Origin of the sequence: Maricaulis sp. (genome assembly GCF_017643475.1) — a bacterium.
Taxonomy (GTDB): domain Bacteria; phylum Pseudomonadota; class Alphaproteobacteria; order Caulobacterales; family Maricaulaceae; genus Maricaulis.
This window is the reverse complement of sequence record NZ_JAEPNI010000001.1, coordinates 226,667-457,352: the sequence shown is the minus strand read 5'-3', so window position 1 is coordinate 457,352 and position 230,686 is coordinate 226,667. Positions and strand designations below refer to the sequence as shown.

Here is a 230,686-nt window from a genome sequence, read left to right as displayed (position 1 = left end):
GGGCTGGCACTTCGACACGCTGACCCTGGAAAACGGACAAGCCCTGCAACAATTCTCCGCCTCCGGATCTACACGCGGCTTCTCCGCAGAACTCCACCACATCCCGAACGCGGGACTGAGCATCGCCCTGCTCGCCAATACAGGAGGCATGTATTTCGGGGCGCTGGCTGATGCATTGGCCCACATCTCCCTGGGCGAAGCTGCGGACCTCCCGTCACCACCTATGTTGCGGCGAATCCTTGCTAGCGGATCAGAGATCGAAGCCTTCCTCGCCTCGCTGCCACAGGATCAACAACACGCCATCGAGGTCTATCAGTTCGGCTATGAACTCATTCGCGCGAACTTTGGCCAGGACGCTGTCACCAGCATGCGCTGGGTTTCCCGGATTCTGCCGGATGAGGCAGACGCGCTGGTCGGCCTCGGGGACGCGCATCTGCGTGTTGGCCTGAATGAAGAGGCCAAAGCTGCTTTTGAACAGGCCCTGGCGCTTGAGCCCGCTCACGCCGGAGCGCGCCAGCGGCTGGATCAGGAGTAGCGCTGGCCGGTCTGCTCGGACCGCCAGGCGCTGGGCGTCTGGCCGGTCAGCTCCTTGAAAGTCTTGTTGAAGCTGGACTTGCTCTGGAAACCGCTATCATGGAGCACGTCCAGCAAGCCCTTTTCAGGCTCCGCACGCATGATGCCCTTGGCGGTTTCCACCCGCCATTGACTGACCCAGACACTGAAGCTGACTCCGTGTGCCGTGTTCAAGGCCTCCGACAACTGGCGCTGCGGCACGCCAAGCTGTCGGGCCAGGCGAGCGATATTCAGCTCCAGGTCCAGATGCGGCTGGCGCTCTCGCATATGAGCCGCCAGCCGGTCGTTCAAATCAGCCGTTAAACCCGCAGTTCGGAAGCGCGCCGCAACCCAACCCAAAGGGCCGGACCGATGCAGCACCAGCACCAGCACCAGCACCAGCACCAGCACCAGGGCATAGGTAAAAAAGCCGGACAGAAAGAGCATGGCGACGCCAAACCCCAGGGAATCTTCAAGCGCTGGCGGTGATGAAATTTCGAATGTGATCCAGGTGTCGGAGGCCAGGGTCAAGAGGAGCCAGGAAAGAACCATCCACCGCCAGCGACGCAGAGAGGCGGCCAGAATCACTCCGCGCACAGCGAAATCCCCTGCGGGTTGTCTGCTGCGATACCATATCAGCGCTGCGTACAACGCGAGCCCGCCCAGAATGGGGCCGTCGATAAACCAGGCCTCACCGCCGGCAAGCCGAACGACCAACATGAGTACCGGCCCGGCCAGGTGCACAGCGTCTGCCACACGCAAGCGGGCTTCGCTGCGTTCTGCCACCAGCAGATGGAGGTAAAGAAGTGGCGGCAGGAACATCGCCAACACCGGCCGCATCTGCACCAGCCAGTGCTCCGGCACATCGAATTGCAGCCTGGACAACAGAAACTGCACCCCCATCAGCGCAAAGCCGGCCGCGAGCAGGCGGTGAGAAGTGCGCACGCCTTCGCTCGCCGTCGCCAGATACAGGGCGAAGACAAAGGCAAGGGTCGCACCGGCATAAAGAAGGGCGGACAAGGCGCACTCCGCGGAAACTCCAGAAAACGCACGTCCTCGATTGCGTTTCAGGACGCGCACGCAAAGACAAACCTGCAATTTCGGGATCAGTTTTACAAACCGAAAGACAGAAAAATGCGACTTCTTATGAGTGTTCTCGCCGCGCTGATCACCTCGCCCCTGCTCGCCCAGGATCTCGCCATTGAAAACGCCACGCTGGTTTCACCCGAACGCGACACGCCCGTTGAAGGCCTGACCGTTCTGGTCGGGGATGGCCGCATCCTTGGCATCCAGCCCGCCAGTATCCCTCATCAAGCCGAGAGGGTTATCGACGCAGAGCGCCAGTATCTCACCCCCGGCCTGATCGACAGTCATGTCCACCTTTACCACGCCACGGGTTTGCGCCCGGGCCTGGTCGAACGCGAACGCGCGCTGGCCCTTCAGGAAGCCTATTTCGAACAGATGCCCCGCAGCTATCTCTATTGGGGATTTACGACCCTGGTCGAGCTGAATGCGGATTTCGAAACCAATCGCGCCTTCGAGGCCGCACCCATCCGGCCTCGCCTGTTTCATTGCGGTGAAGGCCTTGTGACCTCGAACGGTTTCATGGCGCACCAGGCGCACCTGCCGGTCGAGGACGCCTTCCCCAACTTCCTGCATGATCGCCATGTCACCCCCGAACTTCCCGAGGGCTCCGACCCGGCTGAGCACACACCGGCAGCGACACTGGAGACCATCCAGGCGTCTGGAGGGATCTGCGTGAAGATCTATTTCGAGGATGCGCCTTGGATGCCCAATGGTCCGGAATGGCCTTTGCCAAGCCAGGCTATCTTCTCCGAAGTCGTGCGCGAGGCCCGGGAGCGCGGTCTGACAGTCTTCCTTCACGGCACCACACCCGCCGCCCATCGAATGGGTCTGGCGGCTGGCGTAGACGTTATGGCGCATGGTCCCTGGGACATGCCCGTGGACCTGCTCGAGCCGATAGCTCCGCCGATGATGTTTGAGCTTGCCGATGACATTGCCGAGGCAGGCCTGCAGCTGCAACCCACCATCCGGACGCTGGGCCAGACCCGCTCCATGTTCGAACCGGACATCCTGCAAGACGCCGACTGGCTCGACGTGGTGCCGTCCTCCTATGTGGAGTTTTTACGCACCGACGCCCAACCCCAGCGCGACACCTTTATCGAGGTTATTCTCGGCAATCGTTTGGATGAGGCGCTAATTCCGCATCTGATGGACGGATATCAGGGGCGCTACCAGCAATTTCTCCGTTATCTGGCGACCAATTCTGATGCGCTGGTCTTCGGCACAGATACAGCTGTCGGCACGTTTGGCTGGGGCAACCCGCCGGGTCTCAACGGTCATTGGGAGATGCGCGAACTGGCCGAAGCCGGGATAAGCCCGGCCGATATCCTGGACATGGCAACCCGGCGCAATGCCGAAACACTCAACCTCGCCGACGAGATCGGCACGATCGAGGTCGGAAAACGCGCTGACCTGCTGTTGATGCAAGACAATCCGCTTCGTTCGATCGACGCCTACCGATCCATCACCACCGTCATCCTGAACGGCGCTCCCATGGACCGCGCCGGTCTCTCTGCCCGCCACTACGAGGAGACGGACCAATGATCTAACCAATTCTCGCCAGCCTTGCCCTCGCGTCCGCGCTCATCTCACAGGATCTCCTGATCCGCGACGCCATCATCGTTTCACCCAATGTCGCAATCTCGGAAACGCCGCTCGATGTCCGGGTCGAGAACGGGCGCATCACCGCGATCGGTGAAGACCTCGTCGCGCTAGCTTCGGAAACCGAACTGAACGCTGCCGGGCTCTACCTCACCCCGGGGCTCATCGACAGCCATGTGCATCTCGGGGGCAATGGCGGTCTGCGTGGCGACATGGTCGAGGAGAATATTGCGCTGGTTCGCGCCTATCGGCGCCAGGAGCCTCGCTCCTATCTCTACTGGGGTTTTACCACCCTGCTCGACCTGACACGTTCTCGGCCTTTTGTGGATCACTGGAACGGGCTGGAGCTCTCCTCCCAGCTCCACGCCTGCCGTGCAGCGCCGTATGCGAATGGTTACGGCATGATGTTCGAACCCGAGGAGTATCGTTACGAGGCGCCCTACTACATTCACGACCCGGATGTCGCCCAGAGCATCCCCGCCGAGCATGATCCTGCCGAACACACCCCCGAGGCCGTCGTTGGGCGTATCGCAGATGATGGCGATGCGATCTGTATCAAGACCTTCCATGAACCGGGGTTTGGCGGCCTTTTCGACTTCAATACGGCTCCGACCGAGGTTCTCGACCGGGTCGCGCGGGAAGCGGAAACGCGTGGCCTGTTCAACCTGCTGCACGCGACCTCGCTTCTGTCCTGGCACACTGCGGTTGAAGCGCGTGCCCACGTCATGGCGCACGGGCTTTGGCACTGGGACCAGCTGAACGGCGCTCAGGTCAATCCGGAGACAGAGCTGCCGGCGCAGATTGAAGACCTGCTCGATGCCACAATCGAAAACGGCATCACCGTACAGCTGACCACCGGCGTTATTCACGGAGAAGTCGCGCTCTATGACGTGGACTTCCTGACCAGCGACGCGCTTGCGGCGACATTGCCGCGTGAGTTGATCACGTGGCATTCCGGCCCCCGGGGCGGATGGTTCCGGGATAATCTGGAGCGGATAGCCGATGTCAATCCTGTCGTGGTGGAGAATTTTCTCGGTCATGCGCCCACCGGCGAACCGGGAGAAACCTCCCGTGCAGCACTGCGCCGGGTCATCGCAGTCGGCCGTTATCTTCACGCCAATGGCGCCGAGCTTGTCCTGGCGTCCGACACCCCGTCCAGCCCGACCTACACCAATGCACCGGGCCTGCATGGCTATCAGGAGATGCTGACCATGGAGCAGATGGACATGATCCCGTCCGAGGTTCTGGCGGCCGCCAAAATCAACAATGCTCGCCTGCTCGGCCTGGAAGACGAGATCGGTTCCGCTGAGGTGGGCAAACAGGCCGACCTTCTGCTTCTGAGCGAGGACCCGCGCAATGATATTAGCGACATGGGTTCGATCCGCTGGGTCATCCTGGATGGACGACCGGTGCAGCGCGAATACCTTTCGGCCGGCAACTAGCCGGCCGGGGTCAGGAAACTCCGGAGTGCCTCGAACACATCGTCCGGAGCTTCCCATTGCGGGTAGTGCCCTGCCCCGTCCAGCCGAACGATCTGCGCTTCTTGCACCCGTTCGGCAAAGGCATCCGCAAGATGGCGGCCAGAGACGGGGTCCTGGCTGCCATTGATCAATTGCAGTCGCGTATCGCCAGCGCCCTGCAATGCATCCGCCCAGCGGCGAGCATGCTGTTTGCGATCCCGGATATACCGGATCAGCAGGTGACCGATGCGATGCCCATTGTGTTCGCAGAGCAGCTCCCAGAACGCATCCAGCTCCTCCTCGTCCGGCTGGGTATCCGCGCCAAACACGGCCGCGAATGACGCACCGAAACGCTTGCGTGTCAGCATGGTGCTGAGAACAGGTCCCAGCGGGCTGTTCAGCAACCGCTGGATAAAACGGGCGCGATGCTGATCCGGAAACAGCCCACCATTGAGAAAGCTGACCGAGTTGATGCGAAAGCCCAGGCGCCCTCGGTTCTGTTTGGCCAATAATTCCTGGGCGATGGACACACCATAATCATGCGCGACGACATCACACTCATCGACCTCGGCAATGTGCATCAGCTGGGTATGCAGGTCCGCCTGCTGCATCAGATCATAGCGGTGCATGTCCGGTTTGTCGGACAGGCCAAAACCCAGCATGTCGAGCGCAATCGGATTGAAGCCGCTACCGACCAGACGCGGCCAGATACGCGACCAGTCATAGGAACAGGTCGGAAATCCGTGAATCAGCAAAAGCGGGCGTCCCTGGCCACGCATCCACCAGGCTATGCGTCCGTGCGGCCCATTGAAATGACGGGCGCTCTGGCGATAGGTGTCCAAGTCTGCAAAGGATAATGGCATGCCTGCCCCTCCGGTCAGGGAAGAACATTTGCCGGTTCGGCGCGCCGATCAAGTCAGGCGGGTTTGGAAGCTCTCGCAGGGATGGCAAAGCGCGAGAATTCCCGCATGACCTGGACATAGGTCTCGCGTTTCCACGGGATGATCAGGTCCGGTAACTCCTCCAGGCGCCCCCAGCGCCAGTCGCAGAACTCGACTTCACCATGGGCCTCCAGGTCGAAATCCTCTGCGCTGCCGTTAAAACGATAGGCGAACCATCGCTGTTTCTGCCCGAGATGCCGCTTGCGGGCGAATCTGGGATCATCGCGCACGTCCGGCGGATAATCATAGGCAATCCAGCGGTCTATCGCGCCCAGGGGCTCGACCAGTTCCGGCTTAACACCAGTCTCTTCGTACAGTTCTCGCAGCGCGGCATCTTCAGGTGCTTCACCCGGATCAATTCCACCCTGCGGCAATTGCCACTGCCAGGGCGGCTCGGCGGCATCCCGCTTGCCGATCCACACCTCGCCGAGCGAATTGAACAAGGCGATGCCGACATTGGGCCTGTGCTGGGGGTAGGCGTCCTCGGACACGATCAGTGACCGTCATCCGCGGCAGCGCCGTATTCGTCACCCCCTTCGGCGTCATCCATCCAGCGGTGCTGCGTTTCTTCCTCCGCATGCTGGTTCGTGCCCTGCGCCTCTGCAGCGAGGCGGGCCTCGAGTCGGCGCCGAGCCATGACGGCAGATGGTGGTGCAAGCTGATAGCCGCGCAATTCCAAGCCCAGGGACCAGGCCTGGACCTGGTCGACCGTAACGGGATAGGCAAAACCGCTACCGAGCGCCGCACCGTTCTGGATCGCGAGCGCCTCAAGCGCCAGCAAGCGCTGATCGATGATGGCGGGGCTCAGCTCTTCGTCCAGAATGCGATCCGCAATGGCGTATTCGACGTTCGTGCCAGCGCCGACCGTATCGATCAGGCTGCGGCGGCCGACACCATCATGCAGATAGGCCACGCCGCGACGTTCCAGCGAGTGCATCAGTGATTCCACCGCCGGGCGCGACGTCGAGAAACGTGTACCCTGATAATTGGCTACACCAAAATATCCGGTCGTACGGCTGAGAATCCACATCAGTCGCCGCTCGTTTTCCTCGGTCGGGCCGTCAGCAAGCAATGTGTACGGCCCCGTATCGCTATTAGGGTAGTCGAACGGCTCCATCGGCGCTTCGATCAGCACTTCATGACCAGCGGCGCGCGCCTGGTCGATCCAGCCTTGCAGATTCTCGACATAGGGCGAGAAGGACAGCGCGACTTCCGGCGGCAGCTCCTCGATCGCGGCCGTCGTCACCGTCGGATTGACGCCCATTCCACCCACAACAATGCCGATCATCGGGGTATTGGGGTCTCCATGGAAGGGACGGGCATAGGCGCGAGAAGGGCGAAGATCATTTGGGCCAATTACCGGCAAGGGGCCACCCGGACCCGGTTCGGTCAGGCCGGAGAACGGCGCGCGCGCAAGAGCCTCAGGATTGCTGGCGGCTGAAGCATGGCTGACTTCTGCGCTTGCCGGGTCAGAACCGGGACCATTGGGCGCTGTTGGCTCGCTTGCAGGCGCCTCAAACCCTTCATTGACGCCGCTGAGGCTGACTTCCGCTCCCTCATCGGGAGACTGAAAACTGATCGGATTTTGCGTCTCTGCTGCGGGCTCTGGGGTGACAGCTGCCTGAGGAAGTGGGCCCACACGGCCCGTTGCGCTCGGCGCATCAAACTGTCCATTGCCGAAAATCGCCACACCCAGGATGACCAGGGCAAACACGCCGGCCGCTCCCAGCCCGGCGAAAATCGGGGCGCGAATGTTCAACAAGGGGGCAGCATGGCGCAAGGCAGCAGCGGCGGCAGCAGTCATGATCCGTCTCTCGGCGTCAGATTAGGCGCCCGAATCGCGGGCACAGATCGTCGGCTCCAGAGTGGCGGGCTCCTGTGCAGAAAGCGTTAACGCTGATAATGGCTTTCGACGGATCGAGACCTATTGCAAGGATGCCTGCTGACGCTCCATCGAGGCGCGCAGGATCTCGCGTGCACGATGTAGCTGATAATCCTCGTTCTCGTTCCAGTCTTCTGGCGGCTGTTCGATCACCGCCAGATCCTGCTCGATCCGCTCGGCACCGGTGTCATTGTCCAGCGCACCATCGAGATCAGCTTCGGACGACATGGCGGCGTCTTCGCCATCTTCGATCGGGAAAGAACTGATCTGGAGATCAGGAATAATGCCCGTCGCCTGGATAGAACGACCCGCCGGCGTGTAATACCTGCCGGTCGTCAGGCGCAGCGCACCATCACGTCCACCTCGCAGCGGGATGATCGTCTGGACCGACCCTTTGCCGAAGCTGGTCATGCCAATCAGCTGGGCGCGTTCGCGGTCCTGCAGGGCACCGGCCACGATCTCCGCAGCACTGGCAGAACCCTCATTGATCAGGATCACGATCGGTGAACCATCGAGGCGGTCGCCCGGACGCGCATTGTAGCGCTGGGTGTCGCGCGGATCGCGCGTGCGGGTGGAAACCACTTCGCCACCATCCAGGAAGGCATCGGTCACACCGATCGCCTGGTCGAGAAGACCACCCGGATTGAAACGCAGGTCCAGGATCAGGCCCGGCAGAGGACCGTCATTTTCACGCTCGAGCTCGACCAGCTGCTCCAGCAGCATCTCGGTTGTACGCTCGTTGAAACCGGAGATGCGCAGATAGGGCAGCCCCTCCTCGATACGCGAGACGACGGTGCGCAGCGGAATGGTGTCGCGGACGAGCGTGACGTCGAACGGCACATCATCGCCACGGGAAATCGTGATGGTGACCGGGTCACCGACTGCACCGCGCATCAACTCAACCGCGTCGGTCACAGACGCGCCACGAATATCCTCGCCATCAACGGCGACAATTCGGTCATTGGTGCGCAGGCCCGCACGTTCCGCTGGCGTGTCACTGATCGGGGAAACGACGGTGATGTAGTCATCGCGGCTGACAACTTCCATGCCCAGGCCGCCATACTCGCCACGCGTGGTGACCTGCAGGTCCTGATAACTTTCCGGATTGTGATAACCCGAGTGCGGATCAAGCGAGTCGAGCATGCCTTCGATGGCTGCCTCGATCAGGGCGGCCTGTTCGGTGTCTGATACATAATCGGACTCGATCCGGCTGAGGACATCGCCAAAGAGCTCAAGCTGGCGGAATGTTTCCGTTCGGTCTTCCTGGCTGCCTTCTGCAGAAACCGCGAGCGCAAATGCCCCCAGAGCGAAAGCCGAAACCGAAGCGAGAATATTGATCCGCATGTAAGCGCGCGTCCTTTCCGCGTAACTCCTGAAACGGCTATCGGCTGCTGCGGAGCCAGGGCCCCGGGTCAACAGCATTTCCGTTCCTTCTCAGCTCCAGATACAATTCTGGTGCCGTTTGGCCGTTTTGTGGCATTGCACCAACGGGTTCTCCCGCGAGGACGCTTTGCCCGGCGCTGGCATAGGTCACGGCCATGCCTGCCAGCACGATATAGTAGTCATCTCCGACATTCAGTATCAAGAGACCGCCGTAGGTGTTGAACGGTCCGGCATACTCGACCTGAGCATCGAAAGGAGACACTACCTGTGCTCCACCGCGCGTTCGAATGAAAATTCCTTCAGATCGTGTGCCATCTTCGGTCACATCGCCGTATTCAGTCGCAATCGCCCCGGCAGCTGGCGGGCGCAGGCGTCCTCGCGCTTCAGCGAAGCGCAAACTCTCCAGTGGAACCAGTGGGGCCTGGGCGTCGGTCAGGCCGCGCACGGGCCGCAATCGCGGCGTGGGAATGTCATCAGAGCCCAGCAGACGCCTTGGACTGATAGAGGGCACCACATCAGACATGCGTGCGATCTCACCGAGAAGTGATCGGATCGATTGCGCGCGCTCTCCGGCCTGGCTGGATTCAGTGAGCAATTCCTCAGCTTCGTTGCGACGGCGTGCCTCGAGGGCCCGGCGCTCGGCGATCATGACCTGTAACTCCAGGCGCTGACCTGTCAGGGCATTCTCGGCGCTGGCCATCGTGATCTGCTCGGCCTCAATGGAAGCACGAACGGCGCGAAGGGCTTCAAGCTCCTCCGCCAGTTCAGCCGCCCGCTCTCGAAGCGCCGGAGCCAGTTCAGACATCAGACTGGCCGCACGCGCGGCCTCCGCAGCGTCATCCGGCGACGCCATCAGGGCAGGCGGTGTTTGCGACTCGATGCGCTGGATCGCTGCGAGCACGTCTATCAATGTCTCGCGGTTTGCCGCCAGGCGATCAAGGATTTCCGCCTCTTCGGCTGATAGGCGAACGAGCTCACCTTCCGAGCGCAAGGCTGCGTTCTCACTGGCATCAACTTCACGGCCCAGGGCGACCAGCTGTTGCTGAAGGGCCGAGATTTCGCGTGAAATCTCCTCAGCCTGCTCGCGCGCAATGCGGGCCTCTTCAGCGCTTAGCTGTTCCTGCTGCTCAAGGCGTTCGGCCTCCGCCGGATCGGGCGGAACCGAGTCCGGTGGCTGGGTAACAGCCAGAAACGAGACGAAAAGGAGCGGGATCATGAAGGCAAGCTAGCTCTGCCAAGGTTAACGCTCAATCACGATGATATGGCGATCCGGCCAGAATTGAGGCGGCACGATAGATCTGTTCCGCGATCATCACGCGAACCAGCATATGCGGCCAGACCAGCGATCCAAAGGACAGCACCAGGTCCGGCTGCGGGAGCACGCCGCGATCATGCCCGTCAGCGCCACCAATACAGAAAACCGCCTCACGACTGCCATCGTCGCGCCAGCGACCAAGCTGCTGAGCAAGCTGCGGGGAGGTCAGCGTCTTGCCGCGTTCGTCCAGCAGGATAATGCGCGCACCCGAAGGCAGCGCGCCCGCTAGGGCACGGCTCTCATCGGCTTTGCTTTTCAGGCTGCGGTTATCAATCTCGAGCTCGCCGGCCGGTCCTAGCCCGAGCGGGCGTCCGGTTTGTGTGGCACGCTTGAGATAATCATCAACCAGCTCACGCTCGGGGCCGCCCTTGAGCCGCCCCAAGGCCGCGATTGTGAGTTTCACCTAGGACGCCGTATCGTCCGGCTCGACCGACCACATCTTCTCCAGATTGTAGAAGCTGCGAACTTCCGGTCGGAACAGGTGGATGACGATATCGCCGGCATCAATCAGCACCCAGTCACAGGTCTGCAGGCCTTCAACGCGCGCACCGGAACGTCCCGACTCCTTGATTCCACGCAACAAGTGATCCGCCAGCGCGTTTACATGACGCGCAGAACGACCGGATGCGATGATCATGATGTCGGTAACGGACGATTTGCCACGAAGGTCGATCGAGACGATGTCTTCAGCTTTGTCGTCTTCCAAACTGTCGATAATGAGCGTTTCCAGCTCTTCGACGGGTCCATCTTCGCCAGTGACACGAACGGCCGCAGCCGCTTCGCCTTCAACCTGGCGGATTGTTTCCATAGACAGGGGGTTGTCCTTTCTGACCACCAATACAAGGGACGTCTATATCACGCTTCCCAGTTTGGTTCGAGCCAGTAGAGCGAGAAGAGTTCAGCCTGGTCTGACCAGTGCTTGACGACCGTGTATCCGGCGCTCTCCGCCAGCAACTGAAAGCTCGTCGGCGTGAATTTGTGGGAGTTTTCGGTGTGCAAGGTCTCGCCGACCTCAAACACATGGACCTTGCCGTTCAGCTCGATTTCGGTGCGGCGTTGGGCAACGAGATGCATCTCGATACGCTGAAGCTCTGTGTTCCAGATGGATTTGTGGGTGAAATCCTCAACATTGAGAGTGGCTCCCAGCTCGCTCCGGATTCGCTCGAGCAGGTTGAGATTGAAGGCGGCGGTGACGCCAGCTGCGTCGTCATAGGCATCAACCAGGATCTGTTCGTCCTTGACCCGGTCCGCGCCGATCAGGACAGCATCCCCCTTTCGCATGCCCGAGCGAAAACCGGCCAGTACGGCCCGCGCATCGGCCGGTTCGAAATTGCCAATGGTTGATCCCGGGAAAAAGATCAGGCGACGCCCGTCCGGCAGGGGAAGGTGGTCCAGCTTCAGACCAGCCGTGAAGTTCGCACACACAGCGCCAATGGCCACATCGGGATAATCCCGCGCCAGGTCTTCACACGCCGCAATCAGGTGATCGCGTGAGATATCCAGACCAACATAACCGGACGCATCGCCCAGCGCATCCAGCAGCGTGCGGATCTTCACGCTCGACCCTGATCCGGGTTCGATCACCACGGCGCCGGCACCGGCCCGCAACGAGAGCTCGCTGGAGATCTTGCCCAGCAAGTCCAGCTCGGTGCGTGTCACATAATACTCCGGCAATTCGGTGATCTGGTCGAACAGGGCGGACCCTTCCTGATCGTAGAAATAGACCGGCGGGATGGAACGCGGCGTCGCGGACAGACCCTCCTCGACATCACGCATGAAATCTCCAAGCGGCGGATGCTGGTCGTCAAAAAAATTGATCAGGGCATGCGCAGATTGGCGGCCGATCACTTGGTCGGTCATGTAAACTTCCAGTTTGCTGCGGAGAAAAGGGCGAGATCTAGCGTTGTGCGCGTATCGCGCTCGAGGACTCCGATTGTAACGGTTCAATCAGATAGGTCCATGCCGGCGCCGTTTTAAGAGCCAGATTTTTCGCGTCATACTCACGAATTCGTGCATTGCGATAGACACTTGCCGCAATCGACAGGCGCGCCCTGACCGGATCTTGCGGCCTGGAAACCACGACGACAGGTACGCAGTTGAATATATCCCGCCAGCGATACCAGCGATGAAATCCACGCAGGTTGTCCGCCCCCATCACCCAGACGAAACTGTTGTTTGGAAATCGCTTTTTCAGCTCTGACAGCAGCGCCATCGTATGCTGAACACCCCAGCGACGCTCGACATCACTGATCACCATACCCGGCTTTTGGACCGTCCCCTGCACGGCCTGGAACCGCTCCGCAAAGGCGTCAGCCTTGCGGTTCTTGATGGGATTCTGAGGTGAAACAAGCCACCAGATACGGTCCAGACCCAACCGTCTCATCGCCGCTATGGCGACATGCATATGTCCGCCATGCACCGGATCGAAACTGCCCCCGAACAAACCGACACGCTGACCCGATGCGAGGGCCTCACCCTGAAGCACACGAGCGCCACATCGACCGGGTGCGGACCGGCGTCCCGTAACAGGTTGCGAGCGTCGTCTAGCCACGCGTCTGCCCATCACCACGAACGACGTATTTGTAACTCGTCAGCTGGCGCGCACCGACCGGACCGCGCGCATGCAGGCGGGAGGTGGCGATGCCGATCTCGGCGCCGAAGCCGAACTCGCCGCCATCTGAAAAACCTGTCGAGGCATTGGCGATGACCACGGCGCTGTCGACCGTGTTGAGGAAGGCCTCCTGAACCACCGCATCGCCAGCCAAAACAAGATCCGTGTGACCGGACCCGTATTGGGCGATATGGGCAGTTGCCCCTTCCAGCCCGTCCACCACGCGCGCAGCAATAATGGCATCGAGGAATTCATGCCCCCAGTCGCCGTCACTGGCGGCCACAGCCGAAGAAAAGGCCCCGCGCAAGCTCTCGTCAGCCCGGATTTCACAGCCGGCATCGCTGAGCGCCTCGGCAATCATCGGCCAATGCGTGGCGACTGCAGCGCGATCGATCAACAGACATTCCAGCGCATTGCAGACGCCGGTTCGGCGCAGCTTGGCATTGAGGATGATGGCGCGGGCCATGTCACGATCGGCACTGGGATGCAGATAGGCGTGGCAGATCCCGTCCAGATGCCCCAGCACCGGAATCCGTGCCTCGGCCTGTACACGCGCGACAAGGGCTTTGCCACCCCGCGGAATTACCAGGTCCAGCTGGCCCTCAAGGCCTGACAGCATCGCACCGACGAAGGCCCGGTCTGCCGTATCGGGATGCTGAACCAGGTCAGCAGGGAATCCTGCCGCTTCCAGGCCGCGACGGATCGCGGAAACAAGCGCCAGCGCGGATTGCAGGGAATCCGACCCGGAGCGAAGCAGGACGGCGTTACCCGAGCGGATCGCAAGGGCCGCCGCATCCGCCGTTACATTGGGGCGCGCTTCGAAAATCACACCCAGAACACCGATCGGCACCCGAACCTGGGAGATATTCACCCCGCTCGGCGCCTCCCAGGCCTCAATCACCTCACCCAGAGGATCATTCTGCGCTGCAATCTGGCGCACAGCGGCGGCAATGTCGCCCAAACGGGCTTCATTCAACATCAAACGATCGAGAAAAGCCGCCGGTCGGTCATTGGCGCGAGCTGTCTCCATATCCCGGGCATTGGCCGCGAGGATCGCGTCAGAGGCGGCCTCCATCGCGACCGCGACCGAGCTTAAAGCGGCAGACCGTTGTTCCGCCGGAAGGTTTGCAGCCGCCTGTCGCGCCGACTGGGCACGCTGCGCCATCTCCAGGGCCAGACTTTCAACCGTCACAGCACTACTCCGCTAGCTGAGCAGGATATCGTCGGCATGCACCAGGGCAGCCGCTCGTTTATATCCGAGGATTTCTTCAATTCGATCAGTCTTCTGCCCGCCAATCAAGCGCGCATCATTGGCGTCGTAGGCAGATATGCCCCGCGCAATGACCTGTCCCTGGGCGGAGACGATCATCACCGGATCGCCCCGCTCGAACTGACCAGAGACAGCTGTCACCCCCACCGGCAACAACGACTTGCCGTCGCGCACCGCTTTTCCGGCACCATCATCCACCTGGATGGATCCCTTGGGGTCGATCGCGCCGGCAAGCCAGGATGTCCGACCAATCCGCATGCCTTCCGGCGCTGAGAACCAGCTGCCATGTCCCGCATCTGCGAGGGACTGGATAGGCTTGTCGTGGGCACCATGTGTAATCGCCGTAGCACAGCCCGATTGCGCCGCAATGCCGGCAGCCGCCAGCTTGGTGACCATGCCACCGGTCCCGACCCCGGCCTCGGCATTGCCATCTCCCGCCATGGCCAGGATCTCGTCCGTGATCTCGGGGACCTCGCTCAGCTTTCGGGCCCCAGGGTCATTGCGCGGGTCGACTGTGTAGAGACCATCGATATCCGACAGCAAGACCAGCAGATCCGCCCCCACCAACTGCGCCACGCGCGCAGCGAGCCGGTCATTGTCGCCATAGCGGATTTCTTCGGTCGCGACGGTGTCATTCTCATTGACGACCGGCACGGCGCCCAGGTCCAGAAGGGTGTTGAGCGTGGAGCGTGCATTGAGCCAGCGACGGCGGATTTCAGTCACGTCGAGCGTGATAAGAGCCTGCGCCGTCTGTAGCTTGTGCGGCTCGAACGCCCTCGCCCAGGCGTCAACCAGCAGGGTCTGCCCCGCGGCGGCGGCAGCCTGTTTCTGCTCCAGCGTCAGCCCGCCCTTGCGTAGCCCCAGCTTGGGTCGACCGAGCGCCACCGCACCGGAGGAGACAATCGTCGTCCGGACACCCTGCGCATGCAAGGCGGCGATATCATCGGCAATTCTCTGGAAAGCGGCCGGTCCCTCCTGTAGCAGCGCGGAACCGACTTTCACGACCAGGCTGCGGACAGAAGTGAACGCAGCCCGTGTCACGGCGCCCAGCCTGGCTCTTCGTCGTCACCGGCTTCCGCGGCAGCAGCGGCGGCTACTTCCTCGGCACGCTCCAGCTTGACCATGTCCCAGGCTGCGGAGCAGAGCTGCTTAACACCGGACCCGGACACGCCAGACATCTGCACGACCGGCTGCCCAATCGCCTCGGAAAGCGCCTTGGCGCGCTCTGCTGCGTCATCATCTGTCATGGCATCGGTCTTGTTGAGAACGATGATCTCGGCCTTGTCTTCCAGACCACCACCATAGGCCAGCAATTCCTGGCGGACTGTATGATAGGCGCTGACCGGGTCTTCCTGGGTGCCATCAATCAAGTGGATGAGGGAGGCGCACCGCTCGATATGACCCAAGAAACGATCGCCGATGCCGGCACCTTCGTGCGCACCCTCGATAAGACCGGGAATATCAGCCACGATAAAACGCGAGCCCGGCCCCAGATCAACCACCCCCAGATTGGGATAAAGCGTGGTGAAGGGATAGGCGGCAATCTTGGGATTGGCGCGGCTGACCGCGCTCAGGAATGTCGACTTGCCGGCATTGGGCAGTCCGACCAGGCCGACATCCGCGATTAGCTTGAGGCGCAGCCAGAGCCAGCGCTCCTCGCCCGGCCAGCCCGGGGTGGATTTGCGGGGGGCCTGGTTGGTAGAGGATTTGAAGCGGGCATTGCCCTTGCCGCCATCACCGCCCTTGGCGAGCATGACACGCTGGCCGATCTCTACGAGGTCAGCCAGGACCTCGTCATTATCCTCGTCCAGGACCTGCGTACCCGCAGGCACTTGCAGGACAACATCGTCTCCACCGGCACCCGTCTTGTTGCGGCCCATGCCGTGCGTGCCGACCTGGGCCTTGAAATGCTGCTGGTAGCGATAGTCGATCAGCGTGTTGAGACCTTCAACCGCCTCGACCCAGACATCGCCACCCTTGCCGCCATCACCGCCATCCGGACCGCCATATTCGACATAGGCCTCCCGTCGGAAGGAGACACAACCGGCTCCTCCGTTCCCGGATTTCACAAAGACTTTGACCTGATCGAGGAATTTCATGCTGTTACCTTGCTTTGAGCCTGTATAGCCGGAAGCGCTTCAAAAGCCATCTTTTCACTACGCTGCCGTTTGCTTTTCGCCGACCAGCGTCATGCTCTTGCAGGGATAACGGCCCATTCGTGCCATGGAGAAGAGGTGCGGCTCCTCTCCGGTGTATTCAAAGCCCAGCTTCTGCAGGATACGCCCCGAAGCGGGGTTGTCAGCATAGTGTCCGGCGACCACGCGGCCTGCGCCCAGTTCGGTTCGCGCATAATCCACAAGGGCCCGGCCGATTTCGGTCCCCAGCCCCTGCCCCCAGAAGGGCTTGGCGATCCAGTAACCGATCTCCCAGTCGCTGTCGGGCGCGCGGCGGAACACGCCGCCCCCGCCTGCCAGCGCACCGTCCATCTCGACCGTCATGGACGTATTGCGACCCGGCACCCATCCGGCCCGCGTTTGCAACACCCAGATCTCGGCAGAGATCAGCGGGTAGGGCGAGGGGATGCGGCTGGTCATCTTCGCCACATCGATATCTCCGGCAAAACGCGACAAGGCCGGGGCATCCCTCAGCTCGGGCAAACGCAACAACGTTCTCTCGGTTCTTATCTGCGGACCCATGTCCGTCTCCATCAAACACCCGGGGAGAAACAAAAAGGGGAGACGGTGGCCCGTCTCCCCTTTTGCGCTATTGCGCTCGTCGGACCCCGCTGTTCAAGCGAACGGTCCGATATCTCATGAACCGTTCTATTCGGCTGCGTCTGCAATCGGCTCTACGGATACGTAGGACTTGCCGCCAGACTTTTTCTGGAATTTCACGCGACCTTCGGTCAGTGCGAAGAGCGTGTGATCTTTACCCATGCCAACATTGGCGCCCGGATTTACCTTGGTGCCGCGCTGACGAATGATGATGTTGCCCGGGATCACGTGCTGACCACCGGATTTCTTGACACCAAGGCGCCGGCCTTCGGAGTCGCGTCCGTTACGGGATGAGCCGCCTGCTTTTTTGTGAGCCATTGACTAGTCCTCCTACTTCGCTGCCAGAGCTTTGGCAGCGGCAATCCAGTCACCCTTCTCGGCTTTCGCCGTTACGCCGAGGGCTTCCATGTCTGCGTCGGTCCAAGCTGCGATCTGTGCAAAGCTCGTGACACCTGCTTCGTTCAGTTTCTTCGCCAAGGCCGGGCCAACGCCGGTCAGCTGGGTCAGGTCATCATTGGCGGCCGGAGCAGCAGCTTCCTTTTTCGGAGCAGCGGCCTTCTTGGCTTCAGCCTTCTTCGGAGCAGCCTTGGCTTTCGGCGCTTCCGTCTTGGCGTCCTCGACAACCGGAGCGGCCGTCGTGGTTTTCAGCTTCGTCTTGGCCTTGGAACCCGGTGCAACGATCTCGGCGATGCGAACCGTGGTACCCCACTGGCGGTGGCCCTTGGTGCGGCGGTAATTCTGGCGACGGCGCTTCTTGAATACGATGATCTTGCGGTCGCGATCAGTCACCAGCACTTCGCCGATAACCTGCGCGCCCTCAACCGTCGGCGCACCAACGGTGACACCTTCTTCGCCGCCCAGCATCAGAACATCGCCCATGTCGAGCGTGTCGCCAGCCTGGCCTTCAAGTTTTTCTACCCGGATCTCGTCTCCGGTGGCGACACGGTATTGCTTGCCGCCGGTCTTGATCACTGCAAACATGATCGAATTCCTTTTGTCCGATCCTGTCGGTCCGCTGCCGGCCACCCTGGCCAAACCGCTCCGCAGGTCCTTTTTCTTCACTGCGTTTGTGGCGCAGCGTTGTGGCAATAAAACCGGCCCGCAAGGCAAGCGCCATGCGGGCAGGAGCGGGCGTTATACGCAGCCAGCCATGAGAGTCAATCACGGCAGGCAATTTTAGACACTATCTGCAGAGGCGTCGGCCCGTGCATACATCACCGGCACGTTGTTCGCGCTCAACGCGGCGCTCTTCCGCGCGCTGAGCACGCTCCTCATCGGTCAGTGATGAACTCGCACACCCGGTCAGGACCAGGCTGGAAAAAATCAAACTCAACAGGACACGTACGATCGGCTCCCCCAAAACAAAACTCGCCACCTCGGCACGGAACCGCCTCTGAAGGCAAACCACAAATTACGATCTGCACAGGCAGATCAAACTGCTGACAGCACGCAAGCACAGCGCCGGCCCTTGATTTTATCCGATCACTCAGCCATTACGCCTGTCCCCGCGGAGAGGTGCCGGAGTGGTCGAACGGGGCGGTCTCGAAAACCGTTGAGCGCGCAAGCGTTCCGAGGGTTCGAATCCCTCTCTCTCCGCCACTATCCCGTTCAACAATCGCTCGAACGAATACGAAACGCGGGACATGCGCTGCGTTCCTGTTCGGATGTCCCAAATAGCCACTGCCACAGGCCTAGGTTAGGTTCGGGCCTCATTTGATTTGTTCGCCCTTTTTTTCGCGGAGGCCCTGCTAGATGTGGCGCTTGCTCTCATTGCTAACAGCCCTGGTCCTGACCAGCCCCGTCAACGCGCAATTCGGGGAGACCATGCAGGCCATCGAGGCCCTGGTAGACGAGGCCATGCCGACATCATCGGCACCAGGCCTGGCCTATGCGGTGGTTGAGCGAGGCACTGTCCAGGCCAGTGCCCGAGGCGAAATGCTCCTAGGCAGCGGACGAGCCGTCACAGCGGATACGCCCTTCCAGCTGGGGTCAATTTCCAAGAGTTTCACGGCCATGGCCGTCATGCAGCTGGTCGAGGCCGGGGAAGTTTCCCTGGATGCCGGGATCTCGACCTATCTCGAGGAATTCAACGGCCAGGCCGGCGCGGCGATCACCGTGCGTGAACTCCTCAGCCATACCAGCGGTTACTCGACCCTGCAGGGCAATCAATCCCACACCGACCAGACCGGCGGATCGGACGAGCTTGCTGCCCGTGTTAACCGACTCGCAGAGCTCGTTCCGGCAGCGCAGAGGGGTCAGCGCTGGTGGTACTCAAACGCCAACTACCTGATCCTTGGCCGGCTTGTCGAAGTGGTCAGCGGGGCGACTTTCGCAGACTATATCGAAAGCGAAATCCTCGAACCCGCCGGCATGAACAGCAGTTTTGTTGCTGACGGCGAGGTTCACGAGACCATCGCGACCGGGCATCCACCCTGGTTTACCGGCCGTCGGCCAGTCGCAGACCGCAGGACATCACGTGTCATGGCGCCTGCGGGCGGTGTCATCGCCAGTGCTGCCGATGTCGCTCGCTACCTGGCCATCATGACCAATGGCCAGGACGATTTGATCAGTGCCGAGAGCAAAGCCCTGATGCTGCAACCCGCAAACGTGGCATCACCTTTCTACGGGCTGGGCTGGTTCATCGATGTCGAGAATGGTGATGCCTATCACACAGGCCTGAGCCCGGGCGTCGAGACGATTGCGGCGCTGTCCCTGTCTGAAGGTCGGGGCGTCGTGGTTCTGGTCAATGCTAGCAGCGGCATGGGGTTTGGCCTCACAGCGGATCTCCTGTCCGGCATTCCTGCGATCGCCCTGGACGATCCGTATGTCAGCGTTGGCAGCCAGCTGTCAGCGAAACTCTTCTTTGTGATGTTGATGAGCCTGCCGGTCTTCTTCGTTGCAGGCATTGTCGGAGCCTGGCTGCTGAGGGCCGGCTTGCGGGCGAAATCAGGCGTGTCTGGTCATTTCAGCCTCTGGTTCCCGCTGCTCACTACCGGCACGATGAGCTGGGCCTTCCTCAGCCTGGTTCCCAACCTGTTCAGCGTGCCGCTGAACACGCTGAGCCTCTATCAGCCGGACATGGTGATCTTGCTGATCGCCAGTTCCGTGACCGGTCTAGCTCTGGCGGTGTTCAGGCTCGGTGTATTCTATCTGGGACGAAACGAGCAAATCCAGGCCTGAGCCACCACCCCGTTTGTCATCGCGGCCGAGCAGACTGAGCTATTTGCACCAAAAGAAAGGCGCGGCAGAGTGGAGCTCCGCCGCGCCTGCGTTCGGGAATGCTCCGAGGCTTATTGCTCGCGCGCGTCGAGGATGGCCTCGATCTCGTCCATCACCGCCACCATGCGATCGATCACGGCATTGTAGGGATCGGCCGACGTCATATCGAGACCTGCATCACGCAGGATCTCGACCGGATAATCGGAGCCACCGGCCTTGAGGAAATCTAGATAGGTCTCGCGAGCCTGGTCACCACCGTCTTCCAGCTGATCCACGAAGTACGCGGCACCCGCTATCGAGGTCGCATACTGGTAGACGTAGAAATTGAAATAGAAGTGCGGAATATAGGCCCACTCGATCGTCTCCCGATCGGTGATGGTGAGGACGCCTTCATCATGGCCGTGATATCGGCGCAGGATCTCACCATAGATCTCGGTCATGCGCGCGCCGGTCATCGCCTCGCCACGCTCCACGGCTTCGTGAATGGCGACTTCGAACTCCGAGAACATCACCTGGCGGAAATAGGTGCCACGCATCTGTTCCAGGGCGTAACCGAGATAGAAGAGACGCTCATTCTCGCTCGCGGCCTGTTCGAGCATGTGCTCCTGCAGCATCAGCTCCTGGGCAATGGCTGCGATCTCCGTGGTGAAGATGGAGAAGCTGGACAGCTCGTAGGGCTGGTTTTCATTGGTCAGGACCTGGTGCATCGCGTGGCCCCATTCGTGGGCATAGGTCGATGCGCTGTTATAGGTGTCCTGGTGATTGAGCAGGATCAGCGGATGAACGTCGTAGGCCGAGCCTGACATGTAGGCACCCGATGCCTTGCCAGGCTGCGGGTAGACGTGCATCCAGCGCTCTTGGGAGGCCGCTGCAAAACTGTCTACATATTCCGGCCCCAGCGGAGCCATGGAGGCCAGCACGTGTTCACGTGTCTCGTCGATCGGGAAACTCAGATCCGTCTCGACCAGTGCCGGGTAGATGTCGTGATATCCCAGATCCTCAATCTCCAGCATGCGGGCGCGCAGGCGGAAGTAACGGTGCAGGACATCAATGCGGTCATTGGTGACCTGGACAAGAGTCCGATAGACCTCTTCCGGGATATTGTCGCCGGACAGGAAATACTGGAGCGTATTGTCGTAATTGCGGGCGCGAGCCGTCGCAACATTGGCCTGGACCTCGCCGTTCAGCGTCGCGCCAAACGTGCTTTCATAATCAGACCAGCGACCCCAGAAAGCATCAAAGACCGCTTCCCGGTCCGCGCGGTTGGGCGCTTCCCGATAGAGGCCATAGCCGGCCGGCGTTAGATGCGCCTCGGTGCCGTCGCTCAGCGTGATGGTCGGCCATTCGATCTCGGCATTGGCCAGCAGGTTGCGCGCATTCTGGGACGCGCCAAGCGCAATCCCCATCAATGAGAGCACCTGTTCGGCTTCCGGGGTCAGGACATGCTCGCCCTGGCGAAGCGTATCTCGCAGGCCGCGGGCATGTTTGGCGAGCCCATCTTCACGCGAAATGAAGCCTTCAATGCGACGTTCGCCCAGGGCCACAATTTCCGGCGCCATATAGCTCTGTGCGGCGGCGGCCTGCTGGAACAGGGCCTGAACGCGGCCAACCATGGCCTGGCCATCCGGATCTCCCAGATTGGTGGACCGGGTGTTCGAGGCATAGGTCCACACACGCAGAACTTCGCGATAGAAGGTGGATTGCGCATCGAGTGCTTCGAGCAATGTCTGCGCATCATCCAGGCGACCCTCATAGGCCGCAAGACCAGCCACTTCGCCCTGGAGGCGTTCCAGCTCGGCATCCCAGTCGTCGTAGGACGGGTAGAACGGGGTCAGGTCCCAGACATAGACCTCGTCAACGGCCGGCGCGGTGTCCTGGGCTATTGCCGGCCCGGCGAGTGCCGCGAATACCAGCGTACTGGCCGCAGCGAACTTGATGGCGGAGCGATTAAGCTTCTTGATCGTTTTCATGATTATCCGAGCGCAACACGCTCGACCCCTCAGTAATGACTTGAATGCGGGAATTGTGGTTCGGTAGGCTCTAGCCGCTTGACCCCTTTTACGTTCGCGAGGCCGCGGCGACATTTCCGGTCGGTTGATTTTCCTTAATCATCCTGTGCCGCTCTTCCCGATCCCGGCCGAGCACGGTGCCCTCGCCAGACCCATTAATCCTCGCAAACGCGTCCCGCATGGGCTGAGCAGTCCCGATATTGTTCACGAACATGTTATATTATAACGTTTCCGAAACCACTCCCGTCAACTCTCGATGCCGAAGGGATTTCCAGATGGCCTCCACCACAGACAAACGCCTGCCTGTCACCGTTCTGTCCGGGTTTCTCGGCGCCGGCAAAACAACCCTTCTCAATCGGGTTTTGAACAATCGGGAAGGGCTGCGGGTTGCCGTGATCGTAAACGACATGTCCGAAGTGAATATCGATGCGGAGCTCGTACGCAACGGAACGGAGCTGAGCCGAACAGATGAGACGCTCGTAGAGATGTCCAACGGGTGCATCTGCTGCACGCTGCGAGATGATCTGCTTGCGGAAGTTCGACGCCTTGCCGAGGAAAAGCGCTTTGACTACCTGCTGATTGAATCAACAGGCATCTCCGAACCACTGCCCGTCGCCGCGACGTTTGATTTTCGGACCGAGGAAGGCGAGAGCCTGTCAGATGTTGCGCGTATCGACACAATGGTGACGGTCGTCGATGCCGTGAACCTTCTGCGTGACTTTTCCAGTCATGACTTCCTGAAAGACCTTGGGGAATCCCTCGGCGACGAAGATGCCCGCACCCTGGTTCATCTACTGACCGACCAGATCGAGTTTGCCGACATCATCATTCTGAACAAGGTGAAAGACGCGCGACCGGATCAAGTCGATGCGGCCCGCAAGATCATCCGTAGCCTCAACGCCGACGTCCGAATACTCGAAACCAACTATTCCGAGGTCCCAACAGAAGCGATCCTCAACACCGGTCTGTTCGATTTCGCCAAGGCACATGAACACCCGATGTGGGCCAAGGAGTTATATGGCTACGCAGACCACACGCCTGAGACTGAAGAATACGGTGTGTCATCCTACGTCTATCGAGCACGCCGCCCCTTTCAACCAGATCGACTCCATGCCGTTCTGAACGGGCCGCTGCCCGGCGTCATCCGCGCGAAAGGACATTTTTGGCTCGCAACCCGTCCCACCTGGGTCGCCGAATTTTCGATGGCAGGCGCGCTCTCAAGTGTTGAACCAATTGGCACATGGTGGGCGAGCGTTCCGCGTGAAAACTGGCCTCAGGGAGCCGGCGTCGACGCCTATCTGGCCGACCACTGGCAGGAGCCGTTCGGAGATCGTCGCCAGGAACTCGTCTTCATCGGGGCCGGTATTGATTGGCCTGCACTGAAGGCACAGCTGGACTCGGCTCTTCTGCCTGAAATTCAGACCTACTCGCCGCACAACATTCCAGACATGGCTGATCCTTTTCCCGTTTGGCAGCGCGCCGAAGCGGCCGAGTGAGCACGCCGACCCCGGATACGAAAATGCGGGCCGATGCACTGCTCCCCGTGACAAGCATGGGCGAATTCGCGCCTCTGCTCGAACGCGGCGCCGAGGGCCTCATCTGGGGTCGTGAACTCCCCTCATCCGTTGCTGTGGAAATGCAAAGCTGGAATATGGCTGGCGCTGTGCCAGAACGGTTTCTCTCCGATGCTGGAGGGATCAGGCGCCATGTGGATGCGATTCTGGAGAGCTGGAGCGGGCTTTCACACAACAGCCGAGAATGGCTGGCGACCGACATCGCAGAGCTCGGCATGGCCATGGCCCGCCTGCTTTCCACCGACACACTCATGGTCCGGGTCGAACCCGTTAGAGACGATGCCTGTCGCCGTTTTCACAAGGATGTTGTCAAAGCGCGCCTGATTTGTACCTACAAAGGCCCGGGCACAGAGTATGGCTTTGCGGATCAGGATCACGACCAGCCGCTGACAGCCGGTTCCGTCCCGACTGGCGCCCCGATCATCCTCAGGGGCAAGCGCTGGCCCAACAATGCTGAAACAGAGCTCCTTCATCGATCCCCTGTGATCGAGGCCAGAGGTGAAAGCAGGTTTCTTGTTGTCATAAACGAAGCGCCGACTAGTGCTTCCTGAATTCTCTCGGCCCAGAGAGGACAAGAAATTCTGCGCGCCTGTCTCGACTTGTCGATCCGAAGCCCCCACCTTGCGGGTTCCGAAAAAAGCAAAACTTCCCCGCAAATCTCAGGACTGAACATGACCCAGCGCAAATTTGACGTCGTTATCTTTGGCGCCACCGGCTTTACCGGCCGCCTCGTGGCCGAATACCTGGTTGCCGAATACGGATCCTCGGTTCGCTGGGCGATGGCGGGACGTTCCGCTGACAAGCTTGCCGCCGTTCGCGACGAGATTGGCGCCCCGGGAGATACGCCACTGATTGTTGCGGACAGTTCCGACCCGGCCTCCCTGCAGGCGATGGCAGAGGACACCGCCGCCGTCATCACGACAGTCGGCCCCTACCAACTTTATGGCGAACTACTCGTAAAAGCCTGCGTCGCGGCCGGCACGGACTATGTCGATCTGTGCGGTGAGCCGGCCTGGATGCACGACATCATCCGCACCTATGATGCGCCGGCCCGCGAAAGCGGTGCGCGCATTGTGCTTTCATGCGGGTTCGACTCCATCCCGTTTGATCTGGGCGTCTATTTCCTGCAACAGCACGCGATCAAACAGACCGGCGCGCCTCTGCAACGCGTGAAGGGCCGTGTGCGCAAGATGAAGGGCACTTTCTCCGGCGGCACAGCAGCAAGCTTTGCCCAGACCATGGCGCGTGCCGCCAAGGAACCGGAGGTTATCAATCGCCTACGCGATCCGTTCAGCCTGGTGCCGGATTTCGATGGCCCGCGCCAACCCTCCGGCAGCAAGGTGATTTTCGAGGAAGATCTGAACACCTGGTCCGCGCCTTTCATCATGGCGTCGATCAACACCAAGAATGTGCATCGCTCAAACGCCCTGCTGGGTCATCGTTATGGCGAGGACTTTGTCTATGACGAGATGTTTGCAACCGGGCCCGGCGACAACGGCGAGCAATTTGCCAACATGATCGCCAATGACAAATCGATGGCCGAAAACCCGCCCAAGCCTGGTGAGGGCCCGAGCAAGGAAGAGCGGGAAAGCGGCTTCTACGACACCATGTTTACCGGTCTTGCCGCCGACGGTGCTCGGCTAACCGCGGGTGTCAGCGGCGACAAGGACCCCGGTTATGGCTCCACATCCAAGATGATTGCCGAAGCGGCTCTGTGCCTGGTCCAGAATGTGGATCGCTCACAGACATCTGGCGGTGTCTACACACCGGCCCCGGCCATGGGTGAAGCCCTGATCGAGCGGCTTGAAACCCATGCCGGCCTGAAATTCGGCATGGAGGGCTGACCCTTGTCCGTAGCCCGCATCGACCTGACCCCGGATCTACGGATCGGGGGCGGCGCCCTGGCTGAATTGCCGGACGCCCTGGCACGGACGGGCTGCAAACATCCGCTGATCATCACCGACCGGGTGATGGACGAGCTGGGTTATCTGTCACGGGTCAAAGGCCTGCTGGAACAAGCCGGCCTGGCCAGTGGCATTTTCCTCGACACGGTTCCGGAACCGACCGTCGCCTGTGTCGAGGCCGGATTGTCAGTCTACCGCACCGATCAGTTCGACGGCTTGGTCGCGCTGGGAGGCGGCAGTGCCATCGACACCGCCAAGGCCATGAGCGCGCGATTGGCTACAGATATACCGATGCATGCGCTCAAGGTTCCGCACATCATCACCCACAAGGGGCCGCCTGTGTTCGCCATACCGACAACGGCGGGGACGGGCTCGGAAGTGACCCGCGTCACGGTGATCACGGATGGAACAACCGATGAGAAAATGCTGTGCATGGGACCCGGCCTCATGCCTGCGGCGGCCATCGTCGACTATGAGCTGACCCTGACCGTGCCGCCACGGACCACGGCCGATACGGGCATCGACTCCCTGACCCACGCCATCGAGGCCTATGTCAGCCGCAAGGCCAATGCCTTTTCCGACCAGCAGGCACTGGGGGCCATGCGTTTGATCGCGGCGAATATCCGCACCGCGTTTCACAACCCGGACAACCACGCTGCCCGCGAGGCCATGATGGCGGGTGCGACCCTGGCCGGGATGGCATTTTCCAATGCCTCGGTCGCCCTTGTTCACGGAATGAGCCGGCCGATAGGCGCATTTTTCCATGTGCCCCACGGGCTTTCCAACGCCATGTTACTGCCCGCCATCACACGCTGGTCGATCCCGGGGGCACCCGCGCGCTATGCCGAATGCGCCCGCGCGATGGGAGTTGTTTCAGCCGATCTCGAAGATGAGGCGGCGTGCACGAAGCTGGTCGACGAGTTGATGGCTCTTAATGAAGAGCTTTGCGTGCCCGCCATGTCGGAATACGGCCTGGACGAGGAACGATATCACGCACTTCTGGAAACAATGGCCGAACAGGCCGCAGCCTCTGGCTCCCCGGCCAACAATCCGCGCCCGCCCAGTCAGGCCGACATGGTCGCGCTTTACCGGGAAGTGTGGGCCTGATTTCCAACGAGAAGGGCCCGAACCGTTGCCGGTCCGGGCCCTCATCTGTTCTGGCTATTCGCGCTTCAATTAGCGGAAGTAACCCAGGATCGTCGCCGGAGCGCTGTTGGCAATCGACAGGGCCTGTACACCCAATTGCTGTTTCACCTGCAAGGACTGCAGACGCGCGCTTTCCTTGGCGAGGTCAGCGTCGACGAGGTTGCCGATACCCTTTTCCAGGGAGTCAGACAGCTTGCCTACGAAGTCCTTGTGGATGCCCAGAGACTTGGAAGCCGTACCCAGGCGCGCCAGGGACGAGTTGAGATTGTTGATCGAGGTCGAGATCGTACCAGCGATCGTGCTGGCCGCGCCAGCGGACTCGAAGGAAGCCGTCGCGCCGAGGGTTACAACACCGCCGCCCAGGGAGAGGTTCTCGTCCTGGATAGAAATGGTGGAGGAGCCGGATGCATTGGCGAGGGCCGAGATCGAGGTCACCGAGTTGTTGATCATGTTGGTGCCGTTGAACGACGCGTTCGACACGATCTTGCCAACCTGGTCACGCAGGGCCTTGAAGTCCTCGTTCAGCGCGTTGCGAGACGCCGTATCCAGCGAGGCATCAGACGCCGCCAGGGCCTTTTCCTTCATCTCGACCAGAATATCCGAAACCGCTTCACCCGCTGCCAGCGCAACGTCCACGGTCGACGCGGCCAGGTCGAGCGAATTGCCGACAGCCTCGTAACCCTTTACGTCCGCGCGCATTTTCTGGGCGATAGCATAGACACCACCATTGTCCTTGGCGGACGCTACTGCCAGGCCCGTATTAATACGAGACTGGACCTGGGTGATGTCGCGATTGGTTGCATTGAGATTTTGCAGAGCCACCATGGCACCCGCATTGGTATTGATAGTCGCCATTTCTTGGCTCCCCACACTTTCTGTATCCACAAATGACGATGGGCCGGAGCTCTTTGTCTCCTGACAGGTTCACCGCCATGTTCAAACGCTAGCAAAACAAGCTGAATCTTTCGGAAACACCACATTGAGGTTTTGGAAACCCGGAGAAAGGGCAAATAGATTCAAGTCCTTCGCCAGCATCCTTTCCCCGCTCTGCGACTGACCATATAGATGAAATGAACACGGGGAGGGAATTCGTGACCGAGCAATCGACAGGCATGTCCAAGGATGCCGCACGTGCCTATTGGCGTGAAAACCTCGCCTTGATGGGCGTGCTGCTGGCGATCTGGTTTGCCGTTTCCTTTGGCGCCGGGATTTTGGCGCGTGAGTGGCTCGACCAGTTCTCGATCGGAGCCGCTCCCCTGGGGTTCTGGTTCGCACAACAGGGCGCGATTCTCGTTTTTGTCGGCCTGATCTTTGTCTACGCCTTTCGCATGCACCAGATCGAGCGGAAGTACGGCATCAGTGACGATAACGACTAGGGGGCAATGATGGATTCCACACTGCTCTGGACCGCGTTCTTCGTCATCGCGACCTTCGGTCTTTACATCGGCATTGCCATCTGGGCCCGGGCCGGATCAACCAATGACTTCTACGTCGCAGGACACGACGTCCCGCCCGTCTTCAACGGCATGGCGACGGCGGCAGACTGGATGAGCGCAGCGTCATTCCTCTCCATGGCCGGGATCATTGCGTTTTCCGGCTATGACGGTTCGGTCTATCTGATGGGCTGGACCGGCGGCTATGTGCTGCTGGCCTTGTTGCTGGCGCCCTATCTGCGCAAGTTCGGCAAGTTCACCGTGCCCGATTTTGTCGGTGATCGATATTACAGCCAGGCCGCGCGGATCGTAGCAGTCATCTGCGCGCTGTTCATCTCCTTTACCTATATCGCCGGCCAGATGCGCGGGGTCGGGATCGCCTTCTCCAACTTCCTGCACGTGCCCATCGAAATCGGCGTGATCGTCGGCGCGATAATTGTGCTCTTCTACGCCGTGCTCGGCGGCATGAAAGGCATCACCTACACCCAGGTCGCGCAGTATTGCGTTCTCATATTCGCGTTCATGGTTCCGGCGATTTTCCTGTCCCTCCAGATCACCGGCACACCCATTCCGCAGCTCGGCTTCATCGGCAATGCGGAGAATGGAACGCCGCTCCTGCTGAACCTTGACCGGACGCTCGTGGATCTGGGTTTCCAACCCTATACGCAGGGCCTCAAGAGCAAGCTCGACGTCTTTGCCATCGCCCTGGCCCTGATGGTGGGTACAGCCGGCCTGCCGCACGTCATCATTCGCTTTTTCACGGTCCCGAAGGCTTCCGATGCCCGCAAGTCCGCCGGATGGGCCCTCGTCTTCATCGCCGTTCTTTACACAACAGCCCCCGCAGTGGCCGTCTTCGCCCGCTCCAACTTCATCGAAACAGTCAATGAGAGTGCCTATTCCGAAGAGGTCGCCCGGGGGGACATCTCGGCCAGTGAGCTGCCAGAAGGCGCGACGCCGGAATGGTTCTACAACTGGGAACGCACCGGCCTCCTCGGCTTCACCGATCGAAACGGAGATGGCCGGATTCAGTACCGCGCCGACCCCGATGAAAACGAAGTCACCACGCTGGATCGCGACATATTCGTCCTGGCCAATCCCGAAATCGGCGGATTACCAGCCTGGGTCATCGGCCTGGTTGTCGCCGGCGGTCTCGCGGCAGCACTCTCAACCGCTGCTGGCCTGTTGATGGTGATATCATCAGCGGTATCGCATGACCTCTGCAAGAAAGTCCTGTTGCCGGACCTCAGCGAGGCGAAGGAGTTGCTGGTCGCTCGCAGCGCAGCTGTTGCGGCGGTCCTGATCGCCATCCTGGCCGGCATTTACCCGCCGGGCTTTGTGGCTGCCGTTGTGGCCTTCGCCTTTGGCCTCGCCGCCGCAAGTTTCTTCCCCGTGATCTTCATGGGCATCTTCTGGAAACGCATGAACCGGGAGGGCGCAATCGCTGGAATGGTGACGGGGCTTCTGACCACCGGACTCTACATCATCCATTTCAAGATCGGCTTCTCCTCCCTGGTCACAGGTGTGCTTGCGATGATCCTTGCGATCGCTGCGGGCATCCTCTTCCTGGGGACACGAACCGAGAACAAATCGACACCATCTCTGCTCGTTGCTGCGGGTCTCCTGGGAGGTGTCGCCTTGCTCGGCCTGTTTGGTGCCCTGCCCAACCTGCCCCCGGGTACAAGCGAAGGCTGGTTCATGGGGGTTTCACCGGAAGGCATCGGCACGGTCGGCATGATCGTGAGTTTCCTGACAGCAACCGGCGTGGCCCTGACAACCCAGGCACCGCCGCAAGGTGTCCAGGACCTTGTCGAGGACATTCGCATCCCAAAAACGAGCACGCGGGAGACAAGACAGCAATAACCACCGCGCAGGCGCGATCCGGGACTGGCCGGCACTTTGTTGCCGCACCCGATCAATCGCCTGCAACCCCACCTCGCCACGACAGAATGATCGTTCAGCCGTCCGTCACACGGCTTGTTGTAGCGATGGCAAACCGCTACACCGAATGTCGTTATTCACCGGCCGTTGCCGGTCCATGAGCAGGGGGAAGCTCGCATGCGTCATACCGTTCTTACATCCATGTTTGCCTTGATGGCCGGATCCGCCATCACATTGGCTGCGATCGGCCAGGATTTCTCCGGCAGCATCAGTGAAGAAGGCGGTTCCGCCGAGTTCACCGTGTCGCTGGAAGCCGGCCAACTGGTCACGCTGACCACGTATTCAGACGAGAATTTCGACACCATCCTGCGTCTGCTGGGCACAGACGGTAAACCACTGGCTGAAAACGATGACATGCCGTCCGGCTCGCTTCAGTCCCAGATCATCTACATGCCCAGTGAAAGCGGCGATTATACCGCTTCCGTCTCCGGTTATGGCGGCGCGACCGGCTCGTTTGAACTGAACGTCACTGCTGGTCTGGAAGTTGGTCTCTCTGGCGACGCCACACGCATTTCCGAAGACCAGCTGACGCTGGGGCGCGGCAATGACCACCGCATTCCGGTAGATCTGGCCGCAGATGACATTCTGGTCGCGACAACCTTCGCGCTTGGCGATGAGCTCGACACGACACTGACACTCTACGCCGCTGACGGCGAGGTGCTGGCGGTCAATGACGACATGGAACCGGGTGTCTTCAACTCGCAGATCATCTTCCAGGCTTCGGAAGACATGCGCGTCGAGATTCAGCCAGGCACCTTCAACAATACCGGCTCGGGTGACATCGTCCTGTCGCTCGCGACGGACCCCCACGCCTCGGTGCCATTCGATTTCTCGACCATTGAGGGCGAGTTGATCGAGGCCCATACCGGCCAGATCGACAACGAGACCCAGACAATCGCCTATCCGATTGAGGTGTCTGAAGGCCAGACGATTTATGCCGTCGCGGAGACAACAAGTGGCGATCTCGACACCGTCCTGCGTCTGCTCGATCCATCAGGCAATCCGGTGGCTCTGAATGATGATCGTGGCGACGGCTCGCTGAACTCAGCCGTTGGCCACACGGCGCGTGAGAGTGGCACCTATACCGTGTCCATGGAACGCTATCGCAGCGGCGACAGCTCGGGTGAATTCCAGCTTCAGATCCTCAATGTCGACCGGTCTGTCGTTCAGGTCCTGCAAGACCTGCTGGACCGGGTGGTGACGCTGAGCGGCGAAACCCGCATCATCACCACGGATGACTTCGTCGTTCACTACACGCTGGACGGCGTGGATGCGTCCTCAGAGGAATATGCCATTCAGGTCGGCGACGCGCTGCAGGAACTCCTCGACATCCAGATCAACCGGATGGGCTGGGCAGAACCGGTCCGCGACGAAGATGGCATGTATCGCGTCTTCATCGCCGACGCCGATGGCGCATTGGGCGTGGCCTACCCGGTACAGGTCACCTTCGACAATCCCCATACCGACACGCGCGAAAACACTGCAGCGCGCGCAGTCTTGCAGATCGAGAATGATTTCCGCGGCCTGGGCAAGGAAGCATCAGCCTTCAGCCTGATGCGCGCGACCGCAACGCACGAATTCAACCATGTCATCCAGTTCGGCTATGATTCCGAGGAAGCGCTGGGCTGGCTCTACGAGTCCACGGCTTCCTGGATTGAAACCGTCACCGTCGGCTCCGACCAGGATGCCACGGATTATGTCGCGACCGACTATGAGGCGCCGGAAATCTGCTGGACGACGCACGAGGAAGGTTATGACTACGCTCAATGGACCTTGCTTCAGTCCATTGCTGATGTGCATGGCGAGAACATGATCGTGCGCTTCTGGGAGAATACCGTCGACATGGACGGGTTCGAGACCATGTCCGCCGCGCTGGAAACGGCCGATACGACACTTCTTGATGCCGTCCTGCGCTGGCGCGCCCAGAATTTTGCCCGTGATTACGACCTGGCCCCGCATTTCGACACCTCTGTTCGCCTGCAGCATACGCTGAGCGAGGAAGGCCGCTGGACCACCAAGGGCGGGCTGGAACAGACCGGCGCCAACTATATCGAGCTGGCTATGGACGGACGCTACAACATCGCACTCGAGAGCGATGCCAGTCTGGAACTTGTCGCCCTCACGCATTCCGGCGACCAGGTTCACGTCACGCCGCTGGGCAGCGAAGGTGTCATCGACACGACCGGCAATGACTACACGGCCCTGATGGTGTTCAACCGCGCCCTTCCGGAAACGCCGGGAGAATGTTCCGGCTCCGGCTACTCGCTGACCGTCTCGTCCAGCCGGGCTGGCATCGCCTCACCAGCCTACAGTTTCAGCGCCGAGCATTTCACACCGCTTGTGGGCATCGAGAGCAACTAGAACCACGAAAGGCGCTGCGTAACAGTTGGATGAACTCGCCCAGGTCTTACGCTCAGTGAAACTGAGCGTAAGACGGGCCAGCTGACTGCGGAAGCGCTGGGTGGCCAGACGGCCGCGATGGAGGCATTGTACTCCGCGATAGGCTGATCACCGTTGCACTGGAACCGGCTAGTTGCAGAGCAGGTCATCGCCCTCGGGCGCTGCAACCTGTCAAACTCCAACGTGGTGCCGCTGGCGACCGAAGTCAGACGATCGAGATCACTGCAGTGCGAGAAAGGGGGTGTACCCCCATTCTCTCAAAACCGGCAGATGCGTCGCCCCTGTGACAAGAGACTATCCGGCGAGACCGGCCCGCGGACATATCAGCCGTGCAACAACGCCGCGCCCGGGCTCAGCGTCCAAACTCAGCACCAACCCGCCTTTCTCGGCGAGCCGGAAGATGATTTCCAATCCCAGTCCCGAATGGCGGCGAGATGGATCTTGGACGAGTTTCTGTAAACTCTGCCCGGTCATGTGAAGCGGTGCGGACCCCAGTCCCTTGCCATTGTCAGCAACAAGGATTTCGATCTGTTCGGCGCCGGCGCGCGCACCGACCAAGATCCGATCGCCACCTGAATGATAGATGGCATTGGCGACCAGATTAGTGAGAATGTGTTCGACGATACCCTGATCCACGCGGACAACGGCTGAACTTTCGACAATTTTCAAAGTGATGTTGCGACTGACCGCGACGTCCTGAAACGCCGAGCGGACCGAGTTAAACAGAGCAACAGTCGCAACGTCCTCCCCTTCCACTCGCCCTCGATCCCGGTCCAGATAAGACAACTCAAGCACCGAGGAGAGCATGCGCGCCACATTTCGTAGCATGTCACGCTGCTCTCGTGAGAATTTCTGGGCATTCTCCCAATCGCGTTTCTCGATCTGCTCTTCCAGCAGCGTAGCGTTAAGGTCAAGCGCATAAACCGGCTGACGAATGTCATGTCCCGTTGCAGCCAGGAGAAAGGTCGCGAATTCCTGTGCTCTTTCAGCCTCCCGCTTGGCCTCCTCATAGAGCCGGGTCAGATAGTGGCGATGCCGCGCCCGATAAGGAAACAGGGCGGAAAGAATGACCGCAAACACACACGCCGTCAGCACAAGAATACCCGTCCCGAGCATGGGCTCCGGCAGGCGAGGAGACCAATAAAGTGCCAAACCGGGTATAGATAATCAGATAGGCTAACGCTGTAACGATGATCGCGCGGTTCCAATGGGCCAAAGCGATGCCAAGCCCAAGCACCTGTATAGACATCCAGAAACTCGTAAAGACCAGAACACTGGAAATCCCCCCTGCATCTGATTCAACAAGCGGGTAAATCGAGGCCACAGTTGCAGCGGTCACAATCGAGAGCAAAGCCCAGGTGTTGACCAATATCGCTGCGAGATCTGCGCCGGGCTCGAGCTTGGCCCGCAACAACCAAATCCCGGAGATAAGCCCAAATATTCCCGACAAGATTCGTGACCCGGCGACGGGAACGAACCAATCACTATTGCTCAGATACGTCACGTCCGTCGCCAGCGATATAAGCCAGGCCAGCGAAAATCCGATCAGGGTCAGAGCACTTTGTAATTGAATGCCAGACCAGTTGGCCCGAACAAATGCCCGCTCCTGCGCGCGATCCTGGAATCGACCACTAAGACGGTGAATGGGTGGCAGCTGCATAATCGATTTCCATTGTCGGCAATGGTACGGCCGGTTCGAAATGCTTGTCCGCACACGGCAATAATCCACATTGCCTATCATGCGGCGACTCCAGTACCCGGATCACCGAACATGGCGGTTTGAGACTTTCGGGGTTTTCGGGAGTATTGCGGTGAGTTGGATCGGTCTCGGTTCCAGACACGGCTTCGCAAGCCCCGGAAACTTGGGGAAGAAATTGCCAGTTTATGGAAAGAGACGAGACCTGCCGGTCTGAGTGGCGGTGCTGGCAGATGACAGCGGATCGGTTTCGGAGGACAGTCCCTCGTCAAACTCAAGGCGCGAGTTGACACCTTTAGACCAGAGCAACGGACCGAAGCGGTTCAATCAGTATTGCACAGTCTCATGCAGGATGTCTTTACCGCGTTCTAGACGTAAATCTTCGACGATTCATAACGAAAGCGGTAAGCGGATATATATCACGCAAGACGCAGGGCCCCATGCGATGTCCTGTGGTCCCGGAACGAATTACACATCAGAAATCGCTCCTGAATCAGGACAACGCACCCCAACGGTTTTTACGCTGACCGCGCCGCCCCGCCAATCCTCTAGATCCGGGCGACAGAATCCCGCTCGATCAGCTTGTAGTCGAGACATTCGACCACGCCTGAGGACTCATCCTCCCCGAGTGACTCGATCAATCTGGCAACGGCAACCGCACCGTATTCGAGCAAGGGCTGGCGTACTGTCGTCAGGGCTGGCCAAGTCTTGTCGGCGATCTCGGAATCATCGAACCCTACAACAGAGAGTTCTCCCGGAACTGACACCCCCAGACGATGCGCAGCCATGATGATGCCGGCGGCCATGTCGTCATTCGCCGCAAAAACCGCGGTGGGTCGGTCCTTGCGTTTGAGCAGCTCATCACCCGCCTTCAGCCCCGACGCGAATTCGAACGTTCCCGGCAGCACCAGTTCGGAGCGGAAGGGCAAGCCCGCAGCCTCCAGAGCCTCGCGATATCCCTTGAAACGTTCCTGGGTGGCGTTCTGGTCTTCCTTGCCACGCTGGAAGGCTATGGATTTGTGCCCGTGATCAATCAGGTAACGGGTCAGATCGCGCGCCGCGGCGCGCTCGTCGATCATGACGGTGCGCACGGAACCGCTAAGGTCGTGCGGCCCCACACGGGCGATGCGAACGTCAAACTCACTGAGCACCTCTGCCAGCCGGTCGTCATTGGACAGAGGCGGAACCAGCAACAGCCCGTCCGGCCGGCTCGCTTCCATCAATTTGGAAAACTTCGCGTGCAACTGGCCCCAATCCAGATCGGCGATATTCTCCACCAGTGAGATCATGAGATGATACCCCTTCTCCTGGCAGGCCTGGACCGCGCCGAACTGGACCGCGTTCACATAACTCGACCGGTGCGAGTGGGAGATCATGTGGATGGAATAGCTCCGCCGGCCACGCAATTGCCGGGCCGAGGTCGAGGGCACATACCCTACCTCTTCAGCTGCCTTTCGCACCCGCTCGCGCAGATCCTCTTTCACATGCGGTTCGTTGTTCAGGACACGCGAAACCGTCTTGATCGACACACCTGCCTTTTCGGCAACATCCACCATGCGAGCCATGCGCGGGACCTCCGGGTCTAGCTATTCCTGATGCGGTCGACGATTTCCGCATGCAGTGTTCGATTGAGCGGTAGTTGGGACAGCATCAGCGAGGAGAGAAACAGCAGAATGGCCGGTGCTGCGAAGATGTAAAGCTGTAAATACCCTGCCGTTTCAGTCGCTTGCTGTTCAAGTCCGGTATCATAGCCAATCCAGGTCAAGACCATGCCGACGATCAGCCCCATCAAACCGCCCGCGGACTTCTGAACCAGCAGGACCGACCCGAACACCGCGCCTTCATTTCGCTTGCCGCTCTGCCACTGGCCGTATTCGACGGTGTCAGGCACCAGAGCCCAGACCAGAACGCCAAAGCCGCCAAAGCCGATCCCGTAAAGCAGGATCTGCAGGGGAACACCGGCAACCAGAACAGGCTGTGTCAGCGCCAGCCAGAGACCGCCACCGATCACGATCCAGCACGCAGCGACCCAGGCGCGCTTCTTCCCATACCGATGCACTGCCATGGTCCAGACCGGGACCGACAACAGGATGGCGATCGCATAGATTGTCAGCACGGTCTCCTTGGCCGCAAAGACGTGTGCGTGTGCCTCGATGTAGAAGGCGAGTGTGATCTGGAAGGTCGCACCGGCTGCCGATTGAAGGAAGATCGCGCCGAGCAGGACGCCCAGCGCCGAATTGGACAGGATCGCCTTCACGAACGCTGCCATGGAGAAATCGCTCTCCTGAGATGTACCGAGCTCTTCTTCCTTCGTTGCGAAGAAACATACTGCCAAGGCGATCGTGGCCAGAAAACCGCCTACCAGAGCTGCAATCAGAAAGCCGCCCGGCGCCGTGTCGGAGCCATCGCCGAAATGCCGGACAATGGGGAACCAAGTGCCGGAAATGGCAAACAGGCCGAGGAAGGCAAATCCCATCCTCGTGCCCGAAAGCAGGGTCCTCTCACCGCTGTCATAACTCAAGCGAGAGGCTAGCGCGGCGTAAGGAACTGCGACCAGCGTGTAGCAGGTGCGGAACAACATGTGCGCTGCCACCATGAAAAGGAAGAGCATTAGCCCCTCGAGGGGTGGGATCCAGAAGAGCAGGACGAAACACAAGCCCAACAGCGTTCCGCCGCCCAACAGATAGGGGCGATAGGTACCCCAGCGTGTCCGTGTTTTCTGCGCCCAGTTAGCAACGGCCACATCGGACACCGCGTCCCACATCGTACCGATGAAATAGATCAACCCGGCCTGGTTAGGTGGCAGCCCTACGACCTCGGCATACCAGAACACAAGGATCAGCGAGAGCGCATTCCAGTAGATGTTCAGTCCGAAATCACCAACGCCATATCCAAGATAGGTCCGCAAGCCCGCTCCATTTCAGAATCAAATACTTCCCGTCACATGTTGCGTGGATCGCCCGGGCATTGTCCACCGTTGTCGGGCAGGAAAAGAAAGGGCGGCGGGTTGCTTTAACCCGCCGCCAGTTACCCTAGAGAGAGGGTGCAAGCGTCTAGAAGCGACCGCGAATTATGAAAGCGAAGCGCCTGTCATTGCGGAAGAAGCTCCGCGGGGCCGTGATCAGCTGATCGTTGATCACCGAGCTGGTCTCGGAGACCTCATCCAGCAGATTTACACCCTGGACACCGACGGTAATGCCGTCGGTCAGGTTGTAGAAGAAGGCCCCATCCAGCTGGCCGGTCGACTCATGGACGATCGGGGTAAATGGATAGATCACGTCACGAACCGTCAGCGTATAGTCGGAACGCCAATTGTAGGCGAGACGCGCGCTCCACTGATCGGTTTCCATGAAGCCAACCATGTTGAACGTGTGTTCGGACATAAGCGGCAGGCCCAGCGCCGAGACGTCAAAGTTCGGAGCGCCACCACGACCGTTCGGCTCATCATTCTTCGGACCGATATTCGGAATGCCCTGGGCGTCGATGTAGGTGTAGTTCGCCTGGACCCCCAAACCGGACCAGATACCGGGCAGCTCGTCAAAGGTTTGCTGGTAAGCCACCTCGAAGCCCTGGATCTCGCCGCTGTCGGAGGCATTGCCAACACCATCCACATCAACCGTGAAAGTCTGACCGTTGTTTTCGATATCTCGCTGGATCACCGCTGGAACAATGAAATTGTCCAGGCTCTTGTGGAAGAGCGAGAAGGTCAACGAGCCGACATCCGCGAAGTACCACTCGAAGGCAAGGTCATACTGATCAGCGATGATCGGATCGAGCTGAACATTACCCGTCGAGACCTGCGGGCCAAGCCAGGCTCCGGTGACCGGATCATCATCGCCGCGTGCAATCACCAGATTGCTCTTCATCAGACCGAAGTCCGGACGGCGCATGGCACGCGATGCACCAAAGCGGATCTGGAATTCCTCGGAAACACCGAAGAGAACATTCAGGCTGGGCAACCAGTTGTCATAGGTATTGCTGTCGGAAAGCTCTGTATTTGTGCCATCTGCCCAAGTCGCAAAGGCATTGCGAACCGCCGAGGTTTCCAAACAGAGTCCCGGAGGCGTACCGACGATAGCAGCACAGAAATCATCCGGCGTTTGGGCACCGAAATAGAGCGAGGCATCCGGGAATGAGAGCGCGCCAACGGCGGTCGTTTCAGTCTCCACATAACGCAGACCCACATTACCGCTGATAGTCATGCCCGAGGTGAAAGCCTCGTTGGAGAAGTCCAGGCGACCGTAAAATGCGGTCGTGTCCTGGCTGACATCGGTGATTTCCGACGGCAGGAACGAGGTTCCGGCAACAACACCGCCGCGCTGTGCGAGCGGCACCCAGCCGCCATTGCCAGCAGCGTTGCGAAGGGACATCAGATCGGCGACGGCGACGTCATAATTGTCGCCGAGCGGACCGGTGTAGAACGGAACACCCCCCTCAAGGCCGGTCGCCATGCCACGCTGGTAGTCATTAAAATCATACAGCTCGAAAGTGCCCGCCGGGATAGCCGGATTATCGAGTGCAAACGGTGCATTCCAAGTCGCTGAGATATTACCCCAGTTATAGGTGGAGCTGCGAACAATCTGGTCGCGCTCGGAGCGACGGGCACCGAAGCGCACGGACTGCAGCCAGCTATCACCTTCAAAATCGTATTCGGCGTCACCGCGGAAAGAGACCGCCTCCCCCTCATTGTCGGAAAGATGGTCCATAGCCGAGCGAATGTAATAGTTTCCGAGGTCGCTGAAATACGGGTTGGAACCATCGCTTGGTGCGCGATAGACGACGCTCGGCACCTCACCACCCATGTCCAGTTCGATATCGGAGAAGAATGCCGCGTGAACAGTCACATCCGCAATATCTACTTCGGACTCAACAAACTGGAGATCGAAGCTGGTGCGGAAACGATCTGTCGGTGCCCAGGAGAGGTTGAAACCCCAGTCCGTCGTGACGGACTCGTCAACCTTGCCGCGGGTCAGCGCCAGCTGGCGCACACCGTTTAGCGGGTGGGTCGGGTCGTTGGAACGCCAACCCACGCTCTCGGAAATCACGCCGCTTTCAAACAGGCCATCATCTCCAAACTCGAAGCTCGTACCCGCTGCCGGAATGATCGTCGGACCGCTATCAATGCTTGGCTCGACCGCACGCTCGCTCCACGCGTTCTCATAGGACGCACGGAAGAACTGGGCCGTTGCTTCCAGCTCGCCACTGGCACTGCGCCACTGGGCAGCTGCGGAGATGGTGTCGCGATCGCGATCAAAAAGCTGTGTCCGGATACCCGCGCCCGAAGGAACATACAGATCCTGCCCGTCGCCTGGATCACGGTCCAGCCATTCGGCAACCAGGGTGCCGTCCGCGCGGGACTTAAGGTTGGAATAGGACGCGCCAATCAGGAAGCCGAATTCGGACCCGTCTGACATCTCCCAGCTATCCGCATAGATCGCGGACGCGGTCGGCGTCAGCTCGTCGGCAAAGTCGGTGTAATTGCCTTCAAGCGTGAAGGCGAGAAGACGACCATTCTCGTCGAACGGCAGGCGCGTATTCAGATTGACGGTGCCGGCCAGTCCACCTTCGATCATGTCGGCGGACTGGTTCTTGAAGACCTCCACCGAGCCAAGCATTTCCGGGGACACATCGTTGAAGCCGATCTGCTGGCCATTATCTGCGGAAAACACGTCACGGCCATTCAGTTCACTGCGGGCGAAGTTCAGGCCACGAATGATCGCGCCGGATCCTTCAACGGAGAAGTGGTCTGGGTCGTTCTCGCCATCGAAACGCGTAATATTGATACCCGGGACACGCTGCAGCGCTTCGGATACGGAACGGTCCGGCAGAGCGCCGATATCTTCCGCCGTTACTGCATCCACCAGGACATCGGAATTGCGACGGATTTCCTGTGCCGAGCGCAGGCTCGAACGGATGCCGCGGACCGTGATGACGTCAGAGTCGCTTGCTTGTGTGTCTTCATCTGCATCCTGTGCCATCGCAGCGGGCGCGCCCATCGCGATTGCCAGGGCCAGGACGGAGGCACCTGCCCACGCTTTCGTCCTGAAATCCGGTTTGGATTTTCCGGATACACCGTTGAATTTCATCAAAATTCTCCCCTCATTGAAGCGCGCCGCCTTTTATTGACAGCGTTGTCAATTGCTGTCACCTTCAACTAAACACTTCGATCTGTCAAGAATAACAAATCGAAGAATCTGAAAGATCAGTGTCCGGAACCGGCAAACAATGCATGATTTGCCGCACGACGCAGGGGAGAAAATTCGGTGATGAGGGCGAAAAAGCGCATCGTCATTGTCGGCGGCGGAACCGCAGGGTGGATGGCTGCTGCTGCCCTGTCTTCCATGCTGCCCAGACAGGAGTTTTCCATCGATCTCGTCGAGTCCGAACAGATCGGCATTATCGGTGTGGGTGAGGCTACGCTGCCGCATCTGCGTCACTTCAATGAAACCATCGGCGTCGACGAAACCGAATTCCTCAAAGCCACCTCGGCGACGTTGAAACTGGGCATAGAATTCGTGAACTGGGGCGATGTCGGCGAGCGTTACATCCACCCGTTCGGGGATTTCGGCCGCACGATCCAGGGGGCCAAATTCCACCAGGTCTGGCGCAAACTCAATCCCGACGCGAGCGCTGGTGATATCGGCAAGTATTCTTTACCCGTACGCATGTGCGAAGCTGGCAAATTCGACTTTCCAGAATCCGATTACCGCGCAATTACATCAACTTATGGATATGCCTACCAGTTTGACGCAACCCGGTACGCGCCTTTCCTGCGCAAGATCGCAGAGGGTCGTGGAGTTCGGCGCACCGAAGGTATTGTCAACGCTGTCAATCAAGCCAGTGAAAACGGCGACATCGTCTCGATAGAGCTTGACAATGGAGCCCTGCTCACAGGCGACTACTTTATCGATTGCACAGGGTTTCGCGGCGTTCTCATCGATCAGACACTCAAGGCCGGTTACGAGGACTGGTCGCACTGGCTTCCCTGTGACCGGGCTGTCGCAGTTCCATCCGCTGCAACATCGCCCATCCTGCCCTACACCCGAGCGACCGCGCACGAAGCCGGGTGGCAGTGGCGCATTCCGCTCCAGCACCGCATGGGCAACGGCCATGTCTATTCCAGCAGCTTTATTGATGACGACAAAGCCGAGGCAATTCTGCGCGCGAACATCGAGGGTGAGCTGAAAGCCGAACCACGCGTGCTGCGCTTTAGGACCGGACGCCGCAAACAGTTCTGGTCGAGGAATTGCGTGTCCGTCGGACTGGCCAGTGGTTTCCTGGAGCCGCTGGAATCCACCAGCATCCACCTGACCCAACTGGCGATCACCAATTTCATCGAACTCTTGCCCGTGAGTGCCGACATGTCGCGTGAACGCGATGAGTACAACGCTATCATGGCCCGCGAGTTCGAACGCGTCCGCGACTTCCTGATCCTGCATTATCACGTCACCCGCCGGCATGATTCCGCGTTTTGGAACCATGTACGAACTATGGAGATTCCTACAACGCTACAGGAGAAGATCGATCTCTTCAGCGCTCGCGGACGCGTGGCGCGTTACCAGCAAGGCCTGTTTCTCGAACCCAGCTGGCTTGCCGTCTACCTAGGACAGGGACTGATACCCGCACAGCCGGATGGCTCCGCAAGCCAGCTGGATGACGCAGAATTGGCTGCTCGGCTTGCGGCACTGGACAGCGAAATCGGTTCCGCCGTCTCGCGGATGCCCCATCACGACAACAAGCTGGCTGCGCTGGTTCAAGCCGGGAGGGCGGCCCAGTGAGCCGACCGATCGAAACAATAGCCATTCTCGGCTCGGGCATTGAAGCAGCGCTGTCGGCGTTTGTGCTCAAACAGCGCACCGGCCTCTCCATAGCGCGGTTCGCTGAAACAGAGACGCCAGCACTCTCACCGGTACATACAGTTCTAACCCCGTCAGCGCTTCAGCGCCTGGAGACAGCAGGACTGGGCCTGCGCGACCTGCTCGCCCTTCCGGGCAGCCTGCCCTCGCTGGGCCAGATGATCGTGACCGACCAGCAAACCAGCTGTAACCCTTTTGGATCACGTGGCATCGACTGGGCCGGGATCGGTTTTCACCATCACTGGCTGCGTGCGCGCCAGGGCGGACTTCGCTTGCCCTACGCCGCCTTTTCTCCGGCCTATCGGGCGATGCAGGAAAACCGTTTCGCGCCACCAGACCAACGCAATCTCATCGGGCCCCTTCAGCACGAGTCCGGCCTGCACGTGCATCCAGAAGCGCTGTTTGAGCGCCTCGTTGAAGGGACCAGCGTCCAACCACTTGCAGCGGCCGCAAACGCCGTCGAAGCAGACCTTGTCATTGATGCACGCGAACGATCGAACGAGCTCCAGATCTCAGCCCAAAGCGGTGAACAGCCATTTTCGAGCTGGCGCGCTTCCACGACCGGCTGGACGATTACGATTCCGCTGCGCAATGGGGCCCTCGAATATCCCCTGGCGGGTGGTGATGAAGACCAACTGATCAAACAGCCCTGGCGAGGCAATCAGGTCTCCATCGGACAAGCCGCCTACAGCGGCCCGAGCTTGCCCGGTCTCGCGATAGAGCGCGTCCTGCACGAGCTGGACCTGTTGGTCGAACTGCTGCCGGATCGGGATTGTCATCCCGCCGAGACGTCGCAATACAATCGCATCTGGACTGAGGAAATGAACGAGCTGCGCGCGCTAACCACATTGTATCTTGGTGGCGACGATGCACGCACTTCAGAACGACTCAGGATGTTCAAACACCGCGGCTATGTGCGTCCGCTGGACACGGACCTGGTCACGGCCAGTGACTGGGTCGTGCACGCCCTGGCGCTGGACCATGTGCCGGAACATTTTGATCCATTGTCGATGCGGCTGGATGATGCTCGTCTGAAACAGGAACTCGGCCAATTGCTTCAGCGCATCAACGTGGTCAGCGGGGAATTCCCGCCGCTGTCGGTCTACCTCCAGGCGATCGACAAGGCGCTCGGCCAATCCCGGGAGACCGCATGACCAGCAATCGCATATCCAGTGTCGTCATCGCGGGTGGCGGAACCGCCGGGTGGATGACAGCCGCGGCGCTGTCCAAATTCATCCTGCCTGCCGGCGTGCGTGTTGAGCTGATCGAATCTGACGCAATCGGTACGGTCGGTGTCGGCGAAGCGAGCATTCCCGGCATCGCCGATTTCAATCGAATGCTCGGGATTACCGAGCCCGACTTCATTGCCGCAACCAGGGGCAGCTACAAACTCGGCATCGAATTTGTTGACTGGGGTGCGATCGGCGAGCGCTATCTCCACCCGTTCGGGGATTACGGATTTCCGATGCAGGGCGAGGATTTCCACCATTTCTGGAACCGCGCCCGTCTGCTCGGCGAAGACCACGCGCTTGAGGCCTATTCCATGTGTTGCATGGCCGCGCGTGCAGGCAAGTTCATGCTGCCGGTCAACGATCCGCAATCACCCGTTTCCCAGATGCGTCACGCCTATCATTTCGACGCCGGCCTCTATGCGCGATTCCTGCGCCAGTACGCTGAAGCAAGAGGCGTTGTTCGGCATGAAGGCCGCATCGCCACCGTCGAGCGCGATGGCGAGCGCGGTGCAATCCGGGCCCTGGGCATTGATGATGGACCCCGCCTTGAAGCCGATCTGTTTGTCGACTGCACAGGTTTCCGGGGGCTGTTGATTGGGCAGGAACTGGGCGTTGCCTATCAGGACTGGCGTGAATGGCTGCCCTGCGACCGGGCCATTGCTCTACCTTCCGAGCGAGATGAGACGACACCACCCTATACCCGCGCTACCGCGCGCGAAGCCGGCTGGCAATGGCGTATTCCGCTGCAACACCGTGTCGGCAATGGTTACGTCTACTCCTCCGCCCACACGGATGACGAACGCGCCCTGGACGTGTTGACCCGCAACATTGAAGGCACCCCCTTGGCCGAACCCAACCATCTGCGTTTCACGCCTGGCCGCCGCGACCGTTTCTGGGAGAAGAATTGCGTGGCCATCGGTCTCTCCTCGGGCTTCCTGGAACCGCTTGAATCAACCTCCATCCATCTGATCCAGGAAGGCGTGAGCAAACTGCTGGCGCTGTTTCCGCGCGATGGCATCAGCGCGCGTGAGACCGCGCGCTACAACGCGATCATGGCCGATTCATTTGATTACATCCGTGACTTCCTGATCCTGCACTACAACGCAACCCGCCGGAACGACTCCGCTTTCTGGGACCATGTTCGCACCATGCAGATCCCGGACAGCCTGAGCCAGACCCTGGGGCTTTTCCGAGAAAATGGCCGTTTCTTTGCCCACAAGGGAGACCTCTTTACCCTGACCAGCTGGCTCGCGGTGATGGTCGGGCAAGGCATTCTGCCAAAAGCCTATTCGCCGGTCGCTGACAGTCTGGCGAGCGACGAGCTGGCCCGGACACTGCGCGACATGCGGGAGACCTACGCCATGGCCGCAAGCAAGATGCCGCCGCATGACGCCTTCATCAGGCACGTGCTTGGCAAGGCCGAGACACAAGGAGAGCTCGCATGAGCGTCGACCCCATCCGTTCGGTCTTGATTGTGGGAGGTGGCACTGCCGGCTGGATGACAGCCGCGGCCCTGTCCAAGATTTTCGCGGACCACGACCTTCGGATCCAGCTGATCGAGTCCGAGCAGATCGGCACAGTCGGCGTCGGCGAAGCGACGATCCCCCAGATCCTTCTGTTCAACCGCATGCTGGGCATCGACGAAAACGAGTTCATCAAGGCAACCCAGGCGACTTTCAAACTGGGCATCGAATTCGAGGGATGGCGGCGCGAAGGCCATTCCTATCTGCACCCTTTCGGCTCCTATGGCAGCGACATGGACGGGGTGATGTTTCATCACTTCTGGCTCAATGCCCGCCAGCGCGGATATGAGGTTGAGCTGCCGGAGTTCTGCCTCCAGGTGCTCGCCGCCCGCGAGGGACGCTTCCTGCGACCAGTGCCCAATGCCAAGAACTCCCCGCTCGGCCATATCGCCTATGCCTTCCAGTTCGATGCGGGCCTGTATGCGAACTATCTGCGCCAGTACGCGGAGGCTCGAGGGGTCGAGCGCATCGAGGGCCGGATTAAACACACACGCCTCGACGAGGAAAGCGGCCACCTGGCCTCAGTGAAACTGGAGGATGGTCGCGAATTCTCGGCCGATTTTTTCGTCGATTGCTCAGGGTTTCGCGGGCTCTTGATCGAACAGGCACTGGAAACCGGATACGAGGACTGGAGTGCCTGGCTGCCCTGTAACCGGGCGCTGGCGGTTCCGTCGGAACGTGTACGTGAGCCAGACCCGTTCACCCGCTCGACCGCCCGCCCGGCGGGCTGGCAATGGCACATCCCGCTGCAACACCGAACCGGCAATGGCCATGTCTATTGCTCTGATCATATGAGTGATGACGAGGCTGCCCGTATTCTGCTGGACAATCTGGAGGGCCGCCCCCTGCGAGACCCGATCCAGCTGCGCTTTGTGACCGGACATCGTCGCAAGTTCTGGAACCGGAATGTGCTGGCGATTGGCCTCGCTGCGGGATTCATGGAACCCTTGGAATCCACCAGCATCCACCTGATCCAGAGTGGGATAGCGCGCTTGATGACGCTCTTCCCGGATCGCAGTTTCAACCCGGCCGACATCGATGAGTACAACCGTCTAACGCTGCAGGAATACGAGTATGTGCGTGATTTTCTGGTCCTGCATTATCGCCAGACCGAGCGCGATGATAGCGAGTTCTGGCGGCGCTGCCGAAACCTGCCGATGACCGACCACCTCGCTCGCAAACTCGAGCTCTATCGCACCAATGGTCGCGTCTATCGCGAGAAGGACGAGCTGTTCAACGAAACCAGCTGGCTCGCCGTCATGGACGGTCAGGGCGTAGAACCCCGGGGCCATCACCCCTTGGTCTCAAGCCTGGGCGATCGCGAGGTTGATGCCCGGCTGGAACAGATCCTGTCAGTGATCCGGGCATCCGCGGATCATATGCCCAGCCACGCGGACTTCATCGCCGAACACTGCGCCGCCGAACCGGATATGCTGTCGGAGACCGTGTAGAAGTTCTCAAATGCTTGTTCTTGCCGCCAGCCTGCTCGCTGCCCTGCAGCCCGCGCCCGAATGTGCGCTTGCCGAGGATTTCGCCCCGATTGTCATGAACCAGACCGGGTTCGAAACGACCGGTCCCAAGCTGGCCATCCTGCGTGCCGACACCGAGACACCTGTGAACTGGCGCGTGCTGGACGCGGACGGGACGCCTGTCGCCAGCGGCACATCCGAGCCGTTCGGCTATGATGAAAGCGCCGGGGAGACCGTCCACCACATCGATTTCGCGGCACTCTCAACGCCCGGAACAGGCTTCACGATTGAAGCCTGCGGGGCGCGCTCGCGCGCCTTTGCCATCGGCGTTCGGCCCTATGCGGAGCTGGCAGAAGACAGCCTCAGATACTTCTATCTCAATCGCCTCGGCACGGATCTCGACCCCGCCTTCACGGGCGGCGAGGCCTGGGCCCGTGCGGGTGGGTTTTTCGGGAGCCAGGTCACCTGTTTCACCGGCACCGACATGACCGGAACAGAGTGGCCGGGATGCGATTATCATCTCGACACCACGGGCGGCTGGGCGGATGCGGGCGACTACGGCCAGTACGTGGTCAATGGCGGGATCTCGGTCTGGACGCTCCAATACGTCTATGAACGTTTCCAAGCTCTCGGCGAGCTGGCGGAGTTCGGCTGGAACGGTGAGCGTGTGACCTTGCCCGAAAGTGAAGACGGGGTCAGTGAAATCCTCCTCGAAGCGCGCTGGCAGCTGGAATTCATGCTGGCCATGCAAGTGCCGGAGGGCGCCTCGGTCTGGGTGGACGCGCGCGAGGACGAAGCGGAACAATCCCGCCCGATCCTGGTAGATGGCTCCGGCCTCGTCCACCACAAGCTTCATGAGCGCAGCTGGTTGCCCTTGCCTCTGCTGCCGGAGGATGCCGCTGAAACCCGATATCTGATCCCGCCAACGACTGCAGCCACGCTGAATCTGGCCGCGTCGGCAGCGCAATGCGGACGGGTCTGGCGCGAACTCGACCCTGTCTTCGCAGATCAATGCCTGAGCGCCGCGCGAAGGGCCTTTGCCGCAGCAGAGCGTTACCCCGACCTGCTTGCTCGCAATACGTTCGATGGCGGCGGCGCTTATGGCGACCTCGATGTTATCGACGAATTCTACTGGGCCGCCATCGAGCTCTGCCTGACCACAGGAGAGGCGGCGTACCGGCAATCAGCGCTGACCTATCGAGAACAACTGAGCGGACGTCGGCCCATCTTCTGGGCAAACACCGAAATGCTGCCGGAACTCTCCCTGTTGCTCAGCCAAGATCATCCGAGTCTGCGCGAACAGGCGAAGACCATCGTTCGGGCCAGCGCCAATCAGTACCAGCAGGAAATGACCTCTGGCGGCTATCACTACCCGCTGACCCCGAGCGAGATCACCTGGGGGTCCAGCGCCAACTTGCTCAATCGCGCCCTTGTCATGGCGGCAGCGCATGACGTCGATCCGGAACAGGGCTTCCGGGATGGCGTCGTGCACGCGATGGACTACCTCCTCGGGCGCAATCCGCTCGACCAGAGCTACATCGCCGGCTATGGCGCGCGCCCGATGCGGTTTCCGCACCACCGCTTCTGGGCCAATGGCGCCGATCCGGAGTTTCCCGAGGCCCCGCCCGGAGCGCTTTCCGGCGGGCCCAATCATCGCATCATGATTGATCCGATCGCGCGCGAAATGGAAGGCGAGTGTGCGCCCCAGACCTGCTGGGCCGACCATGTTGACGCCTATGCGCTCAACGAGGTTGCTATCAACTGGAATGCGCCGCTCTTCGCAATCGCGGCATATCTGGAAGCCACACAACATAATAACAACTAGGCGAAAATCCGGATTTCACGGCTCTTCACAGCCGATATTGACAACGTTGTCTAAATGCGATCATGTAACCTCAAACAGGGGAGCCAACAATGCCGCTACATCGTCCGTCCAGTACCGCTGTGTCCATGATCGCCCTTTCGGCGGCCCTGGGGCTCGCCGGCTGCCAGCTCGCCTCTGAACCCGAGCTTCAAGGCGCGGATACGACAATGGCAGAGCCGGTCTTTATCGACTTACCAGACGCGGCCACAGCCGACGCGGCCAACTGGCCCGCAATCACACCCCTTCCGCTTGACCCGGCGGTCGAAGCCCGGATCGACGAGATCCTGTCCATGATGACGGTCGAACAGAAAGTTGGTCAGACCATCCAGGCGGACAGTGGTTCTGTGACGGCTGAAGAAGTCCGCGAATACCGTCTCGGCTCCGTGCTCAGCGGCGGAAACTCGGCCCCTGGTCCGCTCCCCTATGCCGATGCTGACACCTGGCTGGAAGCGGCGGACGAGTACTTCAATGCCGCGCTTGACCCGACCGGCGTCGAGATCGCGATTCCGATTATCTGGGGCATCGACGCCGTCCACGGCCACGCCAATCTGCGCGGCGCGGTCGTTTTCCCGCACAATATCGGCCTCGGTGCCACGAACAATCCGGACCTGATCGAGGAGATCTACCGGATTACCGCGCGCGAGCTGTCCGTCTCCGGACATGACTGGACCTTTGCACCCACGCTGGCCGTCCCGCGAGATGATCGCTGGGGCCGCACCTATGAGGGTTTCTCGGAGGATCCAGAAATTGTGCATGCCTATGGCGAGCGCATCGTCTGGGGCCTGCAGGGTCGACCAGGCACGGACGAGTTCATGGCCCCTGGTCGCGTCATCTCGAGTGCCAAGCATTTCCTCGCCGATGGCGGCACGGCTGACGGGCGCGACCAGGGCGATGCCCGGATCAGCGAAGCGGAACTTCGCGATATCCATGCCCAGGGTTACTACACGGCGATCCCCGCCGGCGTTCAGACTGTCATGGCCTCCTTCTCCGGATGGAATGGCGTGCGCATGCACGGCAATCAGAGCCTGCTGAACGATATTCTCAAAGACCGCATGGGCTTCAACGGCTTTGTCGTCGGTGACTGGAATGGCCACGGCCTGGTGGCCGGCTGTTCGGCAACGGATTGCCCAGAAAGCTTCAATGCCGGGGTCGATATGTACATGGCCCCGGACAGCTGGCGCGAGCTCTATCATTCAACACTCGAACATGTACGGGCAGGTCGCATTTCAATGGAGCGGCTGGATGATGCTGTCCGCCGTATCCTGCGTGTGAAAATCCAGTCGGGCTTGTTTGAACAAGTCGCGCCGAGCCAGCGTCCACTGGCCAATGATGACAGCGTTCTGGCAGCCGATGAACATCGCGCTATCGCACGTCAGGCAGTCCGTGAATCCCTGGTATTGCTGAAGAACAAGGACAGTCTCCTCCCTCTCGACCCTGGCATGACCGTGCTTGTCGTGGGCGATGGTGCTGACCATATGGGCAAGGCCTCGGGCGGATGGACCCTGTCCTGGCAGGGCGGGGATTATCCCAATGAGGAATTCCCGGCCGGTCAGACCATTCTCGACGGCATACGCGAAGTCGTTGAAGCCGCCGGGGGGCGCGTGATCTTTGATCCGGAAGGTGATGACGACCATGACGCCGACGCTGTCATCGCGGTCTATGGCGAGAACCCCTATGCAGAATTCCAGGGTGATCGGGAACATCTCGACTTCGTGCCCAACGGTTTCGATACAGAGCAGCTCGAAGCCTACTCCGCCGCGGGCATGCCCGTCGTCAGCGTCTTCTTGTCCGGTCGTCCACTGTGGACCAATCCGGAAATCAACGACTCGGATGCCTTCGTAGCGGCCTGGCTGCCCGGCACGGAAGGCGGCGGCATTGCCGACATGCTCTTCCGCACGCAGCCGGACTTTGACTTCACCGGGCGCCTGTCCTTCTCCTGGCCAGCCAGCGCTGTCGGCGGCCCGGTCAATCGTGGTGACGCGGACTACGCGCCCCTGTTTGCCTATGGCTATGGACTGAGCTTTGGAGATACGCAGGAACTGGCAGATCTGCCCGAAGCTTCCGGCCTGTCGGCTGAGGACCTTGCTCCGAGCGGAGCCTTCTATCGCCTTGGGCAGGCTGTCGCGCCGTGGAGCGTCCAGGTCGGGTCGGGTAACAGCTGGAGCGACGCTCCGGAAGAGCGGCTGGAAACTGAAGCCCTGACCTTGGGCCGAACCGACCGCACGGCGCAGGAAGACTCCCTGCATTTCATCTGGCACCAGGCCGGAGTGGGCGTTCGCCTTGGCACGGCTGAACCCCAAGATCTCTCACGTGAAGCCAATGGCGCGATGGAAATCTCCTTCCGGGCCCGCGGCTATAACAGCCGCGACACCTGGGTGGAGATCGGCGCCTCATGCTCCAGCACGGAAACGTGCGAGCATTTTGTTCCTGTCCGCATCACCCAGGGGCCCTGGCAGGAATACCGGGTCAGCCTGAGCTGTTTCACCGAAGCCGGTGTGGACCTGACAAACACGCAAGCCGTCTTCATCCTTCGTTCCGAGGAAGAGAGCGGTGAGATCGGTCTGGGCGATATCGGCCTCGCTTCCGACACCGACGCCACCCAGACCTGCGGGGATGCCCGCTAGCTCAGGCCAGCAGGCTCAATGCCAGACAAGCGAAAAGACCGGTGATGCTGAGCAGCGTGGACGAGACTGTCCACGTTTTCAGCGTCGCCGCCTCGCTCAAGCCGAATATCCGGCTGACGAGCCAGAAGCCGCTGTCATTGACATGCGACAGGGCCGAGGCGCCCGCTGCAATCGCGATCACGATCAACGCTACGTCAAACCCACCCAGGTCCTGACCAATTAGCAGGGGAGCGGTCATGCCGGCCGCTGTGATCATCGCAACTGTCGCGCTGCCCTGGGCCACGCGGACAATCAGGGCCAGAGCATAACCGAGCAGGATCGGTGTCATACCAAAAGCCAGAACAAGACCTGCCAGCTGGGCCCCGGCTCCGGTATCGACCAGAACCTGTTTGAATGCCCCGCCCGCGCCGGTGACCAGGATCACCGCGCCAGCCGGAGCAAAAGCTTCCGCAATGCCGCGGCTGACCCGGTCACGAATGAGTTGGGGCTTGTTCGCAACGACAAGCCCGGCGATCGCACAGCCAATCAGCAGGGCAGCAAAGGGATGCCCGACAAGAGCAAAAACATCAGAAGCGGCACCGCCAACCCCTGTCAGGGCAAGGACGGCCTGTGTCAGGATCAGGACCAGCGGCAGAAGGATAAGAAGAAGCACAATCCGCCCGCTGACGGCATTCTCGATTTCATCAGACACCCCGTCATGACCCAGCCTGGCCTCCGGCATCTGGCCGAAACGCTCCAGCGCGTTGGCAAACACCGGACCGGCGACCAGCAGAGCGGGGATGCCAGCCGCCAGTCCGGCCTGGATCACCCAGGCCAGGTCCGCGCCGAGAATATCGGCAACAGCAACCGGACCGGGTGTCGGAGGAATAAAGGCGTGGGCAATGGCCAAGCCTGCAAGCAGCGGCAGACCGAATGCCAGGACAGGCCGACCGGCTCGTCTGGCGAGGGCGACCACAACCGGCGCCAAAACAATCAGGGCAACATCGAAAAACACAGGGATCGCCACCACGAGGCCGATCATACCGGTCATCAGCTGACCGCCAAAGCCGCGCCGCTCTCCCAGCAGCAGGCGCGCCAGCCTGGGCAGGCCGCCTCCAGCCTCCAACAACGCCCCAAACAGGCTGCCTAGGCCGACGATTACGGCGATAAAACCCAGGGTCCCACCCATGCCAGCCGTAATGGTTGCATAAGCCGCTTCAGAGCTCATGCCCGCTGCGAGCGCCGCAATCAGGCTAACGCCGATCAAGGCCGTGAACGCCGGGATTTTCCATTTCAGAACCAGCCACAACAGCAGCGGGATCGCCGCGAGAGTAGCGAGCAGCGGGCGATAATCCTGCCAGTTCTCCAGCCCTAGCTCCGCCATTGCAGACCTCGGGTGTTTGTCCGCATTCGCAGCAAACGGTCATGCGCCGTGATGTAGAGCCAGTCGCCATTCACACCGCCAAAGGCGCAGTTCGCCGTTGCGCTACCCGTCAGGATCCGCGCAAGCAGGTCACCGCGCGGTGAGAGTACCAACACCCCACCCGGCCCGGTCGCAAACACCAGCCCGTCCTCGTTGACACACATCCCGTCCGGCAATCCCGGATCGCCCGCGGCCAGGAAATACGACGCATCGAACCAGAGTTCGAGTGCACCCGCAGGACGACCTTCTCGCAGCGGCGCCCGATAGATGTGCGGAGCCTGAGGGTCAGACTGCGCCACATAGAGCCAGTCCTCGCCCGGGGACAACGCTATCCCGTTGGGGAAGGTGAGGTGATCGAACAGGCGTTCGCACTGACCGTCCGGCGCCAGTCGATAGACGCCATTAGCAGACATTTCCTTGAGCGGCGAGGCATCCAGCCCCTCAAGGCCATAGGGCGGATCGGTGAAATAGATCGAGCCATCATCGGCCCGCACAAGATCATTGGGACTGTTGAAACGCTGGCCTTCAAAGTTCTGAACCAGCGTCTCCCGCGCCTGTGTGTCGAGCTGCATGCGCTGAACCGCGCGCTCACCATGATTGCAGAGATAGAGCCAGCCATCCTCGCCGTACCAGAGTCCATTGGCGCCCGGTTCGCGCATGCCGACCGCTCTCGAGGCATCGACGCCGGAAGGATCAAGGAATGTCTCCAACCCAGCCGAATCCGACCAGCGATAGGCCCGGTTGCCCGGAACATCGGTGAAATAGAGGCACTGCCGTACGCGGTCCCAGCTTGGCCCCTCACTCCAGGTAAAACCGTCGGCTAGCTGCTCCAGCCCCCACGCGGCCCGGAACAATGGCTGCGCACTGGCATCATGAAGCTCGACCGAGATGGGAAGCGAACGCGACGCACATCCACCCAGCCCCATCGCTGCAAGCCCGCCAAGACCTGCAAGAGTTTCCCGTCGTGTCGGCATCACTCAGTCTCCACCCGGGTCGCGATCGCGGCAGCAGGCTGATCCGTGTCGAACCCGGTTTCAATCTGCACGTCCGCAGAGGACTTGAGATCGAGAGAACTGGCGCCAACGTGGAAGACCAGCTGGCCCGGCTCGACCCTCCAGACGCCTGGCGCCTGGAAAACTGCCGCCTGTGCCGGGGCCAGCGTGAACCGGACCGTCACACTTTCTCCCGGAGCCAGGGAGACACGCTCGAAACCGCGCAGCTCGATGCGCGGACGGGCAACCGAAGCGACGGGGTCACGCATGTAGAGCTGGACGACTTCATCCGCCTGGCGATCACCGGTGTTGGAAATCTCTACCGAGAGGCGGATCTCGTCATCGACAACAGCGGCGTCGAGTTCACCGTATTCAAACGTTGAATAGGAGAGCCCGTGCCCGAAGGCGTAGAGCGGCGTGATCGGCTGGTCCATATAGCGGTTGGTGTCACGCGACAGATCCGGATCTGCCGGGCGGCCGCCCGGATATTCCGAATAGGTGAAAGGCGCGGCGCCCGTCGCCCGCGGGAAGCTGACCGGAAGACGGCCTGCCGGAGAGGTTTCTCCAAAGACGATATCGGCCAGGGCCGGACCTGCCCCCACACCCAGCATCCAGGTATTCAGCACCGCATCCGCTCGCTCAGCTATGTCGGGGATCGCCAGCGGGCGGCCGGTCACCAGCACGACCGTCACAGGCTGTCCAGTGTCGAGAATGGCCGACACCAGGGCGCGTTGACTGTCTGGGAGGAAGAGATCCGAACGGCTGCGCGCTTCACCCGACAGGTCGAAGTGCTCGCCGACAACCAGCAGCACACGATCCGCAGACCGGGCCAGTGCAACAGCTTCATCCAGTCCGGAAAGGTCGTCGCTGCGCGGATCCGCGCCTGCTGCATGGACGATCTCCACACCTTCCGGCGCGCCATCGCGCAAACCATCAAGCAGGCTGATAACGTCCTCCGATCGCCCCTGCGCTCGCCAGGACCCCAGCTGGGTCGAGGCATCCGTCGCCAGTGCGCCGATGACTGCCACCCGGCCCGCGCCGACGTCCAGCGGCAAGGCTTGGTTCTCATTCTTCAGCAGGACCACACTGCGCGCTGCGATGGCTCGCGCCGCTTCCCGATGATCGATAGCGAGAAGCTCAGATTCCTCGCGCTCGACCTGGTGATAGACCATCGGTTCGTCAAACAGGCCCAGACGCTCCTTCGCGGTCAGGATGCGCCCAACGGCCAGGTCCAGATCGGCTTCCAGCGCCGGGTTCGCCGCAATGGCATCGCGCAATTCCTCTACAAATATGCCGCTCGTCATGTCCATGTCGACGCCCGCTTGGAGGGCCAGGGCCCCGGCGGCAGCGCGCGATTCCGCCACGCCGTGATTCATCAGTTCGGCAATCGCGTTCCAGTCACTGACGATCAGACCATCAAAACCCCAGCGCGCGCGAAGCGTCCCGTCGATCAGCGCCTCATTCGAGGTCGAGGGCACGCCGTCAATATCGTTGAACGCGGTCATCATGGAGCCCGCGCCCGCCTGTGTCGCCGCGTAGAAGGGCGGCAGATAGGTCTCGTAGAGACTGCGCTCGCCAATGTCCGCGGTTCCATAATCGCGGCCCCCTATTGGCACGCCGTAGGCGCCAAAATGCTTGGCCGTCGCCAGGAGTGTGTCTCCAGCCGCGAGGCTTTCACCCTGGAAGCCCTGAACCTGCGCTTCCGCCATTCGCGACCCGAGATAGGGATCCGCGCCTGCCCCCTCCACGATGCGCCCCCAGCGCGGATCACGCGCGATGTCGATCATCGGGGCAAACGTCCAGTGCAGACCTGAGGCGGATGCTTCCTCGGCAGAAATACGTGTGGCATTTCGCCAATCGGCCTCATCCCAGGTCGAGGCCATGGCGATCGGCACGGGGAAGATGGTGCGATAGCCGTGCACGACATCCATCGCAAACAGGAGTGGAATGCCCAGACGACTTTCCTCAACCGCGACACGCTGCAACTCTGCCAGCGGCTCTGCACCCGCGACATGCAGATAGGACCCGACCGCGCCGGCGCGGACACGGTCCAGCTCTTCAGGTGTCAGGCGGGAGTTGAGATTGCGGCTGCGACCACCCGCGGCCTGGTGGAGCTGGCCGAGCTTCTCTTCCAGCGTCATCTGCGCCAGCAGACCTTCGACCCGCTGGGAAAACTGCGTCTGCGCCCGCGTTACACCGGCCTGGGCAACCATATTCTGTGGACCGCTATCCTCCTGACAGGCCGCCAGGACAATCAGCGGCAGAGACAGGGTGGCGGCACAGGTGCGCATTCTGACAACGTAGTCAATTTTGGACATGGTGTTTCCTTTGTTCTTATCGGCACCCCGGCTCAAACAGCGACGGGCGCTGAAAGGCGGTGGTTCAGTTCTTCGAGATTATGGGCGAGCGGTCTTGTGGCATCGAGCTGCCACGCCTCGGCCGGCGGTTCGAGCGCCTCGAACTGGCTGCGCACGAGTGCGGCGGGCATGTAGTGCCCCGACCGGAAGCGGACACGTTCACAAGCCGTGTCCTCATCCAGCTTCAGCCAGCACCAAGACACCTCACGATCCAGCCCCTCGGTCAGCCAGCCGCGTACGGTATGGTTCAGCGCCGAACAGGTCGCAATCACGGTGTGATCGCTCAACGCGTCTATCGCCGCCCTCATGGAGCGGATCCAGCTGCGGCGGTCGTCATTGGTCAGCGGCTCGCCCGCAGCCATCTTGCGGATGTTCTCTGACGGATGAAAATCATCCGCCTCCAGGCAGCACCAGCCGGTTTGTTCGGCCAGCGCAGCGGCAAGTGTCGACTTCCCGCTGCCCGAGACACCCATGATGACGATCAGGCGAGCCATCTATCCTACCAGAATGCCCAGTAGAGAAGTCCGAGCGTGATGACGACGATCAGCGCTCCGAGATTGTAGAGGCTGGAGGTCGAGAACGAGACACCGTCAATGGAGACGGCCTTCTCGCCCTGGTCCTTGCGCTCGATCACGGCCATGGCGAACATGATCCCCAGGCACGCCAGGAAGATCCAGCCGACACGGTCAAGGAACGGCATCCAGTCCATGTAGAGTTTGCCGAGCACCGACAGACCAAAGGAGCCAACCGCTGCTGCCAGCGCGCCGTTGGCGGTAGCCGATTTCCAGAAAACACCGAGCACGAACAGCGCCACAATGCCCGGCGTGAAGAAGCCGGTGAACTCCTGGATGAACTGGAATGCCTGCGGGAAATTGCCCAGCAGCGGCTGAGCCACCGCGACGGCAATGATCACCGCACAGATGGAGACCAGACGCCCGACCGTCACCAGATGCCCCTCGCTCGCCACTTCTCGCATCGGCTTATAGATGTCGAGCGTGAAGATGGTGGAGATGGAGTTCATCATCGAACCCAGGGAGGAGACGATGGCAGCAATCAGAGCCGCAAAAATCAGACCTCTTATACCCACCGGTGTCAGGGCCATCAGGGCGGGATAGGCCGCATCCGGCCGACCAACCTCGATGCCGCTGGACGCGTCCTGGGCCAGCACAAAGGCTGCGATGCCCGGAACCACGATGATCAGCGGCATGAAGAGTTTCAGGAAAGCGGCAAACACGATGCCGCGCTGGGCCTCATCAACGGATTTGGCGCCCAGCGCCCGCTGGATGATGTACTGGTTGAAGCCCCAGTATGAGAAATGCATCACCCACATGCCGATCATCAGCACACCGATGCCCGGCAGGTTCATGTATTCCGGATGATCGCTGTCCAGGATCATGTCGAACTTGCCCGGCGCCTCGTCAATCAGAACGCCCATACCGGCAATGACACCCGCGCCATCGCTGACCTCGTTGAGGGCAATCCATGTGATCAGACAACCGCCGCCGACCAGCATGGCCACCTGGATGATGTCCGTCAGGGCCACCGCTTTCAGCCCGCCATAGATGGAATAAGCCACGGCAAATGCCGCCAGAACGATCAGCGCGAAAGTGATGTCGAAACCCGTCAGGGCATTGATCGCTGTTGCACCCAGCCACAGGATCGCGGTGAGATTCACAAATGTGTAGAGCGCCAGCCAGAAGATAGACATCACCGTCTTGACCCGGCCGTCATAACGACGCTCCAGGAATTGCGGCATCGTGTAAATCTCGTTCTTCAGGAAGACTGGCAGGAAGAATTTGCCAACGACGATCAGCGTCACGGCGGCGAGCCATTCATAGGTGGCAATTGCCAAACCCACGACATAACCCGAGCCGGACATGCCGATGATCTGTTCGGCCGAGATGTTCGCTGCAATCAGCGAGGCACCGACCGCCCACCACGGCAAGGCCTTGCCGGCCAGGAAGAAGTCGGAGGAGTCCTTTTGATGCCCCGCCTTCTCGCGGCTGACCAGGGTCGCGATAGCAATCAGTGCCAGCGCATAGCCGAACACGATCACAAGGTCGAACGTCGATAACTGCATTTTCTCCCCCGGGTCGGCTGTCGCGGCTGGACCAGTCTGCCTGACCTCATTCCTGATAACGTTGTCAATTGATCACTCAATCGCTAGTGAATGTCAATTCTATCCGAATTCCAACCGGACGTGAGGAAAGTTTATGGCAGTCGCGGAATCCCGCATTCCTGAGCTCGACATATTGCGCGGGTTTGCCATGCTGGGCTTGTTTCTCGTGCATATCGTCGAGCTGTTCGAGCTGTACTGGCTAGCTCCCGATCCCAACCCGTTTCAGGCCTGGACATTCAGCATCTTCGCCGGAAAGTCCTTTGCCCTGCTCGCCCTGCTGTTCGGAATCTCCACGCACCTCATGCTCCCGACGGCAAGCGAGCCCTCGGATAGGCAGCGGGTCTATTTCGCAAAACGCCTGGTGATCCTGTTTGTGATCGGCTGGCTTCACGGTCTGGTCTATCGCGGCGACATCCTGACCCTCATCGTCGTGGCTGGTTTCGCCCTGTTCCTTCTGGCACCCAGTCTGAAGACCCGTTGGCTCCCGGTCGTCTTCCTCCCTCTTCTCCTCCAGCCTGTTCTGCTCTTTCAGGTCACCACCGACACCTTCCCCGAACAGCCCTTACACTGGTCTGATCCGACACTGCAGGCATATCTGGAAGGAGGCTGGTCCAACCTGATCGCAACCAACGCTGCCTCAGGACAATTCTACAAGGCGGTCTTCTACTGGGAGAGCGGACGCTTCGTGCAGATGCTCGGCCTGTTTTTCCTGGGCTTCTGGATCGGAAGACGGTTTTTGAACGATCAGAATCGGATATCGATCGGTGTGCTGGTCACGGTCGCTGCAGGCGCGGCCTTGGTTGCTTCCGCCACCCACTGGCTGCTCCCGCATGCCACCAGCTGGCCCCAGCGCACCCTGTTGAACAATTATGCAAACCTGGCCTTGCTGGCAGGGCAGATCGTCCTGCTCATCGCGCTCTACCGCTGGCTGAAAGGTCGGGGGCTGGGCTGGCTTGAACAGGGTGGCCGGATGAGCCTCACCCTCTACATATCGCAATCCCTGGTATTCGTACCGCTGCTCTATCCGGCAGGACTCGGCCTTTATGACCAGATATCACCCGGCATGCTCTTCGCCGTCGGCCTCGCCTATCTTGTCATCCAACACCTGGCCATCCATGCCTGGCTGAAACGATATCACACGGGCCCACTGGAGCGCGCCTGGCGCCACCTCGCGGCGAGGTGAAGACGGAGCGGGTCATGAATGCGGTTTATGCGGCACCGGCCTCCGTCTACTCGGCCTTGACGCCTCCCATTGGTGTGAGTTCGTCTTATCTCGATTCCAGACACGGCTTCGCAAGCCCCCGGAACTTGGGGAAAAAAGTGCCCGCTCATGGAAAGAGACGAGACCTGCCGGTCTGAGTGGCGGTGCTGGGATACGAAAACGGACGGGTCTCCAAAGTCCAAGTTTGAGGTCCACGCAGGCCGCGAGTTGACGCCATTCCACCAGTACGGCGTCAGCTCGCTGCTTGAGATAGGTTCAATCCCGGTCTCTGGAGACCCGCCCATTTTCGTCTAACAGGCCCCGAAAACGCTCTAGCGGCGCCAGCGCAACATGAGCTGAGCGTATGAATTGTCGGTATTATCGCCGAACTGACCACCAACCTCGACGGCGAGGCCGAGACGTTCAGTCAGCTGGGCATCAAGGCCTGCGGAGACTTCCGTCCAGCTCTCATCGGCAACCGAGATGGCAGCGCTCGACAAATCGACATCATTGAGCAGGAGTGAGACCGTGCGGTCGCCTTCGGTTTCTTCCACACGCTCTGCGCTGAAATTGAAGCCGACACGCTCTGACGCGTCCCAATCAAGTTGTGCACCGAAGCTGACCGTGGTCGAAGTGAAGGATGTGGCGTTGATATGGCCGGCGAAAAGCGGACCGATCTCGCTCGTTGTCGCCATTTCATAATCAGCCGTTGCGATGGCTATAAAGGGCGTCAAATCAAGCCCAGTCAGATCCAGCCCATAACCCGCTTCAAGCGATGCGAAGGTGAGATCCAGATCCCGTTCACTTTCCACCTGACTGCGCTGGGCAAAGGCGGTGGTGCGGTTTGTATCTGCCTGACCATTACCCTGACCCGCCGCAAGCGCGACATAAACACGCTCGCCAGCAAAACCGCCATAAAGTGCTGCGAACATCTGCTCGATCTCGCTCGCCGTGGACAGCAAGCCCTGACCGGTTGAAGCCGCATCAAGCCAGCCGACCTGGCCGCCGACATAGAAAGCACTGTCATGGATTTTCTGGCTGAGGCCTATGCCATAAAGCTCACCATTATAATCGGTGGAGCGGCCGGGTTGATCGACACTGCCATCAAGCGTACGGCCTATCAGATAAGCGCTGCCGGCATGGCGATAGTCGCGGGCTCCATCGCGCACTGAGGTCCGGATGGCCAGGCCGGTTTCATAAAAGGCTTCACTCACCGAACCGAGCGCTGCTGCGCCTTCATTGTAATTCGTTACGCTGGCGAAAACGAAATTGGTTATGAGGGCATGGCTGGCCCGGGTCGGGTGGATACCGTCATAATCCGACCAGGTATCTGGGCAGTCCTGCAGCAACAGCCCTTGGCTGACACAGTCGAGTACGCTTTCAGTGAAACCGTACAGGGACGGATTAAGCCGCGTATCCTCGAACAGCGCTTCGATATTGATGTACAGAATGTCAACACCATGCGAGGCGGTGACGGCGCGATCGACCTCGCGCAAGCCCTCATTGAATTGTCTTGAGGCGATATTGACCGGAGTGACAAATTCCCCCGGCATATCAACCGAATTGCCCAGAAGAGGCAGATTGAAGAGCAGGAATTGCTGCGCGCCGGCATCGGCCAGCGTCGTCAGCGTCGCCTGGATCTCACCCACGCCTTGCGGAATATCCGGCAGCGAGCCCGTGCTCAGGCCAGACAGGAAGTTGTTGCCGCCAATCCAGACGCCGAAAACATCACTGGCAGAGGGCGCCGTAATCGCGCCGGCACTAACCAGGCTCGCATAGGCCTGAGCCTGCTCCAGCGAACCTGGCAGCGGTACGCCGGGCGCAATATCGAAGGCGCTGGTGCGCGCACCACCATGGGCGAAATTAATGCCGTTGCTCGGATCACCAACAATACCGCCCAGGAGCGGCGATAGGGCCAGATTGCCGGCTATGGCTTCATGCCAGACCGGGCCATTGGAGAAGCGGCCATTGAAATAGACCGGCGGGCCGCCCGAGCCGAGTGTCGCGAGAATATTGCCTGTGTCTGACAGGCTATCACCGAATATATAAAGATTACCGCCAGTTAGATCGAAGTCTTGGGCCATGGCCGGCGCACCAGCAAGCGCGCAGGCGGCACTGGCCGCCATAAGAAGGTTCCGCATAGTCTCTCCCCTTTATCGACAAGGAATTCCGGGTCTTTGCGCCCGGCTTTTTCCAACGCCTATGCTATTTGTATACACATATGAATGCTGGACATTCACATGTGTTATAGGTTTCTAGGCGCGCAAGTCCAGCGCACGCGAGGGCTCAATCATGGCGCGAACTGAAGTGGGAGCACAGAAAAAGGTGGGGTCAGACTAACGCTAACTAGTCGCGGAAAGCCCCGAACTAACCCCATCGCAGGCTGCGAGCTGACGCCATTCGGCCAGCCCCGCATCCTTGGAGGCCGCTATCTGCGGATCTCGCCCGCGAACATCGGACCGAAACGGCGCCACCAATACCGGATTTTTATCATGGCTATTGTATATGCCACGCGCGTGGAGCAGGTCCTCCACGTTCCGCAGTGAGGAAGCGGATCTACATCATCACAGCGAGTCGAATGATTTCGGGCGAAGTTTTGAAATACTTGAATGGGTTGCTCATCCGCGCAGATTACATCCATCCAATCAACGCATCGCGTCGAGTGCTGCTGCGTCCACTTTGATGCGAACACCAAGATCCCCCGACCCGCGCAGGACCGGGGTTTTTCTCAGGCAGACCTCAACGGCTTGGATCTCCTGATATTTAGCGCACGCGCCAACAATCCGGGTGATGAGCCGTTCTTGCGTTTCGTAGTGCCCGTCCTGAGCCAAGGCATCGATCTCGGCGATCAGCGGATCGTAGTCAAAAACGTAGTCCATACCGTCTTGCTCGATCAGCACCAGCCGGGAGTCGATGACTAGAAACAGATCAAGAATATGCGCCGACGGCACAACATCGCCGGTTTTGTACGTCCCGATGTCGGTTTTGATCTCCAGATTGGTCATCTCGACTGTGCTCAGCGATGACATGTCGCTTCTCCTGTTCGCGCTTGGAGCAGCATCTAGGGCGGCGGGATGGTTTCGGGTAGCCAAAGCGCTAAATAGTTGGCAGGCCCGCTCTGTCAGAGCCGCCACGCGATGCTAGGTTATGACCTGAAGAGGAAGGCGCATGCTGCTCAAAGTCGACAGGATTGAAAAATCATATGGAAGCGGCGCATCGCGGCAACGTATCTTTCAGAATGTTAGCCTGAGCCTCGCGGAGGGAGAAAGCCTTGCGATCACCGGGGAGTCCGGCTCAGGGAAAAGCACGCTCCTGCATCTAATCGGCCTTCTGGATAGGCCGGACGCTGGCGAGATCGCGCTGAACGGCGAAACCATTACAACCCTTGATGACACCGGACGCGCCGCGCGGCGACGCGATGCGATCGGCCTCGTCTTCCAGCAATTCAACTTGGTTCCTTCCCTGAGGGTCGCCGGAAACCTCGCGCTTCAGGCCCGCCTAGCCGGCAAATACGATGCTGCCTGGGTCGACATGCTCGCCACGCGGCTTGGACTCACGGATTTCCTTTCACGCTACCCTGAGCAAATCTCGGGAGGCCAGCAGCAACGCGTCGCCGTCGGCCGTGCGCTCGCAGCTAAGCCAGCACTGCTGCTGGCAGATGAACCGACGGGCAATCTGGATGAGGCAACCAGCGCCGACGTGCTCGATCTCATGCTCGAGCTGTGCGCCGATGCTGGCACGGCGCTCGTGATGGCGACGCACTCGGTAAGTGCCGCGGACCGCCTTTCTAGGCGCGCGCATCTCACCGGAGGGCAGCTCTCGTGACGGGAACGGCGCTCATGGCATTGCTTTCGCACTGGCGCCGCAAGCCGGGCCAGCTCGCGACGCTCATCATGGGCCTCGGCCTCGCGACGGCGCTTTGGACAAGCGTTCAGGCCATCAATGCCGAAGCGCGCGCCAGCTACGATGAGGCCAGCGCAACGCTCGGCGGCGGAAGCGTAATCGTGCTCACATCGCCGACCGGCGGCATCTCAACCTCGACCTGGGCCCGCCTGCGCCGGGACGGTTGGGCGGCATCCCCCGTCATCGAGGGTGAGTTTGAGGCTGCCGGCGAGCGATTTCTGCTTCGCGGAGTGGAGCCTCTAAGTGCGCCTGGCGGCGATACGGCCGCCGTGTCGAACGATCAGGCGATCGGGTTGGAATTTCTAACGCCGCCAGGCCTTTTGCTCGTCGCGCCAGAGACCGCTGCACTGTTAAACTCGGCGGCGAACAACTTGCCGCTTGTTCGCGCCAGCGCCGCGGTCCCGCGCGGCGAAATCATCACGGATATCGCCGTTGCTGCACGCTTTCTGGATCGCGGTGATCAGGTGGACCGCATCCTCGTTGACACACTCGCGCGAACGGGAGCAACACCGCTCAACACGCTCGTGCCAGAGCTGGAGCGAAGCACCAGCTCTGGCGGCGGCGAAGTCGCACAGCTCACCGGTAGTTTTCACCTGAACCTGACCGCATTTGGCTTTCTCTCCTTTGCCGTGGGACTTTTCATCGTCTACGCCGCGATCGGACTCGCGTTCGAGCAGCGTCGGGCCACACTGAGAACCCTGCGCGCGCTGGGCACGCCGGTCTCGGCTATCGTTATTGCATTGATCATTGAGGCGATTGTTCTCGCGCTCCTTGCCGGCGCAACCGGCGTGATCCTGGGCTATTTCGTTGCAAGTGCGCTCTTGCCCGGCGTCGCCGCAACACTGCGCGGCCTTTACGGAGCAGGCGTGTCCGGCGAGCTCGCGATTCGACCTGAATGGTGGCTTTCCGGTTTTGCGATCGCCGTGCTCGGTGCGCTTTCTGCAACTGCGCTATCTATCCGGCGCGCAGCGCGCCTCCCCTTGCTTGCATCCGCACAGCCCCGCGCTTGGGCGTTGGCGTCGGCTCGCCGGTTCGTTCATCAGGCTGTAGCCGCGCTTGGAATGCTCGCCGCAGCGGTGAGCATTCCACAAGTTTTCTCGGGCATTCTCGCGGGGTTTGCGCTCCTTGCCTGCCTTCTCGTTGGCGCTGCACTGCTCCTTCCGACAGCGCTCGCCCTCGCTTTGCGCCTCAGCCAACGCTTCGCGCGCGGACCGATCGCGGAGTGGTTCCTGGCCGACACCCGCCAACAACTACCCGGCCTATCTCTGGCCTTGATGGCATTGATGCTGGCCTTGGCCACGAATATCGGCGTGGGGACCATGGTATCGAGCTTCCGGTTGACCTTCGAGGGTTGGCTCGATCAACGCCTGGCCGCCGAGCTTTATGTGACGACCCGTGACGACGCCCAATCACAACGCGTCTTCGAATGGCTAGAGCCTCGCACCGACGCTATCCTGCCAATCTGGAGTGCTGATACCGAGATCGCCGGCCGGCGCGGCGAAGTCTTCGGCGTTGTCGACCATTCGACCTACCGCGGTCACTGGCCCTTGCTGGTGGCTATGAACGCGGCTTGGGACGCCGTCGCGGCGGGTAACGGGGTACTCGTTAACGAACAGGCCTGGCGCAACCTCGGTCTACAGCTGGGCGACTCTGTCCAGCTTGGGTCGGGTACGCCGCTGATCCTCGTCGGCGTCTACTCCGACTATGGGAATCCAAACGCGCAAGCGATCATCGGCCTCGACACCCTGACTGCGCGCTTTGGCGATCGCGTCACACGCCTTCGATACGGGCTTCGCGTACCACCTGAGGACGCGCCGGCCCTGGCGCAAGCGATCCGTTCCGAGTTCGACCTGCCCACCAATGGCGTCGTTGATCAAGCTCAAGTCAAAGCGTTTTCATTGTCCGTCTTCGAGCGCACCTTCGCGGTAACGGCTGCGCTCAACGTGCTGACGCTTTCTGTTGCCGCCTTCGCCATGTTCGCGAGCCTCGCAACTCTGGCCTCGATGCGCCTGCCTCAGCTCGCGCCGGTCTGGGCACTCGGTCTGAGCCGGGCAAGCCTGGCCCGTTTGGAAGTTGTTCGCGCCGGCATTCTTGCGCTGATGACCTGGCTGATCGCATTGCCAACCGGCCTGCTGCTGGCGTGGATCCTGCTGTCGGTCGTGAATGTCGAAGCGTTTGGCTGGCGCCTGCCAATGCACCTTTTCCCGTTTGACTGGCTTATCCTCGCTGCGCTGGCCGTTCTTGCGGCCTTTATCGCCGCGCTTCTGCCCGCCCGCAGCCTGCTCAAACGCCCGCCACGGGAATTCCTTCAGATCTTCGCGCAGGAACGTTGAGCCATGAGTCGCCTCGCCGCCATTCTCATCGCACTTCTAGCGCTTCAATCCGCTCCGGCCGCGGGCCAGGGCTTTGCGGGCTTGGGCACGGAAGTCGACGGATTTACGGCACCGCGGCCAAATCCACGCTTTCGCTTCCCGGAGGATCACGGCGCCCATCCCGCTTACCGTATCGAATGGTGGTATCTCACCGCCGTGCTCGAAGATGCAGACGGCACGCAATACGGCGCACAATGGACCCTGTTCCGGTCGGCTCTACAGCCGCATGACGCTCAAGGCTGGGAAACGCCGCAGCTTTGGATGGGCCACGCGGCCATCACCACCCCCAGCGCACACCATTATGCTGAACGCCTGGCGCGCGGCGGGCTCGGCGTGGCAGGCGTCGAGGCGACCCCCTTCCAGGCCTTCATCGATGAATGGTCGATGCGCAGCGCGCCGGACCGGTTGGAGGCCAATGCCGACGCCCTGGCCGCGCTCGATTTGAGCGCGCGCGGTGAGGATTTCGCCTACGCATTCGCCCTGGATGCCAATGGACCGCTAGTCTTCCAAGGCGATAGCGGCTTCTCGGTGAAGTCGGCAGATGGCCAGGCCAGCTATTACTACTCCCAGCCCTTCTATCAGGTGACCGGAACGCTGGACTTGCCGGAGGGCGAGGTTGAAGTGACCGGTCAGGCCTGGCTCGATCGGGAATATTCCTCACAGCCTCTATCAGAGACCCAGCTCGGTTGGGACTGGGTGTCGTTTCATCTCGACAGCGGCGATAAAGTCATGGGCTTCCAGCTGCGCCAGAGCGATGGAAGCGTCTACACCGCCGCAAGCTGGATCACACCGGACGGAACGCCCACGGCATTCGAGGACGGCGCGCTGTCGATGACAGCATTGGAAACAGCCGAGGTCGCCGGCCGGCAAATTCCGGTGCGCTGGAGGGTCGAACTGCCCGCACGACATCTCGACGTCGAAATCGCCGCCGTGAACTCGCATAGCTGGATGCAGACCCTGTTTTCTTACTGGGAGGGCCCGGTCTCAGTGACCGGCAGCCATGCCGGAGGCGGCTATCTGGAAATGACCGGCTATGGCGACTAGCGACGCGTTTCGCGAGCTACGCGAACCAGAGCCGGCCGCGGTGCCGCTCCCCAAGTTTCCATCGACGCGCGGACATCGTCAGCGACGCGCCGGGCTCGGCGACGGAGCCCTTTCGCAAGCGCGACTGCGCCGGCAGCGGAAAGCTCAATGGCCTGTGCGTTCATAAGAGATGCTAGGATTTCGCGATCAGATCTATTCACGAGCAGTACCCCTTGGAGAATTTGCCTTTCACAAGGTTTACGGTTCGCTCGGGTGATCGGCTCACCGAACAAGGCGCGGCAAGGCGCCGCATGTCTGCTGGCGCACGGGTGCGGCGTGCTGCTTTGCTGTTGCGGACTTGATAAGGTGCAAAACCTGCCGTCTGAGGCGGTGAAGGCGCGTTAGGGCTCGAGCGGCGACATTGCCAACGGAGCACTGTGAAGTTTCAAGCCATCCCGGGAGGGGACATACATCATCATCGCATGGCGGATGATCGCGGGATAAGTCTTGAAATATTTGAACGGATTACGCATCTGTGGGGGCGACGAAACCGCTACGTTGCGCTCAAGGCCAAGTTCCTCTGACACTGCAGTCTCGACAGACGCGGAACGGCTCGTATTCAAGCCGCAAGCTGACGTCATTCGGCCAGGACGGCGGATTGGTTTTCTGAGCCCTATATCGTCGGCAAGCAACACATCAGGGAGGCCAACATGGAGTACCGACCTCATCCAGCCCACACCTTCTTTCTGGTGAGGCTTCAACGTCGAGGTCATCGAGCTCAGGTCTGGGGGCGACGGTAGACGCCTGCCCTCGTCGAGAAGCTCCACAAGAGCTCCATACTCAACGGCTTCATGATTTTCATGAACCGTTAGAAACCGCTTTTCCTGAAGTTGTGCCGGGGGCTCATCTGTTTGGCTTTTCGAGGCGTCGGCCTGATTGTCCTCGCGGTCCACGATCATCCGCATGGAAGAAATCGCGGCGCGCAAGAACCTGTCATGTGGTGTCAGACATGGGCGGATCATTCTCGACCGACGCCACTCAGTCAATTGAAAAGGGGCGGGAGATCTGATCTCCCGCCCCTTCTTTTAGAACCAGGACCGGGACCTAGAACCGTACGCCGAGCTGGAAGCCGGCTTGGTGGTTGTCGCTGGTCTCTCCGTATTCGCCACGATAGCTGAAGGAGAGGTTCACCCGGTCGCCCTGGATAAACTCGAAACCCGCATCGAAGGTGTACATTTCCTGGTCGATCTGGGTTTCGATCATCGCCGGGATCACACCCGCAGGCGCTTCAGCGAAGCTCATCGGCAGTCCGAGATAATCATCCGAATGCAGACGACCGCCAAAGGTCGCGCTGGCCCGGAATTCACGACCATCCTCGTACTCGCGGGTCCAGCCGAACTCCACGGCCGGGCTACCGATGATCATCCAGTCACTATCGCCACCGGACCGCATGCCGATACCGTCAGCACCGGTCTCGTGGAAACCGTTGTGGATGAGATTGGTGAAGCTCAGATCCGCACGCGGGAGGATGTAGAAGCCGTTGTCGAACTCCGTCATCAAACCGGAGCGGACCCGCAGGTCCACATAACCGGCTTCCGGACTGCTCTCGGCAATCTGCGGCTCGAAGACATTGATCAGACGCACAGTGTCATACTTCATCCAGCCACCACTGAGCGTGGCTGCGAAAATACCTCCACCGTGGAAGTCGCGATTGATCGTGGCACCAAGCGTCACACCTTCGCCATTGGTTCCGGCACGGGTTCCATCAATGTCGTGATAGTTCACGGACTCATACCCGATCGCCGCACCGGCGTTCCAGGTATCATTGATCGGACGCTGGAAGCCTGCGCGGACAGAGAAGGTATCCGCCTGGGTCGAGAAGCGTTCGAAGGAACGATCACGATCCGCCGTGCCCACATCCATGCGCGACCAGTTGCACTCTTCTTCCGAACGCATCGAGGACGGCGTGCCGCAATTGATGAGATCATCAGAGAAGGACAGGCTGGTATTGGTCAGACCCTGCAGCACGGCGATGTGCGGCTCCGGGTTCAGCTCCGTCATGATGTATTTGTACAGGTCCGGATCCTGGAGATTACCGAGCCAGGCCAGCAGGCGCCCCGTGCCTTCCGCTCCACCGACATCCAGATTGGAGTCCATATGAGCACCCAGTGAGCGCTCATTGCGGTTAAGACCGTCCACGGCACCAAAGTCCGTCTCGATATCGAGCATGATGCGATTGGCTTCTGCGCGGACCGAGAAGTCCACAGCCAGCGTATCGGTGATTTCCAGACCATTATTCGTCGCCGTTCCACCCGTGGAGGTGAAAAGCGGAGTCGGATCATTGTCGGACAGCCAGATGAAGGTCACATCACCGGTGCCATCGACCGTCACATCACCGGTGAGTGTGACATGGTCATAGTCATACGGACCATAAGCCACATCAAAGACCAGGTGACCGTCGGCCGTCTGGACATAGTCACCGTTCAGGGCGACCTGGTTCACCACCCGTGCACCGTAGAAGATGTTGTAGAGCGGATCGCCGTCGGCATCGAGATTGTAGAAGGTCTCGCCAGCACGCAGGTCAATCGGACGGGTCGTCGCCGAAAGTCCCATCAGGAAGGTGCCTTCGTTAGTGAAGGTACCACCCGAGACTGCCGGAGCAGACGCGGTCAGCTCACGCTGGACCTGGACCGTATCCGGAAGCGTGATCGCATTCGCGGACGCTGTGGTCAGACCATCCTGAACCGTGACATACCCCTTGTCGTTGCTGGCAGCGACGCCCTGGATATCCTGAACTTGGACCGTACCCTTGTTATTGGTCATGAGCAGACCCGACGTCGGAACGGCTGGCACGGAGCTGTCCTGAACCATCAACAGCGGCTTGTCGCTGGAAACTGTCGCGACTGTGTCTTGAACCTGGACCAGACCCTTGTCGCCGGTGACAACCGTCAGTGGCTCCTGCGGAGCGTTCGGCTGCGGACCACCCAGATCGATCGTGGTGAAGGCCATGAAGGTTGAATCGAGCTGGTTGTTGAAGGCGTTCAGCCCCGACCCCAGATCGATATTGCCGACGACCCAGCCGGTGTTGTTCACCGTGTCATTGCCTGTCGTCATCGTGATCGCCTGGCCAGACACGGCAGACAGGGTACCGCCCGTGTTGAGGACATTGTTGGCGCCGCCGTCAAAGAAGACACCCAGGCCGAACACGGAACCACCTCGGATATCGCTATCGAGGGTGATGCTCAGATCATCCGTACCATCACGCGCATCCGACTGCAGAAGGACAGCCACACCATTGACGTCGGGAACGATCACATCACCGGTGTGGATGATGTTCACTTCACCGGCCGTACCAGCACCAAGGAAACTGCCAAGCGATCCCAGCTGTGAGCCGAAATTACCCAGCAAACCACCCCCGCCACCAACGGACTGGGCAAAGATACCCGTCGCGCCAAAGCCGCGGATATTGATATTGCCATTGGTGCGGATCGTGATGTCACCACCATCGCCGTCACCGCCAGAGAACGGGTTCAGCCCGACATTGGTCGTGTAGGTTCCAAAGCCGAAGGAATAGTCTCCGGCGGCACCACCGCCACCACCGATAGACTGAGCAAAGATACCATAGGCACCAAAGCCTTCCGTAGTGATATCGCCGACATGGGTGATGTTGATGTCACCGCCATCGCCGGCCGAGCCGCCAATACCTGAGATCGTCACATCGCCCCAGGCACCTACGGAGCCGGCACCGCCAACACCGCCGCCGCCACCGATCGACTGGGCCATGATGCCATGCGCTCCATCACCCGTTGTGTGGATCGAGCCGGAATTGGTGATGTTGATGTCACCACCATCACCGGCTGCACCACCCCGACCGCCGATATTCAGCGTCAGAGACGGATTATTGAAGCTGTCGAGCAGCTGGTAGAACTCGGTCAGATCGGCAGCCGTCTGGATCGTCGCGCCGAGAGCTGTCCGGCTGTCATTGCTGTCGTCATAATCGGTCGCGCCTCCAACGCCGCCACCGCCACCGATGGACTGGGCGAAAATGCCATAGGCATTGGAGCCGGTCGTCATGACCATGCCGCTATTGTCGATGGTGACATTGCCGCCATCACCGGCCGCACCGCCAGCACCACCAACGGCGACATTGCCAGCGAGGCCGGACCCGCCGACACCGCCACCACCGCCAACGGACTGGGCAAAGATGCCATAGCCGCTGCGCGCATTGTCCGCGAGGATGACGCCGCTGTTGGTGACAACAACATCACCGCCGTCACCCGCAGCTCCACCGGAACCACCGATATTGATCGAGGCCGCGCGGTTTTCATCGTTTGAGATGAAGCCAAGCCAGGTTTTTACAAGCTCGCCGGACTGGGACACCAGACCGCCTTCACCACCACCGCCACCGACGGACTGGGCGAAGATTCCGTTGGACATCTCGCCGCTGACACCGATTGCACCCTGGTTGTCGACGGTAACTGAACCACCATCACCACCGGTGCCGCCAGAGCCACCCATGGACACTGAGACCTGGGTATCACGTGTGCCCGCATTGTCTGTGGAATTGTAGGACGTGACAAAGCCGCCGGCATCGCCACCGCGACCACCGCCGCCGCCGACCGACTGGGCGAAGACACCGTGAGCGGCACCACCGAGTGTTACAACGGTACCGGTATTGGTCACATCAACCGAGCCACCGACACTACCGGTACCGCCTGAACCACCAATTCCGATGGCGTAATCGCCGTTATTGCCCTTGCCGAACGACCCGGACGTGGCAAAGCCGACCCCGCCATCACCGCCACCGCCACCAATGGACTGGGCGTATACGCCGACCGCCTGGTCTCCCATGGTCAGGATAGTCGCAGCCGAGTTGACCGTCACCGAACCACCGGAATTACCAGCACCACCGGCACCACCCACAGAGACGTTGATACTGTTGGAATTGGTACCCACGCTGCCTGATGTCGAACCGGTCAGGAAAGCGCCAAACGTGTCTTCATCCACACCGACCATGCCGCCCTGGCCGCCACCGCCGCCGACAGACTGCGCGAAGACGCCGTGCGAGGCCTCGCCGCTGGTCTGGACCACGCCGGACAGGTCAACCGAGACATTTCCGCCAGTACTGCCATCGCCGGCGTCACCGCCAAGCGACAGGTCGACCGATGTGGAATTGGAACCGGTCAGCGAGAGATTGCCCGCATAACCGCCCTGGCCACCACCGCCGCCAACAGACTGCGCGAAAATACCGTAGGAAGCGGCACCTGATGTCAGGATGACACCGTCCTGGGTGACGTTGACAGCACCGCCGGCGCCGGCGATTCCGCCCGTACCACCGAGGGATATATTGAGACTTTTGGAGTTCGCTGCGGAGAAGGACGCCGTATAGGTCGCGCCGCCATTGCCGCCGCCGCCGCCAACCGACTGCGCCATGATGCCGTGGGAGACATTACCGCTGGTGCCGATATCGGAGGTCGAGTTGACGGTCGCAGTATTACCGGCACCACCGCCGGCACCGTCACCGCCCAGCGATACGCCCAGCGACACGGTGTTCGACGAGGTCAGTGCACCGGAGAAGGTACCGGCGAAACCGCCATTACCACCACCGCCGCCGAGAGATTGTGCGAACAGGCCGTGCGAAGCGTGCCCCACCGTGACGACGGCATCCCCCGTACTGGTAACGGATGCCGTGCCCGCGCTGCCGGCTGCACCACCGGATCCGCCAAGTGTCACGCCCAGCGTGGTGGAGTTGGAACCGCCCGTCAGCGTACCCGCGATCGAGAAACCGCCATCACCGCCACCGCCGCCGATCGACTGGGCAAAGACGCCGTGAGCGCCCGCGCCATTCGTGGAGACCGTGTCGGACTGGCTGATTGTGACATTGCCGGCATCACCGCCGCCTGCACCATCGCCACCGATACCAACATTGATCGTGCGCGCATTGGAGCCGGAGAAGGCTCCGGACAGATTACCCGTCCAGCCGCCATTACCGCCGCCACCACCAGTGGACTGGCCATGAATACCGTGGGAGCGGTCGCCCTGGGTCATGACCGCAGCCGCACCGGAGATGGTCACATCGGACGCATCTCCAGCCGCTCCACCCTGGCCACCGACTGTGACATTGGCAGAATTGGCCGCCTGGCTGGCGCCTGCACCGGTCCCGGACAGGGCAAACCCGCCCGTACCGCCACCGCCGCCGACCGACTGGGCCGTAATGCCGGAACTGTCATTGCCTGTCGTGGAGATGATGCCGTTATTGTTGACCGAGACCGCGCCGGCATTGCCGCCGTTGCCACCATCGCCGCCGACGCCAACGGAGGCCGTATATGTCGAATTGCCGACAGCAAAGGCGAGCGAACCCGTCCAGCCGCCGGTACCGCCGCCACCACCGATGGACTGCGCCAAGATACCCTGAGCCTGGCCACCCGAAGTGACAATCAGACCGTCATTGGTGACGGAGACATCACGCGCGATTCCGCCTGTACCGCCGGTGCCGCCAACGCCCACGCTGGCCGCAAGCGGGCTATTGCTGCCCGCAAGCGCAACGGATCCGGTAATCGAGAAACCACCCGTACCGCCGCCGCCACCAACGGACTGCGCAAGGATACCACGACCGCCATCAAGCAGCGTGCCGATATCGCCGGAATTATTGACCGTGACCGCCTGTGCATCACCGCCCGTGCCGCCATTGCCGCCCAGGGCAACGGAGGCCGTGTTCGCGGTGGAACCGACAGCGATTGCACCGGACACGGCAAATCCACCATTACCGCCGCCGCCACCAACAGACTGGGCTGCGATGCCGGAAGCATTAAGACCCTGCGTGGTGATGGTCTGGGTATTGTCCACCTGGACCGTGTCGGAATCATTACCCGTGCCAGCATTGCCGCCCAGCGCGACACCAAGTGCACCCGCATTCGAGCCCGCAGATCCAGAGATGGCAAATGCGAATCCGCCATTACCGCCACCGCCGCCGATAGACTGGGCGAGGACGCCGTGGGCGTCATTGCCCAGCGTGCCGATGACCGCGGTGTTGTCGACCGTGACAGCGCCGGAAACACCTCCGTCGCCACCATCGCCGCCAATCGCGACCGATGCGGTATAAGCACGTGAACCGTCGGTGACAGACACTGCGCCCGCCCAACCGCCATTACCGCCGCCGCCACCGATGGACTGGGCGAAGATTCCGTGAGAACCGCTACCCTGCGTGCCGATCTGCGCGGAATTGGTGACATCAACCGTGGAGGAAGTTCCACCGGAACCACCATTGCCACCCATCTTGAAGCCCCAGACCGGGATCACGCCGGTATTGCCTGCGCCAACCGCGACGCCCAGCGAGTAGTGGCCATTACCGCCGCCGCCACCGATGGACTGGGCGCCGATACCCATGGAACTGTCGCCTTGGGTGTAGATTGTGCCGGAGTTATCGACCGTGACCGCATCAGCCGTGCCACCATTGCCGCCCGCCAGGCCACCAATACCAAAGGAGGCTGCTGCACCACCGGAAAAGACTGTCGCCGAGCCGGTTGCGGCAAACGTGCCGTTACCACCACCGCCGCCAATCGACTGCGCCAGAAGACCGGAGGATCCATCGCCCACTGTCATCAGCGTCGAACGGTTGGTGACATCTGCCGTGCCGCCATCACCACCATTGGAGGCTACGCCACCGATGGAGAAGGGCACTGCATAGACCGTGGAACCACCGCCGAAACTGGCCGCAGCAGAGACAGCAAAGCCGGCATCACCACCGCCACCACCCAGGGACTGAGCGATAATCGCGTGGGAGCCCAGACCGGTAGTGGAAACAGCACCGGTATTGTCGATGGTCACGCCGCCGGCATCACCGCCATTGCCGCCATCACCACCAATACCCAGAACACCACCCAGTGCGCGATTGCCCGAGGCATTGATCGCACCGGTAATTGCGAAGCCGCCGCTACCGCCACCACCACCGATGGATTGTGCTTCCAGGCCGTGGGAATAGTCACCCAGCGTCACAACGATATCGTGTGAGGTCAGGGAGACATCACCCGCATTGCCGCCGATCGCACCTTCGGCGCCCAGGCCGAAATTCAGGCCGATGGATGTGGAACCCGAACCGGTGAAGGAACCCGCGATGGCTGCACCACCATTACCGCCTCCGCCACCGATGGACTGCGCGAGAACGCCGACCGAGAAGTCACCTTCCGTGCCGACCTGGCCCTGCACATCGACCGTGACATCATCGGAGTTGCTGGCCGCGCCAGCACCACCACCGAGCGAAACACCAATGGAACCACCATTAGAACCCGCCAGCGTGATCGAACCGGTAATGGACATGCCGCCATTACCGCCGCCGCCGCCAATGGACTGGGCGAGAATGCCGTGAGAGCGATCGCCTTCGGTGTAGACCGTATCCAGCGTGGTCACATAGACCTCGTTGGAATCCGAGCCGGCGCCACCATCTCCGCCAAGCGCGACGTTGATGCCAGCAGCGTTCGAGCTGCCCGCTGTGATCGAGCCGGAAATGGCCAGACCGCCATCACCGCCGCCGCCACCGATGGACTGGGCCAGGATGCCGTGGGCGTCATCGCCCATTGTGTAGACCTGTTCATTGGCTGTCACCCGAACGATGCCAGGCGTATCGCCGGTGCCACCGCCACCACCGATGGTCACTCCGATCGTCGCGGCTTGCTGGCCGAAGCTGAGACCGCCGGAAATGGACATGCCGCCATTACCGCCGCCTCCGCCGATCGACTGGGCGGAAATACCATGGGAGCCGTCTCCCATGGTCGTGACCGCATCGGTCGTGACCGTGACATCGCCCGCAGAACCGCCATCACCCGCGCCGCCGCCGATGGACACGCCGAGCGCGCCGCCGACCGTGCCGCCGGCACCAGCGCCGGCTGCAATGGAGAAACCGCCATTACCACCACCGCCGCCGAGTGACTGGGCAAGGACACCGATTGCGTCGTCACCCAGGGTGACGACATCTTCGACGACCACCGTGACATTGCGCGCGACTCCACCATCGCCCGCTCCGCCGCCAATAGTGACATTGACCGCGCCGCCGACGGTGCCACCGCCGCCGATTCCGGCTGCGATGGCGAAGCCACCATTGCCGCCGCCGCCGCCAATGGACTGCGCGAGAACACCGACGGAACCGTCGCCCGCCGTAGCGACGTCTTCTGCAGTTACGGACACATGATTGGCGTCCCCACCAATGGCGCCATTACCACCGAGCGAAACGTTGACCGCACCGCCGACCGTTCCACCAAATCCGGCTCCGGCTGCGATGGAGAAACCACCATTGCCGCCGCCGCCGCCAATGGACTGGGCTAAGATACCATGGGACTCGGCGCCTTGCGTGATGACATGCTCTGTCTGGGTGACCGTCACCGTGCCCGAATAGGAACCGGCACCGCCGCCGCCGCCAATCGAGACGCCCACACCGACGCCGCCTGTGCCGCCCGCAGTGATATTGCCGGTCGCGGACCAGCCACCATTGCCGCCGCCGCCGCCGATGGACTGTGCTGCGATACCGTGAGAGCCGTCACCGGTCGTCTCGACCACATCCGTCGCTTGAACGGTTACGTCATTGGCATACGCGCCGGCGCCAGCGTCACCGCCAAGCGCCACATTGACGGCGCCGCCTGCCGTTCCACCCACACCGAGCGTGCCGGAGAAGGCGAAACCGCCATTACCGCCACCACCGCCGATGGACTGGGCCAGGATGCCGTGAGAAATATCACCAAAGGTGAAGACACCACCGTCGGACGTGACCAGGACGTCGGCAAGCACCGTGCCGCCAGAGCCGCCATCGCCGCCCAGGGAAACTCCAACACCGACGCCCGCGGTGCCACCGATGGAGAGACTGCCCGTCGCCGACCAGCCACCATTGCCGCCGCCACCACCGACGGACTGCGCAAAGAGACCGTGGGAATTGTCACCAGAGGTCTGGATGATGCCATCACTGTGCAGCGTCACCGCATCGGAATAGGAGCCCGCGCCGCCATCACCGCCCATGGCGACATCAACACCGATACCGGCTGCGCCACCCGCAGTCAGCGATCCGGAGAAGGAGAAGCCGCCATTACCGCCGCCGCCACCGATGGACTGGGCGACAAGGCCGTGAGAGTTGTTCCCGACCGTGATCGTATTGCTGGTCGAGTCGACATAAACCGAGTTTCCGTAGCCACCGCCGCCGCCGGCACCACCCATGGACACACCAACACCAACGGCAGCGCCATCGGAAATGGCCAGCGTCGCCGTACCGGTCCAGCCGCCATTACCACCGCCGCCGCCGATAGATTGCGCCAGCAAACCGGAGGAGTTATTGCCGCTCGTCTGGATCGTGTCGGACGTGTAGACAATGACATGGTCACCGTCGCCGCCCGACCCCGCATCGCCGCCGACCGCAACGGATACAGACGCCGAAGCGCCCAGCCCGGCACTGACCGACCCGGCAAAACTCTGGCCACCATTACCGCCGCCGCCGCCCACGGACTGGGCGAGAATGGCGTGCGCATTGTCACCAAATGTCAGGACCGACCCGTCGATATCCATGCTGACGACACCGCCGTCGCCACCCGTCGCGCCATCACCACCGACGGCAACGGAAACAGACCCGAACAAACCAATGGACCCGGATACGGAATAGCCGCCATTACCGCCACCACCGCCGACCGACTGACCGAAAATACCCGTCGATCCGTTTTCACGCGTCTCGATCACAGAGCCGGCACCGGTATTGACAGAGACCCTGCCACCATCACCGCCTGCGCCACCATTGCCGCCGATGGCAACGCTGGCAAAAAGGCCGCCTGAGACAGCGCTGCCACCATTACCGCCGCCGCCGCCAACGGACTGGGCGAGGATGGCGCCGGAGTTTTCTCCGGTCGTCAGGATATTGCCATTGGCGTTCACCGTGACGGTATTGGAGTGGTTGCCCGTACCGCCACCACCGCCGACCGCGACGATGCCACCGCCCGCACCGCCATTACCACCGCCGCCGCCGATCGACTGGGCGACAATACCGGTTGCTCCGAAGCCCTGCGTCTGGATCAGACCTGACGTCGTTACAGTGACCGTATTGCCCAGGCCGCCGCCCGTGCCGGAGCCACCAATACCGACAATTCCGCCGCCCGCGGCGCCGTTACCGCCGCCACCGCCAATCGACTGGGCGAGGATGCCAAAAGACCGGTCGCCCTCGGTGAGGACACTGCCCATGGCAACATTCACGATACCGCCATCACCGCCATCATCACCGCTGCCGCCCACGGCAACGATACCACCGCTGGTGCCGCCATTACCGCCGCCACCACCGATGGCCTGCGCCAGGACACCGTGTGCATCAACGCCGGTCGTCGAAATCGTGCCCGTACCGGTGACATAGACACCTGAAGCAGAACCACCGCCCGCACCGGTGCCGCCGATGGCCGCAATTCCGCCGGAGCTCGAACCGTTGCCGCCACCGCCGCCGATGGACTGAATGAGGATGCCCATCGCACCCTCACCCATCGTCGTGATCAGACCGTCATTGTGAACATATACATTACTGGCCGCACCGCCGGAGCCGCCACCACCACCAACGGCCACAAGGCCGCCCGTGCCGCGTGCGGAACCACCGCCCCCACCGATTGACTGGGCCAGGATGCCGTGCGCTCGATCACCGGTAATGCCGAGATTGCTCTGGGTATCGGAGCCGGTCGAGATAGAACCATAATTGTAAACACGAACGGTATCGCCATCGCCGCCGGCGCCTGAGCTTGAACCCAGGGCCACAACACCACTGGACGCACCGCTGCGGCCACCACCGCCGCCAATGGACTGGGCGGTGATACCTACGGATTCGTCGCCGCGCGTGGTGATGGTCGCGCCGGACTGGTTGGTAACCGTGACCTCGCCGCCATTACCGGCACCGCCACCGCCACCACCAAAGGCGACAATACCACCAGAGGAACCGGAGTTACCGCCGGACCCGCCCAGGCTTTGCGCGAAAATACCATCAGCCCCAACACCGGTCGTGATGATGGAGCCGTGATTATCGACCGTGACTGAGGCACCATTACCGCCCGTGCTGCCACTGTCGGCATCGCCAACAATTCCGAAACTGTCGCCGGCATCGCCCGATGCGCCACCCATCGACATGGCCATGATGCCTACCGCGCCATCGCCGGTGGTGCTGATCGCGCCATGGTTGGCAACATTGACAATGCCGCCTTCGGCCGCTTCGCCGGATGAACCACCATCCGACCAGATGAAGCCGGAACCGCCATCACCGCCGCGACCGGCGCGGCTCATGGCAAATATGCCGTGGGAGTTGATGCCGGACGTGGTGACATCGACATAGCTGGTCAGATCGACCAGGCCGCCAACACCGCCTTCGCCGCCCTCGTAACCTTGAAAGCCGAAACCATAGGCGTCGCCACCCTGACCGCCATCGCCGCCGATCGAGACCACGCTGATGCCAGGCAGATCATTGCTGATCGAGTCGATATTGCCGTTGTTACCGGCAGTGAGCGTATGAACGACGTCAGGGCCGTCACCCCCATCCTCACCCGGATCGCCATTCGCGCCGATCGTGAAGCACTTGATGATGCAGATACGTGCACCCCAGGCATCATCGCCATCCGAGCCGTCGGAACCGCGCTGCCGATCCGTGAAGACATTGGTATTGCCTGCCGGGATGGCCGGGTTGACTGCGCCGGCGGGGGAACCGGGTGCACCTGCAATGCCCGAGGACGCACCGGACACATCGCCACTACGAGAGGTAACAGAGGCGAAAGAAACCGAATTGCCGCCAGAATCCTCGGCGGTGAAGGAAATGACGTCACCGCCGGCATTCGTGTTGATGGCCGTGACGGTGTAGGTCGTGGCGCTGCCGGCTGTATCCGAAGTCGCCGTCGGGTCGACAATCGTCTGGCCCGTCGCGGTCGCGATGATGATGATGTTGTAATTGCTGGTCATCACGACGTTGGAGCCCAGCACGGCCTCGATTGTCTCGGTCGCACCCGTGAGGGGGTTGGTGACCGGGTCACCGACGGACTGCGCCTGTGCAGCCGGCGCCAAGACTGCCGCCGCGCCAAGGCCCGCGAGCGCTATGCCCATCGCGTGCATGGAAGTACCCAGAAGCAAACGAGAAACGGCGCGCGCGCGGCCGGTCGAAACGCGGTTTTCCTTGGACACTTGATTCTCCCCCGTGGCGCAGGGCGCCAACACTACGCGTCCGCCAACAGGCGGACACCCCTCATGGGTCAGATCTAAGCACGAATACCAGCATCAAACCAAGGAAATTCGTCAATGCGGCCACTTGGCCACACCTCCAAAAAAATCACATCAAGACATTGATTTATTTATGATTCATCTAGTGAGCACCGCGACGGAGCAACACCGCCGGAATGGTTTTCAGAGCGATCTCGATGTCCAAGGCCGCAGACCATTGGCGAACATACTGAATATCCATCGCCACCCGGTCCGAGAAATCCGTTTCAGCGCGGCCAGACACCTGCCACAGGCCAGTCAACCCGGGGCGGGCCATCTTGTAGAAGGCAATATCGCTGCCATAGAGCTGGGTATCATCCAGCTCGGTGCCCGACGCGTGGACGATCGGCCGCGGACCGACGAGTGACATGTCTCCCCGCACGACATTGATCAGCTGAGGCAACTCGTCAATGCTCCAGGTACGAATGAACTCACCGAAGGCGGTGATACGTGGATCGTGGCGCAGCTTGCGGGTTTCAGCCCATTCGCGCGCAGCCCTGGCATCATCCCGCAGCAGCTGTTCCAGACGCGCCTCCGCATCGACCCGCATGGAGCGGAACTTGTAGAAGCGGAAGGCCTTGCCTTTATGACCCAGGCGCTGCTGAACAAAGACCGGCGCGCCCCCATCCGCGCACCAGATGACTAACGCCACCAGAGCCAGCAAAGGTGCCAAAACAATCAGGGCGGGAATGGAGAGGGCCAGGTCGACAAAACGCTTGAAGCGGCTGTTGGCCGGACGGCGGTCGATGTCCGCAACATCCTCACGCGAGGCACCGGCGCCGTAGACGGGAATATCGAGATCATAGGACATCCGTTCGGAGATCGTCTCCGCCAGATCCATGCCTCTTTCATTTCCGCGTCTCTCGTACACTTTAACCCCCGTTTCAGCCACCACGCCTGTTACGCAGTCGGCTACTCCGCGTAGTATTTCCGATAGGCCTGGTAATAGGCCCCGTAACTCGCATCGCCGTAACGCGACTGCTTCTTCAAGTTCACCCCCGTCAGCACGACACCAATGATGTTGGCGCGAGCCTTGCCAAGCGTTGCAATGGCGTTCTTGACGACCGGCGCGCGGGTCTCGCCCCAAAGGGCGTTGACGATGACGGCATCAGCACGGCTGGAGATAATCATGGTCTCGGCCACGGCCAGGACCGGTGGGCAATCGAGTACAACCAGATCATATTCCTGCTTGGCCCAGGCGATCAGTTCGGCAAAGGCCTTGGTTCCGAAAACGTCCTTGGTCGTCGTGCGCGACTTGCCAGCCGGCAGGATATCCAGATCGGTTTTGTTATCCTTGTGCACAGCCGTCTTGAAATCGCCCGCCCCCATAAGACTGTCCAGCCAGCCATTGCCGGCGCGCCCGGCCAGGGCATGAGACAAGCGACGACGACGAATATCGCAATCGATGACCAGCGTCTTGCTACCCGCCATGGCGGAGATCCGGCCCAGACACACAGAGCTCGTCGTCTTGCCTTCCCCCGGAACTGCCGACGTAATGGCAACGACCTTGTTCTTGCCCGGTTCATCCGACAGGGAAATCGTCGACCGGATCGAGCGAATGCTTTCGGCGAAACCGGAAAGCGGCTTCTTGACCAGGTATTGACCCGGCGTACGCGCACCCACCGTCAGCGGCGACAGCAAGTTGAAGCGCAGCATCGGAACAGACGCGATATGTGGCAGACCCAGCTTGTTCTCGACATCCCGATCCAGGAACAGGACATTGGTCAGCATCTCGATCAGGAAAATCACGGCCAGACCAGCAGCCAGCCCCATGGCCGCGCCGAGAGCCAGGTTCAGCTTCAGGTTCGGTGAGCTCGGCGCCGTCGGCAATTCGGCCTGCGAAATCACACGTGCATCGGACTGGGCCAGGGATTCCTGTTCGGAGGTTTGCTGGAAACGCGCCAGGATGGACTGGAAGAGCGTGCGGCTGGCGTCAGCCTCGCGCTCCAGCTCCTGCAGGCGAACAACAGACGCGTAATTGTCTCCCAGCTCGTCACGCAGGCGAGCCAGGCTTCCTTCCAGGGAATTCACCCGGCCACGCGCCACAGCCACCTCGTTGGAGAGGCTGGCAACGATGCGATCGACCTCGAGGGAAATCTGGCTGGAGAGGTCCTCGATCTCCTGGTTGATCGTCTGCATTTGCGGGTGACGCGGACCATAACGCGTACTCAGATCACCACGACGACGGATCGCGTCTGCATGGGCGCTGCGCAGATCACGGATGACTTCCGACTGCAGCGCCTCGGAAATGGTTTCCGCACTGGCTCCTCGGTCAACCTCTCGCTGGACCGTGCCCAGGCGCGCCTGGGCTTCTGCCAGGGCGGCACGCTGCATAACCAGCTGGGCGTTGACGTCTGAGATTTGTTGCTCGGTCAGCGTCGCACCGCCAGCATCCAGCAGGCCCGCTTCCTCACGGAAGCTCGCAACGGCTGCCTCTTTTTGCCGCACATCATCGCGCAGCGTCTCGACACGACCGTTTAGCCACTCATTGGCACGCTGCGTTGCGGCAAATTTCTCTTCAAGCTGGGCGACCAGATACTGGTCGACATAGATGTTGGCGATTTCCCGGGCAAGGCGCGGATTGGCGGACGTCACACTGACATCGATCAGATAGGAGACACCGCTGCGCTCGACATGCAGGCTGGACAGGAGCTCGCTGACCACGCGGTCGCGAGCAATTTCCGGATCAACCGTCGCCGTTGATGCTGCGCCGATAGCCTGGGTCGGCATCATGGCGTTGGCGAGACGAACAACCGAGCTCCGCAGCTGGTCCATCATGCCCGGATCGCGCAACTGCGGATTGAACTCGCTGACACCCATCAAGCCCATGCGATCAACGATCGCGCCAGCCAGGGAGCGGCTGCGCAGGACTTCAACCTCGGTGTCAACCGTAGCGGAATCAGGAGGACTTCCAGCAAGCACCGCGTCGAAATCGACGACCTGCGCCTGCTGGACATCCAGGGCGACCTGGGCGGTTGCAGTATAAAGCGGCGTTGAGCGAGCGGTGAAGACCACCGTCGCGGCCAGGACGAGCACAGCCACCCCCACAAGGGTCCAGAGGCGTCTCTTGACGATGTTGATGATGCCCAGAAAATCAATCAGATCTTCGTTTTGTGCATCCGCTGCTGCGTACATCCTGTCCATAACACTGCTCAAATACTCGCTGTGACCGTTTCATGTTCACCTAGATGAACACACCGGGCATGACGCCAGGATGAACTACGGTCTCAGCACCACCCTCAACCCAATTACGTTCTGTTCGAAATCCTGCCCCGGGAACGCGCCAGAGGACTCCTGGTCAATCCGTGTGAAGGATGCCTCGACACCCAAATTGCGATTGACATACCAGGTCGCGCCGGCCGAAGCCGACCAGCGCTCATCGACACGGTCGATGCCCAGGAAATCATGTTCGGACCGCTCAACCTCTGCGGACAGGACCAGATTGCGCAGCAATTCATGGTCCACACGCGCCGCATAGGTTTCCGAGGTGAAACCACCACTTGCCTCGAAAGGCGCGTCCTCGATGTGACGCGAGCCGCGAACTGTTACCGTCGTCAACTCGGTCGGATACCATTCAACCAAGCCATCCAGACCCCACCCGTCGAGCTTGCCCTGAGCGGGATCGTCATAAGTCTGCTCGTTGAAACCAACGCCGATAACACCACGCGCCACACCGCCAATATCAAAATCGGCACCGACATCGATCATGTAACCGTCGGAGTCACGATTGCTCGCGACCGCTGGTGGCGCGAGATCGTAATCGCGCTCATTCTTGCGGTAACGCGCGAAAACGGAGGTAAAGGGCGACACCGCGTAATCGCCGCGGATCGTGTAGATTGTCTCGTCGCGATCACGGAAATCCTGGTCGGCGAAACCACCGCCGATCAGCGCGGCATCATCGAAGTTGAAGTTCGACTGGTCGCGCCGCAGGATGACCCGCGTCCGGCCGAAATCAGCCTGGCCACCAACCCACCAGTTGGTGGTGTTGTATTCAACCGGCTTTGCCGCGATGGACGCAGCGCCGGCCGCCGTGCGGGGCTCAACCAGCTCGGCAGCGCCATACCCGGCCTCGAACAGGACGCTGCGCGTCAGATCGACATGTCCTGCCAGACCGATATCGGTCGTCCAGCTGCTCTCGTCGGAGAAATCATTGAATTCGCGCTTGAGCCCATGGGCCCAGCCGCGCAGCCCATGACGTGACCAGGTGGTCTCGACATCAATCGTCGGATTTATAATCCAGATCGTATCGGATTCCTCGCCGGTCGAAGCCGCGAAGATGTTGTCGTTGAAATCAACGCCCAGCGTCAGCTCGGGATCAAAGATCCAGGCGCCGTACTGGACGCCCTCGGATTTAAAATCGGGGCGTGAACGCCCCATGACACTGGCATTGCGCGCACGGAAGAAGTTTCCTTCCTCGGTCGGGTCATGGGCAAAGGCTGTTTCGGGCAGCACAAGGCCTGCCAAAGCGCTGGGCAACGCGACTGCGAAAAATCCGTACTTCATGGTTCTCCCCCTGGTTGTTTCCTGAGCACCGAATACGCTTTTAGCATATCAATAGTCCGAGTTCCCGCCGCCTGGCGGCGGGACCGGTGGACGAGGGCGCCGACCGCCCCACTCGTGATCCGACCAACGACGACACAGATTGATCTCGTCATCTCCCAGACCGGTCTCCGATGAATAACCATCATTGCCGCGCGGTTGGTGGATGCGGACATAGGTCAGGGCATTGCGAATGGCTACGACAGGCGCGGCAGTTGCCTGCACGACAGTCAGCGCATGGCGCTCTTCCGGCGCAGACGCGCCCGAAGTACGCAGGGCCGTCCGCAAGGCGGCCTCATACTCACACTGGGTTGCATCTCTGGCCAGCGAGTCGACGACATCGCGCAACTCGGTCACCAGTACGGGTTCGGGCTCGGGTTCGGGCTCGGGTATAAAGACGACTTCCGGTTCGGGCCCAGGTTCGGGTTCCGGCTCAAGTTCCGGCTCAGGGGCTGGCTCTGGTGTCAGCTCGGGCGCTGGCACTGGTTCCGGCTGAGGCTCGGGCTCCGGCACGTAATCAGGCGCCCATGCACACGGGTCCGGCGCCTCGCAGCTGGTGATAACATCGCTGTCGAACTCATAACCATCAATATCATCGGGCTGGAGCAGATCGACATTGGTCAGAGCGTCATAAAAGACCATGCCGCACTCTTCATCCATGTCACAGACGCCATCGGCCTGAACCTGGGCAAGGGCGCGGGACTCGGTCTCGCCATCGACATCGGCCTCGATCAGCACACGCTGGACGGCCGCCTCGATCTCGCACTCAGCGGAATCCAACGGCAATTGCTCGAGCACGGTCTTGATACGATCCGCCAGCCAGTCGACGGTCGCGACACCGCCGGCAGAGGCCGGAGCACCAAACAGGCAGGCGGCGCCCATGGCTGCCGCGGAAACCGTCAATGCCTTGCGATAACGAAGCAGCTCATGACGAGTGTTATGCGAATAATTGCGCATGCTTACCCCCCGTTTGCAGAGAACCAGCCGACTGCAGCCGACTGCCGTCGGTGCACACACCCCAAAGCCCCCGCTCGTGTGCGCGTCCCGAAAAAGTTAAGAAAAGGTATCAACTGGCCGTTCATCTCACCTCACCCAAATGGGTTAAGAGACGTTAACTTCGAAACGAGATCGGATTTCGACCGGAATGAGACGTGTTTTCGGCAGCGGCGTTCATACTTGCGTCAGGTTGGGAAAACGGGCCACGATGCGCGCATACACGTGAGGGGAGAGCGCGATGTTCGGTTTAGGAGGCCTGCAAGGCAAAGCCCGGAACATGCCGCGCTGTGACCGGCTGATCTACGCAATCGGCGATATCCACGGGCGCCACGATCTGCTCACCCGGCTCCTGACAAAAATCCGCAAGGACAAGGGCGATTCCGAGGCTGAAATCATCCTGTTGGGGGATTATGTCGATCGTGGACCCTACTCCCGGGGTGTACTGGAATCATTGAGTGCTGGCGCACCTGACGCCAGCATTCGCCTCACTTGTCTTCGCGGCAATCACGAGCAGACCCTCCTGACATTCCTCAACGATCACCAAATCGGTCCCGAGTGGGGCAAACATGGCGGCGTGGAGACGCTTGCGTCCTATGGAGTCTCGCTTCCAAAACGGCGCACAAATCCGGACGACTGGGCGCCGTGCCAGGCGCAATTACGTGAGAACATGCCAGCCCATCACCTCGCCTTCCTGGAAAGTCTTCCGGTGATGGCTGACCGCGAGCCCTATCTGTTTGTGCACGCAGGTATTGATCCGGAAACACCCCTTGGGGAACAGTCCAGCAAGACCATGATGTGGATCCGGGAACCGTTTCTCAGCTTCAATGGTCGCTTCGAGCGTTTCGTCATTCACGGCCATTCAGCTGACAAGAAGCCGACCCGTAAAAGATACAGGCTGGGCATAGATACCGGCGCCTATATCACGAACACGCTGACCGCAGTCCGTCTGGACAAACGCGGTGCCAGGTTGATCCAGAGCTAGACCCTGCCACGCTTTCGCCATACCTGCCCCGAAATCACCCAATTGGGTTAATACCGCATTCAAGCTCGCTGCTAGACCTTTTACGGACTGTTAACTCACAGGACCCGGGCGGTTTAGCGTGGCTGATATCTATCTCGAAGACGGACGCAATCAGGATGGCGAAAGCCAGGTCGCGACCGGTAACGCCTTCAAAATTCTGGGCATAGCCATAAGCGCGACCTCACTTGATCGCGCGGCGGACCAATTGGAAACCTGGTCTGAGGACAAGCTGGGACGCTTTGTCTGCATTCGCGATACGCCCAGCCTGGTCCACGCCCAGGATGATCCCGAGTTCAAGGCCCTTCACACTCAGGCCTCTATGGTAACGCCAGATGGATCACCCCTGGCACTCGTTGGCTGGCTTCGTGGCTATGATGTCAGCCGCACCTGTGGCCCCGACCTGTTCGAGCTGATGATGTCACGCGCCCAGGCAAACGGGCTGAAACACTATTTCTACGGCGGCAAGGACGGTGTGGCGGATCAACTCAAAGTGCGCATGGAGGAGAGATACCCCGGTGTGCAGATCGTCGGCACGGAATGCCCGCCCTTCCGCCGGCCAACGCCGCAGGAGGAAAGCGAGACCATCGAGCGCATCGTGGAATCCGGGGCCGACATTGTCTGGGTCGGACTGTCCTCCCCGAAGCAGGAATTCTGGATGGCGCGCAATCGCGATCGCCTGCCCTGCACGCTGATCGGCGTGGGCGCCGCCTTTGACTTTCACTCCGGTGAAGTCGAGCGCGCACCACGCTGGATGCAGAAATCCATGCTGGAATGGGCACACCGCCTCTACTCCGAACCGAAACGCTTGTGGCGACGCTATTTGATCCTTGCTCCGAGATTCGTCATGTTGGCCGGACTTGAAACCCTTCTGGCTGCGCGGCTCTGGCGACGACGCAGAACGACCGCTCCTTAAGGAGTCGCTCACTGTGCTGACACGATTGTGGGCCCTGGCCCGGGAATACAGAGACGTCAACTGGTCGCTGATGGACCAGGCGCTCGTATCCGGCTCGAATTTCCTCACCGGTGTATTGATTGCCCGCGCGCTCGGCCTGGAAGGTTTTGGCATGTTTGCCCTGATCTGGCTGATCGCGGTCTTCATCCAGAATATCCAGCACGCAATCATCAACACACCCCTGCTCACCTATGGCGCCCAAGCCAATGAAGAAGACCGCCCGACCCTGCTCGGAGCCGTCATGATACGCCAGCTGGTGTTTTCGGGCGCTTCTACATTGCTGACCTTCGTCACCATGGTTGCGACCATGGCCATGCAGGAAATCCCCAATATCGGCATGGCCGCCGCACTGTCTGCCTGCATTGCAACGACCCAGTGGCAGGATTTTTTCCGGCGCCTCTACTTCACCGTCGACAAGCCGTTTGTCGCGACCCTGATTGATAGCGTGCGCTATCTCGGCCAACCTCTGTTTCTGCTTGTTCTGCTGGCCTTCTCAGCGGAAACCCTCTCTGTCACAACAGTGTTGTGGATCACGGCACTTACAGCCGGCCTCAGCTGCCTGGCGGCGCTCTTTTCCCTGCCGAAAATCCAGGCGCCTGGAGCCGAGTTCAATGCCATCAATGACTTGCACTGGGAGTTCGGAAAGTGGATGGCCGGCACCGCCATCCTTCAGTGGATAGCGCTCAACATTTTCACGCTTTTGTCCGGCGCCTTGCTGGGGCCAGCCTATGCAGGCGCCCTGAAGGCCACGCAGTCCCTGCTCGGTATCCTGCACATTCCGTTTTTTGCACTTGATAATTTCCTGCCATCTCGCGGCAGCCGGGCGCTGCAGACCGATGGCAGCGTCGGCCTGGACAAAATGCTGACGTCCTATCTGCTTTATGGCACCGGAGCCGTGCTGGGTGTTGCCCTGATTTTCTTTGTCGCCCCGGCCTTCTGGCTGGGCATGGTGTTTGGCGAGGATTTCACCGCTCACGCGGACATTCTGCGCTGGTACGGTCTGATCTATGTCTTCTACTTCATCAATCTGATCTACCGCTTCGGGTTGCGAATTCTCGGGAAAACACAGGCTATTTTCGCAGGTTATGTCGCGGCCGTCGGCATCCTTGCGGTCGTCGCCTATCCGCTCTTGCTCAATTTCGGGCTGGCCGGTGCGGTATTTGGATTGGCAGCCGTGCCTCTGATCCACCTCGCTGTTCTCTATCCGGGATATCGCAAGGCCCTCATGCGCAAGGAGCCACCGGCATGACCGGTCTCCCCCTGCGCTATACACCTCGCCTGATCAGCCTGGTCGCCCTGCTGGCGATCCCGGTGTTTTTCTACGCCAAAAGCTTCGACGCCTTCCGCCCGTTAGGGTCCTTGCCACTGCTGGCTGTGCTGGGCCTGTGCGTTGCCGGAACCGTGCTGATGCGTCGGGTTTTCGTGAACTGGATTTATGTTGTCCTGGTAGGCTACAGCCTCTTTATCCTGGCCCTGTCCCTGATGGGTTTGATGCCGGAAGCCTGGACACGCTATTTCGAGACCGAGGCTGCGCTGCGTCACTGGCTGGCCATTCCGTCACTGGCGCTGGCGACGACCGTGTTTGTAGGCCTGTTCACGCGGTACCGTGACTTCATCGTCAAGCGCGCGCTGGCCCTCACCATATTCTTCTACCTCTACGAACAGGCGATGCTTTTCCTGACCGACGAGGATTTCTACTGGCTGATGTATGACGTCAAGAACCAGTCGATGGCGACAATGATGACGCTGATCATCTTCCTGTTCAGGGAGCGTCGCGCGATCTGGATCGATCTGGCGCTTATCATGATCTACCTGTTGATGGCGGCCTCTTCGTCCCACCAGATCCTCGCCCTGGCGCTGCTGGCGCTGCGCCTGGCACCACGGGAAAACTGGGTGGTCATCGGCGTGGGGTCGGTCATTGGCCTCATGCTCATCCTGGCACCCATCTATGCTTCGAACCTTTGGGAAATCGACCGTAATGCGGCTGTACGAGCGATCATGTGGCGCGATGCGGTCGACGCCATGGTCCAGTCGAACGGGCTCGGTGTCGGCTTTGGCACGGAATACATCCGCAACCAGTTTTACGCACTCGGCGTGGGCGATTGGCGCGTCGTATCGGAAGGCGGCGATTCCCGGCTGTATCTGAGTTCCCACAGTGCCATCTATGACATGGCCGTTCGTCTGGGCCTGCCAGGCATCTTACTGGCAACAGCCTGGATCGGCTCCATCGCCCTGGCGCCGCGAGGCCTCAGCGCCATCGGCCGCAAGACCTATGCCGCCATGTCCTGTTGTTTCATTGTCTTTGCAGCCTTCAATCCGGTCCTGAACTCGTTCAACATCATCTTCGGCGGCGCCATGATGCTCGCCTGGATGCAGGTCATTGCGCTGGAAGCCAGATCGGCCCGATCAGCTGAACCCGCGACATCGACAAATTCATTGCCGGTTCAGGCGGCTGGCTGATAATCTCAATTACAAGCTAACTCCATTGTCTGGGAGGGGAAAATGGCTCGCGCATTTGTATTGTTCCTGATTGTTTCGCTGACCAGTGTCGGCCTCGCGCTGTTTTCTCCGACTGCCCAGGCCCAGGCACAAGCGGGTCAGCCGGTCTATGTCCTCGGCTCCGGCGACCAGATCAGCGTGACCGTCTATGACGAGCCCTCGCTTTCCGGCCAGTTCCAGGTTGACGGCACCGGTTCGGTTTCCCTGCCTCTGATCGGCCAGGTCCAGGCGGGGGGCCTGACGGTTCCCGAATTCGAGCAGGCGGTCGAAACAGCTTTTCTGGACGGATATCTCAATCATCCGCGCGTCAATGTTGCGGTGCTGAACTACCGGCCCTACTACATTCTCGGCGAAGTCCAGACCGCCGGTGAATACCCCTATACGGACGGCCTGACGGTCCTGAACGCGGTTGCCACAGCAGGTGGCTTCACCTATCGCGCGCGCCAGAACACCGTTTACATCAAGCGTGCCGGAGAAGAGGATTTTCAGCAGATCCGCCTTTCCGCGTCCACCCGCGTACAGCCTGGTGACACAATCCGGATCGCAGAACGTTTCTTCTAGGCGAACGGGCTGGGGGAGCTCGAATGTCGCGTCGCGCACCAACATTGGCAGCCAGTCTTGTCTGGGCATCACCCCTGGTGGTGCCGCTGGCGTCAATTCCGCTCTATGGCGGTGACACACCGGCCGCCACACTGGCCCTGTCCGGAATTGCCTTTCTCCTCGCAGCCCTGGCCGTGATATTCTCACCGCAGCGCCCCATCCAGCTGCCGCTGGTCGGAGCGTTCTTCTATGTCGCCTTCATCGGCTTCGCGCGCTACCAGGGCTGGCTGTCCTCCGGCATGCATGAATACGCAGCGCTGGGCGCGTGCGGTGCGATCTGCCTGGTCGGCTATCTTGCCGGGCATAACGGGCGGTTGGTCGAGCGCCTCTGGCAGTGGAGCCTGTGGGCCGGCGGCGCCCTGGCCGTAGCGGCCTTCCTGGATTTCGCACTGGACCCCGAGTTCAGCTTCGGGCGGCCACGCCCCTACCATTCCGAACGCCTGGCAGCGCCCTTCCTGTCGGCGAACACTGCGGCAACATTCTACGGCATCATTGCCGTCATGAGCGCCGCAGAGCTCAGCCGCATCCTTTCAGCACCCGCCGCGCATCCGCTCAAGACAGTGGAGCGCATTGTCGTTCGCGGACTTTTCCCGACCACTTTCCTGCTCTTTGCCTTCTCCAATGTTATCCTATCGGCATCACGCGCCGGGCTCGTGGCCACAAGCACGGCCTTGCTGTTTCTGGTGTTATGGGAGGTATTGTCGCGCCTGCTGCGGGGTCGTCTGAGCTTGTCGCTTGCCAAAGTCAGCAGTTTTGGCGGTATCCTGATCCTGGTCGCTGGCGCGCTGTTCCTCGCCTCAGGTGATTTGCTGCAGGACCGCCTCGCCAGCGCAGGCGAGGACGACACCAGGATTGTGTTGCTGCAGGCCTATTCCAGCGCCGTTGATCTGGAACCAGTCTTTGGTCACGGCCTGGGCAGTTTTGCGTGGGTCAATGATCTGATCGTCACCCCGGAGAACGCCGACCTGTTGCAGACTCAGGGCGCGGCACACAATGTCTATCTGCAATGGCTGATCCAGGCTGGCATCGTCGGCACGGCCCTGCTGGCCTTCATCCTGCTGCCGATCCTGCTGAGCATTTTCATGGGACTATTCCGACGCAGGCGCCGCACCACCTATCTGCGCGCGACACTGTGCATCGTAATGCTGGTTGGCGCTCACGGGATGGTGGATTACGCGCTGGAAATCCCGATGGTCGCCTGGTGGTTCGCCTGGATCATCGGACTTGCCGCCGGACTTTCGGTGAAGGGGGCAAGCCATGAAAACTGAGCGCCTGCTGAACCTTGTGACCCGCGCTGGTCTCGCGCTTGGCCTGTTAGGCTTTGCCGCCTGGTCGGGTCTCGCCGCCATTGAACGGGCCGATGGCGCGTCGATGGCAGAGATGTCGGACACCGCCTTCAGAGTCCGCATGGCCGGAGGACTACCAGAGGGCGCTTCGGCGAGCTGGTATGCCGCCGTGGGCGAACGCGCCCTGCGCGTAGATGGATACGATCCGGAATTTGCCGTGCTCGCTCTTGAACGCTCACTCCGGCTTGAAGACAGGGATGGTGAAAACTGGGCCCGCCTGGCCTATGCCCGCCTGGTCGCTGGAGACAGCCCGATATCTGTATCCACCGCTCTAGGTCGCTCCTATCAGCGCATGCCGATTGGCCAGTGGCAGTTTCGCCGCTGGCGCCTGACCCTGGTCGAGGCAACCTGGCCAGAACTGCCGGTCAGCGTTCGCGCGCAGGCGGCTCTGGAAGCCGCACAACAACCTGTGGGCTGGCTGGAAGATCACTCCCCAAGCGTGCTTTCTGCCATGCAATCAGGAAGCTAAGAGACTATTTTCCTGACCCGTTCGGATGAGGATTCGCCTGAAAAGCGACCCGACTAACCTATTTGGGGTAGTCTCTGGACAATTTTTTTGTATTCTAAGGCATCCAGTTGCGAAAACTGTTAGCAGTCTCATGATTGGTTCAAGTTTGGTCACTGCGCACAATAATTCACGGGGTAAGCACGGACGGTAATCGCCGTCGCTTGGATATTTTTGTGCGAGGGGGGAGTAATCGGTCATGTTGGACCGAAGAGGTTCCGTGTCGCCTGATTTTGATGGTGACGGCGCTCTGTTTTCCAAAGCGCTCAGCAGTCTTGCGTCCGCTGCCCTGCAAGAAGGTGGTTGGCGGATTGCATTGCGCGATCTCTCCGCACTGATGAAGGGGCCTCTGCGCCTGCGCCTGTTCCTGGGCGATGCCAACTCGGAATACCTTGAACAATATGACTGGCAACGCACCAATGCCGTCAGCCCGTCGACCTTCACCAAGGCCACCACGCCCAAGACGGCCGGCTGGAAAGGCGTTCACGCCCAATATCCGAAAACTCCGGTTAGCCTCATTGAGGACAATGCCAAGCTCTCGGTCCGGGCGCTGCTTGCATCAGGCGAAACCTTCGGCGGATTTCCAGTTAGCCGCTCGATCGTGGCCTTGCTCGACATGGGCGGCGTCCAGGGTGCACTGGGTGTGGATGTAGGCAATCTGGACGAAGATGGACGGATTGCGGCCGCGGAAATGATGCGGCGCCTGCACCTAGCGCTGGAACAGGCTGCGGTCGCCCATTCAACCGTCTGCGCCATCCAGAGCCAACTCCTGTTCAGTGGCTCTTTGCTGGACCATCTTCCCTTTGGCCTGATTGCTCTGGACAGGACTGGCCGGGTCATCAACACCAATGCAACAGGTCGGCGCCTTATCGACCTGGACAGCGTTCTCGCCGTCCGCGATCACCGGCTTTATGGATGCGACAGTTCTGAGAACCAGACCGTCCAGACCGCTTTGCAGAACTTGCTCTCCTCACAGGAAGACTCCGAACCGCGTCTGCTCAAGCTCTACGGGCTGGATAATGAGAAGCCGTGGAGTGTCTCAATATCGCGTCCGGCAAACCAGGGCGAGGAAAGTGCCAGAGCCTGGTCGTCCCAGCGCCCCGCGATCGTGATCTGCCTCTCGGACCGTGACCCGATCACCACGGTTCGTTCACGTCAGATCGCAGCGACCTATGGCCTGTCGCCCCAGGAAGAAATGCTGGCATCGCGCATTGCTGCAGGTGATAGCCTGGCAACCGTTGCCCAGAAAACCAAGCGTAGTGTCGAGACCCTGCGAACACAGCTCCGTGCCGTCTTCCAGAAGACCGAAGTGCGATCCCAGGCGGAGCTGGTCCAGCTGGTCCTGTGTGCACCTACCGCGCCAGGCTTTACCGGATAAACACCACAGAATAGATTGGCTCATTCGCAAGTCACTGCTTGGAATGAGATTTTTACCCCATCAAAAACAGAATGTTGTTCTGTTTTTTCGATTGTGCCCGCCCTCGCTCTGTGTGAACCTATGGGAGATGATCAGGTTCTGCCGGCGAGGGAGGCAAGCAGACATGAAACGACTTCTAATGACGAGTGCGATGGCACTGGCGCTGGTTGCCTGTGGCAATTCCGGCCAGGAGGGCCGCGATGTTTCCCAGGCTGACGCCAGCTACCAGGATACGCTGCTGGAACAGCTGATCGACGCACAGCCAGGCGATGTGATCGAGATTCCGGCAGGTGTCTATCACTTCACCTCCTCTCTCATGCTCACCGTTGACGGCGTCACCATTCGCGGCGCTGGCATGGACGAAACCATCCTCAACTTCCAGGGGCAGGTCGCGGGTGCCGAAGGTCTGCTGGTCACGGCCAATGATTTCACCCTGGAAAACCTGGCGATTGAGGACACATCAGGCGACGCCCTGAAGGTCAATGGCGGCACCAATGTTGTCATCCGAGGCGTTCGGGTTGAATGGACAAATGGATATTCCACCGATAATGGCGCCTATGGCATCTATCCCGTTCAGTCCGAGAACGTCCTGGTCGAGGACACGGTCGCCATCGGTGCGTCTGATGCCGGCATCTATGTCGGCCAGTCGCGCAATGTGACCGTGCGCAACAGCCGTGCGGAATACAATGTCGCCGGGATCGAGATCGAGAACTGCATCGGCGCGGACGTCTATGGCAATGTCGCGACGAACAATACGGGCGGCATCCTGGTCTTCAACATGCCCAACCTGCCCCAACCGGGCTACCAGACGCGTGTCTACGACAATGACGTCTTCGAGAACAATACCGAGAATTTCGGGCATGCCGGCACGCCGGTCGCCAGTATTCCGGCCGGTTCGGGTATCGTCATCAACTCCAACGACCAGGTCGAGATTTTTAACAATCGCATCGCCGACAACAACACGGCCAATATCATCATCTCCAGCCTGCACACGACCGGCTATGCAGACAGTGCGGTGCAGTCGGATTTCGACGCTTACCCGGAGGGGATCTGGATCCATGACAACACCTATTCCGGTGGCGGCAACTCCCCTGACGGTCTGGACCTCAACGCGCTGAAAGTCATGATGTTCGGACTGACCGGACGGCTACCAGACGTGCTGTTCGACGGTTATATCGATGAAGGAAAGTTCGTGAACGGCGAAATGCCGGCGGAGCTTCGTATCTGTGTCAGCGACGAGGTTGATGTCCTCAACGCGGATGCCCCGAACGGGTTCGGGTCCCCGGTCGTCGACACCGAGAATTATCGCTGCACGCTGGATCCACTGCCCGCCAGTCACCTCAACTGGCTCGACTAGGACCGCGACATGACGACCCTCCCTCGATCCCTTGCCGTGTCTTCGCTGGCGCTGGCACTCGCCGCCTGTGGCGGCACTGGCCAACCGGAAGCGCGCTATATTGCAGAGGGCAATCCGCCGCTATTGTCGGATTGGGGGCAAGTCGGTCTGTCCGGTGGCGATCTGGTTCTGGGTGGAAATGTCGTCGCCTATGACATGAATACCGCCCTCTTCACCGACTATGCACACAAGCTGCGCACGATCTGGATGCCCGATGGAACCACGGCCCATTATCGCGAGGGCGATACACTGGATTTTCCGGTTGGAACGGTGATCACCAAGACCTTTTACTATCCTCGCATAGATGGGGAGCTGGGCGAACGTGTTGCTCGTACCGAGGATACCAGCGCTGACTTCCAGGATGGGCGCATGGCTATGGACCAGGTTCGCCTGGTTGAGACCCGCATTCTGGTGCACCGCGAGAACGGTTGGGTCGCCTTGCCCTACCGCTGGAACGAGGACCAGACCGAAGCGCGCCTGCATCGTGTAGGTGCAGTGATTCCGATGACTCTGGTGGCCGAGGACGGCGGCGAGGAAGCCTTCAACTATGTGATGCCCAACACCAATCAGTGTGCCGGCTGTCATGCACCAGATTCCAATTCGCGGGCGATCTCGCCCATCGGCCCGAAACCGCGGCATATCAATCGGGATTTTGCCTATACGAACATTCCACAAAACCAGCTGGAACGGCTTGAAACCGTCGGTTTCCTGGAAGGCCTTCCAGATTTGGCCCAGGTGCCCCGAAATGCAGCCTGGGGAGATGAGCATGCCAGCCTCGATGAGCTGGCCCGCTCCTATCTCGACGTGAACTGTTCGCATTGCCACAGCGAGGTTGGTCCAGCCGATACCTCCGGTCTGTTCCTAGAACCGGATACACCTTTCGGCCCGAATCTGGGGGTCTGCAAACTGCCTATCGCGGCGGGTAGCGGCACAGGCAATCGCCCCTATGACATCGTTCCCGGAGAGCCGGAAAACTCCATCCTGGTCTATCGTATCGACAATGTGGAACCGGATGAAATGATGCCGGAACTCGGCCGCTCAACCGTGCACGCAGAGGGGCTCGAACTCGTCGAGCGCTGGATCACGGAGATGACCGGATCCTGCGAGATCTGACCTGAACTATTCCAGGTAATTGCCGAGATAACGCCGGAGCGCGATGAGCGCCTCGTTGAAGATGGCTTCTGCCTTCTTCTCGTTTTCCCGATTTTCAAACATCAGGATTTCTGCGGCCGAATAAATCTCGACAGTCATGCGGGCGACCAGGTCCGGATCTCCGCCGGAGAACCCGTCAGCACCATCACGCCAACGGCTGGCGAGCTGGTCTGCAAGACGCAGATTCCATTCCTCCCGCACCGAGCGCAGCTCGTGTGTTGTCAGGGTGAGGCGCAAAACCGCGCCATAGGACGGGTTTTCATCAACCAGCGTTCGCAACCCCGAAATCATACCGGTCAGGCTGACCTGCCATTCCGTCTCTTCCGGATCATTCAGGCGCTCGCCGATGATGTCATCGGTCGCGGACTTGTACTCCTCCAGCAGGGTCTGGTGGATCGAGTAGATATTGGGAAAGTAGCGATAGACGGAACTGACAGGCACGCCGGCTTCAGCCGCGACAACGCTGGTCGTGATCGACTCCCCTTCGCCGCGTTCAAGCAGGCGTTTGGTTGCCTCGACGATTTCGCGGATCCGCTGCTGGGACCGTTTCTGTTGGGGCGCCACCCGCCGTTGCAGGTTTACACCCTCTATCGGAGCACGCTCGTTCACGCTCTACCTCGTTCCATCACCCGCAATCTGTCGGCACGGCAGCTGCGAGGCAAGTGTGACACAGTTTCTCCGTATCGCGAGATCGTCCTGCACCAACTGGCCCGCCACGATGAGTGGAAAGGGTCCGCTTATGCCGGGTAGCGATCCCTTCACCGGGCAAACCCGACCCCGTTAACATCTCATTAGGCGTTCAACAGCAAGGATTTGAGCATCACGGCTCTCTCCCGACGGGGAGACAAGGCCGGGGCTGCGGGTCTGAACGACCCGAAACGAAGCAGACAGACCAAGAGAGGGGCGGTCCGAACGCAGGCCGCCCTTCACTTTTTCGGGGCAGCGCCCAGGCATTCCTGTTGGCCCAAATTGACCGTCACTGGCACTTTCGGCCAAATCGCCGGCACGATAACCTGCCAACATGTCGAGCTCGCAAACCATTGCCTTTCTGATCTACCCCGGCTTCCAGCTCCTGGACCTTGCCGGACCGGTGAGCGTGTTTGCAGGCGCCAACCGCGCCCTTGGCCGGGACGCCTATGCGTTGCGTATTCTTTCCGGCAAGGTCGGCCCAGTGACCAGTTCCGCCGGTCTCGCCGTCGAAGCCGATGGTGACTATTCCTGCGCCCTGCCCGAAGGTCACACCTTGCTGGCCATCGGAGGCGAGGTGCCTGAAATCGACCTGGCTCTGGAAGATGTTCAGCTCACCGCCCGCGTGAAATCATCCCTGTCGCAGGCAAGCCGGGTTGGTTCTGTGTGCACCGGCGCCTTCATCCTTGCCGCAGCAGATATTCTGGCCGGGCATCGGGTGACGACACACTGGTGGGACAGTCAGAAACTCGCCAACCGGCATCCGGACATCGCTGTCGATACTGACGCAATCTATATCCAGAGCGGCAAGATCTGGACGTCTGCCGGTGTCACGGCGGGTATCGACCTCGCCCTGGCGCTGGTGGAACTGGATCACGGCCGGGACATTGCCCTGACCATCGCCCGGCACCTGGTCGTTCCGCGCATGCGTTCGGGCGGGCAATCGCAATTCTCCACCGAGCTTGATCTGCAAATGCGCCCGGGCACGCGCCTGGGCAAGCTCTGCGAGGCCATTCGCCGGGCACCGTCGCTAGCCTGGTCTGTCGACACCATGAGCGAGACTGCCGGCATATCGAGGCGCACCCTCTCGCGCCTGTGCCGAGAAGAACTGAACATCAGTCCCGCGGCACTGGTCGAACGCCTGCGGATCGACACCGCGCGCCGCGCCCTGGTTGAAACCGACCAGTCTGTCACCCTGATCGCGAATGAGGCCGGTTTCGGTTCCTGCCAACGCCTCGATCGCGCCTTTGCACGCCAGCTCGGCGTCAGTCCTGTTCGTTTCCGCGAACGTTTTCGTTCCCCCTATTCCGGAGTCGCGCCATGACCTCTCCCTTCCGCATCGGCTTTGTCCTGTTTGACAACCTCACCCAGCTGGACTTCACCGGCCCGCTGCAGGTGCTGCACCGGTTGCCCGGTGCCGAGGTGCATCTGGTCGCCAAGACCATGCAGCCGGTCCAGACCGACTGCGGCCCCTTCATCATGCCATCCACCAGCATAGACGACTGTCCGGGGCTCGATCTGATCTGCATTCCCGGCGGGTTCGGGATTGATGATGCCATGCGCGACCGCGAATTGATCGATTTCGTGCGCCGCCAGGCCGTCCAGGCCCAATATGTCACCTCGGTCTGTACCGGAGCTTTTGTCCTGGGCGCCGCCGGTCTCTTGCAGGGCAAGCGAGCGACCACACACTGGAGCTATCATGACGAGCTGGCCCGGGTCGGGGCGACACCGACAGAGGGACGTGTGGTCCGTGATGGCAATCTCTTCACGGGTGGCGGCGTAACCGCCGGCATTGATTTCGCACTGACGATTGTGCGCGAAATTGCGGGGGAGAGCATGGCCCAGGCCATCCAGCTCGGACTGGAATATGATCCTCACCCGCCCGTTGATGCCGGTTCGCCGCACAAGGCGCCACCTGCCATCGTGAAACTGCTGAACCAGCGTTTCGAACCGCGCCTGGCCGATTTCGACACGGCGCTTAACGAGGCAATGGCGGAGGCCTAGTCCTCTCCGGACCGCATCACGCGATCAGCGGCTGCACGCGCAAATCGAAGCGTGATGGCCTTGCGCCGGGCGGCGGCGAGTTTGTCGAGCGGGCTTTCCCGCACAATCGCGCCGCCAAAACCGTCCGCGATCACCAGCCCGCATTGTGGCGGGATGAGGTCGTGCGGGAAGCGCTGCGAAACGGCGAAATAGAAGCTGTCGCAATACTCGGAATAATCCGTCCACTTGTTGTCGGCACGAAAGTCGGCAACGCCGGACTTGATTTCCAGGATGGCGATTTCGCCCTTGCGGCCGACGCAGAAGAGATCCGCCCGGCGTCCGTCCGGAAGGATGAATTCGGGAATGGCGCTATAGCCCAGCTGCCAGAACAGGCGCGCCGCGCCACGTGCCAGGGCCTGGGCGTCATCGATATCGGGATTGGAGGCGGAGGCGACGTCGTTGAGATCCATCTCGCCAGTATGTTCTACCTTTGTTCGCAAAACAAGTTCACTCTTGGAACCCGGCGCCCCTATCCCTATGTGAATCTCATGTACCCGCACCAAGTATCCGACCCACGCGCGATCAGCGCCGCCGATTTCGAGATCATGGCCCAAAGGGCCTATGACTCACTGCCCGAAGTGTTCAGGCTGAACGCCAGCGACATCACGATCTTCATCTCCGATTTCGCCGAACAGGAGGTTCTCGACCATTTCGGGATGAGTGATCCCTATCAGCTCTCCGGCCTCTACCAGGGCATTGATATGGGGCAGAAATCCATCAGCTGGGCGCAACCCTTCCCCGATCGCATTTTCCTCTATCGTCTGCCCATTCTTGCCGAGTGGGTACAGCGCGGCGACGAGCGTCTGGATCATCTGATCCAGCACGTCCTCATTCACGAGATCGGCCATCATTTCGGTCTGTCAGACGACGACATGCACCGGATCGAGAACCGTGCGGAGAGTTGATGAGGCCAGACCCCAATTCCCCTCCAGGGAGAACGGGAATTCGCCTTCCTGGCGAAATCACACGCATATCCGGACTCCCCTGCCAGGATTTTCGGGAAAATCCTGCGAAATACATTAACCCTCTATTAAGGACTCAGCCCACCATGTCTGCCACCCAGGCTGGAACAGCCTGTGTAGAAAGACCTTTCCGGGCCTCATCAAACAGGGGAGAGGTGTCGGTTTCCTCCAGATTGATCTCCAGGCAGCGCGCGCCGGCCTGTTTCGCGACCTGGCTGAATCCGGCGGCTGGATAGACCGTTCCCGAGGTTCCGATCGCGACAAACAGGTCACATGCCTCAAGCTGGTCGTAGATCAGGTCCATCTCCATCGGCATTTCGCCGAACCAGACAATATGAGGCCTCAGCCCGCCCGCCTCGCGACAATTGAGACAGGGCAGGTCCATTGTGATCTCGTCGAAGGCTTCATGCACCTCGCCGCAAAGCTCACAACGCATCTTTTTCAGCTCGCCATGCATGTGCACAACACGTTCGGACCCAGCCTGTTCGTGCAGGTCATCCACATTCTGGGTCACCAGCAAGAACTCGCCACCCCGCGCCAGCCAGGCTCTCTCCAGATCAGCCAGGGCAAGATGCGCCGCATTCGGACTGGCCTTCTTCAGACCCGCGCGGCGCGCATTGTAAAACGCATGCACCTGCTCAGGCTTGCTGGCAAAGGCTTCCGGCGTCGCCAGTTCTCGCCAGTCAAACTTCGCCCACAGGCCATCTGTATCGCGAAACGTGCCCAGCCCGGATTCAGCAGAGACGCCGGATCCGGTCAGTATGAAGAGAGATTGGGTCATGCCGCCAGTTGGGACTTGCGTTGGCAGAGAGGTCAAGACGGCTCGGCCCGTGAGGGGGAGGAATGGCGGGTCGATAAGAACGCTACAAAGCCAGAGCGGGCACCAATCACACGCACAAACACAAAAAACCCGCCGGCCAGAGCCAGCGGGTTCTTGTAATCGCGTGACGCGAAAGGCGCTTACTTCTTCTTCGGAGCGCGCTTTTCGATATCGTGGCCGGTCGTACGCTCAGCGATACGCGCGGACTTGCCGCGACGGTCGCGCAGATAGTAGAGCTTGGCGCGACGGACCTTGCCGCGACGCTTGACTTCGATCTGCTCGATCAGCGGCGAGTAGACCGGGAATACACGCTCGACACCTTCACCGAAGGAGATCTTGCGAACCGTGTAGCTCTCGTTCACGCCACCGCCGTTTTTGGCGATGCAAACGCCTTCGAAGACCTGGATACGCTCGCGGCTGCCCTCTTTAATGCGGACATGTACGCGCAGGGTATCACCAGCGTCGAACTTCGGCAGTTCCTTGTCACCCAGGACGCGGGCGGCTTCTTCTTTTTCCAGCTGCTCGATCATGTTCATCGTGCATTCTCCTTGCGTCCCTTGAACCTCTCGTACAGGTCCGGCCGACGCGCCTTCGTAATCTCTTCCGACTGTTCCCGACGCCAGGTCTCAATCCGACCATGGTGCCCCGAGAGCAGTACTTCCGGGATCTCCCTGTCCTCCCAAACCCGCGGACGGGTGTAGTGAGGATATTCGAGGAGATCACCCTCGAAACTTTCATCCTCGGCCGATGCCGGGTCGCCAAGCACGCCGGGGAGCAGTCTCACACAAGCTTCGATCAGAAGCTGCGCGGGCGCCTCGCCCCCGGCCAGTACGGCATCGCCAACACTGACCTCTTCCATTTCGCGGGCCTCGATGACCCGTTCATCCAGGCCCTCGAAACGTCCACAAAATACAACAACACCCGGACCCTCCGCCCATTCCCGAACCCGGGCCTGGGTGAGCGGCTTTCCCCGCGGTGTCAAATAGATCAACGGCCGTTTCTCACCTTGCCAGCGAGACTGTACCGCATCGATCGCTTCCGCTGCGACATCCGGCCTGAGCACCATACCAGCGCCTCCGCCGGCCGGGGTGTCGTCCACGGAGCGGTGCTTATGACGGGAAAAATCCCGAATGTCCACAGTTTCTAGCGCCCACAGCCCATGATTCGCAGCTGTCTGAATAATTGATACACCCAGCGGTCCCGGAAAGGCGCCCGGGAAGAGGGTAAGAACCGATGCGGTCCAGGGGTTTCGAGGATTATTCTCCGCCATCTTCCGCATCCCGCTCCTTGTCGCCTTCCACCTCTTCAAGAGGGGCGATTGTGACCAGGCGGTCGGTGATGGAGACGTGGGGGACCTGTTCTGCGGTGAAGGGGATCATCCAGGCGCCCTTGCGGTCGGGCGTGTCGACGATTTCCAGAAGGTCACCGCCGCCGAAATCATGGACCGCCTTGATCCGGCCCATGGGAGAGCCGTCCAGGGACTGGACTTTCAATCCGAGCAGATCGGAGTGGTAGAATTCGTCCTCGTCCAGCGCGGGCAAAGCCTCACGCGGAACGAAGAGCTTGGTGCCGCGAGCCGCCTGAGCCGCTTCGCGGGTCAGCGGCTCCTTGAAGGCGACAACGAAGGCGTCCTTGGCCAGACGCCATCGCTTGGGCGTGAACACGACCTTGCCGGCCGCATCCAGAAAGGGCCCATAGCCAAACGCTGCTTCCGGTTCCCCGGTAAAGCTCTTCACCTTGCATTCGCCCCGCACGCCATGCGCACCGGCAATGGCTGCGACGAAGACAAGATCATCGGCAGGTTTGGCCATGGGTCAGCCTTTCAAAAGCGCCTGAATTACTCAGACGCTTCTTCAGCCGGAGCTTCTTCGGCCGGAGCTTCAGCAGCAGCGGCTTCAGCTTCAGCGGCAGCCGCCTTGGCTTCTTCTTCAGCAGCCTTGCGCTCGGCTTCCTTCTCGGCCTTCTCGGCGAGACGTTCCTGGGCCTTTACGCCCGGCTTGCCCTTGTTCGGGTTGTTGCCAGCTTCCCAGGCCCACGCGTCTGCGTCGATCTGGTTGATGAAACGGCCAACACGGTCAGACGGCTTGGCGCCCTTGGCGATCCAGGACTTCACCTTTTCCATGTCGAGCGTGACACGCTCGCCGTCTTTCGGGAGCATCGGGTTGTAGGTGCCGATCTTCTCGATGAAACGACCATCACGCGGCATGCGGCTGTCAGCAACAACGATGCGGTAGTAAGGACGCTTCTTGGCGCCACCACGGGCGAGACGAATTTTGAGAGCCATTTTGGTATTCCCTAGTGTGTTGAATTTGATGATTTAATCGAAAGTTCCAGCGAGCGCTTAGTGACATCAAGCCCACCGAGCATCCACTGGGGATTTGGTCCCTGAACCAACAGGTATTTTTCGCTATGATCACGGGGGTCCATTATTGAAATGCTGGCAACCTCGTGAGTATGAGAAACAAGCTCCAGGCCTGAATCCACTTCAATTTCGCTGTAGTGGTGAGCAGCACTCAGGATCGAGATCTCGCGGATCCACGCATCGCAAATTTTTATTTCCGCGCACTCATCGACCACAGGCGATGCCTCGGAAACTCGAAGCGCCGAAATCCGATTGCCTACAGCATCCGAGACCCACTTAGGTGAAAGCTCTAACCAACTATCGTCGGATCGGCGCAGATAAATGGCCTCCGCTGAGGCCTCCGATGCCCTCAGGTCATGATGCGTCAATCGACCGAGAATAACCCCCTTGGCGTCAACCAGAGAGCCAAGCAAGCCCTGCTCATGCGCTGAAAGCGTGTATGTCGAACCAACAGCGGTCATTTCTTCGGAAATCCGATCGGAAGTCCGTCCGGTCCGAGTTGCGGCGCGCCGCCTCCCAGTCCGGGTAATCCTTGTGGCGCCTGGCCCGAGCCGAGACCGGGCAGTTGGTTGCCACCGCCAGGGGCCTTGCCGCCCAGCAAATCCTGTGTCGCCTGGCCAAGATCGGCCGGGTTCATGCCGCCAGCGCCCGGAGGCATGCCGCCCGGCATTCCACCACCGAGCATGCCGGCGAGACCGCCGCGGCCCTTCTTGGAGGCCTTTTTCATCATATCCGCCATCTGACGGTGCATCTTGATCAGCTTGTTGACGTCCGCGACCTCAACACCGGCACCGGCCGCGATCCGCCTCTTGCGGCTGGCCTTGAGAATCTCCGGCTTGGCGCGTTCCTGCTTGGTCATGGACAGGATGATGGCTTCCTGGCGGGACAGCATCTTGTCATCCATGCCGGCGGCGTTGGCCTGGGCCATGGCCGCCTTGTTCATGCCCGGCAGCATGCCCATGATCGATCCGAGACCGCCGAGCTTTTTCAGCTGACCGAACTGCTCGCGCAGATCCTCGAGATCGAACTTGCCCTTGGCCATTTTCTTGGCCATGCGGGCGGCTTTTTCCTGGTCGAGATCCTGGGCGGCCTTTTCAACCAGCGAGACAATATCGCCACGACCGAGGATACGGCCGGCAACGCGCTTGGCATCGAAAGCATCCAGGCCGTCCGGCTTTTCGGAAACACCGAGGAATTTGATCGGCAGGCCGGTTACATGGCGCATGGACAGCGCTGCACCGCCCCGGCCATCACCATCCATACGCGTCAGGACCAGGCCGGTCAGCGGCAGGCGTTCATGGAAGCGCTTGGCCGTCTCGACGGCGTCCTGGCCGGTCAGCGAGTCCGCGACCAGCAGGGTTTCGTGTGGTGTGGTGGCGGCGGCGATCGCATGCGCCTCGGCCATCATGTCTTCATCGATCGAGGTCCGGCCTGCGGTGTCGAGGATGACAACGTCATAGCCCTGCAGCTTGCCGGCGGTCATGGCGCGCTTGGCGATATCGACCGCGCGCTGGCCTTCCACGATCGGCAGGAAGCCGACATCGACCTGGCCCGCCAGCTGCTGCAGCTGTTCCATCGCCGCCGGACGGCGAGTGTCGAGCGAGGCCAGCAGGACCTTCTTCTTGTGAATATCCTTGAGGCGCTTGGCGAGCTTGGCCGAGGTGGTGGTCTTACCCGAACCCTGCAGACCCGTCATCAGGATAGCGACCGGCGGTTCACCTTCCAGCTGCAGGCCTTCCGGCTCACCCTCGCCACCCAGCAGGTCGACCAGCGCGTCATGCACGATCTTGATGACCTGCTGGCCCGGCTTGATGGAGCGAATGACCTCTTCGCCGACGGCACGCTCGCGGATCTGGGCGACCGCGGTCTTGACGACAGGCAGGGCGACATCAGCCTCCAGCAGCGCCACGCGGATTTCGCGCAGGGCGACATCGACATCCTTTTCACTCAGGACACCGCGGCCGGTCAGCTGGTCAAAGACGCTGCCAAGTCGTTCTGTAAGCGTGTCGAACATGCGTTCGCCTTCCTCAAGTTTCGATCAAACAATGCAAAGCGGCTCCGCTGAGCGAAACCTTCGCCGAGCGGAGTTCTCGCCTGCCTCCCTTTCCCGGCCCTGTTGGCCTATTTGGGAAGATGTGCAGGTAAGACAAGCCTCAGAGCTTGCATGATGACGCCGGGCGTTTACGCGCGAATACTCACAGAGTCAAGAAAACTGCCAAGACAGGAGTCGTGGACTAGTCCAGAGACGCCATCGTCGGGGCTGCAGGCTGGACGGTTTCCGTCTCGGCGAACGTCAGGGTTCGCGGGCCGGGTTGGCTGGCGATGAGGCCTCCGTAGGTGGAAGCGCCGATCGCACACAGCGTCAGCCAGAGCAGCGCAGTCTTGGTCAGATTTTTAAAGCCAGACACCATTTTGGTCATGACAATCCTCCCGATAACGAGGATCGATTCGACCCTGACTCCGTTAACACCGCCCTACCCAGGCCCGGAAATCGGGATTTGTGCTCAATGAGGGCTAAATAAACGTCGAGTTCGACTCAATTTTTCGACGATTCCCGAAGAGTTCTGACCAGCTTTCCGGCATTGACTATCAGCCAGAGGGCAGGCCAGACATTTCCGAGCACAAAGATCGGCAGGATCCAGAAAATCCGCCCGAACCAGGTGCGCTCTACGAGGGCGATAACACCTGCCATGAACAGGAAGCCGAGATAGAGATCGGCCAGCGTGACGATTCCCCAGGGATGGTTGAACAACCAGTCCCCGGCTGCGCCGAAATCCCCCTCAACGACGGCCCACCAGATGAGGGCTGTCAGCCCGATACCGCCAGCAAGGGCGATCAAACGAAACAATCCGGACATGCCTGCTCCACGCTTTCCTGGAAGAGATACGCGTAAGCAGGCATGCCGGATCAAACACCAGGGACTGAAGGGCATCCTTGCAGGACTGACCGCTCAGCAACTGAAGACCTTCAGCGCGGGAATAGTATCGAGAGCACAGTAGCCGCGGGTCTCGGACTGATCCTGGCACGACGCCTGGCCGAACGCTTCGGGTTCAGGCTGGAACTGGAAAGCTCTCAAAAAGCTCTCAAACAGGCACAATCGCCCGACTTCATCATCCGTCCTGAGGGCGACGACGGATACAGCTGGCAACTTCCCACCGCTCGGCATCCGGATAGCGGGACCGCCAGCAATCATCGAAAACCGAGCAATAGCAAATCTCGACCTCCACCTCGAAACGGGCATCGTCGAGCGTGCGATACACCTCACCGCGCGCGCCTTCGTTTGAGTATCCGGGCACTGCGAGCATCAATAATTCCTGGCCCTGGGTCATCACGCGACCTCGAAGGTTGGAGGTGATAACCGGCATCTGGATATCCTGCAGATACGCGCTGGCCTCCTGTGGGCTGGCCGCATTGGCCACACAGCATACCGAAACGAGATGGCCGGGCGAGGTAAACTCTTCACCGTTGTAGCGGAAGATCACCTCCCGCACCTCAGCCGGACCCAGGCCGTTATTGTGCAGCGTCATGGTGATGCGCGGCTCTTCGCTCTCCATGTCGAAATTGCCGGTCGAGTATTCAATGACCGGAAGCACGCTCGCCTTCATCGTCTGCTCCATGACGCGCCCCTGGTAGAGCGCAACAAAGAGCGAAGCGACGGAGATGACCACCACACTGGCGGCGATGATCAACTCCAGTACGCGTGATGAAGGCAGCTTCATCTGTCTGGCCTAGACGACAGCCGGCTTCTTGAATGTCTCCTCGTCCAGCTCACCTTCCCATTTGGCCACAGCCGTAGCGACAGCGGCATCACCGGTCACGTTCACAGCCGTCCGGGCCATGTCCATGATGCGGTCAACGGGGTAGATAAGACCCAGGATCAAGGCCAGATGCTCCGCGGACACGCCAAACGTATTCAGGACCGTGGCGAGCAAGAAAAGGGATGCCGACGGAATACCCGCAGCCCCGATTGAAGCGGCCGCGGCGGTCACGGCGATCAGGAAGTAATGGGTCAGGGTCAGGTCATATCCGAACGCCTGCGCGGTGAAGAGGGCGAGAATGCCCAGATAAAGCGCTGTACCATCCATATTGATGGTGGCGCCCAAGGGCAGGACTGATCCCGCAACCGATTTCTTCAATCCGAGATTATCAGATGCTGCCGCGATCGTGACCGGCAGAGTCGCGGACGATGAAGCCGTCGAATACGCAACGGCAATCGGATCCGTCAGCCCGCGGAAGAACCTGATCAACGGCAGATTCAGGACAACACGCACCAGGAAGCCGTACGTCACCAGGGCGTGAATAAACAACCCGATATAGACCGCAACAACCAGGCCCAGGATCGCCATCAAGGTTTCCATGCCCTGGCTCGCGGTCGTGTAGGCGACAAGACCAAACACGCCGAACGGAGCCAACTCCATCACCCAGTGAGTGATTTTGAGGACCACATCCGAAGCGGAGTTAAAGAGATCACCAACAGGGCGACCGGCTTTTCCGGTCGCCAAGATTGCCACGCCCAAGAAGAGCGAGAAGAAGATGATCGCAAGGACGTCACCATCCGCCAGAGCAGCAACAGGATTTTCGGGAATGACAGCAAGCAGGCGATCAATGATCGGCTCCGGCTGGGACGCGGCCGCGGCGGCCGCCGGTTCCACACCTGCGAAACTAACTCCCTCGCCAGGTTTAAGCACTGTTCCGACACTCAGACCGATGATGTTCGCAACAAAGGTCGTACCGAAATAGAGGAGCAGGGTTTTGACGCCGAGCGAGCCGAGCTTCTTTGGGTCACCCATTGCCATCACACCGGCAACCAGCGTTGTGAAGATGAGCGGAACAATCAACATCCGGATCAAGCGGATGAACATCAATCCAAGCGGGCGAAGATAGCTATCGATCCAGCTGGCTGCGGCCTCCTGGCCCATCACACTGGACAGAACCAACCCGACAACAACACCCAGAGCCAGGCCAACGAGCACGCGCTGCCACAACTTAATCTTGAACCACCAGCTCATCATCTCCCCTTTCCGAAAGGCCCACACCCTTCGAATGAAATTGCTGGAGGCACACTAAAGTGTGGAGGGTCTACGTCAATCGGCGCCGCGCATGGCTGCGATCAGGCGCATGACGCCACGATGCGCGCCAAAGAGCACGAAGCCTGCTCCGACAAGACGCAGGAAGGCCGGGAAGTCTGTGCCGGGAAGAACGGTGGAGGCTGCCAGAAGGCCAAGCCCCAGAAAAGCCGGCATCAAAACCGCCATCCAGGTGAGGTCACAAAAATGCTCGGCAGACCAGCCGGTTTCACGTCCGAACCAGAACTTGGAGTCACTCGCTGGACGTCCGCGACGGTGAGCGCGCTTGGGCCAGGGATCAAATGTCTTATCAATCATCGACATTCGTTCATTGTACGGACTAAAAAGTTTTCAACAAGAGGCGAAACACCAATTTCTAACAAAGAGTAACCGGAGCCTCTGGAATTTTTCCGATGTCGCAATCGCAAAAACAGGGTAAACACCTGTCAGCACTCGCATTCTGGAAACCTGCCCTGAGCCCAACCTGAAGGTGTGGGTATATGAGATTTTTCCGCTACAGGCGTTAATTTCCGCGTCTTCGACCACTCTCAGGGCCCGCCACAAAGGATGTTCGCCAGAATCAAAAAGGGTCCGGCTGCGGACAGCCGGACCCTCATCATGACAATTCCTGCAGGTGAAAGCGTTCAGACGGCTTGCGCACGCAGGACACTGGCGACTGCATTGATGACCGCGCCGATACGCACGGAGGCCTGGATCTGGGTCGTGGTCAGTCCGTGCTTGCGCAGCTCGGCCTCGTGGGCGTCCATACACATGCCACAGCCATTGATGGCCGAGACCGCCATGGACCAGAGTTCGAAACTGGTTTTCTCGACCCCCGGCGCACCGATAACATTCATGCGCAGCTTTGCGGGCAGCGTGCCGTAATCCTTGTTCGAGGCCAGGTGGACAAAGCGGTAATAGACATTGTTCATGCCCATGATGGCTGCGGCAGCCTTGGCGGCGGTCAGCGCTTCCGGGCTCAGCACAGCTTCAGCCTCGGCTGTAACAGCCTTGAGGGTCTGGGGTTCGCCGATTGCGTGAGCAGAAGCGAGGAAGGATCCCCATTTCTGCTCATCATCCAGCACGGTCTCGCGAGCGAGGGAAGACAGGTTCAGCTTCAGGTCCTTGGCGTAATCCGGCAGCGCATTCTTGAGTTCGTCGATGGACATCCAAATCTTCTCCAGCGAATGAGTTTCAATTTCAATAAGGTGTAAAAATTAGCCCCAGGCTCGGATCTAGACAGGGACAGGCCGAACCCGGGGCGATGGCTGATCCGACATGCGGGGCGGATCAGCCGGGGGACGATTTAAAGCGTCTCACCACCCATTGGGCGGTTACACGGACACAGCTCGTCGGTCTGCAGGGCATCGAGGACGCGCAGCGTATCTTCCGGGTTACGGCCAACATTCAGATTGGTGACGTAAACGTGCTGGATGACATTGTGCGGGTCGACGACGAAGGTGGCGCGGTAGGCCACACCTTCTTCGGAGCGCACACCAAGGGAGTCAATCAGGGAACCGGTCGTGTCCGCAAACTGCCACATGCCGAGCTTGTCGAGATCCGGATGCTCGCGGCGCCAGGCCAGCTTGCAGAATTCATTGTCGGAAGAACCGCCCATGACAACCGTGTCGCGATCAGCAAACTCGGATTCCAGGTTGGCAAATGCCACGATCTCGGTCGGGCAGACGAAGGTGAAATCCTTCGGGTAGAAGAAGATGACCTTCCACTTGCCCTCAAAACTGTCCTGCGTCACCGGCTCAAAGGCAGACTCGCCGTTTTCCTCATGAGCGTTAAAGCCCGGCTTTACGCCAACAATCTCAAAATCCGGCAGTTTTTCGCCAATGCCCAGCATGCTTTTCTCCAGCTATATAAATGAACCACAACAGGTCCGTTTGCATTTGATGACGCGGTTATGCCTGACCGATTCTCACAAATCCAATGGATTGTTTTTTGGATTGTCATAGGGAATATCTATGGCATGACGATTCTCCCGACACTCCGCCAATTACAATTCCTGATCGCCCTTGCAGAACAGGGTAGTTTCTCGCGCGCCGCCGAGACCTGCCACGTGACCCAGCCAACGCTGAGCGCAGCGATCAAGGAGCTCGAGAGCATTCTCGGGACAGTTCTGGTTGAACGCGGCGCCCGGGGGGCCGCGCTGACACCAGCCGGCGCAGCCGTGCTTGAACGCGCTCGCAAAGTGATGACGGAGGCCGAGGACCTGGTCACTGCTGCACAAGCTGCCGGAGAACCGCTGAGCGGCAGTTTCAAGCTCGGCGTCATACCGACCATCGCCCCTTTCCTGTTGCCGCGCGTATTGCCGGCCCTGCGCGCTGCCTATCCCAATCTGGAGCTGTTCCTGCGCGAGGACCTGACTGCCCGGCTCTATGACGGGCTGCGCGAAAGGCGGCTGGATGCAGCACTCGTGGCCTTGCCTTTCGATGCGCCGGGCATCGATACCCATGCCATCTCGTCGGACGAATTCCTGTTTGCGAGCAGCCAGGATCATCCGCTTGCAAAGAAGGGCCAGCTCAGGGCTTCAGACCTGAAAGGCGAGCCGCTGCTGCTCCTGGAAGACGGACACTGTCTGCGAGATCACGCTCTGGCGGCATGTAGCGCCGGAGAAGCGCGCAGCGATTTTGCCGCCACCAGCCTTCATACCCTGGTCCAGATGGTACGTTCCGGCATGGGTGCAACCTTGCTGCCACGCATGGCCGTGGAAGCCGGTCTGGTAGAACGCATGGGTCTGAACGTGCAGTCCTTTGACCCGCCAGTGGCCGGCCGTGAGATCGGCATCGCCTGGAGACGCGGCAGCGCGCGAGCGGATGAAGCGGTGAAGATCGCGGATGCAATCAGGAACGAACTGACCAGTTAACCGGCAGCGGCTGATCATCAAACACAGCCTTGAGGACCTCTGTCTTGAGCAGGTCCAACTTGTCGACCGGGCCGCCAACCTCAAATGGATAATCGCCAATTTCCAACCCCGGATCATGCGCTGTCATCAGCACGACCCGATTGGTAAAACCTGCCGCTGCCAGCATGGGCAATGTCTCGGAGTAGTCATTGTGCGGCGGGATCCGGCGATCAAGCAGAACGAGCGAGAAGGCGTTGACGTCAACCTCGAGGAAATCCTCTACCCGGGTGAATCCGTTCAGCTCTGCATCTGCACAGACATCGCTGGCGATCTCGGTGAGCAGAACCAGCTCGACCGGGTCATCATCTACAACGGCGATAGATAGCTTGCTCAATGGTTCAGACTCGTTCCGATGGCTGCAAGTGCAGCTTAAGCCGGTCGACCAGCTTGTCGAGATCTACCGGCTTGGCGAAAAACTCGTTTGCACCAATGCGTAGCATCTCTTCCCGCGTTGTGGTGGATGCATCTGCAGTCACGGCAAAGACGGGACATTCAATCCTGCTCCGTGCTCGCCGCGAACCTCGCAAATCGCCAAGCCGAGCCCCGCTCCGCCATGAACGCGGGTATTCGAGAAGCCAGCTGCGTGACGCGGTCAAACATATGCGCCTGCCCGCCTCGGTTCCATTTTTAAGCTATTCACGTTGAGGGCTTGCGACAGCCTGCGACACTACGGCACTTGAGATCCGCGATAGATCAGTTTTTTCTGTCGGAACAGAAAAGGCGTGAATACCGATGAAACTCTCCGCACCAATGCAGAAATTTGTAGTCCACTGGGGTGAGATGGGTGCGCGTTGGGGCGTGAACCGGTCGATCGCCCAGATCCACGCCCTGCTCTATCTCGCAGACGAGCCGCTGCACGCGGAAGAGATCACCGACATCCTCCAGATCGCGCGCTCAAACGTTTCCAATTCATTGAAGGAACTACAATCTTTCGGGCTGGTTTCGCTGGAGCACAAGCTTGGCGATCGCCGTGATCATTTTGTCGCGACACACGAGCCGTGGGACATGTTGATGGCCATCGCGGATGCCCGCAAGAAGCGGGAAATCGACCCGACCCTGGCCATTCTGAAAGAGTGTGCCACCTACGCCGACGACGATCCCGAAACACCGAAAATCGCGGCGGAACGGCTCAAGCGGATGGAAGAATTCGTCAGCAATCTGACCGACTGGTACGGCCAGATGCGAGATGTTCCCCAGGGCACGCTTATCAAGCTCATGAAGCTTGGAACGCGAATCGCCAGATTTGTAGGAGGGTGAGATGGGTGTTTTTTTGGCCACCAATTTCTGTTTAGACAGAAATTGCGGAAACAATGAACAAAACACATCCGTCCTGGACCTCTTGCCCGGACCAGCCCGGCGCGCATTGCATCCGGCCATCCGCAAGCGTTTCGCCGCCAATACGGAATGCGAATATCCGGGCCGGGCCAGGCTCAGCGCGAGCACGATCGGCCAGTGCATCGCGTGGATCTGCTGTCTCCTCGGACGCCCCCTGCCGGTCAGCCGCGGTGAGTTGGACGCGTGTATCCGCCTCGAACGCGCGCAGGGCGGCATGCGTTGGATCCGCGACTATATTCACCCCGGCGGCAAGGTCGAACGCGTCTGCTCTACCAAACGTATCGACCGCAAGGGTCGCCTGCATGAATGCGCCAGGCTGGTCTCGATGCGGCTACAGCTGAGCGAGGAGGGCGGCAGTCTGGTCTTCACCAGCGACGCCTTCCTGCTTGATCTCGGTCCGCTGCACATTCCGATCCCGGACATCCTAACGCCCGGACGCATCACTGTGCGCCATGAAGCGCGCGGCAAGGACCGGTTCGAATTCCACCTCACCTGCGACCATCCCTGGTTCGGACGCGTGTTCGACCAGAGCGTCGTTTGCACAGACCCAACGGAGAATTGAGATGACTGCCCTCGACATTCTTTTCATCGTGCTGGCCGTGCAGGTCCTGCTCGGCGGGTTCGACAATCTCTGGCATCACGAGATTACCGAGGCCCTGCCGGGGCGCGTCTCTGCACGCACCGAAATCGGCCTGCATGCAGCGCGTGAGCTGATTTATGCGGGTGCCTTCATCATCTTTGCCTGGTTTCAGCCCCACGGGTGGCTGGCACTGCTGTTCGGAGCCGTTCTGGTCGGCGAGATCGTCATAACCCTGGCGGACTTCCTGGAAGAAGACCGAACGCGGAAACTCCCCCCGTTCGAGCGTGTGCTGCATACAGTGCTCGCGATCAATTATGGCGTCGTACTGGCCCTGCTCACGCCGATCCTGTGGGACTGGTTCAAGCTTGAAGGCGCTGGTCTCATTGTGGATCGCGGCCTGTGGAGCCTGTTCTTCACCGCCGCCGCCATCGGCGTGTTCGGCTGGGGTGTTCGCGATGCCATCGCATGGCGAGACCTGAACAAGCGCGCAGCGGGTCGGACTGAGCCGGCACGCCTGCGCCCCAGCGAACGCACAGTGCTCATTACCGGTGCGACCGGGTTTCTGGGCCAGGATCTGGTGCATCGCCTGACCGGTCGTGGCGATCGGGTCATCGCGCTCAGCCGCGACACGCTCAAGGCCCGGGCATTATTCGGTCCGCGCGTTGATGTCACCGACAATCTCGACCTGCTGGCGGACGACACACGCATCCACGCCATCGTCAATCTGGCTGGCGCCAATGTCGCTGACATGCCCTGGTGGCACAGCCGTAAACAATTGCTTCTGGACAGCCGCCTCGACACGACGCGTGCAGTTCTCGCCTTGATCAAACGACTGCGACACAAGCCAAACGTCCTCGTCAGTGCGTCTGCCGTGGGCGCCTATGGTGATCAGGGCGAAACCCCTCTACCCGAACATGCCGGACGGCCATTGGGAGTTTTCACCGCGGATCTCTGCCGGGTCTGGGAAAATGAGGCCTGTCACGCCGTAAAATACGGGGTTCGGGTTTGCCGCCTGCGTTTCGGCCTCATCTTCGGTCGCGATGGCAGCGCGTTTCCCAAGCTTGCCCTGGGCCGGCTGTTCGGTATCGCCCCGCAATTCGGCGACGGACAGCAATGGATGAGTTGGGTGCACAAACACGATGCCCTGCGCGCCATCGAGTTCGCGCTCGACCGACAGGAACTGGCAGGCCCTGTCAATGTGGCTGCTCCGGCAGAGGTTCGGCATGGCGAGGTCATGCGTGCGATTGGAGGCCGGGGACTGCTCATGCCCATACCCGCGGCGCTGTTGCGGCTTGGGCTGGGAGAAATGTCCGAGCTTTTCCTCGCCAGCCAGCGGGTTCGCCCACAGCGCTTGCAAACCGCGGGTTTCCGTTTCAACTATCCCGATATCAAGACCGCCTGCCGGGACCTTACCGGCAAACCGAAAGCGGGCTGTGAAACCGCAAAGCGCCTACATGACACGACACCTGTATGAGAAGATCCTGGGCGCGAGCTGGGCCGAACTCCCGGAGAGCACCCGTTTTCTGCACAGTCCGGCACCGGTTTGCGAGCTGGTCGGTCAGGCCGATATCCAGCGCGGCGGGAATGCTCTCGCTCGGCTGCTGGCATCCGCCGTCGGACTGCCCAGTGCAGGAACAGCCATTCCCGCCCGTGTTCGGGTGACCGCCACTAATGACGGTGAATTGCTGGAACGCTGGTATGCCCAACAGCGCTTTTCGACCTGGCAGTGGGAAAGGGACGGCTTGCTGCTCGAACAGTTTGGCCCCTTCACCCTGTCTTTCGCGCTGACCGGGGCAGAGACTGGCATCAAGTTTCTGCTGCGCCGTGTCCGGCTCTGGCGAATGCCCCTGCCAAAGGCTCTGCGTCCGCACATTTCGGCCAGTGAGCGCAGTGCTGACGGAGCGCACTTGTTCAATGTCGAACTGCGTCTTCCGCTCGTCGGTCTGATTGCCAGATATGCCGGAAGCCTGCGGCCAGCAGGCTAGAAGAGTTCGAGGACCTGTTCCGGTGGGCGGCCGATCATGGCCTTGTCACCGTGGATAACAACTGGCCGCTCAATCAGGCGCGGGTATTTGGTCATCGCGTCCAGCAGGACCTCCTCATCCTCGATCGCCTTGAGGCCGAGCTCGCGATAATCCGCTTCATTCTTGCGCAGCCACTCATGAGCGGACGTGAAGCCCAGCTTGGCCATAACGTCCTTCAACTCGGCGATTGTCGGCATGTCGTCCATGTATTCGCGCACATTGAGTTCGCCACCACGCGCTTCCAGGAGTGCGAGGGTCTGGCGCGACTTCGAACAGCGCGGATTGTGCCAGATGGTCGTGGAATCGGTCATTCTTCTTCCTTTATCTGATACCGATCAAAGCCGTTAACGGGGGTGGTTTTCAAGCTTGGGGCTGCAACTTCTTTTCAAACACCTCTCAGGCGTCATTATCTCCACCCATGGCCAGCAAGGTTCTGGCCGCATCCAGGTGCAGGCGCTCAATCATGTCTCCATTGAGGGAAATCACCCCTTTTCCGGCATTCTCGGGCGCTGCGAAGGCGGCAACGACCTTCGCAGCATGCTCCAATTCTTCCGGGGACGGACCGAAATAGAGATGCGCCAGATCGACCTGGTTGGGATGGATCAGCGACTTCCCATCAAACCCCAGAACGTGACCCTGCTCGGCTTCGCTACGGAAACCCTTCGGGTCGAGGAAGTGATTGTAAACGCCGTCCAGCGAATACAGCCCGTAGGCGCGCGCTGCACAGACTATCTGCGCCAGGTGTGGCACCAGCGCCATGCGGTCCCGGTCCGGGCGGCATCGCAGATCCTTGCAAAGATCATTGGTCCCCGCGATCAGCCCCGTGAGCCCCGTACCCGTGGCGGCTGCGATGGCGGCGACGCCAAGCACGCTTTTCGGTGTCTCGATCATCGCCCATATCGGCACTGATGATCCGTGTGCATTGAGCGCCGCGCGCGCCTCGTGCAGGTCCCCGACCTGTTCGACCTTGGGCAACACAACGGCATCGGCTCGAGCTGCAGCGGCAAAATCCGCCTGCCCCCATTCCGTATCCAGTGCGTTGACGCGAATAGCGCGCACTGCACCGGCGCCACTCCAGATCTGCATCGCAGTCTGGGCCGCCTCACGCGCCTCTTCCTTTTCTCCCGGACCCACAGCGTCCTCCAGATCAAGGATCAGCATGTCAGCGCCCAGATGAGCGGCCTTCTGGATCGCGCGAGGCTTGGAAGCAGGCACAAAAAGCGCCGAACGGATTAATCGTCTCATGAAGGGCATTCCGAATAGAGAGGAAGCGATATAGCATAAATTTCATGCCGATGGCTCTTTTGCTAACCTCTCATGTTTCCGCCTCGATGGTAGGCGGCGCCAATTCCCGCTTCGTGCTCAACGCAGCGGGCATAGACAGTATGCTGGTTCCGACGGTTCTGCTTGGCCGACACCCGGGCTGGGGCGAACCAGGTGGTGGCCCGGTCGAGCAGGAGATGTTCCAGAGCGTACTCTCCGGAATAGCCGATAACGGGATGCTGGCACTCACAGATGTCGTCCTGACAGGCTATTTCGCCGATGTTGGCCAGATCTATGATAGCGGTGCCGTCATTGATGTCGTGCGCAACAGTCCCCGCCATCACAACGGACTGCACGCCTATGCCAAGAAACCGCTGGTGATCGTCGATCCGATTATGGGCGATGCGCCGGACGGCCTCTATGTCTCCAACGCCATTGCTGCCGGAATTATCGACCAGCTGGTGTCGCGTGCTGACCTGATCACCCCCAATGTCTTCGAACTCGGGCGCATTACCCGTCGCACGCTCACCGACACACATTCCATGCTTCGCGCTGCTCGATCACTGGATTGCCCGGTGCTGGTCAGTTCGGTGCCATGCGGTGGCCAGATCGGGGTCATGTATATCGACAAGGACGAGGCCTGGCTGGTTCAACATGACCGTTTTCCGGATGTGCCCAAGGGCACGGGGGATCTGCTGACGGCCGCCTTCACAGCAGCCATAATCAATGGCAAGCCTGCGCGTGAAGCGCTGGAGGAATCCGTCTCCGCAACGGCCTCGGTCATCGCCCGCGCACGCGAGTGGAAGTCGCCGGAACTGCCCATAGTTGCAGGCCAGCAGGAATTGCGCGACCCACACCTCAAGCTCAGCGCTGTTTCACTGGACTGATTGCGGCATCCGGCTTGATCGCGAAGCACGGAACAGGTTAGCCAACGGGCATGACAAACACGACGCTTCCCGATGTACACGGCCATGTCGCGCCCGGTTTTGAACATGTGCGCGATGTCTTTGCCGACAATTGGCGCCAGTATGACGAAATCGGTGCCGGTTTCGCCCTGCGCATCGATGGCGAGCGGGTCATCAACATTCATGCCGGCTTTGCCGATCGCAAGAAGACGGCACCCTGGACGGCGAGCACGCTGATACCGGTCTATTCGACCGGCAAGGCGATCGCGGCGCTTGTCATGGCCAAGCTGGTCGATCGTGGCCTGTTGGACTATGACGCACCGGTTGCAGATTACTGGCCGGAATTTGCCGCTGGCGGGAAATCACGTGTCACCGTCGCCCAGGCACTTTCGCACCAGGCAGGACTCTCGGGCATCTCCGAACCGATGGACGCGGGCGACTGGTTTGATGCCGCACTGATCGAGGACAAGTTGGCTCGCCAGATACCGCTCTGGCCGCTGGGCGAGGGCTCCGGCTATCATCCGGTCACCTATGGCTTCATCGCCGATGCGCTGGCGCGCCGGACGGACGGCCGCTCGATCGGTGCCATTCTGCGCGAGGAAATCTGTGGGCCCAAGGGCATTGATTTCCATGTCGGACTGCCCGAAAGCGAACACGCACGCACAGCTGAACACGCCATGCCACGGCAAATGCCCGATCTGGGCGAGGTCAATCCGGTGCGCGAGCTGGCCTTCCTGAAAGCCTGGTCTTCCCCGGGTCGCCGCGGCGCGAAGGAATGGCGCATGGCCGAGTTCCCGGCGGCGAATGCACACGCAACGGCCGGCGCGCTGGCACGATTGATGAGCATCTACGCGATGGGCGGCAAGCTCGACGGCAATCGTTTCCTGTCTGAAGCAACACTGGAATCTCTCGTCGAAGAACGGGTCGCAGGGCCTGACAAAGTCCTGCCATTCGATCTGTCCTGGGCGGCTGGCGTAATGCACAATTCGCGCTCACAACTCTATGGGCCGGTGGCGGAGACTGTCGGACATTCGGGATGGGGCGGATCTTGCGCCTTTGCAGACCCGGTCAATCGCCTCTCCGGCGCGTATGTGATGAACCGCCAACAGCATTTCCTGGCGGGTGACCCGCGCCCCATGCGACTGATCGAAGCCGTTTACAGCTGCCTCTAGCGACTGAGCTCAAGCTCGGGCTGATCGCGATCACAATCCAGCGGCGGCATCAGCCAGCCCAGGGCATCCTTGCGGGCATCGAACATCTTGACCTGCACGTCCACGCCGGCCTGTTGCAGCGGATCAGGACAGTGACTAGCCGCCTTGCGCGGCCCCTTGCCCGGAAATGTGTGCAGGCCTTCAGGCGACCGGCGCCCCTCCTGAAAGAACGGCCTTCTTGCGCACATCAAGCTTGCGGCTGGAGTTTATCCAGTGCATCGCGCTTTCCTTAGAGGAATGAAACGCCACATCAACCAACCAGTTGTCCCGGCGCAACGCTGCCCAGATCATGCAGGCGGCGTTGAATATCCCGGCATCGGTGACGACCGCGGTCATCGGATGGGGCCCGGTTCTGAAACGCCTGTTCCACTGACGAAACATGTCGGCGTACCGGCTGATTTCACCAAAATCGATGCGCTCCAGGCTCGTTCCAGCCTGGAAGACAACAAGCAGGTCAAGATCAGCGCGCCATTCAGGCTGAAGCCGCAGCTTGTCCTGGGCCTCGTAGAGACCTGCAACCGTGACGGCGCCTTCTGCTGAAAGAATAGCCAGCCGGTCTATCTGGTTAATGGTCGTAAGATACTCTGCCGCCATGGGACACCTGTTCGTCTAACGCCCACGATTATGGTGCACTGACAGCAGTTTCAATAATTAGTTGCGTTTACTTACTCTTTTCCACACCCAAAATGTCGACAAGTTGAGCGCGATATACAATCGCCTAGGCAGGAAAGCGCCGCTGCAGCCAGTCCAGCATGATCGCGTTCAACTGCTCGGGATGCTCCCACATCGTCCAGTGACCACACCCTTCGATGACGTTGAATTCGACGTCCTTGCAGAGCGCTGGCATCCAGCCCGCCAGTTTCGGTGGCAACATGAAATCAGCATCGGCCGAAACCATCAGGCAGGGCATGGAAAGACGGTGGTCCACCCCACCCATGCGTTCCCAGTTGGCATCGAAATTCCGGTAAAGATTGATGCCGCCATAAAACCCGGACTTGCGGTAGGCTTCCGCGTAATAGACACGGTCCGCCGGCCCAACGACAATGTCAGCCTCGTCGCGCCCGGTGAAGGTCTCGAACAGTTTCGGAATATGGGTGATGTGGGGGTAAAGCTCATCCAGCCGGTCTGCGGCGGGTGGCTTGCCCATCATGAAGGCGAAGAAATCATCCTCGCGGCCGGTGAAGATCCGCTCGGCGTAACCGGGTTCCTGGAAACGCAGGATGTAGTGATCATCGCCGCCCATTTCGCGAAAGGCATTGGTAGGCGGCTCCGAGCCACGCGGCAGATGCGGCGTGTTGACCCCGATCGCGCCGGCCACACGCACCTTGGCCAGCATGGCCGCGTGCCAGATGATGATCCCGCCCCAGTCATGGCCGACAAAGACGGCTGTCTCATGCCCCAGCGCGTCGAGCAGGCCGGTCAGGTCAGCCACCAGGGTGTCCATGGTGTAGGACGCCTTGTCGGTCGGACAGTCCGATCCACCAAAGCCGCGCAGGTCCGGCACAATCACGCGATAACCGGCATCCGCCAGCACCCCGATCTGGTTCTTCCAGGAATAGGCCAGCTCCGGCCAGCCGTGCGCCAGCAGCAGTGGCTGCCCGTCCTCGGGTCCGGCCAGGTGCACGGAAAGCTCGATACCATTGGTCTTGATGCGGGTCGGGGCAGGAAAATCAGTCATTTCGCGTCCGTGGCTGGCTCGCGGCCCTGACGCCGCAACTGGCTGTAAGTAAAGGTCGCAACGCCCGCCCAGATCAAGCCAAACGTGACCATGTGTGCAGTGGTGAAAGGTTCACCGCCCAGCATGCCGATGACAAATTGCAGGGTCGGAGCAATGAATTGCATGATCCCCATGGTCGACAGGCGCAGGCCCCGCGCCCCGATGATGTAGAACATCAGCGGCACGGCCGTGACGATACCCGCCGAGATCAGCAGGGCCGCTTCACAGGCGCCGTCAAAGAAATGCATCTCCCCCGTGGTGGCGAGCCAGTACAGCCCGGCCAGCATAAAGGGGGTCATGATCACCGCTTCCCAGAACAGGCCGACCCGACCATCCACCGCGACGGTTTTGCGCAAATAGCCATAGGCCGTGAAACTGGTAGCCAGCATCAGCGCCACCCAGGGCACTTCCCCGCCGGCGATGATCAGGTTGAGCACACCCAGCGTCGCCAGCACGATCGCAGCAATCCGCCAGGGCCCCAGCGGTTCACGCAGGACGACAACGCCGACGGCAACGCTCATCAACGGGTTGATGTAATAGCCCAGCGAGGCCTGCAGCACCTGGCCATTGGTCACCGCCCAGGTAAAGCCGAACCAGTTCACGGAGATGATCAGGGAGGTCGCGATCAGGGTCAGCAGCACGCGTGTATTGCGCAGGGCCGTGGTCGCTTCACGCAGCTTGCCGGCTGCTGCCAGGATAATCCCGAGCGCAGGCACCGCCCAGATCACCCGGTGCATCACCACCTCGGCTGCCGAGGCAAAGTCCAGCACCTGGAAGAAGAGCGGGATGACGCCCCAGATCAGATAGGCGGACAGGCCTGCGGCAAGCGCCGTGCGTTGATTGTGCGACTCGATGGCGGTCATGGGGTTCCTCGACTTGAGCCCCACACATAGGAAGGGCCGCACCAAAGCGCGACCCACTTCTTGTTACAAAGGCCGCATCAAGCCTTCAGCAGGCCCCGATTGAGCAGGCCTTCCGCGATCTGGACTGCGTTGAGGGCTGCGCCCTTGCGCAGATTGTCCGACACGACCCACAGGGCCAGTCCGTTCTCGACGGTCGGATCCTCGCGCACGCGAGAAACGAACGTCGCGAATTCGCCGACGCTTTCAACCGGGGTGACGTAGCCTTCGTCCTCGCGCTTGTCGACGACCATCAGGCCGGGGCTGACACGCAGCAGTTCACGCGCCTCGTCGGCCGACAGCTCTTCTTCCAGCTCCAGGTGGGCCGCGATGGAATGGCCGACAAAGACCGGAACCCGGGCACAGGTGGCGAACAGCTTGATGGACGGATCGAGAATTTTCTTGGTCTCGACCACCATTTTCCATTCTTCCTTGGTGGCACCGTCATCCATGAAAGTGTCAATATGCGGAATGACGTTGAAGGCAATCTGCTTGGTAAAAGCCTGCGGCTCGACCTCGTCATTGACGTAGATGCCCTTGGTCTGGGTCCACAGCTCGTCCATGGCCGCCTGGCCACCGCCGGACACCGACTGATAGGTCGCACAGTTCACGCGCTTGATCTTGGCACGATCATGGATCGGCTTGAGCGCCACCATCAGCTGGATGGTCGAACAGTTCGGGTTGGCAATGATGCCCTTCTGGGACACACCATCGAGCGCTTCCGGGTTCACTTCCGGTACGACCAGGGGGACATCCGGGTCCATGCGCCAGGCCGAGGAGTTGTCGATGACAATGGCGCCCGCAGCCGCGATTTTCGGCGACCATTCGCGCGACGGATCGCCACCGGCTGACATCAGCACCAGGTCGACTTTCGAGAAATCAAAGGTTTCCGCGTTCTGGCAGACAAGAGTCCTGTCGCCATAGGACAGTTCAACGCCCATGGACTTGCGGCTGGCCAGGGCAAAAACCTCCTCGGCCGGGAAAAGACGCTCCGCGAGGATTGTGAGCATTTCCTTGCCGACAGCGCCCGTTGCACCGAATACCGCGACCTTCAAACCCATCATTCAATCCTTTCGCGCACAAATTTTCCAAACATTGGAGGCTTGCCAATAACCCCATGCTTTCGGCCTGGCTAGAGCGGAATTCATGGACGCATGTATTTCCTGCCTCTAGGCTCGCAACAGACAAGCTGGGAGGACGATATGGATCCGCTAGTGCTTATCGGTATGTTCTTTGGTGGTGGCCTGATTTTTATCGCGATTTTTGTCGTGATCATGGCCAAGTTCGGGAAGGGTGGTCCCGCAAGCACACCCGACGACAAGCATGGCCGTGCCGCGGACGCCATGAACCAGGTGCGCAACAGCAATAATTTCTAAGACTGCATCTTTTTCCAGACGCGCCAGGCAATCAGCCCGGCAAAGACCAGGGCCAGCAGTTCCAGCGCATTCGCACCGAAAATGATGGGGCGGATCAGCCGCTCCATGACGCCCCAACGACCGTCATAGATCGTCTCTCCGCCCCGGTGGAAACCGATATAGACGGCCACCGCGACGACAATGGCGGCGCCAAAACCGGCGATGCGGATCATGCCGGCCGGGTTGAAATCGCCCCCGCCCATGCGGTCGCGCGCCTCTCTCGCTCGCTGGGATCGTTCAAGCATACGACGGCGTCTCATGGCCCAGCTCCAGTCTCATCGAGCGACCCAATCACATCAGCGATATCGGCCTGGCTCCGGAAACACATCGAGGACATCCTCGCTATCCAGCGGCAGCAAATCACACGCGAACTCCTGCGTGCAATAGCACAATCATAATAGTTTCATTTGCGTTCCGAACGGAAGCATGCTCATTGGTCCCCACGGGCGGCCCAAGGGCCGGACGGAATACTGAATAGCCTACCGGGTCCGATCGTTCGAGTGCGGATCTGAATGAGAATAACTCAGCCTTCCCCGACTTTTACGTCCGTATTGTGCAGCAGGACGCTGCAGCACGCACGACAAGTACGCCCGGACGCGGCGCGTAGCATCCAGGGAAGGTTCCCACCATGGCCAACGGTACGGTCAAATTCTTCAACCAAAGCAAAGGCTTTGGCTTCATCACCCCGGACGAGGGCGGCGCTGACGTCTTCGTTCACATCACCGCTGTTCAGTCCTCCGGCCTCCCGGGCCTGGAAGACGGCCAGAAGGTCACTTTCGAAACCGAGCCCGACAAGCGTGGCAAGGGTCCGAAAGCTGTAAACCTGCAGCTGGCTGACTAATCCGACCCGTTCGGATGAAAGAAGGCGCGAACCGAAAGGTTCGCGCCTTCTTTTATTGTCCGCTCTGGACGCCCTGCTTGTCGCGGCTTTGTGAACGCACGGCCAGAATGCCAGCGACTACAGCCACCACGACCTCGTAGGCCAGCAAGGGCATAATGCTTTGCGGCGGCATGCCGGCGAAAACAATGCTCGCCGTACGACCAATTGCGTTGCCACCCATAAACAGAAGCAGAAAGATCAGCGCGTCCCGCCGCCGCTTGGCGACGAACACACCGGTTGCGAAAAGGGCTGCCAACACAAGGTAGAGTCCGCCATAGGTCGAGCGCAGCATGTTATCCATGCCCGGGCTGTCGGTCTCCAAACCGTATCGCGCGAGCAACAGGTTGGGATCATACAGATAGGCCAATGCAATCAAACCGATCGCGATCGCATTCAGTGCCAGAAAAAGACGTGAAATCATTATATTGCCCCCGGGGAAATTGAAGCACTTGCAGGCATGGACCAATTTCCCTCCGCCAACCATCATCGGTGGCGGCACGCTCACAAGCCGTGCAAAACCGAAGTATCCGTGGCATCTGTGCGTCTGGGGGTTGGATCTGCATGCATCAACTGACAATAGCCAGGGAATATCTGACGGCGCGGGCACGCGGCACCGGGGTCTGTGTGGTCATTGCCCTGGCAGCGAGCTTTCTGGCCTCGCACTATGGCGCGCCGGTGATGTTGTTTGCGCTTCTTCTGGGCATGGCGATGCATTTCCTGTTCGAGGAAGACGCCTGCATAGGTGGAATCGAATTCTGTTCGACGACGCTCCTGCGTATCGGAGTGGCGCTCTTGGGCGCGCGCGTTAGCCTGGACCAGCTGATGTCGCTGGGCCCGCAAACTCTGGTTCTGACACCCGCCCTGGTAGCGGCAACCCTCCTGGCCGGCTGGGGGCTGGCAAAACTGCTCGGCCGGTCGACACAATTCGGCCTGCTGGTCGGCGGTGCCGTGGCCATTTGCGGGGCGTCCGCTGCGCTGGCGATTGCGGCCGTTCTTCCGCGCAATGCAGAAGCCGAACGCGACACCCTGTTCACCGTGGTGGCTGTAACAGCGCTCTCAACCCTGGCAATGATCGCCTATCCCCTGCTGTTTTCCGCCCTGCACAGCAGCGACGCCCAGATCGGCTTCCTGATCGGTGTCAGCATTCATGATGTCGCCCAGGTCGTGGGTGCGGGCTATGCAACGTCCGACGCGACCGGGGACGTCGCCGTTTTCGTGAAACTCCTGCGCGTCGCCTTGTTGCCGGTTGTCGTCCTGGTGCTGGCCCTGGCCTATCGCCGCCCCTCGGACACAGATAACGGTAGCGGTGTACACATTCCGCTCTTTGTCATCGGCTTTATGCTCATCATGACCATCAATTCAGTCGGCCTTATTCCAGCTGTGGTCAGCGATGCAGCCAATACGACCTCGCGCTGGCTGCTGATCACCGCTATCGCCGCTCTGGGCGTGAAGACCTCTCTGAAATCCCTGGCGAAACTGGGCTGGCAACATATGGGTGTAGCTGTTCTGTCGACGCTCTTCCTGCTCCTCAGTGCGGTCGCCAGCGTGTGGCTTCTCGGCTCGACAGGATTGTTGCCGGGATAGGGACCGGAGACAGGGCTGATACGCCCCCTCCCAAATTCCGGGCACACACTCTAGCCTGCTCCTCCCCAACAGGAGGCCCGCATGACCGAACGCAAGCGATTTGATGATCTGGCTGACGCCGCATCCCGATATGGCGAGCTGGCGCTGGACAATTATGCCCAGATCCGGTCCGTCGCCGAGAATGTCGCGATCGGCTTCTGTCGCTATCTCGGTGGCCCCGGCAAGTGCGTCTTCCTGGTCCCTCCGCAAGGCGCCTGGGCGCCGCAACCGTATCAGAGCGGGGCGTTTTCGGTATCGGGGACAGGCTTCCTGCCCCTGGGACCGATCAGTTTTGGTCTGGCCGTGAAAGTCTCACACTCCGGCGACTGGCTTCGCCTGGTCCTGACCTGTTCGAAAAACGGTCCGGCCATGGATATCGGTATTGAAGGCGGGCGCCATTTCTCCCTGGGCCTGCCGATCAGCGAGGCCGACCTGACAGAGTTGTTCGCCCAGCTGGAAGACCATCTGGTCGACTGGTTCAAGGAACAGTCCGACCATTACGAACATGGCGCCTACGGAAACCGGGATATCGGCTTCGAGTTCGTGCACGCCGACCCGGATAACGAGCGCTAGCCAGACCTAGCCCAACAGCATCGCGACCTGGGATGCGGTTCCTTCAAGCAGTCCGCCAAACCAGGCACCGGTCCCACCCAGTGCTCCAAGGCCCAGAGCCATCATAAAACGGCGACGAATGGCGAACTCGGCTGCCAGCCGGGCCGCCGTCGCGACCGTGGAGGTTCCCAGCAGGGAAACGGATCCACCGATCAGAGTTGCGGCTATTGCGGAAACAAGTGCAGTCTGTGCTTCATAGGGTAACTGGTCCATCTTGGCCTCCCCGATATCACGCATCGCCCCAGCGGCGGTGCTCCCATCAAAACGCGACATCAGACGAGATCACTAAAAGACATGCAGCCTGACCTCACGCTGACCATCGCGCTCATCGCCGGTTCAGGAATTATCGCGCAATGGCTCGCCTGGCGCCTGCGCTGGCCCTCCATCGTCCTGATGATGGGCGCCGGCCTGTTACTGGGACCGATTGCCGGCCTGGCGCTCGGCGAGCCGATCCTCAATCCGCAAGCCAGCTTCCAGGAATACCTCCGCCCGATGATCGCGCTGGCTGTGGCCGTGATCCTGTTTGAGGGTGGTATCACGCTGAATTTCCGGGAACTGCGTGATGCGTCCGCGCCGGTGCGGCGCATGGTGTTTCTCGGTTTCCCGCTGGGCTGGGGGCTGACCGCAATTGCCCTGCACTTTGTAGCAGGTCTGGCCTGGGACATTTCCTTCATGATCGGTGCGCTGCTGACCACGACCGGTCCGACCGTCGTCCTGCCATTGCTGCGCCAGGCCAAGCTGCCACCGCGCATCGCCTCAGTGCTGAAATGGGAAGGCATCGTCAATGACCCGATTGGCGCCCTGGGCGCGGTTTTCATGTTCGAGGCCATCCGCCAGAACGCGCTGGGTCATGACTGGGTCGCCGCAGCCGGCTTCCTGACCATGGGCGCGTTGATCGGTGGATTGATGGGCTTCGCCTTCGGTCTTGGCCTGTCGCAATCCTTCCGCCGCGGTCTCGTACCCGAGCCAATGAAAGCACCGCTGGTTCTGGCCGCCGTGCTGGTCTGTTTCGCTGCCGCTGAACAACTCGCCTCCGAGACAGGCCTGGTTGCAGTTGCCATCTTCGGCCTCGTCGTCGCCAATTCGCGGCTCGCCTCGATCGAGGAAATGCGCCGCTTCAAGGAAGGCATCGCTGCCATCCTGGTCGCCAGCGTGTTCGTGGTGCTCGCCGCAGACCTCAGCCCGGAAGACCTCTCCGCGCTCGGTCCGCAGCATTTTGCCTTCATCGCCGTCTTCATGCTCATCGTTCGCCCGCTCTCGGTTGCGCTGGCCACGTTCAAGTCCGGACTGGATCTCAAGGAAACCACCTTCATCGGTGTTGTTGGACCGCGCGGCGTTGTGGCAGCCGCCGCGGCCGGCCACCTCGCGGCCTCGCTGGCTGCAGTGGGACGTGAAGACGCCGCTATCCTGGCGCCACTTGTGTTCATGACCATCTTCATCAGCGTGTTCGGCTGCGGGTTTGCCGTAGCCCCGCTGGCGAAACTGCTCGGCCTGTCCCAGGACGGACCGGAACGGCTTCTGATCGTCGGTGCCAATCCGTGGAGTCTCGGCCTTGCCGACGCGCTGAAGGCCCAGGATATCCCCGTCACCGTTGCCGATATCGGCTGGCGGCGCCTGCGCCAGGCCCGGCTCAACGGGCATGACATCTATTACGGTGAAGTCCTGTCAGAAACCGCGGACTGGCGACTGGAACCCGCGCGTTTCGCAGCCCTTTTGTCAGCCACCCACAATGATGCCTACAACGCCCTGGTCTGTGTGGAATATGCGCCGGAACTGGGTCGCAGCCGGGTGTTCCAGCTGTCTGGCTTTGACGGCAAAGCCAGCGACAAGGCTACGGACGAGGACCCCCGCGCCATCGTATATACCGCGCGGGGCCGCACGCTCATCCGCAAGGGTCGAGGATATGAAGGACTGGCCCGAGACTGGTGGCAGGGCTGGACATTCAGGGCCACGCGCCTATCGGAAAGCTATACGCTGGAAGATTGTCTGGCAGAGCCCGCAAGTGCAGGCGACATCGTTCTGGCACAACTGCCAAATGGTAAACTTCACCTGCTCGGAAGCGGCAAACCGCTCCCGGATACGCCGGGAACCCTGTTGATCAGATTTGCTCCGCCGCAGGGCGAGGATCAGTAACGCGGGCCGTCATCATTAGGCAGACCACCCGGCTCGGCCGGACCACAATAGGGCCAGCTCGCTTCATTGGGGTCACCATGCGGGCAAACTGCGTCCTCGCCCTCGTAAATTGCAATACAGCCCGACAGGCTGGCCGCAGCAAAAGCTGCGGCAAGAACCAGAAAAGAACGCTTGATGGTCATCTTGATGCCCCTGTTTGTCAGCATCGTGACCGGGCTTGTCTTCGAGCGCAAGCGCTAAGGGTCCGATTCATCCCGAATTAACCCTGTTGGATGCATGTAAACACAGGTCTCAAGCGGGAATTCCCATGGCACGCAAGCCGGTCCAGAACCGACGCCCCAGCAGCGAGCGACGCCGCACGCCTGCCCAGCGCCGAGCCACTGCCCGCCGCCGCAAGTCCCGCAGCCAGCCCAGCCTCATCGGTCGCCTGTTCAAACTGGGCGCGGTAGCCGCACTGATTGTCTCGGTTGCGCTGGGCGTCTGGCTCGTTTCGATTGCCCGCGATCTGCCGGACACCTCGGGGCTCACTGAAGTCGAGCGTACGCCGTCCATTGCCTTTTACGACCAGAATGGGCGACTGATCGCGCGCCGGGGTTCGGCCCATGGGCGCGTCGCTGAAGTCGATGACCTGCCGCCCTATCTGGTCGATGCTGTCCTCGCAGTCGAGGATCGTCGTTTCTATGATCATTTCGGCGTTGATGTCCGCGGCACAGCCCGCGCGCTGTGGGCCAATCTGCGCGCGGGCCGGGTCGTCCAGGGTGGCTCCACCCTGACCCAGCAGCTGGCCAAGAACCTGTTCCTGACGCCGGAGCGCACGATGCGCCGAAAGGTGCAGGAGATGATGCTGGCCTTCTGGCTGGAGAACCGCTTTTCCAAGGACGAGATCCTCGAGCTTTATCTCAACCGCGTCTATTTCGGAGGCGGCGCCTGGGGCGTGGAAGCTGCCTCGATGCGCTATTTCGGCAAATCCGTCAGCGAGCTCAACCTGGGCGAATCCGCCCTGCTGGCAGGCTTGCTCAAGGCCCCGTCGCGCTACAGCCCCGTCAGCGATGCCGAACGTGCGGCGGCTCGCGCGACCGTGGTGCTGGACCTGATGGAACAGACCGGGCGCATTTCGGCCAACGAGCGTTATGACGCTGCAGCGACCCCGATCCGTGTTTCCCGTGGCGCCTCCAGCCCGGGTGCCCAATATTTCGTCGACTGGCTGGCACCGCGTGTGCGCGAGATTGTAGGTCCGGACTTCGAACTCGACCTGCGCATCACGACCACGCTGGATGTCGACGCCCAGCGTGCCGCCGAAAACGCCGTTGCCAGCACGCTGGAAGACAGCGAAGCGGCCCGGGGCGCCGGCGAGGCCGCTCTGATCTCGCTCGCCCATGATGGTGCCGTGCGCGCCATGGTCGGCGGTCGCAGCTATACACATTCCCAATACAATCGCGTCCTGCTGGCCCAGCGCCAGCCGGGTTCCGCCTTCAAGGCCTTTGTCTATGCCAGCGCCTTTGAAGCCGGGCTGCGCCCGGACGATCTGCGTGATGACGCACCGGTCGCGGTCGGCGACTGGCAGCCTGCCAACTACAATGGCGAATATCGCGGCGAGATGACCCTGCGCGAGGCCTTTGCCCGCTCCTCCAACTCCATCGCCGTCCAAATCGCCGAAGAAACCGGGCGTGGCCATATCGCCCGCCTGGCCCAGCGCATGGGGATCGAGACCAATCTGCGCATCGACCGCTCGCTGGCGCTGGGCGCCTATGAGGTCAATCCGATGGAAATGGCTGTAGCCTATGCGCCCTTTGCCAATGGTGGCCGCCGCGCCGAGGCGCATGGCATTTTGATGATCGAGACCTCAGACGGCGAAATCATCTATGAAGCTCCGCCTGTGGCCGGTGAGCGCGTCCTGGACCAGCGCACCTTTTCCAACATGCGTGATCTGTTCGCCGCCGTGACCAGTTGGGGAACCGGCCGACGCGCCGCGGTTCCGGGCCTGGAAATCGGTGGCAAGACCGGGACGACCAACGAGTTCCGCGACGCCTGGTTCGCCGGTTTCAGCGCAGACCTGGTCACCGTCGTCTGGACCGGTAATGACGATAACGCCCCGACCGAACGGGCAACCGGCGGAAGTACTCCGGCCACGATCTTCAACCGCTACATGATCGACACGCCCCGCACTGGGCTCGCTTCCGACCCAACCAGCACCGCGCTCGATGCTCTGTCCGCAACGCTGATGCAGGCTGAGGCCGCGGTTGATGCGAGCCAACCGCCCGATGAGCCCGAGGAAGAGGAACGGGATCTGATCGGAGCCTTCCTTTCTGGATTGGGCGGGAATAACTGAGAGACGTTCCCCCGCCCGCTTCTCTCTACGTCACGTAGTATGCCCCTACTGAATTCGTGACTTCGAGGGAGAGAACAGTGCGAACCCTTTTTGCTTCCAGCGTTTCGGCCATGGTTCTGGCCGTGTCTTTTTCCGCCGTATCAGAGGCGCAGACACGCGTGAGTCGTTCCGATGCCCAGGCAGCCATTGCCGCAATGGGTCTGGACACATCTGACGTCAATGAAATTTCATTCGATCGCGGCCGCTTTTCCGGCGGCGATTACATCTTCACCAACGTCGTCTTCCACATGGATGACGATGATAACGGCGAAGCCGCCAAGGACGGGGAAGATGATTTCAACGTCAATTTCGATGGCGAAGAACTGCATGTCGACGAGATGCGCTTCTCCGCTCCCCGCCTCGCGTCGGACGGTCGGGTCATGTTCGACGCGTTCTCGATGTCCGGGATGAGCGCGTCGGATGATGACGGTGAGGGTGTGTCCATTGATCTGATCGAGATTGTTGGTCCGAATGCAGAATTCGCAGCCATGATCGCGGAGGGATTTGCCAATCTCGGCGAAGGTGACGACAAAGATATCGAGCTGGGTGAGAATCCGTTCGATCGCGTCGCCCTGCGCGGGCTGCGCGTCGTCGATGAGAGCGATGAGATGACCACGGTGAGCCTCGGGTCCATGGTGCTTGAAGCCGACGACCGCTCGAATACCGCCCGTTTCGAGATGAACGACCTCCTGGTCGACGCACAGGATGGCGATGAGCCGGTCCATGTCTCGCTGGGCGAAATTCGCGTGGAAGGCATCAGCACAGACACCACGGATGAGTGGTTCACGGCGATTGAAAACGACAATATGCCGGCTTTCATGAATTCCTACATGAATGCAGCCACCGTGAACCCGGCGGCCATTTTCTCGGAATTCGTACTGAGTGATTTCGCGCTCAATGCCGGCGGTATTGAGCTGTCGCTGGCGTCAATGACGGCTGAAAATGTGGAACGTCGTGGTGATGTTCACTCCAGCGCCACAGTAGAGCGTCTGCATTTCAGCGCTGATGCCGAACATGAAAATGGCGCCCAGATCGCCGCTGGCCTGATGATGCTTGGCTATAGCGAGCTGAACATGCACGCGGTCACCAACACGGTCTACCAGCCCGAGCGCGGCCGCGCCTACACCGATGGCGACAATTACTATGTGGTCGAGGACGCTTTCCGCATCGACTTCAGCCAGGACGTCGAGGGTTATAACGAGTACACCGCCCTCATGGCAGAGATGGTCGCCGAGGCAGCTGAATATGGCGAGGATGCAGCCGAGGACGCAGCCATGGCCGCCATGTCGGCCCTGCAAGTGAATGAGTTCTCCCTTTCCATCACCGACCAGTCGATCCTGGATCGTGCTTTCGGTGCCATGGCGAGCCAGCAGGGTATCGCTCCGGAACAGGCGCGCGCCCAGGCGTCCGCTCTCGTCCTGCTGGGCGCAGCCAGCGCTGGCCCGCTTGTCCCGGCGCCCCTGATGACGGAGCTGACGACGGCCGTTTCCGGTTTCCTCAACAATGGGGGATCTGTCACCGTGGGCATGCGTCCGACCAGCCCGACGACGGTTGGCGACATGATGATGATTGTCGAACAGGACGAGCCGAATATTGATCGCCTCGGCATCAGCGTCTCGGCCGACCCGGCGGACTGATACCGCACCCAAACAGAAAGGCCCGCCGATTGGCGGGCCTTTTTTGTTGCTTAGAACGTGGTCTCAGCGGCGCTTGAGAGCTGCGCCACCCTTCTCGTCCCAGAAATCGCGCATGCGGGGCGCAATCTGCTCGCGGAAGCGGCGACCATTGAAGACACCGTAATGGCCGACTTCCGGCTGCACCCAGTCCAGCTGGAGCTCTTCAGGCAGGTTGGTACACAGATCATGCGCCGCCTGGGTCTGGCCGATACCGGAGATATCATCGCGCTCGCCTTCCACGGTGAGCAGGGCAATGTCCTCGATGGCGCTGACATCAACGCGGCGACCGTGATGCTCCTGGATCCCGCGCGCCAGCTTGTGTTCCTGGAACACGTCGCTGATCGTCTGAAGGTAGAACTCCTCGGACAGGTCCATAACCGCCAGGTATTCATCGTAGAAGACACGATGTTTTTCAGCGCTGTCGCCATCACCCTCAACCAGGTGATTGTAGAAATTCCAATGGGCGTCGACATGCCGGTCGAGATTCATGTTCATGAAGCCCGCCAGCTGCAGAAAGCCCGGATAGACCCGGCGCAGCGCACCCGGATTGGGCGCGGGCACGGTGTGGATCAGATTCTGGGCGAACCAGTCGAACGGCTTTTCCTCCGCCAGGATATTCGGAGCTGTCGGAGATTTGCGTGTATCAATCGGCGAGCCCATGAAGGTCATCGACGCCGGACGCGCTGGATCCTTGTCCTCGGCCATCAGCGCAATCGCAGACAGGGTCGGCGGGCCCGGCTGACAGACAGCAACCACGTGCACGTCTGGTCCGACAAAGGCAATCATCCTGCGGATATAGGCGACAAAATCATCGAGATCGAAACGACCTTCACTGACTGGCACCATGCGCGCATCCTGCCAGTCCGTGATGTAGACCTCGCAATCCGGCAGGAAGGTCTCGACCGTACCCCGCAACAGGGTGGAGTAGTGTCCGGACATCGGCGCCACGAACAGGACCTTGCGATCCTCACGCTTGCCGCGCGCTTCGACCAGGGCCTGGGGATCACGGCGGAAATGCAGGAGGTCACACCAGGAATCCGACCAGACGACCTCTTCCTCGACGGCAACGGTGTGACCATGGATCAGCGTGTTGTCGATCATCCATTCAGGCTTGCCGTAACGCCGGGTTACAGACTCGAACAGCTCGGCTGCAGCCGCCATGGTGCGTCCGGCAACCGTTTCACCCATCGGGTTCCACGGCGCGCGCATCATGCGGCGTGTCGCATTGGCGGCGGCGCGCCATGGCGTCATCGCCAGGCGGTTCATTTCGTACACACTGTAAAGCATCAAGCCTCCCGCAGCGCAGTCCGCATCTTGTGTGCGTGATTATGCGCCTTCTTCCTCAAGGAAGTCTTGCAGACGCTGGGCCGCCATCGCCGGGTCAAACCCGTCGGTGAAAATGTCTACAAAACGCCCTTCCGAATTCATCAGATAGACGATGGACGAGTGATCCATCAGATAATCATCTCCCTCACCCGCACGGCGATAGGCCACACGATAGGCCTGGGCCGCCGCAGCAACCTGCTCCTGGGTTCCGGTCAGGCCGATCAGGCCGTCGGGAAAGGCGTTGGAGGTGACGTATTGCGCCATCGCTTCCACCGTGTCCCGCTCGGGATCAACAGTGATCAGAATAGGCTGGAACTGTGCCCGCTCCTCTTCAGGCATCTGATCCAGCGCAATGGCCAGCAATTGCAGCGAATAGGGGCAGATATCAGGGCAATAGGTATAGCCGAAATAGATCAGCATCGGACGACCGCGATAGGTCTGCTCCGTAACCGTTGCACCGGTGTGATCAACAAGGGTGAACGGACCGCCGATATCGGCCTCGCCACTCACACGAACCGCGGCTGGGCGCACCACAGTGTCACCCTGCCCCTGGTCTCGCGCGGCCAGCATCAGGAAGGTCAGCATCATCACCATCGGGGCGGCCAGGAGAACCCAGACCCAGGCGCGGTTGCCGGCGAGTGCACCGGCCAGACGGCCGAGGCCGTTACGCATTGCTTCCAACAGAGACTGCATTGATCGTCCTTGAGCTGTTCGAGTTTCGGCAAAGCATGTTATGCCGAAACATAGCCGAGATTGCTGCAAGTGCGAAAGTAGGCGCGGCGACCTGATATGTCCATCAAGCATGACGGAAATGTACAGGATCGAATATGAGTGATGCAGATTGGGATCCCTATGGCGGTGACGCCCACCTGACACCGGTGTTCGGCCGCTTGCGCCTGCGTACACTGGTCATGTTGCGCTGGCTGGCGGTCGTGGGGCAGACGTTGACCGTACTGCTTGTGCACTTTGGGCTCGGTTTCGAATTACCGCTTGGATTCTGTCTGGGTGTCATCCTGACCAGCGCGTGGATCAACACCTGGCTGACCCTCGCCGTGCAGCCGCAGCAATTCGCGCAGGACTGGCAGGCTTTTGCGCAGCTGGCCTATGACGTGCTGCAGCTTTGCGTCCTGTTGATGCTGACCGGTGGTTTGCAGAACCCATTCGTCGTCATGCTGGCAGCGCCTGTGACCATTGCCGTCGCCGCCCTGCCGCCGCGCTGGTCGCTGCCCGTCGCCGGCACCGCCATGACCGGCACCGGCGCGATGTGGCTGTGGAGCCTGCCGCTGCCGTGGTTGGGCGGCGAAGAGCTGACCCTTCCGGGCATGTATATCACCGGCCTGTGGGCAGCCATCTTTGTCGCGGTCGCGTTCACGGCTGTCTATTCCTGGCGGGTCAGCCAGGAGGGACGTTCCATGGCCACCGCTCTGGCGGCCACCCAGAGCGTCCTGTCGCGCGAACAGCGCCTTTCAGCTCTGGGCGCACTGGCCGCCGCTGCGGCTCACGAGCTGGGCACACCGCTGGCGACCATTCAGCTCACCGCGAAGGAAATGATGCGCGAGCTGAAGGACGATGAAATCCTACGCGAGGATGCAGAGCTCCTGGTGACCCAGGCGCGGCGGTGTCGCGACATTTTGAAGCGTCTGACGGCCGAGAAAACAGCCTCTGACGAGCGCCATGACCGGGTCGAATTCCTGGCTGCTCTGGAAGAGGCGGCCGCACCTCTGCGCGGCATGGGTCCGATGGTGGATGTCCATCTCGAGGGCCTCGAAAACGCCACGGAACCGGTCCTGCGTCGCATCCCGGAATTGCTATATGGCATTGGTAATTTCATCGAGAATGCGGTGGATTTCGCGGCCACGCGTGTGACCGTCGAAGGGCAGTGGAGCGATACGGACCTGACCGTGACCATTCTCGATGACGGCCCGGGCTTCACCTTGGAGATCTTGTCGAAGATCGGAGAGCCTTATGTCACGACTCGGTCGGGAACACCGGGCCAGGGTGGACTGGGATTGGGTGTTTTCATCGCCAAGACGATGATCGAAAAGACCGGCGGCATCGTCCGCTTCGAAAATTCCAGCGCGGCTGGCGGGGCTTTGGTCACGATTGTCTGGCCGCGCGAGAAGGTGGAGGCGGGACCAATCCTCCGCTAGTAAGAGACCGAACAAACTCAAAGAGGTTTGACTGTGAGCGACATCGAATACGAATTGCCCGAGGACAAGAGCCTTCTGATCCTGGACGATGATGCCCCTTTCCGCACACGTCTGGGACGGGCGATGACGGGCCGCGGTTTCATCGTTTCTGCTGTCGGGACAGTGGATGAGGCCAAGGAAGTCGCACGCGCCAACCCACCGGCTTTCGCCGTTTGTGACCTGCGCCTGCAGGATGGCGACGGTCTGGAAGTGGTCAAAAGCCTGCACGCCTCACGCCCAGACTGTCGCGTCGTCATGCTGACCGGTTACGGCAATATCGCTACGGCGGTTGCTGCTGTGAAAGCCGGTGCGGTCGACTATCTCTCCAAGCCTGCCGACGCAGATGACATTATCAAGGCGCTGCTCGCCCACCCTGACGACAAGCCGGAACCGCCGGAAAACCCGATGTCTGCAGACCGCGTGCGCTGGGAACACATCCAGCGTGTGTTCGAGCTGTGTGACCATAATGTCTCGGAAACCGCTCGCCGGCTGAACATGCACCGTCGCACGCTGCAGCGCATCCTCGCCAAGCGCGCGCCGCGGTAATTCGCTGCCAGATCAGTAAGTCCGGCCGCCTTCGCTGGCGGACATGCCGGCGTGGGCATAGGCGTAGATCGGGCCGCCATTGGCGCCCTGCACGATGGCCACCGTGCCATAGTGGCGGAAGCTCTCGCCTACGAGCTCGGCTTCGCCGCCGCTCCAGCTGCCCAGATAACTGATGGACTTCACCATGTTATAGTGGAGCATTTCCGTGCCGGCATTCTCGCCGCCACCGATCTCGACCGTGGCCCAGCCCGGCTTGTAGGCGACCAGCCAGACATCCAGCGCCTCTTCAGGCGCCCCTCCGTCCAGGTGCACGATATAGGAGCCGAACGGTCCGTCCTCGATCGAGAGATCCGGGCTTTCCGGCATGGCGTTGAGACGATCCGTGACGGCATCGGATACCTGGTCACGATCCCAGCCCGGCGCATCCATCACGCCATCCACGACGAAGTGCGGCGTGTAAAGCCGCGGAACATCCAGTCGCGGCAGATAGGCACGCTGACGGTGCACATATTCCGGACGGGCAAAGGTGTCAGTCCAGCCATACATGTCCCAGTAGGACACCGCATAGGCGAGAACAAAGACATTATGGCGCTGGTCAAGCTCACCGAGATAACGGTTGGCTTCCGGGCACAGGCCACAGCCCTGGCTGGTGAAAAGCTCAACCAGGACAGGGCGGTTGTCACAATCATCCCCGGCTTTCGCAGGCGCTGAAATGGCTGCGAAAACGAAGGTGGCAAGTATGAGCGATAACAAACGCATGCGACCTAGATAATCACGCCCGCCCGCATCGGCCAATCACTTGGCTGTGACACGGGCGGGAGATTTCTTTCCACGGCGTTAGCCACGCGCCAGATTGCGCAGAACGTAGTGAAGAATGCCGCCATTGCGGAAGTATTCCAGCTCGTTCTCCGTATCGATACGCGCACGAACAGGGGCGGACTTCCTCGTGCCGTCAGGGAAGGTGATCTCGACCGTCATCGATGCCCGAGGCTCAAGCTCAGACACGCCCTTGATGTTGACGGTCTCATCACCCTTCATGCCCAGGCCTTCCCAGGACACACCGTCCTCGAATTGCAGCGGCAGAACGCCCATGCCGATCAGGTTGGAGCGGTGGATCCGCTCAAAGCTCTCGGCGATGACAGCCTTTACGCCCAGCAGACGGGAGCCCTTGGCAGCCCAGTCCCGCGAGGAACCCGTGCCGTATTCCTTGCCACCGAACACAACCAGCGGCGTGCCCGCAGCCTGGTACTCCATGCAGGCATCATAGATATCAACCTGCTTGCCATCTTTCAGCGTGTAACCACCCTCAACACCGTCCAGCATCTTGTTCTTGATGCGGATATTGGCGAACGTGCCGCGCATCATCACTTCGTGATTGCCGCGGCGGGAACCATAGGAGTTGAACTCCAGAACCGGTACCTGGCGCTCCTGCAGATAACGACCTGCGGGGCTGTCGGCCTTGATGGAACCAGCAGGAGAGATGTGGTCGGTGGTGATGCTGTCACCGAACAGACCCATGATCCTGGCGTCGACGACATCGCCTGGAGCTTCCGGCTCCATCGTCATGCCCTCGAAATAGGGTGGGTTCTGGACATAGGTGGACGTGTGATCCCAGCCATAGGTCAGGCCACCCGCAACATCGATGGACGCCCAGGCTTCATCACCCTTGAAAACGTCTGCGTATCGCTTGGCAAACATCTCCGGCGTGACAGCCGCCCTGACGGCTTCGGTGATTTCCTGATTGCTCGGCCAGATATCTTTCAGGAATACGTCATTGCCGTCCTGGTCCTGACCCAGCGGCTCGGTCGTGATGTCCTTGGTCATCGTACCGGCAATTGCGTAGGCCACGACCAGTGGCGGCGAGGCCAGATAGTTGGCGCGGATATCAGGGCTGATACGGCCCTCGAAATTACGGTTACCGGAAAGGACCGAAGTCGCAACCAGGTCATTCTCGTTGATCGCCTTGGAGATCGCCGGCGGCAGCGGTCCGGAGTTACCGATACAGGTCGTGCAGCCATATCCCACCAGGTTGAAGCCCAGCGCATCGAGATCATCCTGCAGGCCGGCCTTTTCCAGATAGTCGGTAACAACCTGGGAGCCCGGCGCCAGCGAGGTCTTGACCCACGGCTTGGTGCTCAACCCCTTGTCCAGAGCGTTGCGGGCCAGCAGGCCTGCGCCCAGAAGCACGGAGGGATTGGAGGTATTTGTACAGGAGGTGATGGCAGCGATGGCCACATCGCCATTGGTGAATTCCCAGTCCTCGCCTTCGACGGGCGCAGACTTGCCACGTTCATCACCCTTGCCGTACTCGCTCTCCATGATGTCGGAGAAACCCTGTGCTGCCTGGGTCAGCGCGATCCAGTCCTGGGGGCGTTTGGGGCCTGACAGAGCCGGCACAACGGTCGTCATGTCCAGGTGCAGCGTGTCTGTGAAGATAGGGTCTTCCTCGTATTCCGGTCGGAACATGCCCTGCGCCTTGGAATAAGCCTCCACGAGGGCTACACGCTTGTCATCACGACCCGTGGCGCGCAAGTATTCCAGCGTTTCATTGTCCACCGCGAAAAAACCGCACGTCGCACCGTATTCCGGCGCCATGTTGGCAATGGTCGCCTCGTCCTCGAGTGAGAGATTATTGAGACCCTCGCCGTAGAACTCGACAAATTTCCCGACCACACCCCGCGCGCGGAGCATTTCCACGACCTTCAAAACGAGGTCGGTGGCCGTCGCGCCTTCCGGAAGCTTGCCGGTCAGCTCGAAACCAATGACTTCCGGGATCAGCATGGAGACCGGCTGGCCCAGCATCGCCGCTTCGGCCTCGATACCGCCCACACCCCAGCCCAGCACGGCCAGGCCGTTGATCATGGTGGTATGGCTGTCCGTACCCACACAAGTGTCGGGATAGGCGATGGTTTCGCCGTTCTCATCCCTGGTCCAGACAGTCTGGGCCAGGTTTTCAAGGTTCACCTGGTGGATAATGCCGGTTCCAGGAGGAACGACCCGGAAATTATCGAACGCCTTGGCGCCCCATTTGAGGAATTTGTAACGCTCACCATTGCGCTCGTACTCGCGCTCCACATTGCGGGCGAAACTGTTCTCACCGCCAAAGAAATCGACCATCACCGAGTGGTCGATGACAAGGTCAACGGGCACCTGGGGGTTGATACGTTTCGGGTCGGCGCCCAGCTTGCCCGCTGCGTCGCGCATGGCTGCCAGGTCGACAACGGCGGGAACTCCGGTGAAGTCCTGCATAACCACGCGGGCCGGGCGATAGGCAATCTCGTGCGTGGATGTCTGCGTCGTGACCCACTCGGCCATGGCCTCGATATCGGCCTTGGTGACGGTCTTTCCGTCTTCGAACCGCAGCAGGTTCTCAAGCAGGACCTTGAGCGATGTAGGCAGGCGTGACACGCCGGTCAGGCCATTCGCTTCAGCCACTTTCAGGTCGAAATATGAATAGGTTTCACCGGCCGCGGTGAGGGTGCTTTTGCAGGAAAAACTGTCCAAAGAAGCCATTGCTGTTCCTCATGTCCAAATCAAGCCACGCCGTGATCACGGCGGGCACACGTATGATTGGGTGGCGCCGTCGCTGCGCAGGCAGCGGTCGCAAGGACTGGCGCATCCGCCATAAGGGACGGATCCGGTCGTGACCGATTGCGCGCTTTTTAGCCGCACCAGCCCGTTGCTGCAATGCACAGTCTTCGCGTTGACCTCGGCATGGAAGTTGGGCGACATGCCATCAATGACGAATGAAACCGCCTCAATTCCGGATCTGTCTGATCTTGAAGCCCAATCCCTGAGCGTCAGCGGACTGGCCCTCAAGCGCGGGGATTTCATCCTGCGCGAGGATATCTCATTCGCGCTCAATCCGGGCGACGCCCTCTTCCTGACGGGGCGCAATGGATCGGGCAAGACAACGCTGTTGCGCACGCTGGCCGGATTTTTGCCGCCTGCCGAAGGCCATATCCAGCTCGGTAAGAGCAGTGACCCGGCAGAGCTGATCGCCTGGCTGGGTCATACGGACGGGCTGAAACCGAATGAAACCCTCCGCAAATCCCTGCGTTTCTGGTCAGGCATGGCCGGGCAGCCGGGCAAGGTCATCATGCCTGTCCTCAAGGCGCTGGACATCGGTCATCTGATCGACCGACCTCCGGCTCGTCTGTCCAGAGGGCAGCAAAGGCGCGGCGCCATGGCCCGTCTCGCGGTGATGAACCGCCCTTTCTGGCTGATGGACGAACCTGCCGGACCGCTCGACCGGGCCGGGCGCGATCGTCTGGGCAAGCTTGTGGCCTGGCATCGCAGCCGTGGCGGCATCGTCATTGCGGCCACGCACCAGGATCTGGACTGGGCAGGGGCCCAGCGTCTTGAACTGGGAGGCGGGCTGTGAGCGGGCTCTGGCGCATCCTGGCCCGCGAGGCCGGACTTGCCTGGGCAGGCGGCGGTGGTGCAGCAGGACCGACAGCGTTTTTCCTGGCCTGTATTACGCTTGGCCCGCTGGCCATTGGCGCGGAAAGCGAGACACTGGTCACGGTCGGCCCGGGGATTATGGGAATCTCAGCCCTGCTTGCCGTCCTCCAGTTCGGCGAGCGCAGTTTTGCCGACGACTTCTTTGACGGCACGTTGGAGCTTTACGCGCTTTCAACTGTCAGCCTTCCTGTCCTCGCCTTTGCCAAGGTCATGGGACAGGCCATCGCAACACTCTGGGCGCTGCCACTGATCGGTGCGCTGGGCAGCATGATGTACGGGCTGGGCGGGAGCGAGATCCTCGTCGTCTTCTGCGGATTGCTGTCCGCTATCCCGGCGCTTGCCCTGGTCGCCGGCTTTGCCAGCGCGCTCTCCGCCGGTGTTCGCCGGGGCGGCCTGCTGATTTCTCTCATCGCCATACCGATGATGATCCCGGTCCTGGTTTTTGCAGCGGGCGCCGGGCGCGCCGCACTGGACGGTGATTTTGACCGCGCCTGGGCGACCGTCCTGCTGACACTGGCGGTTTCCCTGGGCACATCGGCACTGATGCCATTTGGTATCGCCGCCGCCATGCGGTCACGCCTGGGCTAGCGCCAGCACCGTTATTCAGCCTGTTTCCGCGCCGCCTCTTGAATCCCTCGCTGAAAGCACCACATTGCCTATCACGTGATAGGTAGATTTGATCATGCAGCTATATTCCAATTTCAATGAACGTGTTGTCCTGCGCCCGGAAGACCGTGAATGGGTGGCATCTCCCGCGACCGGTGTAGAGCGGCAAATGCTCGACCGGATCGGCGAGGAAGTGGCCCGCGCGACAACCATTGTCCGTTTCGCTCCCAATTCCAGTTTTGATGCCCATGGGCATGAGATGGGCGAGGAATATCTCGTCCTGGACGGAGTGTTCTCCGACGAAAGCGGTGATTATTCCGCGGGCCATTACGTGCGCAATCCGCCGGGGTCCTCACACACGCCCTTCACCAAGGAAGGTGCGACCATCTTTGTAAAATTGCGCCAGTTCGACCCGATGGACCTTGCCCAGAAGGCGATAGACACACGAAACGCCGCGTTCTCACCCGGCCTGGTGGACGGGCTGTCGGTTCTGCCACTGCATACCGCCGGTACTGAAAGCGTCGCCCTCGTGAAATGGGAACCGGGCACGCAGTTCAACCGGCACCGCCACTGGGGTGGCGAGGAAATCCTGGTGCTGGACGGGACGTTCCAGGACGAGCTGGGCGACTACCCCAAGGGCACTTGGCTGCGAAACCCGCACCTGTCCGAACACACGCCCTTCAGCGAGGAGGGATGCCTGATCTATGTGAAGACGGGTCACTTGCCCGCCTGACCATCCTCCCGCCAGGCTGGAGACTGGGTTTCACGCATTGAAGGCAGAACTCCCAGGACAGGATGTGCTTTCGGGGACGCGGCATGCGACACTCGGACAGTTGCCCCCATGCCTTGCGCGAAGTAAGTGCAAGACATGCTGTCCTACTTTTCCAATCCCCAACGATTTGACGCCCTGGCGAAATGGGCCATCCCGATCTGTGCCGCCGGGACCGCGATCCTGTTTGCGGTCGGGGTCTACTACTCTTTCTTCGCCTCGCCCCCCGACTATCAGCAGGGCGAGACGATCCGGATCATGTATGTGCACGTGCCCGCAGCCTACATGGCTTCGGCGCTTTATGCCGGCATGGCGGGTGCGAGTTTCATCTTCTTTGTCTGGCGCCATTCGCTGGCCGATGCCGCCGCTGAAGTCATGGCCCCGATCGGCGCCGTTTTTACCCTCCTGGCGCTGATCACCGGGGCTGTGTGGGGCAAGCCGATGTGGGGAACCTGGTGGGACTGGGATGCACGCATGACATCCGTCCTCGTCATGTTCCTGGTTTATCTGGGTTACATTGCGCTGCGTGCCGCCATCGAGGATCGCGCCCTGGCCGCCCGCATGTCCGCCATCCTGGCCATGGCGGGCGTGATCAATCTGGTCATCGTCAAATTCTCCGTGGACTGGTGGTCCAGCCTGCATCAGCCGGCTTCGCTCATCCGTGCCGACGGACCGAGCATCGATGGCAGCCAGCTGATCCCGCTTTTGCTGATGATGGGCGCCTATACGCTGCTCGCCGCATGGCTGGTCTTCTATCGCCTGCGCACTCGGACGCACCTGCAGCGTATTCGGGCCATGGTCAGTCGCCGCGAGCGTGAGGAGGACGCATCATGACCGAGTTTTTCGCCATGGGCGGGTACGCGCCTTACGTATGGAGTGCCTGGGGAGCGTCAACCCTTGCCATTGTCGCGCTGATCGTCTTCGCTCTTCTGGAACGCGCCGGGGCTGATGCTCGCCTGCGCGAACTGGAAGAGGATGAGGGATAATGCGGCTGTTTCAGATCCTGGCTGCCATCGTGCTGGTCGCACTCGCCGGCGCTGTTGGCTGGCACCAATACAAGCTGACCAATCCGACGACTGCGCCATTGCCCGCGATCACTCTGGACACACTGGACGGCGAACCCGGCTTCGATCTCACCACTCTGAATGGCGCCGCCCTGCTCAACGTGTTTGCATCGGACTGTATCGACTGCCGCAGTGAAATGCCGCTCCTCCTGGCTCTGCAGGCCGAAGGCGTAACGATTTATGGCATCTCAACCGATACGTCCGCAGACCAGACGATGAGCTTTCTGGACGAAGCCGGCAATCCCTATGCCGGACTGATGCAGGCAGAGCGCAACGCCGTCACACAGGCTTTTGGCGAGGTCTCTCTTCCCTACACGCTGATCCTGTCGAATGACGGTGAGGTCCTGGCCTATATCGAGGGTCCGGTAACCGTGAACATCCTGCGCAACCAGATCTATCCAATGCTGGACCGCCAGGCCCAGCTGGCGCGATAACGCGCTAGCCCTCGGCCGCTTCCTGCTTGCGGGCTTTCTTCCTGGCTTTCTTGGCCTTTTTAGCTTTTTCCTTGGCCTTGGCTTTTTCCTTGGCCTTCTTCTTCGCTTTCTTCTTTTTCTCTTTTTCCTTCTTGCGAAGTTTTTCGGCGGCTTCCTCGCCCTTTTCCAGGGTCAGGGCAATCCGGCGCAGGGTTTCCAGGAAGCTCGCACGCTTGTTCTTGGGTAGAGCTGAAAGGATTGCAGCATCGGCATCCATCGCGCCGAGCGTCGCCGCCTCCAGCAAGGTGCGCCCTTCAGCGGACAGGTGAATGGCGTTGGCCCGCGCATCACCCGGCAGTTTCTCACGCACAAGCATACCATTGCGCACCATGCGCGCGACGAGCTCCGCCAGAGTAGAGCGATCAATTCCCGTTGCCTTGACCAGTTCGGTCTGGGTCAGTCCCTCTCGCTCGGCCGTTGCATGCAGTACAGCAAACTGACGCTGGGTCAGCTTGGCGCCGGCCATGGCCTTGGAAAATCGTTCTGCGGCAAATTGTTGGGCGCGGTGAAGCAGGTGCCCCGGCGACTGCGCCAGGTTGAAGTCTGCTGGGTCAGGCTGTGAACTCGACATATCCCACTCCATGCCCTTGGGCTTATAGAGCGGGAATATAACGCAAAAATGACAATCGTCCGAATACGGATTGTCGCGCTAGGTGTCTTTGTCCTCGCCCGCATCCTCGGCACCCAGGGCCTGGTATTTGGAAAGCAGCGGCATTTGCGCCAGCATGAAACCCATGCCCAGGAAAAGAATGGCCAGCTTGGAATTGGCCCAGAAGGACTCGGTGATCGAGAATTCGGCGAACCAGCGCGCGCTCTCCGGAACCGAACCGTCGGAAATATGCCGCCAGAGGAACTCGTTGAGCAGGGCCAGGAACTGGAACCAGATCGCCCAGCGAATGGCGAAAATCGTCCAGGCTTCGTCCGGCAGCTTGAACAGATGTTCGAAGAAGATCTTCCACACATTCATCTGGAAGGCCATCGATACCAGGATTAGCCACGAGAAGAACATGTTGATGATGGTCGGCTTCACATAGATGAAGATCGGGTCCTGCAGCCAGATTCCCATCGCGCCAAAGCCGAGCACGATGACAGTCGTCATCACCAGCATCGGCGGAACTCGTTTTTCCAGTCGTATCGCCATGAACATGGCGAGGGTCGCTGCGACCATGTAGGCGCCTGTGCCGATATAGATGGCCTGATCTGCAAACCAGAAGCGCGACAGATTGTAGACGACAATCCAGACACCGATCGGGCCGGCATCAATCAGCAGGCGGGAGTTGGACGGCTTGTCGGCGGTTCTATCAGTCACGGGCAAAACTCCAGCTGGGCACACGCAAGCGATATGGCTGCACCCGGGACAAGATCAAGCAGAAAAATCGGCGGGACCTGACAAGGCCCCGCCGACATGATTAGCGGCCATCCATCACGTTGGGAATGTCCGTGAAGGGCTGGATGCCGAATTCCGGATAGATTTCGGTCGGGAAATAGACCCGGCCATCGGCCATAACCATGGAAATGGTCTTGATCGCCCTGAAGTCTTCCGACGGGTCACCCGGGATCAGGAAGAAGTCGGCCATTTTGCCCGCCTCGATCGTGCCCAGATCATCACCCGCACCCAGATAGTCGGCCATCTGCCAGCTTCCCCAGCCGACGATCTCGGCCGGAGTCATACCGATGTTCTGATACAGCTCCAGCTCGCGATGCAGGGTGAAGGAGCCGCCCAGGTCCGTGCCCGGAACCATGAAAATTCCGCGCTCGTGCATCATCCGCAGGACCTCGGTCAGCTGATCGAATGCTCCACGATAATTGGCATCATCCTCGGCATTGGCGATATCGGCCCAGGCCGTCCGCGCGCTGCGCTGGTTGGAGACCGGCATGTTGTCGATATAGTCGACGACGCCCGGCGACAGCGTGCCATTTCGCGAGAGCAACAGTGCCTCATGAATCGCATAGGTCGGATCGAGGGCCACGCCACGCTCGACCATCGCATCCATGGTTGCCTGCACACGATCACTGCTGAGATCGAGACCCGGCAGACGACGCAGGGCTGTCAGGCGCAGAAGCGTCCGTGTGTCCTCGCCCTCTTCCAGCACCCAGCCCAGCGCGATCTGGTTGATGTGGGTCATCTCGTCATAACCAGCCGCGATCATGGCATCGGCATTGGTAAAGGCCGGCACGTGACCCGCCACACGCATGCCCTGGGCATGCGCCTCGGCGATGACTGCCGGGATCCATTCCGGGTTCATGGAGTTGTAGATCTTCACCTGGTGGAAGCCACGCGCGGCATAGGCCTGAACCGCCGCGACAGCCTCTTCCTCATTGGTCACCAGGATGCCGTTATTGGAATTGAAAGGGCTGCGCCCCTCGATAAAACCGGAACGGAACAGGCGTGGACCAGCAACGCGCCCGGACTGGATATTGGCTTCCAGACCATCAAGCACGTCATTGTTATTGCCCATATCACGGACACTGGTGACACCGGCAGCGATGTTCAGGAAAGCACTCGTCTCTCCCATATGACCGTGCATGTCGAACAGGCCCGGGACCAGCGTGCCGCCGGCACCGTCGATGACGACCTCACCCTCACCGCGCGCATCAGCGGCCTCGATCCGGTCGATACGATTGTCGACAACAACCACGGAGACTGGCTCGCCCATCGTCTCGTTGCGGCTGTCGAAGATGCGGACATTGGCGATACGCACCGGCGCGTCGTAATCATGCACGACACGCTGCTGGATTTCCTCGAAACGGCGTGCGCCGTATTCCGCAGCGATACCGCGAAGACGCTCGTCCTCGCCCTCATATCCGGCCTCAAGGATCGCAAAACCCGGCGTGATGATGCCAAAGAAGGCATTCTCATACATCAGGAAATAGGTCGGGTTGAGACCAGTGCCGGACAGGGCATAACTCGTCACGGTGCGGTCACCGTTTTCACCGGTCACATCCACGTCCTCGATCTCGGACAGGCTCAGCTCGCCACCCGGGAGCGCGGCCAGACGACCATCTTCCTGCTCGATCAGGGCGCGCGCTGCGATCGCCAACCAATAGGGGCTGGCGTTTTCAGGCACATAGAAGGCGTCACCGGCCGGAACGGCCTGATCAGAACCGGTATTGTCGGTCCAGCGCGCTTCGCCATCGACGAGCTCGAAACTTTCATCGATCGGATTGCCAAAGGTCGAGGCCCCCTCGATGCTCCAGCTTTCCGGCAAGCCGTTTTCATCCAGGCGAACACTCTCGACCATGGTCGGGCCGCGGCCATTATTGCGGTACTCGTAATCGATGGCATAACCGTCATTCGACGTCGCGATCTCCAGCGCGCCGATCGGTGTGCCGCCTACCAGCACGGTGAAATTGGAGGCTTCCTCCACCGACTGCATACCGCTGTCCGCCGGAGCGCGGTTCTCGCCCGTGGGCTGGCACGCAGCCAGAGCCGCCAGCGCGATGCCGGCACCAAGCCATTTCATCGAATGCATGATCTTGTTCCCCTCATGAACTTCGGATCAGAGGAGTAGCAGTTTTCCCGCAAAGAGCGAAATCCGCGTCAGCGCAGTGGTGGTGTCTGGTAAAGCCGGATTTTGGTACCGCCATGATCAACGACCGGACCCGGCTTGCCGAACGGCAATCCTGTCGCCTTCGCCAATTGCGAAGACGAGGTGATGATGCCGACGCGCCAGCCGGAAAAACGGCTTCTCAGCGCATGTCCAATGGAGCTGTAGACCGCATTAAGCTTCTTTCGATCACCAATCCGGCCGCCATAGGGCGGATTGATGATGATCAGGCCAGGATCGCAGTCTGGCGGTTGCAGATCACGCACCGAAACATGCGAAAACGCGCACAGCGGCGCGACGCCAGATCGCTCGGCATTTTCACCGCTCATGCGTATGGCGCCGGGATCGCGGTCCGATCCGAAGAAGCGCAGATCGCTGGAATGCGTGTCAGCCTCTTCCCGCATCTTCGCCCAGCGTTTCGCATCAAAGGTCTTGAGATACTGGAAAGCGAAGTCACGCGATCGGCCGGGATTCAGGCCCAGCGCAATCTCGGCGGCCTCGATGACAAAGGTGCCAGAGCCACACATCGGGTCCAGCACAGCCTCCTGGCCCGCATAGCCACAATCACGCAGGAATAGCGACGCCAGCGTCTCGCGCATGGGCGCGCGATTGACCGCTGCCTTGTGGCCACGCCGGTGCAACAGCTCGCCGGACGTATCCAGGCTGATCGTGCACTGATCGTGTTCGATACGGACCATGACGCGGATATCCGCCTCGGTCTCGATGCTCGCGCCGGCCTCTTCACGGATCGCCGTCTCGACCCGCTGGGTCGCAGCTTTTTCGTGATAGATCTTGGACTTGCGACAGGTCGCGTCGACCCGGACCGAATGCCGGCGATCAATCAGGTCCGCCCAGGGCACGCGCCGGGCGCGCTTGTCCAGCTGGGCCAGGTGCACGGCATGGAAGACACCGACGCGCACGAGCACGCGAGTCGCTCCGCGCAGTTCAAGATTGGCGCGCCAGACCTCGGCCCAGTCGCCGCGCAGATTGACCCCGCCCGTCTCGACCTTGCCAACGGCAAAACCCTTTTCACGCGCCTCATCCGCCAGCAGGTTTTCCAGCCCGGGCGCCACAATCAGGAAAATGTCGAGTTGATCAGTCATCGCGGATGCTTATCGCATGGCCGCGATAGCGTCGATACAGGCGTGCCGTCAGTCCTTCACCCGCCAGGGCGGGTCCACGCGGTTCTTGCCGGCGTGATAGATCTTGATCAGATGGCCGTCCGGGTCGCGCAGGATGGCTTCACGCCACAGCCAGCCCATGTCCTCGGGATCAGTCTCGAACTCGAAACCGCGCTCCTTGAGCCGGTCGACTTCCTTGTCGACCTTGTCGCATTCCAGATAGATCACCGCGCCCGGCTGTACCGGAGCATCATTGTGGTGAAGCGAAAACGTCGTGTCCCCGTCCGGCGCCAGGAAACGCGTATAATGGGGCGAATCCACCAGAAGGCGGAAACCCAGACGCATGTAGAAGGATTTTGAGCGAGAGATATCGCTCACCGGGATGGTGATCTGATTAAGGCGCATCGGCTTCAGCGGCGCGTGGGTTTGCAATCTGGTCAAGTGGACGAATCATGCGGTCGACCGCGAGATCAGACAACAAAAATGCCCAACCCTCGCTCGCATTTATTATGCGTGCTGCGTCGTCCTCGGCATCATCCGTCACCGCCGTCGTACGGATCCGGGCCCACCGGGTTTCGCCCTGGGCGATGATATCCAGCGTCACGCGCATTCCGCTGAATGTTTCTGCTGTGTGGAAGGCCACCACGGACCCGGTCAGACGATCCATGCGCCGCACATCGCGGAAACGCAAACGTCCGAGCGCAGTGGCAGGACCATTCCCCGCTCCGGCGGTGATCGGCTGCCAGCCCGTCGGCTCACGCAGGGAGAAATTCCGGGAGGTCTGCGCCGCCCGAACAAGCCGGTATTGCGGACCGGTTTCAGGGCGGATCTCCGCGGCAGCTATCTCGTTGCGACCAAGTGCCAGGAAATCAAGCGCCAGCCACTCATCGGCCGGCTGCCCAAGGAGGCTGGTATCCACGTCCGCATCAAAGCGCGCCGCATAGGTTCGTGCTTCTCCCGGTGTCCGCAGATACAGCGTATCGCCGCGTGCAGTGCCCAGCAGGATATCCTCCAGCACATTGCCCTCAGCATCACGCAGTATCACCCGGTTGCCACCATTTTCCTCGCCTTCGGTGGCAAGGGAGAGGCGGGCATGTTTGGCCGGATCGGCCGTGCGCGCGCCCTCATATTCCAGGCTCATCAGTAGGTTATCCAGCGCCGCCAGGCGTTCCGGGCGCACCGGATATCCATCCCGGCTCGGCATGACCCATCCGGCATCCGTACGGGCGATGACAAATCGTTCCTGCGCATTGATGATTTCGATTTCGCGCGCGGACTGGACGTTTTCACTCCAGTTCGCCAGCACCGGCCCACTGACCGAGGGGGCCCAGACCTGACGGGCATCCATGAAGGACAGCGAGATCGCAGCCACAAGCATGATCACCGCAGCGGCGCCAGTAACGCCTAGGTGTTTCAGCCTTTGCTGATCGAGACGCTGGCTCATCCACGCCCCCTGCGACGACGGAAGATCGCGCCGGCAATGCCCGCGAAGATCACGAGGGCCGGCGGGACACCGATGGTCCAGAATTGCAGGCTGGCATCCAGCGCATCGATATCCTCACGGAATTCGCGCTCGATCTCGCGCAGGCGTTCGCGGGTTTCCGAGATCTGGCGACGCAACGCCTGTGCCTCGGCCTGGCCAGTACGCGCAGCATCGCTGGCAAGGGCCGATGCAGACCCGGATCGTGTCAGGCTCTGGAGGCGTTGCTGCGCCGCCTCAATCTCGCTTTCCAGCTGGGTCTGGAGCTCGAAATACTCGGTCTCGGCCTCGCTTCGCAGTCGATCCACCGTGGTCATGGAGCGGTTGGCCGGGGTCCGTGAACGCAGGCTGATCAGGGCCCGGTCACCGACCGAGCTGTCGATCAGATTGAGCGCCAGATTGAGATTATCGGCAACGATATAGTCACCGAGGGACGGGTCGGATCTCACGAAGTAGGCGTTATCAAGCCAGTCTGCATCCGCGACAACAATGATCTCCCCGGGCACATCGGACAGTTCGCGATGATCGCCGGGATTGAAGATCAGGTCAGAGGCGGGAGGGCCTTCCGGAAAAGCCGTGGTGATACCGCCTTCCAGGCGCGCCGCCAGGGTGATGGGCAAGGGCGCGGCCTCATAGTCCCTCAGGAGCTGGTCCGGTGAGGGCGAGCCGGCAGCGATATCCGCGTCAAGCAGGGAGCCTTCGGGTGAGGTCGCGATCAGCGGGGTGACCTGGAAGCTGCTCTCGACATCAAAGAACAACGCGCCGGGCGATCCGAAATTCACACCGAGATCCAGGTTGGACGTCGCCAGGTCGTCATTGTTCATGAAACCGCCTGGCACCGAGAACCAGAGCGGATAGGCCAGCGTTCGTGCACGCCCATCCGCTTCGCGCACCTGGACATCGAGGCCCAGCGTGCGGTCCATGGCGACGGTTTCACGATCCCATTGCACCCCCCAGTGCGCCATCAGCAGGCCCAGGTCGGAGCCTCGATCTGCATCAAGTGGCGGGAGACCGTCAGGATCGGGACGCAGAGCCATGTGAGCCATCGGGTCCAGCATGACCAACAGGCGACCGCGGGTCACCGCGAACTGGTCTACAAGATAAAGCTCGGTCTCGGACAGAGCCCAGGGATGCAATACCAGCAGGGCCGAAGCATCAGGGATTTCCTCAAACCCGCGCTCGACCCAGACCAGCTCATATCTTCCTGCCAACTCACTGACAAAACGGTTCGGCGCGCCATCATCCGGCGATATGGGCAGTGAGGTCAAAATGGCCAGGCGCGGAGCCTGCAGACGCTCGATATCAGCGATGGTGCGGGAGAGTTCATATTCCAGCCGCGCCTCATTGGCGGGGTCAAACAGTGCAATCACGGCAGCTTCATCCACCGAATTGCGCGCCACCAGGCCAAAGAAGATCTGCTCACCCGTTTCCGTCGGCAGGGCTGTCAGACCGTATTCCAGCGCCGCGTCCTCGTCGGCGGAGAACGGGGCCGGATCGATCTCGACCAGGCGAATTCGCCCGCCACTGCGCTCCTCATAGGCGCGCAGGAATTCACGAACACGCGTCGCATAGCTGCGAATGGCCGGGCTGTCAGCCGCGATCGAGCGCGAATAGTAGAAGCGCCACTCGACTGGCTCGACCAGGCGATCAATGATCTCCTGGCTACCCTCGGACAGGCGATAAAGCCCGCTCTGGGTCAGATCGAGGCGCGCGCCCCGAAGGGCATGCCCGGCAAAATGATTTCCGGCAACGAACAGGATAATGATCGAGAGGATCATCAGCGGGAGATAGAGCGAGCGTTTCATCGCCCGCCTCCCCGGCGCTCAGCGATCAGCACACCTGCACAGGACAGGGAGGCCGCGATCAGGCCGATGAAATAGACAAGGTCCGGAAGGCCAATCACGCCATAACGAAAGGCATTGTAGTGTTCCAGTGCGGACAGGCCGGCAATGAATTCGGTGAGCCAGACAGGCGCCCCTTCGCCCAGCCCTGACAGAACCAGCGGCAAACCCGCCATAGTCAGCAGGAATGCCGCCCCACAGCCCAGGACAAAAGCGACGACCTGATTGGAGGTGGTCGCCGACAGCGCCTGACCGACGGCCAGATAGCCCCCCGCCAGGAAAAGCGCGCCCAGATAACCCGTTGCTATCGCGGTATTGTCCGGCGAGCCCAGATAGTTGACCGCGATCCACAAGGGCCAGGTCAGGATGAGGGCGGCAGCCGCCACGCTCCAGGCCGCGAGAAACTTGCCGAAGGTCGACGCCCACAACGGGATAGGCAGGGCCATCAGGAATTCCAGCGTGCCGCGATCGCGCTCCTCGGCCCAGCTGCGCATGGCGAGGGCCGGCATAAGGATGACCAGCAACCACGGCATCCAGTCGAACATCGGCGCCAGATCGGCGCGATTGGTGTCAAAAAACCGGCCGACATGGAAGGTGAAGGCCGGTGCGCAAAGGGCGAACACCGCCAGAAAGACATAGGCCAGGGGTGTCTGGAAATAGCTGGTCAGTTCACGCCGGTAGACGGCCAGGAGGGCATTGATCAAACGACGCTCTCCCGGGTTTGCGGACGCTCCAGCGTCAGATCTCGAAAAGCGCTTTCCACCGTGTGGTCCTGACCCTGTTCGGCCAGCGTCTTCGGTGAGCCGTCAAAGAGGATCTTGCCCCGCGCCACGATCATCGCGCGGGAACACACAGCCGGAACCTCTTCCAGGATGTGCGTGGAGATGATGATCGCCTTTTCGTGCGCCATTTCACGGATCAGGTTGCGCACACCATCCTTCTGGTTGGGATCGAGGCCATCGGTTGGTTCATCGAGGACCAGGACTGCCGGATCGTGTGCGATGGCCGCCGCCAGCGCGGCACGACGCTTGAATCCCTTGGACAGCGTCCCGATCGGCTGGTCCGCAGCCTCACCCAGGCGCGTGCGTTCAATCGCCAGCCCTGTCGCGCGATTAACGGCGTCAGCCGCAAAACCTCGCGCCCTGAGGCCGAACCTCACGAACCCCCGCGGGGTCATGGCCGGGTAGGCCGGAGCCCCCTCAGGCAGAAAACCCAGGCGCGACTGGGCCTCCAGACGCTGGGCGACACAATCATATCCCGCGATGGAGGCAGAGCCGCCATCCGGTTCCAGACAACCGGCCAGCATGCGCATTGTCGTGGTTTTCCCGGCACCATTAGGACCGAGAAAACCCAACACCTCGCCACGCTCGAGCGTAAACGAGATGTCATCCACCGCGCGGTGGGAACCAAAATTCTTGATCAGCCGGTCGGCTACAAGCATGGACAATGCTCACCTTCTTCGGCCCTAGCGTTAGCGCGCGAATACCGGCTTGGCCAGCCCCAAGTCAGGTTTAGGTTTCCAAGGCTTAGTGAAGGGGTGTCGACCGGAGGCTAGCTCCATGATCCGGGGGGCTGGGGGGGCTGTCTAAAACCAGGATCTGAAGCCGTCTGCGACCGGCCGACGCCCAAAAACTGGCGATCCCATGTGGCGGCATGGTGCCGGGAATAAGGCGACTTTTGGGCAGCGCCTAAAATGTTTGTAAGCTAGTATGTGTTACTCAGCTGTCAGGAGAAAATGTGTGTTTGAAAGCTCGCAAGCCGGGAAGTCTGCGCCAATTGGCGTCATGTGGCATCGTCGCGAACTCGACGAGATCCTGAAAGTCTATGGCCGCTTTGTCGCCCAGGGCGAATGGAAGGACTACGCCATTGACGGGCTGAAGGATTGTGCCGTGTTCTCGATCTTCCGGCGAGCCAGTGAAATGCCCATGTACACGGTTGTTAAAACCCCGGGCGATGCCCAGAAACAGGGCCAGTACAAGGTCGTCTCGATGACCGGCCAGATCCTCAAGCGCGGCCAGGACCTCAAACAGGTTCTGCGGGTGTTCGACAAGAAGCGCTTCTCGGTCGTCGACTAGGCTTTCTCATACAAACAAAGAAAAACCCCCGGCCGCCTGGCCGGAGGTTTTCTGTTCAGGTGGAGCTGATCCTATTCACGGCCGAGCAGCGACAGGATGATCTGGAACATATTCACGAATGCGAGATAGAGGTTCAACGCACCGAAATTGGTCATGACAGCCATTGAGCGCGTGTCACCGGCAATCTCGTGATAGGTGACCTTCAGAGCCTGAGTCTGGAACGCCGTGAGACCAGCCATCAGCAACAGAACGCCGAATTGCAGTGCCAGTTCCAGCATGCCGGACTGGAAGAAGAACGCATTCATGATACCCAGGGCAAGCGCACCCCAGACTGCCATGAAGATGAACGTCCCCATCGGCATGAGGTTCCGCTTGGTCGTGTAGCCAAACACTGACAGCGCGAGGAAGGCACTCGAGGTGATGAAGAAGGCCTGCGCAATCGTGCCCCAGTCAACATTCAGCGAACCGCGGAGCGTGTCCACCGACTGGCCGCTCGTCGCAAGAATAACCCAGAAGCTGAGCGAAGCACCAATGAGGGATACGACAGCCCAGTAGAGAAAACCGGACGCTGCAGGCGAGGGATTGCGCATCAGGAAATTGCTGCCGAGGAGCAGGACAATCGGTCCCCACTGAACCACGTAGAAAAGCGGGGTGCCAAACACCAGCTGGGTCAGCGGCGCAAATGTGCCGACGCTATATGCAATGAGCGCCGAGACAATCAGCCCCAGACCCATCTTGTTGTACACGCCGAGCATGAAGCTGCGGAGGCCGGCATCAACCGACATGTCCATCGACGGAGCACTGCCATAAGTGCGGGAAAAATCGTTCATTGTTTACGTCTCACAATAGCTGAGGGCGCACACAGCGCTTTGCGGGGAATATTGTCGTTTTGGACGCAAATGGCAAGGAGGGATGGGAACCGCTCGCGTCCCCCTCTGAGGAGAAAGACCCTTCGAAAATCATTGCTATGACTTGGCGATTGGCCTAATCCGGCCTCATGTCGCTTCGCCTGTTTGCCGCCCTTCCCATCGAGCGCGATACCGCCCGAGAGCTGAAACGCCTGCACAAAGGTGTCCCCGGCGCCCGCTGGCGACCGCTGGAGAATTTCCACATCACCCTGCGCTTTTTCGGCGATGTCGATGAGCGCCAGCTGGAAGACCTGGATGCGGAGCTCTCCGCGTTCATGCTGCCGCAATTCGCCTACGAGCTTGGAACAGCCAACTGGTTCGGCAAGTCCGATCCACACACATTGTGGATGAGCGTGGATGCTAGCGAACCGCTGATGGAGCTGAACTCCGCCTGCGAACGTGCAGCGCGCCGGGCCGGTCTGAAGGCGGAAACCCGCCATTTCAAACCGCACGTGACCATGGCCTATCTGCACAACACGCCCGTTGACCGGCTACGCAGCTTTGTCGATCGCACGCTCGATTATCGCTCCGGCCCGCTGATGGCGCAGTATTTCTCGCTGTACAAAAGCCACCCCCGCAAGGGCGAAGCCAATATCTACGAGCCCATCGCCGACTACCCGCTCGGCTGAACCGAGCAATTTCGGTCATAGATCCGAGGCGGCTTTTATCGTGTCCTCATTCTGGATGTGCTGCAGAAAGAGTGTGCTTGATGAAATTGTCTGCCGAAAAACTGATTGCGGGTGTTTTTGCGAGCTCGCTGGTCCTGAGCTGCGCCAATGCCCCGCTGGCACTGGCCCATGAACTTGCCCAGGACGAGAGCGCGCATACCCGCACCGTGATGGACCTTGCCTATTATGACGGCGCCGATTTCGATGATCGCAGACACCGGCTCAATCTTGTCTTGCCGGCCGAGGGCACACCTCGCGCAACGGTCCTGTGGATCCATGGTGGCGCCTGGGCAGCTGGCGACAGATCCCGTGAAATGACCCTGGCCCAGGGTCTGGCAGACCAGGGCATCGCCGTGGCCGTCATGTCCTATCGCCTGTCTCCCGGCCGCTGGATGTCAGAGCGCCTGCCGGACGAAGGTATCCAGCACCCCGAACATATCCGCGATGTCGCCCGCGCCTTTGCCTGGCTGTGGAATAATGGCGCAGATCACGGCCTCGACCGCGACGCCCTGTTCGTCTCCGGCTATTCGGCTGGCGGACATCTCTCGGCATTGCTGGCCATGGATGAGAGTTACCTTGCAGAACAGGGTCTGGACGGCAACACCGTGCGCGGCGCCATTCCGGTCGCCGGTGCCTATGACATCGAAAACTACTACGAGCTGATCCGGGAAGGATTGGGCGAAGAGGTGGCTGTCGGCCATGTGCTTGGCGTTTTTGGTCCAAGCGAAGGACACGCAGCCGCCTCTCCTGCCTCCTATCTGGACGGCTATGACACGCCCACACTCATCATCTCGGAAGGTGAAAGCGCGATCTACACGCAGCATTTCGAAGGCATTGTCGAGGAACACCCATCCAATGACGTGATCGACTTTGTCTATTTCTCCGAGGAGACGCACAACTCGCTATTCTTCCAGCTTGCCGATGCGGAAGCCTCCAGCGCCGCACGTGATGCCATGGTTTCCTTCATTGATCAGACCTTGAGAAACTGATCGGTGACCTCGCCGCTGCCTGTCTGTGACGGAAAGTGAGCACGTCGAACAGACGGCAGCGGCGAAATCCCCTTCACCCAGATCGTGGCGCCGGCACACCGGCTCCACGTCGATCGATCCGGTCAACCTGCCGCACTGTTCCCGGATTGATCTCTCCCGCCTGACGTTGGCGAGGACAAATGCCTCAGTCGCGCCGAGCTTGCCCTGAGACCCCCCTCGATGACTTTGGGCGGCGGTGCCGGTCTTTCCTCGCACCCGAGAGAGGAAGGCCGGTACCGTCATACTTTACGGGGTCGGCAATCAGTGAAGACGCGCAGTCGCGCGCATGAATTGCGCAGGCGTCTGGCCGATATGGCGCCGAAATGCCCGGGCAAAACTCGATCGGTCCGAATACCCGAGACGCAGGGCAACATCTTCGAGCGGTTCGGAAATCTCGCGCGCGACATCCATGGCAGCAAGCAAGCGCGTACTGGTCCAATAGCGCTTGGGAGAGGTGCCATACGCAGCCTTGAAGCTTCGCATGAAGTGGAATTTGGACATACCGGTTTCGCGGCAAAGCCGGTCGATATCCAGACTGCCCTCTACGCAATCCTCCAGAAAAGCCCGGGCCAGTTCGAGACGGCAGAGCAGGGCCGAACGCGCCAGTTCACGCTCCAGTCCAAGGCGGAGGAAATGCTCTGACATCGCGCCGGCAATCGAAACACCCTGCTCCTGCAAGGTTTCCAGACTATCCTGGCCGTCCAGCCCCGTCAGGCTTTTGCTATCTGACCGGTTAAAGAGCTCGAGCGCAGTTTCCATATAGGCGGCAGGCGCCCGCGTACGAACATAGGGCGCGCTGATGGCCCGAGACTTGTCCTCATCTACATATAGACAGAGCCCACGCGTGGGATGCGCTGCGTCGACCTCACAGCTCAACTCCATGTCCGGGCGCACCAGCAACATCTGGCCGGCTTCGACAGCAATTTGCTGGTCGCGATGGCGGTAGATTTCCCGCCCCTGCAGTACAAGCTTGATAGAGCCAAGGCTGGAGGCGAGCCTCATCCCACCGCTCGACACTCTTGAAAACACGGCTGCCGGTGAGTTTCGCCGGTTTGTCTTGCCGGTCGCCTCGCTGATACGCACGATCTCCATGCCGTCTGTCTAGAAAGCAATGGAACCGGGGTCATCTTAAATCGCTGTCAGATCAGCTGGCGCGAGTTTGCAGCGCGGCAATGAGCGCGTCGACACCCGCCTCGATTTCATCGGCGGTGAGCTCGAACGCAGCGTCATCATCATAATAGGGATCCGCAACATCCTCGTGAGCCAAATTGCTCCAGCTCAGCAGGAGAGTGTTCTCGGCGACGCCATCCTGCGGGCGATATCGCTGCAGGTGGTCCAGATGACTGCGATCGAGCGCGATTATGTAGTCGAACTCGAAATGGTCAGCAGCGTCCAGTTGACGTGCCCGTAGACTATCGATCGGATAACCTCGTCGATATGCAACAGCCCTCGCCCTCGGGTCAGGTGCCTCGCCGACATGCCAGGCCCCGGTTCCAGCGGAATCGATATGCCAGTCCAGTCCAAGAGCCTGAACGCGATATCGCGCATATCCATCCGCCAGCGGCGACCGACAGATATTCCCGGTGCACAGAAACAGGATACGGGTCATGTCTCGCCGGTCTCAGACGTCTTCATGATCTTCCGGCTTAGGTTCGCGCTGGACCTGCAGGCACAGCGTCGCCCGGGTGCCACCGGTTGGCTTGCCCTCGATCCGGACATACCCCTCCATCAGCCTGGCGATGCGCCAGCAGATCGCCAGGCCTACTCCGAACTCGGACTCATTGATCGGACGCTCACTGTCAACCAGGAGTTCGAGCAACTCCCCGTCCAACCCGACACCGGTGTCATCAACCACGAATTCCAGCCAGAGCCGCTCTGAACCGGCAGAACGGACGGTGGTTTCGATGGTCACTTCACCGGACGGCGTATACTTGATCGCGTTCGAGACGATATTGGTCAGGGCCTGTTTCACCAACATCTGATCACTGATCACATCGCGATTGGCGTTTTCCCCACAGCGCGTCTCGAATTTCAGCCCCTTCCGGGTCGCGAACGGCGTAAACAGGGCCTGGACGCTCGTCGCCAGGTCACACGGGTTGAAGGCGACGGTTCGCAATTCCCTCTGGCCACTTTGCAGGCGTGCAAGATCGAGAACATCACTGATGCGGGTCAGCATCGCCTGGGCGGATTGTTCAAGTGTGGACAACAGCTTGCCCTGCTCGTCCGTCAAGTCCGTATTGGCCAGCAAATTGCCCAGGCCGATGATCCCGTTGAGAGGGGTACGCAATTCATGGCTGATGGCAACCAGGAAGTCAGTCTTGGACTTCGCCGCATCTCGCTGGATCTGTTCAGCCGCAGCCAGCTGGTCACCGACTTCGCGGTTGCTACCCAGCTCGTCGGCCATTTCCTCGGCATCTCGCCGCATATCGCTGAAGGACTGTCCGAACCGCGACAACAAGCGCAGGAATCCGACCACCAGCAGTGCGGTCGCCGCGACATCAGTAAACAGGCGCACATCGGAGTGCATAAGCCGCGAGAAGGCCGCGATTGCCTCGGGGGAGGAGAAGGCCGGACCCACAAGCAGCCAGAAGAAATCAATGGCGTGAAAAATCGTCCATACACCCAAGCCCGCACACAGGAGATTGATCTCCATGGAGATGTTGGCGATGCGAGAATTTTGGGCATAACGGACCAGCGAGACAATCGCGATGATTGTCACAGCGATATAGAATAAATCTAGGACGCTCGTTACGAGCACTGAGTCCAAGATCATCGCCTACCCTTTAGGGTGCCCCCAATGGCCCGCGCACAATGCCCAAGCAGCGTAAACACGGGCTTAACCAATCCAAGCATCCCAATTCAGGTTTGCGAGCAAAGGTCTCGAAGTAAAGCACTGATCCGCCAAATGAATTTTTCATAACCGATATTAAATCGGATCATCGGCCGGGAAATTGGGGGCGATGCTGTTCTATAGCACTGGAATTTCAGCTATTTACGCCAAGTTTGCGTTTTCTGCGTGCAAGCAGCTGCAAGCGAAGCGCGTTCAGGCGAATGAAACCCTCGGCATCCTTCTGATCGTAAACATCATCTTCTTCGAACGTGACGTGTTCGAGTGAATACAAGGAGTTCTCAGAGCTGCGCCCGACCACATCCGCGCGACCCTTGAAGAGTTTCACACGCACCTCGCCATCGACAAATTCCTGGCTGGCATCAATTGCCGCCTGCAGCATTTCGCGCTCCGGCGAGAACCAGAATCCCTCATAGAGAAGCTTGGCGTAACGCGGCATCAATTCATCCTTCAGATGGGCTGCGCCACGGTCCATGGTGATCTGCTCGATCCCGCGATGAGCTGCCATCAGGATCGTGCCGCCCGGGGTCTCGTAGATGCCGCGGGACTTCATGCCAACAAAACGGTTCTCCACCAGGTCGAGGCGGCCAATACCGTGGACACGGCCCAGATCATTCAGGCGTGTCAGGATGGTGGCAGGAGAAAGTTCCTCACCATTCAGCGACACCGCGTCACCGCGTTTGAATCCGATAGCGATGTATTCCGCCTCGTCAGGCGCGTCTTCCGGACGCCCTGTTCGCTGATAGACAATCTCGAATGCTTCCTCGGCCGGATCTTCCAGCATCTTGCCCTCCGAAGAAGTGTGCCAGAGATTGGCATCTACGGAGAAGGGCGCCTCACCGCGCTTGTCAGTTGGTACATCGATGCCATTGGCTTCAGCGTATTCGATCAACTTGGTGCGCGACGTCAGGTCCCACTCACGCCATGGCGCGATGACCTTGAGGTCCGGATCCAACGCATAGACGCCAAGCTCGAAGCGTACCTGGTCATTACCCTTGCCCGTGGCACCGTGTGCAACGGCATCAGCACCGGTCGCATGGGCAATATCAACCAGACGCTTGGATATCAGCGGACGGGCGATCGAGGTCCCAAGGAGATAGAGACCCTCATATACGGCGTTTGCACGCACCATAGGGTAGACATAATCACGAACGAAATCCTCGCGGAGGTCCTCGATGAAGATCTCGGATACACCCGCCGCCTCGGCTTTCTGTCGGGCCGGCTCCAACTCCTCACCCTGGCCGAGATCGGCTGTAAAGGTGACGACTTCAGCATCATACTTGTCCTGAAGCCATTTCAGGATGACCGAAGTATCCAGACCACCGGAATAGGCAAGGACGACTTTCTTGATCGGGCGCGAAGCGGACATGGGCGTTTCCTCAACTGATTTCCCACTCGCTAACGCCGTCTTGATGTTCCCGCAAGCATGCCGGCAAAGAAACTGCAGGCAAACCGGCTATTCATCCGTGTCACTGGACGCATGTGTCTCGCGGTCCGGATCGGATTTCCAGACAATATAGGAATAGACAATCCCAAAGGCTGCCGGGCCGATGGCGCCAATCAAAAGTATCAGGAAAGCAAATTTGACTGGCAGCAGAACCACAGCAGCCAGCATGACCAACCCACCGATCACCATCAGCCGACCCGTCACCCGATGCGTCTTGTCCCAGGCCAGGTCCGAGGACAGAGTCCAGGGTGTGCGAATACCGAAAAACCAGTTGGGACGCGCCTTGCCGAGCATATTGCCAATCGCGATCAGGAGGATGCCGACACCACCTGACACCAACTGGGGCATGACATCAGCGCCTCCATTGGCCAACTGGCCTGTCGCAGCAAGTACGACAGCGACATGCACCGCTGTCACCAGGGCCAGCACACCGATCCAGGTCACAAGATAGGCGGGTGAAGAGCGGCGGAGATTGTTGCCGCGGGGGTCGATCATCGGCAGAACCGCCATCAACACCACCGTCCCAGTGATGAAAAGCGGCATCAGGAACAGGGCTTCGAACGGCGAGCCGAACCGATCCGGCTGCCCCTCCAGCCCCCAGTGCAGCGGTAGTTCCGTGCCCGGTTCGACATTCATGAAGCCATAAACCGACATCGCCCAGATCGCGATGAGGAAGGGGGCCGAGAGAAGAAGGCCTTTGCGGATCATTCGTTTTCTCCTTTGTTTTCTCCGGACTCTTCCTTGCCGACCAATTCCATCAGCCAGCCAATCGCCTCATCGGCGACCGAGACATTAAGCCGGTAGCGGATGGTCGTGCCGTGACGCTCCGACAGGATCAAACCCGCTTCCTTCAAGATGTTGAAATGGCCGGACATGGTCGGTTTGGACACGGGGAAACGCTCGGCGAGTTCGCCGGCAGCGCAGGGTCCACCCCGCAAATCCTTGAGGACCTGGCGCCGAACAGGATGTGCCAGCGCCTTGAATACGTCAGACATGAATCGCTTCTAGCAAAAAATTCGCCTATTGCCTAATTTGGCTTTTTCCTAAATAGTCTGCGAACTATCTACAGGAGGTTATCGTGACAATTTTCCCTGCGTCGGCCATGGCGGCAATACTGTTCGTGTCGCTGAATCCGGAACTGGAAGGCCGCTGGGGCGGCGAGCTAGATGTTGGTGCGGCCCAGCTGCGCATCGAGATCGTTCTCGATGAAAGCGATGGAAGCTGGAGCGGGGAACTGATTTCGGTGGACCAGGGCAATGCCCGTGTCCCGGCGACGAGCGTCACCGTCGAAGGCGACCGCGTCATCATCGAACTCTCCGCAGCAAGTGCTCGCTACGAAGGGACGCTGACTCCGAACAGTCAGCTGGATGGAGAATTCGAGCAGGTCGGACAGACATTCGAACTCGACATGGCGCGCATGGCGCAGCCCGCCGAGACAAACGCGCCCCCTGCGAGATATGACAATGACCGGGACATCCGTGTTCTGAACGGTGAGGTCACCCTTGCTGGTTCGCTGCGACTTCCGGAGGGCGCTAACACCGTCCCGGGCGTGGTCTTCATCAGTGGGTCCGGCCCCCAGGACCGGGACATGACGGTAGGTGAGCACCGCGTATTTCTAACCCTGGCAGAACATCTGGCGGATGCCGGCATCGCCAGTCTGCGCCTGGATGACCGTGGTGTCGGCGACAGCGCAGCTATAACTCCCCACCATCCACAGGACATCGCTGACGACATGGGCGCTGCACTTACGGAGTTGCGCCTCCAGCCGGACGTCAACGGTCAGTGTGTCGGCTTTATTGGGCACTCGGAAGGTGGTTCGCTGGCCTTCATGGCGGCCGGGTCGAGCGCGCCGGATTTCATTCTCAGCCTCGCCGGCATGCATGCGAGCATGGCTGACACGCTCATCGAGCAGGGCGAAGCGATCGTGCGCGCCAGTGGCGGCAGTGATGCCGATGTCGCGGCACAGCGCGCTGTCCAGGATGTGGTGATGACGGCCCTGCGCGACACACCAGTTGGCGAAGCCGGTCCCGCAATCGAAGCGGGTTTGATCGAGGCTGGCCTTCCCGAACAGATCGCGCGACAGCAGGCCATGATCTGGGGGCAGGCCTATGCCCAGAACGCGCTCGACCTGGATCCTGCGCCCTATATGCAGGCCTATCCGGGTTTGTTCTCCGCACTGTTTGGTGGATCAGACCTGCAGGTTCTGGCCAATGTCATGTCCGAGCGTATCATCGCGGCCCGAGGCGCGCTTCCCACCCGCGTGAGCACGCTGGCGGGTCACAATCACCTCTTCCAGCTTGAGGCCAGCGGTCTGCCAACCGGCTACACCACGGCACCTCATGCCATGTCGCCAGAGGCGCTGGCTACAATTGTTGAAGAGGTCCAAAACCTGATCGACATGTCTTGCCAATAAGAAACTGGACAAGCAGGGCGGCATTCCCCACTTAAACTTCCTGGAAATACGGGAGAGAGATATGAGCCGCCGCCTTGCCCTTGTTACCGGAGCCTCCTCAGGTATCGGAAAAGCCCTGGCCCGCGAATATGCCGCTAATGGCTGGGATGTGGCGCTGACGGCGCGTCGCGAAGACAAGCTGCGTGCTCTGTCCGAAGAGCTTGAGAAACAGTTCGGCATTGAAACCTATGTCATCACTGCCGATCTGGCTGACCCGGCTGGCCCAGGACAGATCATCGACGCACTCCGGGCGGCTGAACGCGATGTCGACGCCCTGATCAACAACGCCGGCTTCGGTCTGTCAGGCACCTACACCCAGACAACGTGGAAACAGCAATCGGACTTCATCCAGCTGATGTTCGCCAGCTATTGCGAACTCGTGCACCGGGTGATGCCGGGCATGCAGGAGCGGGGGTTTGGGCGCATTCTCAATGTCGCCTCGGTCGCGGGCCTGTCTCCTGGAAGCCGCGGGCATACGCTTTACTCAGCCGTGAAATCGGCTCTGATCAAATTCAGCCAGTCGCTGCATTTTGAAGGCAAGGAGTTTGGCATTCATGCCACCGCGCTCTGCCCTGGCTTCACATATTCGGAGTTTCACGACGTCAATGGCACCCGCTCAATGGTGTCGCAAATGCCCTCGTTCTGGTGGCTGAGCGCCGAGCAGGTCGCGGAGGCCGGCTACAATGCCGTACAACGCAATGAACCGATCTGTGTTCCCGGTCTTTGGTACAAATTCATGACCGGGTTGATGCAGGTTCTGCCCACACACATGGCAATGTGGCTGATGGATCGGAACCAGTCCAAATTCCGCGCGGCTGAAGACACGACCCAATCCACTCCACAGGAAGGCTGACCATGCTGGCGCTGGATGTTCTGCCACTCTTCCTGGCAGCGGCGATTGCCCTTGCACTGACTCCAGGACCGGACATGGCCTTTACACTGGCAACCAGTGCCTCGCGTGGTAGCCGAGCCGGACTCGCGGCAGTCGCTGGTATTATCGCGGGTGGCGCTGTGTGGACCATTGCGGCCGCAGCAGGCCTTGCAGCCATCGTAGCAACCTCCGACCAGGCGCTCACCGTCATCAAGTATGCCGGCGCGGCCTATCTGGTCTGGCTGGCCATCCAGACCCTGAGCAAGATCGACGCCCTGCCAACCGCAAAGGCGGGCGACAATGCCGTCCGGGCCTTTCGCCAGGGCCTGCTCACCAATCTTCTCAATCCGAAGATCGGTCTGTTTTTCCTGGCCCTGCTTCCGCAATTCACAAATCCGGAAATCGGTCCAGTCTGGCTACAGATGCTGACCCTGGGCGGGATCTTTTTTGCCATGGGCACGGTCATCCTGACAGTAGTTGCCATCCTGGCCGGCAAGGCCCAGGAACGCCTGGTCAGTTCGAAAACCTGGCGTCGCATGCTCAATGGCATCGCCGCCACCGCCTTTGGCGGATTGGGTTTGCGCTTGCTTCTAGACGGCGATCACGGCTAGAAGCCGGGCCATGCTCAATATCGATCCCCGCCTGATTGTCGCGCTGGACAAGCCGACCATCTCTGATGCCCAGAATGTCGTCGACACGCTGGGCGATGCCGTCAGCTTCTACAAGATTGGCCTGCAATTGCTGCCGATTGGCGGTATGCAGCTCGCTGCCTCGCTCAAGGCTGCCGGCAAGCAGGTCTTTCTCGATTACAAGCTGCACGACATTCCAGCGACTGTTGAAAAGGCGACACGCTCAATCACTGGCGCAGGCTGTGACCTGCTGACAGTCCACGCAGAGCCGGCCGTGATGCGTGCTGCCGCGGCGGGCCGCGACAATAGCGATCTAAAGATCCTGGGTGTCACCGTGATGACCTGTTACGACGACGCCATGCTGGAAGAGATGGGTTATGCACACAAGGCACGGGACCTCGTCTTCCGCCGCGTGGAGCAGGCGCTTGAGGCAGGCATTGATGGTGTCGTAGCCAGCGCCCAGGAAGCCGGTGAAATCCGGCAGCGTTTCGGTGGCGACTTCCTGATTGTCACTCCGGGAATCCGTCCCCCGGGTGCTGATGTCGGCGACCAGAAACGTGTCGCTACTCCTGCGAGCGCTCTCGCGGATGGCGCCACTCACCTGGTGGTTGGACGTCCGATCCACGGCGCACCGGACCCGGCTCAAGCGGCCCGTGATATCGTAGCAGAGATGTCCACACACCCGGCGTGATCACAATGCGATGGCCTGGCGAGAACTGATAGGGCAGGCGCGCCGGACCCTCGACTCCGCCAGTCAGATCGCCGTGAAAAAAACTGTCCGGCAGGCGCACGGTCTGCCGTTCATCCTCAACGGACGTTTCGGATTGCGGGCCGAGGGTGAGCGCGAGCAGCGCCGCTGTAAACAGATTAACCATGCGGCTAACCTAAAGGCATATCCAGACAGGTAAATCCCGCTCACCCCGCAGGGGAATTGGTTAATTTTCACGCGCCCACTGAACAGTCAGTGTTTGGGCCAGGCTTTCAACGCCGGAGGCCGATACCTCAGAAATCGCTGACAATGCCCTTGCGCTCCCAGTCTCCGAACCGGGTGGGTTCTGGACCTTTCGGACCGGACAATTCCTTGGCCATGGGCTTGGCGTCCTCAGCCTTGCGACGGGCTTCGGCTTCCTCGAGCGCTCGGCGCGCCGCTGGCGAAAGCGCCTTTCCGGGCGCTGCGTTTTCAGGGACGGACATGAAACTAATCCCCTCTTGTTGAATGGCCTTAATGAGACCAATTACTAGTGCGAAACGTGATGAGTGCAAATAAAAGCCCAACTGAAATGACCGCTAATACACTTCGTACCTTCCTCCTCCTTGCCGGCATGACCGCCCTTTTCATGGGCATTGGCTATATGCTGGGCGGCGCTGCCGGTGCCATGCTGGCGCTCGTGGTCGCTGCGGGCATGAACCTGTTCGCCTGGTGGAATTCCGCTGACATGGTGCTGCGCATGCATGGCGCGCAGGAAATCCGCCCCGGCGACAGCAATCCGCATTTCCGCCAATACGCGGAGGATGTGCAGCGCCTCGCGCAGAAAGCTAACATGCCGGCCCCGCGTGTCTATGTGATCAACGAGGATCAGCCGAACGCCTTTGCGACCGGGCGTGACCCCAGTCATGCAGCTGTCGCGGCCACGACCGGGCTTCTGGCCCGCCTCAATCGCGAGGAAGTCCAGGGCGTGATGGCGCACGAGCTGGCCCATGTGAAGAACCGGGACACGCTGACCATGACGGTCACCGCGACTCTGGCAGGTGCAATTGGCATGCTGGCCAATTTCGCGCTCTTTTTCGGCGGCAATAACCGCGCAGGCCTGCTCGGTTCGTTGGCGCTGATGATTTTCGCGCCGATGGCGGCGATGCTGGTCCAGTCAGCCATCAGTCGCGCCCGCGAGTACGAAGCCGATCGCGTCGGTGCGGAAATTCATGGCAATCCCCTGGCCCTCGCATCGGCGCTGGAAAAGATCGAGCGCTCCGCTCGCCGAACCGTAAACCCGGCCGCGGAACGCAATCCGGCCACGGCCCACATGTTCATTATCAATCCGCTGAACGGCCAGCGCATGGACAATCTGTTTTCCACCCATCCGGACACCGCCAACCGCATCCACAAACTGCGGCAGATGGGCGGCGCAGCGGCGAGCACGGCGTCCGGTCCGTGGAATCAGCGCGGTCCTTGGGGTTAGACCCGGAGCGACGGGCGTGTTAGCTCGGCGGCATGAACGACGGAACAGCCCCCCGCCAACACGCCGCCGAAGCCTATATCCGTGTCTTCAGCCAGAACCGGACCCTGGAAAACGCGCTGGAAACCCTGCCCGGTTACAAGGATATGGACCCGCGCGACCGGGCCTTTGCGCGCTATATTCTGGCCACCAGTTTCAGACGCCTCGGACAGACGCATAGCGTCTTGTCATCCTTCCTCAACAAGCCGCTCGAAGAAACCGCGCCCTATGCGCGAGCCTTGCTGATCACCGGCGCCACGCAAATCCTGTGGATGGATATCCCACCCCACGCTGTTGTGTCCTCGGCAGTGAAACTGGCTGAAAAGCGACCGGAAACGCGCAAGCTCAAGGGCATGATCAATGCCGTCTTGCGCAATATCGACCGGGAGGGGCGACAGAAAGCCAAATTGCTGCCGCCCCAGGACAATCTGCCTGAATGGCTACGCGCGAGCTGGCGCAAGAACTTTGGACCGGCCGCCATGAACCGGATGGTCATGGCCGGACTTGAATCTCCGCCGCTGGACCTCACCGTCAAGGACCCGTCCACCCGCGAGGAATGGGCGGAAAAGCTGGGTGCCAAACTCCTTCCATCAGGCACGCTCCGCCTTGACAAGATCGGTGATGTCACCAGCTTGTCAGGATATGATGAAGGCGCCTGGTGGGCCCAGGATGCCGCTGCAGCTATCCCAGCAACGCTGCTAAAGCTGGACCCGGGTTCGAGTGTTATCGACATGTGTGCTGCGCCGGGCGGCAAGACGCTTCAACTGGCAGCAGCGGGATATGATGTACAGTCAGTCGACAGTTCCGAACCGCGCCTGAAACGGGTCCGCGAGAATTTGAAGCGGGTTGGCCTTGAATCCCAGATCCATGCAGGCGATGGCCGCAAGTGGAAACCCGCCTCACAGGTAGATGGCGTATTGCTGGATGCACCCTGTTCCGCGACCGGCACATACCGCCGACACCCCGAGAGCAACTGGATCAAGGCGGCCGAGGATCCCCGCAAATTTGGCAAGATCCAGCGCGAACTCGCCCGCGCCGTCGCGAAAATGATCAAGCCCGGCGGTCAGCTTGTCGTGTGCACCTGTTCCCTGCAGGTCGAGGAAGGCGAGTGGCTCTCCAAGGATATCGAGAAGAGTATCAAAACACTCGAACTCGATCCGATCCGACCGGATGAATTGCCAGGGCTGGAAAACGCGCTGACAAAGCGTGGTGAAGTTCGACTGACACCAGCTCTCTGGCTGGATGCCGGCTCCATGGACGGCTTCTTCATTGCACGCTTCAGAAAATCAGGGTGAAATCACACATCTCACCTCGTGCGGTGACGACTGCTTGCACCCCTGAAACGCCACTGTTATCGGGTCATTATGCCTCAAGATACAATTATCTCCCCCTCTATCCTCTCTGCTGACTTTGCCAAGCTCGGTGAGGAAGTACGCGCCATTGATCAGGCTGGAGCCGACTGGATCCATATTGACGTCATGGACGGGCATTTCGTGCCCAATCTGACCATTGGTCCTGGCGTCGTCAAAGCTCTGCGCCCGCACTCCGACAAACCATTCGACGTGCACCTGATGATTTCACCGGTCGATTCCTACCTCGAAGCCTTCGCTGATGCGGGTGCCGATACCATCACCGCGCATCCGGAGGCGGGACCACATTTCCATCGCACCGTCCAGACCATCAAGGGCCTGGGCAAGAAGGCCGGCGCCGCGCTCAATCCGTCCACGCCTGTGGACGTAATCGACTACGTTCTCGAAGAGCTGGACCTGGTCCTGATCATGAGCGTCAATCCGGGGTTTGGCGGTCAGAGCTTCATTGCAAACCAACTCGGCAAGATCGAGGCCCTGCGAGAGCGCATCGAGCAACGTGGCCTGTCGACCATGATCGAGGTGGACGGAGGCGTGAACGCGAAAACCGCCGCCCAATGTCGGGAAGCCGGGGCACACGCGCTGGTCGCCGGCTCTGCTGTTTTCCGCGACGGGCCGTCCGGTTACCAGGCCAACATCCAGGCGCTGCGGAGCTAGCACATGGCCCACTCCGTCGGTCTCATGGAGTTCGCGCAGGCAGGCTGGACCAGCCTGCGTCGTGAAGCCTCCTCGACCGTACACGCCATGGGCCTCGCCCCGCTTTTCCAGTCGGGCGCAGGCCAGCAGGAAGCGCTGGCCTACGCGCTCGACGACCCCTATGGGCCGGACGGAGAACATGGCGACTCCATCTGCGATGGTCGGTTTTCGCTTGCCGGGGACCAGCTTATCGCCCGCGACGGGTCTGATATCTGGGAGATGCTGACGCCCAGTCGCGCCTTTGCCGAACAATTGCACGGTCATGTCTGGCTGCGCGACGTTGTTTCCGCCCCCAATCACGACGGAGCCACAGAGGCCCGACGCCTCGTGGATACGTGGGTGGCCAAACACGGACGCTGGAACAGTTTTATCTGGTCGCCCAGTGTCATGTCGCTGCGGGTGATGAACTGGCTTCGGGCCGGCGAGACACTGTTCGGGGACGCGGCCGGTGACGCCGACAACACCCGACGGCGACGATCCCTGCTGGCCCGACAGGCAAAACACCTCCTTCGCACCCTGCCGATCGCCGAGGATGGTCGCATCCGCCTGCGCGCCGCACTCGCGGCCACAATCACCGGCCTGTGCCTGCCGGGTCAGACAGCTCTGCAGCGAGCGGGAATGACGGCGGTCGCAGCGGAGGTCACTCGCCAGATCCTGCCGGATGGTGGGCATGTCTCGCGCGCGCCGCAGGCCACAGCTGAAGCACTGATCGACCTGCAGGGCCTGGTGGATATTGCGGAGATGTCCGGCATTCCGGTGCCTACGGAGATTTCCAGGGGCATTGCCCGCCTGCGCGCCATGGTACGCTTTTTCCAGATGGCCGACGGTGGCCTGGCCAGTTTCCATGGCGGTGGAGAGTTCGACAGGGGCGCTGTGGATCACGCCCTGACCCGAACCGACGAACCCATCAAACCCTTCGGTTTCGCACCGCACTCCGGCTATCATCGCACCGAAGCCGAGGGCGCAACCGTCTTGTTCGATGTCGGCGATGCCCCGCGCGGAGAATTGAGTACGGAAGCGCATGCCAGTGCTCTGTCCATCGAGTTCTGTACACCTGGCGGTCGTCTGGTCGTCAATTGCGGCTGGCATGACGCCCAGACCTCGGACTGGCGAGAGGCGGTCCGCGCGACGGCAGCCCATTCTACCCTGGTTCTGGGCGAGGTCTCCTCATCCAAGATCCTGGCCGGGAGCTGGCAGCGTGAGATGATGGGTGCGCGCCTGGTCGCACCAAAGGGGCAGGTCTCTGCACGCCGCAATGAAGGTGAAATGGGGATCTGGCTGGAAGGTAGCCAGGAAGGGTATCGCGATCGCTATGGGCTTTCGCACCGGCGCAGGATCTTCCTCGCTGCGGACGGTGGCGATCTGCGCGGCGAGGACGCTTTGTTCCGCCCAGTGACGGACGGGCCACCGGACGATATTGAGGTGCGTTTCCCCTTTGCCATTCGTTTCCACCTGCACCCCAGCGTTCGGGCTTCACTGTCGCGCGACAATATGAGCGCCCTTCTGGTCCAGACCAATGGCGATGGCTGGCGCTTCCGGACCGATGGCGGCCCGATCAGCCTGGAACGCTCTGTTTACCTTGCCGCAGGAGCCCCTCCCCAAAGGGCCACACAAATAGTAATACATGGAGAAGCCGAACCCTTCGGAGCCGGAGACCGTCCGCCAAACAGGGTAAGGTGGGCTTTCCAGCGCCTCGGCAGGATCGGTGGCGCGGTAGGGGGAATTGAGTGAGTATGCCGCGTCTACATAAGCCGCGTCCGGCGGGCCGGTCGTTCTGGAGCACGGTCCTGGCCGTATCCATCTACGACCTGCTGGCCGCTGCCGTGTCGATGTGGGTGGCGGTGACGATCCGGTATTATTTCCACGAGAACACGGCAGACCCCGGTGTCGTACTGCGCTCTGTCGCAGTATTTACCATGGCCTGTGCGATCGTGTTCCCGCTGCAATCCCTGCACAAGGGCGTGTGGCGTTACACGGCCCTAAACGACGTTGCACGCATCGTGCGAGCTGTCGGTATCGCCAACCTGGTTTTCCTGCCCGTGCTGTTCCTGCTCAACCGGCTGGAAGGGTTCCCACGAACCAGCATCCTCATCGAAATCCCTATCCTCATCGGCCTCTTGCTCGGTGCGCGCGTGATCGTCGCTGCCTGGCGTACGGGCGGTCTTCCGACCGCCTTTCGCTTCGAGGATCGAATGAAGCCGGCAGCGATCTTTGTCGGCAATGAAGCCGATCTGGATGACGCCCTGCGGGACCTGGCCCGCCGCAATGGCTCGGCACCTTTTCGCGCAAAGGGACTGGTTGTGCTCGACAACTCGCTGGCCGGACGCGCCATCCGGGGTGTCCAGATCATTGGTGGGCTGGAGGATATTCCGGCGGCCATCAACCGGCTTTCCGCGGTTGAGCCACTCCCACCCCGTCTGGTGCTTGCCGGTGAGAAAATCGACATCGACACCGTCAATGCTTTGATCCGCATCGCGTCTGCCACAGGCGCCAAGCTCTCGCGCGCGCGCCCCGGAAAGGGGCCAGGCGCTTTCTCTCCGGTCGAGACCGCTGACCTCCTCAATCGTCCGCCACGTACGCCAGATCTGGAACCGGCGCGTGAAATGATCGAAGGCAAGCGCGTTTTGGTAACCGGGGCGGGTGGAACCATTGGCTCCCAGCTGGTCCGTCTGGCCGCCCAGCTCTCTCCGGAAAAACTAATTCTGCTCGATGCGTCGGAAACCAATCTCTACGAGATCGACATGGAGATGAGACGGAAGGACGCCGGGGTGAACTGGCGCGCCGTACTGGCGGATGTGCGCGACCCGGAACGTCTCGACGCGGTTTTCGGCGAGGAAAAACCTCACGTCGTCCTGCACGCAGCAGCGCTGAAACATGTACCGATGAGCGAGCTCAATCCGGGTGAGGCCGTGCGTACAAACGTGCTAGGCACTTCTCTGACCATTGATGCAGCCCGAAAACACGGCGCCGAAGTGCTGGCCCTGATTTCTACCGACAAGGCTGTTGAGCCCTCCAATGTCATGGGCACCACCAAGCGCGCGGCAGAGCTTCTCGCACAGGCAGAAGCAGAGCAGCAGAATGATATGCGTATCTGCGTGGTGCGTTTTGGTAATGTGCTGGGCTCCAGCGGTTCCGTCGTTCCGCTGTTTGAATACCAGATTGAAACCGGTCAGTCCGTCACTGTAACCGACCCGGAAGCCACCCGCTATTTCATGACGGTCAGCGAGGCGTCGGGCCTTGTCCTGTCTGCAGCATCGCTCACCGCAGCCAATCCGGAGCGCAATGGCGCGCTTTATGTCTTCGACATGGGCGAGCCGGTCTCTATCCTGCGGCTTGCGCGCCAATTACTGCGCCTGCGCGGCCTGGACCCGGACGCGCCGGGCGCTATCAATGTGATCGGACTGCGTTCTGGTGAGAAACGCCATGAAAGCCTGATCTATGGCTTCGAGGAAGCCAGCTCGACCGAGATTGGCAGTATCCGCTGCGTCAACGGCGGCAAGATCCCGTCCGAGTGCAGCGAGCGTATTCTCGGCGATCTGCTGAAGAGCGCGCGGCTCAATGACCTGGAACAGATGCAGGCTTCACTCGAACAGATCGCTGCGCTTCAGCCCGTTGTTGAAACAACCAAAGAAACGACGCTTTCCCACTAGGGGAAGGCGTGCTAACTCGCAGCCAAATTCTGACAGACCCAAGGAGCCGGTTTCATGACCGCTATGGACCTCGTACCCGTTCGTCGAGCTCTGATTTCTGTTTCCGACAAGGATGGCCTGATCGAGCGCGGCAAGCGTCTCGCGGCAGCCGGCGTCGAAATCCTGTCGACCGGTGGCACGCTGCGCGCGCTCAATGAGGCCGGCATCGAGGCCAAGGATGTCTCGGAAGTCACTGAATTCCCGGAAATGATGGATGGCCGTCTGAAAACGCTGCACCCGCGCGTTCACGGCGGACTTCTAGGTCGCCGCGACAATGGCAAGGACCGCAATTCCATGGGCGAGCACGGCATCCCGCAGATCGATCTCCTCTATGTGAACCTCTACCCCTTCGAGGCCACAGTCGCACGCGGAGCCAGCTCGGAAGACTGTGTCGAGAACATCGATATCGGTGGCCCTGCCATGATCCGCGCGGCCGCCAAGAACCATGCCTGGGTCTCTGTGTGTGTCGACGGCAAGGATGTCGACCAGGTGCTTGAGCAAATTGAGGCCAATGACGGCTCCGTCACCCAGGACCTACGTACCCGACTGGCGGCCAAGGCCTATGCCCGCACTGCTGCCTATGATGCCGCAATCTCAGGCTGGTTTGCGGACCAGCTGGGCGAAGGTGCGCCGGACTTCCGTGCCTTTGGTGGCGAGCTGACCCAATCGCTTCGTTATGGTGAGAACCCGCACCAGCGTGCGGCCTTCTACGCAACACCGGAAATCCGCCACGGCATCGCGACCGGACGCCAGGTCCAGGGCAAGACACTGAGCTATAATAATCTCGCCGACGCGGATGCTGCTTTCGAGCTGGCGAGTGAGTTTGATCCTGCCGAAAAGGCGGCCGTCATCATCGTAAAGCACGCCAACCCGTGTGGTGTCGCCGTTAATGACACGCTGGTCGGCGCTTATGAGAGCGCCTTCGCTGCCGATCCGATTTCTGCCTTTGGCGGGATCGTTGCCATGAACCGCACCCTGGACGCGCCGACGGCCTCGGCCCTGGTCAAGATCTTCACCGAGGTGATCATCGCACCGGATGCTGACGAAGACGCCCTGGCCGTTCTCTCTGCCAAGGCCAATCTGCGTGTCCTGCTGACCGGTGGCATGGCCGATACGAAACAATCTGGCTGGATGACGAAGACTGTCGCCGGTGGGCTTCTGGTCCAGGAACGCGATATCGGCATGATCACGCCAGACGAGTTCAAAGTGGTCACCAAGCGTGCTCCGACCGAAGCGGAACTGGCCGATCTGATGTTTGCCTGGAAAGTCGTCAAACACGTCAAGTCCAACGCCATCGTTTACACGAATAACTGCGTTACGGCCGGCATCGGAATGGGTCAGACCAGCCGCCTTGAAGCGGCCCGCCTGGCCGTTCGCAAGGCCGAGGCTACGGCCACCGAAAACGGTTGGGACCAGTCCCGCACGATCGGATCGGTGTGTGCGTCCGACGCCTTCTTCCCCTTCGCTGACGGTCTCAACGCTGCCGTTGAAGCCGGTGCTACCGCTGTCATCCAGCCGGGTGGCTCCATTCGCGACGATGAAGTCATTGCAGCGGCGGACGAAGCCGGTCTTGCTATGGTTTTCACGGGCATGCGCCACTTCCGTCACTAGGCCACAGTCGCGATCAGGCAGCGGCCTGCACGTGAATCATCTAAACATTGACCTGCCGGGGTGCTGACATCAGTGTCCCGGCATGTTTATGCGCAAATTACTGTCCTTTGCCCTGGCCGGCGCGGCCATGCTGGTTGGCGTTCTGCTGTTGGCCTATGCAGTCAATCTGACCCATGTCGCCATGCCCCGGCGCACCGTGGAAGAGCAGGTGGCACTGCTCCGGGCCCACACGGAAATCCGTCTGCCCGAAGCGGCAAGCGAACCGGTTCCGGTTGTTGTCATGCTGCACGGATGTGGCGGACGCCGGCAAGTTCAGGATGATTATGCCAACGCTGTCGTCGAGGCAGGTTATGCCGCCCTCATTATCAATTCCAACGAAGCGCGTGATATCGGCCGTTTCGGCAGTATGAGCCAGGTCTGCCTGGCATTGCGTCTGCTGGGTCAGGAGCGCGCGGCCGATATTCACGCCGGCCTGAAGATCGCGGCGGAACACCCAGGCCTCGACCAAGACCAGGTCGCGCTGCTGGGCTGGTCCCATGGCGGCTGGACCATTCTGGACGCCCTGACATTTGCCGGACGTGACCAGTACCCCAATGCCCTCAAGGGTGTCCCGGATGGATTACCAGGCGTGCAGCTGGCATTGGCGATGTACCCCTATTGCGGCTTTCCGGCGCTTGCTGATGGCCGTGACCTACCCGCTGACATCCCGCTTCATGCCATCCTCGCTGAGGATGATGTCATTGCTCCGGCCAATCGATGCGAACGACGGCTCGAACGGGGAGGCGCGCATGTCAGCTTTGAAATCTATGAAGGTCAGACCCACGCTTTTGACGAACCCAATGCACCGCCCCTGGACCCTCGCATCGTCTATAATGAAAACGCCGCTGCGCAAGCGCAGCGGCGTATCGTGGACCTTCTGGATGAGCGGTTTTCGCAACCCTGAAGCTGCACCGCTCGTTTTAGGGCTGTGCCACTCCGGCCATTTCACCTAGCTGGGTTGAGGCGATCGCAAGCTTGGACAAGGTCCAGGCGCCCGACGCGTCGAGCTGACGCTGGACACTGTCAACACGGCCCGCCTCTTCCTCATTGACGGTGATCCAGGCTTCTACCAGGTTCTCCGCCCATTCACGGCTCGGCTCCTCCACCCCCTGGGCCAGGGACCCGCCGGCCTGTAGCGCAAAACGCATGGCAGACGCAGTCATGGCCTGCTGACTGGCATAGAAATCTTCCATCAGGCGACGCACCGCAAGGCGGTCCCAGTGCTGATCGGAAACGACTTCCTGACCCATGCCGCGAAGGCGATCAAAGCGGAACCGAGCCCCCATGGCATGATAGAGGAAGGCGGTTGACGCCAAGGGCCAGTCGCTGCTGATCGCCATGTCGATAACATCCGTCGACGAGGTCAATGGACGCAGCTCGGCCACAGCCCGGGCGAGTTCTTCCGGAGCACCGGATTCAACGAAGGCTGAACGACGGGCTTCGAAACCCTGGCGCTCATGATCGGAAATGATCAGATGCACCATCGTGCGCAATTGCTGAACACCCGGCTGGTAGGTGTCGATCACGTCACGGATCGGCTCTGCCTTGGTGTGGGACCGATTGCGATTGCGACGAACCAGCCAGTAGGTCTGGCGGCGCAGCAACCGAATGATTTCTTCGTGCAGCTTCAGCTGGACATTGGCCGGGGCCATATTGTCGAGCGCATTGATCTGATCGGTGAGCTCGGCATAACCAAACACTTGGCGACCCGCCTCGAAGGCGCGGGCGATAGCCGGAACCGTGGCCGCCGTACTGTCAATCGCGCGGTGGATGAAAGTCGGGCCCCCCAGATTGATCATCTCATTGGCCAGGATCGTGGACACGATCTCGCGCTTCAGGCGGTGACCATCCATGCCATCGGAGAATTTGTGCAGCTGATCGGGGAAGTAATTGATCAGCATTGAACGGAAATGCTCGTCATCCGGCACATCCGAGGCCACCAGCTGATCGAACAGGGTGATCTTGGCGTAGGAGATGAGAACGGCCAGTTCCGGACGAGTGAGGCCTTCACCTCGCCCCTTGAGCGTCTGGATCCCGTCTGCCGAAGGCAGGAATTCGACCTCGCGGTCCAGTTGGCCCAGATCTTCCAGACGGCTCATGAAACGCTCATGCGCATCCAGATCGGCGATCGCGGTCTTCTCCGCCATCGTCAGGGCAAGTGTCTGGTCGTAATTGTGCTTGAGTACATGATCGGCGACATCATCCGTCATCGATTCCAGCAGCTCGTCGCGGCTGTCGCGATCCATGTCACCGCCGCGAACGACCGGGCGCAACAGGATCTTGATATTGACCTCGTGGTCCGAGCTGTCCACGCCAGCGGAATTATCGACAAAGTCGGCATTGGCCCGGCCACCATGACGGCTGAACTCGATCCGTGCTGACTGGGTGAAGCCCAGATTGGCGCCTTCGCCTATGACTTTGGCGCCCACCTCTTCCGCGTTGATACGCAGGCCGTCATTCGCCTTGTCGCCGACTTCCCAGTGCTGTTCGTGCGTGGCTTTGACATAGGTGCCGATACCACCGAACCACAGGAGTTCTGTCTCGCTCTTGAGCAGGGCCTGGATCAGCTCGGTCGGGCTGACAGCGTCCTCGGTGAGACCGGTCAGCGCCTTGATTTCATGCGTGAGGGTGATCGTCTTGGAGTTGCGCGGGAAAATGCCGCCGCCCTTGGAGATCAGGCTCTGGTCATAATCCTGCCAGGAGGAACGCCCGAGCTTGAACAGGCGGTCGCGCTCTTCCCAGAGCTTTTCCGGGTCCTGTGGATCCGGGTCGATGAAGATATCGCGATGGTCGAAGGCAGCGACAAGCTTGATCTGTTTGGACAGCAGCATGCCATTGCCGAACACGTCGCCGGACATGTCGCCAACGCCCACAACCGTGAAGGGCTCGTTCTGGATATCCTTGCCCAGTTCGCGGAAGTGACGCTTGACGGATTCCCAGGCGCCGCGCGCGGTAATACCCATCTTCTTGTGGTCGTAACCGGCAGAGCCACCCGACGCAAAAGCATCACCAAGCCAGAAGTCGAACTCATTCTCCGCCATGCCATTGGCTGTATCGGAGAAGGTCGCCGTACCCTTGTCGGCGGCAACAACCAGATAGGGGTCTTCATCATCCCAGCACACGGAGCGATCCGGGCGGATGACAGCGTCCTCGACAATATTGTCGGTGATATCGAGCAAGCCGCGGATGAAGGTCTTGTAGGCTTCACGACCCGCTTCGAACACTTCGTCACGCGAACCATTGCGCGGCAGGGTTTTCGGGTAGAAACCACCCTTGGAACCGACCGGTACGATGACGGCGTTCTTGACCTGCTGGGCCTTTACCAGGCCAAGCACTTCTGTGCGGAAATCATCGCGGCGATCCGACCAGCGCAGGCCGCCACGGGCAACCGGGCCGAAGCGCAGATGCACGCCTTCCACATCCGGAGCCCATACGAAGATCTCGCGGTAGGGTTTGGGCAGGGGCAGCTCTTCCAGCAATTCGCTGGCGATCTTGATGGAAATGCGCGGTTTGGGATTTCCGTTCTCGTCACGCTGGAAGAAGTTTGTGCGCAGCGTAGCTTCAATAAGGTGGAAGATCCGGCGCAGGGCGCGGTCATGATCGAGGCTGGCAACAGCATCGAGCTGCTCACGCAGGGACTGGGAAACCTCCCAGACCGCGTCGCCCCGTGCCTTCATGTCACCGTCAAATTCCGGATCGAACTTCACGCGTGCCAGCTCGAGCAGGCCCTTGGCAATGCCCGGATTGGCGGCCAGCGCCTCTTCCTGGATGCTCTGCGAGGGGTCGAGGCCCGTCTGCTGGCGATAGCGCGCACAGGTGCGCAGGAAGGCAGCCTCCCGCCAGGTCACACCGATCTCGACGATCAGGCGATTAAAACCGTCATCCTCGGCCCGGCCCTCGGCCATGGCCAGGAGGGCGTCTTCCAGCTCGCCGGCAAATTCCTCGAGGGAACGGCCTTTGAGTGCATCAGATTTCATTTCGAAATCATGCACATAGGCACGATCCAGTGCCTGGCCTTCCTCTGCACGGCGATCCACCGGGAAACCGGTTTCCTGAACCACGACAAGACCGAGATTTTCCAGTACCGGCATGACACGCGACAGCGAGACAGGCTTCTGGATACGGTAGATCTTGAGGCGCAGCTCGTTATCCGCATCATCAGGTTCGGTATAGACACGCACGGCAACCTGCTGCGGATCGGTCAGAGACTCGATCTTGATGACGTCCTTGAGAGCCTCTTCCGGATCATAGAGTTCGCGATAACCAGCCTTGAAGGCGCCCTCATAGGCGGGCATGCGCAGACGGACCCTGTCCGTGGCAGTGCGGCGAACATGGGTCTCGAAATCATCTTCCCAGGTACGGGCAAGCAGCGCGACACGGCGTTCCAGCTCATCAACATCCGGCTCCGGATGATCAAACGGGTTGAGACCAATGATGTAGTGAACCCGCGCCAGCGGGCTGTCTCCGAATTGCGGATAATAGGCCGAGAGACGTCCACCAAAGGAGTCGCGGATCAGCTCACCAGCCTGTTCGCGGACCTTGGAATTATAACGATCCCGCGGAACATAGAGCAGGGCCGAGACAAACCGGTCGAACTGGTCGCGGCGGATGAATAACTTGGTGCGCGGGCGGTCATTGAGGTGAAGAATGCCGAGGCTGATTTCCAGAAGGTCATTCTCATCCGTCTGGAACAGCTCGTCGCGCGGATAGTTCTCGACGGTATTGCGAAGCTTTTTGGCATTGTGCGTGCCCGGTGTCTTGCCGGCGCGCTCCAATACTCGGCGGACCTTGCGGCGGATCAGCGGGACATCGCTGGCGCTCTGGTCATAGGCTTCAGCCGTGAACAGGCCAACAAAACGTGCCTCACCGATAACCGCACCGTCCTCGCGATATCGTTTGACACCGATGTAATCCATGTAGACCCGACGGTGCACGCGGCTCTTCATATTCGCCTTGGCGACAATAATCGGCGTCGGTTCGCGCAGGAAAGTCTCGATGGCCGGAGTCAGTACCGCTGGCTCGGAGCCCTTGCGTAGAACATGCCGATCCGGGTCGCGCAACACGCCACGGCCTGTATCGGCACGCACCCGCGGCACACGATTGGCCATTGCGCCGTCTTCCTCGACCTCGAAGTCGTAAACACGGCATCCCAGGAAAGCGAAATGGTCGTCTCGGATCCAGCGCAGGAATTGCAGTGCTTCAGCCATCTCTTCTGGAGATGCATGGCTCTTGGCGGCTTCCAGGTGCGCGATGGCCTCGTCCATCTGCGCGCGCATGTCAGCCCAGTCCTCAACAGCGACACGCACATCATCCAGCGTGCCGGTGACACCATCAATCAGGCTCTGTTGGGAGAGTTCGTCGAGCGGCGGCAGGTGGACCTGGATCATGGATTCCGGCAACACGCGGCCGCCTGCATCCACACGCTCGCCCTTGGTGCCGCGGCGGGCCTGAACGATGGGATGGAACATGGCAATGATATCGTGACCCTGGGCCCCGATCTCCGCCATGACTGAGTCGACGATAAACGGCCGATCACGTCCGATTATTTCCAGGATGCTGCGCGGCATATCCGAGCCGTCGGCGCGTTGGGCCGGACGCATGCGGATCAGGATTTCATCTCCCGGGCGCTCGCCTCCAAACGACCAGAATTCCAGGCTCATCTTGGCCAGGTCATCCGCCGAAACACGCTCCAGATCCTCGGAGAGTGCGTCATCAAATATCTGAGAAAAGAAGGAGTTCCCGAGATCACCGCATTCTTTTCCGCATGCGTCCTGCCAACGCTTGCGCGCGGCCTCCATGAACTCGGCGCGCGTATAGGCGTGCGCTACTCCGACGACCGCCCCCATGGTGCAGATCTCCCTGACTGGTATATTTTCCCGGGAGCCTAGACCTGTTTGCGCCGGGCGCAAGCCAAACCCACCGCATATGCTGCAAACCGGAATTCGGAATATGCAGGCGGTACGGCATGTTAGCGCTCACGCTGGGTGTCTTGATCTGGATCAAAAGAGACGACGGCACCGCCGAGTAGGGACAGGGGAACCCGGCGGCGCCTTCAGACCTCAATCGGCAGGCTGGGGGGACGCACGTTCGAGGCCTGATCGTCTCAACAGTTCCGGGCTCTGGGGGGAGATCCCGAAACCGTGTTACGTCAACTTATGTAGAGACCGTTTGTCTGATTCCAAGAGGCAGCGGCGTTAGATGCCGTCAAAATCAGACCTGCAATCGCAACAGAGATAAAACGCGCCATATCGTGACCCTCGCTTTCTGTGAGCGGCGGGCGCTTCAGCCGTCGCTGAACGCCATATGGGTATCGTCTCGCGGATTTGTAGGGCGCACGCCTTCACAGGTTTGTGAGAGCTGAGAATGCGCAGCGCCAGAGGCGAACCGCGATCACGGTTACGCGCGTCTTGGCGCCCACGCGCACGAATTTCCACGATGCCAATGCCGAACATGCGCACAAAGCCTGGTCAGCAGATATTGGCTCCGGATCATGACAAAAGCTGATTGGCTCGCTAACCGTCACCCGGTGACAATTCCTGGCAATCTGCCCTTGCGTGCAGGGAAATCACTGCGCAGCCGGACGAATTTAATAATATCGGCGCACGACTTCAATCGTGTCGGCCCGCCCGCAATCTCCGATTTTCTCAACAGGGGCAGCACAACCCGCACTTTGGGTTGTGTGACAAAACTCCCTAAACTTCAGGAAACCACATAATCTAAAACTATCGCCAGATCAGGTGTTTGGTGTTCTTCGAAATATGGACATGGAGGCGAATTTTGCGTTTCGCCAACGTGTTAGACGGCAAGATTACAGAAATACTGTTAGGCGTGACTGGAAACCAGGTCGATACAGTCCGGGAGGGCATCCCCGGATTTTCTGTAAACAGATCGGATCAAGCTGAGAAGTGACTGGATCGTTCAAGAATTCATACCTAAGAACCATCCCTGATACTGTGATGATTTCTGCCCTCCATGTTCGAATTGCGACATATTGAAATATAGCCACAGACTATGAGGACAAAATGAGTGCGAGAGGCCCGACGAGTATTGACCAGCATGTAGGCGCACGCCTACGTCTGCGCCGAAGTCTCCTGGATATGAGCCAGTCCGAGCTCGGCGAAAAACTCGGCGTAACCTTCCAACAGGTCCAGAAGTACGAGCGCGGCACCAATCGTATTGGCGCCAGCCGACTCTTCCACGTGGCCAAGGTCATGGAAGTCCCGGTTGCCTATTTCTTTGAAGGTCTGGACGAGAGCGGCAGCTCGGAGCTCAAGGGTGAGGACTCCGACACGCTGTATGATTTCATTGCCAGCCCGGATGGCCTGGCCCTGGCATCAGCCTTTTCCGGCATCAAGGACCAGACGGTTCGCCGACGTGTGATTGATCTACTGCGCTCCCTTTCGGAATAAGCGCACGGACATCCAGATGAATTGAAGCCGAACGGGTTTGCCTCCGTTCGGCTTTTTTTCTGCCCCTGAATTTCCTTCGCAAAGCCCCAGCTCCGTCGCACACCGCTGGCATCCTGACACTGATAGAACCCGGCAACAGGAGAGCGACATGCGCAAGACCAGCGAAAACTCGACCGAGCGTGACACGAGCTACAGCTCGATGGAACTCCTGCACGGCACACTTCGCGCCAAGACGGTCGCACGCGAGCGCAAGCCGGTACATGCCAATGACATGTTGAAGAGGATATTCCGGAAACTCTGAGAAAAGAGAATGGAGCGGGCGATGAGATTCGAACTCACGACATTCACCTTGGCAAGGTGACGCTCTACCCCTGAGCTACGCCCGCTCAATGTTTGCAAGGCCGTGGCCCTGCTGGGGAGCGGGGTATATCGCGCAAACGGAAAAGGAATGCAAGCCCCACAAGCGGTTCACATGCAGCGGTCTTGAAATGCCCTTGGAGGCAGGCTTCAAAAGGCTCATGCACAAGAGCCGCAACGACCTGTTCGACTTCTTCGACGACCATGGGATTTCGCATTCCACGGTGGAGCATGAGCCCGTTTTTACCGTCGAGGAGGGTCAGCATATCAAGGCCTCCATGCCGGGAGGACACACCAAGAATCTCTTCCTCAAGGACAAGAAGGGGCAGATCGTTTTGATCTCGGCACTGGGCGAGACGACGATCCGCATCAACAAGCTCCACCGTCATCTGGGCACCCAACGGCTGTCCTTCGGCAAGGAAGACCTGCTCTTCGAGACACTCGGCGTGCGCCCAGGTTCGGTAACGGCCTTCGCACTTATCAATGATGTAGACAAACGCGTCCGCATGGTTCTGGACAAGGCCCTGTTCGAGCATGAGATCGTCAATTTCCATCCCCTGCTTAACGACGCCACCACAGCGATCGCCAGCGAGGATTTGCTCAAATTCGTCCGTGCGACGGGTCACGAGCCGGTGATTTTCGATTTCTCCGAGCTTGAAACAGCACCGCCCGACACAGTTTGAGAACTTGCACTCCCCGTCCTTTGCCGCCACTTAGGGGATGAAAGATACAAGGCAGAACCATGACCACGCTGAATGATCCCAACACCGCCGCCAGCGATGACCTGGTAAAGGACTCCACTGACCAGACTTTCATGGCTGACGTCGTGGAACCGTCCAAGGACGTCCCGGTTCTAGTCGATTTCTGGGCGCCCTGGTGCGGTCCCTGTCGTCAGCTTGGCCCCATGATCGAACATGTGGTTCGTGAAGCCGAAGGCACGGTCAAACTGGTCAAGATCAATATCGACGAAAACCCGGGCATCGCACAGCAATTGCGGGTGCAATCCATCCCGGCCGTGTTCGCGTTCAAGAATGGCCAGCCGGTTGATGGTTTCATGGGCGCTCTGCCGGAAAGCCAGATCCGCGATTTCATCCGTCGTATCTCGGGTAATGGCCCGAGCCCGGAAGAGCTTCAGGCCTATGTCGAACAGGGAATGCAGGCCCTGCAGGCCAACGATCTTCAGAGCGCATCGCAAGCCTTCGCGGCCGTGCTGCAGAATGACCAGAAACACGTCGCAGCCCTCGCAGGCCTCGCGCGTGTCTGGATCCAGAGCGGTGATATCGAGAAGGCCCGCCAGATCCTGGAACAGGTTCCGGAAGCAGAGCGCTCCCACCCGGCCGTGGAAGGTGCCCAGTCCGCCATCGACCTAGCCTCCGGCGCCCCGAGCGATGACGCCGAAACCGCCGTTCTGCGTCAGAAAGTCGCCGCCAATGCCAGTGATCTACAGGCGCGTTATGATCTCGCCGAAGCCCTGATCGCAGCCGGTGACCAGTCGGGCGCCGTTGACCAGCTGATCGCCATTACCGCGCTGGACCGCGAATGGAATGAACAGGCTGCACGTACTCTCCTGCTCAAGGTCTTCGAAGCCGAAGGACCGATGAGCGAAGTCACCCGCGACGGCCGCCGCCGCCTCTCCTCAATCCTCTTCTCATAAGGACAAGAAGATGAGCGAAACTCCGCAACACGTCGTTGATCCGAAACTGCTGGAAATCCTGGTCTGCCCGGTTACTCGCAGCACGCTGTCCTATGACAAGGATGCCCAGGAACTGATTTCCGAGAGCGCGGGACTGGCCTATCCGATCCGCGACGGCATTCCGATCATGCTTCCCGACGAAGCCCGCCAGATCGAGGACTGACATGCGCCCCTGGCCCACCGAGCTCCGCTTTAGCAAAAGCGACAAGGCGTTGATTGCGCGTTTCGACAATGAGGCGGAATTCTCCATTCCCTTCGAGACCCTGCGTGTGGAAAGCCCCAGCGCAGAGGTGCAGGGCCACAGCCCAGACCAGAAAGTTACGGTTACTGGCAAGGAAAACGTCCTCGTCACAGGTGCCGAGCCTGTCGGGCGTTACGCTGTGCGGCTGATCTTCGATGACGGCCATGATAGTGGTCTGTTCACCTGGGACTATCTCTACGCGCTGGGAGAGGCGTCCCGCTGATTACAGGGGACGTAAATGCTGGCCACCTTTCTTGCAGCTCTGGTGCTGACAACAACAGGTCCGGATGATTTCACGACCGGACCGCTGATCACCGATTTCGGACCGAATGCGTTAGTCGACGCCGAGATGGTGATCCCGGAAGGCTTCATCTTCCGTCACAGTTTCGACTTTGCTGCCGAGGCCGACGCGGGCGAGCTGAACCGCAATCTGGTCAGCGCGGCGCGCTTTCTCAACATGCATGTCCGTGCCGGAGTTCCGGTTGAAAACCTCAACCTGGCCATCGTGGTCCATGGTGTCGGCGTGCATGATGTCGCCGATGCCACCATCTATGCTGGGCGCCATGAAGGCGCGGCAAACGCTAATGCAGCCTTGATCGCACAACTCGTTGAACATGGTGTGCGTATCTATGTCTGTGGGCAGAGCGCCGCCTATTACGATGTTGCGACGGCCAATCTTCTTCCGGGCGTTGAAATGGCACTGTCTGCCATGACAGCCCATGCCGTGCTGCAGGCAGAGGGCTATACGCTCAACCCGTTCTAGGCTGCGGTCAGCTTTTCGCCCTTGAGCAGACGAGGCGGATCACCCGTCTCGCCGCCGGCCTGGCGCATAAAGAACCGACGCGCCGGCGGAATCGCATTGACGATCGACAGGCCGAGCCCGCGAATGTGACGTATCGGCTCAATGTCATTGGAGAAGAGGCGCGTGAAGATATCGGTACCGACCGCCAGTGTGGCGCTGTCGAATTTCCGCCAGTCCTCATATCGTCGCAGGGTCGTCAGGGCACCCAGATCATGACCGGTGCGTTTGGCCTCGCCACACACTTCCGCCAGAGCGGCCGCATCGCGAATACCAAGATTGAAACCCTGACCCGCGATCGGGTGGATACCGCGGGCAGCGTCACCAACAAAGGCGAGGCGCGGCTGACAGAAATGCTCTGAATAACGCAGGCCCAGCGGATAGACCCAGCGCGGCCCCACAGGGCGAACCTTGCCGAGAAAATCACCGAACCGGTTTTCCAGCTCGTATTGGAAAACCTCGTCCGATGCATTCTTCAGCGCTGCGGCTGCCTTGTCGCCCTCGGTCCAGACGAGCGAAGAGCGGTTGTCAGGAAGTGGCAGGATGGCGAATGGCCCAGCCGGCATAAAGTATTCATAGGCCACACCATTGTGTGGTTCCTCATGCTGCACCGTGGCGACCACACCGTTCTGACCGTAATTCCAGCCATAGGATCGAACCCCGCTCTGTGCCTTGCGGCGGGAGAACTTGCCATCACAGGCAACGATCAGCGACGCGGACAGCTTACGCCCGTCATCCAGGGTAACTTCGCCGTGGTCACCAAAAATCTCGTGGTTGATAACCTTGGCCGGTGAGATGGCCACAATCCGGTCACGGTTCTTGAGCACCTTGACCAGAGCGTGCCGGGTATGCCGGTTCTCGGCCATCCAGCCCAGGGGCTCACCATCGGGTCCGTCACTGATTTCGCGCCTGTCGAAATGCAGGGAGTGTCGACCCGGACCGCCAGGCTTGGTGCCGCCATAGGGTCGGCCATCACAGACCAGAATATGTTCAATACGTTGCGTGTGGGGGTGGAGATGTTCAGCGACGCCGAGTGCCTCAAACATGCGCCAGGACGTGTAGGCCAACGCCGAGGAGCGACCGTCAAACGTCGGCGCCAGCTGGTCCTCGACCGGCAATGCGTCCACCACGGCAACCGACAGTCCCGCCTGGTCCATCGCCAGGGCCAGTGTCAGACCGGCCAGACCACCGCCGACAATGACCACATCACCTTCAAAGAAATATTCCTGCGTCATGAACGGGAGCATAGGCGGATTGACGCCTGTGAAAAGCGGACACAGCGCCGCGGCCTGCTTTATCTTCTGTTAACGCCCCGGGAACCCTTACAGGGCTAAATGATCCGCATGTCCAAGCGTACCCAGCCAACTGACGAACCTGTCGCCAAACAACCGCCGCTCTGGCGGCTACGTGCGCGCGACGTGATTTTTGGCAGCATCATGCTGGTCGGCGGGCTGTTTTTGCTCGTCTCCCTGCTGACCTACAACCCGCTCGACCCGAGCTGGAATGTCGCGTCTGCCAATGAAGTCAGGAACTTCATGGGAAGCTTCGGCGCCGGTCTGGCGGATCTCTCCCTGCAGCTCGTTGGGTGGTCGGCCGGCTTCCCGGCGATCGCCTGCATCCTCTGGGGCGGGATCATGATCTGGCGCATGCCGCGCCATCGCTCCCATTCCATGGCTCCCTCACGCTGGTTCTTTGCCATCATCGGCACGTTGGGACTGGGCATGTGCCTGAGCGCGCTCCCTATTCCCGCGACCTGGCCCTTCCCGACCGGTCTGGGCGGTTCGCTCGGTGACCTGATGGCCGGGTTCGTGGCCCAAGGCCCACAAGCGCTTGATCTGCCGTCCGCTGACATTATTTCGGCGGGCGTCGGATTCCTGATCGCGATATTGGGCGTGTTCATGACGTTTGGCCTGCGCTCCGGCGACATTGCTTCGGCGGCCGATGTCGCCAGTCTGGCCTGGGCGACCGTGCGTGTATGGATCGACGCCCTGCGTGGCATTGGCCCATCAATCAGCCGTCTGTTTGGCGGTGACGCAGACACCGAGCCGACGGTAGAACGCCGCGAGCCATCGCGCGAGGACCCTCCGCTGCGCAAGGCCATGCGCGCCGCTGCCAAAGCGGATGACGAGCCCGAGATCGACGATATCTCCGAACCGGTTCCCGGCGGTATCGCATCCACGGTGAAAGTCGCAGCGACAAAGAAAGCCAAAGCCTCCGGCCGGGATGTCCGTGAAGCTCAGGGTGCCTTGCCCTTTGCCAAGACCAAGGGCTTCAAGCTTCCGCGCCTGGATCTTCTGGCCAAACCCGCCATTCGCAATGATGCGGTCGATGAGGCCGCGCTGCGCCAGAATGCCGAGCTCTTGCAAGGTGTCCTATCCGATTTCGGTGTGAAGGGCGAGATCGTCCAGGTTCGACCGGGCCCGGTTGTAACGCTCTATGAATTCGAGCCGGCGCCGGGTGTGAAATCCTCACGCGTGATCAATCTGGCAGACGATATCGCTCGTTCGATGAGTACCACCGCAGCCCGTGTTGCCGTGGTTCCCGGCCGCAATGCCATCGGTATCGAACTTCCCAACGCCCAGCGGGAAACCGTCTTTCTGCGCGCCTTGCTCAATGCCAAGGCCTTTGAGGACGCCAAGGCCGAGCTGCCCATGGCACTGGGTGAAACCATTGGCGGCGAACCCTTCGTCGCCGACCTGGCGCGCATGCCACACCTGCTGATCGCCGGTACGACGGGCTCGGGTAAGTCGGTGGGTATCAATGCCATGATCCTCTCACTGCTCTACCGCCTGCCGCCGGAAGAGTGCCGGATGATCATGATCGATCCGAAAATGCTGGAACTCTCGGTCTATGACGGCATTCCCCACCTGCTGACACCGGTCGTCACGGATCCGAAAAAGGCTGTGGTCGCCCTGAAATGGGCCGTGCGCGAAATGGAAAGCCGCTATCTGCGCATGTCCAAGATCGGCGTGCGGAATGTCTCCGGCTTCAATGAGCGTGTCGTCGAAGCGATGGAGAAGGGCGAAGACCTCTCCCGGACCGTCCAGACCGGCTATGACAAGGAAACCGGTGAACCCATCTTCGAGACCGAGACGATCGAGACCGAGAAAATGCCCTATATCGTCGTCATCATCGACGAGATGGCGGATCTGATGATGGTCGCCGGCAAGGAGATCGAAGCCGCCGTCCAGCGTCTGGCCCAGATGGCCCGAGCCGCCGGCATTCACCTTGTCACAGCGACCCAGCGCCCCTCCGTGGACGTCATTACCGGTACGATCAAGGCCAACTTCCCAACCCGGATCTCCTATTCGGTGACGTCCAAGATCGACAGTCGGACGATCCTGGGCGAACAGGGTGCCGAACAGCTGCTGGGCATGGGTGACCTACTGTACATGGCATCCGGTGGCCGCTTGCGCCGCCTGCACGGCCCGTTCGTTTCCGACCGGGAGGTCGAGGACATTGCCAGCTTCCTGAAAAAACAGGCTGCTCCAGAATATCTCGACGCGATCACTGCCGGTGGCGAGGAAGACGAGGACGGCATTCCGGGCATGGAAGGCGAGGGCAGCGGCGATGCACTGTTCGACCAGGCCGTCGCTCTTGTAGCCAAGGACCGCAAGGCCTCGACCAGCTATATCCAGCGCCGCCTGCAGATCGGCTATAACCGCGCCGCCACGCTGATCGAACGCATGGAAGAAGAAGGCATGATCGGCCCGGGTGACCATGCCGGCCGTCGCGAGATCTTTCTGCCGGAACACGGCGAAGGCTGACCTGAAACATCCGTAATCTCGCTGACGCTGTGTTGAATGGCCCCAGGGCCTTTGACCTGCTTGTCTCATCGCGCGGCATTGTGAGGAATAGATGAAACTCGTATCCGGTATCCTTATGGCCGCCGCGCTGAGCGCGCCCGCCTTTACCCAACCCACTGCCACTGAAATCTGGCGCACCGACAATGTCTCCCGCCCGGAGGCCGTGCATGTCCCGGCCAACAGCGACTGGGCCATAATCAGCAACCAGGGCCCGGAGAATGCCGAACAGGGCGGCTATCTCTCCCGCCTGCACCTGGTGACGGGAGAGTTCCAGGAATACTGGGCGAGCGGGTATGAAGGCCCGTTGGGCATTATCAGTTCCGCGGATCATGTCTATTTCAGCGACCAGGGTCAGCGCGTCATTATTCTGGACCGCCAGAGCGGACGGGAGATCGATCGCCTGGAGGCTCCGGAAGACGCAGCCCTGTTCAACGATCTTGCCATCGACGGTGAGGGTGCCCTGTGGGCAACGGATACGCGCGTCGGCGCGCTGTTCCGCTATCGTGACGGTGTCTGGAGCCAGGTTGCTTCCGGTGAGGCCTTCACCGGGGCAAACGGTGTCGAGTTTGTTGATGGCTGGATCTATGTCGTGTGTTCGAGCGGCGTTGGAAATCTGGTCCGCGTCGACCCGGAAACATACGACTATGAGGTGATTTTCGAGGGCGAGGGCTCGCTGGACGGTGTCGTGACCGATGGACGGGGCGGGCTGATCCTGAGTGACCTGAATGGTCGTCTGCTACACTGGAATGAGCAACTGGGCCTGACCGTTCTGGATGATTTTGCCGACGAGGAGATCATGCTGAACTCCAGTGGTGGAACGCCGGACGGGCGGTTCATCTTCTCGCCGCACTGGCGTCAGTCGCAACTGTCCTTGCACGAAGTGAGCTATACCTCTCAGGCTGATTAAACTGCCGTGAAAATGAACGGACCGGTCTTGCTCGTGCCGCAATACCGGTCCAGCTTGTCGCCATGATTACGATGTTACTGTCCAGCCTGTTCCTTCAGGCCGCCGACCCCGCACAGACCACGCCGGAGCAATCGACAGCCGAACCGGCTTCGGCTGAAACCACAGCTGCCGACACTTTCGATGCCGATGCCGCGATGGCCGGGATCAATGGCTATCTCAACTCCGTCGATACGATGCGGGCCCGCTTTACCCAGGTGTCTCCGCACGGCGCGCTGATCAGCGGACTGCTTTCCATGGACCGGCCCGGCCGGTTGCGCTTCGAATATGACGACCCCAGCCCGATCACGGTGATTGCCGACGGCACGACAGTGGCGATCGAGGATGCTGCCCTGGAGACCGTTGATCGCGCGCCTATCCGCTCCACACCGCTCTACTGGCTGCTGGCCGACGAGATCGATCTGGCCGCGGATGCCGAGATCATCGATGTCGTGCGTGAGCTCGGCTTCATCTATGTCACCCTGCGCGATCCGAATGATGAAATGCAGGGTACGGTGCAATTCGTTTTTGAAGAGCCGACATACATTCTTCGTGAGTGGTTCGTCACCGACGCCCTGGGCCAGATGACGCGGGTTATCATTCAGGATCAAGAGGTTGACGTCGAATTGAGCCCCCGACTCTTCGTCATCCCCGAACCCGATGATGGCCGTGATTCGCGTCGCGGGCGCCGATAAAGTTGATGCTTTTTTGCCACATGCAATTTCTTTCTCATTTTTTATTTGCAGAAAGAGAGAAACTGTGGCGTTATTGTAACGCTGACTGATGGGCGTTATGGATCAGCGTCGTCCCCCCGCTAGCGGATCCGTCCCTCTCAGTTGCGCCGGTTTGATCCCCTCCCGGCGCTGCGCTGGAAATTAACAGGCGCATGGCTTTAGCGCCCGGTCTCACCCCCCTCGAGACCGGGCGCTTTCTATTCTAAACGCTCGCGACTAATCTGCGCCTCCCGTCGACCAGCTTAGGGCGTTTCGTTACCATCAGCGTGGCAAGTCTCGACGCTAACAGCTCATCAGCATACACAGGATTGCGACTGTCTGGCGCCCACGATAGCTCAGATGGTCCTGCCCTTAAAAGCCGTGCCTATCGACCGGGAACCGAATGAGAAAATTCAACGTTTCAGAACCAATAAGGCATCTGCTCGCCGGAGGCCTGGGCCTCCTGACAATGATCAACCTCGCAGCATTGTTCGGTCTCATATTCCTGCCTGTCCCCTTTCTCGTCGGGACGATTTTTCTTTGGCTAGTCTTGGTTGGTATGCAGGCGCTTATTCGTAGGCCAGCAGAGCCTCCCGAAATCGAGCAGAAGTTGACCGATCAGGCTCAATTCGGCGACAGCAACACTATCGATCACGCGAAAGCAGCAATCGCAATTCTGATCGTGGCAACTGTTCTTATTCTGCTGGTATCTTCCTTAGTATTCTAACGCTTCGAAGATTGGTGAAAAATAGGGACTGCGCTGAGACCAGGGACCAAAGTCTGTGAAGACTGACGGTTCGGTTGATTGTTTCGTCCCGGTCTAGCGAAGCCATGCCACCCGTCCAGCCGTTTCGCCCTGTTGCGCCCGGCCGATCTCGCGCTAGATAGACGCCATGTATTTCGAAGACGACGAACCGGAAACGCCTGACGTCCCGCGCCTGCTGGAAGAAATTCCGCTGCTGTATCGGGTCAAGGCCTTTGCCGACAGTATGAACGCCAACACCTGGTTTTCCCGCCTGGGAGAGCCGCTGGACGCCCGCGAACAGGCCCTGTCTCGTTATTACCTGGATGGACTGGGCTTTCCCGAAGCCGAGCCGGCGCTGCTTTCGGACTGGGACGACGCTGCTATTGCCGCGGAAACGCTCGACCGCGATCCGATCAGCTGGGAAGCGGAGGAAATGCTGCGCACCGCTCTCGTGGCGCAAGCTCTTGAGCGCCTGGACGAGCAGGCGGTCTCCGCAGCCCTTGCCCTGATCGCCCAGCAAACCGGCGATACAGCCCGCGACGCGGTTGAGGATGCGGCTGCCATCTCCGACGTCACCGATATCGAGCTCGTCCACGCTGCCGCCGGGGCCCTGGCCCAGGCCGCCAATGGTGCCGCGCTTGTGGTCATGGCCGAGGCCGATGGCGAGGACGACCCGCATCCCTTCCTAGCTCGTTGGCGCCTGTTTGCCCGTGGTCGCTGGCCCGTTGGCCTGGCTGGCAATACCTACAACATCCTCTGATCATGGCCGTCCGAACCCGCCTCAAGGTCTGCTGCATCAAGAGCGTGGGCGAGGCGCGTATGGCTGTTGCCGCTGGCGCAGATATCCTCGGTCTGGTCGGCCCGATGCCCTCGGGCCCGGGCACGATCACCTATGCACAAGCGCGTAGCATCGCTGCCGAACTTCCCGACACGGTTGAGCCCTGGCTGCTGACCAGCGAAACCACGGCCACGACCCTCGCCGCTGCTGCCGAAGAGAGCGGTGTGAGCAATCTGCAGATTGTCCGGCATCTCGACCCGGACGAGCTCGAGCGCCTGCGATCGTCCCGGCCTGAGCTGAAACTGGTCCAGGTCATCCATGTCGAGGACGAGGGCGCTCTCGGACTTATCTCGCGTTATGAGCGTCACATCGACGCCTTCCTGCTGGACAGCGGGAAGCCGAGCGCGGCCATCGAAACATTGGGTGGCACCGGCGATGTGCACGACTGGTCGATCAGCGCTCGCTTCGTCGCCGCGACAAACAAGCCGGTCATGCTGGCCGGTGGCTTGAAGGCAGGCAATGTCCTGGACGCTGTCAGGAGGGTGCGCCCATACGGCGTTGATCTGTGCTCCAGCCTGCGCCAGGAAGATGCGCTGGACGCCGAATTACTGCAGGAATTTGTGCAAGCCCTTCGTCTTGCCGATCAGGAAAGAACATGACCGGATTTACCCTTGCTACCTGGAACATCAATTCTGTCCGTCTTCGTGCGCCGCTGGTCGCCGAGTGGGTGAAACAGGCCGATCCGGACGTGCTCTGCCTGCAGGAGATCAAGTGCCAGAACCACGAGTTTCCCGAAGAGGCTTTCCGCGAAATGGGCTTCTCTCATTTCCACGTACGCGGCCAGAAGGGCATGCATGGCGTGGCCATTGCCTCGAAATTCCCGCTGGAAGATATCGGCGATGAAGGCCTGTGCCCGCGCGAAGAAGCTCGTCACCAGCGTGTGATGGTCGAAGGCATCGAACTGCACAATTTCTATATCCCGGCCGGCGGAGACGAGCCGAACCCGGAGACCAATCCGCGGTTCGCCCACAAGATGGAATTCCTGGCGCGCCTGGAGACCTATTTCGGCGACCGCCATGCCGAAGACGCCCCGCTGGTCCTGGTCGGTGATTTCAATATTGCGCCCTATGAACACGATGTCTGGTCGCACAAGCAATTGCTGAAAGTCGTTTCCCACACACCGGTCGAGACCGAGGCGCTGGAGCGCATCCGCCAGGCAGGTGACTTCGCTGATATCGCCCGCGAACTCGTGCCGATGGACGAGAAGGTCTACACATGGTGGAGCTATCGCGCGCGGGACTGGCGCAAGGCCAATCGCGGTCGACGCCTTGATCACATCTGGGCCGCCCCCAGCGTAAAAGACCGCTCTGTCGCCGCCGGCCGGGACGGTTTCAAGGTATGGGAAGACCTGCGCGGGTACGAGAAACCATCTGATCACGCACCGGTTACGCTGCGCATCGAGGGCCGAGACTAGCTCGAGAGCCGGTAGCCACCGCTCTCTGTCACCAGAAGACGCGCATGGGACGTGTCCGGCTCGATTTTCTGGCGCAGGCGGTAGATATGGGTCTCCAGCGTGTGCGTGGTGACGGCTGGATTATATCCCCAGACCTCGTGCAACAGTTCGTCGCGCGGCACAGGCTTGCCGCCGGCACGATAGAGGTATTTGAGAATATTGGTCTCTTTCTCGGTGAGACGCACCTTGCGCTCATCCTCGGTGACCAGCAGCTTCATCGCCGGACGGAACTCATACGGCCCGATCTGGAAGACAGCATCCTCGCTCTGCTCGTGCGAACGCAGATGCGCGCGAACACGGGCCAGGAGAACGGAAAACTTGAACGGCTTGGTGACGTAGTCATTCGCACCGGATTCCAGACCCAGGATCTGGTCGGCATCAGTATCCTGACCCGTCAGCATGACGATCGGTGAGCTGACACCATTCTTGCGCATCAGGCGGCAAGCCTCGCGCCCGTCCATGTCCGGCAATTCCACGTCCAGCAGGATAAGATCAGCCCGCTCTTCTTTGGAGCGGCTGATGCCGCCACCGGCCGTATCGGCCTCGATTGTGCGGAATTCCTCGTGAAGGGCGAATTGATCGATCAGCGCCTCACGCAGATCATCATCGTCATCAATAATCAGGATGGTTTTTTGTGCGCTCATGTTTTGATCATGCCCATTTCGCGGAACAAGGCAAATCATCTGCCCGGCCTGTCCGCTTCAGCCTACCCTTCAAGCGAATGTGGAGCCATGAAAGCAAGTCTCTGATCCACAAGACCAATTAACCTGACTCACTGCGCTCGCGAAACCGCTCATTCTGCGCTAGCTATGTGGTCATGGACTGGAAAGTTTCAACTGACGGATGGATCACGGGCGCCGACATTCATGTGAGGGCGGCGTTAGGGCGATCCGGTGTGATCGCCGCAGACGACAAACGCGAAGGTGATGGCGCGACACCCACCGGCCGCTATCCGGTTCGCCGGGTTCTCTATCGTCCGGACCGCGGCGAGCCACCGGAAACCGCACTTCCGTGCCGCGCGCTTCGGGAAGATGATGGCTGGTGCGATGCGCCGCAGGACGCGGCCTATAACTGCCCGGTCCGCCTGCCGTTCATGGCCTCACACGAAAAGATGTGGCGAGAGGACGAGCTTTACGACATTGTCGTGGTGCTGGGGCACAATGATGATCCGCCGACCCCGGGTGCTGGATCGGCAATTTTCCTGCATTGCAAGCGCGGGGATTTTCAGCCAACAGAAGGCTGTGTCGCCCTGGCGAATGCCGACGTCCGAAGCTTTCTGAGATTGGTCAGACCCGGCGATCACATTGTGATCGGCTAGTCGCGGCTGCCAAAAACAGCTGTGCCCACGCGGACCGAAGTTGCGCCCAACTGGATGGCCGTTTCATAGTCCGCGCTCATCCCCATGGAGAGCCTGGCCACATCATTCTCGCGCGCGAGCCTGGCCAGGAGCGCAAAATGCAGCCCGGCCGGCTCCTGCACCGGCGGAATACACATCAAGCCTTCGATCTCGAGACCCAGCTCCTCGCGACACAGAGCGAGAAAGGCCGGTAGATCTGCGGGAGCAATTCCCGATTTCTGCTCCTCCTCGCCGGTATTCACCTGGACATAGAGACGTGGCTGGCGATCCTGCTTGACCATCTCGCTGGCCAGAGCGCGTGCAAGCTTCTCCCGGTCAACACTCTCGATGACATCAAACAAGGCGACAGCGTCGGCAGCCTTGTTGGTCTGCAGCGGGCCAATCAGCCGAAGTTCCAGATCCGCATACTGATCCCGCCGAGCCTCCCAGTGCTGCTGCGCTTCCTGAACCCGGTTCTCGCCGAACACTCTCTGACCAGCGGCCAGGGCGGCATCGATGCGGGCTTCCGGCTGACGCTTGGAAACGGCGACCAGTTGTACACTGTCAGCAGGGCGACCAAACGCTTGCGCGGCCTTGCCGATGCGGTTCAGGATCAGGTCCCGGTTCGCGGAGATCTCGTTACTCATGCTCATACGCCCGCCATATGCGCTGGGAAGCCGATTGGCAATATCCGCGGAGCGCCTGTTTGCAAGGGTTGCCGGTGACCTGCCCCGGTTATGGGTGCTGACCGATCCAGCGCGACAGACCGATCCCCTGGATGTGTTTGAGCATGCGCCTCCCGGCAGCGGTTTCATCTACCGTCATTTCGGGGCAGAGGATCGCCTTGATGTCGCGACAGAATTGAGAGCGGCCTCGCTGAGAAGGGGGATCACCTTCCTGGTGTCGTCAGATCTAGACCTTGTGCGGACGGTCGGAGCAGACGGCGTGCACTGGCCCGAGCACATGCTGCCAGCTGCGTATTCGGCACGCGCGCGTGGCGCTGGCGAGATCTTCACCAGCTCCGCTCACAGTGAGGCCGCAATACATAGAGCATCGCGCGCGGGCATCGACGCCGCCCTGGTTTCCAGCGTCTTCCGCTCCAAAAGCCCCAGCGCCGGCCCACCGGTCACACCCGGGCGTGTTGCCCTTTTGGCGCGGCGCAGTCCGCTTCCGCTCATTGCGCTTGGCGGTGTGCACAAAAAAACCCTCGGGCGTCTAGCGAACCGAGGGTTGGCGGGGTGTGCGATGGTCGGCGGGATTAGAAACGTACGGACGACTCAAACTTGATCTCCGGCTCCGGCTCTTCATTCTCCTCGAGCATGAAGAGTTCATCCGTCGGCGAGGAAAAACGGAACTGGCCACCAAAGCGGAAACGATCATTGAGATCATAGGTAAAACGCGCACTGAAATCATCGGCATCCGTCGGACGACCCAGATCTTCACGAATACCCAGAGTAATACCGAGGCGGTCGTTCACGGACCAATCAATGGTCGGAACTTCTTCCAAGGCCTGCGGCAATCCGGCGTCCTGGTTCAGGGAGAAGGACTCATACCAAGGTGCATCGGATTCGATGCTGGTCTCTTCGGCAGCGTCCTGAGCATGCGCAGGTACGCAGACAGCAGCGAACAGCGCTATGGCGCCGGCTGCTTTCATGCAAAACCGCGATGTGACGTTCCCGATGAACATGGATTGCTCCCTCTCACGCATTCAACATAGCGGCAGCAAACACATTCACCCAAGTAGTTTTTGATGAACTTGCGGGAGTTTCCCTATTCGTGTTGCCGATTTGTCAATATCGCCAGCCGAGTTCTAGGAAAAATGTTGTGGAATCCTGCTCAATGTGACGCCGCCCCAGCGGAGAGATCATTGCTTCCCGACGCTCCGCATACTGCAGGCCGGCCCCGGCAAGCCAATGATCTCCAATCAGTTTTGAGCCGCCTATCTGGATCGAGCGACCGTCTGCATGCACGGTATCATCGCCAAAGTTCGACCATTCGAGTGTGTAAAGCCAGTCGCCGCTTTCGCGGGCGATTGACGCGGAAAGGGCCTCGTAGTCTCCGCCGGTTGCATTATTGCTCGACAGCCAGCGTACACCGCCGGACCAGGCGCCTCTCTGAACACGCACCCCGGCGTTGGTGACATCAAGATCCTCGAAAACCGGCACAGCAGAATTGGACTGCCCGGAGGCGTAACCCAGGGAAAAACTCAACTCTGTCTCACCACGGTGCAGCTCGTAGAAAAGCCCTGCCTCCACGATATTCTCGATATCTGCAGAGAGGACACCCGAAGCGCCGGGCGCATGGTCGCAATAGTCAACGCCGCATCCATTTGCCTCCGGCGTATAGGAAAGACTACCGCGGAAACTTCCGATCGAACGGGCCTGGCCCAGTGCAATCGAACGCAGAACGAGTTTCGGTGCCTGGCCGGAAGCATAATTATAAGTGCGTGAGCCTGAAAGACCGGTGATATCAACCCGGCCGTTATCAGCTCTTGAGAGCCGGAAGGCGGTCGGTGGTGCCACAGCATCGAGACGGGCCGCCCCGTCACCATATCCAAGACGCACCTCGCCATATCCCATATGGACATAGCCAAAGGCGTGGGTCAGCGCTCCGCGCAGGGGGTCGGATTGACCGCTGTGGGCCGCATAGAAGCCGGAAGTGACGCCGCGGAGCACATCCCCGGCTCCGTCACCAGCACAATCGGCTAGGCCGTCAGGACAATTGCCCGCCGCCCCGCCCCAGCCAGCGCGCCCGGGGTCGCGCTCGGCCCGACCGGCCAGGACAAAGCCATAGCGACGCCCCTCCTGGGTGATATTCTCCCACTCAAAGCGCGCTTCCAGATCGGCAAACACATCGGATTTTTCGCCGTCATTGAGCGCAATCGTCAGACCCGCATCGATCTGCAGGCTGCTCTGCGCGCTGGAAGTGTCTTGAGAAAAAGTCGGCGGAGCCGTGAGCATTACGGACCCAGCTGCGAAAAGATACGCGCTAAATGTCCTCAACATACTCACGGCCCCGCCGATCGGCCCCGTCCCCCCGGACGTCGCGTCTTTAAGGGAAATGAGCAGGCCCCTCCGGTCAAGTAGGTGATATCTCAAACAAACTGGTTCTTGGTGGTCTGTGATAGATTTGCCACGGTTCACCCGGGTGCCTTTCAGCGCTGGCCTAAGGGAAATGGCGTGTTATACAAAGCTTGAAAATGTGGGAAATCTTTGTTTCCCATTGCAACTCTGTTTTTCGCCGTCTTGTTTTGAAGGAGTCGCGGCTGATGTTTGACCGTCGGATTCTCGGTGCCGTTCTTGCCGCCTCGGTGCTCGTACTTCCCGCATGCGCTTCGCGTGGCAATGATGCCGCCTCCTCGGAGCAGTCTTCCGGCTTCCGTCTGCCGTCCATTCCCAATCCGCTGGGTGGTGGCAACGAGATCTCCGTAGAAGGCATCGGCGTCAACGGCTATCTCTGGCGCGCCAGCCTGGACACGATCAGCTTCATGCCACTGGCAGAGGTTGACCCCTTTGGCGGCGTCATCATCACGGATTGGTATGCCAACCCGCAGATGACAAATGAACGCTTCAAGCTGACCGTCTACATCCTCGATACACGTCTGCGCGCCGACGCGCTGGCTGTAAACGTCTTCCGCCAGGTTCGCGACGAAAACGGCGGCTGGATCGATGCTGTAGCCAGCACCGAAACCGCATATGAAATCGAAAACGCCATTCTGACCCGGGCGCGCCAGCTGCGTATCTCGCAACTGGAAGACTGACCCCGGTCCATCGGGAGCGCGACGAACGTCGCGTTGCACTAAATGAGCCGATACAATCCGAGCGAAGCCGAACCCAAGTGGCAATCGGCATGGGCGGAGCGTGATTCCTTTCGGGCCAGGACCGCTGACGAGGCGGGCGACGCACCCAAATACTATGTCCTTGAAATGTTTCCCTATCCATCGGGTCGCATTCACGTCGGACATTCCCGCAATTATGCGATGGGCGATGTTGTAGCGCGCTATAAACGTGCGCGCGGCTATAACGTCCTGCACCCGATGGGATGGGATGCTTTCGGTTTGCCCGCAGAAAATGCGGCGCGTGATCGCGGCGTACACCCGGGTGACTGGACCTATGACAATATCGACGCCATGCGCGGACAGCTGCAGCGTCTCGGCCTCGCTCTGGACTGGTCGCGTGAATTCGCGACCTGCGATCCAACCTATTATCGCCACCAGCAAGCGATTTTCCTGAAACTGTTTGAGCGCGGTCTGGTCCATCGCCAGACCGCAAAGGTCAACTGGGACCCGGTTGACCAGACAGTTCTGGCCAATGAACAGGTGATTGATGGACGTGGCTGGCGCTCTGGCGCGCTGGTTGTGCAGCGTGAGCTGGACCAGTGGTTCTTCAAGATCACCGACTACGCCGATGTACTGACAGATGGTCTGGAGGAGCTCGATCGCTGGCCTGACAAGGTCCGGACCATGCAGTCCAATTGGATTGGTCGTTCGCGCGGTGCGCAAGTTTCGTTCCCGCTCACGGATGAGGATATTGCCGAGGAATTCGGTGCCACGATCGACGTTTTCACCACACGCCCGGACACGTTGTTTGGTGCCAGTTTCCTGGCCCTCGCTCCGGACCACCCGATCGTCAAAAAACTTTCGGAAGACAATCCGGAACTTGATCGCTTCCGCCGCGAATGCGAGCGCATGGGTACGTCGGAAGAAGAGATCGAGAAAGCGCCCAAAAAGGGGGTGGATCTTGGAATTACTGTCCGGCACCCCTTTGATCCGGAATGGGAATTGCCGGTCTGGACCGCGAATTTCGTACTCTCGACCTATGGCACGGGCGCCATATTCGGTTCTCCGGCCGGCGATCAGCGAGACCTGGATTTCGCCAATAAGTACGAGCTGCCGGTCAATCCTGTAGTTCTGCCACCGGAATCCGATGCAGCAACGCACACGATCACTGACGAGGCCTATACGGGTCCGGGTACGATCTATAACTCCAAATTCCTCGACGGGCTGAGCACGGTTGACGCAATCGAGCGCGCGATTGAAGAACTGGAAAAACGCAAGCTGGGTGAGGGCGCTACGACCTATCGTCTGCGCGACTGGCTGGTGTCCCGTCAGCGTTACTGGGGATGTCCGATTCCGGTCATCCACTGTGACAGCTGTGGAACCCTTCCGGTTCCGGAAGACCAGCTCCCCGTGGAGCTGCCAAAGGATGTCACTTTTGATCATCCGAGCAATCCACTGGAACGTCACCCGACCTGGAAACACACCACCTGCCCCAAATGTGGTGGCGAGGCGCGCCGCGAGACCGACACGCTGGACACTTTTGTGTGTTCTTCCTGGTATTTCCTGCGCTTTACCTCCCCCTGGTCTGACACGGACCCCTTTGTCGCTGATGATGCCAATTACTGGATGCCAGTCGACCAGTATGTAGGCGGCATCGAACATGCCATCCTGCATCTGCTCTATGCGCGCTTCTTCTCGCGGGCCCTGAACAATGCCGGCTTGATGAACCTGCCCACGGGCGAGCCGTTTGCAGGCTTGTTCACCCAGGGCATGGTCACGCACGAGACCTACAGATCCGCCGATGGCCGTTGGCTGTTGCCGGAAGAGGTCGAGCGCAAAGACGAAAAATACGTCGAGATCAATGGCGGAGGCGCTGTCTCTGTCGGCGCCATCGAGAAAATGTCCAAGTCCAAGAAAAACGTCGTGGATCTGGATGCGTTCATCGCCGATTTCGGAGCCGATGCCGCGCGCTGGTTCGTGCTCTCGGATTCCCCGCCTGAACGTGATGTCGAATATACCGACAGCGGTGTCGAAGGCGTCTGGCGCTTTATCCAACGCCTCTGGTCCACCGTGGATGCCTTGCCAGAAGGTGCTCCCGGCCCGATGAGCGTGGCACAGCAAGCCAGTGGGCCTGCGCTTGATGCCAGAAAAGCGGCTCACAAGGCCGCCGCTTCCGTTACAGAGGCAATTGAGGGCTTCCGTTTCAATTCGGCCGTCGCGCAGATCCATGACCTCGTCAACACCTTGCGCAAGTGCAGCGCGGATGACGAAGCCTCTCTGGCGGCCCGTGCCGAAAGCCTGGGTATCCTGGCGCGTCTGATCGCGCCCTTCATCCCGCACCTCGCGGAAGAATGTTGGGCACGTCTGGGCGGTGAAGGCCTTGTCATCGACGCGGCCTGGCCGGAAGCCGATCCTGCCCTGCTGGTCGAGAACAGTGTGACCATGCCAATCCAGATCAATGGCAAGAAGCGCGGAGAACTGGAAATTGCCCGTGGCAGCGACCAGGACAGCGTAAAATCCGCCGCTTTGGCCAATGAAGGGGTAGCGCGCAGCCTGGAAGGGCTTACGGTACGCAAGGTCATCGTTGTACCTGACCGGATCGTCAATATCGTCGCAGGATAGTTCTCATGAGTGGTCGTCGTTTCGCTGCCGTCCTTGTTTTGAGCCTGACGCTTGGCCTCTCAGCCTGCGGGTTCACACCCATGTATGGAGCAGGCAGCGCAGCACGCGGCCTCGAAGACGTTCGGATCGAGACGGGCGAGGAACGTATCGACTTTCTGCTCCAGGAAGCGCTTCTCGATACCATGGGTGCGCGAGCGGCGACCGGACCGCTGACTCTACGCACACAAAGCACCACGAATGTTCTTGGACTCGGCATTGGCGCCGAAGCTATTGCTGTACGGTATGCTGTCCAGCTCAGGGTCTCCTACGAGGTCGTCAATTCTGGTAGCGGCAACGTCGTTTTCGCCGGCCAGGTCTCCACTGAAGCGTCCTACAATGCGTCCAACGAAGCCTACGCCACTCAGGCAGCGCGTTTGGACGCGGAGGAAAGGGCCGCAGGTGAAGTGGCTGAACGCATCACCATGCAACTTGCTCGCGCCGCAAGGAACAGTGAGCTTTGGTAAAGATCGCACCACGCGATGCTGATCGACAGGTCGCCCGACCTGACCCCTCTTATACGGCCTTCCTTGTTTTCGGACCGGACCGGGGTCTGGCGCATGAGCGTGCGGACGGGCTGACGAAAAACCTGCTCGAGGACCCGGACGATCCATTCGCCCTCACTCAATTGACAGAAGAAGACCTAAAGGCTGACCCCGCCAGTCTCGCTGATGCCATGGCCGCAATGTCACTGACGGGCGGTGCTCGTCTGGTGCGGGTCCGTCTCAGCGGTGAGACTGGCAGCGGCCCGGTTCTCGATGTGCTGGGCCAGATCGAAGCCGGGCAAGACTTCGAGGCTCGACTGGTCGTGGAATCCGGCGATCTAACCCCGCGGGGAAAGCTCCGCAAGGCGTTTGAACCAGCCAAACGGGCTGGGGCGATTGCCTGTTACGCCGACAATTCACAATCGCTGGGCGATCTCGCTGACGAAATGTTGCGTACGGAAGGTTTGAGCCTTGATACCGATGCAAGGGCCAGCTGGCTGCCCAAGCTTGAGGGCGACCGGGCAATGGCTCGAAATGAAATCGAGAAACTCATCCTCTACAAGGGTCTTCGCGACCAGCGCCAGGAAGGCGATGACCTGGTTCGCGCAGAAGATGTAGATGCTGTCGCCGCCGACCATGGCGATAGTGCGCTGGATGCAGTTATCGGACCGCTCTTTGACGGTGATCTCAATTCACTGGATTCAAGTTATGCGCGTGCGATGAGTGCTGGTGTCAGCCCGGTTGCGGTTTTGCGGGCGATACAGCGCCGTTTGGATCAATTTGGAATTGCGCACGCCAACGGCGGAAATGATGGCGCAATCGCGCGATCCGGAGCGCCACGGTTCGGTCCACAAGCTGCTCAATTTAAACGACAAATGGGTTTCTGGCAGGGGCGGAGGCTGGACGCCGCGCGGGAGCTGGCTTTCGACCTTGAACGTCAAATCAAGCGTTCTGGAAGCCCCTCAGAAGCCCTGACCGGGGATCTGGTGCTTCGACTGGCACGTGGCGCCGCGAGAGCGCGACGCTAAACCGATCCGCCACTCAACCGACGACACACATCATCCAGCTGTTCCAATGTCTGGTAGTGTACACGAATTTCACCGCCCTTGGCGCCGTGCCGAATGTCCACCGACAATCCAAGACGAGACATTATGTCGGCTTCAAGTGCGCGGGTGTCTGCGTCCTTATCCTCTCCCGCTCCGTTTGACTTGCCGCGAGACTTTTTCTCCGGCGCTGCGACGCCCTTTGCCAGGCGCTCTGCCTCACGCACAGACAAACCGCGAGCGATAATCTCGTCCGCCAGCTCTTGGGCATTGGGAGCCGTTGCGATCGCCCGGGCATGGCCAGCAGACAATTGACCGTCCGCCACATATTTCTGGATCCCGCCAGGCAGGTTCAACAGGCGCATCATGTTGGCGATATGCGATCGGCTCTTGGCCACGGCCTGCGCGACATCTTCCTGGGTATGACCGAAACGATCGATCAGCTGGCGATAGGATTGCGCTTCTTCAATCGGGTTGAGGTCTGCGCGCTGAACGTTTTCGACAATGCCGATTTCCAGCGTCTCACGGTCCGTCAACTCTCGAACGAGTGCCGGAATTTCATGCAGACGGGCACGCTGGGCGGCGCGCCAGCGACGTTCGCCTGCTACGATTTCATACCTCGTACCACCATCGACCGGGCGCACAAGAATAGGCTGGACCACTCCCTTTTCCGCAATGGACTCCGCCAGGGCAGCAAGTTCTGCCTCGACCATCGTCTTGCGGGGCTGATCCGGATTGGGCTGGATGAGATCGATGGAAATTTCGGTGACGCCGCGTGGGCGGTCCGACCCGGTCGTACCGGTTTCACTACTTTCAAAAGTCTCTTCCTGGGTCTCTCCGAGCAGAGCTGACAGACCGCGCCCGAGGCGCTTGTTCTTTTCGGCGGGACTCATGCGACTTCACTTTCCTGTTCAGATTTTCTCTTGCGCTCCTGGCGAACGACTTCCTTGGCCAGCGCGACATAAGCCTTGGAGCCCGCACAACTGAGATCGTAGAGCAAGACCGGTTTGCCCATGGACGGCGCTTCGGAGACACGGACATTGCGCGGTATCACGGTCTTGTAGACCTTGTCACCGAAATGCTCGCGTACATCTGCCGCGACCTCTGCAGAGAGATTGTTGCGGCTGTCATACATGGTCAGAACCAGGCCCTGGATATCCAGTTTGGCGTTCAGATGACCGCGCACGCGCTCTACCGTCTTGAGCAATTGGGTGAGGCCCTCAAGGGCAAAGAATTCACACTGGAGCGGCACCAGGATGGAATCCGAAGCTGTCAGGGCATTGACCGTGAGCACGTTCAGAGAAGGCGGACAATCAATCAGTATGTAGTCTATGCCGTCACGATGAGCATCTGCGGCATAATTCTCTATCGCGCGCTTCAACCGGTATGACCGACGATTGTCATTGGCCAGCTCCAGCTCGGCACCGGACAAAAGCACGTCAGATGGAACGATCTGAAGCCCGGGAACGACCGTCTTGGTGAGGGCGTTCTGGAGCGGTTCGTCGCCGACCAGGATATCAAAGGCTGTCACCTGTCTGTCAGCAGGCGGAACACCCAGTCCAGTCGAGGCATTTCCCTGGGGATCCAGGTCAATAATCACCACGCGTTGCTTGATTGCGGCGAGGGCCGTTCCGAGATTTATTGCGGTTGTGGTCTTGCCAACGCCGCCCTTCTGGTTGGCGACGGAAATCACGCGGGGAGCGCTGCTGCGCAGGTGATTATCTGACACGCTTGACCTCTTCTATCCGGAGGATCACCCCATCGCTGGTACGACTGGGTATAACTTCGACCTCGAATGTCCAGTTTTTCCGCGCCTCGGTCAATTCTTCCTCGAAGCGCCGACCCTTGAATAAGAGCCCTACTGCCCCTTTTTTCAACAAGGGATGCGCGTATCCCAATAATTTATGAAGTGGGGCAAAGGCGCGCGCGGTAACAACATCAACCACAGTATCCGGGTCCAGCGCTTCCACTCGAATCGATCTCGCCTCGGCCGGGATGCCTGTTTCCGCGATGACCTTCTTGAGAAAAGCGACCTTTTTCCCCACGGAATCGATCATCAGAACCTGACCATCCAGGCTCTTGTCCTTGAGACCCAGAGCAAGCGCTATGCCCGGAAAACCTGCGCCTGCACCCAGGTCTGCAAAACGGCGCGAACCGTGCGGGATGTGATCCCAGAGCTGATAACTGTCCAGCGCATGACGCTCCCAGAAATCGGCCAGCGTTGAGCGACCCACGAGATTGGTGTGAGCATTCGTTTCTTCGAGAAGTCTATGCCAGGTCTCGAAACCCTCCAGTGTTTCACGTGAAACACCGGTGATCCTCGCAAACTCTTCACTAGTCATGCGCTGGCTGCCTTCTGCTGACGCTTGATATGAGCAAGGACTGCCGTAAGCGCACCCGGCGTCACGCCCTCGACACGCGCGGCCTGGCCGAGCGTCGATGGCCGCGTCGCCTTCAGCTTCTCCTTGGCCTCATTCGACAGACCACCAACAAGGTCATAATCGAAGGCAACCGGGATCTGCACCGCCTCATCCCGTCGGAAAGCCGTAATATCCGCCTGCTGCCGCTCCAGATAGCCGGCATAAAGCGCATCAATCTCGATCTGTTCGCGAATAGCCTTGTCCAGGGTGTCCAGCTGCGGCCAGATGGAAACAAGGTTTTCCCAGTGAATATCCGGGTAGGCAAGCAAGGCAAAAACGTCCCGACGTTTGCCATCCTGATTTACCGATAGACCGTGTTTCTTGGCTTCTTGCGGGGAGAGCTGCAGCGAGCGCGCCATCGTCCGAGCCGCCTCCAGAGCCCTCAACTTGTCCGCATAGGCTGTCTTGCGGACTTCCCCGGCAAAACCCCGATCGATAGCGATCTGCGTGAGGCGTTGATCGGCGTTATCAGAACGCAGCGTCAGCCGATACTCGGCACGCGAGGTGAACATGCGATACGGCTCGGATACGCCGCGCGTAACAAGATCGTCGATCATCACGCCAATATAGGCTTCAGACCGTGACAGGATGAAACGTTCGCGTCCGCTCGCGGCAAAGGCAGCATTCAGACCCGCCATCAGCCCCTGGGCCGCCGCTTCCTCATATCCGGTCGTGCCATTGATCTGTCCCGCCAGCCAAAGGCCGGGAACTTTGCGAACCTGCAGCGTTTCATCAAGCTCGCGGGGATCCACATAATCATACTCGATGGCATATCCGTAGCGGATCACCTCAACATTCGCGAGACCAGGAATAGTCCGCAGAAAGGCATCCTGAACGTCCTCGGGCAGAGAGGAGGAAATACCGTTTGGATAGACGGTGTCATCATCCAGACCCTCTGGTTCCAAGAAAATCTGGTGATTGCTGCGATCTGCAAACCTGTGAACCTTGTCCTCGATCGATGGACAATATCTTGGCCCTCGACCTGCAATCGCTCCGCTATAAACCGCAGACTTGTCGATATTCTCGGAAATAATCGCGTGAGTTTCTTCCGTCGTCCGAGTGACCGCACAGCTGATCTGGGGAACTTCGATCTCATCCGTGAGAAAAGAGAAGGCCACGGGCTCGGCATCTGCCGGCTGTTGCTCCAGCGCGTCCCAGTCAATGGAGGACTTGCGCAACCGGGCAGGCGTACCGGTTTTCAGGCGCCCCATCTCCAGCTTCAGATCATAGAGACGGTCCGACAGGCCGATCGCAGGTGCTTCATCCACGCGGCCGGCGGGGATGCGTTTCTCGCCAATATGGATGAGACCCTTGAGGAAGGTGCCAGTGGTCAGAACAACAGCCGGCGCCTTGTATTCCTTGCCCGACGAGTCGATCACGCCTGCAACTACACCGTTCTCCACGACCAAGTCCTCGACGGCTGCTGCCTGGATATCGAGGCCTTCTGTCTCGGCCAATTCCATCTGCATGGCTTCGCGGTAGAGTTTACGATCAGATTGAGTGCGCGGGCCCCGAACGGCCGGGCCCTTCGAGCGGTTAAGCAGACGGTACTGGATCCCGGAAGCATCAGCGATCCGTCCCATAATCCCGTCCAAGGCGTCGATCTCACGAACAAGATGTCCCTTGCCGAGACCGCCGATAGCCGGGTTACACGACATCTCGCCAATGGTTTCCAGCTTGTGAGTGAGCAGCAAGGTTCGGGCACCCGCGCGCGCCGACGCTGCCGCAGCCTCACAGCCCGCATGCCCACCACCGATAATGATCACATCCCACGAAGTCATCGCCACGCAGCCTGTTCCGCCATGAAAGAAAGGGCGCACTACATAATGCGTCGGAGCGAGGGAGTCGAGCGAAGCGGGCGGTGTTTCACGTGAAACATCGCGATAGAGTTATTACTTCCCGATACAGAATTGTGAAAAGACCCGATCGAGGATGTCCTCCACATCCACTCGGCCCGTAAGCGCCTCCGTGCAGCGAACAGCCAGACGAACATCTTCACCCGCCAGTTCCGGCGCTTCTGCCAGTTTGAGACGGGCCCGGATCAGGGAGTCCACGGCTTCCTCAACGGAGCGTCGATGTCGGACACGGGAAAGCGCTGGCATTTCTCGCGCCGAGAGGCGATCAACGACAATCTCTTCGATCCGCCTCTCCAGCTCGGACACACCATCACCGGACTTCGCACTCAGACCATAGCCGTCACGCTCGGCCTTCTTCTTCTCGACAAGGTCCATCTTGTTCAACACCAAAAGATCACCGTCCTGGAGCCTCTCCTGCAGGTCCAGCAATTCCTCGTCCGACCGGGCATCCGCAACGCCAATGCGCAAATCGGCTTCGACCGCACGATCGAGCGCGCGGCGAACACCTTCGGCCTCAACAGCATCCACCGCTTCACGCAGACCAGCCGTGTCGGAGATCACCACCGGGAAACCACCCATGACGATCCGAACCTCGACAATATCCCGTGTCGTGCCTGGAATGTCTGTGACAATCGCGGCATCGCGCCGCGCGAGCTTGTTGAGCAGAGACGACTTGCCGGCATTCGGGGCCCCGATCAGCGCAATCGAAAAACCGGTGCGTATCCGCTCACCCCGGCGACCGTCATCAAGATGCTCTCCCATGGAGGCGATCAATTCGGTCAAAGGCAGATGCGCCCGGTGGGAGAGGGCGTCCGGAACGTCTTCCTCATCCGGGAAGTCGATCTCGCCTTCGATTGAGGCAAGCACCGAAATCAGCTTGCTCCTCCAGCCTTCATAAAGCGCCTTGAGCGAACCGGACATCTGCGAGATCGCTTGGCGTCGCTGCGCCTCCGTCTCAGCATCAATGAGATCTGCAAGACCCTCTGCCTCGGTCAGATCAAGCCGGCCATGTTCAAACGCACGCCGAGTGAATTCTCCGGGCTGCGCCACCAGACAACCCAGCTCGTCCAGTGCCGAGAGCGTCGCCTCGACCACGGCCGGACCGCCGTGTACCTGCAATTCAGCCACATCCTCGCCAGTGAAGCTGGCAGGCTTTTCGAAATAGAGCACGAGCGTTTCATCAAATATTTCGCCTGCCTGGTTGGAGAGCTTTCGTACGCTGGCCTGACGCGGTTCGGGACGACGACCACGGGTCAGCTTGTCCAGCACCATGCCTACCCGATCACCGGACAGGCGTATCACCGCCACTCCGGACCGGCCGGGTGGAGTTGAAAGAGCGTAAATTGTTGTTTTCACAATGTTTCTACTTTGTGTTCGGGTCCACGCCCGTCTGGCGCATGAAAGACATGAACTGATCCGTCATCTGGCCACCGAATGTCGTCCACTGACGCATCAACGCCTCCGGTTCCATGGATTCCAGATTGGCTTCCATGCGTCGGACCATTTCCTCGGTCAGGCGTTCATTGAGATGGGTGACATCAGGCAGGCCCAAAAAGGTGCGCGCCTCCTCCGGTGAACACTCGATATTGATATTGACCTTCATGAGCACCTCGAAGACGTTTTCCTGCACCACATCAAAAGGAGGGTCGCATGCCGGGTCAAGATATCCTTGTCGACGAGCACACGCCCGAATTCACAGCCTATCTCGCTTTGCCAGCCAGTGGGAGCGGCCCCGGACTGATCGTGTTGCAGGAGATTTTCGGAGTGAACCCAGTGATGCGCGGAATCTGCGACCAGTTTGCGGCCGCCGGGTTTGTCACGCTTTGCCCGGACCTTTTCTGGCGTATCAAGCCGGGCATCCAGATCTCCGACAAGACAGATGATGAATTACAACAAGCCTTCAAGCTGTATAGCGAATACGACGTCGAGGCAGGGATGGCGGATATCCAGCGCGCCCTGGAGACGCTTCGCGACCGCCCTGAATGCACCGGTAGGGCCGGCGCGATTGGTTTCTGTCTCGGCGGATATCTGGCCTATCTCACCGCCTGCCGAACGAGTTCACAGGCAAGCGTTGGATATTATGGCGTGGGAATCGAGAGCGCCCTGTCCGAGGCAGACGATCTGAGTCATCCGCTGATGTTGCACCTCGCCGAGAGAGACCAATTTGTGCCGCCCGCCGTACAGAGCGCGCTCCACAAGGCCTTCGATCATCGCGATGACATTACCGTGCACGACTATCCCGGCAAGGACCATGCTTTCGCACGAACTGGCGGGCGGCACTTTGATACCGACGCCGCAGCGCTGGCGAACTCACGCACGATCACCTTTCTGCGTGAACATCTGTCCTAGCGGTTGCAGATACGACAAATGTGTTAGAGTGGCCCTGCTCGGGCCAGGTACGGGAATGATCTGAAGGGACGTATCGTGGCGATTTTTGACTCAACACTTCAACCGCATCTGCCGCGTTTGCGGGCGGACCGCACCTTGGTGCTCACTACGGTCAGTATTTGGGTCATTCTTGTATTTCTGTTCTCGCTCTCGGCTTACATTGACCATGCCAGAGCCGGACGCAACATTGCCTTCCTGATCGTCCTGCGTAATTACGCGATAGGCTTTACGCCCTGGCTGTTCATGATGCCGGTGATCTTCCTTTACGGCGCTCGCGATGTGAACAAGGCGCTATTGCCAAGCGTGATAACCGCACTTGCCTCGGCGATGATCGCCTTGCCCGTTTCCGGTATCTTCAATGCTGTCGTTCTGGCGGCCATGCACGATACGACCCCACTGCAAGTCATTCAGACGTTCCAGATGCGCGATTGGTTATGGGACGTGCTTTTGTTGATGTTCAACTATCTTGCTGGCCGCCTTATGCGGCCTCGCCCAGAGATCGCGCCCGAAGCACCGGAACAAGTACCTGCCATTGCCGTAAAATCCACAACCGGTGTCGAATTCATTCCGGTCAAACAAATCCAGGGCGCGACCGCACAGGGCAATTACATCGCACTCTTGATGGATGGGCGAGAAGTCTTGCACCGCGCCACTATGGCCAGCCTGTCAGAGAAACTCTCGGACGCAGGTTTTGTCCGCGTTCACCGCTCGCATCTGATCAATCCGAATCTGGTCACGGGTGCCAAGGCACGCGGCGACCGAATACGCGAAGTCCAGCTGAGTAATGGCAGCCGAATTCCAGTGTCCGATCGTTACATGGATGACGCTTATCGCGCGCTGTCCGGTCGGGTTCTTGACTAGTCAGCGCTCGCGATCTTCCAGCTGTCACGGGCCGTGATGCGCCGGAAATAGGCTCTCACGCTGTCCGGCGCATCGCCAAACTGGCGGATGATCTTGAGCAGGTAGAGCATATATCCCACCGAGATATCGGCCGCCGTGAGACGATCCGCCACCAAATAGCTTCCCTTGCCGATACCGCTGTGCTCCAGCGCTTCCAGGTGTTTGTCGGTCTCTGACTTGGCCCAGGCCGCTATGCCGGCATTACGGTGCTCCTCAGGCAAGAGCGCCGTGTGGGCGAGCAACATTGTGACCGGCAAGGTCATCCCACCCTCTCCGAAATGCAGCCATTGCAGGAAACGGCCATAGTCTGTCTCGCCCGGACGGACCTCAAGTTCGCTCGGCCCGAAGGTCGCGAGGATGTATTGCATGATCGCGACACTCTCGAACATCGTGGTTTCCCCATGCTCCAGGGCCGGGATCTTGGCGAGCGGATGCAGCTCTCGATAGGCCGCGGTTTCTTCCGGTGTTGCTCGGTAGGGCGCCTGTTTCAGGGTGTAGGCGACGCCCATCTCTTCCAGCAGCCAGCGACAGCGAATAGACCGCGTGCGCGGCGCATGATGCAGAATGAGTTCCTTGCCTGTAGTATCGACCATGTGTCTCCCCTTTGTGTTTTCTGGAGATAGCAAACCCAATCCTGGCCGAATACAGAAGCAAAAAAAGCCGCATGGCGATCATGCGGCTCTTTTAGACATCATTGCAGACAATGATCAGGTGTTCATGGAGTCGAAGAATTCATCATTGGTCTTCGTCTGACGCAGCTTGTCGAGCAGGAATTCGATCGCGTCCTGGGCACCCATCGGATTGAGGATGCGGCGCAGGATGTACATCTTCTGCAGGTGGTTGCGATCGACCAGGAGTTCTTCCTTACGCGTGCCGGACTTGAGAATATCAATCGCCGGGAAGACGCGTTTGTCAGCCACCTTGCGATCCAGCACGACTTCGGAGTTACCCGTACCCTTGAATTCCTCGAAGATGACTTCATCCATCTTGGAGCCGGTTTCGATCAGCGCCGTCGCGATGATGGTCAGAGAACCACCATTCTCGATATTTCGAGCGGCACCGAAGAAGCGTTTCGGCCGCTGCAGCGCATTGGCATCCACACCACCGGTCAGGACCTTGCCCGAGCTTGGCACGACAGTGTTGTAGGCGCGGCCAAGGCGCGTAATGGAGTCCAGCAGGATGACCACATCGCGGCCATGCTCCACCAGACGCTTGGCTTTCTCGATCACCATTTCGGCCACCTGGACGTGGCGTGTCGCCGGTTCATCAAAGGTCGAGGAAATCACCTCGCCCTTAACCGTGCGCTGCATGTCGGTGACTTCCTCGGGGCGCTCGTCAATGAGCAGCACCATGAGATAGCTTTCCGGGTGATTGCTCTCGATCGCGTGTGCAATGTTCTGGAGCAGGACGGTCTTACCGGTGCGCGGCGGCGCCACGATCAGACCACGCTGGCCCTTACCGAGCGGCGCCACGATATCAATGACTCGGCCCGAGCGATCCTTGACCGTCGGATCGACCGTTTCCATAACAAAGCGGCTATCGGGATAAAGCGGCGTCAGATTGTCGAAATGCACCTTGTGGCGCGCGCGTTCCGGTTCCTCGAAATTGATCGAGCTGACTTTGAGAAGGGCGAAATATCGTTCGCCATCGCGCGGGCTGCGGATCTCGCCCACCACAGTGTCGCCCGTGCGCAGACCGAATTTCCGGATCTGGGTCGGTGAGACGTAGATATCGTCCGGTCCGGCGAGATAGTTCGATTCCGGAGAGCGGAGGAAGCCAAAGCCGTCCTGCAGAACTTCCAGAACCCCGCCGCCATGGATTTCCACCCCGCATTCGGCCAACGCCTTGAGGATCGCGAACATCATGCCCTGTTTTCGCAGGGATGATGCATTCTCGATCTCAAGCGCCTCGGCAAATTCGAGTAGCTCGGTCGGCTTCTTTTCCTTCAGATCCTGGAGCGTCATGCGTTCCAGGCCAGCAAGGGATTCAGGCAGAGCGGTTTCTTCGGTCATGATGGATCTTCACAGGGAACGTCGAGGCCAGCTCCGGTCGGAGTTGGTGCAATCGAAGCAAGAAGGGTGCCGGAAACGCCTAAACACCCGAATTGGTCAGAAATTGACACTGACATCTCGGATAGATGCCCAATCTGTCAATGAAAGAGAGGTCTCACATAGAGTTCAATTCTGCTTGCCACGCCTTGACTGCACGGTCAAGCATTGCCCGGTTGTGCTTGTGTCATTTCAACGCGACGACGGCGATCAACACGATCAGGATGGCGAGCACAAACGGGATCTCGTTCAGGATGCGATAGCGCTTATGTTCCCAGTCATTTGTGCCAGATTCGAACTTCTTGAACCGGTCCGCGAACACGTGGTGGATGCCCGTCATCGCTGAGATCAGCACAAATTTTGCGATCCAGGACCAGTCGAGAAAAATCTCCCAACCGCCCGCGCGCTCGGCATTTGACCACACCAGAAGCAAACCAAAGATCCAGGTCGCGATCATGGCCGGATTCATGATCACCTTGAGCAGCCGGCGTTCCTGCAGGCGGGCAGTCTGGTCAAACTCGCCACCGGCTTCGGCTTGTGCATGATAGACATAGAGGCGCGGCAGATAGAGCAGACCCGCCATCCAGGCGATCACCGCCAGGATATGCAGGGCTCTCAGCCAGTCATACGCTGCAAGGATCATGCTTCCAGGCTTCCCGAAATCGCACATCGGCATTTGCCGAACCCGCGCGGACATATACGAGACCGCGTGTCCGGCGCCAAGCCGTAGGACTGGTTGAGACGCGTATCGACCATGTCAGCCAATGATTTGATGAAAGCTGGCTGGGTGCCCAGTGCCGGTACACGCAGATACATTGGAACGCCATGCTCTGATGCAAGCTCCGCATATTCCTCATCCAGCTCGACAAGGGTCTCGATATGTTCGGAGACAAAGGCGATTGGCGTTAAAACGATATTCTTGCACGCCTTGCCTGCACGCTCGATAGCATCATCGGTGGACGGTCCAATCCATTCCAACGGACCGACACGGCTTTGATAACAGATCTCGTGATCGGTGATCTCGGGCATTTTCTCGACCACCGCCGCCACCGTCTGCTCGACCTGCCATTGGTAGGGATCACCCTCGTCGACAATTTTCTTGGGCAGTCCATGCGCCGAGAACAGAACACGAGTGTTGGATAGATCATCGATGCCGGACAGCGTTTCCCGCAACAGCGCTACATGGGCGTCGACGAATGCCTCTTCTGTCGGATAGCAACAGATCGTTTCAGCTTCCAGGGGCGTGGCTGACGTCCAGGCATCAAGCGAGGAGGCCGTCGTTGTCGTCGAGAATTGTGGGTAAAGCGGTAGCAAGATGACCCTGTCTGGCTGCCAGGCCTCGATTTCCCTGGCCGTTTCCTCGGTGAAGGGATGCCAGTACCGCATTGCCGGCCAGATTCTGACCTCGAGGTCAGTATGCCGCGACCGTAGTTCAGCCTCCAGCGCATCAAGTTGTTTCTGGGTTTCCGGCACAAGCGGTGATCCGCCACCCATCTTCGCGTAATTCTCGCGCGCGGATTTTGCTCGCGTCGTGGAAATCAACCAGGCCAGCATTTCTCGGATCGGACCTGGAGCCTGGATAATGGCCGGATCACGGAACAGATTGCGCAGGAAGGGACGCACAGCTTCGGGCTTGTCCGGTCCTCCGAGATTAAAGGCCGCAATTGCTAGCTTCATGGAATTCGCCTGCCGGTTAGCGGTCGCGAACCGACCGGATCAATTGTTCAACATGGGCAACAGGCACGTCAGGTGTGATCCCGTGACCAAGGTTGAAGATATGGGGCCGGTCAGACCAGGCGTCCACAAGACGATCCACCTCGGCCTTCAGGACCGCGCTACCGGTGCGCAGAACCGCCGGATCGAGATGGCCCTGAACCGGCAGGCCCTTTGGCAGGTTTTCATCCATCCATTTCGGATCAACCGCCGTATCAAGGGCCAGCGCCGTCACGCCGGTCTCGCGGGCATATTTCGGGTAGAGCGTTCCCGCGCCACGCGGAAAGCCAATGATCGGAAGATCAACGCCCTGCGCCCGGATCCGGTCCACAATTCGTTTGGTCGGACGAATGATAACCCGGTCAAACAAAGGCTCCGGAAGACCTTCCGCCCAGCTGTCGAAAATTTTCAGGACTTCAGCACCCGCATGGGCCTGCATGACCAGATAATCCGCAGTGGCGTCGGCAATGATGTCCATCATCGCGTCAAATGCTTCTGCCTTGTCGTAGGCGGCTACGCGTGTTTTGAAACGATCCTTGGACCCACCACCCTCGACCATATAGGTCGCAACCGTCCACGGCGCTCCGGCAAATCCGATCAGCGTCGTTTCCGGTGGCAAATCCGCCTTGGTCAGACGAAGGGTCTCACCAATCGATGCAAGCACGCTGTCGTCACGTTTGTCAGCCAGCTCCTGAAAATTGGCAACATCGAACGGGTCCAGCTTGGGACCTTCGCCGGTGACAAACCAGACCCGTCGGCCCAGGGCGATCGGTATAAGCAGAATGTCTGCAAACATAATCGCTGCATCAAAGCCAAACCGGCGGATCGGCTGCAGCGTCACTTCTGATGCGAGATCCGGCGAGAAGCAGAAATCAATGAAGTCCTTCGCCCGGGAGCGAACTTCCCGGTATTCGGCCAAATAACGGCCAGCCTGGCGCATCATCCAGATGGGAGGTGGTGAGAGCGTCTCACCTTTCAGGACATTGAGGATCGGTTTTGAAACATCATCGGTCATACCGAGTGCTTTAGGACGCTCCGTCCACAGGTTCAATGCGGCGTTTTCACTTCCCCTTTAATAATAGAATTAGGGAGTCGTAGTTGTTGTACTGTGAGTGTCGGGGGTATCTCGTTTATCCGCATGCTGAGGACATATTTGTCAGCTGGATAACTCCTAAGTTTCGTCAGTATCTTATCCGGTATAAACGGAATTAGGTTATTTATAACAACATCATGTAGACAAAAGTGTTGTTGATAAACCGGTAAAACCTTGTGATCTTATTATCCCCGGAAAATTCACTCACAGGCTTATCAACACACAGCATCACTGTGGACAAATCTGTGAAATTATCGGGGTATGACCGGGTATTACCCACAGCCGAAAATCATCGATCGGTGGATTGAGGACAACGGCCCAAGTTATTAACAAGTCGTTAACAGATCGAGCGCGTGATGACGGACAGCGAACAGCCCCCCATCGATACCTGTTTTCACATTCACATGGTCTCGGATTCGACCGGTGAAACGCTGATGGAGGTCATGCGTGCTTCCGTAGCCCAGTTTGAAAACACCAATCCGCTTGAACATCTCTATGCCCTGGTCAGATCATCGCGTCAGCTGGACCGGGTGCTTGAAGAAGTTGCGGGTTATCCCGGTGTTGTCATGTACACCATCGTTAATCCGGACCTGCGTCGTGAACTGGAGACCCGGTGTATGGAAATCGGTGTTCCGGCGATTGCCGTCCTCGATCCGATGTTGGCGACGTTAAGTTCCTATCTTCAAAGACCTATTGCTAGTCGCGCCGGTGCACAGCGATCTCTCGATGCGCAGTATTATCACCGGATTGAAGCCATGAATTACGCTATGTCCCATGATGACGGACAAGGTGATAATTTCGAGGCCGCGGACATTATTTTGCTGGGTGTCAGCCGGACGTCCAAGACACCGACCAGTATCTATCTGGCGCATCGTGGTTTCCGGGCGGCAAACATTCCCCTGGTACAATCCGCGCCGCTTCCAACCGATCTTGCCAGTCTGAAAAAACCCCTGATCGTGGGTCTGACCGCTTCGCCGGAACGTATTGTTCAAATCCGTCGTAATCGCCTTCTGTCGCTGAACGAGGATCGCGATACGGATTACATTGATGATTTCACAGTTCGCGAGGAAGTCCTTCACGCCAAGCGACTTTATGCGAAACATGGCTGGCCCTCGATTGATGTAACGCGTCGTTCGATTGAAGAAACTGCGGCGAAAATCATTAATCTTCTCAACGAGAAAAGAGCCAAAGATGAGTAGTTCCCTGGTGCTGGCATCGGGAAGTCAGATCCGTCGGCTGGTGCTTGAACAGGCCTGTATTCCTTTTCGGGTCGACAAATCGGATGTGGACGAAACGGAGCTCAAGGAAAAGCATGCGGATCTGAACCCGGCGGAAATGGCGCTTCTGCTTGGCCGGGCCAAGTCTCGCCAGGTATCAGCCAGATTGCCGGGTGAGATTGTTCTGGGTGCTGACCAGACCATGGAACTGGAAGGTCAGCTGCTCGACAAATTGCCGGACGCTGCACTGGCTCGCGACCGGCTGAAACGCATGCGTGGCAAACCTCATTATCTGCATTCTGGTCTCTCTCTACATCGGGATGGTGAGGAGATCTGGTCGCTATCACGCACATCGACCATTCATGTCCGCGAGTTTTCAGGCTCATTCCTCGAGACCTATCTGGAACAAGCCGGAGATGCCCTGACAGCCAGTGTTGGCGCCTATGCCTATGAAGGCCTGGGCGCGCAATTGTTCGAGACGGTCGAGGGCGACTATTACGCGATTCTGGGACTACCCCTGCTGCCGTTGCTGGAAGCTTTGCGTGAATTTGGAGTGATCGAAACATGACACCGACCGGAGCTGCGATGACCGCCGGTGTGATCGGTCAGCCGATTGCCCATTCACTGTCACCTTTGATGATGTCACGCTGGATCGATGCTGCCGGCCTGGATGCGATTTACACACCATATGTCGCCACACCGCACATGTTTGCCCCCGTTGTCATGGCGCTTTATCGCGCTGGGTTGAAGGGCCTGAATGTTACCCTGCCGCACAAGACTGAAGCCCTGACCCTGGCCAACCGGATTTCGGACGCAGCGGACAAGATCGGTGCTGCCAATCTCTTGACATTTGTTGATGGGGAAATTCACGCAGACAACACTGATGCTGTTGGTTTCATTTCATCTTTGCGAATTGCTGGCGTGGACCCTAAAGGCAAGTCTGTTCTGGTGCTGGGCGCAGGTGGCGCTTCTCGTGCCGTGACATATGGTTTGAAGGATGCCGGCGCTCGAGAGCTTGCAATCGCCAATCGAAGTCTTGGAAAAGCCCGTGAAATTGCCCGCGAAATCGCGCCGGATACTGAAATAGTGGGATGGGATAATCGCAATGGTCTTTTGGATCAGGTCGATATTGTGGTGAACGCGACTTCGCTGGGGCTGAAGGGGCAGATTCCGCTGGAAATGGAATGGGGGCAAGCCAGGGACAGCCTTGTCGCTATCGATACCGTATATACGCCCCTCGAAACCCAATTTCTCGCGGATGCCCGCAATCGTGATCTGACAGGCATAGACGGTCTGGGCATGTTGATCGAACAGGGAAAACCCAGCTTCGAGGCATTTTTCGGCGTAGCGGCTCCACAGGGTGCGGATATTCGATCCTTGCTGGAAACAAAGCTGCGTGAGGCAAAATGATCCGCATGGGCCTCACCGGATCGATTGGCATGGGTAAGTCAGCAACAGCTGCTCTGTTCGCGGCCGAAGGTGTTCCGGTTTTCGATTCCGATGCGGCCGTCCACGCACTTTACGCTGCTGGCGGCGCGGCTGTTGAACCCATCGCCGCTGTCTTCGGTGATGTGATCACTGACGGTGCGGTTGACCGGGCTCGGTTATCCGCGGTTCTGAAGGTAGATCCGGCAGGTTTTGCGCAACTTGAGGCGATTGTTCATCCGCTCGTGGAGTCGGCGCGCGAAGCTTTCCTGCAAGCGGCAAGAAATGACCAGGCCGAGGCCGTTCTCTTTGATATTCCGCTTCTCTTTGAAACTGGCGGTGAAGAGGCTGTCGATGTCATCATTGTCTGTCATGCTCCTGACAATGTTCGTCGCAAGCGCGTACTGGATCGGCCAGGCATGACTGAAGAAAAGCTGGATTTGATCCTTGCCAGACAGATGCCAGAAACGGAAAAGCTCAAACGGTCGGATTACGCGGTTGAGACCTCTCAGGGTCTTGATCTGGCGCGCGAACAGGTGCGCGATATTCTGGCAGATATTCGGCGACGCAAGACAGAGGGCGAACTGGGCTGATGCGCGAGATTGTATTCGATACCGAGACGACCGGGCTTGAAGCCAATGGTGGTGATCGCATCACCGAACTGGGCTGTGTCGAGGTCATCGATTGCATTCCAACAGGCAAGACGTTTCACGCCTATATCAATCCAGAACGTTCCACGCCCCAGGAAGTTGTCGAGATTACCGGCCTTACGGATGATTTCCTCGCAGACAAGCCGGTATTTGCCGAAGTCGCACAGGACTTTATCGATTTTGTCGGTGATGCCGTCATGGTCGCACACAATGCGCCGTTTGACCGGGGTTTCATCAATATGGAAATGGTCCGGCTCGGCAAGCAGCCGTATGCCGAAAACCGGTTCAAGGATACAGCGCGCATCGCCCGGGCCATGTTCCCGGGCAGTTATGTATCCCTGGACGCCTTGTGTAAGCGTTTTGATATCTCGCTGGAAACACGAGAGAAACACGGCGCTCTGATTGACTCCCTATTGTTGGCGGAAGTTTATCTTGAGCTGACTGGAGGTCGGACTCGCGCGCTGGACTTGGCCGGCAAAGCGGAAACCAGTGGCGGCAAGGTTGAATTCCCTGTTCGTCCGGTGCGGTCACGCGAGTTATCAGGTCGCGTCAACGAAACAGAGCGCGCCGCCCACGCCGCCTTTATCGACGAAATGGGCGAAGACGCGCTCTGGAAACAGCTTAAAGCGCTGAATTAGTTGGCAGCAGCCGGCTCGCCATTGCCATTGGTGTCGGCGCCCGGGGCAGCTGCAGCACGTTTGGCCAGCTGAGCACGGTAAAGGTTCGCGAAATCGACCGGGTCCAGCATCAGCGGCGGGAAGCCACCATCACGCGTGACGTCCGCCAGGATACGACGGGCGAACGGGAAGATCATGCGCGGGCATTCGATCAGCAGGAAAGGCTCACGGTCGGCATCTGCAATGTTCGCCATCTGGAACAGGCCGGCATAGGCCAGCTCTGCAATGAAGACGACGTCATCATTTTCGCCAGCCGCACGCGCCGAGAAGTTCAGCGTGACTTCATACGTGTCGGGGCTGATGGTGCGTGCCTGGACGTCAATTCCCAGATCAATGTTCGGCGGCTTCGAGCTGCGTGCAGAATCCGTGTAGGACGGGTTCTCGAAGGAGAGGTCCTTGATGAACTGGGTGAGGATGCGAAGCGACGGAGCTTTCGGCATTTCGCCTTCTGCAGGCGTGTTCGGAGCGTCGGCCATAATTGTCCCCTGGCGGGTCAGCGTTGATTAACAGGCCCAAGGGGCCAGATATACGAAGCGGGCCGGTTAGCATGCGAGCGATAGGGCGGCAAGCTGTAAGCCTGATATTGAACTAGCTGACGAAGCGCCAAAATGTTCTAGTATTGAATTTGGTGCCAACTGGACAGCCAATCAGGACGCTGACGGAATGATCGATCTACTCACCATTCTCATTTTCGGCGGCATAGCCGTGTTTTTTGGATTCAAGCTGTTCACTGTGCTGGGGCGGCATGAAGGCCATATGGAGGCACCTAGCTCTGACAATGTCTCGCCCGCTGGGATCGGCATGCCGGGATCGACTTCCCCACTGCGTCCGGCGTTTGAGGGTCCGGCCGCGGCCGGCCTGGAAGCGATAGCTGCAGCTGACAGCCGTTTCGACCCAAACGAGTTTGTTGTTGGCGCCAAGCGGGCCTATCGCATGATTGTCGAAGCCTTTGCCGCCGGCGATCGCGACGCGCTCTCAGACTTGCTCGCGCCGGATGTACTCAAACGCTATGTCTCGGCAATCGATGCTCGCGATAAACGTGGAGAAACGGTCAATTCCGAAATCGATCGCATCAAATCTGCGGATATTACCGAGGCGGAACACCATTCGGGCACGGCCCGGGTGAAAATCCGTTTCGAGGCAGAGATTGCGACCGAAACGCGTGATGAAACGGGCAAACTTGTCAGCGGTGATCTCGCCAATCTGGCAAAGACGGTGGAATACTGGACTTTCCAGCGCAAGACCACGAGCTCTGATCCCAATTGGGAGCTGTCCAGTGTCTCCGTGGCTTAGGCGCGGCCTGATTTCCAGCCTGGTCTTCCTGGCGGCATGCCAGCAACCTGAACCCGTCGAAGAACCGGTCGAAGCAACACCGGAGCCGGAAGTTGTTCTGCCCGATCAGCTTCAGCTTGTCCCGGCTCACTGGGATGCCTTGCGCGACTGGCAGTCCAGCGACCCTCTAGCAGGTATTTCGGCTTTCCTGCGATCTTGCGAGCAATGGCACGGCCGGGCGGAGGATCGTCCTCTCAATCCACGAGCGGAATGGGCAGGAACGGTCGGTGACTGGCGCGGTGCCTGTGCAGCGGCGACCATGGCAGGTAGTGATCCGGCCTCTCGTCGCCAAGCGCTGGAAGCTGTGTTCACACCTATCCGCATCATCGCTGTGGGTGAAGATGACACGGTTGAGCCAGCCGAAACGGGCCTGCTGACTGGATATTATGAACCCTTTGTGGAAGTGCGCGAGGAATCCTCCGTCGAGTTCGCCCAACCGCTTCGTCGCAGACCGGATGACCTGGTGACGGTCGATCTGGGCCGGTTTGATGAGGAATTGGCCGGACGTCGGCTGGTCGGTCGTGTCGAAAATGGTCAGCTGGTTTACTATCGCGATCGCGATGAAATCGAGCGTCAGGATCGCGGAGAGGTCATCGCCTGGGGACGCCCTATCGACGTGTTTTTCCTGCAGATCCAGGGATCTGGCCGTCTGGTTTATCCTGACGGGAGGCAGGAGCGTGCCGCTTTTGCCGCGCATAATGGCCTGCCCTACCGATCTATTGGTCGTGAATTGATCCGCCGCGGTGAGCTCGAGCGTCACGCAGCGTCGAAACAGGGGATTGAGCGGTGGCTCAATGACAATGGACCTGAGGCTACGGCAGAGCTTTTTGCGGTCAATCCACGTTACGTCTTTTTCCAGACCCAGCCATTGACCGATCCTGACCTCGGACCGTCGGGCTCATCCGGCGTTGCGCTGACACCCATGGCATCTATCGCCGTCGATACCTCGCAGCATGCGCACGGCGTGCCGATCTGGCTGAGTGCTGATCTGCCGGAGCTGGATACGTGGTCGGGCCTGGTGGTTGCCCAGGATTCCGGCGGTGCTATCAATGGTCCTATCCGGGGTGATTTTTTCTGGGGCTGGGACGATACAGCGGAACGTCGCGCAGGCACGACCCGCGCCCAGGCCAGCTGGTACGTTCTTTTACCGACCGCTGTCGCCCAGCGTATTATCGATGCCACCCCGCCGGCCTAGGGTTTTGTGATGATCCGCAAACGTGTCCTCAGCCCGGGTGAAAAGGCGGAATGGCGCAAGATTGCGCGATCTGTGACCCCGATTGACGAGAGCAGGAAGCGCTCGCTTGAGGATGAGATTGCTGCGCCCTCGGCGCGCCCTGAACACCCCAAACCGAAGACCAAGTCCCGATCTCCCGCGAAAAAACCTGCGCGTCGGCCCAATCATTCGCATCCGCCCCATCATCATGTCCCCGTGCCGGTTGACCGGAGTGCGGAGCGTCGCCATCGGCGGGGCAAGCTGGAGCTGGATGCGCGCATAGATCTGCACGGGCTGACCCAGGACCAGGCATTGTCCACCCTGACTCACTTTCTGCGCATGGCCTGGAGTGAGGGCTATCGCAATGTGCTGGTGATCACCGGCAAGGGCCTGTCCCAGAGAGATCGAGAAGACGCGCCGTGGGATTATCCAGAAAAGCCTGGGGTTCTTAGGCGTAAATTACCGGAATGGCTTGGTAATTCTACTTTGCGTCAGTGGGTGTCAGGGTACTCGTCCGCGCATACGCGGCACGGCGGCGCCGGGGCGTTTTATGTCACTCTGAGGGTAAGCCCGAAATCAGCCCTGCCTAGAGAATGAACTTGCTCAGATCTGCATTCTTGGCCAGTTCACCGACCTGTTCCCGAACATAATCGGCGTCAATCCGGATCGTCTCGCCATCACGGTCGGAAGCGGTGAAGGAAATATCCTCGACCAGCTTTTCCATGATGGTCTGAAGCCGGCGCGCACCGATATTCTCGACAGTCGAGTTCACATTGGCCGCCAGTTCGGCGATCGCGTCGATCGCATCCTCGCCGAATTCCAGGGTGACACCCTCGGTCTTCAGCAATTCCGTGTACTGGCGGATGAGGCTGGCTTCCGGTTCCGTGAGGATACGCTGGAAATCTGCCTTGGTCAGCGCTGACAGTTCGACCCGGATTGGCAGGCGACCCTGCAGCTCGGGCAGCATGTCGGAGGGTTTGGCCACGTGGAATGCGCCCGAGGCGATGAAGAGGATGTGGTCTGTCTTCACGGCGCCGTGCTTGGTCGAAACAGTGGTTCCTTCGATCAGGGGCAGAAGGTCACGCTGAACGCCTTCACGGCTGACATCCCCGCCACGGGCGTCGGAACGGGCGGCGATCTTGTCGATTTCGTCCAGGAAAACAATGCCTTCATTCTCGGCCAGCTTGATCGCTTCTGCGGTGATCTGGGCGTCGTCGATCAGCTTGTCGGCTTCCTCGTTGATCAGTGGCTCATAGGCGTCCTTGACCTTCATGCGCACAGTCTTGGACTGCTGGCCGAAACCCTTGCCCAAGAGGTCGCCGAGATTGAGCACACCGGCGCCACCACCGCCCGCCGGCATGCCGGGAATGTCCAGCATCTGTAGCGGGGAGCTGGTTTCGGAGATCTTGATCTCGACATCCTTGTCGTCGAGCTCCCCGGTCCGCAGGCGTTTGCGGAAACTGTCCCGTGTGGACTCGCTGGCGGTAGGGCCGACAAGTGCTTCCAGCACACGGTTCTCCGCTGCGGCATGGGCCTTGGCTTTGACTTCCTCGCGCTTTTTCTCGCGCACCAGGCTTATGGCGATTTCAACGAGGTCGCGCGCGATCTGGTCGACATCGCGGCCGACATAACCCACCTCGGTGAATTTCGTTGCTTCGATCTTGATGAAAGGAGCCTGGGCCAGTTTGGCCAGACGGCGAGAAATCTCGGTCTTGCCGACACCGGTGGGGCCGATCATCAGAATATTTTTCGGCGTGACTTCCTCAGCCAGATCCGCATCCAGCTGCCGACGGCGCCAGCGATTGCGCAGGGCAATGGCGACAGCTTTCTTGGCCTCGGCCTGGCCAACGATGTGGCGGTCGAGTTCGGATACGATTTCGCGGGGCGAGAAGTCAGTCATCGGGCGAGCCATTTGTTGTTCGGTGATAAGGATGTAATCAGAGCGAAGAAGCAAAACCAGTCCTGATGTGAGATCCGTTATGACGCGACCCCGTTTCCACCTCGCCTTTCCTGTCAATGATCTTGAGGCGGCGCGCAGTTTCTATGCGGGTCTGATGGGGTGTTCTGAGGGGCGATCTTCGAACAACTGGATTGATTTCAACATGTTCGGTCATCAGGTGGTGGCTCATCTGGCGCCCGAGGAGTGTGCGCCCGCCCAAACCGGCCATGTTGACGGGAAACAGGTTCCTGTTCGCCATTTCGGTGTCATCCTGGAATGGGATGAATGGCAAACCCTGGCTCACCGTTTTCGAAACGCAGGCACAGAGTTTGTCATCGAGCCCTATGTGCGTTTTGCCGGCGAGTCTGGAGAACAGGGAACATTCTTTGTTCGTGACCCCGCAGGGAATGCACTCGAATTCAAGAGCTTCCGCAACGATGACCAAGTGTTCGCCAGGTAATAATCCAAAGCCTGGAATGTTTTGACACGGTTACGGGCGAAATCCAGAATTCGCTTATGACAGGGGCCGATTCCACCGAAACCGGAGACATGACGCTGGCAACCAGACCCGTCATGGTACTACGCCATCGCAGACTTTATGGCGTGGCCATGGGGTTGCTCGTCATCATGAACGTCTACTCGACCGGCTGGGCGGTGATCGAGCTTCTGGTTGTGCTGCAAGTCTGGCCACAGGGCCTGTGGAACTGGGATGCGTATGGCTTTTTCGCATCGCTCAACTGGCAGCAGGAAGTCGCCTTCTATTCCTCGCTTGTCCTGTCGTGGGCGTGTGTCTGGTTGATGCTCCGGCGCAGCGCGATGACGGTGCCCGCTTTCCTTCTGTCCTTCATACTTTATCGAGTCGACAGCCTTATCCTGTCCACGAACGTGTTGTTCAATGGAATAGCCGGGTTTCCGACGTTTGGTCCGATCCTCGTTTTCCAGCTTTTGCTGACGACGCTGATCATCAATCTCTGGGCCGAGGATGTGCTGGATCGTGATCAGTTCTGGAAGAAGAAGCGCTAGCCGGCCTCGATCGTCTCGACCGTCAGATTGTCATTGGTGTAGACGCAGATGCGCGATGCGATGGCCATGGCCTTGCGGGCGATGACTTCCGGATCGTCTTCATAATGCATCAGGGCGCGCGCCGCGGAGAGGGCGTAATTGCCTCCGGATCCGACTGCGACAACACCGTCTTCCGGTTCCAGCACATCACCAGCACCCGTGAGCAGGAATGTCGCGTCGGCGTCGGCGACGATCAGCATCGCTTCAAGGCGCCGCATGTAACGATCCGTGCGCCAATCCTTGGCCAGCTCTACGCAGGCCCTGGCAAGCTGGGCCGGGTGTTGTTCCAGCTTGGCTTCGAGGCGTTCAAACAGGGCGAAGGCATCGGCGGTCGCGCCAGCGAAACCGGCGACAACCCGACCACCCGCCAGGCGGCGGACCTTTTTGGCATTGCCTTTCATGACCGTGGGCCCGATCGAGACCTGGCCATCACCGGCGATGACCAGCCGACCACCCTTGCGAACCGCGCAGATCGTGGTTCCGCGCCATTGAGAGGCGTCTGCGTAATCCTGGGTCATGCTGGCAGCTCCGTTTCACGTGAAACCAAGCATTTGGCCAATCCGGCCTGCCGGATCAACCCCTTGGTCCAGAACGGAGTGTATTGTCAGGCCCTATTCACCCACGGCACGCGGGACAAAAGCGTCCTCGGCATACTCCATGAACTGGTCATACGGCATCGGACGGCCGAACAGGAAACCCTGGGCAAGGGTCGCGCCCATCGCCTTGAGCATGGTCATCTGTTCGGGTGTTTCCACACCCTCGGCGACCGTTTCCAGCTTGAGGGACTTGGCCATGGCCAGGATCGTCTCGACAACGATGCGGGCATGCGGATCCGTCGTCATGTTGCGGACAAAGCTCATATCGATCTTGAACACGTCGAACGGCATGCGGGTGAGATAGGCCAGTGATGAATGGCCGGTGCCAAAATCATCGATGGCGAAATTCACACCCTTGTCGCGCAGCGGCTGGACCTGTTCGATCACCCGCTCCGGATTTTCCATGGCAATCGATTCCGTCAGCTCGAGCTCGAGCAGGTGCGGAGGCAGTTCGGCGTCTTCAAGAGCATCAAGTACACTCTGCGAGAAGCCTTCGCGGTCGAACTGCATCGCCGACACATTGACGGCGACCGGGATTTCCAGCCCTGCAGCACGCCAGGCAGCAGCCTGTTTGCACGCCCGGCGCAGGACCCAGTCTCCAATTTCACCAATCAGCCCGCATTCTTCCGCAGCCTCGATAAAAGCGCCCGGAGATAACAGTCCAGCCGTCGGATGCTGCCAGCGTACTAGCGCTTCAGCGCCGGCGATGGAACCGTCCTTCATCAGGACTTTCGGCTGATAGAAGACGACCAGCTCGTCTTTCTGTACGGCGTCACGAAGTTCGTTTTCCAGCACCAGGCGCTCGAAGGCGGACTGGTTCATGGTCGGCTCGAAGAATTGAGCAGAGGCACCACCGGCGCGCTTGGCGTGCGCCATGGCCAGGTCGGCATGACGCATCAGTGTTTCCGGGTCAGCGCCATCCTGAGGGAAGACAGCGACACCGATACTGGCACCCAGGAAGACCTGGTGGCCACCGATTTCAAACGGCAGACGGATAGCGTCGACAAGCTTGTTGGCGACACGCGCAGCGTCAGCACTGTCATGGATCTTGGGCAGGAGGGCAGTGAACTCATCACCACCCAGGCGGGCGACCATGGATGGATCGTCCATGCGGTCGGCAGCAAGATCACAGCCACGGACAACTTCGGTCAGTCGGCGACCGACCATCTCCAATAGGCGATCACCTTCGCCGATACCCAGACTATCATTGACGCGCTTGAAGCGGTCGAGATCGACGAACAACACAGCGCCGGAATGGTCTTCTTCCAAGGCGCGGCGAGCGACACGTTCAGTTTCCTTGCGAAAACGTTCCCGGTTCGGCAGCTCGGTGACCATATCGACATAGGCCAGGCGGTGAATGCGTTTCAGATTGCCGTCCAGGCGCGCAAACATGCGGTTGAAGGCATTGGCCAGAACTTCCAGCTCGTCGCCTGTATTGATGCGGATGCGGGTATCAAGTGTCTTTGAAGAGGCATGACGGGCTGCCTCGGTCAGCGTCTGGATCGGGCGCAGGGCGCGTCCCACGAGAAGCGCGGCCAGTGGCAGGAAAATGCCCAGAGCGAACAATGCCAGCAGGGCCTGGCGCTTGATCATGTCATTGCGCGAGGTCACCAGCTCGGTCAGTTCAAGCTGGGCGTAGATCACACCGGAAAGACGACGCTGGCTCGTATAGGCCGGCACTGCGAGTTGCAGAATCGTGCCGTTGAGTTCGTGACGGATATCACCGGCACCAAGTGAGGAAACGGCTATTGCGGAAGTGCGGATGTTTTCGGCGCTGGCCGGATCAGCAAGAGCCTCGACAAACAGCTCGCGGCGGTTGTTCACCGCGTAGATTTCGTCTGCACCCATATTGTCGCGCAGTTCTGTCAGGAACGCGCCGACAAACTCGACATCACGGGAATTGAAACTATCAGCCAGCCGGCTGGCCGCGGAACTGAGTGTAGCGACATTGCGATCGATCAGAAGGTTACGCGTCTCGCGCTGTGCGGACACGCTTTCCAACGTCATCAGCATGAACGTCATCGCGAAAATCAGAGCGCCGGTGAGAAGAGTGAACTTCATCACAAGCGAACGCATGACTCTCGACACCGCTTTGCGGATGGGCGCCATTTTTACCCCACACCACGGTCTTTTTGACCGTGTTTACTCCACCATTATTCGGGGCTGATTTCGTAATCGGCCCCTTTATCACGGAGTAATGTCTCACCAACCATTTGAGGTGTGGTTAATAGCGCTGGATTTTTTCAATAAATTCGAGAATTCGCATTTAGATCTTCTTTACGCCAGACCTATTCCGCCTTCCTCAATTAGAGATTTCAGGGCGGTCTCCGGACGCGCTCCGAAGTGGGAAATAATCTCCGCCGCGCAGATGACGCCCATTTTTCCTGCCTCTTCCAGGCTCAGATCACGGGCAAGTCCTAACAGGAAGCCGGCCGCAAACAGATCGCCGGCACCAGTGGTGTCCACGAGCTCGTCGACAGGCGCAGCAGCGACGGTCACAACCTCTTCACCGCGAACAATGACGGCACCCTTCTCGCTGCGGGTGATGGCAGCAACTTCGACGTCCTGGCCGACAAGGCGTACAGCTTCGTCAAAATCCTCGGTCTCATAAAGCGCAGTAATCTCGGCTTCATTGGCCAGCAGAATATCGATGTGATTGGCCACGAGGTGGCGGAAGGCTGCGCGGTGACGGTCGACACAGAACAGGTCGGACAGGGTCAGCGCCGTTCGCTTGCCAGCTGCTGCTGCCAGTTCTGCCGCGCGGACGTAACCTCGTTTGGCTTCTTCGCGGTCGAAGAGATAGCCCTCGAGATAGATGATCGAAGAAGCGCGAAGCTTATCTGCGTCGGCGGCAACATCTTCTTCAGTGACAAGCGCTGCGGCGCCCAGGAAGGTCGACATGGAGCGTTGCGCATCCGGGGTGACATTGATCAGGCAGCGCGCCGTGGCCGGGCCGTCTTTCAGTGGCGGAGTGTCGAAATCAACGCCAATGGCACGGATGTCATGCGTGAAGATCTCACCCAGCTGATCATCCGCGACCTTGCCAATATAGGCCGCCTTGCCGCCCATCGAGGCAATCCCGGCCACTGTGTTGGCCGCTGATCCGCCAGATGCTTCCTTTCCCGGTTCCATTACCGCATAAAGCGAGGTCGCCCGTTCCTCATCGATCAGGTTCATGGCGCCCTTGGGAATTCCCTGGCTTTCCAGAAAGGCGTCAGTGGCCGGAGAGAGAACATCGACGATGGCATTGCCGACAGCGAGGACATCATAACGGGATTGGGACATTCGTTTCTTCCAACTCAGGCGCAGGCGCGCGATGGGACATGTGTGCGAGAGGGTTAATCGCAGCGGGCAATCAGGGCAAGCCTTGCAGGCACGAAGATGAAGGCGTACGGAGCGCCTGTTATTGGATCCAATCGAGGTCAGCCCATGCGTGTCGCCTTTCTCACCGCAAGTTGCATGTTCAAGTCCAGCCCCGATGCTCGCAAGGACCACTGGGAACACGATCTGGAGTTCGGCGCGCTGCAGCCAGCTTGCGCGGCTGATGGTATCCAGCTGGAAGCGCGGATCTGGGACAGTCCTGATTTTGACCCGGGGTTTTATGACGCCATCGTGGTCGGCACGTGCTGGGACTATATGGAGAAACCCGAGGCTTTTGGTGCTTGTCTGACACGCTGTGCCAGAGAGAGTCGTTTGCTCAATCCGCTGGACATCGTGCGCTGGAACAAGCGCAAGACGTATCTCAAGGATCTTGCCGATCGCGGCGCACCGATGATCCCGACGGTATGGGCCGAGGCTGCCAATACCGAGACAATCAGCGAGGCTTTCGAAGCCCTGGGGTGTGAGGACATTGTTGTTAAGCCGGTCCTGGGCGCGGGTGCCTGGCGACAGGCGCGTATTCGCAAGGGTGAGCGAATGCCCGACGCCGGAGACCTGCCACCGGCAGAGTGCATGATCCAGCCTTTCCTGCCTTCGGTTTCCCAGGAGGGGGAATATGCCTTCCTCTTCTTCAACCGCCGTTTCTCTCATTGCGCACTGAAGCGGCCTGCGGCTGGCGATTATCGTGTCCAGTCGGAATATGGCGGCTCGGAAACCATCCACACGCCCAGCGAACAGGAACTCGCGCTGGCTAGCTCCGTGCTGGATTCGGTAGACGGTGACCTGTTGTACGCGCGTGTGGACATGTTGCGCGGTCTGGATGGTCAGCTCGCGGTGATCGAGCTCGAACTGATCGAACCCTATCTCTATCCGGAGCAAGGTCCCGAATTCGGCCCGAATTTCGCGGCGGCACTCAAGGCGCTCGCCGCGGGCTAGACCCGAGGAACAGCAAGGGCGTGCCGACGATAGCGGCGTGACCGAGCTAGGTCGGGGTCGGCGTCTTTTCCTTGAACTGGCAGATATCCTCGACCGCGCAACGCCAGCATTCCGGCTTGCGGGCCTTGCAGAGATAGCGTCCGTGCAGGATCAGCCAGTGATGAGCGCCCAGCTTGAATTCGTCCGGTGTGATTTTCTCGAGCCTTGCTTCCACTTCGTCGGGGTTTTTACCCGGCGCCAGCTTGGTTCGGTTTGAGACGCGGAAGATATGTGTATCCACGGCAATCGTCGGCTGCCCGAAGGCCTCGTTCAGCACGACATTGGCGGTCTTGCGACCCACGCCCGGCAGTTTGACCAGGCTGTCGCGATCAGCCGGCACTTCACCGCCGAAATCCTCGATCAGCATTTTGGACAGGGCGATGACATTCTTGGCCTTGTTGCGGAAGAGCCCGATCGTCTTGATGCGATCGCGCACATGATCTTCGCCGAGGGCAAGCATCTTCTCCGGGGTGTCCGCCTCCTCGAAGAGCTTTTCGGTCGCCTTGTTCACCCCCACATCCGTGGCCTGGGCTGACAGGGCCACAGCCACCACCAGCGTATAGGGATTGGTATAGTTCAGCTCGGTCTTGGGGTCCGGGCGGTCCTGGGCCAGGCGGGCAAACAGATCAAGCGCCTGCTCGCGATTGAGGCCGCGTGGCGCGCGTTTGGTCTTCTTGCGGGGTTTTGTCGTCTTGCTGGTCATGGCGGCAAACAAGCAGAGCTCTTGGGCGCTGTCATCCCGTTTGTTGCGCATTGGCCCGGGCGGAGGCGCGCCCTAGATTGATGGGTATGAGATCCATCGTGGAAACCTGGCCTGCAGAAGCCGAAACCGTCGAACGACATGACGGGCCCGTTTTCATGGATGCTGAACTCGCACCCAACCGGTCCCTGCGCAATCCGGCGTTTGTGGCCTTGATGGTCGCCATTGCCCTGATTTCCTTCACCGCCGGCATGTTGTTCATCACCATCGGTGCCTGGCCGGTCATGCCGTTTTTCGGCCTGGATGCCCTACTCGTCTGGATCGCGTTTCGCATTTCCTATCGCGATGGCAAGGCGCGGGAATGGGTGCGAGTGGATGCGCGCGATATCGAGGTCACGCGGCGTCATCCCACTGGGCATCTGCGTCGGTTCCGCCTGCCGACCGCCTGGGTCAAGCTGGATGTTATCAATGCCCGGGAGCATCACTCCCAGGTCGCGCTGAGAGCGCATGGCAAGGCTCTGATCCTGGCGTCCTTCCTGAGCCCCGATGAGCGGGGGGAGTTTGCCGACGCGCTGGCGTCGGCAATCAGCCGCGCGAGAAATGCAGGTCACGCGCAAGAACCGGGTGGAGTGGTGCACTGAGCGCGCTAGTCTGGGCGCATGACTGCACAGATCTACACACTCGACGAAGCCAGCCGCGATTATCCGCGCATCACCGAAGTGCTCGATTTTATCGGCGAGAATTGGCGTGAGCATCCGGACCTGGACACGCTCGCGGCCGAGGCGGGCCTGTCGCCGCATCATTTCCAGCGTGTCTTCCAGCGCTGGGTGGGTGTCAGCCCCAAGAAATATGTCGGCGCACTTGCGCATGGCGCCGCCCGCGAAGCCATCGATGACGGTGCCTGCATGCTGGATGCGAGTTTCGAGGCGGGGCTGTCAGGGCCTGGACGATTACACGACCTGTTCATTGCCCATGAGGCCGTCACCCCGGGCGATGCGAAACGGCGGGGGAAGGGTCTCAGCTTTCGCTGGGGTGTCGCACCTTGCCCGTTCGGCGATGCTATCCTGCTGATCGCGCCCCGCGGACTGTCAGCCCTGGCCTTTGCCGACCCCGATATCGAGGAAGGATTTGCAGATCTGCAGGCGCGCTATCCCGCAGCCAGCTATGAACGTGATGACGGGCTGGCACGGGAGTGGGCTGAGCGAATTTTTGTTCCAGGCGGCGAAGAAAAAATCCCGCTCGCGCTTTACGGAACACCCTGGCAGCGCCAGGTCTGGCGCGCCCTGCTGACCATCCCGCCCGGGGCCACGACCAGCTACAAGGCGATCGCGGAAATTGTCTGCACGGCCAAGGCATCCCGTGCTGTCGGAGCGGCGGTCGGAGCCAATCCGATTTCCTGGCTGATCCCCTGTCACCGCGTGCTCGCCGGCAATGGCAAGCTGACCGGGTATCATTGGGGTGTGGAACGCAAGCGCGCGATGCTCGCTTATGAGGCTGCGAGGCGTTAAACATAGGTCGCATGTACTCGACCTATGTCTATGCGGCCGTGTCGG

213 protein-coding genes, 2 tRNA genes and 1 pseudogene (2 of these 216 cut by a window edge) are annotated in these 230,686 nt (G+C 60.1%); 107 read left to right on the top strand and 109 right to left on the bottom strand.

Annotated features, from left to right (window positions below):
* A protein-coding gene (locus JJ889_RS02170; protein ID WP_291891129.1) for a hypothetical protein crosses the window boundary here: on the top strand, positions 1 to 535 show its 3' portion. It extends 224 nt beyond the left edge of the window; only the last 535 of its 759 coding nucleotides appear in the window; its start codon lies off the left edge, out of view; its stop codon occupies positions 533 to 535.
* Here JJ889_RS02170 and JJ889_RS02165 read toward each other — a convergent pair.
* Positions 526 to 1,572: a helix-turn-helix domain-containing protein gene (locus JJ889_RS02165; RefSeq protein WP_291891128.1), complete on the bottom strand. Its 1,047-nt coding sequence runs from the start codon at positions 1,570 to 1,572 to the stop codon at positions 526 to 528. The two genes, JJ889_RS02170 and JJ889_RS02165, sit on opposite strands and share 10 nt — an antisense overlap.
* A 114-nt stretch (positions 1,573 to 1,686) precedes the next feature.
* Between JJ889_RS02165 and JJ889_RS02160 the strand changes: the two genes are divergently transcribed.
* Together JJ889_RS02160 and JJ889_RS02155 are read left to right on the top strand one after the other, a co-directional pair.
* On the top strand, positions 1,687 to 3,180 hold the full coding sequence (locus JJ889_RS02160; protein ID WP_291891127.1) for an amidohydrolase family protein: 1,494 nt from the start codon (positions 1,687 to 1,689) through the stop codon (positions 3,178 to 3,180).
* Between the two features lie 233 nt (positions 3,181 to 3,413).
* Positions 3,414 to 4,679 (top strand): amidohydrolase family protein, encoded by a 1,266-nt coding sequence (locus JJ889_RS02155; protein WP_291891126.1) that lies wholly within the window; start codon positions 3,414 to 3,416, stop codon positions 4,677 to 4,679.
* On the opposite strand, the gene JJ889_RS02150 is transcribed toward JJ889_RS02155, so the two are convergent.
* The 15 genes from JJ889_RS02150 to JJ889_RS02080 form a co-directional block, all read right to left on the bottom strand.
* Positions 4,676 to 5,560 carry an alpha/beta hydrolase gene (locus JJ889_RS02150; protein WP_291891125.1) on the bottom strand — a complete coding sequence of 295 codons (885 nt, stop codon included), beginning with the start codon at positions 5,558 to 5,560 and terminating at the stop codon, positions 4,676 to 4,678. The two genes, JJ889_RS02155 and JJ889_RS02150, sit on opposite strands and share 4 nt — an antisense overlap.
* A gap of 53 nt (positions 5,561 to 5,613) precedes the next feature.
* Entirely contained in the window at positions 5,614 to 6,129 is a 516-nt protein-coding gene (locus tag JJ889_RS02145) for an RNA pyrophosphohydrolase (RefSeq protein WP_291891123.1), read from the bottom strand.
* 2 nt (positions 6,130 to 6,131) lie between these two features.
* Positions 6,132 to 7,442 carry a divergent polysaccharide deacetylase family protein gene (locus tag JJ889_RS02140; RefSeq protein WP_291891121.1) on the bottom strand — a complete coding sequence of 437 codons (1,311 nt, stop codon included), beginning with the start codon at positions 7,440 to 7,442 and terminating at the stop codon, positions 6,132 to 6,134.
* 120 nt (positions 7,443 to 7,562) lie between these two features.
* On the bottom strand, positions 7,563 to 8,864 hold the full coding sequence (locus tag JJ889_RS02135) for a S41 family peptidase (RefSeq protein ID WP_291891119.1): 1,302 nt from the start codon (positions 8,862 to 8,864) through the stop codon (positions 7,563 to 7,565).
* Positions 8,865 to 8,901: 37 nt separating this feature from the next.
* Complete coding sequence (locus JJ889_RS02130; protein WP_291891117.1) at positions 8,902 to 10,119, bottom strand: peptidoglycan DD-metalloendopeptidase family protein; 1,218 nt, start codon at positions 10,117 to 10,119, stop codon at positions 8,902 to 8,904.
* 31 nt (positions 10,120 to 10,150) lie between these two features.
* Positions 10,151 to 10,621 (bottom strand): 23S rRNA (pseudouridine(1915)-N(3))-methyltransferase RlmH, encoded by a 471-nt coding sequence (gene rlmH / locus JJ889_RS02125; RefSeq protein ID WP_291891115.1) that lies wholly within the window; start codon positions 10,619 to 10,621, stop codon positions 10,151 to 10,153.
* Positions 10,622 to 11,026 carry a ribosome silencing factor gene (rsfS, locus tag JJ889_RS02120; protein WP_291891113.1) on the bottom strand — a complete coding sequence of 135 codons (405 nt, stop codon included), beginning with the start codon at positions 11,024 to 11,026 and terminating at the stop codon, positions 10,622 to 10,624.
* 47 nt (positions 11,027 to 11,073) lie between these two features.
* Complete coding sequence (gene egtD / locus JJ889_RS02115) at positions 11,074 to 12,078, bottom strand: L-histidine N(alpha)-methyltransferase (RefSeq protein WP_291891111.1); 1,005 nt, start codon at positions 12,076 to 12,078, stop codon at positions 11,074 to 11,076.
* Positions 12,079 to 12,115: 37 nt separating this feature from the next.
* Positions 12,116 to 12,769, bottom strand: coding sequence for a nicotinate-nucleotide adenylyltransferase (locus JJ889_RS02110; protein WP_291891110.1), 654 nt, complete (start codon positions 12,767 to 12,769; stop codon positions 12,116 to 12,118).
* Positions 12,762 to 14,021, bottom strand: a complete 1,260-nt coding sequence (locus JJ889_RS02105; RefSeq protein ID WP_291891109.1) for a glutamate-5-semialdehyde dehydrogenase — start codon at positions 14,019 to 14,021, stop codon at positions 12,762 to 12,764. The genes JJ889_RS02110 and JJ889_RS02105 overlap by 8 nt, the downstream gene beginning before the upstream one ends.
* 12 nt (positions 14,022 to 14,033) lie before the next feature.
* On the bottom strand, positions 14,034 to 15,149 hold the full coding sequence (gene proB / locus JJ889_RS02100; RefSeq protein WP_366940049.1) for a glutamate 5-kinase: 1,116 nt from the start codon (positions 15,147 to 15,149) through the stop codon (positions 14,034 to 14,036).
* Positions 15,137 to 16,198 (bottom strand): GTPase ObgE, encoded by a 1,062-nt coding sequence (obgE, locus tag JJ889_RS02095; protein ID WP_291891107.1) that lies wholly within the window; start codon positions 16,196 to 16,198, stop codon positions 15,137 to 15,139. Before obgE ends, proB begins: the two co-directional genes overlap by 13 nt.
* A 57-nt stretch (positions 16,199 to 16,255) precedes the next feature.
* The gene (locus JJ889_RS02090; protein WP_291891106.1) at positions 16,256 to 16,765 is read right to left on the bottom strand and encodes a GNAT family N-acetyltransferase; all 510 of its coding nucleotides are present in this window, start codon (positions 16,763 to 16,765) and stop codon (positions 16,256 to 16,258) included.
* A 156-nt stretch (positions 16,766 to 16,921) separates the two neighbouring features.
* On the bottom strand, positions 16,922 to 17,191 hold the full coding sequence (gene rpmA, locus JJ889_RS02085) for a 50S ribosomal protein L27 (protein WP_291891105.1): 270 nt from the start codon (positions 17,189 to 17,191) through the stop codon (positions 16,922 to 16,924).
* Positions 17,192 to 17,203: 12 nt separating this feature from the next.
* Entirely contained in the window at positions 17,204 to 17,854 is a 651-nt protein-coding gene (locus JJ889_RS02080; protein WP_291891104.1) for a 50S ribosomal protein L21, read from the bottom strand.
* A gap of 528 nt (positions 17,855 to 18,382) precedes the next feature.
* On the opposite strand from JJ889_RS02080, the gene JJ889_RS02075 reads away from it, so the two are divergent.
* Both JJ889_RS02075 and JJ889_RS02070 read left to right on the top strand, forming a co-directional pair.
* Positions 18,383 to 18,472 (top strand) — tRNA-Ser (locus JJ889_RS02075).
* A 153-nt stretch (positions 18,473 to 18,625) separates the two neighbouring features.
* Positions 18,626 to 20,053, top strand: coding sequence for a serine hydrolase (locus JJ889_RS02070; RefSeq protein ID WP_291891103.1), 1,428 nt, complete (start codon positions 18,626 to 18,628; stop codon positions 20,051 to 20,053).
* A 110-nt stretch (positions 20,054 to 20,163) separates the two neighbouring features.
* Here the strand turns inward: JJ889_RS02070 and pepF are convergent, their stop codons facing one another.
* Entirely contained in the window at positions 20,164 to 22,062 is a 1,899-nt protein-coding gene (gene pepF / locus JJ889_RS02065; protein WP_291891102.1) for an oligoendopeptidase F, read from the bottom strand.
* 314 nt (positions 22,063 to 22,376) lie between these two features.
* Between pepF and JJ889_RS02060 the strand changes: the two genes are divergently transcribed.
* From JJ889_RS02060 to JJ889_RS02045, 4 genes are all read left to right on the top strand, one after another.
* Positions 22,377 to 23,597 (top strand): GTP-binding protein, encoded by a 1,221-nt coding sequence (locus tag JJ889_RS02060; RefSeq protein ID WP_291891101.1) that lies wholly within the window; start codon positions 22,377 to 22,379, stop codon positions 23,595 to 23,597.
* Entirely contained in the window at positions 23,594 to 24,226 is a 633-nt protein-coding gene (locus tag JJ889_RS02055; protein ID WP_291891100.1) for a DUF1826 domain-containing protein, read from the top strand. Before JJ889_RS02060 ends, JJ889_RS02055 begins: the two co-directional genes overlap by 4 nt.
* 120 nt (positions 24,227 to 24,346) lie before the next feature.
* Entirely contained in the window at positions 24,347 to 25,519 is a 1,173-nt protein-coding gene (locus JJ889_RS02050) for a saccharopine dehydrogenase NADP-binding domain-containing protein (protein WP_291891099.1), read from the top strand.
* Between the two features lie 42 nt (positions 25,520 to 25,561).
* On the top strand, positions 25,562 to 26,686 hold the full coding sequence (locus JJ889_RS02045) for an iron-containing alcohol dehydrogenase (RefSeq protein WP_366940048.1): 1,125 nt from the start codon (positions 25,562 to 25,564) through the stop codon (positions 26,684 to 26,686).
* 69 nt (positions 26,687 to 26,755) lie between these two features.
* Here the strand turns inward: JJ889_RS02045 and JJ889_RS02040 are convergent, their stop codons facing one another.
* Entirely contained in the window at positions 26,756 to 27,580 is an 825-nt protein-coding gene (locus JJ889_RS02040) for a flagellin (protein WP_291891097.1), read from the bottom strand.
* 257 nt (positions 27,581 to 27,837) lie between these two features.
* Here JJ889_RS02040 and JJ889_RS02035 point away from each other — a divergent pair, with 257 nt between their 5' ends.
* The 3 genes from JJ889_RS02035 to JJ889_RS02025 all read left to right on the top strand — a co-directional run bounded on the left by JJ889_RS02035 (position 27,838) and on the right by JJ889_RS02025 (position 32,457).
* A complete protein-coding gene (locus JJ889_RS02035; RefSeq protein WP_366940047.1) occupies positions 27,838 to 28,101 on the top strand; it encodes a DUF4212 domain-containing protein in 264 nt (87 codons plus the stop codon).
* Positions 28,102 to 28,110: 9 nt separating this feature from the next.
* The gene (locus tag JJ889_RS02030; RefSeq protein WP_291891095.1) at positions 28,111 to 30,018 is read left to right on the top strand and encodes a sodium:solute symporter family protein; all 1,908 of its coding nucleotides are present in this window, start codon (positions 28,111 to 28,113) and stop codon (positions 30,016 to 30,018) included.
* 195 nt (positions 30,019 to 30,213) lie between these two features.
* Positions 30,214 to 32,457 carry a DVUA0089 family protein gene (locus JJ889_RS02025; protein WP_291891094.1) on the top strand — a complete coding sequence of 748 codons (2,244 nt, stop codon included), beginning with the start codon at positions 30,214 to 30,216 and terminating at the stop codon, positions 32,455 to 32,457.
* 333 nt (positions 32,458 to 32,790) lie between these two features.
* On the opposite strand, the gene JJ889_RS02020 is transcribed toward JJ889_RS02025, so the two are convergent.
* The 5 genes from JJ889_RS02020 to JJ889_RS02000 all read right to left on the bottom strand — a co-directional run bounded on the left by JJ889_RS02020 (position 32,791) and on the right by JJ889_RS02000 (position 40,278).
* On the bottom strand, positions 32,791 to 33,576 hold the full coding sequence (locus JJ889_RS02020; RefSeq protein ID WP_291891093.1) for a HAMP domain-containing sensor histidine kinase: 786 nt from the start codon (positions 33,574 to 33,576) through the stop codon (positions 32,791 to 32,793).
* Positions 33,503 to 34,237, bottom strand: coding sequence for a hypothetical protein (locus JJ889_RS02015; protein WP_291891092.1), 735 nt, complete (start codon positions 34,235 to 34,237; stop codon positions 33,503 to 33,505). Before JJ889_RS02015 ends, JJ889_RS02020 begins: the two co-directional genes overlap by 74 nt.
* Before the next feature lie 503 nt (positions 34,238 to 34,740).
* Entirely contained in the window at positions 34,741 to 35,757 is a 1,017-nt protein-coding gene (locus tag JJ889_RS02010) for a LacI family DNA-binding transcriptional regulator (protein WP_291891091.1), read from the bottom strand.
* 17 nt (positions 35,758 to 35,774) lie between these two features.
* Positions 35,775 to 37,100, bottom strand: coding sequence for an MFS transporter (locus JJ889_RS02005; RefSeq protein ID WP_291891090.1), 1,326 nt, complete (start codon positions 37,098 to 37,100; stop codon positions 35,775 to 35,777).
* A gap of 145 nt (positions 37,101 to 37,245) precedes the next feature.
* The gene (locus tag JJ889_RS02000) at positions 37,246 to 40,278 is read right to left on the bottom strand and encodes a TonB-dependent receptor (protein WP_291891089.1); all 3,033 of its coding nucleotides are present in this window, start codon (positions 40,276 to 40,278) and stop codon (positions 37,246 to 37,248) included.
* A 180-nt stretch (positions 40,279 to 40,458) separates the two neighbouring features.
* Here JJ889_RS02000 and JJ889_RS01995 point away from each other — a divergent pair, with 180 nt between their 5' ends.
* From JJ889_RS01995 to JJ889_RS01970, 6 genes are all read left to right on the top strand, one after another.
* On the top strand, positions 40,459 to 41,970 hold the full coding sequence (locus JJ889_RS01995; protein ID WP_291891088.1) for a tryptophan halogenase family protein: 1,512 nt from the start codon (positions 40,459 to 40,461) through the stop codon (positions 41,968 to 41,970).
* Positions 41,967 to 43,202, top strand: a complete 1,236-nt coding sequence (locus tag JJ889_RS01990) for a tryptophan 7-halogenase (protein WP_291891087.1) — start codon at positions 41,967 to 41,969, stop codon at positions 43,200 to 43,202. The genes JJ889_RS01995 and JJ889_RS01990 overlap by 4 nt, the downstream gene beginning before the upstream one ends.
* Positions 43,199 to 44,725, top strand: a complete 1,527-nt coding sequence (locus JJ889_RS01985; protein ID WP_291891086.1) for a tryptophan halogenase family protein — start codon at positions 43,199 to 43,201, stop codon at positions 44,723 to 44,725. Before JJ889_RS01990 ends, JJ889_RS01985 begins: the two co-directional genes overlap by 4 nt.
* Entirely contained in the window at positions 44,722 to 46,254 is a 1,533-nt protein-coding gene (locus JJ889_RS01980) for a tryptophan halogenase family protein (protein ID WP_291891085.1), read from the top strand. The genes JJ889_RS01985 and JJ889_RS01980 overlap by 4 nt, the downstream gene beginning before the upstream one ends.
* Before the next feature lie 10 nt (positions 46,255 to 46,264).
* Complete coding sequence (locus tag JJ889_RS01975; protein ID WP_291891084.1) at positions 46,265 to 48,097, top strand: glycoside hydrolase family 9 protein; 1,833 nt, start codon at positions 46,265 to 46,267, stop codon at positions 48,095 to 48,097.
* 89 nt (positions 48,098 to 48,186) lie between these two features.
* A complete protein-coding gene (locus tag JJ889_RS01970; RefSeq protein WP_291891083.1) occupies positions 48,187 to 50,760 on the top strand; it encodes a glycoside hydrolase family 3 protein in 2,574 nt (857 codons plus the stop codon).
* Between the two features lies 1 nt (position 50,761).
* Here JJ889_RS01970 and JJ889_RS01965 read toward each other — a convergent pair whose 3' ends face one another.
* Genes JJ889_RS01965 through JJ889_RS01945 form a run of 5 tightly spaced genes read right to left on the bottom strand, consistent with a single transcriptional unit; the run spans position 50,762 to position 57,591 of the window.
* Positions 50,762 to 52,123 (bottom strand): gluconate:H+ symporter, encoded by a 1,362-nt coding sequence (locus tag JJ889_RS01965; RefSeq protein ID WP_291891082.1) that lies wholly within the window; start codon positions 52,121 to 52,123, stop codon positions 50,762 to 50,764.
* The gene (locus tag JJ889_RS01960; protein ID WP_291891081.1) at positions 52,111 to 53,136 is read right to left on the bottom strand and encodes an SMP-30/gluconolactonase/LRE family protein; all 1,026 of its coding nucleotides are present in this window, start codon (positions 53,134 to 53,136) and stop codon (positions 52,111 to 52,113) included. The genes JJ889_RS01965 and JJ889_RS01960 overlap by 13 nt, the downstream gene beginning before the upstream one ends.
* Positions 53,136 to 55,472 carry a glycoside hydrolase family 3 N-terminal domain-containing protein gene (locus JJ889_RS01955; protein WP_291891080.1) on the bottom strand — a complete coding sequence of 779 codons (2,337 nt, stop codon included), beginning with the start codon at positions 55,470 to 55,472 and terminating at the stop codon, positions 53,136 to 53,138. The genes JJ889_RS01960 and JJ889_RS01955 overlap by 1 nt, the downstream gene beginning before the upstream one ends.
* Positions 55,473 to 55,504: 32 nt before the next feature.
* The gene (locus tag JJ889_RS01950; RefSeq protein WP_291891079.1) at positions 55,505 to 56,005 is read right to left on the bottom strand and encodes a gluconokinase, GntK/IdnK-type; all 501 of its coding nucleotides are present in this window, start codon (positions 56,003 to 56,005) and stop codon (positions 55,505 to 55,507) included.
* Positions 56,006 to 56,010: 5 nt separating this feature from the next.
* Positions 56,011 to 57,591, bottom strand: a complete 1,581-nt coding sequence (locus JJ889_RS01945) for a sodium/sugar symporter (RefSeq protein ID WP_291891078.1) — start codon at positions 57,589 to 57,591, stop codon at positions 56,011 to 56,013.
* Between the two features lie 133 nt (positions 57,592 to 57,724).
* On the opposite strand from JJ889_RS01945, the gene JJ889_RS01940 reads away from it, so the two are divergent.
* Positions 57,725 to 58,813 carry a DUF418 domain-containing protein gene (locus tag JJ889_RS01940; protein ID WP_291891077.1) on the top strand — a complete coding sequence of 363 codons (1,089 nt, stop codon included), beginning with the start codon at positions 57,725 to 57,727 and terminating at the stop codon, positions 58,811 to 58,813.
* Positions 58,814 to 59,163: 350 nt separating this feature from the next.
* On the opposite strand, the gene JJ889_RS01935 is transcribed toward JJ889_RS01940, so the two are convergent.
* From JJ889_RS01935 to JJ889_RS01930, 3 genes and pseudogenes are all read right to left on the bottom strand, one after another.
* Positions 59,164 to 60,972, bottom strand: a complete 1,809-nt coding sequence (locus JJ889_RS01935) for an autotransporter domain-containing protein (protein ID WP_291891076.1) — start codon at positions 60,970 to 60,972, stop codon at positions 59,164 to 59,166.
* A gap of 290 nt (positions 60,973 to 61,262) precedes the next feature.
* Positions 61,263 to 61,453: pseudogene (locus JJ889_RS15880) on the bottom strand (IS6 family transposase); the annotation flags it as partial.
* 23 nt (positions 61,454 to 61,476) lie between these two features.
* The gene (locus JJ889_RS01930) at positions 61,477 to 61,860 is read right to left on the bottom strand and encodes a dihydroneopterin aldolase (RefSeq protein ID WP_291891075.1); all 384 of its coding nucleotides are present in this window, start codon (positions 61,858 to 61,860) and stop codon (positions 61,477 to 61,479) included.
* A gap of 139 nt (positions 61,861 to 61,999) precedes the next feature.
* Between JJ889_RS01930 and JJ889_RS01925 the strand changes: the two genes are divergently transcribed.
* Genes JJ889_RS01925 through JJ889_RS01915 form a run of 3 tightly spaced genes read left to right on the top strand, consistent with a single transcriptional unit; the run spans position 62,000 to position 66,150 of the window.
* Positions 62,000 to 62,656, top strand: a complete 657-nt coding sequence (locus tag JJ889_RS01925; RefSeq protein WP_291891074.1) for an ABC transporter ATP-binding protein — start codon at positions 62,000 to 62,002, stop codon at positions 62,654 to 62,656.
* 14 nt (positions 62,657 to 62,670) lie between these two features.
* Positions 62,671 to 65,067: an ABC transporter permease gene (locus JJ889_RS01920; protein WP_291891073.1), complete on the top strand. Its 2,397-nt coding sequence runs from the start codon at positions 62,671 to 62,673 to the stop codon at positions 65,065 to 65,067.
* A 3-nt stretch (positions 65,068 to 65,070) separates the two neighbouring features.
* On the top strand, positions 65,071 to 66,150 hold the full coding sequence (locus tag JJ889_RS01915) for a lipocalin-like domain-containing protein (protein WP_291891072.1): 1,080 nt from the start codon (positions 65,071 to 65,073) through the stop codon (positions 66,148 to 66,150).
* A 380-nt stretch (positions 66,151 to 66,530) separates the two neighbouring features.
* Here the strand turns inward: JJ889_RS01915 and JJ889_RS01910 are convergent, their stop codons facing one another.
* The 6 genes from JJ889_RS01910 to JJ889_RS01885 form a co-directional block, all read right to left on the bottom strand.
* Positions 66,531 to 67,115: a hypothetical protein gene (locus tag JJ889_RS01910; protein WP_291891071.1), complete on the bottom strand. Its 585-nt coding sequence runs from the start codon at positions 67,113 to 67,115 to the stop codon at positions 66,531 to 66,533.
* 118 nt (positions 67,116 to 67,233) lie between these two features.
* Positions 67,234 to 79,293: an autotransporter outer membrane beta-barrel domain-containing protein gene (locus JJ889_RS01905; protein WP_291891070.1), complete on the bottom strand. Its 12,060-nt coding sequence runs from the start codon at positions 79,291 to 79,293 to the stop codon at positions 67,234 to 67,236.
* A gap of 178 nt (positions 79,294 to 79,471) precedes the next feature.
* The gene (locus tag JJ889_RS01900) at positions 79,472 to 80,239 is read right to left on the bottom strand and encodes a sugar transferase (protein WP_291891069.1); all 768 of its coding nucleotides are present in this window, start codon (positions 80,237 to 80,239) and stop codon (positions 79,472 to 79,474) included.
* 41 nt (positions 80,240 to 80,280) lie between these two features.
* A complete protein-coding gene (locus JJ889_RS01895) occupies positions 80,281 to 82,512 on the bottom strand; it encodes a polysaccharide biosynthesis tyrosine autokinase (protein ID WP_291891068.1) in 2,232 nt (743 codons plus the stop codon).
* Between the two features lie 75 nt (positions 82,513 to 82,587).
* Positions 82,588 to 83,871 (bottom strand): outer membrane beta-barrel protein, encoded by a 1,284-nt coding sequence (locus tag JJ889_RS01890; RefSeq protein ID WP_291891067.1) that lies wholly within the window; start codon positions 83,869 to 83,871, stop codon positions 82,588 to 82,590.
* A gap of 48 nt (positions 83,872 to 83,919) precedes the next feature.
* Positions 83,920 to 84,864: a hypothetical protein gene (locus JJ889_RS01885; protein WP_291891066.1), complete on the bottom strand. Its 945-nt coding sequence runs from the start codon at positions 84,862 to 84,864 to the stop codon at positions 83,920 to 83,922.
* A gap of 277 nt (positions 84,865 to 85,141) precedes the next feature.
* Between JJ889_RS01885 and JJ889_RS01880 the strand changes: the two genes are divergently transcribed.
* From JJ889_RS01880 to JJ889_RS01835, 10 genes are all read left to right on the top strand, one after another.
* Entirely contained in the window at positions 85,142 to 85,885 is a 744-nt protein-coding gene (locus tag JJ889_RS01880) for a metallophosphoesterase family protein (protein WP_291891065.1), read from the top strand.
* A 118-nt stretch (positions 85,886 to 86,003) separates the two neighbouring features.
* Positions 86,004 to 86,837, top strand: a complete 834-nt coding sequence (locus JJ889_RS01875) for a WecB/TagA/CpsF family glycosyltransferase (RefSeq protein ID WP_291891064.1) — start codon at positions 86,004 to 86,006, stop codon at positions 86,835 to 86,837.
* A gap of 13 nt (positions 86,838 to 86,850) precedes the next feature.
* Positions 86,851 to 88,125 carry a hypothetical protein gene (locus tag JJ889_RS01870; protein WP_291891063.1) on the top strand — a complete coding sequence of 425 codons (1,275 nt, stop codon included), beginning with the start codon at positions 86,851 to 86,853 and terminating at the stop codon, positions 88,123 to 88,125.
* Entirely contained in the window at positions 88,122 to 89,336 is a 1,215-nt protein-coding gene (locus JJ889_RS01865) for a hypothetical protein (protein ID WP_291891062.1), read from the top strand. The genes JJ889_RS01870 and JJ889_RS01865 overlap by 4 nt, the downstream gene beginning before the upstream one ends.
* A gap of 42 nt (positions 89,337 to 89,378) precedes the next feature.
* Positions 89,379 to 89,936, top strand: coding sequence for a polysaccharide biosynthesis/export family protein (locus JJ889_RS01860; protein WP_291891061.1), 558 nt, complete (start codon positions 89,379 to 89,381; stop codon positions 89,934 to 89,936).
* Between the two features lie 23 nt (positions 89,937 to 89,959).
* Complete coding sequence (locus tag JJ889_RS01855; RefSeq protein WP_291891060.1) at positions 89,960 to 91,243, top strand: O-antigen ligase; 1,284 nt, start codon at positions 89,960 to 89,962, stop codon at positions 91,241 to 91,243.
* Positions 91,233 to 91,790 (top strand): hypothetical protein, encoded by a 558-nt coding sequence (locus JJ889_RS01850; RefSeq protein WP_291891059.1) that lies wholly within the window; start codon positions 91,233 to 91,235, stop codon positions 91,788 to 91,790. The genes JJ889_RS01855 and JJ889_RS01850 overlap by 11 nt, the downstream gene beginning before the upstream one ends.
* Before the next feature lie 235 nt (positions 91,791 to 92,025).
* Positions 92,026 to 93,204 (top strand): hypothetical protein, encoded by a 1,179-nt coding sequence (locus JJ889_RS01845; protein WP_291891058.1) that lies wholly within the window; start codon positions 92,026 to 92,028, stop codon positions 93,202 to 93,204.
* A gap of 163 nt (positions 93,205 to 93,367) precedes the next feature.
* A complete protein-coding gene (locus JJ889_RS01840; RefSeq protein WP_291891057.1) occupies positions 93,368 to 94,600 on the top strand; it encodes a parallel beta-helix domain-containing protein in 1,233 nt (410 codons plus the stop codon).
* Positions 94,601 to 94,609: 9 nt separating this feature from the next.
* Positions 94,610 to 95,752 (top strand): SO2930 family diheme c-type cytochrome, encoded by a 1,143-nt coding sequence (locus JJ889_RS01835; protein ID WP_291891056.1) that lies wholly within the window; start codon positions 94,610 to 94,612, stop codon positions 95,750 to 95,752.
* A gap of 6 nt (positions 95,753 to 95,758) precedes the next feature.
* Here the strand turns inward: JJ889_RS01835 and JJ889_RS01830 are convergent, their stop codons facing one another.
* Complete coding sequence (locus tag JJ889_RS01830; RefSeq protein ID WP_291891055.1) at positions 95,759 to 96,400, bottom strand: TetR/AcrR family transcriptional regulator; 642 nt, start codon at positions 96,398 to 96,400, stop codon at positions 95,759 to 95,761.
* Between the two features lie 412 nt (positions 96,401 to 96,812).
* Between JJ889_RS01830 and JJ889_RS01825 the strand changes: the two genes are divergently transcribed.
* Positions 96,813 to 97,802 carry a helix-turn-helix domain-containing protein gene (locus JJ889_RS01825; RefSeq protein WP_291891054.1) on the top strand — a complete coding sequence of 330 codons (990 nt, stop codon included), beginning with the start codon at positions 96,813 to 96,815 and terminating at the stop codon, positions 97,800 to 97,802.
* Positions 97,799 to 98,482 carry a DJ-1/PfpI family protein gene (locus JJ889_RS01820; protein ID WP_291891053.1) on the top strand — a complete coding sequence of 228 codons (684 nt, stop codon included), beginning with the start codon at positions 97,799 to 97,801 and terminating at the stop codon, positions 98,480 to 98,482. The genes JJ889_RS01825 and JJ889_RS01820 overlap by 4 nt, the downstream gene beginning before the upstream one ends.
* Here the strand turns inward: JJ889_RS01820 and JJ889_RS01815 are convergent.
* The gene (locus tag JJ889_RS01815; RefSeq protein WP_291891052.1) at positions 98,479 to 98,931 is read right to left on the bottom strand and encodes an MmcB family DNA repair protein; all 453 of its coding nucleotides are present in this window, start codon (positions 98,929 to 98,931) and stop codon (positions 98,479 to 98,481) included. The two genes, JJ889_RS01820 and JJ889_RS01815, sit on opposite strands and share 4 nt — an antisense overlap.
* A gap of 78 nt (positions 98,932 to 99,009) precedes the next feature.
* Here JJ889_RS01815 and JJ889_RS01810 point away from each other — a divergent pair, with 78 nt between their 5' ends.
* Positions 99,010 to 99,426 carry a metallopeptidase family protein gene (locus tag JJ889_RS01810; RefSeq protein ID WP_291891051.1) on the top strand — a complete coding sequence of 139 codons (417 nt, stop codon included), beginning with the start codon at positions 99,010 to 99,012 and terminating at the stop codon, positions 99,424 to 99,426.
* A 133-nt stretch (positions 99,427 to 99,559) separates the two neighbouring features.
* Here JJ889_RS01810 and JJ889_RS01805 read toward each other — a convergent pair whose 3' ends face one another.
* The 14 genes from JJ889_RS01805 to JJ889_RS01740 all read right to left on the bottom strand — a co-directional run bounded on the left by JJ889_RS01805 (position 99,560) and on the right by JJ889_RS01740 (position 109,583).
* Positions 99,560 to 100,264, bottom strand: a complete 705-nt coding sequence (locus JJ889_RS01805; protein ID WP_291891050.1) for an NAD-dependent deacylase — start codon at positions 100,262 to 100,264, stop codon at positions 99,560 to 99,562.
* A 179-nt stretch (positions 100,265 to 100,443) separates the two neighbouring features.
* Positions 100,444 to 100,839, bottom strand: coding sequence for a 50S ribosomal protein L19 (gene rplS / locus JJ889_RS01800; RefSeq protein ID WP_291891049.1), 396 nt, complete (start codon positions 100,837 to 100,839; stop codon positions 100,444 to 100,446).
* Complete coding sequence (gene trmD, locus JJ889_RS01795) at positions 100,836 to 101,573, bottom strand: tRNA (guanosine(37)-N1)-methyltransferase TrmD (RefSeq protein ID WP_291891048.1); 738 nt, start codon at positions 101,571 to 101,573, stop codon at positions 100,836 to 100,838. The genes rplS and trmD overlap by 4 nt, the downstream gene beginning before the upstream one ends.
* Positions 101,560 to 102,114 (bottom strand): ribosome maturation factor RimM, encoded by a 555-nt coding sequence (gene rimM, locus JJ889_RS01790; RefSeq protein WP_291891047.1) that lies wholly within the window; start codon positions 102,112 to 102,114, stop codon positions 101,560 to 101,562. The genes trmD and rimM overlap by 14 nt, the downstream gene beginning before the upstream one ends.
* 26 nt (positions 102,115 to 102,140) lie before the next feature.
* Positions 102,141 to 102,587 (bottom strand): 30S ribosomal protein S16, encoded by a 447-nt coding sequence (gene rpsP, locus JJ889_RS15875; RefSeq protein WP_366940022.1) that lies wholly within the window; start codon positions 102,585 to 102,587, stop codon positions 102,141 to 102,143.
* 11 nt (positions 102,588 to 102,598) lie between these two features.
* Entirely contained in the window at positions 102,599 to 103,126 is a 528-nt protein-coding gene (locus tag JJ889_RS01780; protein WP_291891046.1) for a hypothetical protein, read from the bottom strand.
* On the bottom strand, positions 103,123 to 104,679 hold the full coding sequence (gene ffh, locus JJ889_RS01775; protein ID WP_291891045.1) for a signal recognition particle protein: 1,557 nt from the start codon (positions 104,677 to 104,679) through the stop codon (positions 103,123 to 103,125). The genes JJ889_RS01780 and ffh overlap by 4 nt, the downstream gene beginning before the upstream one ends.
* A 220-nt stretch (positions 104,680 to 104,899) precedes the next feature.
* Complete coding sequence (locus JJ889_RS01770) at positions 104,900 to 105,085, bottom strand: hypothetical protein (RefSeq protein ID WP_291891044.1); 186 nt, start codon at positions 105,083 to 105,085, stop codon at positions 104,900 to 104,902.
* Positions 105,086 to 105,201: 116 nt separating this feature from the next.
* Positions 105,202 to 105,522, bottom strand: a complete 321-nt coding sequence (locus JJ889_RS01765) for a hypothetical protein (RefSeq protein WP_291891043.1) — start codon at positions 105,520 to 105,522, stop codon at positions 105,202 to 105,204.
* Positions 105,523 to 105,775: 253 nt separating this feature from the next.
* Complete coding sequence (locus tag JJ889_RS01760) at positions 105,776 to 106,384, bottom strand: hypothetical protein (RefSeq protein WP_291891042.1); 609 nt, start codon at positions 106,382 to 106,384, stop codon at positions 105,776 to 105,778.
* Positions 106,385 to 106,393: 9 nt separating this feature from the next.
* On the bottom strand, positions 106,394 to 107,674 hold the full coding sequence (locus JJ889_RS01755) for a dicarboxylate/amino acid:cation symporter (RefSeq protein ID WP_291891041.1): 1,281 nt from the start codon (positions 107,672 to 107,674) through the stop codon (positions 106,394 to 106,396).
* A 75-nt stretch (positions 107,675 to 107,749) separates the two neighbouring features.
* Positions 107,750 to 108,049, bottom strand: a complete 300-nt coding sequence (locus JJ889_RS01750) for a hypothetical protein (RefSeq protein WP_291891040.1) — start codon at positions 108,047 to 108,049, stop codon at positions 107,750 to 107,752.
* Between the two features lie 326 nt (positions 108,050 to 108,375).
* Positions 108,376 to 108,900 (bottom strand): carboxymuconolactone decarboxylase family protein, encoded by a 525-nt coding sequence (locus tag JJ889_RS01745; RefSeq protein ID WP_291891039.1) that lies wholly within the window; start codon positions 108,898 to 108,900, stop codon positions 108,376 to 108,378.
* Positions 108,901 to 109,037: 137 nt separating this feature from the next.
* Positions 109,038 to 109,583, bottom strand: coding sequence for a peroxiredoxin (locus JJ889_RS01740; RefSeq protein WP_291891038.1), 546 nt, complete (start codon positions 109,581 to 109,583; stop codon positions 109,038 to 109,040).
* Between the two features lie 126 nt (positions 109,584 to 109,709).
* Here JJ889_RS01740 and JJ889_RS01735 point away from each other — a divergent pair, with 126 nt between their 5' ends.
* A complete protein-coding gene (locus JJ889_RS01735; protein ID WP_291891037.1) occupies positions 109,710 to 110,606 on the top strand; it encodes a hydrogen peroxide-inducible genes activator in 897 nt (298 codons plus the stop codon).
* On the opposite strand, the gene JJ889_RS01730 is transcribed toward JJ889_RS01735, so the two are convergent.
* Complete coding sequence (locus tag JJ889_RS01730; RefSeq protein ID WP_291891036.1) at positions 110,584 to 110,979, bottom strand: hypothetical protein; 396 nt, start codon at positions 110,977 to 110,979, stop codon at positions 110,584 to 110,586. The genes JJ889_RS01735 and JJ889_RS01730 overlap by 23 nt on opposite strands.
* 398 nt (positions 110,980 to 111,377) lie before the next feature.
* On the opposite strand from JJ889_RS01730, the gene JJ889_RS01725 reads away from it, so the two are divergent.
* Genes JJ889_RS01725 through JJ889_RS01710 form a run of 4 tightly spaced genes read left to right on the top strand, consistent with a single transcriptional unit; the run spans position 111,378 to position 114,545 of the window.
* Positions 111,378 to 111,902, top strand: a complete 525-nt coding sequence (locus JJ889_RS01725; protein WP_291891035.1) for a MarR family transcriptional regulator — start codon at positions 111,378 to 111,380, stop codon at positions 111,900 to 111,902.
* A gap of 1 nt (position 111,903) precedes the next feature.
* Positions 111,904 to 112,542 carry a DUF4166 domain-containing protein gene (locus tag JJ889_RS01720; RefSeq protein WP_291891034.1) on the top strand — a complete coding sequence of 213 codons (639 nt, stop codon included), beginning with the start codon at positions 111,904 to 111,906 and terminating at the stop codon, positions 112,540 to 112,542.
* 1 nt (position 112,543) lies between these two features.
* Positions 112,544 to 114,034: a TIGR01777 family oxidoreductase gene (locus tag JJ889_RS01715; RefSeq protein ID WP_291891033.1), complete on the top strand. Its 1,491-nt coding sequence runs from the start codon at positions 112,544 to 112,546 to the stop codon at positions 114,032 to 114,034.
* Positions 114,015 to 114,545 carry a DUF4166 domain-containing protein gene (locus JJ889_RS01710; protein ID WP_291891032.1) on the top strand — a complete coding sequence of 177 codons (531 nt, stop codon included), beginning with the start codon at positions 114,015 to 114,017 and terminating at the stop codon, positions 114,543 to 114,545. Before JJ889_RS01715 ends, JJ889_RS01710 begins: the two co-directional genes overlap by 20 nt.
* Here the strand turns inward: JJ889_RS01710 and arsC are convergent.
* A complete protein-coding gene (gene arsC / locus JJ889_RS01705) occupies positions 114,542 to 114,895 on the bottom strand; it encodes an arsenate reductase (glutaredoxin) (protein ID WP_291891031.1) in 354 nt (117 codons plus the stop codon). The two genes, JJ889_RS01710 and arsC, sit on opposite strands and share 4 nt — an antisense overlap.
* An 85-nt stretch (positions 114,896 to 114,980) precedes the next feature.
* On the bottom strand, positions 114,981 to 115,829 hold the full coding sequence (locus tag JJ889_RS01700) for a CoA ester lyase (RefSeq protein WP_291891030.1): 849 nt from the start codon (positions 115,827 to 115,829) through the stop codon (positions 114,981 to 114,983).
* A 44-nt stretch (positions 115,830 to 115,873) separates the two neighbouring features.
* Here JJ889_RS01700 and JJ889_RS01695 point away from each other — a divergent pair, with 44 nt between their 5' ends.
* Both JJ889_RS01695 and JJ889_RS01690 read left to right on the top strand, forming a co-directional pair.
* Complete coding sequence (locus JJ889_RS01695) at positions 115,874 to 116,734, top strand: PfkB family carbohydrate kinase (protein ID WP_291891029.1); 861 nt, start codon at positions 115,874 to 115,876, stop codon at positions 116,732 to 116,734.
* Between the two features lie 50 nt (positions 116,735 to 116,784).
* Positions 116,785 to 117,924, top strand: coding sequence for a serine hydrolase domain-containing protein (locus JJ889_RS01690; protein WP_291891028.1), 1,140 nt, complete (start codon positions 116,785 to 116,787; stop codon positions 117,922 to 117,924).
* A 180-nt stretch (positions 117,925 to 118,104) separates the two neighbouring features.
* On the opposite strand, the gene JJ889_RS01685 is transcribed toward JJ889_RS01690, so the two are convergent.
* The 4 genes from JJ889_RS01685 to JJ889_RS01670 form a co-directional block, all read right to left on the bottom strand.
* Positions 118,105 to 118,557: a hypothetical protein gene (locus JJ889_RS01685; RefSeq protein WP_291891027.1), complete on the bottom strand. Its 453-nt coding sequence runs from the start codon at positions 118,555 to 118,557 to the stop codon at positions 118,105 to 118,107.
* 124 nt (positions 118,558 to 118,681) lie between these two features.
* Complete coding sequence (locus JJ889_RS01680; protein ID WP_291891026.1) at positions 118,682 to 119,641, bottom strand: alpha/beta hydrolase; 960 nt, start codon at positions 119,639 to 119,641, stop codon at positions 118,682 to 118,684.
* Positions 119,638 to 120,543 carry an EamA family transporter RarD gene (rarD, locus tag JJ889_RS01675; RefSeq protein ID WP_291891025.1) on the bottom strand — a complete coding sequence of 302 codons (906 nt, stop codon included), beginning with the start codon at positions 120,541 to 120,543 and terminating at the stop codon, positions 119,638 to 119,640. The genes JJ889_RS01680 and rarD overlap by 4 nt, the downstream gene beginning before the upstream one ends.
* 77 nt (positions 120,544 to 120,620) lie before the next feature.
* Positions 120,621 to 121,640 (bottom strand): aspartate-semialdehyde dehydrogenase, encoded by a 1,020-nt coding sequence (locus tag JJ889_RS01670; RefSeq protein WP_291893140.1) that lies wholly within the window; start codon positions 121,638 to 121,640, stop codon positions 120,621 to 120,623.
* Positions 121,641 to 121,781: 141 nt separating this feature from the next.
* Between JJ889_RS01670 and JJ889_RS01665 the strand changes: the two genes are divergently transcribed.
* Positions 121,782 to 121,955: a hypothetical protein gene (locus JJ889_RS01665; protein ID WP_291891024.1), complete on the top strand. Its 174-nt coding sequence runs from the start codon at positions 121,782 to 121,784 to the stop codon at positions 121,953 to 121,955.
* On the opposite strand, the gene JJ889_RS01660 is transcribed toward JJ889_RS01665, so the two are convergent.
* On the bottom strand, positions 121,952 to 122,254 hold the full coding sequence (locus tag JJ889_RS01660) for a hypothetical protein (RefSeq protein WP_291891023.1): 303 nt from the start codon (positions 122,252 to 122,254) through the stop codon (positions 121,952 to 121,954). The genes JJ889_RS01665 and JJ889_RS01660 overlap by 4 nt on opposite strands.
* Before the next feature lie 368 nt (positions 122,255 to 122,622).
* Here JJ889_RS01660 and JJ889_RS01655 point away from each other — a divergent pair, with 368 nt between their 5' ends.
* Entirely contained in the window at positions 122,623 to 122,835 is a 213-nt protein-coding gene (locus JJ889_RS01655; protein WP_291891022.1) for a cold-shock protein, read from the top strand.
* Positions 122,836 to 122,887: 52 nt separating this feature from the next.
* On the opposite strand, the gene JJ889_RS01650 is transcribed toward JJ889_RS01655, so the two are convergent.
* Positions 122,888 to 123,295: a DUF4345 domain-containing protein gene (locus tag JJ889_RS01650; protein WP_291891021.1), complete on the bottom strand. Its 408-nt coding sequence runs from the start codon at positions 123,293 to 123,295 to the stop codon at positions 122,888 to 122,890.
* A 140-nt stretch (positions 123,296 to 123,435) separates the two neighbouring features.
* Here JJ889_RS01650 and JJ889_RS01645 point away from each other — a divergent pair, with 140 nt between their 5' ends.
* Positions 123,436 to 124,458, top strand: a complete 1,023-nt coding sequence (locus JJ889_RS01645) for a putative sulfate exporter family transporter (RefSeq protein ID WP_291891020.1) — start codon at positions 123,436 to 123,438, stop codon at positions 124,456 to 124,458.
* A gap of 81 nt (positions 124,459 to 124,539) precedes the next feature.
* Complete coding sequence (locus JJ889_RS01640; protein ID WP_291891019.1) at positions 124,540 to 125,070, top strand: hypothetical protein; 531 nt, start codon at positions 124,540 to 124,542, stop codon at positions 125,068 to 125,070.
* 6 nt (positions 125,071 to 125,076) lie between these two features.
* Here the strand turns inward: JJ889_RS01640 and JJ889_RS01635 are convergent, their stop codons facing one another.
* A complete protein-coding gene (locus JJ889_RS01635) occupies positions 125,077 to 125,322 on the bottom strand; it encodes a hypothetical protein (protein ID WP_291891018.1) in 246 nt (81 codons plus the stop codon).
* Between the two features lie 81 nt (positions 125,323 to 125,403).
* Here JJ889_RS01635 and JJ889_RS01630 point away from each other — a divergent pair, with 81 nt between their 5' ends.
* Positions 125,404 to 127,242: a sodium:proton antiporter gene (locus tag JJ889_RS01630; protein ID WP_291891017.1), complete on the top strand. Its 1,839-nt coding sequence runs from the start codon at positions 125,404 to 125,406 to the stop codon at positions 127,240 to 127,242.
* Here the strand turns inward: JJ889_RS01630 and JJ889_RS01625 are convergent.
* Positions 127,236 to 127,424, bottom strand: a complete 189-nt coding sequence (locus JJ889_RS01625) for a hypothetical protein (protein WP_291891016.1) — start codon at positions 127,422 to 127,424, stop codon at positions 127,236 to 127,238. The genes JJ889_RS01630 and JJ889_RS01625 overlap by 7 nt on opposite strands.
* Positions 127,425 to 127,549: 125 nt before the next feature.
* On the opposite strand from JJ889_RS01625, the gene JJ889_RS01620 reads away from it, so the two are divergent.
* Complete coding sequence (locus JJ889_RS01620) at positions 127,550 to 129,571, top strand: transglycosylase domain-containing protein (protein ID WP_291891015.1); 2,022 nt, start codon at positions 127,550 to 127,552, stop codon at positions 129,569 to 129,571.
* A gap of 77 nt (positions 129,572 to 129,648) precedes the next feature.
* Entirely contained in the window at positions 129,649 to 131,247 is a 1,599-nt protein-coding gene (locus JJ889_RS01615) for a hypothetical protein (RefSeq protein ID WP_291891014.1), read from the top strand.
* A gap of 63 nt (positions 131,248 to 131,310) precedes the next feature.
* Here the strand turns inward: JJ889_RS01615 and phaZ are convergent, their stop codons facing one another.
* Positions 131,311 to 132,573, bottom strand: coding sequence for a polyhydroxyalkanoate depolymerase (phaZ, locus tag JJ889_RS01610; protein WP_291891013.1), 1,263 nt, complete (start codon positions 132,571 to 132,573; stop codon positions 131,311 to 131,313).
* Positions 132,574 to 132,612: 39 nt separating this feature from the next.
* On the bottom strand, positions 132,613 to 133,305 hold the full coding sequence (locus JJ889_RS01605) for an SCO family protein (RefSeq protein WP_291891012.1): 693 nt from the start codon (positions 133,303 to 133,305) through the stop codon (positions 132,613 to 132,615).
* Positions 133,306 to 133,439: 134 nt separating this feature from the next.
* On the opposite strand from JJ889_RS01605, the gene JJ889_RS01600 reads away from it, so the two are divergent.
* Entirely contained in the window at positions 133,440 to 134,762 is a 1,323-nt protein-coding gene (locus JJ889_RS01600; protein WP_291891011.1) for an ActS/PrrB/RegB family redox-sensitive histidine kinase, read from the top strand.
* A 33-nt stretch (positions 134,763 to 134,795) separates the two neighbouring features.
* The gene (locus JJ889_RS01595) at positions 134,796 to 135,347 is read left to right on the top strand and encodes an ActR/PrrA/RegA family redox response regulator transcription factor (RefSeq protein WP_291891010.1); all 552 of its coding nucleotides are present in this window, start codon (positions 134,796 to 134,798) and stop codon (positions 135,345 to 135,347) included.
* Between the two features lie 12 nt (positions 135,348 to 135,359).
* On the opposite strand, the gene JJ889_RS01590 is transcribed toward JJ889_RS01595, so the two are convergent.
* Entirely contained in the window at positions 135,360 to 136,106 is a 747-nt protein-coding gene (locus JJ889_RS01590; protein WP_291891009.1) for a DUF1223 domain-containing protein, read from the bottom strand.
* Between the two features lie 78 nt (positions 136,107 to 136,184).
* Positions 136,185 to 138,860: an aconitate hydratase AcnA gene (gene acnA / locus JJ889_RS01585; RefSeq protein WP_291891008.1), complete on the bottom strand. Its 2,676-nt coding sequence runs from the start codon at positions 138,858 to 138,860 to the stop codon at positions 136,185 to 136,187.
* 217 nt (positions 138,861 to 139,077) lie between these two features.
* Between acnA and ccmA the strand changes: the two genes are divergently transcribed.
* The 6 genes from ccmA to JJ889_RS01555 all read left to right on the top strand — a co-directional run bounded on the left by ccmA (position 139,078) and on the right by JJ889_RS01555 (position 142,684).
* Positions 139,078 to 139,731, top strand: coding sequence for a heme ABC exporter ATP-binding protein CcmA (ccmA, locus tag JJ889_RS01580; protein ID WP_291891007.1), 654 nt, complete (start codon positions 139,078 to 139,080; stop codon positions 139,729 to 139,731).
* The gene (locus JJ889_RS01575) at positions 139,728 to 140,399 is read left to right on the top strand and encodes a heme exporter protein CcmB (RefSeq protein WP_291891006.1); all 672 of its coding nucleotides are present in this window, start codon (positions 139,728 to 139,730) and stop codon (positions 140,397 to 140,399) included. The genes ccmA and JJ889_RS01575 overlap by 4 nt, the downstream gene beginning before the upstream one ends.
* Before the next feature lie 94 nt (positions 140,400 to 140,493).
* On the top strand, positions 140,494 to 141,150 hold the full coding sequence (locus tag JJ889_RS01570; RefSeq protein ID WP_291891005.1) for a cupin domain-containing protein: 657 nt from the start codon (positions 140,494 to 140,496) through the stop codon (positions 141,148 to 141,150).
* A 135-nt stretch (positions 141,151 to 141,285) separates the two neighbouring features.
* The gene (locus JJ889_RS01565) at positions 141,286 to 142,020 is read left to right on the top strand and encodes a heme ABC transporter permease (RefSeq protein WP_291891004.1); all 735 of its coding nucleotides are present in this window, start codon (positions 141,286 to 141,288) and stop codon (positions 142,018 to 142,020) included.
* Positions 142,017 to 142,172: a heme exporter protein CcmD gene (gene ccmD, locus JJ889_RS01560; RefSeq protein WP_291891003.1), complete on the top strand. Its 156-nt coding sequence runs from the start codon at positions 142,017 to 142,019 to the stop codon at positions 142,170 to 142,172. Before JJ889_RS01565 ends, ccmD begins: the two co-directional genes overlap by 4 nt.
* Positions 142,172 to 142,684 (top strand): redoxin domain-containing protein, encoded by a 513-nt coding sequence (locus tag JJ889_RS01555; protein WP_291891002.1) that lies wholly within the window; start codon positions 142,172 to 142,174, stop codon positions 142,682 to 142,684. The genes ccmD and JJ889_RS01555 overlap by 1 nt, the downstream gene beginning before the upstream one ends.
* A gap of 4 nt (positions 142,685 to 142,688) precedes the next feature.
* On the opposite strand, the gene JJ889_RS01550 is transcribed toward JJ889_RS01555, so the two are convergent.
* From JJ889_RS01550 to JJ889_RS01510, 9 genes are all read right to left on the bottom strand, one after another.
* A complete protein-coding gene (locus tag JJ889_RS01550) occupies positions 142,689 to 143,294 on the bottom strand; it encodes a MarR family winged helix-turn-helix transcriptional regulator (RefSeq protein ID WP_291891001.1) in 606 nt (201 codons plus the stop codon).
* Positions 143,295 to 143,372: 78 nt separating this feature from the next.
* Positions 143,373 to 144,032, bottom strand: a complete 660-nt coding sequence (locus JJ889_RS01545) for a septation protein IspZ (RefSeq protein ID WP_291891000.1) — start codon at positions 144,030 to 144,032, stop codon at positions 143,373 to 143,375.
* A 100-nt stretch (positions 144,033 to 144,132) separates the two neighbouring features.
* Positions 144,133 to 146,196 (bottom strand): amidohydrolase family protein, encoded by a 2,064-nt coding sequence (locus tag JJ889_RS01540; protein WP_291890999.1) that lies wholly within the window; start codon positions 146,194 to 146,196, stop codon positions 144,133 to 144,135.
* A gap of 68 nt (positions 146,197 to 146,264) precedes the next feature.
* A complete protein-coding gene (locus tag JJ889_RS01535) occupies positions 146,265 to 147,374 on the bottom strand; it encodes a THUMP domain-containing protein (protein WP_291890998.1) in 1,110 nt (369 codons plus the stop codon).
* A 48-nt stretch (positions 147,375 to 147,422) separates the two neighbouring features.
* Entirely contained in the window at positions 147,423 to 147,797 is a 375-nt protein-coding gene (locus tag JJ889_RS01530) for a VOC family protein (protein WP_291890997.1), read from the bottom strand.
* Positions 147,787 to 148,836, bottom strand: coding sequence for a DUF4340 domain-containing protein (locus tag JJ889_RS01525; protein WP_291890996.1), 1,050 nt, complete (start codon positions 148,834 to 148,836; stop codon positions 147,787 to 147,789). Before JJ889_RS01525 ends, JJ889_RS01530 begins: the two co-directional genes overlap by 11 nt.
* A complete protein-coding gene (locus JJ889_RS01520) occupies positions 148,833 to 150,677 on the bottom strand; it encodes a GldG family protein (RefSeq protein ID WP_291890995.1) in 1,845 nt (614 codons plus the stop codon). Before JJ889_RS01520 ends, JJ889_RS01525 begins: the two co-directional genes overlap by 4 nt.
* Complete coding sequence (locus JJ889_RS01515; protein ID WP_366940046.1) at positions 150,674 to 151,414, bottom strand: ABC transporter permease subunit; 741 nt, start codon at positions 151,412 to 151,414, stop codon at positions 150,674 to 150,676. The genes JJ889_RS01520 and JJ889_RS01515 overlap by 4 nt, the downstream gene beginning before the upstream one ends.
* Complete coding sequence (locus tag JJ889_RS01510) at positions 151,414 to 152,154, bottom strand: ABC transporter ATP-binding protein (protein WP_291893138.1); 741 nt, start codon at positions 152,152 to 152,154, stop codon at positions 151,414 to 151,416. The genes JJ889_RS01515 and JJ889_RS01510 overlap by 1 nt, the downstream gene beginning before the upstream one ends.
* A gap of 343 nt (positions 152,155 to 152,497) precedes the next feature.
* On the opposite strand from JJ889_RS01510, the gene JJ889_RS01505 reads away from it, so the two are divergent.
* Positions 152,498 to 152,788 carry a DUF2794 domain-containing protein gene (locus tag JJ889_RS01505; protein ID WP_366940045.1) on the top strand — a complete coding sequence of 97 codons (291 nt, stop codon included), beginning with the start codon at positions 152,498 to 152,500 and terminating at the stop codon, positions 152,786 to 152,788.
* 71 nt (positions 152,789 to 152,859) lie between these two features.
* Here the strand turns inward: JJ889_RS01505 and JJ889_RS01500 are convergent, their stop codons facing one another.
* Positions 152,860 to 153,618, bottom strand: coding sequence for a Bax inhibitor-1/YccA family protein (locus JJ889_RS01500; protein WP_291890992.1), 759 nt, complete (start codon positions 153,616 to 153,618; stop codon positions 152,860 to 152,862).
* A 167-nt stretch (positions 153,619 to 153,785) separates the two neighbouring features.
* Here JJ889_RS01500 and thpR point away from each other — a divergent pair, with 167 nt between their 5' ends.
* Both thpR and JJ889_RS01490 read left to right on the top strand, forming a co-directional pair.
* Positions 153,786 to 154,325: an RNA 2',3'-cyclic phosphodiesterase gene (gene thpR, locus JJ889_RS01495; protein ID WP_291890991.1), complete on the top strand. Its 540-nt coding sequence runs from the start codon at positions 153,786 to 153,788 to the stop codon at positions 154,323 to 154,325.
* Positions 154,326 to 154,405: 80 nt separating this feature from the next.
* Entirely contained in the window at positions 154,406 to 155,353 is a 948-nt protein-coding gene (locus tag JJ889_RS01490) for an alpha/beta hydrolase (RefSeq protein WP_291890990.1), read from the top strand.
* A gap of 300 nt (positions 155,354 to 155,653) precedes the next feature.
* Here JJ889_RS01490 and JJ889_RS01485 read toward each other — a convergent pair whose 3' ends face one another.
* The 6 genes from JJ889_RS01485 to JJ889_RS01460 all read right to left on the bottom strand — a co-directional run bounded on the left by JJ889_RS01485 (position 155,654) and on the right by JJ889_RS01460 (position 160,682).
* Positions 155,654 to 156,484 carry an AraC family transcriptional regulator gene (locus JJ889_RS01485; RefSeq protein ID WP_291890989.1) on the bottom strand — a complete coding sequence of 277 codons (831 nt, stop codon included), beginning with the start codon at positions 156,482 to 156,484 and terminating at the stop codon, positions 155,654 to 155,656.
* A 52-nt stretch (positions 156,485 to 156,536) separates the two neighbouring features.
* The gene (locus JJ889_RS01480; RefSeq protein ID WP_291890988.1) at positions 156,537 to 157,001 is read right to left on the bottom strand and encodes a low molecular weight protein-tyrosine-phosphatase; all 465 of its coding nucleotides are present in this window, start codon (positions 156,999 to 157,001) and stop codon (positions 156,537 to 156,539) included.
* Positions 157,002 to 157,013: 12 nt separating this feature from the next.
* Entirely contained in the window at positions 157,014 to 158,150 is a 1,137-nt protein-coding gene (locus JJ889_RS01475) for a HAMP domain-containing sensor histidine kinase (protein WP_291893135.1), read from the bottom strand.
* Positions 158,151 to 158,376: 226 nt separating this feature from the next.
* A complete protein-coding gene (locus tag JJ889_RS01470) occupies positions 158,377 to 159,609 on the bottom strand; it encodes an argininosuccinate synthase (protein ID WP_291890987.1) in 1,233 nt (410 codons plus the stop codon).
* Between the two features lie 87 nt (positions 159,610 to 159,696).
* Positions 159,697 to 160,395, bottom strand: coding sequence for an SdpI family protein (locus tag JJ889_RS01465; RefSeq protein ID WP_291890986.1), 699 nt, complete (start codon positions 160,393 to 160,395; stop codon positions 159,697 to 159,699).
* Positions 160,392 to 160,682 (bottom strand): autorepressor SdpR family transcription factor, encoded by a 291-nt coding sequence (locus tag JJ889_RS01460; RefSeq protein WP_291890985.1) that lies wholly within the window; start codon positions 160,680 to 160,682, stop codon positions 160,392 to 160,394. Before JJ889_RS01460 ends, JJ889_RS01465 begins: the two co-directional genes overlap by 4 nt.
* Before the next feature lie 83 nt (positions 160,683 to 160,765).
* Between JJ889_RS01460 and JJ889_RS01455 the strand changes: the two genes are divergently transcribed.
* From JJ889_RS01455 to pyrF, 4 genes are all read left to right on the top strand, one after another.
* Complete coding sequence (locus JJ889_RS01455) at positions 160,766 to 162,100, top strand: S9 family peptidase (protein ID WP_291890984.1); 1,335 nt, start codon at positions 160,766 to 160,768, stop codon at positions 162,098 to 162,100.
* 61 nt (positions 162,101 to 162,161) lie between these two features.
* Positions 162,162 to 162,992 carry an SDR family oxidoreductase gene (locus JJ889_RS01450; protein WP_291890983.1) on the top strand — a complete coding sequence of 277 codons (831 nt, stop codon included), beginning with the start codon at positions 162,162 to 162,164 and terminating at the stop codon, positions 162,990 to 162,992.
* A gap of 2 nt (positions 162,993 to 162,994) precedes the next feature.
* On the top strand, positions 162,995 to 163,621 hold the full coding sequence (locus JJ889_RS01445; protein WP_291890982.1) for a LysE family translocator: 627 nt from the start codon (positions 162,995 to 162,997) through the stop codon (positions 163,619 to 163,621).
* 10 nt (positions 163,622 to 163,631) lie between these two features.
* Positions 163,632 to 164,330, top strand: a complete 699-nt coding sequence (gene pyrF, locus JJ889_RS01440) for an orotidine-5'-phosphate decarboxylase (protein WP_291890981.1) — start codon at positions 163,632 to 163,634, stop codon at positions 164,328 to 164,330.
* A gap of 311 nt (positions 164,331 to 164,641) precedes the next feature.
* On the opposite strand, the gene JJ889_RS01435 is transcribed toward pyrF, so the two are convergent.
* Positions 164,642 to 164,833, bottom strand: a complete 192-nt coding sequence (locus tag JJ889_RS01435) for a DUF1674 domain-containing protein (RefSeq protein ID WP_291890980.1) — start codon at positions 164,831 to 164,833, stop codon at positions 164,642 to 164,644.
* Positions 164,834 to 164,919: 86 nt separating this feature from the next.
* Here JJ889_RS01435 and htpX point away from each other — a divergent pair, with 86 nt between their 5' ends.
* From htpX to JJ889_RS01400, 7 genes are all read left to right on the top strand, one after another.
* Positions 164,920 to 165,816 (top strand): zinc metalloprotease HtpX, encoded by an 897-nt coding sequence (gene htpX / locus JJ889_RS01430; protein ID WP_291890979.1) that lies wholly within the window; start codon positions 164,920 to 164,922, stop codon positions 165,814 to 165,816.
* A 32-nt stretch (positions 165,817 to 165,848) separates the two neighbouring features.
* A complete protein-coding gene (locus tag JJ889_RS01425) occupies positions 165,849 to 167,147 on the top strand; it encodes a transcription antitermination factor NusB (RefSeq protein WP_291890978.1) in 1,299 nt (432 codons plus the stop codon).
* A gap of 69 nt (positions 167,148 to 167,216) precedes the next feature.
* Positions 167,217 to 167,876 carry a ribulose-phosphate 3-epimerase gene (gene rpe, locus JJ889_RS01420; RefSeq protein WP_291890977.1) on the top strand — a complete coding sequence of 220 codons (660 nt, stop codon included), beginning with the start codon at positions 167,217 to 167,219 and terminating at the stop codon, positions 167,874 to 167,876.
* 3 nt (positions 167,877 to 167,879) lie between these two features.
* A complete protein-coding gene (locus JJ889_RS01415) occupies positions 167,880 to 169,646 on the top strand; it encodes a heparinase II/III family protein (RefSeq protein ID WP_291890976.1) in 1,767 nt (588 codons plus the stop codon).
* A gap of 2 nt (positions 169,647 to 169,648) precedes the next feature.
* Positions 169,649 to 171,565, top strand: a complete 1,917-nt coding sequence (locus tag JJ889_RS01410) for a polysaccharide biosynthesis protein (protein ID WP_291890975.1) — start codon at positions 169,649 to 169,651, stop codon at positions 171,563 to 171,565.
* A gap of 54 nt (positions 171,566 to 171,619) precedes the next feature.
* The gene (gene purH, locus JJ889_RS01405) at positions 171,620 to 173,215 is read left to right on the top strand and encodes a bifunctional phosphoribosylaminoimidazolecarboxamide formyltransferase/IMP cyclohydrolase (protein ID WP_291890974.1); all 1,596 of its coding nucleotides are present in this window, start codon (positions 171,620 to 171,622) and stop codon (positions 173,213 to 173,215) included.
* 88 nt (positions 173,216 to 173,303) lie between these two features.
* Positions 173,304 to 174,158 carry a dienelactone hydrolase family protein gene (locus tag JJ889_RS01400; protein ID WP_291890973.1) on the top strand — a complete coding sequence of 285 codons (855 nt, stop codon included), beginning with the start codon at positions 173,304 to 173,306 and terminating at the stop codon, positions 174,156 to 174,158.
* 16 nt (positions 174,159 to 174,174) lie between these two features.
* Here JJ889_RS01400 and JJ889_RS01395 read toward each other — a convergent pair whose 3' ends face one another.
* Positions 174,175 to 179,100 (bottom strand): NAD-glutamate dehydrogenase, encoded by a 4,926-nt coding sequence (locus JJ889_RS01395; RefSeq protein ID WP_291890972.1) that lies wholly within the window; start codon positions 179,098 to 179,100, stop codon positions 174,175 to 174,177.
* A 1,176-nt stretch (positions 179,101 to 180,276) separates the two neighbouring features.
* Here JJ889_RS01395 and JJ889_RS01390 point away from each other — a divergent pair.
* Both JJ889_RS01390 and JJ889_RS01385 read left to right on the top strand, forming a co-directional pair.
* Positions 180,277 to 180,663 (top strand): helix-turn-helix transcriptional regulator, encoded by a 387-nt coding sequence (locus JJ889_RS01390; RefSeq protein ID WP_291890971.1) that lies wholly within the window; start codon positions 180,277 to 180,279, stop codon positions 180,661 to 180,663.
* Between the two features lie 148 nt (positions 180,664 to 180,811).
* On the top strand, positions 180,812 to 180,964 hold the full coding sequence (locus JJ889_RS01385; protein ID WP_291890970.1) for a hypothetical protein: 153 nt from the start codon (positions 180,812 to 180,814) through the stop codon (positions 180,962 to 180,964).
* A 10-nt stretch (positions 180,965 to 180,974) separates the two neighbouring features.
* On the opposite strand, the gene JJ889_RS01380 is transcribed toward JJ889_RS01385, so the two are convergent.
* Positions 180,975 to 181,049, bottom strand: a tRNA-Gly gene (locus tag JJ889_RS01380).
* A 132-nt stretch (positions 181,050 to 181,181) separates the two neighbouring features.
* Between JJ889_RS01380 and JJ889_RS01375 the strand changes: the two genes are divergently transcribed.
* From JJ889_RS01375 to JJ889_RS01355, 5 genes are read left to right on the top strand one after another with little or no spacing between them, the layout of a single operon-like run.
* Positions 181,182 to 181,703 (top strand): YbaK/EbsC family protein, encoded by a 522-nt coding sequence (locus JJ889_RS01375; RefSeq protein ID WP_291890969.1) that lies wholly within the window; start codon positions 181,182 to 181,184, stop codon positions 181,701 to 181,703.
* Positions 181,704 to 181,762: 59 nt separating this feature from the next.
* Positions 181,763 to 182,674, top strand: a complete 912-nt coding sequence (gene trxA / locus JJ889_RS01370; RefSeq protein WP_291890968.1) for a thioredoxin — start codon at positions 181,763 to 181,765, stop codon at positions 182,672 to 182,674.
* A 10-nt stretch (positions 182,675 to 182,684) separates the two neighbouring features.
* Entirely contained in the window at positions 182,685 to 182,876 is a 192-nt protein-coding gene (locus JJ889_RS01365; RefSeq protein WP_291890967.1) for a Trm112 family protein, read from the top strand.
* 1 nt (position 182,877) lies between these two features.
* Entirely contained in the window at positions 182,878 to 183,177 is a 300-nt protein-coding gene (locus JJ889_RS01360) for a DUF971 domain-containing protein (RefSeq protein WP_291890966.1), read from the top strand.
* A gap of 15 nt (positions 183,178 to 183,192) precedes the next feature.
* On the top strand, positions 183,193 to 183,717 hold the full coding sequence (locus JJ889_RS01355) for a DsrE family protein (RefSeq protein ID WP_291890965.1): 525 nt from the start codon (positions 183,193 to 183,195) through the stop codon (positions 183,715 to 183,717).
* On the opposite strand, the gene JJ889_RS01350 is transcribed toward JJ889_RS01355, so the two are convergent.
* Positions 183,714 to 184,988 carry a UbiH/UbiF/VisC/COQ6 family ubiquinone biosynthesis hydroxylase gene (locus JJ889_RS01350; protein ID WP_291890964.1) on the bottom strand — a complete coding sequence of 425 codons (1,275 nt, stop codon included), beginning with the start codon at positions 184,986 to 184,988 and terminating at the stop codon, positions 183,714 to 183,716. The genes JJ889_RS01355 and JJ889_RS01350 overlap by 4 nt on opposite strands.
* A 108-nt stretch (positions 184,989 to 185,096) precedes the next feature.
* On the opposite strand from JJ889_RS01350, the gene JJ889_RS01345 reads away from it, so the two are divergent.
* The 7 genes from JJ889_RS01345 to xth all read left to right on the top strand — a co-directional run bounded on the left by JJ889_RS01345 (position 185,097) and on the right by xth (position 192,212).
* On the top strand, positions 185,097 to 187,520 hold the full coding sequence (locus JJ889_RS01345) for a DNA translocase FtsK (RefSeq protein WP_291890963.1): 2,424 nt from the start codon (positions 185,097 to 185,099) through the stop codon (positions 187,518 to 187,520).
* A gap of 91 nt (positions 187,521 to 187,611) precedes the next feature.
* The gene (locus JJ889_RS01340; RefSeq protein ID WP_291890962.1) at positions 187,612 to 188,466 is read left to right on the top strand and encodes a hypothetical protein; all 855 of its coding nucleotides are present in this window, start codon (positions 187,612 to 187,614) and stop codon (positions 188,464 to 188,466) included.
* Positions 188,467 to 188,528: 62 nt separating this feature from the next.
* Complete coding sequence (locus tag JJ889_RS01335) at positions 188,529 to 189,197, top strand: outer membrane lipoprotein carrier protein LolA (protein WP_291890961.1); 669 nt, start codon at positions 188,529 to 188,531, stop codon at positions 189,195 to 189,197.
* 421 nt (positions 189,198 to 189,618) lie between these two features.
* Complete coding sequence (locus JJ889_RS01330; RefSeq protein ID WP_291890960.1) at positions 189,619 to 189,942, top strand: hypothetical protein; 324 nt, start codon at positions 189,619 to 189,621, stop codon at positions 189,940 to 189,942.
* A 166-nt stretch (positions 189,943 to 190,108) separates the two neighbouring features.
* Positions 190,109 to 190,720: a hypothetical protein gene (locus tag JJ889_RS01325; RefSeq protein WP_291890959.1), complete on the top strand. Its 612-nt coding sequence runs from the start codon at positions 190,109 to 190,111 to the stop codon at positions 190,718 to 190,720.
* A gap of 2 nt (positions 190,721 to 190,722) precedes the next feature.
* On the top strand, positions 190,723 to 191,397 hold the full coding sequence (locus JJ889_RS01320; RefSeq protein ID WP_291890958.1) for a phosphoribosylanthranilate isomerase: 675 nt from the start codon (positions 190,723 to 190,725) through the stop codon (positions 191,395 to 191,397).
* Positions 191,394 to 192,212: an exodeoxyribonuclease III gene (gene xth / locus JJ889_RS01315; protein ID WP_291890957.1), complete on the top strand. Its 819-nt coding sequence runs from the start codon at positions 191,394 to 191,396 to the stop codon at positions 192,210 to 192,212. Before JJ889_RS01320 ends, xth begins: the two co-directional genes overlap by 4 nt.
* Here xth and JJ889_RS01310 read toward each other — a convergent pair.
* Positions 192,209 to 192,895, bottom strand: a complete 687-nt coding sequence (locus tag JJ889_RS01310; protein ID WP_291890956.1) for a response regulator transcription factor — start codon at positions 192,893 to 192,895, stop codon at positions 192,209 to 192,211. The two genes, xth and JJ889_RS01310, sit on opposite strands and share 4 nt — an antisense overlap.
* Positions 192,896 to 193,068: 173 nt before the next feature.
* Between JJ889_RS01310 and JJ889_RS01305 the strand changes: the two genes are divergently transcribed.
* Positions 193,069 to 193,569, top strand: coding sequence for a L,D-transpeptidase family protein (locus JJ889_RS01305; RefSeq protein WP_291890955.1), 501 nt, complete (start codon positions 193,069 to 193,071; stop codon positions 193,567 to 193,569).
* On the opposite strand, the gene JJ889_RS01300 is transcribed toward JJ889_RS01305, so the two are convergent.
* Positions 193,566 to 194,234, bottom strand: coding sequence for a YggS family pyridoxal phosphate-dependent enzyme (locus JJ889_RS01300; RefSeq protein ID WP_291890954.1), 669 nt, complete (start codon positions 194,232 to 194,234; stop codon positions 193,566 to 193,568). The two genes, JJ889_RS01305 and JJ889_RS01300, sit on opposite strands and share 4 nt — an antisense overlap.
* Between JJ889_RS01300 and JJ889_RS15870 the strand changes: the two genes are divergently transcribed.
* Positions 194,188 to 194,874 carry a thiamine phosphate synthase gene (locus tag JJ889_RS15870; protein WP_366940016.1) on the top strand — a complete coding sequence of 229 codons (687 nt, stop codon included), beginning with the start codon at positions 194,188 to 194,190 and terminating at the stop codon, positions 194,872 to 194,874. The genes JJ889_RS01300 and JJ889_RS15870 overlap by 47 nt on opposite strands.
* Here JJ889_RS15870 and JJ889_RS01295 read toward each other — a convergent pair.
* Together JJ889_RS01295 and JJ889_RS01290 are read right to left on the bottom strand one after the other, a co-directional pair.
* On the bottom strand, positions 194,846 to 195,274 hold the full coding sequence (locus JJ889_RS01295) for an NtrZ family periplasmic regulatory protein (protein WP_291890953.1): 429 nt from the start codon (positions 195,272 to 195,274) through the stop codon (positions 194,846 to 194,848). The two genes, JJ889_RS15870 and JJ889_RS01295, sit on opposite strands and share 29 nt — an antisense overlap.
* A 103-nt stretch (positions 195,275 to 195,377) precedes the next feature.
* Positions 195,378 to 196,547, bottom strand: a complete 1,170-nt coding sequence (locus JJ889_RS01290; protein ID WP_291890952.1) for a hypothetical protein — start codon at positions 196,545 to 196,547, stop codon at positions 195,378 to 195,380.
* Between the two features lie 308 nt (positions 196,548 to 196,855).
* On the opposite strand from JJ889_RS01290, the gene JJ889_RS01285 reads away from it, so the two are divergent.
* From JJ889_RS01285 to holA, 4 genes are read left to right on the top strand one after another with little or no spacing between them, the layout of a single operon-like run.
* Positions 196,856 to 197,347: a DUF3576 domain-containing protein gene (locus tag JJ889_RS01285; protein WP_291890951.1), complete on the top strand. Its 492-nt coding sequence runs from the start codon at positions 196,856 to 196,858 to the stop codon at positions 197,345 to 197,347.
* Between the two features lie 42 nt (positions 197,348 to 197,389).
* A complete protein-coding gene (gene leuS, locus JJ889_RS01280) occupies positions 197,390 to 199,987 on the top strand; it encodes a leucine--tRNA ligase (protein ID WP_291890950.1) in 2,598 nt (865 codons plus the stop codon).
* Positions 199,988 to 199,992: 5 nt separating this feature from the next.
* On the top strand, positions 199,993 to 200,490 hold the full coding sequence (gene lptE, locus JJ889_RS01275) for an LPS assembly lipoprotein LptE (protein WP_291890949.1): 498 nt from the start codon (positions 199,993 to 199,995) through the stop codon (positions 200,488 to 200,490).
* Entirely contained in the window at positions 200,484 to 201,536 is a 1,053-nt protein-coding gene (holA, locus tag JJ889_RS01270) for a DNA polymerase III subunit delta (protein ID WP_291890948.1), read from the top strand. Before lptE ends, holA begins: the two co-directional genes overlap by 7 nt.
* Here holA and JJ889_RS01265 read toward each other — a convergent pair.
* The 6 genes from JJ889_RS01265 to JJ889_RS01240 all read right to left on the bottom strand — a co-directional run bounded on the left by JJ889_RS01265 (position 201,533) and on the right by JJ889_RS01240 (position 207,430).
* Positions 201,533 to 202,444, bottom strand: a complete 912-nt coding sequence (locus JJ889_RS01265; RefSeq protein WP_291890947.1) for a ParB/RepB/Spo0J family partition protein — start codon at positions 202,442 to 202,444, stop codon at positions 201,533 to 201,535. The genes holA and JJ889_RS01265 overlap by 4 nt on opposite strands.
* Complete coding sequence (locus JJ889_RS01260; protein ID WP_366940044.1) at positions 202,441 to 203,265, bottom strand: ParA family protein; 825 nt, start codon at positions 203,263 to 203,265, stop codon at positions 202,441 to 202,443. Before JJ889_RS01260 ends, JJ889_RS01265 begins: the two co-directional genes overlap by 4 nt.
* 4 nt (positions 203,266 to 203,269) lie before the next feature.
* Positions 203,270 to 203,893 carry a 16S rRNA (guanine(527)-N(7))-methyltransferase RsmG gene (gene rsmG, locus JJ889_RS01255; protein ID WP_291890945.1) on the bottom strand — a complete coding sequence of 208 codons (624 nt, stop codon included), beginning with the start codon at positions 203,891 to 203,893 and terminating at the stop codon, positions 203,270 to 203,272.
* Positions 203,890 to 205,752, bottom strand: coding sequence for a tRNA uridine-5-carboxymethylaminomethyl(34) synthesis enzyme MnmG (gene mnmG / locus JJ889_RS01250; protein WP_291893132.1), 1,863 nt, complete (start codon positions 205,750 to 205,752; stop codon positions 203,890 to 203,892). The genes rsmG and mnmG overlap by 4 nt, the downstream gene beginning before the upstream one ends.
* A 111-nt stretch (positions 205,753 to 205,863) precedes the next feature.
* Positions 205,864 to 207,183, bottom strand: coding sequence for a tRNA uridine-5-carboxymethylaminomethyl(34) synthesis GTPase MnmE (mnmE, locus tag JJ889_RS01245; RefSeq protein WP_291890944.1), 1,320 nt, complete (start codon positions 207,181 to 207,183; stop codon positions 205,864 to 205,866).
* Positions 207,184 to 207,190: 7 nt separating this feature from the next.
* Complete coding sequence (locus JJ889_RS01240) at positions 207,191 to 207,430, bottom strand: DUF6489 family protein (protein ID WP_291890943.1); 240 nt, start codon at positions 207,428 to 207,430, stop codon at positions 207,191 to 207,193.
* Between the two features lie 47 nt (positions 207,431 to 207,477).
* Here JJ889_RS01240 and JJ889_RS01235 point away from each other — a divergent pair, with 47 nt between their 5' ends.
* Both JJ889_RS01235 and JJ889_RS01230 read left to right on the top strand, forming a co-directional pair.
* Positions 207,478 to 208,176: a dienelactone hydrolase family protein gene (locus JJ889_RS01235; RefSeq protein WP_291890942.1), complete on the top strand. Its 699-nt coding sequence runs from the start codon at positions 207,478 to 207,480 to the stop codon at positions 208,174 to 208,176.
* 75 nt (positions 208,177 to 208,251) lie between these two features.
* Positions 208,252 to 209,076 (top strand): LytTR family DNA-binding domain-containing protein, encoded by an 825-nt coding sequence (locus tag JJ889_RS01230; protein WP_291890941.1) that lies wholly within the window; start codon positions 208,252 to 208,254, stop codon positions 209,074 to 209,076.
* Here the strand turns inward: JJ889_RS01230 and JJ889_RS01225 are convergent.
* From JJ889_RS01225 to hemE, 5 genes are all read right to left on the bottom strand, one after another.
* Complete coding sequence (locus JJ889_RS01225) at positions 209,073 to 209,708, bottom strand: glutathione S-transferase family protein (RefSeq protein WP_291890940.1); 636 nt, start codon at positions 209,706 to 209,708, stop codon at positions 209,073 to 209,075. The genes JJ889_RS01230 and JJ889_RS01225 overlap by 4 nt on opposite strands.
* A 114-nt stretch (positions 209,709 to 209,822) precedes the next feature.
* Positions 209,823 to 211,127, bottom strand: coding sequence for a transcription termination factor Rho (rho, locus tag JJ889_RS01220; protein WP_366524371.1), 1,305 nt, complete (start codon positions 211,125 to 211,127; stop codon positions 209,823 to 209,825).
* A 223-nt stretch (positions 211,128 to 211,350) separates the two neighbouring features.
* Positions 211,351 to 211,806, bottom strand: coding sequence for a CopD family protein (locus JJ889_RS01215; RefSeq protein ID WP_291890939.1), 456 nt, complete (start codon positions 211,804 to 211,806; stop codon positions 211,351 to 211,353).
* Positions 211,803 to 212,840, bottom strand: coding sequence for a ferrochelatase (gene hemH / locus JJ889_RS01210; RefSeq protein WP_291890938.1), 1,038 nt, complete (start codon positions 212,838 to 212,840; stop codon positions 211,803 to 211,805). Before hemH ends, JJ889_RS01215 begins: the two co-directional genes overlap by 4 nt.
* Positions 212,841 to 212,856: 16 nt before the next feature.
* Positions 212,857 to 213,891 carry a uroporphyrinogen decarboxylase gene (gene hemE / locus JJ889_RS01205; RefSeq protein WP_291890937.1) on the bottom strand — a complete coding sequence of 345 codons (1,035 nt, stop codon included), beginning with the start codon at positions 213,889 to 213,891 and terminating at the stop codon, positions 212,857 to 212,859.
* 434 nt (positions 213,892 to 214,325) lie between these two features.
* Here hemE and JJ889_RS01200 point away from each other — a divergent pair, with 434 nt between their 5' ends.
* From JJ889_RS01200 to dnaQ, 5 genes are read left to right on the top strand one after another with little or no spacing between them, the layout of a single operon-like run.
* Positions 214,326 to 215,168, top strand: coding sequence for a pyruvate, water dikinase regulatory protein (locus tag JJ889_RS01200; RefSeq protein ID WP_291890936.1), 843 nt, complete (start codon positions 214,326 to 214,328; stop codon positions 215,166 to 215,168).
* Positions 215,161 to 215,754 carry a Maf family protein gene (locus JJ889_RS01195; RefSeq protein WP_291890935.1) on the top strand — a complete coding sequence of 198 codons (594 nt, stop codon included), beginning with the start codon at positions 215,161 to 215,163 and terminating at the stop codon, positions 215,752 to 215,754. Before JJ889_RS01200 ends, JJ889_RS01195 begins: the two co-directional genes overlap by 8 nt.
* 17 nt (positions 215,755 to 215,771) lie before the next feature.
* The gene (gene aroE / locus JJ889_RS01190; RefSeq protein ID WP_291890934.1) at positions 215,772 to 216,596 is read left to right on the top strand and encodes a shikimate dehydrogenase; all 825 of its coding nucleotides are present in this window, start codon (positions 215,772 to 215,774) and stop codon (positions 216,594 to 216,596) included.
* Positions 216,593 to 217,204, top strand: a complete 612-nt coding sequence (gene coaE, locus JJ889_RS01185) for a dephospho-CoA kinase (protein ID WP_291890933.1) — start codon at positions 216,593 to 216,595, stop codon at positions 217,202 to 217,204. Before aroE ends, coaE begins: the two co-directional genes overlap by 4 nt.
* Positions 217,204 to 217,899 (top strand): DNA polymerase III subunit epsilon, encoded by a 696-nt coding sequence (dnaQ, locus tag JJ889_RS01180; RefSeq protein ID WP_291890932.1) that lies wholly within the window; start codon positions 217,204 to 217,206, stop codon positions 217,897 to 217,899. Before coaE ends, dnaQ begins: the two co-directional genes overlap by 1 nt.
* On the opposite strand, the gene secB is transcribed toward dnaQ, so the two are convergent.
* Positions 217,896 to 218,414 (bottom strand): protein-export chaperone SecB, encoded by a 519-nt coding sequence (secB, locus tag JJ889_RS01175; protein ID WP_291890931.1) that lies wholly within the window; start codon positions 218,412 to 218,414, stop codon positions 217,896 to 217,898. The two genes, dnaQ and secB, sit on opposite strands and share 4 nt — an antisense overlap.
* Before the next feature lie 187 nt (positions 218,415 to 218,601).
* Between secB and JJ889_RS01170 the strand changes: the two genes are divergently transcribed.
* Genes JJ889_RS01170 through JJ889_RS01160 form a run of 3 tightly spaced genes read left to right on the top strand, consistent with a single transcriptional unit; the run spans position 218,602 to position 221,080 of the window.
* Positions 218,602 to 219,231: a Tim44/TimA family putative adaptor protein gene (locus JJ889_RS01170; protein WP_291890930.1), complete on the top strand. Its 630-nt coding sequence runs from the start codon at positions 218,602 to 218,604 to the stop codon at positions 219,229 to 219,231.
* Positions 219,215 to 220,465: a murein transglycosylase A gene (locus JJ889_RS01165; protein ID WP_291890929.1), complete on the top strand. Its 1,251-nt coding sequence runs from the start codon at positions 219,215 to 219,217 to the stop codon at positions 220,463 to 220,465. The genes JJ889_RS01170 and JJ889_RS01165 overlap by 17 nt, the downstream gene beginning before the upstream one ends.
* A 9-nt stretch (positions 220,466 to 220,474) precedes the next feature.
* On the top strand, positions 220,475 to 221,080 hold the full coding sequence (locus JJ889_RS01160) for a Smr/MutS family protein (protein ID WP_291890928.1): 606 nt from the start codon (positions 220,475 to 220,477) through the stop codon (positions 221,078 to 221,080).
* On the opposite strand, the gene hslU is transcribed toward JJ889_RS01160, so the two are convergent.
* Positions 221,070 to 222,383, bottom strand: coding sequence for an ATP-dependent protease ATPase subunit HslU (gene hslU / locus JJ889_RS01155; RefSeq protein ID WP_291890927.1), 1,314 nt, complete (start codon positions 222,381 to 222,383; stop codon positions 221,070 to 221,072). The genes JJ889_RS01160 and hslU overlap by 11 nt on opposite strands.
* A gap of 79 nt (positions 222,384 to 222,462) precedes the next feature.
* Here hslU and JJ889_RS01150 point away from each other — a divergent pair, with 79 nt between their 5' ends.
* Together JJ889_RS01150 and JJ889_RS01145 are read left to right on the top strand one after the other, a co-directional pair.
* Complete coding sequence (locus JJ889_RS01150) at positions 222,463 to 222,882, top strand: VOC family protein (protein WP_291890926.1); 420 nt, start codon at positions 222,463 to 222,465, stop codon at positions 222,880 to 222,882.
* A 56-nt stretch (positions 222,883 to 222,938) separates the two neighbouring features.
* Complete coding sequence (locus JJ889_RS01145; RefSeq protein WP_291890925.1) at positions 222,939 to 223,445, top strand: hypothetical protein; 507 nt, start codon at positions 222,939 to 222,941, stop codon at positions 223,443 to 223,445.
* On the opposite strand, the gene hslV is transcribed toward JJ889_RS01145, so the two are convergent.
* The 3 genes from hslV to JJ889_RS01130 form a co-directional block, all read right to left on the bottom strand.
* On the bottom strand, positions 223,442 to 224,002 hold the full coding sequence (gene hslV, locus JJ889_RS01140) for an ATP-dependent protease subunit HslV (protein ID WP_291890924.1): 561 nt from the start codon (positions 224,000 to 224,002) through the stop codon (positions 223,442 to 223,444). The genes JJ889_RS01145 and hslV overlap by 4 nt on opposite strands.
* A gap of 93 nt (positions 224,003 to 224,095) precedes the next feature.
* Positions 224,096 to 226,156, bottom strand: coding sequence for an EAL domain-containing protein (locus JJ889_RS01135; protein WP_291890923.1), 2,061 nt, complete (start codon positions 226,154 to 226,156; stop codon positions 224,096 to 224,098).
* 201 nt (positions 226,157 to 226,357) lie between these two features.
* Entirely contained in the window at positions 226,358 to 227,365 is a 1,008-nt protein-coding gene (locus JJ889_RS01130) for an adenosine kinase (RefSeq protein ID WP_291890922.1), read from the bottom strand.
* Positions 227,366 to 227,509: 144 nt separating this feature from the next.
* On the opposite strand from JJ889_RS01130, the gene JJ889_RS01125 reads away from it, so the two are divergent.
* Positions 227,510 to 228,394: a hypothetical protein gene (locus JJ889_RS01125; RefSeq protein WP_291890921.1), complete on the top strand. Its 885-nt coding sequence runs from the start codon at positions 227,510 to 227,512 to the stop codon at positions 228,392 to 228,394.
* Positions 228,395 to 228,440: 46 nt separating this feature from the next.
* Here the strand turns inward: JJ889_RS01125 and nth are convergent, their stop codons facing one another.
* The gene (nth, locus tag JJ889_RS01120; protein WP_366940043.1) at positions 228,441 to 229,136 is read right to left on the bottom strand and encodes an endonuclease III; all 696 of its coding nucleotides are present in this window, start codon (positions 229,134 to 229,136) and stop codon (positions 228,441 to 228,443) included.
* A gap of 98 nt (positions 229,137 to 229,234) precedes the next feature.
* Between nth and JJ889_RS01115 the strand changes: the two genes are divergently transcribed.
* The 3 genes in view from JJ889_RS01115 to JJ889_RS01105 are tightly spaced (at most 18 nt apart) and all read left to right on the top strand, a layout consistent with a single transcriptional unit that may run on beyond the window.
* Positions 229,235 to 229,774, top strand: a complete 540-nt coding sequence (locus JJ889_RS01115; RefSeq protein ID WP_291890919.1) for a DUF2244 domain-containing protein — start codon at positions 229,235 to 229,237, stop codon at positions 229,772 to 229,774.
* 18 nt (positions 229,775 to 229,792) lie between these two features.
* Entirely contained in the window at positions 229,793 to 230,641 is an 849-nt protein-coding gene (locus JJ889_RS01110; RefSeq protein ID WP_291890918.1) for a methylated-DNA--[protein]-cysteine S-methyltransferase, read from the top strand.
* Positions 230,642 to 230,652: 11 nt separating this feature from the next.
* A protein-coding gene (locus JJ889_RS01105; protein WP_291890917.1) for a hypothetical protein crosses the window boundary here: on the top strand, positions 230,653 to 230,686 show its 5' portion. The gene runs 923 nt beyond the window's last position; the window shows 34 of its 957 coding nt (coding positions 1-34); it begins with the start codon at positions 230,653 to 230,655; its stop codon lies off the right edge, out of view.

Coding starts and splice junctions, on each gene's coding strand:
- JJ889_RS01635 (WP_291891018.1), bottom strand. CDS start 125,322: ATGGACCAGTTACCCTATGAAGCACAGACTGCACTTGTTTCCGCAATA.
- JJ889_RS01865 (WP_291891062.1), top strand. CDS start 88,122: ATGACCGGTCTCCCCCTGCGCTATACACCTCGCCTGATCAGCCTGGTC.
- JJ889_RS01780 (WP_291891046.1), bottom strand. CDS start 103,126: ATGACCGCTGTTGGTTCGACATACACGCTTTCAGCGCATGAGCAGGGC.
- JJ889_RS01655 (WP_291891022.1), top strand. CDS start 122,623: ATGGCCAACGGTACGGTCAAATTCTTCAACCAAAGCAAAGGCTTTGGC.
- JJ889_RS01955 (WP_291891080.1), bottom strand. CDS start 55,472: ATGTCCAAAATTGACTACGTTGTCAGAATGCGCACCTGTGCCGCCACC.
- JJ889_RS01445 (WP_291890982.1), top strand. CDS start 162,995: ATGCTGGCGCTGGATGTTCTGCCACTCTTCCTGGCAGCGGCGATTGCC.
- JJ889_RS01510 (WP_291893138.1), bottom strand. CDS start 152,154: ATGCTTGTAGCCGACCGGCTGATCAAGAATTTTGGTTCCCACCGCGCG.
- JJ889_RS01415 (WP_291890976.1), top strand. CDS start 167,880: ATGGCCCACTCCGTCGGTCTCATGGAGTTCGCGCAGGCAGGCTGGACC.
- coaE (WP_291890933.1), top strand. CDS start 216,593: ATGATCCGCATGGGCCTCACCGGATCGATTGGCATGGGTAAGTCAGCA.
- JJ889_RS01645 (WP_291891020.1), top strand. CDS start 123,436: ATGCATCAACTGACAATAGCCAGGGAATATCTGACGGCGCGGGCACGC.
- JJ889_RS02010 (WP_291891091.1), bottom strand. CDS start 35,757: ATGGCTCGCATGGTGGATGTTGCCGAAAAGGCAGGTGTGTCGATCAAG.
- trmD (WP_291891048.1), bottom strand. CDS start 101,573: ATGGCGGAGAATAATCCTCGAAACCCCTGGACCGCATCGGTTCTTACC.
- JJ889_RS01350 (WP_291890964.1), bottom strand. CDS start 184,988: ATGACGCAGGAATATTTCTTTGAAGGTGATGTGGTCATTGTCGGCGGT.
- JJ889_RS01840 (WP_291891057.1), top strand. CDS start 93,368: ATGAAACGACTTCTAATGACGAGTGCGATGGCACTGGCGCTGGTTGCC.
- JJ889_RS01295 (WP_291890953.1), bottom strand. CDS start 195,274: ATGTTCATCGGGAACGTCACATCGCGGTTTTGCATGAAAGCAGCCGGC.
- JJ889_RS02060 (WP_291891101.1), top strand. CDS start 22,377: ATGGCCTCCACCACAGACAAACGCCTGCCTGTCACCGTTCTGTCCGGG.
- JJ889_RS01975 (WP_291891084.1), top strand. CDS start 46,265: ATGCTTGTTCTTGCCGCCAGCCTGCTCGCTGCCCTGCAGCCCGCGCCC.
- JJ889_RS01235 (WP_291890942.1), top strand. CDS start 207,478: ATGCCGGGTCAAGATATCCTTGTCGACGAGCACACGCCCGAATTCACA.
- hslV (WP_291890924.1), bottom strand. CDS start 224,002: ATGACCCAGGATTACGCAGACGCCTCTCAATGGCGCGGAACCACGATC.
- purH (WP_291890974.1), top strand. CDS start 171,620: ATGACCGCTATGGACCTCGTACCCGTTCGTCGAGCTCTGATTTCTGTT.
- JJ889_RS01485 (WP_291890989.1), bottom strand. CDS start 156,484: ATGGAGATCGTGCGTATCAGCGAGGCGACCGGCAAGACAAACCGGCGA.
- JJ889_RS01530 (WP_291890997.1), bottom strand. CDS start 147,797: ATGCGCCTTAATCAGATCACCATCCCGGTGAGCGATATCTCTCGCTCA.
- JJ889_RS01310 (WP_291890956.1), bottom strand. CDS start 192,895: ATGAGCGCACAAAAAACCATCCTGATTATTGATGACGATGATGATCTG.
- pyrF (WP_291890981.1), top strand. CDS start 163,632: ATGCTCAATATCGATCCCCGCCTGATTGTCGCGCTGGACAAGCCGACC.
- rpmA (WP_291891105.1), bottom strand. CDS start 17,191: ATGGCTCACAAAAAAGCAGGCGGCTCATCCCGTAACGGACGCGACTCC.
- JJ889_RS01480 (WP_291890988.1), bottom strand. CDS start 157,001: ATGACCCGTATCCTGTTTCTGTGCACCGGGAATATCTGTCGGTCGCCG.
- dnaQ (WP_291890932.1), top strand. CDS start 217,204: ATGCGCGAGATTGTATTCGATACCGAGACGACCGGGCTTGAAGCCAAT.
- JJ889_RS01660 (WP_291891023.1), bottom strand. CDS start 122,254: ATGAGACGCCGTCGTATGCTTGAACGATCCCAGCGAGCGAGAGAGGCG.
- JJ889_RS01680 (WP_291891026.1), bottom strand. CDS start 119,641: ATGACTGATTTTCCTGCCCCGACCCGCATCAAGACCAATGGTATCGAG.
- JJ889_RS02025 (WP_291891094.1), top strand. CDS start 30,214: ATGCGTCATACCGTTCTTACATCCATGTTTGCCTTGATGGCCGGATCC.
- JJ889_RS02000 (WP_291891089.1), bottom strand. CDS start 40,278: ATGAAATTCAACGGTGTATCCGGAAAATCCAAACCGGATTTCAGGACG.
- ffh (WP_291891045.1), bottom strand. CDS start 104,679: ATGTTCGACACGCTTACAGAACGACTTGGCAGCGTCTTTGACCAGCTG.
- JJ889_RS01630 (WP_291891017.1), top strand. CDS start 125,404: ATGCAGCCTGACCTCACGCTGACCATCGCGCTCATCGCCGGTTCAGGA.
- JJ889_RS01750 (WP_291891040.1), bottom strand. CDS start 108,049: ATGATTGATAAGACATTTGATCCCTGGCCCAAGCGCGCTCACCGTCGC.
- JJ889_RS01520 (WP_291890995.1), bottom strand. CDS start 150,677: ATGAAACGCTCGCTCTATCTCCCGCTGATGATCCTCTCGATCATTATC.
- JJ889_RS01450 (WP_291890983.1), top strand. CDS start 162,162: ATGAGCCGCCGCCTTGCCCTTGTTACCGGAGCCTCCTCAGGTATCGGA.
- ccmA (WP_291891007.1), top strand. CDS start 139,078: ATGCCATCAATGACGAATGAAACCGCCTCAATTCCGGATCTGTCTGAT.
- JJ889_RS01945 (WP_291891078.1), bottom strand. CDS start 57,591: ATGCAGTTATCGACGTTCGACCTTGTGATCGTGTTCGGCTATGCGCTG.
- hemE (WP_291890937.1), bottom strand. CDS start 213,891: ATGACCGATGATGTTTCAAAACCGATCCTCAATGTCCTGAAAGGTGAG.
- JJ889_RS02150 (WP_291891125.1), bottom strand. CDS start 5,560: ATGCCATTATCCTTTGCAGACTTGGACACCTATCGCCAGAGCGCCCGT.
- JJ889_RS01555 (WP_291891002.1), top strand. CDS start 142,172: ATGCGGCTGTTTCAGATCCTGGCTGCCATCGTGCTGGTCGCACTCGCC.
- htpX (WP_291890979.1), top strand. CDS start 164,920: ATGACCGCTAATACACTTCGTACCTTCCTCCTCCTTGCCGGCATGACC.
- JJ889_RS01435 (WP_291890980.1), bottom strand. CDS start 164,833: ATGTCCGTCCCTGAAAACGCAGCGCCCGGAAAGGCGCTTTCGCCAGCG.
- JJ889_RS01735 (WP_291891037.1), top strand. CDS start 109,710: ATGACGATTCTCCCGACACTCCGCCAATTACAATTCCTGATCGCCCTT.
- rsfS (WP_291891113.1), bottom strand. CDS start 11,026: ATGGAAACAATCCGCCAGGTTGAAGGCGAAGCGGCTGCGGCCGTTCGT.
- JJ889_RS01835 (WP_291891056.1), top strand. CDS start 94,610: ATGACGACCCTCCCTCGATCCCTTGCCGTGTCTTCGCTGGCGCTGGCA.
- JJ889_RS01330 (WP_291890960.1), top strand. CDS start 189,619: ATGAGAAAATTCAACGTTTCAGAACCAATAAGGCATCTGCTCGCCGGA.
- rplS (WP_291891049.1), bottom strand. CDS start 100,839: ATGAACATGATCGAGCAGCTGGAAAAAGAAGAAGCCGCCCGCGTCCTG.
- ccmD (WP_291891003.1), top strand. CDS start 142,017: ATGACCGAGTTTTTCGCCATGGGCGGGTACGCGCCTTACGTATGGAGT.
- JJ889_RS01940 (WP_291891077.1), top strand. CDS start 57,725: ATGGCAGTCGCGGAATCCCGCATTCCTGAGCTCGACATATTGCGCGGG.
- rsmG (WP_291890945.1), bottom strand. CDS start 203,893: ATGACTAGTGAAGAGTTTGCGAGGATCACCGGTGTTTCACGTGAAACA.
- JJ889_RS01225 (WP_291890940.1), bottom strand. CDS start 209,708: ATGGTCGATACTACAGGCAAGGAACTCATTCTGCATCATGCGCCGCGC.
- JJ889_RS01810 (WP_291891051.1), top strand. CDS start 99,010: ATGTACCCGCACCAAGTATCCGACCCACGCGCGATCAGCGCCGCCGAT.
- rpe (WP_291890977.1), top strand. CDS start 167,217: ATGCCTCAAGATACAATTATCTCCCCCTCTATCCTCTCTGCTGACTTT.
- JJ889_RS01745 (WP_291891039.1), bottom strand. CDS start 108,900: ATGTCCATCGACGAACTCAAGAATGCGCTGCCGGATTACGCCAAGGAC.
- JJ889_RS01360 (WP_291890966.1), top strand. CDS start 182,878: ATGCGCCCCTGGCCCACCGAGCTCCGCTTTAGCAAAAGCGACAAGGCG.
- JJ889_RS01490 (WP_291890990.1), top strand. CDS start 154,406: ATGAAATTGTCTGCCGAAAAACTGATTGCGGGTGTTTTTGCGAGCTCG.
- JJ889_RS01710 (WP_291891032.1), top strand. CDS start 114,015: ATGACACGACACCTGTATGAGAAGATCCTGGGCGCGAGCTGGGCCGAA.
- JJ889_RS01125 (WP_291890921.1), top strand. CDS start 227,510: ATGCGTGTCGCCTTTCTCACCGCAAGTTGCATGTTCAAGTCCAGCCCC.
- JJ889_RS01345 (WP_291890963.1), top strand. CDS start 185,097: ATGTCCAAGCGTACCCAGCCAACTGACGAACCTGTCGCCAAACAACCG.
- lptE (WP_291890949.1), top strand. CDS start 199,993: ATGAGTGGTCGTCGTTTCGCTGCCGTCCTTGTTTTGAGCCTGACGCTT.
- JJ889_RS01170 (WP_291890930.1), top strand. CDS start 218,602: ATGATCGATCTACTCACCATTCTCATTTTCGGCGGCATAGCCGTGTTT.
- JJ889_RS01110 (WP_291890918.1), top strand. CDS start 229,793: ATGACTGCACAGATCTACACACTCGACGAAGCCAGCCGCGATTATCCG.
- JJ889_RS01665 (WP_291891024.1), top strand. CDS start 121,782: ATGGATCCGCTAGTGCTTATCGGTATGTTCTTTGGTGGTGGCCTGATT.
- rimM (WP_291891047.1), bottom strand. CDS start 102,114: ATGGCCAAACCTGCCGATGATCTTGTCTTCGTCGCAGCCATTGCCGGT.
- JJ889_RS01500 (WP_291890992.1), bottom strand. CDS start 153,618: ATGAACGATTTTTCCCGCACTTATGGCAGTGCTCCGTCGATGGACATG.
- JJ889_RS01885 (WP_291891066.1), bottom strand. CDS start 84,864: ATGCGCAATTATTCGCATAACACTCGTCATGAGCTGCTTCGTTATCGC.
- rho (WP_366524371.1), bottom strand. CDS start 211,127: ATGACCGAAGAAACCGCTCTGCCTGAATCCCTTGCTGGCCTGGAACGC.
- JJ889_RS01535 (WP_291890998.1), bottom strand. CDS start 147,374: ATGACTGATCAACTCGACATTTTCCTGATTGTGGCGCCCGGGCTGGAA.
- JJ889_RS02160 (WP_291891127.1), top strand. CDS start 1,687: ATGCGACTTCTTATGAGTGTTCTCGCCGCGCTGATCACCTCGCCCCTG.
- JJ889_RS01320 (WP_291890958.1), top strand. CDS start 190,723: ATGGCCGTCCGAACCCGCCTCAAGGTCTGCTGCATCAAGAGCGTGGGC.
- leuS (WP_291890950.1), top strand. CDS start 197,390: ATGAGCCGATACAATCCGAGCGAAGCCGAACCCAAGTGGCAATCGGCA.
- obgE (WP_291891107.1), bottom strand. CDS start 16,198: ATGAAATTCCTCGATCAGGTCAAAGTCTTTGTGAAATCCGGGAACGGA.
- JJ889_RS01375 (WP_291890969.1), top strand. CDS start 181,182: ATGCACAAGAGCCGCAACGACCTGTTCGACTTCTTCGACGACCATGGG.
- JJ889_RS01565 (WP_291891004.1), top strand. CDS start 141,286: ATGCTGTCCTACTTTTCCAATCCCCAACGATTTGACGCCCTGGCGAAA.
- JJ889_RS01690 (WP_291891028.1), top strand. CDS start 116,785: ATGACAAACACGACGCTTCCCGATGTACACGGCCATGTCGCGCCCGGT.
- JJ889_RS01540 (WP_291890999.1), bottom strand. CDS start 146,196: ATGCATTCGATGAAATGGCTTGGTGCCGGCATCGCGCTGGCGGCTCTG.
- JJ889_RS01700 (WP_291891030.1), bottom strand. CDS start 115,829: ATGAGACGATTAATCCGTTCGGCGCTTTTTGTGCCTGCTTCCAAGCCT.
- pepF (WP_291891102.1), bottom strand. CDS start 22,062: ATGAAAACGATCAAGAAGCTTAATCGCTCCGCCATCAAGTTCGCTGCG.
- JJ889_RS01620 (WP_291891015.1), top strand. CDS start 127,550: ATGGCACGCAAGCCGGTCCAGAACCGACGCCCCAGCAGCGAGCGACGC.
- JJ889_RS01930 (WP_291891075.1), bottom strand. CDS start 61,860: ATGTCATCGCTGAGCACAGTCGAGATGACCAATCTGGAGATCAAAACC.
- JJ889_RS01825 (WP_291891054.1), top strand. CDS start 96,813: ATGTCGAGCTCGCAAACCATTGCCTTTCTGATCTACCCCGGCTTCCAG.
- rpsP (WP_366940022.1), bottom strand. CDS start 102,587: ATGGCTCTCAAAATTCGTCTCGCCCGTGGTGGCGCCAAGAAGCGTCCT.
- JJ889_RS01880 (WP_291891065.1), top strand. CDS start 85,142: ATGTTCGGTTTAGGAGGCCTGCAAGGCAAAGCCCGGAACATGCCGCGC.
- JJ889_RS01240 (WP_291890943.1), bottom strand. CDS start 207,430: ATGAAGGTCAATATCAATATCGAGTGTTCACCGGAGGAGGCGCGCACC.
- JJ889_RS01460 (WP_291890985.1), bottom strand. CDS start 160,682: ATGTCTGACGTATTCAAGGCGCTGGCACATCCTGTTCGGCGCCAGGTC.
- JJ889_RS01385 (WP_291890970.1), top strand. CDS start 180,812: ATGCGCAAGACCAGCGAAAACTCGACCGAGCGTGACACGAGCTACAGC.
- hemH (WP_291890938.1), bottom strand. CDS start 212,840: ATGAAGCTAGCAATTGCGGCCTTTAATCTCGGAGGACCGGACAAGCCC.
- thpR (WP_291890991.1), top strand. CDS start 153,786: ATGTCGCTTCGCCTGTTTGCCGCCCTTCCCATCGAGCGCGATACCGCC.
- JJ889_RS01725 (WP_291891035.1), top strand. CDS start 111,378: ATGAAACTCTCCGCACCAATGCAGAAATTTGTAGTCCACTGGGGTGAG.
- JJ889_RS01195 (WP_291890935.1), top strand. CDS start 215,161: ATGAGTAGTTCCCTGGTGCTGGCATCGGGAAGTCAGATCCGTCGGCTG.
- arsC (WP_291891031.1), bottom strand. CDS start 114,895: ATGACCGATTCCACGACCATCTGGCACAATCCGCGCTGTTCGAAGTCG.
- JJ889_RS01965 (WP_291891082.1), bottom strand. CDS start 52,123: ATGGCGGAGCTAGGGCTGGAGAACTGGCAGGATTATCGCCCGCTGCTC.
- JJ889_RS01605 (WP_291891012.1), bottom strand. CDS start 133,305: ATGCAGTCTCTGTTGGAAGCAATGCGTAACGGCCTCGGCCGTCTGGCC.
- JJ889_RS01715 (WP_291891033.1), top strand. CDS start 112,544: ATGACTGCCCTCGACATTCTTTTCATCGTGCTGGCCGTGCAGGTCCTG.
- JJ889_RS01985 (WP_291891086.1), top strand. CDS start 43,199: ATGACCAGCAATCGCATATCCAGTGTCGTCATCGCGGGTGGCGGAACC.
- JJ889_RS02080 (WP_291891104.1), bottom strand. CDS start 17,854: ATGTTTGCAGTGATCAAGACCGGCGGCAAGCAATACCGTGTCGCCACC.
- JJ889_RS01365 (WP_291890967.1), top strand. CDS start 182,685: ATGAGCGAAACTCCGCAACACGTCGTTGATCCGAAACTGCTGGAAATC.
- phaZ (WP_291891013.1), bottom strand. CDS start 132,573: ATGCTTTACAGTGTGTACGAAATGAACCGCCTGGCGATGACGCCATGG.
- JJ889_RS01400 (WP_291890973.1), top strand. CDS start 173,304: ATGCGCAAATTACTGTCCTTTGCCCTGGCCGGCGCGGCCATGCTGGTT.
- JJ889_RS01935 (WP_291891076.1), bottom strand. CDS start 60,972: ATGCGGAACCTTCTTATGGCGGCCAGTGCCGCCTGCGCGCTTGCTGGT.
- JJ889_RS01130 (WP_291890922.1), bottom strand. CDS start 227,365: ATGTCCCAATCCCGTTATGATGTCCTCGCTGTCGGCAATGCCATCGTC.
- JJ889_RS01695 (WP_291891029.1), top strand. CDS start 115,874: ATGCCGATGGCTCTTTTGCTAACCTCTCATGTTTCCGCCTCGATGGTA.
- JJ889_RS02140 (WP_291891121.1), bottom strand. CDS start 7,442: ATGACTGCTGCCGCCGCTGCTGCCTTGCGCCATGCTGCCCCCTTGTTG.
- JJ889_RS01805 (WP_291891050.1), bottom strand. CDS start 100,264: ATGACCCAATCTCTCTTCATACTGACCGGATCCGGCGTCTCTGCTGAA.
- JJ889_RS01470 (WP_291890987.1), bottom strand. CDS start 159,609: ATGTCCGCTTCGCGCCCGATCAAGAAAGTCGTCCTTGCCTATTCCGGT.
- aroE (WP_291890934.1), top strand. CDS start 215,772: ATGACCGCCGGTGTGATCGGTCAGCCGATTGCCCATTCACTGTCACCT.
- JJ889_RS01890 (WP_291891067.1), bottom strand. CDS start 83,871: ATGAAGTACGGATTTTTCGCAGTCGCGTTGCCCAGCGCTTTGGCAGGC.
- JJ889_RS02070 (WP_291891103.1), top strand. CDS start 18,626: ATGTGGCGCTTGCTCTCATTGCTAACAGCCCTGGTCCTGACCAGCCCC.
- JJ889_RS02040 (WP_291891097.1), bottom strand. CDS start 27,580: ATGGCGACTATCAATACCAATGCGGGTGCCATGGTGGCTCTGCAAAAT.
- JJ889_RS01740 (WP_291891038.1), bottom strand. CDS start 109,583: ATGCTGGGCATTGGCGAAAAACTGCCGGATTTTGAGATTGTTGGCGTA.
- acnA (WP_291891008.1), bottom strand. CDS start 138,860: ATGGCTTCTTTGGACAGTTTTTCCTGCAAAAGCACCCTCACCGCGGCC.
- JJ889_RS01355 (WP_291890965.1), top strand. CDS start 183,193: ATGCTGGCCACCTTTCTTGCAGCTCTGGTGCTGACAACAACAGGTCCG.
- nth (WP_366940043.1), bottom strand. CDS start 229,136: ATGACCAGCAAGACGACAAAACCCCGCAAGAAGACCAAACGCGCGCCA.
- JJ889_RS01850 (WP_291891059.1), top strand. CDS start 91,233: ATGAAAACTGAGCGCCTGCTGAACCTTGTGACCCGCGCTGGTCTCGCG.
- JJ889_RS01410 (WP_291890975.1), top strand. CDS start 169,649: ATGCCGCGTCTACATAAGCCGCGTCCGGCGGGCCGGTCGTTCTGGAGC.
- JJ889_RS01550 (WP_291891001.1), bottom strand. CDS start 143,294: ATGTCGAGTTCACAGCCTGACCCAGCAGACTTCAACCTGGCGCAGTCG.
- JJ889_RS02015 (WP_291891092.1), bottom strand. CDS start 34,237: ATGATAGGCAATGTGGATTATTGCCGTGTGCGGACAAGCATTTCGAAC.
- JJ889_RS01920 (WP_291891073.1), top strand. CDS start 62,671: ATGGCATTGCTTTCGCACTGGCGCCGCAAGCCGGGCCAGCTCGCGACG.
- JJ889_RS01625 (WP_291891016.1), bottom strand. CDS start 127,424: ATGACCATCAAGCGTTCTTTTCTGGTTCTTGCCGCAGCTTTTGCTGCG.
- JJ889_RS02050 (WP_291891099.1), top strand. CDS start 24,347: ATGACCCAGCGCAAATTTGACGTCGTTATCTTTGGCGCCACCGGCTTT.
- xth (WP_291890957.1), top strand. CDS start 191,394: ATGACCGGATTTACCCTTGCTACCTGGAACATCAATTCTGTCCGTCTT.
- JJ889_RS01845 (WP_291891058.1), top strand. CDS start 92,026: ATGTTGGACCGAAGAGGTTCCGTGTCGCCTGATTTTGATGGTGACGGC.
- JJ889_RS01390 (WP_291890971.1), top strand. CDS start 180,277: ATGAGTGCGAGAGGCCCGACGAGTATTGACCAGCATGTAGGCGCACGC.
- JJ889_RS02030 (WP_291891095.1), top strand. CDS start 28,111: ATGGATTCCACACTGCTCTGGACCGCGTTCTTCGTCATCGCGACCTTC.
- JJ889_RS01570 (WP_291891005.1), top strand. CDS start 140,494: ATGCAGCTATATTCCAATTTCAATGAACGTGTTGTCCTGCGCCCGGAA.
- JJ889_RS01160 (WP_291890928.1), top strand. CDS start 220,475: ATGATCCGCAAACGTGTCCTCAGCCCGGGTGAAAAGGCGGAATGGCGC.
- JJ889_RS01135 (WP_291890923.1), bottom strand. CDS start 226,156: ATGCGTTCGCTTGTGATGAAGTTCACTCTTCTCACCGGCGCTCTGATT.
- JJ889_RS01465 (WP_291890986.1), bottom strand. CDS start 160,395: ATGATCCGCAAAGGCCTTCTTCTCTCGGCCCCCTTCCTCATCGCGATC.
- JJ889_RS01650 (WP_291891021.1), bottom strand. CDS start 123,295: ATGATTTCACGTCTTTTTCTGGCACTGAATGCGATCGCGATCGGTTTG.
- JJ889_RS01525 (WP_291890996.1), bottom strand. CDS start 148,836: ATGAGCCAGCGTCTCGATCAGCAAAGGCTGAAACACCTAGGCGTTACT.
- JJ889_RS01590 (WP_291891009.1), bottom strand. CDS start 136,106: ATGCGTTTGTTATCGCTCATACTTGCCACCTTCGTTTTCGCAGCCATT.
- JJ889_RS01145 (WP_291890925.1), top strand. CDS start 222,939: ATGACAGGGGCCGATTCCACCGAAACCGGAGACATGACGCTGGCAACC.
- JJ889_RS01285 (WP_291890951.1), top strand. CDS start 196,856: ATGTTTGACCGTCGGATTCTCGGTGCCGTTCTTGCCGCCTCGGTGCTC.
- JJ889_RS01215 (WP_291890939.1), bottom strand. CDS start 211,806: ATGATCCTTGCAGCGTATGACTGGCTGAGAGCCCTGCATATCCTGGCG.
- JJ889_RS01290 (WP_291890952.1), bottom strand. CDS start 196,547: ATGCTCACGGCTCCGCCGACTTTTTCTCAAGACACTTCCAGCGCGCAG.
- JJ889_RS01860 (WP_291891061.1), top strand. CDS start 89,379: ATGGCTCGCGCATTTGTATTGTTCCTGATTGTTTCGCTGACCAGTGTC.
- JJ889_RS01305 (WP_291890955.1), top strand. CDS start 193,069: ATGGACTGGAAAGTTTCAACTGACGGATGGATCACGGGCGCCGACATT.
- JJ889_RS01995 (WP_291891088.1), top strand. CDS start 40,459: ATGAGGGCGAAAAAGCGCATCGTCATTGTCGGCGGCGGAACCGCAGGG.
- JJ889_RS01640 (WP_291891019.1), top strand. CDS start 124,540: ATGACCGAACGCAAGCGATTTGATGATCTGGCTGACGCCGCATCCCGA.
- JJ889_RS01335 (WP_291890961.1), top strand. CDS start 188,529: ATGATTACGATGTTACTGTCCAGCCTGTTCCTTCAGGCCGCCGACCCC.
- JJ889_RS02130 (WP_291891117.1), bottom strand. CDS start 10,119: ATGATCCCGCTCCTTTTCGTCTCGTTTCTGGCTGTTACCCAGCCACCG.
- JJ889_RS01325 (WP_291890959.1), top strand. CDS start 190,109: ATGTATTTCGAAGACGACGAACCGGAAACGCCTGACGTCCCGCGCCTG.
- secB (WP_291890931.1), bottom strand. CDS start 218,414: ATGGCCGACGCTCCGAACACGCCTGCAGAAGGCGAAATGCCGAAAGCT.
- JJ889_RS01980 (WP_291891085.1), top strand. CDS start 44,722: ATGAGCGTCGACCCCATCCGTTCGGTCTTGATTGTGGGAGGTGGCACT.
- egtD (WP_291891111.1), bottom strand. CDS start 12,078: ATGACCGACCAAGTGATCGGCCGCCAATCTGCGCATGCCCTGATCAAT.
- JJ889_RS01855 (WP_291891060.1), top strand. CDS start 89,960: ATGTCGCGTCGCGCACCAACATTGGCAGCCAGTCTTGTCTGGGCATCA.
- rarD (WP_291891025.1), bottom strand. CDS start 120,543: ATGACCGCCATCGAGTCGCACAATCAACGCACGGCGCTTGCCGCAGGC.
- JJ889_RS01960 (WP_291891081.1), bottom strand. CDS start 53,136: ATGCCGACACGACGGGAAACTCTTGCAGGTCTTGGCGGGCTTGCAGCG.
- JJ889_RS01770 (WP_291891044.1), bottom strand. CDS start 105,085: ATGACCAAAATGGTGTCTGGCTTTAAAAATCTGACCAAGACTGCGCTG.
- JJ889_RS01340 (WP_291890962.1), top strand. CDS start 187,612: ATGAAACTCGTATCCGGTATCCTTATGGCCGCCGCGCTGAGCGCGCCC.
- JJ889_RS01685 (WP_291891027.1), bottom strand. CDS start 118,557: ATGGCGGCAGAGTATCTTACGACCATTAACCAGATAGACCGGCTGGCT.
- JJ889_RS01895 (WP_291891068.1), bottom strand. CDS start 82,512: ATGGACAGGATGTACGCAGCAGCGGATGCACAAAACGAAGATCTGATT.
- JJ889_RS01505 (WP_366940045.1), top strand. CDS start 152,498: ATGTGGCATCGTCGCGAACTCGACGAGATCCTGAAAGTCTATGGCCGC.
- JJ889_RS01765 (WP_291891043.1), bottom strand. CDS start 105,522: ATGTCCGGATTGTTTCGTTTGATCGCCCTTGCTGGCGGTATCGGGCTG.
- mnmG (WP_291893132.1), bottom strand. CDS start 205,752: ATGACTTCGTGGGATGTGATCATTATCGGTGGTGGGCATGCGGGCTGT.
- JJ889_RS01760 (WP_291891042.1), bottom strand. CDS start 106,384: ATGAAGCTGCCTTCATCACGCGTACTGGAGTTGATCATCGCCGCCAGT.
- JJ889_RS01915 (WP_291891072.1), top strand. CDS start 65,071: ATGAGTCGCCTCGCCGCCATTCTCATCGCACTTCTAGCGCTTCAATCC.
- JJ889_RS01925 (WP_291891074.1), top strand. CDS start 62,000: ATGCTGCTCAAAGTCGACAGGATTGAAAAATCATATGGAAGCGGCGCA.
- JJ889_RS01970 (WP_291891083.1), top strand. CDS start 48,187: ATGCCGCTACATCGTCCGTCCAGTACCGCTGTGTCCATGATCGCCCTT.
- JJ889_RS01720 (WP_291891034.1), top strand. CDS start 111,904: ATGGGTGTTTTTTTGGCCACCAATTTCTGTTTAGACAGAAATTGCGGA.
- JJ889_RS01670 (WP_291893140.1), bottom strand. CDS start 121,640: ATGGGTTTGAAGGTCGCGGTATTCGGTGCAACGGGCGCTGTCGGCAAG.
- hslU (WP_291890927.1), bottom strand. CDS start 222,383: ATGACTGACTTCTCGCCCCGCGAAATCGTATCCGAACTCGACCGCCAC.
- JJ889_RS01265 (WP_291890947.1), bottom strand. CDS start 202,444: ATGAGTCCCGCCGAAAAGAACAAGCGCCTCGGGCGCGGTCTGTCAGCT.
- JJ889_RS15870 (WP_366940016.1), top strand. CDS start 194,188: ATGCGGTTCAGGATCAGGTCCCGGTTCGCGGAGATCTCGTTACTCATG.
- JJ889_RS01300 (WP_291890954.1), bottom strand. CDS start 194,234: ATGAGTAACGAGATCTCCGCGAACCGGGACCTGATCCTGAACCGCATC.
- trxA (WP_291890968.1), top strand. CDS start 181,763: ATGACCACGCTGAATGATCCCAACACCGCCGCCAGCGATGACCTGGTA.
- JJ889_RS01200 (WP_291890936.1), top strand. CDS start 214,326: ATGACGGACAGCGAACAGCCCCCCATCGATACCTGTTTTCACATTCAC.
- JJ889_RS02035 (WP_366940047.1), top strand. CDS start 27,838: ATGTCCAAGGATGCCGCACGTGCCTATTGGCGTGAAAACCTCGCCTTG.
- JJ889_RS01755 (WP_291891041.1), bottom strand. CDS start 107,674: ATGAGCTGGTGGTTCAAGATTAAGTTGTGGCAGCGCGTGCTCGTTGGC.
- JJ889_RS02135 (WP_291891119.1), bottom strand. CDS start 8,864: ATGCGGATCAATATTCTCGCTTCGGTTTCGGCTTTCGCTCTGGGGGCA.
- JJ889_RS01425 (WP_291890978.1), top strand. CDS start 165,849: ATGAACGACGGAACAGCCCCCCGCCAACACGCCGCCGAAGCCTATATC.
- JJ889_RS01150 (WP_291890926.1), top strand. CDS start 222,463: ATGACGCGACCCCGTTTCCACCTCGCCTTTCCTGTCAATGATCTTGAG.
- JJ889_RS01815 (WP_291891052.1), bottom strand. CDS start 98,931: ATGGATCTCAACGACGTCGCCTCCGCCTCCAATCCCGATATCGATGAC.
- JJ889_RS01600 (WP_291891011.1), top strand. CDS start 133,440: ATGAGTGATGCAGATTGGGATCCCTATGGCGGTGACGCCCACCTGACA.
- JJ889_RS01950 (WP_291891079.1), bottom strand. CDS start 56,005: ATGGCTCGCCTGATCGTCATCATGGGTGTCTCGGGCAGCGGGAAGTCG.
- JJ889_RS01820 (WP_291891053.1), top strand. CDS start 97,799: ATGACCTCTCCCTTCCGCATCGGCTTTGTCCTGTTTGACAACCTCACC.
- JJ889_RS01395 (WP_291890972.1), bottom strand. CDS start 179,100: ATGGGGGCGGTCGTCGGAGTAGCGCACGCCTATACGCGCGCCGAGTTC.